The sequence below is a fragment of the Aliivibrio sp. S4MY1 genome, assembly GCF_028765545.1.
In the GTDB taxonomy this organism is placed as follows: Bacteria; Pseudomonadota; Gammaproteobacteria; order Enterobacterales; family Vibrionaceae; genus Aliivibrio.
In genome coordinates, this window is record NZ_JARACP010000001.1 from 286,145 (window position 1) to 507,310 (window position 221,166).

Genomic DNA, 221,166 nt, shown 5'->3' on the forward strand with positions numbered 1-221,166 from the left:
AAACAAGGTGCTTACAATGAAGGATTAACGCAAGGGCAAGAGTTTGGTTATAAGGAAGGTTTAGAAAAAGGCCAAGCAGAAGGCTTTGACGCTGGAAAACCAGAAGGCTATCAAGTTGGTTACGATGAAGGTATTGCAGCTGGGCAAGCTGAAATTCAAGAGCGTATACAGCATTTAATTGAAATGGCTGATAAGTTTGCAACGCCATTAGAGTTAGTTGATTCTCAAGTAGAAAAACAGCTTATCGATATGGTATTAGCGCTAACTAAAGAAGTGATTCATGTTGAGGTAAAAACCAATCCTCAAGTATTGCTTGATACTGTTCGTGAATCAGTTGAAACCTTACCGGTTACTGAGCGCGAAATTACCATTTCATTAAACCCAGAAGATCACCAACGTGTGATTGAAGCGTATGGCGAAGAAGCTTTAGCACAAAAACAGTGGACACTGGTTGCCGAGCCTTCAATGAATCTTGGTGATATTAACATTCAAGCTTCAGATTCAAAAGTCAGCTACTTACTTGAAGAGCGAATTAAAACCGTTTTAAATAAATTCTGCGGTGTAAATCGTCATCAAGGAAATCAGTAAATGCTGCCATTATCTGAACGCCTTTCTCAATATAAAACAACAGGGTTAACCACGCGAGCTATTGCATCAGGTAAGTTAGTACGTGTTGTTGGCTTAACGCTAGAAGCGACAGGTTGCCGAGCGCCTATCGGTAGTTCTTGCTTGGTAGAAACCATCAATGGTGAAATAGAAGCAGAAGTGGTCGGTTTTTCAGGTGATAACCTATTTTTAATGCCGAACGAACAAGTATCAGGTGTACTTCCAGGGGCAAAAGTGACTCCAATTGTTGGTGGTAGTGGTATTCCTGTTGGTATGGAGTTACTAGGTCGAGTCGTTGATGGTGTTGGTAATCCGATTGATGGGCTTGGTGAATTGTATACCGAGCAAACCGCTTCATTTACTTCAGAACCAATTAATCCATTAGCACGAAAGCCAATTTCAGAACCACTTGATGTTGGATTAAAAGCAATTAACGGTTTACTTACGGTTGGTAAAGGCCAGCGTTTGGGTCTATTTGCCGGCTCAGGTGTAGGTAAATCGGTAACACTTGGCATGATGACTCGCGGTACAACAGCACAAGTGGTGGTTGTCGGTCTGATTGGTGAGCGTGGACGAGAAGTAAAAGAATTCATTGAAGAGATTTTAGGCCCAGAAGGGCGACAAAGATCAGTGGTTGTCGCAGCGCCTGCCGATTCATCTGCACTGATGCGATTAAAAGGCTGTCAGACAGCACTGACTATTGCAGAGTACTTCCGTGATCAAGGTCTAGACGTATTATTATTGATGGATTCACTGACACGTTTTGCACAAGCACAGCGTGAAATTGCCTTATCGGTTGGTGAACCTCCAGCAACCAAAGGTTATCCGCCTTCCGTATTTGCTAAACTGCCCGCTTTGGTTGAACGAGCGGGTAATGGTAACGAAAACCAAGGGTCTATTACTGCATTCTTTACGGTTTTGACTGAAGGGGATGACTTACAAGATCCTATCGCTGATGCTTCTCGCGCCATTTTGGATGGACACATCGTATTGTCACGTGAAATGGCTGATGCGGGCCACTATCCAGCGATTGATGTAGAGAAATCAGTGAGCCGTGTTATGCCACAAATCACAGATGAAGAGCATATGTTGATGTCTAAAGTGGTTCGTCAAATTTTATCTACTTGTCGTAAAAACCAAGATTTGGTATCAATAGGCGCTTATAAACCGGGTACCGATCCGGCTATTGATCAAGCGTTCACGTTAAAACCACGACTTGATGAATATCTACAACAGAAAATGAAAGAAAGCGTGCCATATGATATGTGTAAGAGCATGTTGAAAATGCTATTAAGTGGCTAACGAGTCAAAGGTACGAGAATAGTGTGCATGGATAAGACGATAAATAGAGAAAGAGCATGAGTAATACCTTTGATTTTTTATTAGAACAATCTCAGGAAAGAGAAAACCAAGCTGTGATGGCATTAAGTAAAGCCAAAGCAGAGTTGGATAATTTCTATGAGCAAGTTAAACAAATCGAAAAGTATCGTCTTGATTACTGTAATCAACTTTTGCAGCGTGGTCAGGAAGGTCTTACTGCGAGCCAATACAGTCATTTAAATAAGTTTTTGGTGCAGTTAGATGAAACGCTAACGAAACAAAAAAGTGCAGAGTCTCATTTCACTTCCCAAGTGGATAATTGTCAAAGCTATTGGCAAGAGACTCGTAAGCAACGTCGCTCCTACGAATGGATGATCGATAAAAAGAAAACCGAGCGTCAAAAAAAACTCGATAAACAAGAGCAAAATATGATGGATGAGTTTTCGACACTGCAGTTTGCCCGACGAATTAAATCTGAATAGGCTATTTAGTTATTTTTTCGATTGTTTTACTTTAGTTAATCCCCCTCTTCTTGTTGTCCAGCGTTAAACTAAATATAAAAGTGGCTTAATATTTGCTTTAAAATAATCAACGTTGGGCCACTACAGTGCTCGTCAAAAAATTCACACTCAATGTAGAGAATATACTATGAGCAGTCATGACTTATCCTTAAGCAGTATCAATAAAACCGCACCAGTAAAGACAGATACTAAAACGGCTGCTGTAGAAAAAACAGAATCTGAAGGCTTTGTAGAAGAGCTTAAAGAAGTCATGGGATTAAAAGAAAAAGACGACGCCAAAAAAACAACGGTAGACGAAAAAGGCGACGTTGAAAAAGGTGAAGCGGCTGAAAAATCGAAAGAGTCTGAATCTGTTGAAACAAAAGAAGAAACAACAGAAGAAAAAGTAAGCCAAGGTTCTGAATTACTCTCTCGTTTAGATCAAGCGAATAGCACGCTAGTTGATAAAAAAGCGGAAGCGAAAAAAGAATCAGATGATAAAGAATCATCAGACGATTCAGAGCCACTAAGTGATGCAGAAGTGATGCTAACTCAAGCCAGTATTGCTGCTAAAGGCGAGACAAACAGCAGTAAAACCGTAGCCGAAAAAACGGACCCTTTAAAAGAAATTCAATGGGGAAGTAGTGCTAAATCGTCAACTCAAGTAGAGGGCGAAACACAGAGCAAAGGTGAGGCGTCAGGTAACAAAGAATCAACCAAAGAATTATTAACCTCTACAGCACTTATCGGTAAGGCAGAAGCTGAAGCCGGAAAGCTTGCTGAGGCAAAAAAAGCAAAGATCGATATTTCAGCACTTGGCATGACGCAGGTTGCTAATGGTGAAACTGTGAATCTAACCGAAGCTAAAACGACAGATAGTTTTGCTCAGCAGCTAGCGACGGCATCAGGAGCAACAGCAACACAACAAGTAACCGCTGCTCAGAAAATGGATCCAGCAATGGCACCGCTGAATATTCGTCAAGAACAAGTCAGTGACGAAGTTGCTGAACGCATCAATATGATGATGGCAAAAAACTTAAAACATGTTGATATTCGTTTAGATCCACCAGAAATGGGACGTATGCATATTCGCCTAAACATGGGAGCAGATAGTGCAGGGGTTCAGTTTACCGTATCAAACCAACAAGCTCGTGATGCTATTGAACAAAGTTTACCGCGATTACGTGAAATGTTTGCTCAACAAGGGATCCAATTAGCCGATACCTCAGTTCAGCAACAAAACTCTGGTGAGTCATCTCAATACGCTTATCAGAAAGAAGAGTCTTCTCGTCAAGGCTCTGGATTTAATGAAGAGTTTTCTGAAGAAAAAGAGATTAACGTACAAGTATCAAAACCCAATGATGGAATTAGCTTTTACGCCTAAGAATTTTTTGAAAAAAGCATCATGATTTTAAAATAATAATTAACGATTTATCCAAGAGGAAATACAATGGCAAACCAAGGTGATGCACCTAAAAGTAAAAATAAACTGATTATTATCATCACATTGATTGTATTATTGCTTGTGGGTGGCGGTGCTGCTGCTTGGTTCTTCTTAGCTGGAGATTCCAAAGAAGAAGCAACAGAACAAGACATAGCTGCATTAGAAGCTCAAATGCCAGCATTGTACTTAAACTTACCTCAGCCATTTATTTTTAATGTTACAGGCGATAAGCGTGATCGTTTAGTTCAATTAAAAGTGCAAGTGATGATGCGTGGTACTGATAATGAAAGTATTGCACAACAACACACGCCTTTAATTGAAAGTGCTTTATTATCGACTTTCGCTGCCGCAACAGTTGAGCAATTAAGAGAGCCTCGTGGTCGAATCGATTTACGCGAGCAGGCAACACGTGATATTCAAGATGCCTTTACTAAAATTACAGCCAAGCCTGTAGTTGAAAAAGTATTATTTACTGACTTTGTAATGCAATAGGTTCAATGTGACAGATCTATTATCCCAAGATGAAATTGATGCTCTACTCCATGGTGTAGATGACGTAGAAGATGATGTAACGGGTGGTCCTGAAGAAAATATAGGTTCAATGAAGAACTTTGATTTTTCATCACAAGACCGAATCGTTCGTGGTCGAATGCCAACCCTAGAATTGATTAATGAACGTTTTGCTCGTCATATGCGTATTAGCTTATTTAATATGTTGAGAAAAACCGCCGAAGTATCAATTAATGGCGTCTCTATGGTGAAATTTGGTGAGTATCAAAATACACTATATGTTCCAACTAGCTTGAATATGGTGCGTTTTCGTCCATTAAAAGGCACAGCATTAGTCACTATGGAAGCTCGATTAGTTTTCATTTTGGTAGAAAACTTCTTTGGTGGTGATGGTCGTTTCCATGCAAAAATCGAAGGTCGTGAGTTTACTCCAACCGAGCGACGTATCATTCAATTATTACTGAAAGTGATTTTTGAAGATTACAAAGAAGCATGGTCACCTGTAATGGGTGTTGAGTTTGAATACCTTGATTCAGAAGTAAACCCAACAATGGCAAACATTGTTAGTCCAACAGAAGTGATTGTTGTTAGTTCATTCCATATTGAAGTCGATGGCGGCGGTGGTGACTTCCACGTAGTCTTCCCATATTCAATGGTTGAGCCTATCCGTGAATTACTTGATGCGGGTGTTCAAAGTGACAAAATGGACACTGACGTTCGTTGGAGTAAAGCACTGCGTGATGAAATCATGGACGTGCCAGTTGAAATGAAAGTGAATCTTTTAGAGAGTCAAATTTCATTGCGTGACTTAATGGATTTAGAAGCAGGTGATATTATCCCTGTTGAAATGCCAGAAGCCGCCACCGTATTTGTAGAAGAATTACCAACTTACCGCGGTAAAGTAGGTAAATCGAACGATAAATTAGCAGTACAGATCACAGAGAAAATCAAACGCCCAGATATGGTGAAAACGGATTTAGCCTTCCTAGGCAAAGACGTATTGTTTGATCTAGATGAAGAATAAGAATAGAGAAGGTAGTGGATCATGGATTCAAATGAACAACAAATGGCTGACGAATGGGCAGCAGCATTAAGTGAAAGTGCAGAAGGCCAAGCGGTAACCGCACCATTGGAAGACTTAGAAAACAAAACGCCAGAGTTCAATGAAGATGAACGTCGCAAGCTTGATACGATCTTAGATATTCCTGTGACTATTTCTATGGAAGTAGGCCGTTCACATATTAGTATTCGTAACTTACTGCAATTGAACCAAGGTTCAGTCGTTGAACTTGACCGAATTGCAGGTGAATCACTGGATGTTATGGTTAATGGTACTCTTATCGCTCACGGTGAAGTGGTTGTCGTGAATGACAAGTTTGGTATTCGTTTAACAGACGTTATTAGCCAAACTGAGCGTATTAAGAAGCTACGTTAATCAGGAACCAATAGATGAATAAAAGGAAAGGTATGAAACAACTATGGTTATTGGCATTGATACCTTTTCCTTTATTTGCCGCAGATGCACCTAATGTCGATTTAGCGGCGACATTAGGCTCTTTGATTTTTGTTATCGCGCTTATTCTTTTTTTTGCTTGGCTATTAAAGAGAATGCGTTTTCCTGGTGTTACAGGATCTCCTGGTAGCAACATGAGTATTGTTAAGCAATTACCAGTGGGAACAAAAGAAAGAGTCGCAGTGGTTCAAGTTGGAGAAGAGCAGTTCCTTATTGGAATTACCTCTCAAAATATCAATATGCTAAGTAAGCTTGAAAAGCCGTTAGATGTCGGCGAATCGACTTTGACACCATTTTCAACTCAACTAAGCCAACTGATGAAGAAAAATGCTAAAAACTAATTTAATTGCCGCCACTTTGGCGGTTTTTTCACTCTTATTCATGGCATCTTCGGCGTGGGCGGTAGATGACTTAGCAAGCGCTATTCCTGCAACAGCAGCCAGTGCGGAAGGCATGACTGTAACTGCGATGGAAAAGGACAGCGGAGCTTCTAAAACTATCGCTAAAGGCAGCAGTTCTGGTGGTGGTGTGCCTGCATTCACCATGACAACTAATGCTAATGGTGGTGAAGACTATTCTGTTAACCTGCAGATATTAGGGTTAATGACCATGCTAGGCTTTTTGCCTGCCATGGTTATTTTGATGACGTCTTTTACGCGTATAGTGGTGGTCATGTCGATATTACGACAAGCCATGGGTCTACAACAAACGCCATCAAACCAAGTTATCATTGGTATCGCAATGTTTTTAACCTTTTTTATTATGGCTCCAGTCTTTGATAAGGTGAATAACACCGCTATTCAGCCTTATATCAATGAAGAAATTACCGCGCGTGAAGCCTTTGATGTTGCACAAGTACCAATGAAAGAGTTTATGCTGGCGCAAACGCGAGTGAAAGATTTAGAGACATTCGTTAATATGTCTGGAGTAGAGGCGCAAAACCCTGAAGATGTACCTATTACTGTTATTATTCCTGCGTTTATTACCTCAGAATTAAAAACGGCGTTTCAAATCGGTTTCATGCTTTTCTTACCTTTCTTAATTATCGACTTAGTCGTAGCCTCGGTATTAATGGCTATGGGTATGATGATGCTTTCTCCTATGATCGTATCGTTACCCTTTAAACTTATGTTATTTGTACTGGTAGATGGATGGAACTTAATACTTTCGACACTTGCCGGAAGCTTTAGTACATAAGGAGCGAACATGACACCTGAAATGGCCATCGAGCTATTCCGTGGCGCGCTGTACATGGTTCTTATCATGGTATGCGCCATTATTATCCCAAGTTTGCTTATTGGTTTAGTGGTTGCGGTATTCCAAGCTGCGACATCAATCAACGAACAGACCTTGAGTTTTTTACCTCGTTTGATTGTCACCTTACTAGCGTTAATGCTATTTGGTCACTGGATGACTCGAATGTTAATGGAATACTTTTACGAATTGATTGCTCGAATGCCAACAGTTCTTTATTAATCTAAATTAACATTACTGACTTATGGAATATCCAACCCAGATAGTATTAGATTTTATTGCTGCATATTTTTGGCCTTATACTCGCATTTCAGCCATGTTAATGGTGATGTCAGTATTCGGGGCTCGATTTGTATCGCCTAGAATTCGGCTCTATCTTGGGTTAACGATTACTTTTGCGGTTATGCCTGCCATTCCAGCCATGCCCCCCGAAATTCAGTTAATGTCTTTTCAAGGTTTTATGACGACAGCAGAGCAGATTATTATTGGCGTTGCTATGGGGATGGTCACAGTGTTTGTTACTCAAACTTTTGTTCTTCTTGGGCAAATTTTGGGTATGCAGTCGAGTTTAGGTTTTGCTTCAATGGTTGACCCTGCAAATGGTCAAAATACACCATTACTTGGCCAGCTATTTATGTTTCTATCGATACTGTTTTTCTTAGGAACTGATGGTCATTTAAAAATGATTAACTTTGTCGTGATGAGTTTCTCTACGTTACCAGTTGGCGTCGGAAAATTGACAAGTGTCGATTATCAATCAATGGCAGGTTGGCTTGGCATCATGATGAAAGCTGGGTTGAGTATGTCTTTATCTGGCATTATTGCCTTACTTACGGTCAACCTTTCTTTTGGTGTAATGACGCGTGCTGCACCACAGCTAAATATATTCTCATTAGGTTTTGCTTTTGCATTATTAGTCGGTTTATTACTGACGTCATATATCATTCTTGGTTTATTCACTCACTATGATTTGCACTGGGGTCGTGCCGAAGCGCAAATATGTAGCATGATAAGGTTGGATTGCTAATGGCCAAATTAAGAATCGTGGAGGTCAGCTATGGCTGAAAGTGACGGTCAAGAACGTACCGAAGACGCCACGGCCAAACGCTTGCAACAAGCCAAAGACAAAGGGCAGGTTGCAAGGTCAAAAGAGCTCGCTTCAGTCTCTGTTTTGGTGTGTGGTTCGGTTGCATTAATGTGGTTTGGTGAAGGCGTTGCCAAAGCACTCTTTTCAATTATGGAACGTTTCTTTTCTATTTCTAGAGAAGAGATTTATGACACTAATAAATTACTTGAAATCGTAGGTGGTGGATTAGTCGCATTAACTTTCCCAGTTCTGCTTATACTTGTCACATTATTTGTTGCGGCCTTAATTGGAGCAGCGGGTCTTGGTGGTATTAGTTTTTCAGCAGAAGCGGCAATGCCAAAACCTTCTAAAATGAACCCGATGTCAGGCATTAAGCGAATGTTTGGCATGCAAAGTTGGGTTGAGCTTTTAAAATCAATATTAAAAGTATCTTTAGTTAGTGGGATGGCTTTTTATCTGATTAATCAAAGTAAAGCAGATTTATTTCAGCTTAGCCTTGATACGTATCCTGCAAATATTTTTCATTCCCTTGATATCTTGCTGAACTTTATTTTATTGATCAGCTGTACCTTATTAATTGTGGTCGCGATTGATATTCCGTTTCAAATTTGGCAACACGCAAATCAGTTGAAAATGACCAAGCAAGAAATTAAAGATGAATATAAAGAGACAGAAGGTAAGCCTGAAGTTAAAGGTCGTATTCGTATGCTTCAGCGAGAGATGACACAACGACGAATGATGGCAGATGTCCCCTCAGCCGATGTCATCGTTACTAACCCAGAGCACTATTCAGTGGCATTGCGCTATGATCAAAGCAAAGATGCTGCTCCTATTGTTGTCGCTAAAGGGGTCGATCACATCGCAATGAAAATTCGAGAAATCGCAAGAGAGCACAATATTGATATTTTGCCAGCGCCACCATTGGCTCGTGCTTTATATCATTCAACAGAGTTAGAACAACAAATCCCTGATGGTCTATTTGCCGCCGTTGCTCAAATCTTAGCGTATATATTCCAGATGAAGCAATATAAGAAGAAAGGTGGAACTAAACCTGAACTCGATGAAAATACACTGACGATCCCAGACGAGTTGAAAAAGTAGCGAATAGTAATTCGATTAGCCTTTCTTTTGGCTAGTCTATACTCCAATTTTTAAGAATAGATTGATGATGAAGCGTCTGTATGCTTGATTCATCAATACTATTCGAATCAAACATGATCCCAATTTTTGATTGTTTTTCTTTTGGGTCTACATTTTTAATAATGCCTGAAACTGTAATCGAACTAACTCCACCAAGCTCTATCGCGACAGAGACCTCTTGATTTAAGATATTACTCGGGTTCAGTTTTGCGGGTAATAAAATAGCACAACCGCCAGCTGAAAAATCGGTCATTATGCCAGTTAGGTTATGACTTCCCACTGCTAAATTACATGAAAACTTAGTCTCAAGACGCTGATGAGTACGGATCTGTCGCATGGAAATACTGCTAGGAGTATGAAGACAAATCATCTCCATAGGGCGGTAAATCACAGAATGGATTTGTGTGCGAAATGCAATAACATCACGATGCGTAGTATTGGTGATCGCCCTAAACGTAACTTCAGCCCCCTCTAGATAAATTTTATTAAACTCTAAAGGCGGTGCTATTGGGTATTCAAGAAAAACATACTGACCTTTTTTAAAGCCAATTAATGTAGATTGAACTTGAGCAGATTGACCGTTTGGGCAAGTAACCTCAAGGATCACTCTGCCTCCAATATCCATTTTATTAAGCACATTTTGGTCTGTACTAAGCGATACATCAGTCATATAAACACCAAGTAAGTAAAGAAGGCTACGATTATACAAAGGAAGAAGTAAGTTGCAATAATGATTGATATTTTTCCTTAATAATTAAGTGCTTAATTTAAAAGTAACCATCATTTTTTAACTCGTCAGAAAAGATAATAAGTAAAGCCAAAAAAGTGACATTAATTTGGCTCGAAACTTGCTTTATTGGGAGGGTCATCCTGTTATCCGTTATTTATTATTGATAATGATCCAATAATAAAGTGAGTAAAGAAGCCGAAGTAATGAAATTTCAAATGCCACTCCCGAACAAGCTGTCTGCCTTGCAAGGTAAAACATTACCAGCTGTAGGTGCACCGATTTTAGTGCTATCTACGCTAGCAATGGTGATCTTACCCATTCCGGCGTTCTTACTTGATTTAATGTTTACTTTTAATATCGCATTAGCAATGGTGGTGTTACTGGTTACTATCTATTCACGTAGACCTCTTGATTTTGCTGCTTTTCCTACCATTCTTTTGGTATCAACATTACTACGTTTAGCCCTGAACGTTGCATCAACGCGAGTTGTACTTCTGCATGGTCATGAAGGTCCTGGTGCAGCAGGTCATGTAATCGATGCGTTTGGTAACGTGGTTATCGGTGGTAACTATGCCGTAGGTTTGATTGTTTTCATTATCTTAATGATCATTAACTTTATGGTTGTAACCAAAGGTGCGGGACGTATTGCTGAAGTAAGTGCTCGTTTTACCTTGGATGCATTGCCAGGTAAACAAATGGCGATAGATGCGGATTTGAATGCTGGATTAATCGACCAAGAGCAAGCAAGAACACGTCGTTTTGAAGTAACCAAAGAAGCTGATTTTTACGGTTCAATGGACGGTGCGTCTAAATTCGTAAAAGGGGATGCCATTGCTGGTATTCTTATTCTATTTATTAATATCATCGGTGGTCTTGCTATTGGTATGAGCCAATTTGGTCTCGGTTTTGGTGAAGCAATCCAAATCTATACCTTGTTAACCATTGGTGATGGTCTAGTTGCTCAGATCCCATCGTTACTCTTATCTATTGGTGCGGCGATAATGGTTACTCGTCAAAACACAGATGAAGATATGGGAGAACAATTAGTATTCCAACTTGTTGATAATCCAAAGGCGCTAATGGTAACCGCTGGTATTATGTTTGTGATGGGTATTGTGCCTGGGATGCCCCATTTCCCATTTATTCTACTTGCGTTAATGACGGGTGCTTGGGCGTATTATCTGAATAAGCAGAAAGAAAAAGAGGGTGATGATAAAAAAGCAGCTCCGCCAATGGAGATATCATCATCACAACCAAAAGAACTGTCGTGGGATGATGTTCAACCCGTTGATGTCATCGGACTTGAAGTGGGTTATCGTTTAATACCAATGGTAGACAAAGAACAAGGTGGTGAGTTACTTGATCGCGTGAAAGGGGTCCGTAAGAAACTATCACAAGATTTTGGCTTCTTGGTTCCTGCTGTACATATTCGTGATAACTTAGAATTACCACCAAATGTATACCGAATTACATTAATGGGTGTCGCAGGTGGTGAGGCTGAAATTCGTCCAGATAAAGAACTCGCGATTAACCCGGGACAAGTTTATGGGTCGATTGAAGGGGAACCAACGTTTGATCCTGCTTTTGGTTTAGAGGCGGTATGGATTAACGGTGAGCAAAGAGAGCATGCCCAAGCTTTAGGCTATACTGTAGTGGATGCAGCAACAGTATTGGCAACACACTTAAGCCAATTACTGACAAACAATGCAGCGCAATTACTTGGCCATGAAGAAGTTCAGAATCTGTTAGAGCTACTTTCACAAAGCTCTCCTAAACTAGTAGAGGGCTTAGTTCCAGATCAACTACCATTAGGTGCCGTTGTTAAAGTGCTTCAAAACTTATTAAATGAAGCGATTCCAGTGCGTGATATTCGTACTATAGTTCAAACATTGTCGGAATACGCGCCAAAAAGTCAAGAACCTGACATTTTGACGGCGGCTGTTCGAATAGCGCTAAAACGATTAATTGTTCAAGAAATCAATGGTATAGAGGCTGAAATGCCTGTAATAACATTAATTCCTGAATTGGAACAAATATTGCATCAAACAATGCAGGCATCAGGTGGCGAGACCACAGGTATTGAACCAGGCCTAGCTGAACGTTTACAAGCCTCTTTAACTTTAGCAACTCAGGAGCAAGAGTTAAAAGGTGAGGCTGCAGTCTTATTGACTTCTGGCGTATTACGTTCAACGTTGGCTAAGTTTGTTAAGAATACGATTCCTAACTTACGTGTGCTTTCTTATCAAGAAATTCCAGATGAGAAGCAAATTAGAATTGTTCAAGCTGTTGGTAACTAATCGCGTCGACTTATTAGCGCAGGAATACGATATTGAAAATTAAACGATTTTTCGCAAAAGACATGCGTTCAGCTCTAGTTCAAGTAAAAGAAGAACTAGGCGTAGATGCAGTCATTATGTCAAATAAAAAAGTAACCGGCGGTATTGAAATCGTAGCCGCGATTGATCCGAGTGCATCATCATATTCAGCACCAGCTCCTGCACCTCGTCAAATTGCAGAAGATAAAGTGAATGTAGGCAAGGGGTCGATGACACGACGTTTTGCAAACATGATTAAACAATACGGTTCAAATGGTGACTCAGCTAATGTTGAGCCAGTAAAAGCAGAGAGAGAAGAAGATAGCTTAGCTGCATTATTGAAACGTCAGTCGAAGTTTCAAGGGCAAGCTCAACCTCAGCCTCAATCATCAAATACGAATTCTCATTCATATGGTTCATTGAATAGATCTTCAGCAAAACTTGATACATCAGAGATGACTCGTGCGATTCAAAATAATCCAAAGTTAGCGCACCTTATTTCAGATGATCCTATAAAAGGTCAAGAAGACCGAGTGCAACCTCGATTAGACCCTTCTCGTTATGAAAAAGGCCGCCGTTCATCAAATGAATCAAATGAAGATTTAGAACATATGCGCTCAGAAATGTCGTCTATTCGTCGCCTTTTAGAACATCAAGTATCAGGCTTAATGTGGCAAGAAGTTGAACGACGTGAACCATTACGCGCAATGTTAATTAAACGTTTAGAAAAAATGGGTTTATCGGCAGAGCTTGCAGATCAATTAGCTTGTTATATACCAGAAAATACGCCACCAAAAGACGCATGGTCAGCACTATTAAAATTATTGGCTGAGCAAATCCCTACAGCAAAAGTAGATACGTTATCTCGTGGTGGAATTGTGGCACTTCTTGGGCCAACAGGTGTTGGTAAAACAACCACTATTGCCAAATTAGCAGCAAGAGCAGCTATGGAGTATGGACCTGACCAAGTTGCTTTAGTTACGACTGATACTTTCCGTATTGGTGCTCAAGAACAGCTGGCGATTTATGGTCGTATCATGGGTTGCCCTGTACGTATCGCAAAAGATGCTGATGAATTAGCATCAGTACTATATCAATTACGTAATCGTCGTTTAGTGTTAGTTGATACGGCTGGTATGGGACAACGAGATGTACGATTAACAGAACAACTTGATACGTTAATGGAAAATAGTGGTTCACAAATCAGCAGCTATTTAGTGATGCCAGCGACGTCACAGCGCCAAGTACTGCAAGAGACCATTGATCACTTCAAACGCATCCCATTATCGGGTTGTATTTTAAGTAAGATTGATGAATCACTAAGTTTGGGTGAATTAATCAGCGTAACAATAGAAAATGGTTTACCAATAGCTTACATTGCAAATGGACAACGTGTACCTGAAGATATTGTTTTAGCTCAACCTAAATACTTAGTAGCAAAAGCAAATGAATTACTAGAAAAATCGACGGAAAAGGACCCTCATTTCTGGAATAGCGACATGCCAGAGGCAGACAACTTATGATTGATAATAATATATACGATCAGGCTAGTGGATTACGACGACTGACTCAACCGACACTAACAAAAGTAGTAGCGGTAACAGGAGGTAAAGGCGGCGTAGGTAAAACAAATGTAACACTAAATTTAGCGTTATCACTTGCTCAACAGGGAAAGAAAGTGATGGTGTTGGATGGCGATTTAGGCTTAGCTAATATTGATATTATGCTAGGTATTCGCACAAATAAAAATTTAGGTCATGTCTTAGATGGTGAGTGTGAGTTAGCAGATATTATTGTTGAAGGCCCATACGGTGTAAAACTTATTCCTGCTACTTCTGGTTCTAAATCGATGGCAGAGCTTAGTCCTGCGCAACATGCAGGTCTTATTCGTGCTTTTAGTAGTTTAGAAGATGATATTGACGTACTTTTAATTGATACTGCAGCTGGTATATCAGATATGGTAACGAGCTTCTCGCGTGCAGCACAAGATGTACTTGTGGTTGTTTGCGATGAGCCGACCTCTATTACCGATGCTTATGCTCTTATTAAACTATTGAGTCGTGAACATAACGTACAGCGCTTTAAAGTAGTTGCGAATATGGTAAGAAGTTACCGTGAAGGTCGCGAACTGTTTGCTAAATTAACGCTGGTAACCGATCGTTTTTTATCTGCAAATATGGAACTGGTTGCTTGTATACCGCTTGATGAAAAAGTCAGATTATCTGTTAGAAAACAGAAGGTCGTTGTTGATGCCTATCCTCGCTCTCCTGCTGCACTAGCGATGAAATCGCTAGCAAATAAAGTGGTGACTTGGCCAGTACCAAAAGCGCCAAGTGGTCATTTAGAATTTTTTGTTGAGAAATTACTACGAACTGAAAAGAAAAGTGAAATCGAGGACGATTATGTCTGATGGCTTAACTTACGATCATAAAGGTAATGTGAATAGTCAGAAGGCGTTTATAGAGCGCTATTCTGACTTAGTAAAACGCATTGCTCACCACTTAATGGCAAGATTGCCAGCAAGCGTGTTAGTGGATGACCTTATTCAGGCTGGTATGATTGGTCTGTTAGAGGCACAGCAAAATTATGACGGCAGCAAAGGCGCAAGTTTTGAAACTTACGCTGGGATCCGAATTCGAGGCTCTATGTTGGATGAAATCCGACGTGGTGACTGGGTTCCTCGCTCTGTTCATAAAAATAGTCGGATGATAAATTCAGCAATTAAAGAGCTTGAAGCTAAACTTTCTCGTGATCCGACCGATAAAGAGATAGCAGAACATCTAGAATTACCCTTAGATCAGTATTATCAGATACTTAATGATGTAAATTGCGGTAAACTAGTCGGCATGGAAGATTTAGGCGTTTCGGATGATGTCATCACAACAGAAGAACAAGCTGATGATAATATTCCATTTCAAGGTGTTGCTGACGAACACTTCAGAGTTGCTCTGGTGGAAGCGATTAAAACACTTCCAGAAAGAGAAGCTCTGGTTTTATCTCTTTATTACGATGAAGAGTTAAACCTAAAAGAAATTGGTGCAGTTATTGGTGTTAGCGAGTCTCGCGTCAGCCAAATACACAGTCAATCAATGCAACGACTACGGGCCAAGTTATCGACTTGGACAGTAGAATAATTAAATCCCGTTACTTTGCCCTCACTGGAGGCGATTTTGAATAAAAACATGAAGATCCTTATTGTTGACGACTTCTCAACAATGCGCCGTATTGTAAAAAACTTATTACGTGACCTAGGTTTTAATAACACCCAAGAAGCAGATGATGGTTTAACAGCATTACCACTACTTAAAAAAGGTGGTTTTGACTTTGTTGTAACCGATTGGAACATGCCAGGAATGCAAGGGATCGACTTGCTAAAAACGATTCGTGCCGATGACGAATTAAAACATTTACCAGTATTAATGATCACTGCTGAAGCAAAACGTGAGCAGATTATTGAAGCCGCTCAAGCTGGTGTAAATGGATACATTGTTAAGCCATTTACGGCTGCAACATTAAAAGAAAAATTAGACAAAATTTTTGAACGTTTATAAGTAAATGTTGCGCGGTAAAGGATTAGCAATAAGATGATTTCATTAACTGATGCCAAAGAGCTTGTTGCTTTATTAGAAGCAGGCAAGCAAGAAGAAGCGGATCAAATCGTTGCTTCATTAGCGCTTGCTAGTGAACCTTTGATGCTTCAAGAGATTGGTTCTTTAACTCGTGATCTTCATGAGTCATTAAAGAATTTTAAGCTTGATCACCGAGTTGTTGCTATCACTAATGATGAGATCCCAGATGCACGTGATCGTTTGCAATATGTGATTGATAAGACTGAAATGGCAGCCAATAAAACAATGGATGCTGTTGACCGTTCATTTCCTATTGCTGACGAGTTGCATGAAGGGCTACTTCAAGTACGTCCTCAATGGAATAGCTTAATGAAAGGCAGAATTGAGCTGACTCAATTCAAAACGTTATGTCACAATATTGATGGTCTACTTACTCAAGTTGAAGGGAATAGCTCAGAACTACGTAATGAGCTGACTAACATCTTGATGGCGCAAGATTTTCAAGACCTTACCGGTCAAATTATTAAACGAGTAATTACGTTAGTTCAAGAAGTTGAAGACCGATTGGTTGATATTTTGACTTTGTTTAAAGTAGAAGAGCGACTTGGTGAACAAGACGAACTTAATAAACCTTCTCAAGCTGAAGGTCCTATTTTAAACCCACATGAACGTGAAGATGCTGTTGCATCTCAAGATGACGTTGATGACCTATTAGCCAGTCTAGGATTTTAGAGGAACATTATGAGCTTTGAAATGGATGAAGACATCCTGCAAGATTTCTTAATTGAAGCAGGAGAAATTCTTGAGCTACTTTCTGAACAATTAGTTGAATTAGAACAACGTCCAGATGATTCTGATTTATTAAATGCTATTTTCCGTGGTTTCCATACTGTAAAAGGGGGCGCTGGCTTCCTTTCATTAACAGAACTCGTTGATGCATGTCATGGTGCTGAAAATGTGTTCGATATTCTTAGAACGGGTAAGCGTAAAGTTACTTCTGATCTAATGGACACCATTTTAGAAACTCTTGATAGCGTAAACGTAATGTTCAGCGCAGTTCAAAATGGTGAAACAGTAGAACCTGCTGAACAGCGATTATTGGATCTGCTTCATCATTTAAGCAAACCTGCAACTGAAGATGAAATAGCTGCTGCAACAATAGAAGTTGCGGCTCCAGTTGTCGAAGCTGTTATTCCTCAAGAACCTGTTGTTGAAAGCAATATTCATGATTCGGTAGATGATATTACTGAAGATGAATTTGAAAAATTATTAGATGAATTGCATGGCAAAGGTGCAGCACCATCAAGTACTTCTTCAGCTTCGGCAGCACCAGCACCAGTGATTCCGGCAATGAATACTGCAGCTGATGGAGACATTACTGATGATGAATTTGAACGTCTACTTGATGAGCTTCATGGTTCGGGTAAAAGTCCAACCAATTCAACGACAGCACCAACACCAGTAGCGCCAACTACTAATACTCAATCTGTTGATGAAGTATTGGCTGGTGATGCTGATCTTATGAGTGATGACGAGTTTGAAAAACTGTTAGATCAACTGCATGGTTCAGGTAAAGGACCAACAGATGAAGAACTTGATCAAGCAGTAAAACCAGCGGCAGCAATGGCTCCTTCGACTCCTGCACCTGTAGTTCAAGAAGCTCCAACGCAAACGACTGCACCTGCACCAACAAGAACTCAAGCTCCAGCTCCAGAAGCAAAACCTGTAGCAAAAGCACCTGCTAAACCACAGTCTAAGCCTCAAGCGGAAAGCACAGTTCGTGTTGATACATCAACGCTTGATAACATCATGAATATGGTGGGTGAGTTAGTTCTTGTTCGTAACCGTTTAGTAAGTTTAGGTTTGAATAGCAATGACGAAGAGATGTCAAAAGCAGTTTCAAACCTTGATGTTGTTACTGCTGATATTCAAGGCGCAGTAATGAAAACTCGTATGCAACCGATCAAGAAAGTATTTGGTCGTTTCCCACGAGTTGTACGTGATTTAGCGCGCACACTGAAAAAAGACATCGTACTAGAGATGCGCGGTGAAGAAACAGATTTAGATAAAAACTTGGTTGAAGCGCTTGCTGATCCACTGATTCACTTAGTGCGTAACTCTGTGGACCATGGTATTGAAATGCCTGATGTACGTGAGAAATCAGGTAAAGAACGTACAGGTAAAGTGATTTTATCTGCCTCCCAAGAAGGTGATCACATTCTACTTAGCATCATTGATGATGGTGGTGGTATGGATGCAGATAAGCTTCGTGGTATCGCGGTAAATCGTGGTCTAATGGATAACGATGCAGCATCACGCTTAACCAATAAAGAGTGTTATAACTTAATTTTTGCACCAGGCTTTTCTACTAAGACTGAGATCTCAGATATCTCTGGTCGTGGTGTCGGCATGGACGTTGTGAAAACAGCGATTAATCAGCTAAATGGTTCAATCGATATCGACTCAAATATGGGTGAAGGCACTAAAATTGTTATTAAAGTGCCACTAACGTTAGCAATATTACCGACCTTAATGGTTGGCGTTGCTAATCAACCATTTGCCTTGCCATTAGCAAGTGTGAATGAGATTTTCCATCTTGATCTATCGAAAACAAACATGGTTGATGGCCAATTAACGACAATTGTCCGTGAAAAGTCGATTCCATTATTCTACTTACAAGATTGGTTAGTTCCTGGTTCTCGTCAAACAGAACGTCAAGGATTAGGCCATGTTGTTATTATTCAATTAGGTGCTCAACGAGTTGGTTTTGTTGTAGATACCTTAATTGGTCAAGAAGAAGTCGTTATTAAGCCGCTTGATGAATTATTGCAAGGCACGCCAGGAATGGCGGGCGCAACCATTACTTCTGATGGTCATATTGCATTGATCCTTGATGTTCCAAATTTGCTTAAGCGTTACGCTGTTCGCATGCGTTAATGCACAAGGATAGACATGGCAATAAAAGTATTAGTTGTAGATGATTCGAGTTTTTTTCGTCGCAGAGTAAGTGAAATCATTAATGCCGATCCTCGTCTTGAAGTTATCGACGTGGCGGTTAATGGTAAAGAAGCGGTAGAAAAAGCAAAATCATTGAAACCAGATGTCATTACTATGGATATTGAGATGCCTGTCATGGACGGCATCTCAGCAGTAAGAGAAATCATGAAGGCTTGCCCAACACCAACCTTGATGTTTTCTTCTCTTACCCATGACGGCGCAAAAGCAACATTGGATGCATTAGACGCAGGTGCTTTGGACTTCTTGCCTAAGAAATTTGAAGACATCGCTCGTAATAGAGATGAAGCCGTTAGTTTATTGCAAAAGCGTATTGCTGAAATTGCTCGTAAAAAATTGTTTATGCGTCGTCCATCGGTGACAACGCAGACAACGCAAACGACAACGTCAACAGTTCGTCCTACTGTTCGTGCTACAGCATCAACGGTAGCGCCTGTTAAAAGTGTACCTGTTGCACCGGTAGCAGTCGCGCAGCGTTTTAAGGCAACCGGTAAAAAATATCAGTTAACCGCAATTGGGACTTCAACGGGAGGTCCTGTTGCATTACAAAAGATATTAACGGCAATCCCTGCTAATTACCCGCATCCTATTATTTTAGTTCAGCATATGCCTGCAACATTTACTGCAGCATTTGCGGCTCGTTTAAATAATTTGTGTAAGATCCAAGTGAAAGAAGCAGAAGATGGTGATGTATTAAAGCCTGGCTGTGCGTATCTTGCTCCGGGTGGCTTACAGATGATGATTGATGGTCGCCCTGGATCTTCTCGTTTGAAGATTTTAGACGGCGGTGAGCGCATGAACTACAAGCCTTGCGTGGATGTTACTTTTGGGTCTGCCGCGAAAGTGTATGGTGATAAAGTACTTTCAATGATCTTAACTGGAATGGGTGCTGATGGCCGTGAAGGCTGCCGAATGCTCAAAGCAGCAGGAGCAACCATTTGGTCTCAAGATGAGCAAAGTTGTGTTGTTTATGGCATGCCTCAAGCGATTGATAAAGCAGGCTTATCGTCAGAAAGTTTACCTCTAGAACGCGTAGCTGAAAGAATGCTCGTGGAAGTTGGATTGAAGTAGGAAAAGTATAATGGTTGTCTGGAGCATAGCGAACCAGAAAGGTGGTGTTGGTAAAACAACAACAACGATTACATTAGCTGGTTTATTGAACCAACGAGGTAAACGTGTCCTGATGGTGGATACTGATCCGCATGGATCATTGACTACTTATCTTGGCTATGACTCTGATGACTTGCCTTGCAGCTTATTTGAATTATTTCAACTGCCGACAATTAATAAAGCCACGGTTTCTCCGTTTGTATTAAAAAGTGACATTCCAGGGTTAGATATCATTCCAGCTCATATGTCACTAGCCACTCTTGACCGCGTAATGGGCAACCGCAATGGGATGGGGTTAGTACTAAAAAGAGCGTTGGCGGCATTAAAAGATGAATATGACTATGTATTGATTGATTGCCCTCCTATATTAGGGGTAATGATGGTTAATGCATTAGCAGCAAGTACTCGAATACTGATCCCAGTTCAAACAGAATTTCTAGCTATGAAAGGGCTAGAGCGAATGATGCGAACGTTAACGATAATGCAAAGAAATAAGCCTTCTCGTTTTGATGTTACTATTATTCCAACTATGTACGATAAGCGTACTAACGCGTCACTACAAACGTTAATGGATCTAAAGTCGACCTATTCAGATCAAGTGTGGGCATCCGCGGTTCCAATTGATACAAAGTTTAGGGACGCAAGTTTAAAAAGAATGCCGCCGTCATTTGTTTCACCAAATAGCCGTGGTGTTTTTGCATATAAAACGTTATTGAATTATCTAGAGAGATTAGCTTAATGGCTGACTTTAAAACATTTACCAGTGAAGAAGCACTTGATGATTATTTTTCATCACTGTTAGATGAAGAAGCTATTGAACTTGAGCATGACGCTGAAGATAGCATTATGCCAGAGCCAGAGCCAGAGCCAGAGCCAGAGCCAGAGCCAGAGCCAGAGCCAGAGCCAGAGCCAGAGCCAGAGCCAGAGCCAGAGCCAGAGCCTATTTATTGGCACTCAGAGTCAGTAACTATTAATACACCAGAGCCTCAATATCAACCGCAGTTCTCGCCAATAGAGGATGATAATGACACTTACCCGTTTGAATTACCTCAATTAGAGGACGTTCAACGATTATTAAGTCAATTAGAAAACTCACAATTAGAAGCGCAAGTTGAAATTGACGCCCTGATTATTGACGATGTAGAAACAGAACCAATGAGAATCGAACCAGCGATTGAAAAAGCTGAAACCGAAACTCAAGACGTTCTCGTTGCTTCTTCAAATATTAAAAGCGACTCGATTATTAAAGAGGAAGCTGAAGAAGAACTCGACTTATCAGCGTGGGATATTTCAGATAAAGTGAAGATTCCCCCTTCTTCTGAGCCTCAGATTGAAGAGATAGAACCCATTGTCGATAATGGGAGTGAAGACGCTACTGAAACCAAGTTAAAAACCCAAGCAGGAAAAGCGCCACCACCAATTGACCTAGATTGGGAAAATGCAGAGCATCAAGAAGAATTTCAAGTACTCTTTTTTGAAGTAATGGGAGTTATGTTTGCTGTACCATTAGCAGAGTTAGGCGGTATTCACCAAATTACCGAGCTGAGTCACCTAATTGGTCGCCCGGATTGGTATCTTGGTTTGCAAACAAATAGAGAAATGAAAATTGATGCGCTTGATACTGCAAAGTGGGTGATGCCACAAAGCATCAAAGATGAAAGCTATAAAGAAGATTATCAATACCTTGTTATGCTTGGTGAGAGCAAATGGGGTTTAGCGTGTAATGCGCTAGCTGGAACTGAAACCCTTACCAGTGATCGAATTCGTTGGCGAGAAACGGCAGGAAAACGTCCGTGGTTATCAGGAATGGTAAAAGAAAAGATGTGTGCCTTGATTCATGTTGAGGCAATGATTGCGATGCTTAATGCCGGTTTGGACATTAAGGGAATAGAGTAAAATAACTCTAAGAGTACGAGGAAATAAAATGTCTCAGGTTAATGAAGTAGAGATCCGTAAAGATCAAGTAAATGACGAAGTATTACAGTGGGTAACGTTTCAACTAGAAGAAGAAACTTACGGTATCAATGTAATGCAAGTACGTGAAGTATTACGTCATACCGAAATTGCACCCGTTCCGGGCGCGCCAGATTACGTTCTAGGTATCATTAACCTTCGTGGTAATGTAGTCACTGTTATTGATACTCGTTCACGTTTTGGTCTAATGCAAGGTGAGATCACTGACAATACACGTATTATTGTGATCGAATCTGAGCGTCAAGTTATCGGTATCCTTGTTGATAGCGTGGCAGAAGTTGTATACTTACGTTCATCAGAGATTGACACTACGCCAAGTGTTGGTACGGAAGAAAGCGCTAAGTTCATCCAAGGCGTTAGCAACCGTGACGGCAAGTTACTTATCTTGGTTGACCTTAACAAACTTTTGTCTGAAGACGAATGGGATGACATGGCAAGCCTATAATGGTTGATATTTTAACTCAGCTCTCAGAGCTATTTGCAGCAACAGCAATGATCCTAGTGCTTGTGGTTTATGTTTTATTAAACCGTAAAAACAAGCAATTAGAATTACAATTAACTCAAGCTCAGACGCAAAACAAACAACTTCAAGATGAGCAACAAAAGCTACAAAAGCAATTTGTTGAATTCCGTACTGGCTCAATCAATTTGGGACAAAAAGTGGCGGATATGACTCAGTTAAGTCAACATTTTGATGATCGTTTAAATGAACTAGAAAATACAGATGCGGATAGCCGTTTGTATTCAAGAGCCAACAAATTGGTTCAGTTAGGCGCAGGAATCAATGAGTTGATGGAAGAGTGTGAGTTGCCTAAAGCAGAAGCCGAGTTAATGATGTCTTTACAAGCCAAAATAGCAGCAGGTAAAGGCTCCATTCCACCATTACGATTAGAAGACGAAGAATAACGTCTTTTTAATTGCAGAATACATAAAAGCTCCTCATTGAGGGGCTTTTTTTATTTATCTTATAGTATGTTGAGTTGTAATCTTAAATGAGCTAACCATTAAGTGGTACATTGCTTTTATATGAAGCAACTTGTTGATACCCATACAAATATAAAGGGATTAATAAAGTGAAACGATCGGACATACTTATTTACTTATCTATCTAAATAGATTTGTTTTATATCTAAGTTTCCCCGTTTTTGCTGTGCTAGAATGCCCCTAATATTTTTCAACAATAGATACTTATGCTAGAAATTCGTAACGTTACCTGTATTCGAGATGAACGCGTTCTATTTGAACAATTGAGTTTTACCATCTCAGATGGTGAGTTAATTCAGATAGAAGGGCAAAATGGTGCAGGTAAAACAACATTGCTTCGTATTATTGCAGGTTTAGGTTATGCGGATGAAGGCGAGATCTATTGGAAGGGTGAATCTATAAAGAAAAGTCGTGAAGAATTTCATAGCGATTTACTTTTTTTAGGTCATCATACCGGTGTTAAACGTGAGTTAACTGCATTTGAAAACCTCACTTTTTATCAATCTATGCATAACCAATACGATGAAAATGCCATTTGGGATGCGTTAGCAAGAGTGGGTTTAGCTGGGCGTGAAGATGTTGCAGCAGGGCAATTATCTGCAGGCCAACAGCGTCGAGTTGCTTTAGCGAGACTTTGGCTTAGTAAACAAAAACTATGGATTTTAGATGAGCCTTTGACTGCGATTGATAAACAAGGGGTTAAAGTGCTTGAACAGCTATTTATGGATCACGCAAAACAAGGGGGCATTGTTTTGCTTACCACGCACCAAGATCTATTTACAGACAGTAATGAACTCAAAAAAATCAGATTAGGTGAATAGATGTTTGCTTCAATGACAACAATTATTCGACGTGAGTTATTAATCGCCTTTCGTCGTAAAGCGGATATTCTTAACCCTTTGTGGTTTTTTATTATCGTAATTACCTTATTCCCACTTAGTATTGGTCCTGAGCCAGTACTTCTAGCGCGTATTGCAGCAGGTATTGTGTGGGTAGCCGCTTTATTATCGGCATTACTTTCTTTAGAGCGATTGTTTCGAGACGATTTTTCAGATGGTTCATTAGAGCAGATGATGTTAATGCCAACCCCTTTGTCGGTATTAGTTTTAGCTAAAGTCTTTGCTCACTGGATACTGACAGGTCTACCGTTAATCATTATTAGTCCATTGCTTGCCATATTGCTGTCTTTGGATTTTAATTCGTGGCTGGCTATCGTATTAACATTATTGCTCGGGACACCAACGTTAAGTTTTCTTGGTGCTGTTGGAGTGGCGTTAACCGTTGGACTACAAAAGGGTGGTGTTTTACTTAGCTTATTGATTCTACCTTTATATATCCCGGTTCTAATTTTTGCGACATCAGCAATTGATGCTGCTGGTCTCGGTATGGCTTATAATGGCCAACTAGCAATTTTAGGTGCTCTTTTTATGGGCTCCGCAACATTGACTCCATTTGCCATTAGTTCGGCACTGCGAGTGAGTGTTCAATAAATCATAATTATAATTTTATATTTGAGTAAGTGAGATAAACCAATGTGGAAATGGCTTCATCCTTACGCTAAACCAGAGAAAGCGTATCAATTAAGTACCACGCTATTGCCGTGGTTTGCGGTGATTTCAATTATCAGTTTAACGGTAGGTACCATTTGGGGACTGGCGTTTGCTCCTTCTGATTATCAGCAGGGTGATAGTTTTAGAATTATCTACATACATGTTCCTTCGGCCATTCTGTCAATGGGTGCTTATATGTCGATGGCAATTGCGGCATTTATTGGTCTCGTTTGGCAGTTGAAACTGTCAGATATGGCAGCAGCGGCAATGGCACCGATTGGTGCTGTATTCACGTTCATTGCTTTGCTTACCGGTGCCGTTTGGGGTAAACCAATGTGGGGTGCATGGTGGGTATGGGATGCACGTTTAACGTCTGAGCTTATTCTTCTTTTCTTATACCTAGGTGTAATGGCGCTATATAACGCCTTTGATGATCAACGTACAGCCGCTCGTGCTGCCGGTATTCTGGCGATTGTTGGGGTGATTAACCTGCCAATTATTCACTTCTCAGTAGAGTGGTGGAATACCCTTCATCAAGGTGCAAGTATAACTAAATTTGATAAACCTTCGATTTCGTCTGATATGTTGTGGCCTTTATTATTAAATATCATTGGCTTTGCAACTTTCTTTGGTTCTGTGACTCTTATTCGTTTTAGGAATGAAATTTTAGCAAAAGAGAGTCACCGTCCTTGGGTTAGAGCGCTAGTAGAACCAAAATCTACCGCGTCTAAATAACGAGAGAAGGGAATTATTGTTATGCATTTTGAAACTTTCAGTGATTTTTTAGCCATGGGCGGTTATGCCGTTTATGTATGGGGTGCCTTTGGTGCCACTTTTCTCTCCTTATTTTGGATTTTATTCTCTAGCTTAGGCAAGCGTCGTCAATTGCTAAAAGAGATTGAACAAAAAATGGCACGAGAAGAACGAATTAAAAAAGCAAAAACTATGGAGAACACACTATGAATCCAAGACGTAAAAAGCGCCTAGGATTGATCCTTGCTCTATTCTTTGGGGTTAGTGCAACCGTTGGTTTAATGATTTACGCATTAAATCAAAATATGGATTTATTCTATACACCAACTGAACTGGTTAATGGTAAACCTGATGGAACAAAACCAGAGGTTGGTCAGCGTCTTCGTATCGGTGGTATGGTTGTCGCAGGATCAGTAAAACGTGACAGTGATTCATTAGAAGTGTCATTCAAGGTTGCTGATATTGGCCCTGAAGTGACCGTTACTTATAATGGTATTCTTCCGGATTTATTCCGTGAAGGCCAAGGTATTGTTGCACAAGGTGTTCTTGTAGATGCAACAACGATTAAGGCTCACGAAGTATTGGCAAAACATGATGAAGAGTACATGCCACCTGAAGTTGCAGAAGCAATGAAGAAAACGCATGAACCACTTCAATACACAGAACAACAAAAACAAGGAACAGGTCAATGATCGCAGAACTCGGTCATTTTGCCTTAATTGCTTCTCTAGGGCTTTCGATCCTATTGAGTATATTACCAATATATGGTGTGAGCCGTGGTAATAAAGCATTAATGCAAAGTGCAAGACCATTGTCATGGGGAATGTTCTTACTCCTTGGCTTATCATTTGGGATCTTAATGTGGGCCTTCTACATTAACGATTTCACTCTGCAATATGTAGCAAGTAACTCAAACAGCTTACTTCCTTGGTATTACCGTTTAACCGCCGTTTGGGGTGCTCACGAAGGATCTTTATTGCTTTGGGTTCTTATCCAAGCTGGTTGGACCGTTGCCGTAGCAACCTTCAGTCGTGGTATGCCACAAGAGTCGATTGCACGAGTATTAGCAGTAATGGGGTGGATTAACGTTGGTTTCCTACTTTTCATTATTCTAACGTCAAACCCATTCTTACGTACTTTGCCATTCTTCCCAATTGATGGTCGTGATTTGAACCCTCTTCTTCAAGATCCAGGTCTAATCATTCACCCACCAATGCTATACATGGGTTATGTAGGTTTCTCAGTTGCGTTCTCTTTCGCTATTGCTTCGCTAATGGCGGGTCGTTTAGATACGGCTTGGGCTCGTTGGTCTCGTCCTTGGACAATCGCAGCATGGTCATTCCTAACAGTAGGCATCTCTTTAGGTTCATGGTGGGCATATTATGAACTTGGCTGGGGTGGCTGGTGGTTCTGGGATCCAGTAGAAAACGCATCATTCATGCCTTGGCTTGCTGGTACCGCACTAATGCACTCATTAGCGGTAACAGAGAAACGTGGCACCTTTAAAGCGTGGACAGTATTGCTGGCGATTTTAGCCTTCTCATTAAGTTTATTAGGTACATTCCTAGTACGTTCAGGCATCTTAGTATCGGTTCACGCCTTTGCTTCTGATCCTGCACGAGGCATGTTTATTCTTGGCTTCTTAGTCATGGTGATCGGTGGTTCATTACTGCTGTTCGCACTAAAAGGCGCATCAGTACGAGTTCGTGGTAACTTCTCACTGTTCTCTCGTGAAAATGCGTTACTAGCTAACAACATTTTATTAATGACAGCCTTAGTTGTTGTTCTTGTTGGTACGTTATTGCCGTTAGTACATAAACAACTAGGCTTAGGCTCAGTATCTATTGGTGCGCCGTTCTTTGATATGTTGTTTGCGTGGTTAATGATCCCATTTGCATTCCTATTGGGTATCGGTCCTCTGATCCGTTGGAAGCGTGATAATTTAAGTCACTTAGCAAAACGTATGGTAATCACAGGTGCGATTACGATCCCATTAGCCGCAATATTCATGGTTATCTTTGCCGATAGATTCCAATTCATGCCATACCTTGGTTGGATGATGTCTATTTGGATTGTGATTTTACACGGTTTTGAATTGTACGAGCGTGCAACTCATCGTCATTCATTCTCTGTAGGTATAACGAAACTGGGTCGTAGCCATTGGGCAATGATGTTCGCGCACATTGGTCTAGCGGTAAGTGTTATCGGTATTGCCATGGTACAAAACTACAGCATCGAAAAAGATGTTCGTTTAGCACCGGGTGAACACATTGAAATGAACGGTTACCAGTTCTACTTTGCAGGTGTTCGTGATACTGATGGTCCTAACTACGATGGCTACACTGCTGATTTTGATATTACGTTAGACGGTAAGGCGATTAATACGCTTCATGCTGAAAAACGTTTCTATGAAACAGCAGGTTCAATGATGACAGAGGCAGCGATTGATCGTGGCTTTACTCGTGATTTATACATCGCAATGGGTGAGCGCTTAGATGATAACCGTTCATGGGCTGTTCGTATTTACTACAAACCATTTGTACGTTGGATCTGGGCTGGCTCATTATTTATGGCTCTTGGCGGTATGTTAGCGCTATCTGATAAGCGTTACCGTTTCCGTAAAACAGATAAAAAACAGGAAGCTTAAATTATGAATAAGAAGTTTTTATTTGCACCTCTAGCACTGTTTTTAATTTTAGTTGCCGTGTTTGCTACTCAGTTAACACGCAACTCAAATGGAGATGACCCAACAAAGCTAGAATCAGTGTTAGTTGGTAAGCACGTACCAGAGTTTCGTTTAGAAGATTTAGCACAAGAAGGCAAACTATACGATCAGAGTATTTTTAAAGGGGAGCCTTTATTGCTAAACGTATGGGCAACGTGGTGTCCAACGTGTTATGCCGAGCATCAGTATCTTAATACCCTTGCCATTCAAGGTGTTAAGATTATCGGTATGAACTACAAAGACGATAGAGCTGGTGCAATTCAATGGCTAACTGAGTTAGGTAACCCGTATTTAATCACTCTATTTGATGGTGATGGCATGCTGGGTATGGATTTAGGTGTGTACGGCGCACCTGAAACCTTCCTAATCGACAGCAACGGTATCGTTCGCTATCGTCATGTTGGCGATGTAAATGATCGCAATTGGAATGAAGTATTAAAGCCAATGTATGATCAACTGATTGCGGAGGCGAAATAATGACGACTCACCTACGCAAATGGGGACTTCGTAGCTTTGCAGCTATCGCATTCAGTTTTTTTGCAGTGCAAGCAAGTTACGCAACCATTGATTTGTATAAGTTTGATTCACCAGAGCAAGAGCAGCAATTTAAAGAACTAGGTCAAACATTACGTTGCCCTAAATGTCAGAACAATAACATTGCTGATTCAAATGCAGAGCTTGCTCAAGACATGCGCCATAAGGTGTATGAAATGACCAAAGCTGGTAAATCAGACCAAGAAATTGTCGACTATATGATTGATCGTTACGGTAACTTTGTTACTTACGATCCGCCGCTAACTGCTGGGACATTGGTTTTATGGCTAGGTCCGCTAGGTGTGCTTGTGTTTGGCTTTGGTTTTATTGTGCTTCGTAGCCGTAAATCAAAAGTGGTAACAGAAGATAATTCAGAAGAGTGGGATAACGAACATGAAGAACGTTTGAACGCCTTATTAAATGAGAATAAAAATGACGATGGGAAGGTAAACAAATGATTTTGTTTTGGATTTCGACCTTAGCCCTAATTTTTGTTGGTATTGTATTTATCGTGCTTCCGTTATGGAAAGCAAAAGCGCAAGACGATGAAGCACGCCGAGATGAATTGAACAAAGCTTTCTATAAAGATCGCTTAGCTGAACTGAAAGAAGAAGACGCCGAAGGTCTTGTGAATAACCAAGATGAGTTAATCACAGAGCTAAAGCAATCTTTGCTAGATGATATTCCCGCAACAGAGAAAGCACAACAAGACAGCTTGAATGCACGATTATTTATCTTGCCTTCAATCATCATCTTTATTGTTATCTCGTATGGGTTATATTTTAAATTTGGTAGCTTAGATAAAGTTGAAAAGTGGCAAGAAGTAAGTGCACGCTTACCTGAGCTATCTCAACAACTAATGAATCCAGAAGGTGTTGCGCTAAGTGACGCTGAAATGGCAAACCTGACTTTGGCACTACGTACCAAGTTGCACCATGAACCTAATGATGCAATGGGGTGGTTCTTGCTAGGTCGTATTGGTATGTCTAATCGTGATATTGATACTTCTGTGGGCGCAATGAAAAAAGCGTATGAATTAAAACCAACAGATGTTGATATTAAATTAGGCTACGCACAAGCATTAATGCTTTCAGGTGATGATGCGAAAGCAGATCAAGCCAAGCAAATGCTTAAGCAAGTACTTCGAGGTGACTCGACCAATTTACGCGCTTTATCGCTACTTGCATTCAGTTCGTTTGAACGTCAAGACTATAAAGGTGCAGTATCTGCATGGAAAGCAATGCAAATGCTGATTGGTCCTGATGACTCTCGCTATGAAATGCTGACTCGCAGTATCGAACGTGCAAAATCTAAGATAAGCCCTGAAGCGAATCTTGATAAGCAAGTGCCTATTACGATTAACCTTGGCAGTAATGTGACACTGCCATCACAAGGTGTCGTGATTGTTTCTATTCATCCTGCTGACGGTTCACCAATGCCAGTGGCAGCGGCTCGTATCCCACTAAGTCGCTTCCCACTTAGCATCATGATGTCAGATGACAATAATATGATGGAGCAGCGTAAATTGTCTGATATGCCAAACTTTATTGTTCGAGCTCGTATCGATCAAGATGGTAACGTATCAACAAAAGACGGCGACTGGTACGGTGAAAGTGCAGTAAGTACGCTAGGAAAGAACGTATCGCTTGAGATAGATAAGCAATACTAATATCTTTTAACAAGTGGCATACTACAACGGGTAGAGCATTGAGCTTCTGCCCGTTTTTTTTTGAATAAACTATAATAATATTAATAAAGCTAGGCGAAGGTGTATTGTGCTGAAAAGAATAGGGATATCTTTTTCGTTATTGTTTTTGATTGTAGGTTGCTCTCAAACACCAGAACAAGATAATAATGAAGTAGAAACAACAGAGGTCGTAGAGGTAGAGTACGATGATTCTCATCTCGGTGATCCGTTAGAGGGATTCAACCGTGTAATGTGGGGGCTAAATTACGATATTTTAGACCCGTATTTAGTGCGTCCTGTCTCGGTTGGTTATGTTGAATACACCCCAAGCCCAATTCGGATGGGGATAGCCAATTTTCTCGCTAACCTAGATGAGCCATCGAGCATGGTGAATAATTTAATCATGGGTAATGGCAGCGTAGCCATGGTTCACTTTAATCGATTTTGGTTAAATACAACATTAGGCTTGGTAGGCTTAATTGATATAGCCAGTGCTGCTGAGATAAATAAACCAGACAGTAAATCCTTTGGTGATGCGCTTGGTCATTATGGTGTTGGGAATGGACCGTACTTTATGCTACCGGGTTATGGTCCTTGGACATTGCGTGAAGCAGGGGACTTTGTTGATGGCTTTTATATGCCTCTTTCTTACTTAAACTTCTGGCAAGGCCTTGGAAAATGGGGTTTAGAAGGAATGGAGTCTCGTGTTCAGTTGATCTCTCAAGAGCCTATGTTAGAAGCCTCGCCAGATCCATACGCATTAACGCGTGATGTGTATTTACAACGCCAAGACTTTAAAGCAGAAGTTGAACCAGAAGTAGACTTAGATGCAGAAGGCGATCTTGACGATTACTTAGATGAAATAGACGAATAATATTTAGTATTATCAGAGTTCAGGATTCACTATTTTCCTGAACTCTGAACTCTGAACTCTGAACTCTGAACTCTGAACTCTGAACTCTGAAACTAGCCATTTTTTACGCTGGATAATCATCAATAATAAAGCGCTTAATGCCCCCGCGGTATCACATAACATATCTTTTTGAGCATCCCAAATATCACCTTGTGATCCTAAAAACGCAATCCCTTCTTCACCACCGGCAACTGCCGCGTACCACCACTCAATAATCTCATAGCCTGCCGCAATACTCATTAATGTAAACAAACCAAACGCCATCGCGAGTGGTGCAGAGCATTTCTTGGTTTTAATTAGATATTCCGCAATAGGATAAGCATAAAAGCCAATAGAGAAATGAGCGACGCTATCAAAGTTATTACGCTCAGACCCAATTAAATTATTAAACCAGTCAAAAGGGACATCAGCAAAGGTGTATTTTGAGCCGATAGTATGAAGAGTAAGCCAGACAAACATTAATATATAAGCGGTTTTGCTAAACTCAAAACGTGTTGCCATATAAAAAATACCAGCGAGGATTAATAATGCCGGCAATATCTCAGCAACCCAAACGGCGCGTGATATTGGGTCAAAAGCTGAGAATAAAAATACAGCACTATAAATAATCGTAAGCAGTAATAATATAGGTTGTTGTTTAAGTGTCGTAATGAAAGTCATGAATAAATGGCTCCAAATAATGGTGCTTAAAAACGCTATAAATTGAGTGTAGCGTGTTGATTTATATCGGCAAGGTCTAGTTTTTGAATGTTAGATACAGCTATAAATAAAAAAGGCCTCAATAATGAGGCCTAATGCAATTTCTATGTAATCAATTAGTACTGATTAGAAACGGTAGTTCGCTTGAACACCTAGTAGCCATACGCTACCCGTTGTTTCGCCTTCGAATTCACCACCAAATGTTGCAGGGTCTTTAATACCCGCAGCCCCTGTTACTTCTCTATGTTCTTGCATTTTTGCATCTTTCGCAAAAATGTAAGTGAAACCAGCATCTAGCGTTAAGTTATCAGACCAAGCATAACCAGCACCGACGCTTAACCATAGACGATCCGTTTCAGGAATTGTTGTTGTTCGGTTTGCTTCATTTACCGCGGATGTATCGTAAGCAACACCTGTTCGTAAAGTTATTTTTTGATTAAGAGTATACGTACTACCTACTGCTAGGCGATAATTGTCTTCCCAGTTTTCTTGTTTGATTAGGTCATTTTCTAAACCAAGAGAAGGGATATTCGCTTCTAACTTCTCAAAGCTGCTCCAATCAGTCCAGTTAAAACTCGCATGGATAGCTACTTTATCACTTAATTGATGAAAGCTTGCTAATTCAGCGGTTGCTGGCATCGCTAAAGCCATTGAACCTGAGTAATGTTGTGTTGAATTTTGAGGGTTAAAGCCAAAGCCTTCTGCATGACCTTCTAAGTTTAAATCAACTTGCGATTTATAAGTAAAACCGATGCGGTTAGTTTCGTTGATCTGCCAAGCCGTACCTACTTGCCAACCGAAGGCTTCATCCGTGCCTTCCATGTATTTCAGGGTAACTCCTGGTTTTAAGTTAGGTCCAAGATTTGGCATATTATTAGTCATTGTTGCACCAAAATGCCCTTCACCCATCACATAACGAACACCACCACCAACGCTTAATTGTGGCATCACTTGGTAAGCAACGTTTAGGTTCAGCTCTTTAGTGATAATGCTTGCTTGGTTACCGAAGTTAGTCGCCGAAAAATCTTGGCCTAAATCGGTTTCCATGCCGTAGTTAGTACCAAGCGCTACACCTAGTGCTAATTTTTCGTTTACACGGTGGGAGACGTATAAGTTAGGAATAAAAGCATCGTGTGCAAAGTCTTTCGATGAAGTATGTTTTTTTCCGAATGGTGCTAATGATGTTGAACCATCAACATACCCATTTACATCAACGTTAGGATCAACATAAATACCACCCACCGAAATCTGCGTACCTTCTAGGTAAGTTAGCATTGCCATGTTACGCCATTGTGCATCAGCACCGTCAGCCATTGCTGCTTCACCTGCGTATGCACGACCAAGACCAGTCGCTGAATACTCTGCCAATTGGAAGCCTGCTGCTATAGAAGTTGTGCTTGTTACTGAGCCTAATAGACCAAGTGCAATAGCAAGAGATAGGCGGTTTTTATTATTGTTCATTGATTTTTCCATATTGGTACAAGTGTACGCTGAATTTCGTGGTAATAAGTTGATGTGGATAATACGTTCTAGAGTAAAAACTTCAAACAAAAAATTGATTTATTCGAGTTTTAAGTACTTTTTTCTGTAGAAAACTTCAAATTTATCTGAATTTTCTGTATTTATCTGGTCGGATGTGTTATTTGGGCGTACAGGTGTGTGTCTTAATTGTTGTTTGAGGGTATATGTGTACGCTGAAATTTTTAGGTAAAGAAAGATAAGATCGCTTCGCTTGCAGGTTTCAGAGGTGATCGCTGAACGAACAGCATCAAAGAAGGTTCTCCCCCTTGATTGATGAGTTATTGAGATCGATAAAGTAAATAGAAGGGGGAGTTCGAGGGGGTTGTTTGCTCTAATAGAGCGAAGCGTTCTAGTTAGCGCAGCGTATCGTTTCTAGTTTATATGTCATTGTTTTTAGATACGTGGCGATCAAAAAAGGCCAGCGTATGCTGACCTTTTGTATTTACACTTTTAAGAATAAATCTTAGAAGCTGTAGCTGTACTGAACACCTGCAAGAATAGCATCTGCGTGTGTTGTTGCTGTTAGAGGAAGAATACCGCCAGTATCTTCTTCTACTTTAACATCGTCACCCATTAGATATGTAAAGCCAAAGTCAACGGTGTGTTTTTTCTGGAAGTGGTAACTCACACCAGCTGATAACCATTGGCGATCAGAGTCAGGAACAGAGATTGATGTATCTTTATCCTGTGCTGCTGTGTCGTACATGTAACCAGCACGAAGTGTCCATGCATCGTTTAAGAAATATGTACCACCGATAGAGTAGTGCATACCATTTTGCCAGTTATACTCTTTTTCAGTGATTGCTGCATTTGTGAATTCAATTTGATCGAAATCACTCCAGCCAATGTATTGAACGGAATAGTGCACTGCAAACTTGGTATCTTTGATCTCATGGTAACCAGAGAACTCAATCATATCTGGTAATGGTAATGTAACTTTTTGATTACCATCTTCAGCTTCGATTTCGGGACTGTAGTGATAAGACAAACCAAAGCGATTACCTTCGTTTAACTCATAAACACCACCAAGGTTAAAACCAACACCGACTCCACTAGCATCAATATCTAAAATAGGAGTAGTTCCTAGATCACGTTTTAACTTTCCTGAACCTTGAATGATGTCAATACCACCGCCAAGGCTAAACTGTTCGTTTACACGGAAAGATGCAGTTAAAGCATAATTAATGCTTTTAATTTCAGTTGTCCCACCATAAACATTAGCTCCTGGTGTTGTAGGGCTAGTTCCAAATGAGTCATCAAATTCATTTGATGTACCAAAGTTAGAATAGATTCCGGCACCAAAAGCCCATTGTTCATTTAAACGATGAACATAATAGATATTTGGAACTGGAGTGCCACTGCTATTATTTGCACTATCTACAGGAGCAACACCGCCGCCTAAAGCCGAAGAATCATAACTAACATCAGTCACATCAATATCAGTTTTGATGTAGTTAACACCACCTGAAAACTGTGATGAATCAAATAGAGCCATGGCAGCGGCGTTACGTGACATTACTGATGCGTTATCAGCGATTACTGCATCACCAGCAAATGCACGGCCTAGGCCTGTTGCTGATTGTGCGTTTAGTTGGAAACCGGCAGCAGTAGCTTGTTGTGTTGCAAGAGTGATGGTTGCTGCTAGAAGTGTTTTTGAAAACAGACGCTTCTTATTCATAATTATTATATTCCATGTATTGTTATTTCCTTTCAATTCTGCGACTGAAAAGATTTTTTTAGTTGAGACTGAAATCTCGATGCCGAGATAATAACGATCAGATCATAGACGACAAATCCGACCACTGCTAAAAATTCATTAAAATTCGTGATCTGGTCGTGATTTGCTCTTAAATGCCACTCTTAATTAACAATACTAGAGCTAAAACTCTATTTTAAGCCTAATTTTTTATTAATGATAATATGGTTAACTTATTGATTAATTTGAATTATTCCTATCCCTTTGTGGTATTTAGAGTTTAAGCTCTATATTGATCATTTTCTAATGTTAAATTGATGAAAACTTTTAATTTTTTCACTTTTTTTGGGAGGAATATTGGTGAGTGGTTACAAAGTATTCATGAGGTGTTTGCTTGGTTTTGAATTCATTAATTAAGCAGGAAGGTAGTAAAAGAACATAAAATTGATCTATTTCAATAAATGAATTCTGAGACGCGTTATAGTTGATCTCGTTATCTGGTTGAGCAATCAACCCGTTGAGCAAGATAACATTTCCTTTTGAAGGCTGACTTTACTTTCTCCTTATCAGGTGAAACTGATTTTACAATTGGCTATTATCGTTAATTGTTTTTTATTCTGACCACATCGATTGATGTGGTTTTTTTTTATCAAAATAGTCAGTAGGTTACATTTTCACGGGTCAGATCGTTAGCTTAATTGCTCTCTTATTTTTTCTACTTTCCTATCTAATTACCTTCATTTCTAACCAGTAAACAAGAATTTATGAGTGATTAATAATTCGCCGCTCACATTTCTACTATAACTCACTTCTCAAAATTAACAAATTGATTACAATGTGAGGTCTGACCACTTATTAGGTTGATATTATGCAAGGAGATGCAATGTCAAACGCCAAATTATCAAAGACCTATCAGCCATTAACGACACGACAAGGTGATCGCATTGCGGTTGTTTCAGGTATTCGAACCCCATTTGCTAAGCAATCTACGGCTTTTATTTCTACGCCTGCGGTAGATCTCGGTAAGCTTGCCGTAAAAGCATTGATGGATAAAACAGACATAGATCCAAAATTGATTGATCAAGTTGTCTTTGGCCAAGTAGTGCAAATGCCAGAAGCACCAAACATTGCACGTGAAATTGTATTAGGTACAGGTATGGATATCGCAACCGATGCCTACAGTGTGACTAGAGCGTGCGCGACCAGTTTTCAAACCACGGCAAACGTAGTGGAAAGCATCATGGCTGGCACCATTGATATTGGTATTGCTGGTGGTGCAGATTCTTCTTCTGTATTGCCTATTGGGGTATCAAAAAAAATGGCCGCAACGTTGCTTGCCCTTAGCAAAACCAAAACCATAAGTCAGAAACTCTCCCTTCTTCGTACTTTATCAATGAAAGATCTTGCGCCTGTACCTCCTGCTGTTGCTGAATATTCCACAGGGATCTCGATGGGGCAAACCGCAGAGCAAATGGCGAAAACTCACGGCATAACTCGTGAAGAGCAAGATGCGTTAGCACACCGTTCACACTCATTAGCTGCAAAAGCGTGGCAAGAGGGTTTGATACAAGATGAAGTGATGACCGCTTTTCCAGAACCGTATAAAACCTGGCTAGATCAGGACAATAATATTCGCCACGACTCAGATCTTGCAAGTTACGCCAAATTGCGTCCTGCGTTTGATAGAAAATACGGTTCAGTGACTGCTGCCAACAGCACCCCTTTAACAGATGGTGGTGCTGCAATATTATTAATGAGTGAAAAGCGCGCCAAAGAACTAGGTTATGAACCGTTGGGCTATATTCGATCTTTTGCCTTTAGCGCGATAGATGTGCATAACGACATGTTAATGGGACCATTTTATGCCACACCAATGGCCCTCGATAAAGCGGGTATTTCTTTATCAGATTTAACCTTGATAGATATGCACGAAGCTTTTGCAGCACAAACGTTATCGAACGTAAAAATGTTTGCATCCGATAAATTCGCCAGAGAATGCTTAGGCAGAGATAAAGCCATTGGTGAAATAGACATGGATAAATTCAATGTGCTTGGTGGGTCAATTGCTTATGGGCATCCTTTTGCGGCAACGGGAGCCAGAATGATCATTCAAACATTGCGAGAACTAAAGCGCCGCGGTGGTGGCTTTGGGTTAAATACCGCATGTGCCGCAGGTGGCCTAGGTGCAGCAATGGTTTTGGAGGCTGAATAATGACATTAGAAATAAATAACAGTGCTATTGAAGCAGTAGAAAACAGCAGTGCGTTTTCCTGGTTTAAAGATGATGCCGGTATCGCTTGGCTGACGATTGATGTGCCTAATGAAAAGATGAACACACTAAAGTCAGCATTTGCAGAACAAGTGACTCAAGTACTTAATGACATTGAAGCACAACATTCAGACATTAAAGGCTTGGTCATTCAATCAGGTAAACCCGATAACTTTATTGCGGGCGCAGACATTAGCATGATAGCTAACTGTGAAAGCGCAGCAGAAGCGCAAGCGTTGGCTGAAAAAGGTCAGCAGTTGTTTCAACGCATTGAAGATCTACCATTTGCTACCGTTGCCGCGATTCATGGTCCTTGTCTCGGTGGTGGATTAGAGTTGGCACTGGCGTGTGATTATCGTGTGTGCAGTGATGACAATAAAACGAAATTAGGTCTGCCAGAAGTGCAATTAGGGTTGCTTCCGGGGTCTGGCGGAACACAGCGATTGCCTCGACTTATTGGGTTACTCGCCAGTTTGGATATTATTTTAACGGGTAAGCAATTAAGACCTAAAAAAGCCCTAAAGTTAGGCGTTGTTAATGCCTCGGTACCACAAACTATTTTGTCACGAACCGCCGCTGAATTTGCAGTAAAGAAAAAATCAAAAACCAAAGTAGCAACCAAAGAGTGGGCGATATCAAGAAACGCTCTTGGTCGTAATGTGATTTTCTCTCAAGCAGAAAAACAAGCGCAGAAAAAAGCACGCGGTAATTACCCTGCGATTTCGGCAATTTTAGATAGCATTAAATACGGGTTAGAAAAAGGGATTAAAAAGGGGCTTCAACGAGAAGCGGAGCAATTTGGTAAGCTTGCCATGACTCCTGAATCTGCTGCATTACGTTCCTTATTTTTTGCAATGACAGAGATGAAAAAAGAGAAAGGCAGCGAAGCAGAGCCTAAAATTATTCATCGAGTCGGAGTGTTAGGTGGTGGGTTAATGGGCGGTGGTATTGCTCATGTCTCTATTGCTAAAGCCAAAAAGAACGTCACCATAAAAGACATCAGTAATGATGGATTGTTAAATGCCTACCAGTACCATTACCAACGTTTAGATAAGTTAAGAAAACGCCACATTATTAGTAAGGCTAAGCTGCAACAACAAATGCTGCAACTAACGGGAGTGACCGATTTTAGCGGATTTAAAAAATTGGATGTGGTGGTTGAGGCCGTATTTGAAGATCTCGCTTTGAAACAAGAGATGGTAAAAGCGGTGCAAGAGCAAGGAAAAGAAGACGTTATCTTTGCTACCAATACCTCTTCGCTTCCCATAGGCCAAATAGCAGAGGGCGCTGCAAAACCTGAGAATATTGTCGGTTTACACTATTTTAGCCCAGTAGAGAAAATGCCTTTGGTTGAAGTTATTCCGCATCAAACGACCAGTGATGAAGCCATCGCTACTGTGGTCTCTTTAGCGAAGCAACAAGGTAAAACGCCGATAGTCGTTAAAGATTGTGCTGGGTTTTATGTAAACCGAATTTTAGCGCCTTACATGAATGAAGCGGCAAGGTTATTGTTGGCGGGTGAGCCGATAGAGGCCATCGATGAGGCTTTATTAGATTTTGGTTTCCCTGTAGGGCCAATTTCATTATTAGATGAGGTTGGGGTAGATATTGGCGCGAAGATCATGCCGATATTAGAAGCTGAACTGGGTGATAGATTCCGCAGCCCTGATGTGTTCCAAACGTTAATCGATGATAAGCGTCTAGGTAAGAAAACTAAGCGTGGTTTCTATATCTACAAAGGTAAGAAGAAAGCGCCGGATCAAGATGTCTATTCACTACTTAACATTAAACCGCAATCTCAGCTAAGCAAAGATGAGATAGCCATGCGCTGTGTATTGCCTATGTTATCTGAAGCAAAACGCTGCTTAGATGAAGGTATTATTCGCTCAGAAAGAGACGGTGATATTGGCGCTATCTTTGGTATCGGTTTTCCCCCTTTCTTAGGTGGCCCATTTACTTATATGAACAATATCGGTGAAGAAAAGCTAGCGGCATTAATGAAGAAGTACGCTGATAAATATGGGGATAGGTTTTCTTTATAATACCAATTCAAATAATGGTGTTTATTCTTATTAGAGATAATAAGTTCAACCTTTATTAGATGAGTTATAAGCCATCATAGTCAAAGGTTATGATGGCTTTTTTTAATGTTTAAACGATTGGAATTATCCAAGATTCACGTCTTTCGCTCGCAATTGGAACTCATCAATAGAATCAATTTCTAACCCAACATCTAAGCGATCGTATTGTTCATGCTCGGTGCCTTGGCAATGCATGATTAAGCGATTCGCAGTTCTTGGTTTTAGTACGTTAACCACAAAACGCAGCATTTCAGTTCGCGTTAGCAAACTAAGTTCGTCAGCAACACGCTCTTTATGATCAAAATTTAAATCTTTATTGCCAATACAGGCCCATAAGCGCTGAGCTCGACCACGAAGATTAGTGTCGGGATCAGAGATTTGATCAATCAATCCTTGTTTACTGTTTTGCCATTGCTCTTCATTTAGCTCTAATAACACCATGTAGAAGGCGTTAAGAAACTCATCAATCGCATCTAATAATATGGCAGGAGGAGCCATAGGTGATTGAACATATAAGATCAATCCTGGGTGCTTGTTTAACGGTAAATTTCCCGTCCCAACCATGTAGCCTAATTGCTGTTTGGTTCTAATTTCATGGAAAAAAGAAGCCGACATTAAATGGTTTGCTAACGTATAAAGCGCAAAACTGCGAGGGTCTTCTTGAGCTGATTGATAATAGACTAATAAGGCCGAATCAGAATGGTCACAAAATAGCTCACGCTGAAAGGTTCCGGATTCTCCTAACATAATCAGTGGTCGAAATGACTCTTCATAAGTTTGATTTTGCATACGAAGTGCATTTTTTAGTGAGTTGCCTAAGTCTAGAGCTTGTTGCTGTGACCAGTCACCATAGACAAACATCTCAACGTGTAACTCTGCAAACATCGCTTGAACAAAGTTAGGCAGATCATCGACCTCTATACTTTCTAATGCCTCAAGAAGGACAGGGTAAGGGGGATTGTTTGGTTGTAAAATCCCTGATAATGCATTGAAAAGTTGCGAAATAGGGCGCTCTTTCGAAGCGTTGCTCCAGTGACGTGTCAGTTGATTCTTAATGAAATCAAAACGTTCACTACTAAACTCACGAGTAGTAAAGCGTTTTAAAATAACCTCTAATAATAAAGGCTGCTTTTGACTAAAGCCCGATAGAGCAAGAGTGACGCCACCTTGGTGACAATAGAGGTTGTAGCCCATTCCTGCTATTTCAGCTTGATAGGTTTGTTCACTCAAGGCATCCATCAGCATTTCGACACATAGGCGAGTTTTTACTATTTTTCGTGGGTCAGAAATGGAATGTGGGCTATCGATGGCAATATAAACCATACCTTTTGGTACCCTAAATTCTTCTTCTTGCTTATGCCATAGACGAAAACCCGGTAAGTCTTCAATCAACATTGGAAATTCGGTGGTATCTGTTAACGCTTGAGGTTCAAGATCGTAGCAAATATAAGGGTTTTTCTCTGGAAGGAAAAGCTCAGGATGCGGCTCAACATTTTTCCAAAGTGTCAATTGATTCTCTGTCAGTGGGTGAACTGAGTAAGGGGTATGATACCACTTATCTTTATGGTCATACTCTAACCCTTGAGCCACTAAGGTTACTCGCATTTTTTCAGGCGTCAGTTGTTCTAACAGATCTTTAATTTGCTGCTCATGGTAGCCTTCCATCATATAGTCGGCATACATAGCGTCTTCAGCATGATAGCGTTGTAAATTCATGACAAGATGGCTAACTAAATCAAGTGGCTTGCTTTTTTCTTGGAATTGAAAAGCCGACTCTAAAACGGCTTTTTTCTCACTGTATCGCCATTCATCAAAGCCTTGCTGCTTGATAAGTTCAATGTACTGATAAGTGAGTGTAATGATCTCATCAGTATGTTCGATGCCTTTTTCCGTTAAGTTATAAGCCAGAGTAAACTCGCGGAAGTTGCTGCCACTCACACCACCACCAGCGGTTAGCGAATGGATATAACCGAGTTTTTTTAAATACAGCATTAAACTGCCTTCGCCTTCATAACCAAGCAGGTGACCAAGATAATTTAACGGTTTGGTTTTGTAAAAACGGTCTTGATTTGGCAAAGAAAAAGCGAGAGTTAGCTTTCGAACTTCTTTTAATGGTTCAATATTTATCCAACATGCTTGTTGATCTTCTGTTACGTAAGCGACATCAATTGTTTTATGTCCTAAATTTTGATTAGGGATGGCAGAGAAAGATTGAGTGGCTAAAAGTTCTAATTCACAAAGTGGACGATTCCCTAAAACCACAGCGGTCATTAAATCGGCAGAATAATGGTCTTGATAAAAAGCCAGCATTTCATCACGGATAGAAGAAGTGTCGTTATCGGCTAACGTATCAATGCTTCCTACTGAGAATTTAGCGAATGGATGCGCTTGATTAATGGTCTCTTTGTGTACCTGATAAATACGACGAACATCGTCTTTAAGTTTTAATTTATATTCTGAATCAACGGCTTGACGTTCTTTATCTACGGCTTCTTCGTTAAATAATGAGGCATAGAAGAACTGGCCAAAGCGATCAAGACCTTCTTCAAACGCATGGTGAGAAATTTCAAAGAAAAAAGTAGTGTGTTCAGTGCCTGTCCATGCGTTATTTGAGCCACCTTGCTGGTTAATAAATGAGTGAAACTCTCCCACTTTTGGGTATTTTTCTGTACCAAGAAACAGCATATGCTCTAAAAAGTGAGCAAGACCTGGGCGATGGTCAGGATCATCAAAGTGACCGACATTAACAGAAAGGGCGGCAGAAGAACGTGGAGCCGTATCGTCTTGAACCAGCAATACTCGCAGTTTATTATCGAGTTCGATAAAACGATATTTCTTTTGATCATTTGGGCTGATATGCACAGGGTGCTCCTGTTTTAAGGCAGAGATGGGCAATTTAATGCCCTCATTTTTATATTTATTTTTCTAATTATGGCGCTGAACCCACAGACTAGCAAACTCTCTCTTTCCCCTTTTTGTCATTGCTTGCTACTATTGTGAGGTTAGTAATGATTTGAGAATGAATAAATGAAAGTATTCATAATGCGTCATGGCGAAGCTGAGATGTATGCGCCAAGTGATGAAGAACGTAATTTGACACCTCATGGCGAGAGTCAATCAGCCCAAATTGCACAGTGGTTAATGAAAACTCATCAGGTGCAGTTTGATTATGTATTGGTGAGCCCTTATGTACGAGCTCAACAAACATGGAATGCGATTAAACCTATTCTTAATGTTGCCGATGCAAAGGTAGAAACGTCTGATGAAATCACGCCATACGGTGATTCTGATGATGTAGTGGAATACGTGAAAGCGCTGGGCAGTGTAGAAGACATAGAGAATATTTTAATTGTTTCTCATCTGCCATTAGTGGGTTATTTGACGGCGGATTTTGTTCCGGGAATTATGCCTCCAATGTTTCCAACGTCAGCCATTTCTTGTGTTGAGTTTAGTCATTCAACAGGAAAAAGCGATCTACTGTGGTTGCAACAAGCATAACGACAAGCTGTATTTCGGTATAAAAAAAGATCCCAAGCAAAGGCTTATGGGATCTTTTTTTTATCTATCAGGAATAGACAGTAAAACTAATATGGCACCTGCGCCACCAAACTCTAAAGGCGCTTGGTGAAATGCCATCACATCTGGGTGTTGAGCTAGCCACAAAGGCACTTTTTGTTTAAGAATATGTTTTCCAATTCCGTGCATAACACTGGCACAAGAAATATTCTCTTTTAAACAATAAGCAATCATTGAGCCGAGTTCGCGCTTTGCTTCATCCTGTTTCATTCCGTGCATATCTAAAAAGACATCAGGGACATACACACCGCGACGTAATCGCTTCACTTCGTATTTTGATACATCATCACGGGCATAACGAACAGGTCCATCTTCATTAAGAAGTGGCACAAATTCGTCAGAAAAGAAAAACTCTTCATTTTTCCCTTCTTTTAATGACTTTCTTTGCTGTTGTTGCTCGCTAAAGTTCTTACTCGGTTGATGGATTATGGTATCCTGTTGCAACTTTTTAGAGCCTTGTACTGCTTCACGGAACAGCGAAAGTTCGTCATCTGATAGGTGGTCGTTTTTGCTCATTTTTAAATTCCAATAATTAACAGCAGTATTATAACTTGTTTTGGGGGCAATTTTGGATAAGATTTTTGTAGAAGAGGCCGTTTCTGAGCTTCATACGTTACAGGATATGTTGCGTTGGACGGTAAGCCGCTTTAATGCTGCGGGTCTTTTTTATGGTCACGGCACAGATAACGCATGGGATGAAGCGGTTCAACTAGTGCTTCCTACGCTATATTTACCTATTGATGTTCCTGCTCATGTACGTGAATCTCGTTTAACATCAACAGAGCGACTACGTATTGTTGAGCGTGTTGTACGTCGTATTAACGAGCGTATTCCTACTGCTTATTTGACTAATAAAGCATGGTTTTGTGGTCTTGAGTTTTTTGTTGATGAGCGCGTACTTGTGCCTCGTTCTCCAATTGCTGAATTGATTGAAACGCAATTTGAACCATGGTTAACCGAAGATCCAACACGTATTATGGATCTATGTACGGGCAGTGGTTGTATTGCTATTGCATGTGCTCATGCGTTCCCAAATGCAGAAGTAGATGCAATTGATATTTCTACTGATGCGTTAATGGTTGCAGAGCAAAACGTTCAAGACCATGGCATGGAGCAGCAAGTGTTCCCTATGCGTTCTGATCTGTTGCGTGATATTCCAAAAGATCAGTATAACTTCATTGTTTCTAATCCACCGTATGTGGATGAAGAAGACATGAACAGTTTACCTGAAGAGTTTGAGCACGAACCTGAGTTAGGTTTGGCTGCTGGTAGTGATGGACTGAAATTAGTTCGTCGTATTCTAGCTAATGCACCAGATTACTTAATGGATAATGGTTTCTTGATTTGTGAAGTAGGTAACTCTATGGTTCACATGATGGAGCAATACCCAGAAATTCCATTCACTTGGATTGAGTTTGCAGAAGGTGGACACGGTGTATTCATGCTAACTAAACAGCAGCTTCTTGATTGTGCTGAAGAGTTTGCTCTATACCGCGATTAAGTCACTAAATTCGACTTATTATAATAAGCCTGATGCTCGCATCAGGCTTTTTTATATATCTTTACTTTGTGACATTGCAAAATCAAGTCGATTACGAAGGTTTTGTTGTTTTTCGCTGATGTTATTTTTACGTAATACTTTTCTTACTAGACGAAGTAGTTTCATTTTTTTTCTTAACCGTTAATGATATTTAGTAATTAGCAGGAATAATGCCAACTATTTATTGCCATCCTTACGTTAAAAATCTCATCCATGCATTGCTTTTTTTATCAACATTTTATGTTTATTTTTAGTTTTTTGGCTCATTAATGAGTCAAGTGTTAATTATACGTTGTGATATGAATAGCAGTAAAGAGGTATTTTTGTAAAATGAGAGTTTTATCAGTTAAGGTTTTTTGGATTAAGGTCACAAATTGCCGCTGTTGATTTTTTAAATTGTTTTTACGGCAAAGAAAATCACATCTAAGAAAAAGAGTGTGCTCACTAATTTAGAGAGAAACCATTACTAGGGGCTTTACTCTGCTGTAGATTCAAGCCAATATGGATTGATTAAAGTTATGCTATTTATAGCCAATCAACAATATTTACAGAGGAAGTAATGGCTGGAAATTCTATTGGACAACATTTTCGAGTAACAACGTTTGGTGAAAGTCATGGCTTGGCTTTGGGCTGTATTGTGGATGGCTGCCCTCCAGGTCTAGAGTTGAGTGAAGCGGATCTGCAAATCGATTTAGATCGTCGTAAACCGGGTACTTCAAAATACACTACTCAACGTCGTGAAGCGGATGAAGTAAAAATTCTATCAGGTGTATTTGAAGGAAAAACCACAGGAACCTCAATTGGTTTACTGATTGAAAACACCGATCAACGTTCTAAAGATTATTCTGAGATTAAAGATAAGTTCCGTCCGGGACACGCAGATTACACTTATCACCAAAAATATGGACAGCGTGATTATCGTGGTGGTGGTCGTTCTTCTGCTCGTGAAACGGCAATGCGTGTTGCAGCTGGTGCTGTTGCTAAGAAATACTTGAAACAAGAGTTTGGAATTGAAGTTCGCGCTTACCTATCACAAATGGGCGACGTAGCGATTGATTCAGTTGATTGGAATGAAATCGAGAATAATGCGTTTTTCTGTCCTGATGCAAGCAAAGTAGAGGCCTTTGATGAGCTTATTCGTAAGTTAAAGAAAGAAGGGGACTCTATTGGCGCTAAAATTACCGTTGTCGCACAAGGTGTACCGGTTGGGTTAGGCGAACCTGTTTTTGATCGTTTAGATGCAGATGTTGCCCATGCTTTAATGGGAATTAACGCGGTTAAAGGCGTTGAGATTGGCGATGGCTTTGAAGTGGTTCAACAACGTGGTTCTGAGCATCGTGATCCATTAACACCAGAAGGTTTTAGTTCAAATCATGCTGGTGGTATTTTGGGTGGTATTTCATCTGGACAAGATATTGTGGCGCACATTGCTCTAAAACCAACTTCTAGTATTACTGTTCCGGGTGAAACGATTACTCGCAGCGGTGAAAAAACAGAGTTGATTACTAAAGGGCGTCATGATCCTTGTGTTGGTATTCGTGCCGTACCTATTGCTGAGGCTATGCTAGCAATTGTTGTAATGGACCATTTAGTTCGCCATCGTGGTCAAAATTTTGGTGTACAAACAGAAACGCCAAAGATTTAAATAAGAAGTGAGGGATTGGTTTTTAGGAACTAATAACGCCACATAGAACTAATAAAAAGAGCCAGATTGATTATGATATCAATCTGGTTCTTTTTATTTGTATCTAATTTTTAATTTTTCTCAATCGTTTCAGGTTGATCTTCTGTGATATCTAAATGAAATACAGGTAAGCACCAACCAAATTTTACTGCGGCCATACGAGCAGTAAAACCGATAACAATAGTAGCAATCGTTGTGATTAACTCATCGACACCAAAATGAAGTAATCCGATGTATAGCACAGCAGATAGTAATGAAATTGAAGCATATAATTCTTTATGCAATACCATTGGCATCTGGCGACAGAAAAGATCACGCAGTAGCCCACCAAACACGCCTGTTACAATGGCAGAAACAACACATATTAGTGGGTGAAGCCCCATATCTAATGCGACTTGTGAGCCAATAATACTAAAAACAATTAAACCAATAGCATCTAAAAATACAAAGAAGCGATGGTTTTTGGCTACCCATGGGCCGATCCATGTTGTTAATACGCCGGCAATGCAGGTAATCACAAGGAATTGTGGGTTTTTTACCCAACCAACAGGGTAGTGACCAAGAAGAATATCACGAACAGTACCACCGCCAATTGCTGTTGCACTGGCAACTAACATTACGCCAAACCAATCCATTTTTTTCTTACCAGCGGCTAATGCACCTGTCATTGCTTCAGCTGTGATCCCAATAATATAAAGAACTGTTAATAACATTTTCTAATACCGTGTCATATCATGATGGTCAAATAATAGGACGAGAATTTTATGGGATTAAACGAATAATGACGAATGAAAAAAACTATTCCGACATTTTTCAGATTAGTTTTTTTTATGCATTTTATCGAGACTATGAGCCCTTGGTTTATGAGTTCTAATATTGAGTATTTTTTGATGCACGCCGCGACGAAGGCTTTTGAATGAATTTTCAAGCTTATCAATGCCGAGTAAAACAAAAAGAGCTAATAAAGTGATAATGACTGATTGCTGAATGTAGCCTAATGCAATCATCATCCCTAATGCTGCTAACACCCAAATAATGGCCGCAGAGGTTACACCATGAATTTTACCATCTAAAGTCATCATTACCCCTGCGCCAAGAAAACCAATTCCTGTAATAATTTGGCCTAGTACTCGAGCATGATCCAGAGAGTTTACAGATAGGGACATTGCCATCGCTAAGAAAAAGTAAGTACCTGAAATAATTAGAATAGAGGTTCTTATTCCTACGGGTTTGCCTCGAGTTTGCCGTTCAACGCCAATTAACAAACCATTGAAAGCACAAGCGGCAATAGCAGACCAAGAAAAAGGCCCTAAATCCAGTAATTGAGCAAGTTGTAAAGTGATGTCATTCACAGGTGGTGAAACTCCAATCTAAAGGGGGAGAGATAATTTTGGAGAGTATCAGTTCACTCTTTTGACAGATAATGAATAATTTTGAGAAGGAGGATAAAAAAAATTTATCTAGATAGGCCTTTAGTATGTGGTGAGGTAGAATACGCTTCTATTATTATTGCTAAGCCTGTTGTATGCCTCACCAATATCAAGATTTAATTACTGTTTTTAATGCTACTTTTTCTGATTCGTTTAATACCAAGCTAGAACTGGGTGGTGATGAACCCATTTACCTACCAGCGGATAGTGAATTTAATTATCACCGTATTATTTTTGCGCGTGGTTTTTATCAATCAGGCATGCATGAAATTGCCCATTGGTGTGTTGCTGGCCCTGATCGTCGTCTATTGGAAGATTTTGGTTACTGGTATGAGCCTGATGGCCGAACAGAGCAAGTTCAATCAGAGTTTGAAAAAGTAGAGATCCGCCCTCAAGCCTATGAGTGGATATTATCATTAAGTGCTGGGTTAAAATTTAATGTGAGTTGTGACAACTTAAATGGCGATTTTGAGCCAGATCGTTTAGCATTCATGGCTAAAGTACATAATGAAGTGATGAGCATTTTAGATAATGGATTACCTCCACGTGTAGAGGCATTATCCAACGCATTACGTGAGTTTTATCAAATAGCCCCACTTACCAAAGAACAATTTATTGTCCAATAGGAAAAAGATGATCATTGAATTTGAAGAAAAAATGCTTGAACTGATTGATGCTCGAATTGAAACAGCATCAGATGATGAGCTATTTGCTGGTGGCTACTTACGTGGACACATTTCATTGTCAGTTGCTAAGTGCGAAGAACAAGAAATTGCTGATCTTGATATACTAAAAGCACATATCAATGAAAGTCTTGAAGCGGCTAAATCTGAGTTATCTCCTGCTGATCGTATTATTGTGGCTGATCTATGGAATGAGCTTCAAAACGCATAATGTAAATAAGCAAAAATAAATGAAAAAGGCAGTTCTGAAGAGAGCTGCCTTTTTTATGGTGAGTAAAATCGTTATTGCTTGAATCCAGGCAATGCTCTTAATTTATCTCGAAGTAGATCCACCAATTGAGTTTGATCGGACTGTGCTCTGATCTCTCCATTAGTATTTCCCCAGACTGGGCCTGGCCATGCGATATCAGTGATAAAGCGTGCAATATGGTGAATGTGTAACTGAGGAACTAAGTTACCTAGTGCTCCAATATTAATTTTATCTGGTGTGAAATTATCTTCGAGCAGTTGAGCAACCGAACTTGATTCTTGAATAAATTGAATTTGCTGCTCTGGGGTCATATGGTGGATTTCTTTTAAGTCTTCAATTCGAGGAACTAAAATCACCCAAGGGCCGATGTTTTCTTTAATGAGTAAAACAGAACATAACGGAAGATTGCCCAAAAAGATGCAATCTTGTTGCAAACGGGGGTGTAATTGAAAAGCCATTTGTATTTCCTTGGTTTCTATCAGCAATGCTTTGTTATATCATAATCGGTTCATAATAAAGAATAAGTGAAGCAATTCATGAGTGAAAAAGTCGATAAAAACGTTTATAACCCCACTTTTCAATGGGCATTTCTTCATCCTAAGTATTGGCCAACATGGTTAGGGATCGGATTTGCTATTATTTTGGCTTTTATTCCGTTTCGATTACGCGATAAATTAGCGGCACAAATTGTAAAATTAGTACTTAAGAGACCAGGTGGTGGTATTAAGCGAGCTAAGTTGAATATTGCGACTTGTTTTCCTGAAAAATCAGAAGAAGAACAGAAAAAATTGCTTGAAGATACCTATATTACAGGTGCTCAGGTGATGCTTGGTTTTTCTGAGTTGCTTGTTCGTAGTCGTAAGCATAATGAAGGACGCGGGATTTTTGTTGGTGCAGAGAATCTATTCCCTCTGCTTGAGCAAAAAGAAAATATTATTATTTTAGCGCCGCATGCTTGGGCTATTGATTTCCCTGCGATTCTTTTGGCTTCTCGTGGCTATCAGGTAACGACCATGATGAAACCTCAAAAGAACCCAATAACTGATTGGTTAATGCATGTTCAGCGTATGCAATATGGCGGTAAGATTTATGCTCGTAGCGCGGGGATCAAACCATTAATCAAAGCGATTAAAGAAGGCTACTTAGCGTATTACTTACCTGATGAAGATCATGGTCCACAAAACAGTGTATTTGTCCCTTTCTTTGCTACACAAAAAGCAACGTTAAAAGGGTTTGGTAAACTGGCTCGTTTATCAAAAGCAAAGGTGGTTCCAATGTTGCCATCGTATAATGCAGAAACAGGGCAGTTTGAGATTATTACATTACCAGCGATTGCGGATTTTCCATCAGGAGATGAAGAGACCGATGCTCGTGCAATGAATATTGCTATTGAACAGCTGGTTACTGAGCGTCCTGAGCAATACATGTGGGTGTTAAACTTACTGCGCTCTAGACCTGACGGTAGCCGTTTATATTAACAATTAGTTATTCAATGTATTTTTAAGCCCGTAGAATTTACCGTTCTACGGGTTTTTTATTTTAATGAACTTTGTAACGAAAAATGAAGAAGTGATTTATTTGATTTATATCAAAAGTCGATCTTGGTCATTTAATCAATCTAAGTTTTTGTAAATGGTTAGGGTCTATCTGTTGCTGAAGCGTATAATTATTTGTGTTCTTATTATAATTACGCTGCCAATGCTCTTTACGTGCTAAGTTGATACGATAAATGCCAAAATCACCCAATTTTCGTTTTTTTCAAGGTGGGATGCTAAAGCATCGTACTACGCCAAAATTTCTAACCACACAAACTGATTATTATGCGCTGCTTTTCTTATCGGCACTGGTTGGTGGTATTGCCGGGTCTGTCGTCGCTTTATTTGAAGCCTCAATTCGCTTGATCGGTGAACAGCGTCTCAACTTCATTCATTCATTTCCTTATTCTGAGTATTTAGCGCCTGTTGCTGCGGTATTAGCGGGGGCTGCGATGGCTGCTGCTGGCTTTTGGCTTACTTTTCGATTTGCACCAGAGACTGCGGGTAGTGGTATCCCTCATATTGAAGGGGCCCTTGATGGGACTCAAGAGATCCGTTGGGCTCGTGTATTGCCGATTAAATTTATTGCAGGCACATTAACGATTGGTTCAGGAATGGTGCTTGGCCGTGAAGGGCCATCAATTCAAATTGGTGGTGCTGTTGGTAGAATGATCGCATGTAAAGGTAAACGATTCAGTCACTCTTCTCATATATTAACAGCAGCAGGGGCGGCGGCAGGTTTAGCTGCGGCATTTAACGCGCCTCTTGCTGGCATTTTGTTTGTGGTTGAAGAGATGCGTCCTCAGTTTCGTTATAACATCACTTCAATAAAGTGTGTGACATTAGCCACAGCGGTAGCAACGATAGTGATGCGTTCTTTACATGGGCAAGAAGCATTTTTAACGATTCCAAGTTTTGATGTCCCACCATTACGTTCACTGATTCTTTTTGCCATTTTAGGGATTATCTTTGGCATTATTGGGGTGAACTTTAATAAATGGATTTTAAAAGGAACGAGTAAGGTTAAAGACTTCCACCAAAATAAATTGTCTCGTATTGTGCTTATGGGCGCAGCGTTTGGCGGCACTTTTGCTTTATTGCATTTAGTGGCTCCTAAACTATCTGGCAGTGGGATGGAAATCATTACTGAGATGTTTTATAGCCCAATGGCATGGATGATCATGGTTGGTTTTTTTGTACTACGAGTGATTGTTACTGTTGCTTGTTTTTCATCGGGTGCTCCGGGAGGCATTTTTGCCCCAATGTTAGCGCTAGGTACCTTACTTGGTTTATCTTATGGTGTGGTAATGTCAGCATGGTTTCCCGGTTGGATATCAAACCCTGGAGTTTATGCTATCGCAGGGATGGGAGCATTGTTTGCCGCTACAGTAAGAGCCCCTGTAACAGGTGTTATTCTTGTGGTTGAAATGACGAATAATTATCAGTTGATCTTACCGCTATTAGTGACAACACTTGGTGCGACGTTTATTGCTCAAGCATTGGGTGGACAACCTTTATATTCTGCACTTTTAAAACAGTCTTTGCTGAAAGATAAAGAGTTGAGGGCTGAAGAGAGTGGATTACAGAAGGTTGATCAAAGTATTGCTAATGCGAATACAGAAAATAAGTAATTTCACTTTAATGTAATAAGTAATACCAATTCCAAGAATTATCATCTAATGAGTTACATTGGTATAACCATCTGAATTTTCATCTTTCAGATGGTTATAATCATGATAAATAGACTATGCTTTTTTATACACTCTAATCATAAAATCCGCTTTACAATCAAATTCTGACTTCTCTTGCAGCTCAGTTTTAAATTCAGCTGTTGCTTTCCAAGCAAACGGTGTCATATCTAATAAATGCAATGCTTCTAAGCCGTTCAAGCGCATATCGTAAGTTAATTTTTTCTCTTCAATAAGTTCAAAGTCAGTAAGAGCTTCTGCCGCCTCATCATGTAGGCGAACTTCACCATACACTCCTTCACGAAGTTCGAATAAATGATGGCTGGCTGGGGTAACGGTAATTAGATAGCCGCCATTTTTAATTGCGCGGTGTAATTCTTCTGCTTTACATGGTGCATAAATACGAACAACAGCATCTAGGCTTTGATCTGGGAAAGGCAAACGGTGGCTAGAGGCAACGCTAAATTGGCAATTTAGATAACGCTTGGCTGCGAACTTAATCGCGACTTTTGAAATATCCAATCCATAGACATTAGCATTTTCGCTATGTAAATATTCTGCAATTTTTGAGGTGTAATAGCCTTCACCACAACCAATATCAAGTAGGCTTGCTTCATCATTGGTTACATACTTTTGGCATAACTCGGCAACGTGTTGTTGCATAGGCTGATAATGTCCAGCTTCTAAAAAAGCACGCCTAGCTTGCATCATCTCTTTATTATCACCTGGATTTTTAGAACGCTTGTGATGAGCTGGCATTAGGTTTACATAACCTTCTTTTGCGTTGTCAAACTGATGGTTGTTTTCACAACGGTATTGATTGTTGGCAAAGCGCAACTCGTGTTGGCATAAAGGGCACTGATAAAACATAACCACACCTGAAATTAGATTGAGGCAGCAGTGTACTTCTTCATTTATCTAATAAAAAGAGCTAGCAGTGAAAATAATATCGGTCTATTTATTTTTTGTCTCAAAATTAATAATGTGACCTACTTCAAATACAGTACCTAATAGAAACTAACAAGACCTTTTTTGTTCTCTATCTAGAGTGATCTAGATCTCTTTGTCTGTTAATTAGAGCAGCGAAAAATGTGATCTGACTTGGAGGTAATCGTAATAGTTATAAATTATAAAATGAAATAACACGGTTAACTTATTGTTATGAAATGATTTATGTTTTTTTATGTAGGCCCTTTTTGAAGTTGGTCATAGTTTATTTGGTCTTTATTTTTCAGGGCGAATTAATAAGGCATGATTCATCTCAACGGATTTAGAGAAACATTTAAACGGATTACAAAATTTTTAGAGTTTGGTCTTAATGTATTGATAGGCTCAATAGAAGAACCAAACCAAACAGTTTAAATATATAGGGTATATCACATGAAAAAATCAACACTAGCACTTATCGTTCCTGCAGTTCTTCTTTCTGGTGCAGCAATGGCTGACTCAACTTATGTCACTGGTAACGTACAAGCGCACGATAGTAACTTACATGGTTCTGGTATGACATCTACACTAGAAGCGGGCCATACGTTTGATAATTCATTTGGTGGTTTAACACTATTAACCGAGTTTGATGGTATTCAACTCGGTTCACTAAAAGCAAACGATGATGGCGTTAAGTCAAACTCTCCAGCATACGTAACGTTAGGTGCAGAGCAATCATTCGCTATTAACGAAAATTTATGGATGGCTGTAGGTTACCACCACCTAATGGCTAACGGTAAAGAAGTACAATATCGTCCATTAGTGAAAATTGGTTACAATTTCGATAACGGTATCTCTATTTCTAACCGTACTCGTGCTCATATTGATGCAACTGATGGCGATGCTAAAACAGATTATCGTATGGATAACCGTGTGGCATACACATTACTTGAATCTGAACTAACGTTAAGCTACAACAACGTATACATGATTGAAGGCGAGTCTATGGACCACGAGCTTCGTGCTACTTGGAATAAGAAAGAAGGCGTTCAACCATACATTGAGTACCGTAACCAAGCGGACAATTACAATAACGCATTCGTAGTTGGTGCTTCTTACAGTTGGTAATTATAGGTTTCTAAATAATGATGACACTTTCAATCCGATAAGGGGGGGTTGCTAGCTGTAATCAATTAGAAAACCAAAATCCTCACTGATCCGTCAGTGGGGATTTTTTTAGATAGCAATGTAAAAATAATAAATTGCAGGCATAAAAAATCCCCGCTAGTGCGAGGATTTTAAATAGATTATTTATACTTTAACTTCTTTATAAGAAATTAAGCGTTAAAAATTTGCGCTAATTCAGTAGAGCATAGGTGGTATTGACGTGGACAGTTACGCCATGTCGTTAGCATACGACGGTATTTATCCATCATCGGCATTTGGCTGTTAAAGTGATGATCGGCTTTATCGAACTGAGGGTATAAACCTTCAGAGCTTGTTAAGAAGCGAACGTAATTTACTTGTTGTGCTTCTGTAGCTACATCAAACCCTAAGAACTGAAGGCGACGTGCATCTACTTTTGCCTGACACTCAGGTACTAGCATGTTATAAGACTCTTGCATTGCATGGTACATCTCCATGAAATCAATGATCTCACGACATTCTGCTTCTGTAATACAACCAAAATCTTTATCCAGTTCGCGGATCTGCAGTTCATAACCACGCTCAACAATTAATTGTTGGCGTTGGTATTTTGCTGCATTAGCAGGATCCATCTGTGACATTAAATAATACTGGTTTGAAAGGATTAAGCGTTGAGCATTTGTCATATCCATCAGGATAACCTCAAAAATTATAAGTAAATTTGTATAAAAAGTTGAAGCTAGATTAACAGTAAATGTAGCACATAGAATATGATCTATATTAAGTTATGTGATCTTAGCTAAGTCCGATAATGTTTCCGTCTGTATCAATGTCTAAATTCATAAAAGCAGGCTTTTCAGGCAAGCCTGGCATGGTCATCACATTGCCACACAGTGCGTATATAAACCCGGCACCTGCACACAGTTTTAACTCACGAATAGGTACGATGAAATCGGTCGGAGCACCTTTAATGTTGCCATCGGTAGAAATAGAAGCGGGCGTCTTTGCCATACAAACAGCTAAAGATTGATAACCTAATTGCTTAAACTGTTCTAATTGCTGCTGTGCTTTTTCTGATAATTCGATTCGCTCTGCACCGTAACCTTTTATTGCAACGGCATTTAATTTATCAAATAAGCTCATTTCACTTGTGTATAGTGGGGTAAATTGAGTGGTTTTTTTACAAGCTGCGATAACTTTTGAAGCGAGCTCTTTTGCGCCTTCACCACCTTTTACGAACGCTTCACTAATAGAGACATCAACATTCGTTTCTGATGTTTGTGCTGAAATCCATTGTTGTAAGAAATCCAACTCTTCTTGAGTGTCTTCAGGGAAGCGATTAATGGCTACAACAATAGGAAGACCGTATTTAGCGCAGTTATTAATGTGCCATTGTAAGTTCTCTAATCCTGCGTTTAAGGCTTCTTGATTTGGAGTGAATAGTGCTTTAGGCAAAGCTTGACCTGGTGATAACGGGAATAGGCCTGAGTTCGCTTTTATACCTCGAAGCGTTGCAACAAGCACTGCACAATCAGGTGTTTTTCCTGCTAATGGTGCTTTAATGTTACAGGCTTTCTCTAAGCCCATATCTGAGCCAAAGCCTCCTTCTGTAACCGTATAATCCGTTAGTTTTAAAGCGATATTATCTGCAATGATAGAAGAGTTACCATGGGCGATATTAGCAAAAGGACCAGAGTGAACAAAGGTAGGGACACCTTCTAGCGTTTGCATCAAGGTTGGGTTGATAGCAAATTTCATGGTAACTGTCATTGCACCAGCGACTTGAAGATCTTCTGTAGTGATAGGTTCACCATCAAGGTTATAAGCCACGACAATACGGCCAATACGTTGACGCAAGTCTTGAAGATCTGTTGCTAGAGCAAGAATGGCCATTAATTCAGAAGCGGCGGTAATATCAAAACCATCTTCACGTTCATAGCCATTAATGGTTTTTCCATCTTCATTTTTACCAATGGTCACCATACGAAGTGCGCGATCGTTATGGTCCATTACACGCTTCCAAACTACTCGGTTAGAGTCAATTCGTAATGCAGGAAGATCGTTCTTTTCAGAGAATCGTTCGTAACCTAGGCGTTGCTCATGGTAGATACGAGCATCAATGGCCGCAGAAGCTAAATTATGTGCTGCGGTAATCGCATGAATATCACCAGTTAGGTGTAAATTTAATTCTTCCATCGGAGCTACTTGGCTATAACCACCACCTGCAGCACCACCTTTTACACCAAATACTGGTCCCATAGACGGCTGCCGGATACAGGCACTAACGGATTCCCCTAATTTTGCTAGACCTTGAGCTAAGCCGATTGTCGTTACGGTTTTACCTTCCCCGAGAGGGGTTGGCGTGATAGCACTGACTAAAATTAACTTGCCATTTGGTTTATCTTCAAGGTGTTTTAAGGCGTCAATATTGACTTTTGCTTTGTAACGACCTTGTGGGGTAATGTCATCATCATGCAGCCCTAAGTTTGACGCAATCGTTTTCATTGTGGTAAGTGTCGCAGTTTGGCAAATTTCAATATCGCTTTTCATAGTAACGGGAACCTTTTAGGGAAGAGTTAAAAATGCTGAAAAGAAGTGCGCTTTTTATACCACAGAACTTAGGTGATATTGAATTAATTCCCTAGGTTTACTATGGAATAAATGGAAATATTTATTTGATGTGATCAAGAGTATGAACAAGGTTTAAGATTAGGTTAATGGGTTGTGATACTCTTTGTTTATCTATAGGGAAGTGTGAGGTGTGAATGTCTTGGGATGATCTGAGTTTTCGACGTCGATTGTTAGCGGTGATGACCATTTCGGGTATTGGTAAATTACTCATTTTGTCTATTTGTGCCTTTTTGTATATCAAGCATTGGGAGTCTCAAGACAGCGGGGATAAAGCGTTAGGAGTTGCTCGGTTTCTTGCTCAATCTCCGATCGTCATTTCAGCAGTAGAACAAAATGCCCCGACATTAATTGAAGATAAAATAGAGCGATTACGAACCTCTATTGGCGCTGCATTTATCGTGGTGGGTAATAAAGAGGGGATACGTATTGCTCACCCAATTAAAGAACGTATTGGCAAGGCGATGCAAGGTGGAGATAACCAGCAAGCTCTACAACTCGGAGAGTCTTATATTTCGTATGCCAAAGGTTCTTTAGGTCATTCTGTGCGTGGTAAAACGCCAATTTTTGATCAGAAAGGCAATATTATCGGAGTGGTGTCTGTCGGTTATTTATTAACAACGATAGACAGTAAGGTGTCTCATTTTCTTAGCTTCTTTCTTGGAATGGCAGTATTGGTGATTTTTGCTAATGCGATTATTGCCAACTTTATCGCTAGGCGCTTTCAAAAATCTATTTTTGGCTTTGAACCTGAAGCTTTTGGGCGTTTATACAAAGAGCAGCAAGTTACTTTATCTACGCTGCGTGAAGGTGTGTTAAGTATTGATGCTAATGGTAAGCTCAGATCTATCAATAAAAGTGCCTGTGACATATTAGGGATCGATCCTAAGCAATCTTTAAATCAGTTGTTTATTGAAGTGTTGCCAGACAGTGACTTAACTAAGCTTTTGGTCACACAGCAATCTGAACACGATATTGAACTGTTATTAAATGGTCAGGCTGTGATTGCCAACCGAGAGTTGATTAAAATGGATGGTGTCGTGATTGGTGCAGTATCCAGTTTTCGGCGTAAAGATGAAATCAGTGAATTGACGACTCAACTTTCTCAAGTCAAACAATATGCTGATTTATTACGTTCACAAACCCATGAGCATCGAAATAAGTTAAATACAATTAGTGGGCTCATTCAGTTAGGTAAAATTGAAGAGGTGCAGCAGATCATTGGTCAAGAGAGTCAGCGTTATCAAAAGTTGATTGAATTTTTAAGAGAGAGTATCTCAGAACCAATGATTGCCGGTGTCTTACTAGGTAAAAGTGAACGTGCCAGAGAGCTTGGGCTATTACTTGATATTGAAGAAGGTACGCAGTTAAGTGTGCTTCCTCAGCATATTCGAGCAGAGGATATGGTGACGATTATCGGAAACTTAATAGACAATGCGTTTGATGCAACCTTGAGTAAACCAAAAGAAGTCGTTGAGCCTATTATTGTTAGTGTGACTGACTTCGGGCAAGAAGTGATTATCGAAGTAGAAGATAAAGGGTGTGGCCTACCGGAGGCATTTAGCTTTAAACAGTTAACTCAAAGAGGCATATCTACAAAACCTGAGCAAGGACGTGGTGTTGGCTTACATCTTATTCAGCAGCTAGTAGATCATTATGGTGGAGAGTTTACAGTTAGAAGTGAAGTGGGAAAAGGAACGTTGATGACTATTTATTTGCCTAAAACGTTGTACTCATAGAACAGCCACTTCTATAAATATAAAGAATAAACCAAAAGGATATTGTGTGAGCAGTAAAATTAGTATTGTTATTGTTGAGGATGACATTGGTATTGCAGAAATACACCGTCGTAATCTGGATAAAATAGATTATGTAGAAGTAATAGGAATTGCTGCCAGTAAGGAAGAAGCGACGACGTTATTTGATGTGTTAAACCCTGACTTAGTACTATTAGATATTTATCTTCCTGATGGTAACGGGATTGATATATTGCGTGAGTTACGCCAAAAAGAATCATCACCGGATGTAATCTTAATTACCGCAGATAGAGATGTGAATACACTGCAAGAAGCCATGCGTGGCGGTGTGGTAGATTATCTGCTAAAGCCTGTTATATTTAGTCGGTTAGAAGAAGCAATTAATAAATATTTAAGCCAAAAGCAGCAATTTATCAATCGTGTTGATATTGATCAAAGCATGGTAGATGCAATGTTGCACTCTACTACAGCACCGTCAGTAGCAAGGTTGCCTAAAGGCATTGATGGCGTAACTTTAGAGAAAGTTCGTCAATTATTTAGTCATAAAAAACAGTTAACTGCAGATCAGGCAGGTGAATTAATTGGGGCTAGCCGAACAACCGCACGTCGTTATTTAGAATATTTGATTAGCTCTGGAGAATTGAGTGCCGACCTTTCTTATGGCAGTGTTGGGCGACCAGAGCGAACGTACTTTAAGGCATAGCCTATTTTTTTAAGGTATTAGCAGCAAATGACACCAGCAACGAAATTATTAAAGAAAGCAAAAATAGATCACCAAGTGCTTGAGTACCATCATGATCCAAAAGCTCAAGCGTATGGGTTAGAAGCAGCAGAAAAATTGGGTTTGCCCCATGAAGAGGTATTTAAAACTTTAGTCGTTCAAGTGGATGAAAAGGAACTGGTTGTGGGCATTATTCCTGTTGCGGCTCATTTAAGCATGAAGTTAATCGCTAAAGCGGTAGGTGGAAAAAAAGCCAAAATGGCAGATCCCGCTTTAGTTCAAAAATCTACTGGATATGTAATGGGAGGCGTGAGTCCTCTAGGCCAGAAGAAACGATTGAAAACAGTGATCGATAATAGTGCAGAACAGTTTGAAGCCATGTATGTCAGTGGTGGAAAAAGAGGGCTAGATATCGGTTTGGCTCCTAGTGCTTTACAACAAGTATTAAATGCACAGTTTATGGATATTAAAGCAGAGTGATCATGGAAGGGAGAAAACCCATGAAGAAAAAAACAGTATCACTTGTTCTTGGTAGTGGTGGTGCGAGAGGTCTTGCTCATATTGGCGTGATCCGCTGGTTAGAGGCGCATGATTTTGAGATTGTATCTGTTTCAGGTTGCTCAATTGGTACTGTTGTTGGTGGTGTGTATGCTGCTGGAAAATTGGATGAGTTTGAAGCTTGGATGCGAACCATTACAAAGCTCGATATTGTTTCATTGATGGATTTTAACTGGGGGAAAGGAGGACTCATTAAAGGTGAGAAAGTGATGAACCGTTTAAGTGGCATTCTTGGTGATTTGCATATCGAAGATTTAGCTATTCCTTATACCGCAGTAGCTGCTGATATTAGTAATGAAAAAGAAGTATGGTTACAAAAGGGATCATTACTGCAAGCTATTCGAGCTTCTATTTCGTTACCTTTGTATCTTATGCCAATAGAATTTAACGGTAAAACATTAATTGACGGGGGCGTATTAAATCCAGTTCCAATTGCACCAACTTTTGGTGATCATTCGGATATCACTTTAGCGGTCAATTTAGCGGGTGAAATGACTCATAAAATTGATGATTTTGAAATTAATCAGGTAGATATCTCGGCACAAGAGCCAGAAGAAGAGATGCCATTTCATCGAAAAGTAAGTGATTACTTTGGTTCGCTAGCAGCAAAAACTTCAAGAATTGATTTAGGTATGTATGATATTGCTAATCAAGCCTTTGATGCGATGCAGAGTACCATTGCAAGACAAAAGTTAGCGGCTTATCCGCCTGATATTACGGTTGAAATAGCGCGAGACGCATGCGGTACTTTTGAGTTCGAACGTACGGCAGAGATGATCGATTTAGGCTATGAGAGAGCTGAACATGCTTTAAAACATTTACTATAAGTGAACAATCGATATAAAAACGCCCAAACTTATTATTAAGCGTGGGCGTTTTTTGTTTTATACCAATTGGGGGTGATTAAGCGATTACGCTTTTGATTCTGTTTTTCTTTTTGGCTTAAAGTTCAAAATAGAAATAGGCACTTCTTTACGTGGCGCAAAGCCTTCAATTTCTTTACGCACAATTAAGTGGCCAAGACGTTTTTCAATCATACATAGATTCTTAAAATCGTCTTTAGAAACAAATGAGATAGCCTCACCTTTTGCTCCTGCACGGCCTGTACGACCAATACGGTGCACATAGTCATCTGCCGGGAAAGGTAGGTCATAGTTTACTACGCGCGTTAGCTCATCAATATCAATACCACGAGCCGCAATACCAGTAGCAACTAAGTATTGTAATTTGCCTTCTTTAAAGTCATTCAGCACTTTTGCTCGTGCTTCTTGGCTTCGGCCACTATGGAAAGCTTCTGCTCGAATATCACGTTTCTCTAACTGGCTTACTAGCTTCGCTGCACCATGCTTTGTCTCAATAAAGATCAGCGCTTGATCCCAATTGTTTTCTTTAATTAGGTGGCTCAGTAGTGCCGATTTTTTATCTTTATCTACCGTTGTTAGCCATTGGTCAATCTGTGGTGCTGAGGTCGTTTTTGGCGAAATAGTAATTTCAATCGGGTTATTTACCGCTGTTTTTGCTAAATAACGAACTTGATCAGACAGTGTTGCTGAGAACAGCATGTTTTGGCGATCTAATGGTAAGCGCTCAATGATTTTGTTGATGTCTTCAATAAAGCCCATATCGAGCATACGGTCGGCTTCATCAAGAACTAAGATCTCAATCTCATCAAAATGAATTGCACGCTGTGTGTACATATCAAGCAAACGACCCGGCGTCGCAACCAGAACATCAACCCCTTCAATTAGACGTTCTTTTTGGTTTTTATAATCAACACCGCCATACATAGCTAATGATGCAATATCAATGTGCTTGCTGTACTTCTGAATGTTGTCTTCAACTTGAATTGCTAGCTCACGCGTTGGCGTTAAAATTAATGCACGAACACGTTTAGCGCGAACTTTAGTTTGATTTTCGCTGAGAATTTCTAAAATAGGTAATACGAAGCTAGCGGTTTTACCTGTACCTGTTTGCGCAGCAGCAATCAGGTTTTTTCCAGTAAGCGCAACGGGAATGGCTTTTTCTTGAATTGGAGTAGGGGCTTTATAACCCAGCTCGTCGATGGCTTTTAAAATTGGATCGCTTAACCCAAGCTTGGAAAATGGCATGTGAAATCTCAGATATATGAATAGAAGGGGATTGTAGCATGAAAAAAAGAAATGGCAGCAGGGGAAATAGACACCAATACTATCCTTAGTATTGGTGTCTATATTTAGGCTATTAGGTCAGACGGTTATGACTTTACTGTGAACTTAGGGCGGATAACGTTATTGATAAACGTCAGTGCCATCGGAAGAATAAGAACAATTACAGCAATCGCAGTAAAACAAAAGGTAATCGGGCGTTCCCACAAGAAACTTAACTCCCCATCACTGATCATCAAGGCTCGACGTAAATTCTCCTCCATCATTCCACCCAAGATAAAGCCAAGTAGTAAGGGAGCGAGAGGGAAGTTAGCTAGCCGAAGCGCAATAGCGACCATCGCAATTAAGATCATGATAAAGACATCAATTGTATTAAAAGAGACTAAATAAACCCCTGTGATTGAGAAGAATAAAACCATTGGCATCAATACGGTTCTTGGTATCGCAAGTAATTTAGATATGTATGGAATCAAGGGTAAATTTAGGATAACCAGAACGATATTACCAAAGTACATTGAGATAATAACCGACCAGAAAATATCAGGGTGATCAACAAACAATCTTGGTCCTGGTTGAATACCATAAGCAATAAGGGCACCTAACATGATTGCTGTCGTACCTGAGCCTGGAATGCCCAAAGTCAGTAGTGGAACAAATGACCCGCTTGATGCGGCGTTATTTGCGGATTCAGGCGCCACTAATCCACGGATACTACCCTTACCAAACTCTTCTTTTTTATCTTTTGGTGCTAAATTTCGTTCCATTCCATAACTTAAGAATGCTGCGATGGTTGCACCCGCACCTGGTAATACGCCAGTAAAGAAACCAAGAATAGATGAACGAACAGCAACAGGCGCGACTTCTTTAAATTCTTCTTTGGTTATTTTCATACTACCTAGGTCAGACATTTTATTCTGTTCATCATCTCGTGTGTCTTGTTCTGGTTTTAATATCCCCATTAAGGTTTCGCCTAGTGCGAAGGTTGCCATTGCAAGCAATAAGAAGCTGAATCCATCCATCAAATCAGTTAAGCCAAAGGTAAAGCGCTCAACGCCAATACCTTTATCAATACCAACGGTTGAAAGCATTAAACCAAGAATAGTCATCATCCATGCTTTAATCACTTGTCCCTTACCTGCGAATGCAGCAACAGCAGATAAACCCACTAGCATAAGAGCAAAGTAATCAGATGATTGGAAGCTAAGGGATACTTTTGCAAGCGCAGGGGCTGCAATTAAAAGCATAATGGCAGAAAGCGTGCCACCGGTAAAAGAGGAGTAGGCTGCAAGAGCAAGTGCTTTACCTGCTTGGCCTTTTTGCGCCATTGGGTAACCATCAAAAGCCGTAACTACCGTTGATGAACAACCGGGGGCATTGATAAGGATTGATGAGGTAGACCCACCAAAAACGGCACCATAATAAACCCCCGCCATTAAAATCATACCTGATGCAGGATCAAGTCCGTAGCTAATAGGGATCATTAACGCAATGGCTGAAATTGGACCAAGACCCGGCAGCATGCCAATAAATGTTCCTACAAAACAACCAATCATTACCATCATTAAATTGGTTGGCATTATTGCGGTTGATAAGCCAGCTAAAATTCCATCTAACATAATTAAGTCCTAGGGTTTACCAAGCAAGAAAAAGATAACCAGGTTCTAGATAGATATCCAAACCTTTGGTAAGAAGTAACCAGAATCCTGTAACAAAAGGAAACGAGGCACCAAATAAAATGGGTTTACGACGTTCACCTAAAAGATAGAACCCTGCCAGTAAAAACAAGCTTGTAGCCAAAACAAAACCAAGCCAAGTTAATCCAATGCCGTACAGCACCATTAAAGTGATAAAGCCAAATAAGAGTTTCCAATTAAACCCTAAAACAGCACCACTTTTCTCATCGGGTTGAGCTGAAACAATCAGTATGAGTGAGAGAAAAATGCCAGCAAAAGTTAGCATATAAGGTAAAGTTCGAGCGGTGAAGGGTTCGTATTCATCGCCAGGAAATAAAGGAATTAAACTGGTTTGGTAGCCGTAGCAGAGGCAAACAAGTAAAAAAATGATAGCGCCAACGCGGTCTCGGCATAGTAGAGAAGAGCTAGAGTACGACATGAGTTCTCTCCATAAATCCATTAAAGAAAGGTAGATTTAATTGGGTAAAGAAAGCTGCCTTGAACTAACGGTGCAAGGAGGATGTAGCAAGAACATTAATGAGTCATATCCGGGGAATCATTAATTGTTCAAGGCAGCTAAAGAAGTATTATTTCAAGAAGCCAAGCTCACGCATTAGGTTACCCATCAGCAGTTCTTGCTCTTCAAGGAAGGTATAAAAGTCTTTGTCCGCTTTGTAGTTATCAATCCAACCATTACGGTCACGAACGACTGCCCATTGCTCTGTTTCGTACATTTTATTGAAGGCTTGGGTGTATTCGTCGATTTTCGCTTGCGGTGTTCCCGGTGCCGCGAAGAAGCCACGCCAGTTTGCAAACACGGTATCGTTGCCGTATTCCGTTAATGTTGGGATATCAGGTGCACTCTCTAAACGTTTCGGTGCTGTGATAGCCAGAATACGAACTTGACCACTTTTGGACATTTCAAGTACTTCACCTAACCCTGTTGAAAGTAAAGGTGTTTCACCTGAAAGAAGGGCAGCCATTGCTTTACCACCGGCATCGTAGGCAATATAGCGTACTTTTCTTGCATCAAAACCTTCGCCTTTAAACGCCGCCGCCACTACTAAATGATCCATACTGCCTCGAGCTGAACCGCCAGCAATTTTTACTGATCGAGGATCTTTTTCAAAATCAGCAACCACTTGCTCCCAGCTTGTATATTTAGAGTCTTTATTCACGACGATCGCACCATAATCAGCAATGGTCGCTGCAATAGGGGTTAAATCACGGAATGATTGTGGGAAAATACCACTTAACGATCGGATAACGATAGGCGTTGAGTTCACCATTAATGTGTCTGGTTGACGCTCTGCCGTTTCAATTAAATGTGCAATGGCTTTACCGCCGCCGCCACCTGACAGGTTTTGGTAAGACGCTTGCTCAATGATATCTGATTTAAGTAATACATCACCAGTACCACGAGCAGTCATATCCCAACCGCCACCAGCACCACCAGGGATGATGAAGTGAATTTTTTCAAGTTCGGCCGCTATTGCTGAGCCTGAAAGTGCAAAAGAGGCTGCAATTATTGAAGCCGTGAACTGTTTTTTAAATGAAGTAAGCATGAATAACATTTCCTTATGGTTCAAATCTCTCTGTAATTATCTTGTGAGACCTGATTGTAGAGTGAGCAACCTCTTTGGGTTGTTATCGTTCTAGGTAGATACTGCTTTTTCTTTGTTGTTGCGTAAATGTTAAGTGCTTGGGTCGTTTTTGACTAGATAGAGGAGATAATGGCTATTTAGAACATAAAATGAATTTTGTTCATAAAGTTCAAGCTACTTTTTGAGAAAGAAAAAAGCCATGCAATTGTTAAAAAAAGCATGGCTTAGATAGGTTAGGGGTTAGTATTGTTTAAATTTACTGAGTTTTAAAAGCACTTAGCTTCTGAGTTAATGAGTGACTCTCTTTTGTTAGTTCAGCAGTATCATTTAATGAGTTATGCATATCTGAAAGTACTTCGTTAGCGGCTTCGTTAATGCTTGTTACATTACGATTGATTTCTTCAGAGACTGAACTTTGTTCTTCTGCCGCTGAAGCAATTTGATTATTCATATCATTTGCAACAAGAATAGCAGAGCTGATCTCTTGTAAGTTCTGTTGTGCAATTAACGTTTCTTCTCTGGTAGCTAATGCTTGTTTTTGACTGCTGTCCATTACCGTCACAATGCTTTGAGTACTTTGTTGTAATACCGCAAGCATATTATTAATTTCTTGAGTTGAACTTTGTGTACGGCTTGCTAGGTTACGAACCTCATCGGCAACAACGGCAAAGCCCCGCCCGTATTCACCAGCACGAGCGGCTTCAATTGCGGCATTTAATGCCAGTAGATTTGTTTGTTCAGCAATACCGCCGATTTCAAGCAGGATTTTTTGAATATCATTACTTGATGCGGCTAAGTTAACCACTTGCTCTTGTGCTTTATTAATGAACGAAGCCAATTCTTCTACGGAAGCCGCTGCATTATTCATGATCTTCTGACCATCTTCACTGCTTGCTTGTATTTGACTTGCCGCTGTCGCTGCTTGCAAGGCAGAAGATGCAACTTCTTGAGCTGTGGCACTCATCTCATTAATTGCTGTTGCTAATTGTGTTACTTCATTAACTTGGCTCTGAAGTTTTATTTGCGATTTTTCTGTTTCAGTCATGGTATTTGTCGATGACTGAGAAACTAACTCTGCGGTTTCTTTTGCATTGTGTAGTGTATTTTGAATCTTCTCGATAAAGGTGTTAAACCAGAATGCTAATTGGCCGATTTCATCTTTAGAAGTAACGTCAATACGTTGAGTTAAATCACCATCGCCTTGAGCAATATTTTCAAAATGGTTGGTTAGATTGATGAGGGTTGTTCCGATACTTTTGGCAATAAAGAAAATCAGTAATTTCTTGTTGTAGCACTTCAGTTGGTATCGATACCATAACAATCCACGGCTTTGCTCCCGTATTGATTGTAGAAATAGCAGTTTTAAAGTGACCTATATTTTTTAGAAAAGAGGTGTTATTTCGTGATTCTCGCTGAATATCATTCCAGTGATTTGCAAAGTCATCTTTTATTTTTTCGCCAACTAGATTTTCATCTTGGCTAAAAGAAAGTAAGCGACCCTCCCAAGAGGCAATAGATACTACAGCTCCAGGGATCCCAATGGTGTCTGCCGCTTGTTTACTAATGGTTTGGAAACTTTTGATGGACCAATCATAACCAAGAGATCCGACTATTTTGTTATTTGATCGTAATGGTAGGCTAATTGTCGTGATTAGCTCTTGGTTGCCTCTTACATTGTAATAATACGGCTCCATTACAAAGCTGTTACCTGTTTCAAAAGGCGTTAAATGCCATTCATCAATACGCTCACCATTATCATTTAGTGACGTATTTTTAAAACTCTCCATTCCAAGAGCTTCAAAACTTGTGTCTGTCGGTGAGAAGAAAGGAGCAAGTACACCTTGTTTGTTAAGCGCTTTCTGGGTTAATTCAGAATCATCATAATTAAATCGGCTGTGTTCCCATACCATAAAGCCAGCAAAAACACTGTCATTTTGATTTTTTAATGAAGATGTAAATTGTTTAATGAGAAGTTCGGCATCTGCATTTGTATTATTTGATAATTCTAAAATAGATTTAAGTTGTTCTAAATTACTGATGACAGGAGAAAACAATCCATTAAGTTCAGCGCTTTGTTGATTAGCAATGGAGAGCAATTTATAGTCAATGTTATCTGAAAGTTGTGAGGATACATGCTTTGTGATGTCTTTATTAACTTTATCATAAGAAATAGTAGTAAAAAACATGGCGGTACTTAGCGTAATAAATATCGCAATTCCAGCACTAACAGCAATTCGAGTTTTGATAGATTTAAACATGATTTTTAAAAAAAATAAGTAAGGTTGTGTAATATATAGTGGTATTAAGTCAAATGTCATTAAAGTATTTTGTTGTTTATAGTTTGGAATAACGACTTTATGTAAGTAAAGGTAATTTATGTGAACTTAGCGATCCAATTGCCTATATATCGTTAATATTCCATTGTATTGCTGTGTGTATATTGCGTATCTATATTGAGTAATAATTAATTTAATGTATTTTTATGTATACAAAATAATGAACACTTCTCTAATGGCTTTCTGTTATTCTTATCTGGGTATAGTAACTATTTTATAGTGAGAAAAAAATGAATAAAAAACTGTTAGTACCTTTGTTGTTTTCTGTGGCTTTAATGGGTTGTGATGATGCAAGTGACGCGATTGATAAAGCACAAGAGGCAGCAAATAAGGCCGTAGATATGGCGCAAGAAAAATTAGAGTCTGTAGATTTAGAGGCGTTGAATATTGAACAGTTTGGTGATGCAGCCAGCTCAGTATCTGAGTTTGCAGAGTCAATTGATGAAGCGTTAAATGCAGATTACAGCAACCCTAAAGCACTGGTTGAAATCCAAGAGCATATTGCTAACGCGTACAGTTGTTTAGTGGAAGCGTCATCAGAATCTAGTGCTGAGAAATTAGTAAACAAAGTGATGTCGACGATTTCAAACCAAGAAGCGCAAAGCTTGATTGAGAAGGGCATTGAAAGCGCAAAAGAAATGCAAGCATGTGTGATGTGATTCTATTTATTTTATAAGTATTAATGATGTAAAAAAGCCCTGTAATCCTAACTCTCTATGAGTGTGACACAGGGCTTTTTATTACTGATTACTCTTTATAAACGATAAAGATTACAGCTTGTCAGTTAGCTCGATAGCTTGACCGATGTAGTTTGCTGGTGTCATCTCTTTTAGACGAATTTTTTCGTCTTCAGGGATTTCTAAACCGTCGATGAATGTACGCATGCCTTCGCCGTCTACACGTTTACCACGAGTCAGTTCTTTTAGTTTTTCGTATGGCTTTTCGATGCCGTAACGACGCATTACTGTTTGTACAGGTTCTGCAAGAACTTCCCAGTTTTTATCTAGCTCAGCTTCAAGTGCAGCACGGTTGATCTCTAATTTGCTAATGCCTTTTAGAGTCGACGTGTATGCAATGATAGCGTAGCCACAACCAACACCTAGGTTACGAAGAACCGTTGAGTCAGTTAGGTCACGCTGCCAGCGAGATACAGGCAGTTTTTGTGCTAGGTGGCTAAAGATAGCGTTAGCAAGACCTAGGTTACCTTCAGAGTTTTCAAAATCGATTGGGTTAACTTTATGCGGCATTGTTGAAGAGCCGATTTCGCCAGCAATCGTTTTTTGTTTGAAGTGGCCAAGAGCAATGTAGCCCCAAACGTCACGGTCAAAATCAAGAAGGATTGTATTGAAACGTGCAATCGCATCAAATAGCTCAGCAATGTAATCATGCGGTTCGATTTGAGTTGTGTACGGGTTCCAGTTAACACCTAGAGATTCAGTGATGAACTCTTCGCTAAATGCATGCCAATCAACATCTGGGTAAGCAGAAAGGTGAGCGTTATAGTTACCTACAGCGCCGTTGATTTTTGCTAAGATTTCAACGTTTTCGATTTGCTTGTATTGACGTTCCATACGGTACGCAACGTTAGCCATTTCTTTACCCATAGTAGATGGAGAAGCTGGCTGCCCGTGTGTACGAGAAAGAAGAGGAACATCACGGTATTCGTTAGCTAATGCTTTAATAGCATCGATAACGTTACGGATTTCAGGAAGAATCACAGTGTCACGTGCTTCTTTAAGCATTAGAGCGTGAGATGTGTTGTTGATGTCTTCTGAAGTACATGCAAAGTGAATGAATTCATTGATAGCATGAAGCTCAGGAACGTTAGCTACTTTTTCTTTTAAGAAATATTCAACAGCTTTAACATCGTGGTTAGTTGTGCGCTCAATGTCTTTGATACGCATAGCATCTTCTTCGCTGAAGTTTGCTGCGATGCCATCTAAGAATTGATTCGCTTCTGCGCTTAATGTAGCCACTTCCGCAATCGATTGCGTAGCTGCTAATTTTTGAAGCCAACGAACTTCTACAACAGTACGATACTTCAGTAAGCCGTACTCACTAAAGATGCTGCGTAGAGAAATTGTTTTACTTCCGTAGCGACCGTCTACAGGTGAAACAGCAGTTAATGCTGACAATTCCATGTAAATCTCCTAGATGTGTAATAAAGGTTAGTGGATAAAGCCTGCTCATTATAAACAGGCTTTAATTTTAAATTCGAGCTAAAATTATTTTTGCTTGCTCAACCATCTTTTTACGACCAAAAATTAAGTGGCGGCGTTTGCCCCCCGTTTGACGCCATAATACGGCTGAGCGAATACCAGAAAGTAATAATGCTCGAACCTTATGTTGTGTCATTGGTTGTTGTAAAATCGACGGTGTGCCAGTGACTTGAATGCGAGGTCCCATTGGGCTGATCACATCTAAGTAAATGCTGGCAATGTTGCTTAGCATTTGTTCGTCATGAATATCAAAATGTTCAAGTTGACGCTCAATGGTGCTAATGCGTTCGCCAAGCTTGCTCATGCCATCGCGGTGGCCAGCAAGTTTGCGCTCTAGCGCCATTAAGCTGATCAGGTAGCGAGTTAACTCACTGCCTGATGGGGTATTGTCAAAGTCTTGAACCAGACATTCTAAACCAACGCGCAAGTTAGCTTCATTGCCGTATACGGCTAGCGTATTACTTGGGTTGGTTTCTAAAATAGATTGAATAGCAGTATCAAACGCAGCTTGATCACAGTGCCCATCTTTCGCCATTTTTTGTACTAGGCTTGCTGCTTGGCAGATGCCTGCAAATGCAATGGTTCTGTCAAATAAAGTATTCGCCACGTATTAGCTCCTTAAATACGCTCTTCAATAATACCGCCACCTAGACACACTTCGCCTAAGTAGAAAACAGCAGATTGACCAGGAGTCACTGCAATTTGCGGTTCGTCAAAAATCACTTTAATGTTTTCATCATCAACAGGGATGATAGTACAAGGGATATCGGTTTGACGGTAACGTGTTTTTACTGTGCAGCTCAATGGCGCTTTAATTACTTCGCGATCAACCCAGTGAAGTTGAGACGCTAGTAGGCCTTGAGATTTCAGTAATGGGTGATCTTTACCTTGAACGGCAATTAACACGTTACGTTTTAAATCTTTCTCACCAACAAACCATGGGTCTTCATTACCGCCGCCGCCTTTGGTGCCGCCAATGTGTAGACCTTTACGTTGACCTAAAGTGTGATACATCAAACCTTGGTGCTGACCAATCACTTTGCCTTCAGGGGTTTCGATATTACCTGGTTGTGCTGGTAGGTATTTACCTAAGAATTCAGTGAATTTACGCTCACCAATAAAGCAGATACCTGTAGAGTCTTTTTTCTTCGCTGTGATCAAATCTTGCTCTTCAGCAATGCGGCGTACTTCTGGTTTTTCTAGTTCACCAACAGGGAATAGGCTGCGAGCAACTTGCTCAGAGCTTAATGTGTATAAAAAGTAGCTTTGATCTTTGTTTGAATCCAAACCACGTAGCATTTGTGGTTTAACACCATTTGCGATTTCTTCTGCTGTTGGGAAGGTACGACGAACGTAGTGACCCATTGCAATGAAATCAGCATCAAGTACTTCATCAGCAAACTCTAAGAAAGCTTTAAATTTGATTTCTTTGTTACATAGAATATCAGGGTTTGGCGTACGACCCGCTTTGTATTCCTCTAAGAAATATTCAAAAACGTTGTCCCAATATTCAGATGCAAAATTAATGGTGTGAAGGTGGATACCTAATTTGTCACACACCGCTTGTGCATCGGCTAAATCTTCGGCTGCTGTACAATATTCCTCGTTGTCATCTTCTTCCCAGTTTTTCATGAAAAGACCTTCAACTTGGTATCCTTGTTGCTGAAGTAGATAGGCTGATACTGAAGAATCCACACCACCGGACATACCGACGATGACTTTCTTTTGGCTGTTGTCTGACATTCTTTAACACCACTAATAAAACTTGAGGCAGATTCTAACAGAAAGAATATGCTCGTGACAGATCCGAGAGTAAAATCACATAATTATATCTGCGAAAAACAGATAAATTTCGAGCTTTATTCTTTCAGTTTTAATCGTTTTGCTAAACGATGTAAATTTCCAGTATCAACTTGTAATGCTCTTGCTGTTGCTGCCCAATTTTGTTTATTTTCTTTATAGGCTTGTTGAATTAATTTAGCTTGAAATTCATCTGTTGCGATACGTAGCCCTTGGGGGCATTCTAAAAGCGTATCTTTTGTTACTTGATGTATTGGCTCGTTACTAATCGCTTCTTTTTGAATTGAAAAATGCCATGTAGAGAGAGTTAAATCTGAATCAATACTTTGTGCTCTAGAAAGTACCGCAGCTCGGCTTATTACATGCTCTAACTCTCGAATATTACCAGGCCAAGGGTATGTATTAAGTACTCGAATGGCTTCTGGAGTAATGCGTATGCTTGATGCTCTTAGTTTTACACGACTTTTTTCAGCAAAGTAGCCAACGAGTAAGGTAATGTCATTTTCTCGGTCTCGCAGTGGTGGCACAAAAATAGGGAAGACACTTAGCCTATGGTATAAATCAGCTCTAAAATTGCCTTCTTTGACTTCTTCACTTAAGGTTTTATTGGTTGCTGCAATAATTCGAGTATTTACCTTGATGTGGTTGTCATCACCAATACGCTGAATATCACCATATTGCAAAACTCGGAGTAGTTTAGCTTGTAGAGCTAATGATAATTCGCCTATTTCATCTAGAAATAGCGTGCCATTATCGGCCGATTCAAATTTGCCTTTACGGTTACTAATAGCTCCTGTAAACGCCCCTTTTACATGGCCAAATAGCTCACTTTCCGAGACCGATTCCGGTAAAGCGGCGCAGTTTAAATACACTAAGCTTTGATTTGCTCTTGAAGATTGCTCATGTAAAGCACTCGCCACTAACTCTTTACCAACCCCTGTTTCTCCTGTGATTAAAACGGATAGCTCGGTATTGGCGACGGCTTTGATATTGGCTTTTAACTCTTTCATCGCTTTTGATTCACCAATCATCTCAACATTGTTCTGCTGCGCGTTTTCAAAGGATGATCCAGTTGATCCCCCTGAAGATTGATTTTCTAATTTTTCCATCAGTAAAGCGGTGTTCAGACTGGTTGCTGCTAAGGCGCTAATGATCCTAAGTTCTTTATTGGTAAAACTATTAAATTGGTCGGGATCGAATGCATCAATAGTTACCGCACCAATCAATCGTTCATTAATTAATAAAGGGAGACCAATACAAGAGTGTACGTGGAGGAGTTCTTTTTTATTTTTTATTAACCCATCATAAGGGTCGGGTAAATCACTGTCTGAAGGAAAGCGAACAATATCCCCAGCTCGTGCTATGGCTTCTAAACGAGGATGTTGTGAAATGGCAAAACGACGTCCAATCACATCACTGTCCAGGCCGTTGGTTGCAAGTGGTGAGAAGTATTGGTTTTTAAATAAGAGTAAAGCTGAAGCGTCGCATTTTAACGCATTTCGAATGGTTGATAATAAGCGTTCAAAACGATCTTTGCTGTCTAGTCCTGACGTTAAATCTAATGCAATTTGAGCCCATTCTTCTTTCATGTTTTTCATTGAACACTCATTATCATAAATATTGTTAATTTGACAATTGTACTGTCATTTTAACAAAAGTAAATAACTGTCATTATGACATTTGTTTTTACTGTTCTACATTAAAGGTTTTATAAAACAATGAGATAAAAGTTGGCATGCGCAATGCAGTATGAGTAGTAACGCTAATAATTAAATGAGAAAAAACAATGACTATTCATATTAAAAATAATGTTAACTGGGTTGGCCAACGTGATTGGGAAGTGTCTTACTTCCATGGTACTGAATTTAAAATGACCAAAGGCACAAGCTATAACAGTTATCTTATCCAAGAAGAAAAAACAGTACTTATTGATACGGTGGACCATCGTTTTAGCCACCAGTTTATTCAGAATTTAGAAATGGAAATTGATCTTGCTAGCATTGATTACATCGTAATTAACCATGCAGAAGAAGATCACGCAGGTGCGCTTTCTGCGTTAATGGAAAAGATCCCTGGAACGCCAATTTATTGCACTGAAAACGCGATTGATTCAATTGTTGGTCACCATCATCACCCTGAATGGAATTTTAATCCAATTAAAACGGGCGATGCGTTAGATATAGGTAATGGCAAGCAATTGATTTTTGTAGAAGCGCCGATGCTGCACTGGCCAGACAGCATGATGACGTACTTAACCGGTGATGCAATTTTGTTTAGTAATGATGCATTTGGTCAACACTATTGTGATGAGCGTTTGTTTAATGACGAAGTAGATCAAACGGAATTGATGGATCAATGTTTACGTTACTACGCCAATATTCTTACGCCATTTAGTGCTCTGGTTACCGCTAAAATTAAAGAAGTATTAAGCTTCAATTTACCTGTCGATATGATCGCAACTTCTCACGGTTGTGTATGGAGAGATAATCCAACTCAAATCATTCATCAATATTTAGAGTGGGCTGATAATTATCAAGAAGATCGTATTACTATTTTCTACGATTCTATGTCAAACAACACTCGAATGATGGCTGATGCGATTGCTCAAGGTATTCATGATATTGACCCTGCTGTTTCGGTCAAAGTATTCAATGTTTCTCGCCAAGATAAGAATGACATTTTAACCAGTGTGTTCCGTTCAAAAGGGATCCTCGTTGGCTCATCAACCATGAATAACGTGATGATGCCTAAAATTGCGGGCATGTTAGAAGAAATTACAGGCCTTCGATTTAGAGCGAAAAAAGCAGGTGCATTTGGCAGTTACGGTTGGAATGGTGGCGCTGTTGATCGAATTCATTCTCGCTTAACTGATGCTGGCTTTGAAACCGCGGTGGGTCTAAAAGCGAAATGGCGTCCAGATGGTAAAGCAATGCAGTTATGTCGAGAGCATGGGCAATTTATTGCAAAACAGTGGGCACTAAAACCACTAACCACCACGTTTAATACTATTAATGTAGAAAAAAAAGAACAAACAACAAAAGTCATTGAACCAACGGTGGCTAAAGAAGTAACAGCCCAAGAGCCAGTCGTCATGATTGAACCTGCTGTTGAATTAGTAGCAAACAATACAGAAGTCGGAGCTACCGGAGAAAGCAGCGCTACACAGTGCATGTTATGTACAGTATGTAACTGGGTATACGATCCTGCTCTTGGTGAGCCAAATCAAGGCGTAGAGCCTAATACGCCTTGGGAAGAAGTACCTGATTATTTCTTATGCCCTGAGTGTCATCTTGGTAAAGACGTATTTGTTGAAATTAAGTAGTTGGAGGATAAATGATGAGTTTACCTATCGTTATTATTGGTAGCGGTTTTGCCTCTTACCAATTAATTAAAACCATTCGTCGAACTAACAGTGATTGCTCAATTCATGTGTTTACGAATGACAGTGGTGATGACTATAACAAGCCAGATTTGAGCCACGTATTTTCAAAACAGCAAAATCCAGAGGAGGTAGTTACATTATCTGGAGGGGATTTTGCTGAGCAATACAACGTCATTCTACATAGGCACACTTTGGTTGAGTCGATAGATACTGAGAATCAAGCCATTATTGCAAATGGTGAGCAATATGCTTATGGAAAATTGGTATTAGCGACAGGGTCTCAAACGTTTATTCCACCTTTTCACGGTGATGGGTGTGAAGATATTCTGACATTAAATAGCCTAAAAGAGTTTGCTGGTATTCAACAAAAAGTATTGGAGTCTAAAAAAGTACTTGTTGTTGGTGGTGGTTTAATAGGTACAGAGCTCGCAATGGATTTAGCAAATGCAGGAAAAATGGTGACCTTGGTTGAACCAAACAGCCATTTACTGGCCAATATGATCCCTGATTTTATTTCACTGCCACTTGAAAAAGCATGCAGAGAAAAAGGGGTTACCGTTACTTTGTCGGACTGCGTGCAAGCGATTAATAAACAAGATAATGGGTATCGAGTAACAACAACGAATGGTCAATCGTACTTAGTGGATTGTGTGATATCAGCTGCTGGCCTAAAACCAAATACGAACCTAGCAAGAGAGGCGAATATTATGGTTAATCGAGGGATTATTGTTGACTCAATACTGCAAACGTCAGCAAATAATGTCTATGCATTAGGTGACTGTGCCGAAATAGAAGGCAAGGTAATGGCCTACCTACAACCTATCTTATTAAGTGCGAATGCGTTGGCAAAAACCTTATTAGGAAATGAGACGATACTTGAATTACCAAATATGATGGTGAAGGTGAAAACTCCCCATTATCCAATACAGCTTGCGGGTAATACATCAGTCGACATTGAACGTTGGGCTGTTGATATTGATGCGCAAGGGCTATGTGCTAAAGCTTACAATGCCAATAATCAGTTAACTGGATTTGTGGTAACCAATGAATTAGTTAAGAACGCATTTCCTTTATTTAGAGAGATACATAATACGAAATAATGAGAGGTGAGCTATGACAGAAATTCCACATGGATTAATTAAAGGGGTTGTCCTTCGTCGTTATGACTGGACTGAGCGTTTATTCAGTTTATTTGTCGAAGCGCCAATTAGTGCTTATCAAGCGGGACAATTCACTAAATTAGCACTACCTGATGGGCATGGTGATTGGGTAAGAAGAGCTTATTCCATAGTAAACAACCCAAAGCAGACGGAAGGGCACCAACAGATGGAATTTCTGATCATTGCGGATGAAAGCGGGGAGTTATCTCCTCGCCTTAAAGCGCTTAATTCTGGAGATGAAATTTTTGTTGGTAAAGAAGCTTCAGGGTTTATGACTATTGGTGAGTTACCTCAAGGTGTAGAGGATTTATGGTTATTATCGACAGGAACGGCAATAGGGCCCTTTATCTCTATATTGGAAACGCCGTTATTGGAAGAACAATTTAAAAATATTGTGTTAGTTCATGCAGTAAGAACGCAATCTGAGTTGATTTATCAAGAGAGAATCCAACAACTATTTAATAGATATAACAAGAGGTTTCATTATGTACCAATTGTTTCTAGAGAACATGTCACCAGAACTTTATGTGGACGAATCCCGACTTTATTGCTCAACAGAGAAATCGAGATCCGAGCCCAATGTCAGCTTAGTAAAGCGCATAGTTTCTTGTACCTCTGCGGCAACCCTAACATGGTTAAAGATACATCTGATGCACTAAAAGAGTTAGGTTTTAACAAACATCTTCGTCGTAAATTAGGGCAGTTTAGTTCTGAAAATTATTGGTAATCATCAATAAAAAAAATGACAAGAATAAATTATTTGGAGAAATTATTATGAGCCATTTACGTATTCCAAAAAATTGGACAATTCAACGTTCTACCCCATTTTTTACAAAAGATAATGTGCCAGATGCATTACTCACTCATCATAATACGGCTGCCGAGGTGTTTGGCCAGTTATGTGTAATGGAAGGTGTCGTCACTTATTATGGCTTTGCCAATGCAGAAGCAACAGAGCCTGAAATTAAAGTGGTTATTAATGCTGGGCAGTTTGCTACAAGTCCACCGCAGTATTGGCATCGCATCGAGTTAAGTGATGATGCTCAATTCAATATCAATTTTTGGTCAGATAGAGATAAAACAGGCAAGAAAATGTTCAATGCTAAATAATTTACGTCTCTTTACTTTGCATTTATGGCATAGTAGGCGAAATTATTAAGCGAGAAGTAAGATGACAGATCAACAAGACGATTTCATGACCGAAGAAACACTGATTGAAACTGTAAAAAATCAAATTGAAGATGGTAGCCCAATCGCGGTAAAAGAAACATTAATGCGTCTAGTGATGACGGGTAATCCGCGTGAAGAAGCGATTGAAATGATGGCGTGTGCACTTGCTATTGAAGTGTTTGATGTAATGAAGAATGGCGCAGAGTTTAATCAAAAGCGTTATAAAGAAAATCTAGAATCATTACCTGATATGAGCTTTATGGGTGATGAGTAATCTCAATATTAAAGGGCTGTAATTGTCTTTGGTGTTGAAATAAAAAAAGCCTGATAGTGTTGAAGCTATCAGGCCTTTTTGTATAAGGTAATACGTTAATCAGCACACCCGATTTCACCGGTTAACATACAGTTTTGTTGTTGTTTTTCTTGGTTTTTATAGTGCTCATTAGTTAATTCTGTAGAGTTAATGTCGGCTCTGTCAGCTGGAGCGCAAGCACTTAACAGGAGTACGCTAGCAATCCCTACTGCTTTAATCATAGTATTCATAATGATGCCTTTATTTTTATAATTGATGTAATCAGTCTAATTTAAAAAGCACCAAACAGGTAGCATAAATTAACGATTTTATTACATATTAACCGATTGTTTTTAAAGTGATACTTCTTTCCATGTCCCATGCTCTACATCTTTAATGGTCCAATCGCCCATTGAGTAGCGAATTAAACGCAATGTAGGAAAACCAATATGTGCTGTCATGCGGCGCACTTGGCGATTACGGCCTTCAATAATCGTTATCGCAATCCACGTGGTTGGAATGGCCGCTCGAAATCGAACAGGAGGGTTGCGTTCCCATACGTCAGGCTCTGCCATTACTTCCACTTTTGCTGGCAGTGTCATACCATCTTTTAGCTCTACACCTTGGCGAAGTTTCTCTAAATCTTCTTCAGTAGGAGCGCCTTCAACTTGTACCCAATAGGTTTTTGGTGATTTAGATTCTGGCTGAGTTAATCGCGCTTGTAGGACACCATCATTGGTCAAGATTAATAAACCTTCGCTATCGCGATCAAGGCGACCAGCAGCATAAACATCTTTTACTGAAATAAAATCTGCGAGCGTTTGGCGATGTTGGTCATCAGTAAATTGACTCAATACATCAAAAGGTTTATTAAAGATAAGGACTTTACGATCTTTTGGTGCAGGGCGTGGTTTTTGAGCCGTTTTTTTCTTAAAGGCTGGTTTTTTCCAATTAGGGGAACGCTTGAATGTCATGTTAACTACCTTGCAAAATTGTAAAGCTTTTGTGGCGTTTAGTTTTAAAGTTCGCCGCTTTTCGCTATAGTACGCGCGTGAAACAAGAGACTAATAAAAATAAAGTCGGTAAATTACAAAGCCTATTATACGTTTTGTTATGGGTTTTGTGGATTAAATAGGGAAATTAAATGACAACGCAAAAATCTACGATTATCTACACCATCACTGATGAAGCGCCAGCACTGGCGACGCATTCACTTCTTCCAATTATTCAAGCATTTGCAGCATCATCAGATATTGATGTTGATACTCGCGATATTTCACTTGCGGGCCGTGTTATTGCAAACTTTCCAGAGTATCTTACAGAAGAGCAACGCATTGGTGATGCACTTGCGGAACTGGGTGAATTAGCAAAAACACCAGAAGCAAATATCATTAAACTTCCAAATATCAGTGCATCAATTCCTCAACTTCATGCGGTAATTAAAGAGCTTCAAGCAAAAGGCTATGCTCTGCCTAACTACCCAGAAGAAGCAAAAACAGATGAAGAAAAAGCCGTTAAAGCGGTTTACGATAAAATTAAAGGCTCGGCAGTAAACCCGGTATTACGTGAAGGTAACTCTGACCGCCGTGCGCCTGGTGCAGTTAAGCAATACGCTCGCAATAACCCGCATTCAATGGGGGCTTGGTCTGCTGATTCTAAGTCACACGTTGCAAGCATGAGTGAAGGCGATTTTTACTCAAGTGAACAATCAGTAACGATTGATGGTGCAACGAATGTAAGTATTGAATTTGTGGCTGAAAATGGCGATATCACCGTTCTTAAAGAAGGCTTAGCACTGAAAGATAAGGAGATCATTGATGGCTCTTGTTTGAGTAAGAAAGCCTTGGTTGAATTCTTTGAAGCAGAGACAAAAAAAGCCAAAGAAGAAGATGTGTTACTTTCTCTGCACATGAAAGCCACCATGATGAAAGTATCGGATCCTGTGATCTTTGGTCACGCTGTAAAAGTGTTCTACAAAGACGTATTTGAAAAACACGCAGCGACTTTTGAAAAATTAGGCGTTGATGCAAACAATGGTATTGGTGATGTTTACTCTAAAATCGCCTCACTGCCAGAAGCAGAAAAAGCAGCGATTGAAGCGGATTTAGCCGCGGTTTATGAGTACCAACCAGAGCTTGCAATGGTTGATTCAGATCGTGGTATCACTAACCTCCATGTACCAAGTGATGTGATTATTGATGCTTCTATGCCTGCGGCACTACGTACTTCTGGTCGTATGTGGGGACCAGATGGTCAGCTTAAAGATACGAAAGCGATGATCCCAGATCGTTGTTATGCAGGTGTTTATCAATCAGTGATTGAATTCTGTAAAGCCAATGGTGCGTTTGACCCAACAACGATGGGTTCTGTGCCAAACGTAGGCTTGATGGCTCAAAAAGCAGAAGAATATGGCTCTCATGATAAGACCTTCATTCTTCCTCAAGCAGGAACGGTACGAGTGATTGATGGTGCTGGTAACGCCTTGATTGAGCATTCAGTGGGTGAAGGCGATATCTGGCGTATGTGTCAGGCAAAAGACGCACCAATTCAAGATTGGGTTAAATTAGCAGTAAACCGTGCTCGTGCAACTGGTACTCCTGCTATTTTCTGGCTTGATGCAAACCGTGCTCATGATGCAGAGCTGATTAAGAAGGTAAATACCTATCTTGCTGATCACGATACAGCAGGTCTTGATATTCAAATTCTTTCACCTGTAGAAGCAACAGAATATACATTAGCGCGAATCATTAAAGGTGAAGATACGATCTCAGTAACAGGTAATGTGTTACGTGATTATCTAACGGATTTATTCCCAATTTTAGAGCTTGGTACATCAGCGAAAATGCTGTCTATTGTCCCTCTTATGAATGGTGGTGGTCTGTTTGAAACGGGTGCGGGCGGTTCAGCTCCAAAACACGTACAACAGTTCGAAAAAGAAAACCATTTACGTTGGGATTCTTTAGGTGAGTTCTTAGCACTTGCTGCTTCATTTGAGCATTTAAGTGTGACAACAGGTAATGCAAAAGCACAAATCCTTGCAGACACATTAGATGCCGCAACGTCTAAATTCCTTGAAACAAATAAATCGCCATCACGTCGTGTAGGTGAGCTAGATAACCGTGGTAGTCACTTTTATCTTGCAATGTACTGGGCTCAAGAACTTGCAGCACAAACCAAAGATGCAGAGCTTCAAGCTTACTTTGGATCATTAGCTGAAACCTTAACGTCTAATGAAACTAAGATTGTTGATGAGTTAAATGCAGCGCAAGGCGTAGCAGGGGATGTGGGAGGTTACTTCCAACCTGTTGTTGAACTAGCAGCGAAAGAAATGCGTCCAAGTGCTACATTAAATACAGCATTAGCATCACTATAATTCATCGATTACATATAAATAGTCGGTAGATAAAATAAAGCCTTGAGGTAGTGATACCTCAAGGCTTTTTCTATTTAACCGCTAGGGCGATCAGCTATTTACTACGATTGGTATTAAATACTGGTATTGTAATAATTACGTTTTGGGCAAGAGGAGATAATTTCTGCCCGATTAAATGAAATAACCTCTTCTAGAACAACGTCAAACCCCCATAGACGGTGAAGGTGCTTCATTACTTCTTCATGGCCTTTATCTAAAGGGATCCGGTTATGTGGAATATGACGAAGAATTAACGATCTATCCCCACGAATATCAACATTCCACACCTGAATATTGGGTTCAAGATTACTTAAGTTATATTGAGCTGCTAACTTCTCTCTTATTTCACGATAACCAGTTTCATCGTGAATCGCATTAACCTCAATATGTTTATTTTTATCATTATCTAAAATAGAAAATAACTTAAATTCACGTATGAGTTTAGGAGATAAATATTGGCTAATAAAGCTCTCATCTTTGAAGTTATGCATTGCAAAGTGGACTGCATCAAGCCAATCACTACCTGCTAAATCAGGAAACCATTCTTTGTCTTCATCGGTAGGTTCTTCACAAATTCGACGAATGTCCTGGAACATAGCAAAACCAAGAGCGTAAGGGTTGATACCATTGTAATAAGGGCTGTTATAGCTAGGTTGAGCGACGACATTGGTATGGCTGTGTAAGAACTCGAGAATAAACTTTTCAGATACTAAGCCTTCATCATAAAGATGGTTAAGAATCGTATAGTGCCAAAACGTTGCCCAGCCCTCATTCATGACTTGTGTTTGTTTTTGTGGGTAAAAATATTGACTTATCTTTCGAATAATACGAACCACTTCTCGTTGCCATGATTCCAGAAGAGGCGCGTGTTTTTCAATAAAATAAAGAATGTTTTCTTGTGGTTCAGAAGGGAAGCGGCTCTTCTCTTCAGTGCTTTCTTCTTTGGCTTTTGGTACGGTTCGCCATAGGTCATTTACTTGAGATTGAAGATAGGCTTCTCTGTCTTCTTGGCGAATTTTTTCTTCTGCAATTGAGATTTTTTCTGGGCGCTTGTATCTATCGACTCCATAATTCATCAAAGCGTGACAAGAATCGAGGATCTTTTCGACTTCATCAACCCCATACTTTTCTTCGCATTTAGTGAGATATTGTTGAGCAAAAAGTAAATAATCGACAATGGAACTCGCATCTGTCCATGTTTGAAAAAGGTAGTTGCCTTTAAAAAAAGAATTATGGCCATAACAGGCGTGAGCCATGACTAAGGCTTGCATTGTGATGGTATTTTCTTCCATTAAATAAGCGATGCAGGGGGATGAGTTGATCACTATTTCATAGGCTAATCCCATCTGGCCATGTTTGTAGTTTTGTTCTGTTTGAATGAATTTTTTACCAAAAGACCAGTGGTGGTAGTTAATCGGCATACCGACACTAGAATAAGCATCCATCATTTGCTCGGCAGTAATGATCTCAATTTGGTTTGGATAGGTATCCAAGCGATAATGCTCAGCTACACGTTTAATCTCTACATGATATTGTTCTAGCATTTGAAAGGTCCAATCTGGCCCATCAGGTAGCTTCGTTGTCCTTTTCATTTTCGCCTCCTAAGCCAGTTGTTTTTGAAACAGCTCTCTAAATATTGGATAGATATCTTCAATTGAACGAATGTTTTTCATGGCGAAGTTATCGAACCCTTGTGTTACTTTTTCGTACTCGGTCCAGAGAGTTTGATGATGACGTTTGGTGATCTCAATATAAGAGTAGTACTGACAGGTAGGTAAAATAGAAGCAGTCAGTAGTTCTTTACATTTTGGTGAGTCATCGGCCCAGTTATCGCCATCTGACGCTTGAGCGGCATAGATGTTCCATTCGTTATTTGGGAAGCGCTCAGCAACAATTTCTTTCATTAGTCTAAGTGCGCTTGAAACCATGGTTCCGCCCGTTTCTTGAGAGTAAAAAAAGTCATGCTCATTAACTTCTTTTGCTTGGGTGTGATGGCGTATAAAAACCACTTCTACATTTTCATAAGTACGGGTAAGGAACAGATAAAGGAGTACATAGAAACGTTTTGCGATGTCTTTGGTTGCTTGATCCATTGAGCCTGAGACATCCATTAAACAAAACATCACAGCTTGGCTTGATGGTATGGGTGTTCTTTCGTAGTTTTTATAACGTAAATCAAAAGAGTCGATATAGGGAACGTGTTTGATCTTCTCCCGTAAGGCCTCTATTTCTTCCTGCATTTTTCGAATAGCAAGTGGGCGGCTAGGCTCGCTGGTTTTAATGTTGTCTAGCTCTTGCTCTAATTCATTTAGCAGTCTTTTTTTTCCTGCGGTCATCGCAGTACGTCGAGCAAGAGATTGCTGTAATGAACGAACAATATCGATATTAGAAGGAACCCCAGCGGTTTGATAACCTGCTCGGTGTGTTTCCCATTCAGTTATTTTTTGAACTTGATTTTTCTCAAGATTAGGTAATTCAAGCTCTTCAAATAGAATGTCTAAGTACTCATCTTTTGAGATCTGAAAACTAAATTCATCCTCACCTTCGCCATCCGCACTAGCATCTCCAGCGCCTGCACCTCCACCATTACCTCCTTGTGGTCGTTCAATTTTGTCGCCTTTAATAAATTGATCATTACCAGGAAGAACTCGTTCACGAATGCCTCCTTGCCCTTGATGAAAAACTGGCTCAGAAATATCCCCTTTAGGGATCGAAATGCTTTCACCGCTTTCAGTATTGGTTACTGAACGTTGATTTACAGCATCGGAAACCGCACGTTTAATTTGGTCTTTGTGGCGACGAATAAAACGCTGTCTATTGACGGTGCTTTTCTTTTTGCCATTTAACCTTCGGTCAATAAATTGAGCCATAATATTGCCCTCCTAATTCATACCACCTCAATTAAGTCTTAACCTATTTATATAGACATCAACTTAGTCAAAATGTTACTGATTCAGCCCATAGAGATGATGGGCTGCAACGTCCTGTTATATTAATTATGACGATTTTCGAACTCGTAAATACCACTCAGCTAATAGACGGACTTGTTTTTTGGTGTAGCCTTTTTCCATCATACGAGCCACGAAGTCATCGTGTTTTTTCTGATCGTCAGTGGAGGTTTTTCCATTAAAGGAGATGACAGGAAGTAAATCCTCGGTGTTTGAGAACATTTTCTTCTCGATAACGACACGCAGTTTTTCGTAGCTTGTCCAGGTTGGATTTTGTCCATTATTATTGGCTTTAGCACGAAGTACAAAGTTGACGATTTCATTCCTAAAATCTTTCGGGTTGCTTATTCCTGCTGTTTTTTCAATTTTTTCTAGCTCATCATTGAGGGCTGAACGGTCAAACAGTTGTCCCGTTTCAGGATCTCGATATTCTTGGTCTTGAATCCAAAAATCGGCATAGGTGACATAACGGTCAAAAATGTTTTGTCCGTACTCAGAGTAAGACTCTAGGTAAGCGGTTTGAATCTCTTTACCAATAAACTCTACGTATTTAGGGACTAAGAAACTTTTAACGAACTCTGTGTATTTATCAGCAATATCTTGAGCAAATTGCTCTCGTTCAATTTGTTGTTCAATAACATAAAACAGATGAACGGGGTTTGCTGCGACTTCGGTTTGGTCGAAGTTAAATACACGCGAAAGGATCTTAAAGGCAAATCGTGTTGAAAGCCCAGACATTCCTTCATCAACTCCAGCAAAGTCACGATATTCTTGATAGCTTTTGGCTTTTGGATCGGTGTCTTTTAAGGTTTCACCATCATAAACGCGCATTTTAGAGAACAGTGAAGAGTTTTCGGGATCTTTGAGACGAGACAGTATTGAGAACTGAGCTAAAATATCCAAAGTGCTTGGTGAGCAAGGCGCATGGGATAGCTCACTGTGTTCCAATAGCTTTTGATAGATTTTCATTTCTTCAGATACACGTAAACAATAAGGGACTTTTACGATGTAAACCCTATCTAAAAAGGCTTCATTGTTTTTGTTATTTCTGAACGTTTGCCATTCTGATTCATTCGAGTGGGCTAAAATCATGCCGTCAAAAGGCAGAGCGGATAATCCTTCTGTACCGTTGAAGTTACCTTCTTGGGTTGCTGTTAGTAGAGGATGAAGCACTTTGATTGGTGCTTTAAACATCTCTACAAATTCCATTAAGCCTTGGTTGGCTTTACATAGGGATCCTGAATAACTATAAGCGTCAGGATCATCTTGGGCAAAATGCTCTAATTGACGAATATCTACTTTACCAACAAGAGAGGAGATATCTTGATTGTTCTCATCCCCCGGTTCTGTTTTTGCTATCCCTATTTGGTCGAGAATTGATGGATGTACTTTAATGACTTTAAATTTGGTTATGTCTCCACCAAATTCATGTAATCTTTTTGCTGCCCATGGAGACATAATCGAACGTAGGTTGCGAGGCTCGATGCCGTATTCTTTTTTTAGTAATTCACCATCTTCTGTTACATCAAACAAACAGAAAGGGTGATCGTTAACAGGGCTTCGTTCTCCATTGGCACTTAATACATAAATAGGTAATTTTTGCATTAGGCTTTTTAATTTTTCAGCAAGTGAAGACTTACCGCCACCTACGGGTCCTAATAGGTAGAGCACTTGTTTGCGCTCTTCAAGACCTTGCGCGGCATGCTTAAGATAAGAAACAATTTGTTCAATTGGCTCTTCCATCCCGTAGAAGTCTTTAAAGGTTTCATAGCGAGAAATAACTCGGTTAGAAAAAATACGACTAAGCTGAGGATCAAGTGCAGTGTCTATGACTTCAGGTTCGCCAATAGCCATAAGGAGTCTCTCTGCTGCATTGGCATAAGCACTTTTGTCATTACTACATAGGGACAAGAAATCTTGCAGTGAAATCTCTTCATCTTTTGCCGCTTCATAACGGGCTTGATAGTGGTCAAAAATACTCATATCCATTTCCTCTCGTCATCCGTTTTTTTAATTAAGCCTCTATAAGGTTAGTTACTAAACCCTTATTTTGTCCAAGAAAAAACTGAAAATAGAATGAAAATTAATCAAGAAATGTGGCAATGCGCAGATATAAAAAAGGCGAACCTCAAAAAGTTCGCCAGTTGATATTTTTATCAGTAGGTTAATTATTTACTGTGGTACTGTTCGCAGGCAAGTAATGTATTTTCAATAAGACTAGCAACTGTCATAGGGCCAACGCCACCAGGAACAGGAGTAATGTAGCTTGCTTTTGTTTTTGCTACGTCGTATTCAACATCACCGATTAACTTACCTGAGTCTAAACGGTTGATACCTACATCGACAACGACAGCGCCTTCTTTAATCCACTCACCTGGAATAAAGTTTGGTTTACCAACGGCAACTACAACAAGGTCGGCTTGACGAATATGGTTTTCAAGATTTTTAGTGAATCGATGACAGGTTGTTGTGGTGCAACCAGCAAGCAGTAATTCAAGTGTCATAGGACGACCAACGATGTTTGATGCACCGACAACAACCGCATGCATTCCACGTACCTGAATATTGTAACGTTCAAGCAGGGTAATGATGCCTTTAGGTGTGCATGAACGCAATTTTGGAATGCGTTGAGAAAGGCGACCAACGTTATAGGGGTGAAAACCATCAACGTCTTTCTCTGGATCAATGTGCTCTAAAATTTTAGTACTGTCCATTCCTGCCGGAAGAGGAAGTTGAACTAAAATACCATCAATCTCTGCGTCTTGATTTAATGTGTCAATAATAGACAATAATTCAGCTTCTGTTGTGGTGGTTGGTAAATCGTAAGATTTTGAAATAAAGCCAACTTCTTCACAAGCACGGCGCTTGCTTCCAACATAAACTTGAGAGGCAGGATCTTGTCCAACAAGAACGACAGCAAGGCCAGGAGCTCGAAGTCCTGCTTCTACGCGAGCTTTAACGCGAGCACCAACTTCAGAGCGAACGGTTTGAGAAATGAGTTTTCCATCGATAATTTGAGCGGTCATAGTGATCCTTTGAAGGTCTAATACTAGGTTGACCCCCGTATTGTCGCAGAAAGTTAACTTAATAGCCATAGAGCAAACGTTTGCCTATTGGTGGGATACTCTCGTTAAAATGAGAACTATGATTTGTTTTTTAGGTAAAAATGATTTTTTATTTGATGATTAGATCAAAGAGTGCACGATCTGCCCTTTTTTTCATCATTCGGTAAGATAATGATAAGAAAAGGATTGATCTGTTTTCGGATATTCGTATAATCCTACCCCATAGAGCGCCCTTAGCTCAGCTGGATAGAGCACCTCCCTTCTAAGGAGGTGGTCGAAGGTTCGAATCCTTCAGGGCGTACCAAATTGAAAAAGCCGCATTAACCTTATGGTTAGTGCGGCTTTTTTCATTTCTGTCATATAACTTTTCAATGTGTTAGCGTTAGTTCATTACACTGTTAATGGATTACGCTCATGTCTTTTTGGAATGCTTTTTCAATTACAACTCGTTACGCTGAATTACCTCGCAGCTTTTTTACTTATGTTCAACCAACGCCGTTGGAAAATACACGTTGGGTTATATGGAACAGTAAACTTGCGACACAGTTTGGTTTACCTGAAGATCCTGAGAGTAATACAGAGTTACTTTCTTCTTTTTCTGGCGAGCATGTACCTGCTGTTTTTTCTCCACTAGCAATGAAATATGCAGGCCATCAATTTGGTGGATACAACCCTGATCTTGGTGATGGGCGAGGATTATTACTTGCTGAAATTAAGGATAAAGAAGGAAACAGTGTTGACCTCCATTTAAAAGGGGCAGGGTTAACGCCTTATTCTCGATCTGGCGATGGTCGAGCAGTACTTCGATCTACCATTCGTGAATATTTGTGCAGTGAAGCTATGGCTGGATTAGGTATCCCTACAACACGAGCATTAGGGATGATGACGAGTGATACTCCCGTTTTTAGGGAGGGTTATGAAACAGGAGCATTACTTGTCCGAATGGCTGAAACTCATATTCGATTTGGACATTTCGAACATCTGTTTTATTCAAATTTATTATCAGAGCAGAAATTATTGGCGGATAAGGTGATTGAGTGGCATTACCCTCAATGTATAGCTAAGGATAAACCTTATGCGGCAATGTTCGATGAAATCGCAGACAAAACAGCTTATATGATTGCGCATTGGCAGGCTGTTGGGTTCGCTCATGGGGTAATGAACACAGATAACATGTCGATCACTGGGCAAACGTTTGACTATGGCCCATTTGGTTTTTTAGATGATTATGAACCGAGCTACATTTGCAATCATTCAGATTACCAAGGCCGCTATGCGTTTAATCAACAACCGAGAATAGGACTATGGAATCTATCGGCATTAGCGCATTCTCTTTCATCATTGATTGAAAAATCAGACTTAGGAGCCTCCTTGGAGAAGTATGAAACTCGCTTGGGTCATTATTTTAGTCAACTAATGAGAAAGAAATTGGGGTTGCTTTCTAAGCAAGAAGGAGATAGCCGATTATTTGAATCGATGTTTGAATTATTGTCACAAAATTCTGTAGATTACACACGGTTTATGAGGACGTTGTCTTATTTAGATGGCCAAGATAAGCAAACTGTTGTCGATTTGTTTTTAGATAGAGAAGCCGCAACGTTATGGGTGGATTTATATTTAACTCGCTGTGAATTGGAAGAGGGTGGCGTTGAACTTCGCTGTGAGAAAATGAGAAGTGTAAACCCTAAATACATTCTTAGAAATTATCTTGCTCAACAAGCCATTAATAAAGCGAAAGATGGTGATTATAGTGAGATTCAAACATTATCAAAGTTACTAGCCTCTCCTTTTGATGAGCATTCTGGGTTTGAATCTTACGCTCAATTACCACCTGAATGGGGAAAGAAAATGGAGATTAGTTGTTCATCTTAACTCATTGTTAATTTTATTTTTTATACACAATATTGCATTAGCTTGAATTCGAAGTTTTATTCAAGCTATGAAACATAAAGTGAAGTAATTCATCCATTGCTGTTTTACGGTTATCCTCTGTGTTTGTGTAACCTTGCGCTAAGACACTCCAAGAAGAATTGATTTGGTTTGGTAGAAATACAGCAATAAATATACTTGCTTTGTCCCCTTCATTTTCATTATTTAAAGGCTGTAAACCTGCTAATAATCCTGTTTCATTTAAAATTTTCGTATCACTAATAGCACTTTCAATACCAAGTCCATAGCCCACATAAAAGTCAGCGAGTGTAGGATTGTCTGTATAAATAAATCCTTTCTGTATTAATTCATTTTTTAGTGATTTGATGAAGCGTTGTTCAGTATTGTTTTCATTTAATGTGCTATTTAAATAATTGGCATTGATATTAGGATGCCAAGCAAATGTACGTTTGCCTGCGATGACATCATTAATGTTGCCAATAGTTACAAGATTCACAGTACTTTTTTCTTGATACGTTTCGGACACGCAGCCAGTAAGAAAAGTGAGGAGTAAAAAAGACAAGAAATATTTCAAAGTGATAACCTATTTGAAGGGAAGTAATGAGAGTTGGAGCTTGATGATTAAGATAGGTTCAAAAAAGGTGAGTATCATTACTCACCTTTAAGATAATTACTCAAGGTAAGGTTATTTAACAGCTTCACCTTCAAGTGGTTTAATTTCACTGGCGTGAAAACCTTTTGGTCCTTCGTGGATTTCGTAAGTAACAGATTGACCTGCTTTTAGTGTGCGGTAGCCATCCATCTCAATAGTAGAATAGTGCGCAAAAATATCACCATCTTCACCTTCAGGACAAATGAAGCCAAACCCTTTGGCGTTATTGAACCATTTTACTGTACCTGTTGCCATGCTATACATCCCTCTGCATTTTTTAATTACCTAGCATAATATTTATCAATTAAGAATTTGCTTAATTCATAACCACTACAAGTACACTCTATTAAATCTAAAGAGGGAGTCAAGAACATTTTGTTTACTTTGTTAACATTTGCACTCAATATCATTTTTGCGATTAACATAATTATCAGTAATAACAATGTGATAAATTAAAGTGGTGTTAACTAAAAAAAGGCTCTATCCTTTAATTTGTTACGATGATTTTCTATTCAATTAATAGAAAATTAAGTGATAAAGGCTCTAAATTGACATCTTTTGTTTGATGTAACTCTTCGTCTAGATTAGGCTCAATAGAAAGGGGATACGTTGACGTATCAGAAATGCTATTTAACTAATTAGTTGTCAACATGAGCAAATTATATGAATGGGTTTCTCCTGATTCAGATGTACTCGAATTGGAGAAAACAGGATTAAAACCACCAGCAATGTATAAAGTGGTTTTAAATAATGATGACTACACTCCGATGGAGTTTGTTGTCGAAGTTTTAGATAAATTTTTTTCCATGGATTTGGAAAAAGCAACACAATTAATGTTAACCGTGCATTATGAAGGGAAAGCAGTATGTGGGATTTTTACTGCTGAAGTTGCTGAAACTAAAGTTGCGCAAGTCAATATGTATTCGCGTGATAATGAGCACCCACTACTGTGTACAATGGAGCAAGTATAAGCTTGTTCGTTACACCATCTTTTGGTGTTTTGGGAGGTTCCTATGCTAAATAAAGAATTAGAAGCGAGTTTAAACAGTGCGTTTGCTCGTGCACGAGAAAAGCGTCATGAATTTATGACGGTAGAGCATTTATTACTGGCTCTATTAGAGAACCCATCAGCTCATGAAGCTCTTTTAGCGTGCCATGCAGATTTAAAAGCATTGGCAACTGAAATTGATGAATTCATAACACAAACAACACCTTTAATTCCTGCCGATGATGAAAGTCGAGAAACGCAACCAACATTAAGCTTTCAAAGAGTTCTCCAACGCGCTGTGTTTCATGTTCAATCATCTGGTCGTAGTGAAGTTACGGGTGCAAATGTTTTGGTTGCTATTTTTAGTGAGCAAGAGTCACATGCCGCATACCTCCTTAAAAAGAACGACATTAGTCGATTAGATATTGTTAATTATATTTCTCATGGTGCTCCTGAGCATCGTGATGAAAATGCAGAATCAAATAATGTTGAAACGGCAGTAGAAGCAAGTTCAGAAGATAAATTAGAAAGTTTCGCAACGAACTTAAATCAAGTAGCAAAAAATGGGGGGATTGATCCTCTTATTGGACGTGATCAAGAGCTTGAACGTACAATTCAAGTGCTATGTCGTCGTCGTAAAAATAACCCACTACTTGTTGGTGAGGCGGGCGTTGGTAAAACGGCCATTGCTGAAGGGCTGGCGTGGCGCATTGTTGAGGGGCAAGTTCCTGATGTAATTAAAGACTGCATTATTTATTCATTAGATATAGGTTCATTGCTTGCAGGAACTAAGTATCGTGGTGACTTTGAGAAACGCTTTAAAGCCATCTTAAAACAGCTTGAAAATGAAGAGCATGCGGTATTATTCATTGATGAAATTCATACGATTATCGGTGCGGGTGCGGCGTCAGGCGGACAAGTGGATGCCGCTAACTTAATTAAGCCGTTATTAAGCAGTGGTAAGTTACGTTGCATTGGCTCGACGACTTATCAAGAGCACAGCACTATTTTTGAAAAAGAGCGTGCATTGGCTCGTCGTTTCCAAAAAATTGATATTTTAGAACCATCATTAGATGACACAACGAAGATCCTTATTGGGCTGAAGAGCAAATATGAAGAACATCATGATGTTCGTTATACCAATAAAGCACTTCGTGCCGCTGTTGAGCTGTCAGCGAAATACATCAATGAGCGTCATCTGCCAGACAAAGCGATTGATGTTATTGATGAGGCCGGGGCTCGTTGTCGTTTAACACCCGTCAGCCGTCGTAAAAAAACCATCAATGTGGCAGATATTGAATCTATGGTTGCTAAGATGGCGCGTATTCCAGAAAAATCCGTCTCTTCTAGTGATAAAGATGTTCTAAGAAAGTTAGATGATAAACTGAAGATGTTGGTGTTTGGCCAAGATCAAGGTATTGATGCTTTATGTGAAGCGATTAAGCTAAGTCGAGCTGGTTTAGGTGCTGATAACAAACCTGTTGGTTCTTTCTTATTTGCAGGCCCTACAGGGGTTGGTAAAACAGAAGTGACGGTTCAGTTAGCCAAAGCGCTTGGTATTGAGCTTCTTCGTTTTGATATGTCTGAATACGGTGAGCGTCATACCGTGAGCCGCTTGATCGGTGCTCCCCCAGGTTATGTTGGTTACGAACAAGGTGGACTACTGACAGATGCGGTAATTAAGCACCCACATTCTGTTGTATTATTGGATGAACTTGAAAAGGCACATCCAGATGTATTTAACTTGTTACTTCAAGTAATGGATAACGGTACGTTAACAGATAACAATGGCCGTAAAGCGGATTTCCGAAATGTAATTTTCGTAATGACAACCAATGCAGGTGTTCAAGAAACGGTCAAGAAATCGATTGGTTTGATTCAACAAGATCACAGTACAGATGCGATGGCTGCGATTAAGAAGGTCTTTACGCCAGAGTTTAGAAACCGTTTAGATAATATTATTTGGTTCGAACACTTAAGCAAAGATGTGATTTCACTTGTTGTTGAGAAATTCATTGTCGAACTACAGGTGCAGTTAGACGCTCGTGGTGTGTCAATGGAAGTATCAAAAGAAGCGAAAGCATGGTTAGCTGAGAAAGGATACGATAAGGCCATGGGCGCACGTCCAATGGCTAGAGTTATCCAGGAAAACTTGAAAAAACCAATGGCAAATGAGCTTTTATTTGGTGAGTTAGTGGATGGTGGTACGGTTCGCGTTAAATTGAATAAAGGTGAGTTAGCATTTGAATTTACTAGCGAAGCAGAAGCTGTGCATTAATTGATATCTAGATAATAAAAAACCCAGTTATTGACTGGGTTTTTTTTATATTATTTTAAAGCAGACTGAAAATTAATCTGCTAAAAATGACAAATTAACGAGCACGGAAGACGATACGGCCTTTAGATAAATCGTAAGGAGTCATTTCAACTGTTACTTTGTCACCAGTAAGAATACGAATGTAGTTTTTACGCATTTTACCTGAGATGTGAGCAGTAACAACGTGACCGTTTTCTAATTCTACGCGAAACATTGTGTTTGGCAGAGTATCTAGAACCGTGCCTTGTAGTTCAATTGCGTCTTCTTTTGCCATTGAATCCTCTTTATATAGATAGCTTTGGCTGATTTTTAAGCGGCTAATAATGCCCTTAAAAATGATGCATGTAAAGTTTGGTGGGCATTTTACCCTTGCCAGACCATATTTACTAGCTTTTGGTTAGGTTTATATCGATCTTTATATTTCATCGCTGGGCAATCGTCTATTTGATAACCAGGATAAAGCCAGTTCTTATTGAGCTCAGTGCATAGTTTTAATTGAATAAGTATAGAGACGGTTCCAAGAGAAAGCGGGTGTAGAGGCTCAAAGAAGGTATACATAGCACTGATAGAGTCGCTCAGTATATCTGTGACAGCAATAGCAATTAGCGTGTCATTTTCATAAATATGAAGAAAGTGGTTTGGTAACCACTCTGCATGAGAAAATTCAAAGAATTGGTCTTTGTTTGCTGGGAACATACTACCAGTTTGGTGACGAGTACTGATGTATCTGTCATATAGCTCGAACCATTCTTCATCCATCTCATTTTTTAGCTTATAAGTGAATGACGATATTTTATTTAATATACGCTTTTGACTTTTGCTAGGCGCAAATTTCTTAGCATTGATGCGTAGAGGTTGGCAAGCGTTACAGGCACTGCACATTGGCTTATAAATCGTGCCTCCACTACGTCTAAATCCTAAACGAATAAGTGCCTGATAACCAAGAGGAGAATGCAGTTCTTGCTCCATCGCTACACCTAATCGTTCTTGTTGCCCCGGAAGGTAGCTGCAAGTGCCTTCCGGAGTAAGTCCGACTTGAAGAGAAAATTTACTCATGGCTACGGTTTATTCCCTATTGATTGTGGTGCATAACAGCTTGGTGCGACTAATTTGTCGGTAAGCTCTTCTAGTTGCATTTTAAATTCAGAGCGATTCATTTCAGTAGCCCCTAAACTTTCGAGGTGAGGATTCATCATTTGGCAGTCAATGAGTTCACCTCCGGCTGCGACAAAATGCTCACAAAATTTCCATAGTGCGATTTTTGAAGCATTCGTCTTTAATGAGAACATAGATTCGCCACAAAATACCTGACCAATTTGAAGTCCATATAATCCACCAATAAGTGTTTCATTCTCCCATACTTCAACAGAGTGACAATAGCCTAATGTTGCTAATTGCTTATACGCAAAGATCATTTCAGGCATTATCCAAGTTTCTTCGGGGCCTCTTGTTGATGCACATAATTCAATGATCTGATCAGTTACTGTATTTATGGTGACGCGATAGTTGGATTTACGAAAATACTTTTTAAGACTCTTAGATGGCGAGAATAAACGAGGTAAAAAGACACCTCGAATTGAAGGACTCCACCATAAAATAGGGTCGCCTTCGCTATACCAAGGAAAAATACCATGTTGGTAAGCATTGATAAGACGATTGGCAGATAAATCGCCTCCCATTGCAAGTAATCCATCAGGTTCGGTTAATGCACTTTCTATTGAAGGAAAAGCACTATGCATATCGGAATCAAGTTGTTGTAAATATATAGTCATAAATAAAAGAAATAAGTATTCATTATTTTTAAGTAAAGAGACGACATTGCCTCTGGTACAACGCTTTGGTTTTCGTTACTCTGAAGGAATGAAGAATAACAAAAAATAACAATGAAAGCTGAAACAGCTATGTCATCATGAGGTAAAATACCGAGCATAGCGTTATTATTTATTTGTATAGGAATTTTTACATAAACATGGAAAGCTTAACTCTTCAACCAATTTCAAAAATTGATGGTCAAATAAACCTACCTGGCTCAAAAAGTGTGTCCAATCGTGCATTGTTACTGGCGGCGTTGGCATCTGGAACAACAAAACTAACCAACCTGCTTGATAGTGATGATATTCGTCATATGCTTAATGCGCTAAAAGCACTTGGCGTTGAATATACATTATCCGAAGATAAAACAGTGTGTGAAGTAACAGGCTTAGGCCGTGCCTTTGAACCCAATGAGGCATTAGAATTGTTTCTTGGTAATGCAGGAACGGCAATGCGCCCATTAGCGGCAGCGTTATGCTTAGGTAAGGGTGAGTTTGTCCTTACTGGTGAGCCTCGTATGAAAGAACGTCCAATTGGACATCTTGTCACTGCATTAAAAGCTGCAGGCGCAGATGTTGAATATTTAGAAAATGAAAACTATCCACCGCTAAAAATAAAAGGCACAGGCCTTAGTGGAGGAACTGTTGATATTGATGGTTCTATCTCAAGCCAATTTCTAACTGCTTTTTTAATGGCTGCACCATTATCAACACAAGAGACGACCATTAATATTATTGGTGACTTGGTTTCAAAACCTTATATAGACATCACTTTGGATATAATGGCGACGTTTGGTGTTGAGATTGAAAATCAAAATTATAAAACGTTTGTTGTACCTGCGAATCAGACGTATGTCGCTCCAGGTGACTTTCTTGTAGAGGGAGATGCGTCATCGGCTTCTTATTTCCTTGCTGCTGCTGCCATTAAAGGTGGTGAAGTAAAAGTGACAGGCATTGGTAAAAAGAGCATTCAAGGTGATGTGCAATTTGCTGATGCATTAGCGGCAATGGGAGCCAATATTGAATGGGGTGATGATTATGTTATTGCTCGTAAGGGTGAGCTAAAAGCCGTGGATATGGATTTTAATCATATTCCTGATGCGGCAATGACGATTGCAACTGCTGCATTATTTGCAAAAGGAACGACCTCTATTCGTAACGTTTATAACTGGCGTGTAAAAGAGACAGATCGCTTAGCTGCAATGGCAACTGAATTAAGAAAGGTAGGGGCTGAAGTAGAAGAGGGTGAAGATTATATTACGATTACACCTCCTACATCATTAACACATGCAGCGATTGATACTTATGATGATCACCGTATGGCGATGTGTTTTTCGCTTGTGGCATTAAGTGATACACCAGTCACTATTAATGATCCGGGCTGCACATCAAAAACATTTCCAGACTATTTCGATAAATTAAAAGAACTAAGTGTTTAATTTATCAATAAACAAGTTTAAGATTTGTCTATACTAGCTCTGTGTGAAAAAACACAGAGCTTTTTTAGTTTTTAATAATCTAGAGTATATAAATAATCTGACTTGGGTATAATGCGCCCGTAGAAACCAATCACAATAAATAATTGGAGAACTCCATGACAACTCATTCACCAGTCGTTACTGTTGATGGTCCAAGTGGAGCAGGTAAAGGCACATTGTGTATGTTACTTGCAGAAAAGCTAGGTTATAACTTATTAGATTCCGGTGCAATTTATCGAGTGTTAGCACTAGCTGCTATTCACCACGGAGTAGACTTAAACTCAGAAGATGGCCTTGTTCCTTTAGCCGCTAATTTAGACGTGCAATTTAAAGCGGAAGGCGATCTTGTTAAAGTAATTCTTGAAGGTGAGGATGTTTCGGCTGAACTTCGTAAAGAAGAAACAGGAATGGCGGCTTCAAAAGTTGCAGCGTTGCCACAAGTACGTGAAGCCTTATTACGTCGCCAGCGTGCATTTTCTGCTCAGCCTGGCTTAATTGCTGATGGCCGTGATATGGGCACAGTGGTGTTCCCAAGCGCTGAAGTGAAGATATTTTTAGATGCAAGTGCAGAAGAACGTGCGAATCGCCGTATGAAGCAGTTGCAACAGAAGGGGTTAGATGTTAAATTTGACCGTCTTTTAAGCGAAATTCAAGAACGTGATGATCGAGACCGCAATAGAGCTGTCGCGCCATTACGTCCTGCAGAAGACGCTTTAGTATTAGATTCAACATCAATGAATATTGAAGAAGTGGTTGCTCAAGCTATTGCTTTTATTGAATCTAAGCTATAATTAAAAACTTAGTTAGTTGCAAGGATGATAACTAACCTTACTATCAACCCCATGCGGTAGGATACCCATGGACGTTTAATATTGAAGATCAAATTAATGACTGAATCTTTTGCTCAACTCTTTGAAGAGTTTCTGAATGAAACTGAATTCCAACAAGGCAGCATCGTTAAAGGTACTGTAGTAGCTATCGAGAACGGTTTCGTTCTTGTTGACGCTGGCCTTAAGTCTGAAGCAGCTATCCCAGCTGAACAATTCAAGAACGCTGCTGGCGAACTTGAAGTTGAAGTTGGTTCTGAAGTAGACGTTGCTCTTGACGCTGTTGAAGACGGTTTCGGCGAAACTCAACTTTCTCGTGAGAAAGCGAAGCGTCACGAAGCTTGGATCCAACTTGAAAAAGCATACGAAGATGCTGAAACAGTTATGGGTGTTATCAACGGTAAAGTTAAAGGCGGCTTCACAGTTGAACTTAACGGTATCCGTGCATTCCTACCTGGTTCTCTTGTTGATGTACGTCCAGTACGTGACACTCTGCACCTTGAAGGCAAAGAGCTAGAGTTCAAAGTAATCAAACTTGACCAAAAGCGTAACAACGTTGTTGTTTCACGTCGTGCTGTTATCGAATCTGAAAACAGTGTTGAGCGTGACGAGTTACTTGCTTCTCTACAAGAAGGCATGGAAGTTAAAGGTATCGTTAAGAACCTTACTGACTACGGTGCATTCGTTGATCTAGGTGGCGTTGACGGTCTACTACACATCACAGATATGGCTTGGAAGCGTGTTAAGCACCCATCTGAGATCGTAAATGTTGGTGACGAGATCAATGTTAAAGTTCTTAAGTTCGATCGTGAGCGCACTCGTGTTTCTCTAGGTCTTAAGCAACTTGGCGAAGATCCATGGGTAGCTATCGCTAAGCGTTACCCAGAAGGTCACAAACTTTCTGGTCGTGTTACTAACCTAACTGACTACGGCTGCTTCGTTGAAATCGAAGAAGGCGTTGAAGGTCTAGTACACGTTTCTGAAATGGATTGGACTAACAAGAACATCCACCCTTCTAAAGTTGTTAATGTAGGCGACGAAGTTGAGGTTATGGTTCTTGAGATTGACGAAGAACGTCGTCGTATCTCTCTAGGTCTTAAGCAATGTAAAGCTAACCCATGGCAGACATTCGCTGAAGCGCAAGCTAAAGGCGACCACGTTACTGGTAAGATCAAATCTATCACTGACTTTGGTATCTTCATCGGTCTTGACGGCGGCATCGACGGTCTAGTTCACCTATCTGACATTTCTTGGAATGCTACAGGTGAAGACGCGGTACGTGAGTACAAGAAAGGCGACGAAATCTCTGCTGTTGTTCTAGCAGTAGATGCAGAGCGTGAGCGTATTTCTCTAGGTGTTAAACAAATGGAAGAAGACCCATTTAACAACTACCTAGCAGACAACAAGAAAGGTACTCTAGTAAACGGTACTGTTTCAGCTGTTGACGCTAAAGGCGCTACAATCACTCTAGCAGACAGCGTAGAAGGTTACATCCGTACTTCTGAGCTATCTCGTGACCGTATTGAAGATGCATCTCTAATCTTAAGCGTTGGCGATAGCGTTGAAGCGAAGTTCACTGGTGTAGACCGTAAGAACCGCGTAGTTAACCTATCTATCAAAGCTAAAGATGAAGCTGACGAGCAAGAAGCAATGGCTTCACTGAACACTAAGTCTGAAGACGGTGGTTTCGGTAACGCAATGGCTGACGCTTTCAAAGCAGCTAAAGGCGAATAAGTAAATTTAAAGGGAGCGTAATGCTCCCTTTTCTTTCGATAACGTAGGAGAGGTCATTTATGACAAAATCTGAACTGATTGAACAACTGTGTAGTAAAAAGCCTCAACTTTCTGCTAAGCAGGTTGAAGATACAGTCAAGGAAATCCTTGAACAGATGGCAACAACGCTAGAGGGCGGTGATCGTATAGAGATTCGTGGTTTTGGTAGTTTTTCTCTACACTATCGAGAGCCTCGTTTAGGTCGTAATCCAAAAACTGGTGATAAAGTAGAATTGGATGGTAAGTTCGTTCCTCATTTTAAACCAGGTAAAGAACTGCGTGAACGTGTGAATTTCAGCTAATGTAAATTGGCATATAAAAACGGCATACTTTTTAGTATGCCGTTTTTTTATGTTCATTTTCAGTGCGTTTAGGTGTATCTTTAGAGCTGTAAAATAAGATATTGTTAGATGTTCATTAACTGGAGGGAATACCAGTGAAAATTGTTGTAGCTATTTTATTATTATCTTTATTTCTGATCTCATTAGCGGTCGGTGCACAAAACCAGATTATTGTTAATTTTAACTATTTGTTGGCACAGGGTGATTTTCAATTATCAACCTTGCTAGGAATATTCTTTGCGACTGGTTTTGGTTTAGGCTGGCTGATTTGTGGCAGTATGTATTTAAAAGTGAGTATGACGCAGCGTCGTTTACGTAAGCGTCTCGATAAACAAACTGCAGAGTTGAATAGACTGCGTTTAGATTCAACCAAAGGGTAGTGACTAAATGTTAGAACTGCTATTCCTATTATTACCTATTGCGGCCGGTTATGGTTGGTATATGGGTAATAGGAGTGCGACACAACAACGTCAAAGAGATACAAATCACCTGTCACGTCAATACGTGGCGGGTCTGAATCTATTGCTGTCTGATCAGTCAGATAAAGCAGTAGATCATTTTATCGAGCTTCTTCAGGTCGATAGCGATACGATAGATACCCATCTTGCTTTAGGTAACCTTTTCAGAAGCCGTGGTGAAGTGGACCGCGCCATCAAAATTCATCAAAACCTCATCGCTCGTCCAAACTTAACGTTAGATCAACGAAATATAGCACTTCAACAACTTGCAAAAGATTATATGGTTGCTGGTATTTTGGATCGTGCCGAAAAAATATTTGAGCAGTTAGTGGACGAACCTGATCATAAAGAAGCCGCTTTACTTCAGTTAGTTGCTATTCATCAACAAACAAGAGAATGGGAACAAGCCATTACCTTTGCTAATAGTTTAGTGAAAATGGGTAAGAAAAAGCTAAAACCCGATATTGCTCATTACTATTGTGAATTAGCAATGCAAGAGCTTGCTGATAGTAACTTAAATAAAGCAAAACAGAATTTGAAAAAAGCCTTATCTATTGATAATAACTGTGTTCGAGCATCAATTATGATGGCGAAGTTATTAATAGAAGAGAAAAACTATAAAGCAGCTGCAGCGCAATTAGAATCCGTTTTAGATCAAGATATTGATTTTATCAGTGAAGCATTGCCATTGCTTGCCGAGTGTTATGAACACCTAGATAGAGAAGGCTCATTGCTTCACTTCCTAAAAGAAGCGATAGCAAAAGGTGCAGGAGCAAGTGCAGAGCTTATGCTGTCTAATTTAATTGCAAAGCATGAAGGTACAGCATTAGCTCAAGGCTATATGACTAAGCAGCTGCTGAAAAATCCAACAATGAAAGGTTTCTATCGTCTTATGGGCTATCATGTTGATGAAGCTGAAGATGGTAGAGCAAAAGCCAGTTTGTCGAGTTTACAAAACCTGGTTGGTGAACAATTAAAAATGAAACCGAATTATCGTTGTTGTAAATGCGGTTTCTCTGCCCATCGATTATTTTGGCAGTGTCCATCCTGTAAAGGGTGGGGAGCAATTAAGCCTATAAAGGGTTTAGATGGTGAATAATGAAGAGGCGCTCTTAGTGCCTCTTTTTTTGAGTAAAACAAAATGAGCAATTCCAAAGGAGAGAAAATGAAAGACCAAAAGGTGATCGTTGCATTGGATTATGATAATCAAGCAGATGCATTAGCGTTTGTTGATAAAATTGATCCTAGCTCTTGCCGCTTGAAAGTGGGTAAAGAGATGTTTACTTTATTTGGCCCTGAGTTTGTAAAGGAACTTCATAAACGTGGTTTTTCTGTTTTTCTAGATTTAAAGTTCCACGATATCCCTAACACTTGTTCAAAAGCAGTGCGTGCAGCAGCTGAAATGGGTGTGTGGATGGTGAATGTTCATGCGAGTGGCGGTGAGCGTATGATGACGGCATCACGTGAAATTTTAGAACCATATGGAAAAGATCGTCCATTGCTTATTGGTGTAACAGTACTAACAAGTATGGAACAACAAGATTTAGCAGGTATTGGTTTAGATATCGCACCACAAGAACAAGTAAAACGTTTAGCTAGATTGACTAAAAATAGTGGTTTAGATGGCGTTGTATGTTCTGCACAAGAAGCTTCAATGTTAAAAGCCGACCTAGGTAAAGAATTTAAATTAGTGACTCCTGGCATTCGTCCAGCAGGTGCTGATGTCGGTGACCAAAAACGCATTATGACACCGGTTGATGCTATTACTTCAGGTTCTGATTATTTAGTGATTGGTCGTCCAATTACACAGGCAGAGAACCCATCACAAGTATTAAGTGAGATTAACCTGTCTCTAGCTTCAGTTTTATAAGTGTGTAATTTGATAGATGAAGGATTCTAAATTTGTAATCACCTACAAATAGATAAAAAAATAGAGACCATTTGGTCTCTATTTTTGTTTGTAAGTTATACCAATCACAGTAAGTGATTTACTACGATTGGTATTATCTTTAAAAAAGAATTACATTACACGCATACCTGGTTGAGCACCTTCGTGTGGTTCAAGGATCCAAAGATCTTTACCACCAGGGCCTGCAGCTAGGATCATGCCTTCAGACATACCAAACTTCATTTTACGAGGTTTAAGGTTAGCAACCATCACGGTTAACTTGCCTTCCAGCTCTTCAGGTTTGTATGCTGATTTGATTCCAGAGAACACTTGACGAGTCTCACCGCCAATGTCCAGTTGGAATTTAAGTAGCTTATTTGCTTTTGGCACTTCTTCACAAGAGATAATACGTGCAATGCGCATATCAACCGCTTCGAATGCATCAAACTCAATCTCATCTGCGATTGGGTCTTTATCTAGTTCAGTTTGGCTTGCTTTTTCTTTTTCCGCTTCAGCTTTCTCTTTTGCGGCCATTTCTACAGCTGCATCTTCTTTTGATTCTTCAACCATAGCTTCAACTTTCTTAGGGTCGATTCGAGCAAATAGCGCTTTAAACGTAGTGATTTCGTGAGACGTTAATGGTTGTGTAACGCCTTCCCACGTTAACGTTTCGTTTAAGAAAGCTTCAGTACGTGCAGCAAGCTCTGGCATTACAGGTTTTAGGTAAGCCATTAGGACACGGAACAAGTTAATACCTACAGAAGAAACTTCTTGTAGCTCTTGCTCTTTGCCTTCTTCTTTTGCTAATACCCAAGGTGCTTTTTCATCAATGTACTGATTTGCTTTGTCTGCAAGCGCGGTAATCTCACGAATAGCACGGCTAAATTCACGAGTTTCGTATAGCTCAGCAATACGATCAGCTGCTGCAATAAATTCATTGTAAAGCTCAGGCTCTGCAAAGTTATCTGCTAGTTTGCCATCAAAGCGTTTAGTAATGAAGCCAGCGTTACGAGAAGCTAGGTTAACAATCTTATTTACTACATCAGAGTTTACACGTTGAGTGAAGTCTTCAAGGTTTAAATCAAGATCATCAATACGGCTATTTAGTTTAGCGGCATAGTAGTAACGTAGACACTCAGGATCTAAGTGATTTAAGTAAGTACCCGCTTTAATGAAAGTGCCTTTAGATTTAGACATTTTCGCGCCATTCACCGTGACATAACCATGGACAAATACATTGTTTGGCTTACGGAAACCTGCGCCATCAAGCATTGCAGGCCAGAATAGGCTGTGGAAATATACGATGTCTTTACCGATGAAGTGGTAAAGCTCAGTCGTGCTGTCTTTTTTCCAGTATTCATCAAAGTTTAGATCGTCACGTTTGTTACAAAGGTTTTTAAAAGAACCCATGTAGCCAATAGGAGCGTCTAACCAAACATAGAAGAATTTATTTGTTTCGCCAGGAATTTCAAAGCCAAAGTAAGGTGCATCACGAGATATGTCCCACTGTTGTAAACCTGATTCAAACCATTCTTGCATCTTATTTGCTGTTTCTGATTGTAAAGAACCAGAGCGAGTCCATTCTTTCAGCATGCTTTCAAACTGAGGTAAGTCAAAGAAGAAATGCTCAGAATCTTTCATCACTGGAGTTGCACCAGACACTGCAGACTTAGGATTAATCAGATCAGTAGGGCTATATGTTTCGCCACAGTTATCACAGTTATCACCGTATTGTTCTTCTGCTTTACATTTCGGGCAAGTGCCTTTTACGAAGCGGTCAGGTAAGAACATTTCTTTTTCAGGATCGAATAACTGAGAAATAGTGCGGCTAGTAATAAAGCCGTTTTTCTTTAGCTCTAAATAGATATGAGAGGCTAACTCACGGTTTTCATCACTGTGTGTGCTGTGATAGTTATCAAAGCTAATGTCGAAGCCAGCGAAATCTTTTTGATGCTCTTCGCTTACTGCTGCAATCATTTCTTCAGGAGTGATACCCATCTGTTGAGCTTTAAGCATGATTGGTGTGCCGTGAGCGTCATCTGCACAAATAAAGTTAACGTCGTTGCCGCGTAAACGTTGGTAACGAACCCAGATATCCGCTTGGATATGCTCAAGCATATGACCTAGGTGGATTGAACCGTTTGCATACGGTAGGGCACATGTAACCAGAATTTTTCTCGGATCTGTAGCCATATCTTCTCTTTCGCTTAATGTGATGGGTGAAAATTTTAAGAGATAAATAGTACCTGAAGCGAGCTAGAAAGCATAGAGGATCAAAGACTCAATTAGTGCTAGGATGAGTAAAAATAATCAAGGAATAGGTAAGATGGCATTTACAACGATGGCTGAGATTAAAAATTGGTTAAATGAATTTACGCATTCGCAACTTTGTGAGGGATGGGCCGATATACCAAATCTAGTATCTCTTACTGCTAACGGTATCGTTACAGTAACGCTCCCTTTTGTTTCTATGTCCTTAAAACAAGAATTATTGGCTTGGGTAGAGCAGCAAAAACAGAGTTTAAAGTTGGATTCGCTCTCTTTTGAAGTCGTGACTAAACCAGCAACCTTAAAAACAGATAAACCCGCAGTTAAAGGGGTGAAAAATATCATTGCTGTTAGCTCTGGCAAAGGTGGGGTTGGTAAATCAACAACAGCAGTGAACCTGGCATTAGCGTTACATCATTTAGGTGCTCGAGTTGGCATCTTAGATGCGGATATTTATGGGCCATCAGTTCCTTTAATGTTAGGCGTAGAAGATAAAAAGTCAAACATTGTAGATAATAATCGCATGATGCCAGTAGAGGCTCATGGTATTTACAGTAATTCAATTGGTTATTTAGTAGATAAAGCAGAAGCCGCCGTGTGGCGTGGTCCAATGGCATCAAAGGCATTATCTCAATTAGTTAATGAAACATGGTGGCCAGATCTGGATTATCTTGTTATTGATATGCCACCAGGTACAGGAGATATTCAACTCACGCTATCTCAGCAGATACCAACGACTGGAGCGGTAATCGTAACTACACCACAGGATCTTGCGTTAACTGATGCGATTAAAGGAGTGAATATGTTTACGAAAGTAGATGTTCCTGTTATTGGTATCGTTGAGAATATGAGTGTGCATATTTGCTCTCAATGTGGACATGAAGAAGCTATTTTTGGAACCGGTGGTGCAGAGTTAATGGCTAAGAAGTATTCAATTCCGTTACTTGGTAAGTTGCCATTGCATATTGATATTCGCAGTGAGACTGATTCAGGTACGCCAAGTGTTGCTGAAAACCTAGCGAGCGCCCATAGTCAACTCTATATTCAGCTCGCAGAGCAAGTATCTAGTCGATTATATTGGCAAGGAGAGGTTGTTGCTGACCAAATAATGTTCAAGTCTTTATAGTGTCGGTGTTTAGCGTAATTATCGGTGGAAAGTATCGTTCGTAATCCCTATAATTAGGCGGTTTTATTTTAATAACCGCATCTCGCACACTTTTAGGTATCTTTTATGTCAGAGAACAGTAATCAAAACTGTATTATCGTAGGTATTGCAGGGGCATCAGCTTCAGGTAAGAGTCTGATCGCTTCTACTATTTATAACGAACTACGAGCAAAAGTTGGCGATCATCAAATTGGTGTAATAACTGAAGATAGTTACTACAAGGACCAAAGCCACCTGACCATGGAAGAAAGAGTCAAAACAAATTACGACCACCCAAGTGCTCTTGATCACGAATTACTTTGTGAACATCTTGAACAGCTTATGCGTGGTGAAGCGGTTGATATTCCAACCTATAGCTATACTGAGCACACTCGTACTTCTGAAGTTGATGTGATGACTCCTAAAAAAGTGATCATCCTTGAAGGTATTCTGCTTTTAACTGATCCTCGTTTACGTAATTTAATGCACGCAAGTGTGTTCATGGATACGCCTTTAGATATCTGTTTATTACGTCGTGCTAGACGTGATGTAGAAGAGCGTGGTCGCACAATGGAATCTGTATTTGAGCAATATCAGAAAACAGTACGTCCAATGTTCATGCAGTTTATTGAACCATCTAAACAGCATGCTGATATCATTGTTCCACGTGGCGGTAAAAACCGCATTGCAATTGATGTATTAAAAGCACACATTTCTCGTTTATTGAAAGCATAATAAAACGAAATTAAATAAATAGGCCGACGTTATCGTTGGCCTTTTTTTTGTCTGATTTCTGTCACTTCCTGTTATTTAGGTATATAACTATAGGTAACCCTATGTTTATTATGCTTAAGTAGTGGCATAATTAACACTCTTGTTACCATTTCAATACATTAGATGGATTTTGGCCGTGAAAAAAATAGCCCTATTAATTAGCATACCCTTTATCGCTATCATTGCCGCTTTATTGGTGCTGGTATTACTTGTTAACCCTAACGACTTTAAACCTTTGATAAAAGAGCAAGTTGAAGCTCAAACGGGTCGTCAATTAACCATTGATGGTGATATTGAATGGCGATTTTTCCCATCAATTGGCTTTTCTATTGGTGAAGTTGCTTTAAGTAATCCAAAGGGGTTTTCAACTCCTGACCTTGTGAAATTTAATAATGCGGTATTAGACCTTAATGTTCGCCCATTATTTCAGCATGAAATCAATATTGGCTTAGTGACTTTGGATGGCGCTTCTTTTACGCTACACACACTAAAAAATGGCACGACGAACTTAGACAATATTGGTCCAACTAAAGAACAAGTTGGTACTCTTGAAGCAAGCCCAGAAGAGCAAGTCGCAAAAATAACGGATAATACTCAACCAAGTACCCAACTTAATGATTGGAAAGTAACATTAGAAGGCATTGCACTAACGAATGCAGAAGTGCTTATTCAGGATGATAAAGCGGGCACTAAAATGTATTTTAGTGATATGAATTTATCACTGTCTCAATTTAGTCCTGGTCAATGGGCTCATTTAGAGTTTGATTTAAAAGGGGATTTAGGCCAACAGAACGTTGCTTTAAAAGGTGAGACTGATTTAAATATTGCAGTTGCATTAGATGATGCATCATTAAAGCAGACAAAGTTTATTGCTTCTTACTCTGACGCCTCAAACAAATTTAATGATATTACATTCACCATTGATCAGTTCTCTTTTGATGAATGGGCAAATATCAGTCTAACAGCGCTAGGTAAGGCAAATGCCCTTGATGTTAATTCGAATTCTACCTTCGCTCTATACGTACCAAAAGCATTAGATGTTATTCAAGTGAAAGACTTTTCAAGCACTAACAACGTAAAAGGTAAAGGAATACCAAACGAAGATGTTACCGCTGTTATAGGCTTTAATAGTTCATTTGATTTAAAAAAATCGTTTCTGAGTATCAATACACTTTCTCTGTCAGCGGTGGATACTGATTTTACTGGTAAGATGAGCGTACAGCTAAATGAGATACCTAAGGTACGCTTTGAGTTACGTAGTCCAAATATTGATGTTGATGCATTATTAGCAACCTTACCTCAAAATGAAGCAACCGTAACGGAAAAAACAACAAGTAATAATAAAGAGCTACCAGCGAGTAAGGCAACAGAAGTGGAACCTGATTTAAGCGCATTAAAAACGCTTGATGTCGCAGGAACCATTATTATAGATAAGTTCAAAGCAAGTAATGCCAAGATGCAGAATGTTACTTCTGTGTTCTCCATTAATCGTGGCGTATTAAAACTGACGAAATTCCACTCGGATTTATACGATGGTGCGATTGATATGACTGCAACCTTGGATGCGCGTAAAGCAACTCCTACGTATAGCATTAAACAATCAATCAAAGGAGTACAAGTTGCCCCGTTATTGACAGATGTTATGGGTGAAAGTCTTATTGAAGGTAATGGTAATATGGCATTGAATGTTTCAGGTAAGAGCTTGAAACCAAGTGCTTTAAAAGAAAACCTTAAGGGTAAGGCATCAATTAACTTTGCCGACGGTGCTGTTAACGGCATTAATATTCCATTACTAATCCGCACGACCTATGCAAAAATTAAAGGTGAAAAAGTTCAAGGCAGCGAAGAAGCAGAGAAAACAGACTTTAGTGCACTAACTGCGGACTTTTATTTATCAAAAGGAAATGCGACAACCAAAAATATTAAAATGGTATCGCCATTACTTCGTATTCATGGCGAAGGCTCTGCTCATTATGTGAATGAAACGGCAAACATGCTAATTAAAACATCAATCGTTGGCTCATTAAAAGGCCAGGGCGGTAAAGGCATTGATGATCTTAAAGATGTTACGATCCCAATTCGAATTACAGGTCCATGGGGTAAGCCAAAGTATAAGCTTGAGTTTGATGATGTTATGCAACAAAAAGCAAAGAAAGAAATTGATCGTGGTATCGAAAAACTTGAAGAGAAATATGGCGATAAGATTAAAGATGAAAAAGTAAAAGAAGCGGCAAATAAGCTGCTGAAAGGGCTTTTTAATTAATTTACAGTGATATAACAGTTAAAAAATGGCCTGTAATCATTATTGATACAGGCCATTTTTATTTCTTATTAAGAATAAAAGGATCTACCAATCTATGCCTTTCAATGCTTTAATGCCGGAATCAAAAGCGTGTTTTACATTTCGAACTTCAGATACCGTATCAGCCATTTCAATTAACTCACGGTGCGCAGCTCGGCCAGTAATCACAACCGATTGCATTTTGGGACGGTTTTGTAATGCTGTTTTTAACTCATCAAGTTCGATATAGCCATAAGTGATCATATAAGTCATTTCATCAAGCAAAACAAGATCGACAGATTCATCGGATAAGCTTTTTTTGCACTCTTGCCATACACGTTGTGCTGCTTCGGTATCTGCTGTTTTATCTTGAGTATTCCAAGTAAATCCTGTTTTCATAACATGGAAAGGGACACCATGACCTTCTAGTAAATTTCTTTCCCCACAATCCCATGTCCCTTTAATAAATTGAGCCACAACACAATTTAAGCCATGTCCAACCGCTCTTGCTACTGTGCCAAAGCCAGAAGTAGTTTTTCCTTTCCCATTACCCGTAACAACAATTAACAAGCCTTTTTCTGTCTGCGCATCTTCAACACGCTTGTCGACATTTTCTTTGATCTTTGACTGGCGTTGCTTATAGCGTTCATCTTTTTTATCTTGTTCTATCATGATTTCTATTCCATTAAAAATAGGGGAGTTCATTTATTGTAGTTATTTGAGATATAAAAAATCCCGAGAGGAGAACCATATCGGGATTTATATTATCTATCAATGATAAAAGTGAATGTATCTTTACTGACTAACCACTTTATAGATCGGATCTTCTTGTACATTTATTTCAACTAAGCTACCCGCTTTGTTTAGAAGAGCATGACAATCTTGGCTTAAGTGACGAAGATGTACTTTTTTGCCTGCTTTAGAGTAACGCTCAGCGATAGTATCAACGGCTTCGATAGCTGAATGGTCAACAACACGTGAGGCTGCAAAATCAATAATGATGTCTTGAGGGTCACTTTCTACATCGAATAACTCTAAGAAATTAGCTGCTGAACCAAAGAAGATCGGTCCATTAATTTCATAAACTTTAGAGCCTTCTTCGTTTACTGAGTTTGTTGAGAAGATGTGTTTTGCGTGTTGCCATGCAAACATTAATGCAGAGGCGATAACACCAACACCAACAGCAACAGCAAGGTCAGTAAACACAGTAACAACGGTTACAAGTACAATAACAAAGAAATCCTGTTTTGGTACTCGGCGTGCAAGTTTGAATGTTGCCCACTCAAATGTACCAATTACTACCATGAACATAACACCAACAAGAGCTGCTAGAGGGATTATCTCAATTAATGAAGATGCAAATAGGATGAAGACTAACAGCATTACCGCGGCTACGATGCCAGATAAACGGCCACGGCCGCCAGAGTTAACATTGATCATTGATTGACCAATCATCGCACAACCACCCATTGCTCCGAATACAGAACAAGTAACGTTTGCTACGCCTTGACCAACACATTCACGGTTAGATTGACCACGAGTACCTGTCATTTCATCAATAACCGTTAAAGTTAGTAATGATTCAATTAAACCGATAGCGGCTAAAATAAGCGCGTAAGGTAAGATGATGTACAGTGTTTCTAAAGATAATGGGACATTAGGCACAGAGAAAGTAGGAAGAGAGCCTGCTAATGTTGCTGCTTCATCACCACTCATTGTACGTAGGAAGTCTACAACAGTACGAGTATCTAAATCTAAACCTTGAACTAACCCTGTTACAACAATAATAGCGACTAAGGAAGAAGGCACTGCTGTTGTTAATTTAGGTAAGAAGTGAATGATAGCCATAGTCACAGCAACTAAGCCTAGCATTAGTATCATTTGGTCACCTTGTAACCAATCTAAATTACCGAGTGCGTCAGGGGCTTTAAATTGACCAAGTTGAGCAAGGAAGATAACAATAGCTAAGCCGTTTACAAATCCGATCATTACAGGATGTGGAACGATACGAATAAACTTACCTAGTTTAAATAAACCTGCGGTAATTTGCAGAATACCGGCGAGTAAGATGGCTGCAAAAAGGTACTGTACGCCGTGAACTGCTACTAAGCTAACCATTACAACAGCCATCGCGCCAGTTGCGCCAGAAATCATTCCAGGGCGACCACCAATAACTGACGTAATTAAGCCGACAATGAAAGCAGCATATAGGCCAACCATAGGGTCAACACCAGCAACAAAGGCGAAAGCAACAGCTTCAGGGACTAGAGCTAACGCAACGGTTAACCCTGATAGAACATCATTCTTCACTGAATGATTAGAAAATTTTGGAAATTCAAACATTATTTTTAGATATCTTCTTGGTTGTTTTTCAAGCATAGTATGCGGCGAATCGTACAGAAAAGCGTGATGAACTTCAATGTATATTCGGAATTAGATATAAAAAAAGCAAGTTACATCGAAACGTAACTTGCTTAATTTTATTGGTTATTTATTTTAAAGGCGTTTGCCTAAAAAATTATAAACCCGCTGTTTTCGCCATTGCTGCACTTGCTTGAGAAGTGGCTGTTTGACTACCAGCTTGTTTTGGTTCAAAGCGCTCAGTTCTAAATGCAGCAGCCGTAACAGTGATTTCTTTAATCTCTGTTGGACCTGTTGCTTTAGTCATTCCTGAAGAAGCGTGACCTTTGTATTGAGGCTTTTCAGCAACAACAGTCGTCGTTGGTGCTGATGTCTCAACTACTGCAATTTCAGCAGGAGTTACAGGAGCTTCTTTTACTTCAACCTTCTGCTCCGCTATTAGTGCTTCTGCAGTTGCTGGTGCTTCATTAATTACTGGAGCCTCAGCTTGAGTTGTTGCTACAGGCGCTTCAGCAATAACATGTTCAACCACAGGTGTTTCTATTATTGCTTCTGCTTTATTAGCAGGAACATAAGGCAGTAATACTTTGCCCATAGCCATTTCAGGGAATGCAACACCACCGATTTGAGCTTTTACTGTAGTGGTTTGACTTGCTTGGTCTTGTGCATTTTGAGTTTCATTATCAATGAACTTCTCTTGTTGGCGTTTTGCTTCTTTCATCTCTAAGATGCGAGCATAGTCAGGGTAAGCTTTACCCATCGCCATTTCAGGAGACGCAACACCAGCAAATAGACGAGCAGGATTCACAGGGCGACGATCACGGCGACGACGACGTTGACCACTTGCACGTAAGTGGCGAGGTGAACGACGGTTACGACGTTGGCCTTCTTTACGTTCTGTATTCTTCTCAGTATTTGCTTCTGCAGGCGTAGTTACTTGTGCTTGGGTTTCTGTTGTTGCTACTACTTCAACAGGAACTTCTACTTCCGCTTCTACTGCTTTACCTGTACGTACTTTCTTTTGCAACTGACGGCGTTGACGGCGTTGCTTAACTTGAACCGTTTTTTCGCGTTTTTCAGCTGGTTTATCAGAAGGTTGCACAGGTACTTGTTGTGCTTCTGCTGCTAATTGAAGCCCTTGCTCTGCAATTTCCTTACGAGCTTTAGGTTGTTTCGTTGGTTTGCTTTCAGCCGCTACTTTAACTGGCTTAGTTGCATTATCTTCAACTTTTTTACCACGACGATTATCAGTGCGATTTTCGTTGTTGTTGTTGCGGTTATCATTACCGTTACGACGATTGTTGCGGTTATTACGACCATTTTCGTTACGACGACGATCATTATTACGGTTTTGATTACGACGCTGAGTTGGTTTTTCTTCTTCTACTTTTTTCTCAGTTTCAGCAGGTGTTGCTTCTGGTGCAGAGAAGAAGTTTGCAATCGCAGTGAAGAAACGACTAATAATACCCGGTTTTTCTTCAGCTGTTGCTTTTGCTTCTGGTGCTTTTGTTTCTTGTACTTTCGCAATTGGAGCTGCTTGAGCTGGAGCACTGAAGCCTTGAAGAACAGGTTCTTCGCGTTTTCTAGGAGCAATATTAACCGCAGGGGCTTCTTTTGCTTCTGCTTCACGTAACGCTTCTAGTTTCTTAGGTAGAAGGTATGAAAGCATTTCTTGTTCTTCACCATCACGGATACGAATCACTTCAAAGTGAGGCGTTTCCATATCAGAGTTAGGAACAATGATTACACGAACATTGTGGAATTTTTCAATGTGCTGAACTGAACGACGTTTTTCATTGAGCAGGTAAGAAGCAATAGAAACAGGAACAACGGCAAGAACTTGAGTTGTATTGTCTTTTAGAGACTCTTCCTCAATTAAACGTAAAACAGACAGTGCTAGTGATTCATTATCACGAACAACACCAGTACCCGTACAACGAGGGCAAATATGGTGACTTGCTTCAGCTAAAGACGGGCTTAAGCGTTGGCGAGACATTTCTAGAAGACCGAAACGAGAAATACGACCGATTTGAACACGAGCACGATCCATACGAACCGCTTCACGCATGCGATTTTCTACTTCACGTTGGTGACGAACTGGCGTCATATCAATGAAGTCGATAACCACAAGGCCACCTAGATCACGTAGACGTAATTGACGTGCAATTTCATCAGCTGCTTCTAAGTTTGTATTTAATGCTGTTTCTTCGATATCACCGCCTTTCGTTGCGCGAGCTGAGTTGATATCAATTGATGTCAGTGCTTCTGTTGGGTCAATAACAATAGAACCACCAGATGGTAAGCGCACTTCACGCTCAAAAGCAGATTCAATCTGGCTTTCGATTTGATAGTGGCTAAACAGTGGGATTTCGCCTTCATACAGCTTAACGCGAGATAAGAAATCTGGGCGAATAAGTTGAATGTGTTGACGAGCACGGTCAAAGATTTTTGGGCTATCAATCAAGATTTCGCCAATATCACGACGTAAGTAATCGCGGATTGCACGAACAATAACGTTACTTTCTTGGTGAATTAGGAAAGGTGCTTGATTTGATTCTGATGCGTGCTTAACCGCTTCCCAATGATTTAGGAGTACGTTTAAATCCCACTCAAGTTCTTCTGCAGATTTACCAACACCAGCAGTACGAACAATTAGACCCATACCCTGAGGTAGTTCTAATGTACTTAATGCTGCTTTAAGTTGAGTGCGTTCTTCACCTTCGATACGACGAGAAATACCGCCAGCTCGAGGGTTATTTGGCATAAGAACAAGATAGCTACCAGCAAGAGAAATGAAAGTTGTTAAAGCAGCGCCTTTGTTGCCACGCTCTTCTTTTTCAACTTGAACAATTACTTCTTGGCCTTCTTTCAAAACGTCCTTGATATTTGGACGGCCTTGATAAGTGTAACCTTGAGGGAAATATTCTTTTGCAATTTCCTTAAGGGGAAGGAAACCGTGGCGATCAGCACCGTAATCAACAAAAGCTGCTTCCAAGCTTGGTTCGATACGTGTGATTTTGCCTTTATAAATATTTGCTTTCTTAGATTCGTGACCAGGGCTTTCGATATCTAGATCAAAAAGGCGTTGGCCATCAACTAATGCGACGCGCAACTCTTCCTTTTGGGTTGCGTTAATCAACATTCTTTTCATTAGGGAATACTCATTACAAATTGTCGAGCTTGTTTGTCCACTTCCATTTCAAATGGTGCCAGATCCCAAGGCTGATTACATGTGCAGCCTCACGGCTGGAACTCAGGGATGCTCTAGGGCACAATCCACATCAACACTATCGATAAAATAGTGCTGATCCGCAATTATTCGCGGTCGTTAAAACATAAAAAATGGTTTAGGCATAACAAGCAAAAAAACTCAAAGCAGTATAGATGTCTTACGCCAATTGCCGCATCACCGCATTCGAGCAGTATATTTTTAGTTCTTTTGGTGCTTTTATGCTCACCAAGGTGAAGAAATAGCCATCTGGGCTAATTTCAGGGGCTAACTATAACAGTCAGATTAAACCGCAGCAATCTTCATTATTTGAAAGTGAGCTAAAAAAGGTTCATCAATTAGAATTAAGACAGTAGAATGTAGAAATGACTGATGATAAACCTAAAGTGCAATTCGTCGATATTGATGACGATTTTGCAGGGCAACGAATCGATAATTTTCTTCTTGCCCGCTTAAAAAATGTCCCTAAAAGCATGATTTATCGAATTGTGCGTAAAGGTGAAGTTCGCGTAAATAAAAAACGCATTAAACCAGAGTACAAATTACAAGAGGGCGATATGGTTCGTATTCCTCCTGTAAAAGTACCAGAACCTACAGCGCCTGATTTACCAAGTGTTAAATTAGCTAAAGTGTCTGAGCTTGAAAGTTGTATTATTTATGAAGATGATCACCTTCTAATATTGAATAAACCTTCAGGCACAGCGGTTCATGGTGGCAGTGGTCTTAAATTCGGTGCAATTGAAGCATTAAGAGCTTTACGCCCTGATGCGCGTTTTTTAGAGCTTGTTCACCGAATTGATAGAGATACTTCTGGCATTCTACTTGTTGCTAAAAAGCGTTCAGCATTACGACGACTACAAGAGCAGTTCCGCAATAAGACAGTACAAAAATACTATTTTGCATTAGTGATGGGACAGTGGAAAAGCACATGTAAGGTCGTGAATGCACCTTTGCTAAAAAATGAAGTGAACAGTATTGTTCGAGTTAATCCGAATGGTAAGCCTTCTGAGACGCGCTTTAAAATTTTAGAAAAATTTGAACAAGCGACCTTAATCCAAGCAAGCCCAATTACCGGTCGAACGCATCAAATCCGTGTGCACGCCCAATATACTGGCCATCCTATTGGTTGGGATGATCGTTATGGTGACAGACGATTTGATGCTTATTCTGGACAGTTTGGTTTGGATCGATTGTTCTTGCATGCGGCAAATATCAAATTTACTCACCCAAGTACGGAAGAGTTAATGGATATTAGCGCACCAATGGAAAACAAATTAGAACGAGTACTAAAAGGCTTACGAGCTAAAAAATAGTTACGCACTAATGCAATGGTAGCGATAAGTGTTATAGGCACTTATCGCATTTTGTACTTGTTATATAAAAACTAAAGCACTGAAAATCCTTGACGATCTAGCATATCAATCAATGTGATCAGAGGAAGACCAATTAATGTATTGGGATCTTTTCCTTCCAATTTATTGAATAACGCAATTCCTAGTCCTTCACACTTAAAGCTTCCTGCACAATGAAGTGGCATCTCTTTATCTACGTAGCTTTCTATTTGTTGTGTATCTAATGATCGAAAGTGTACGTGAAACTCTTCACAAAGGGTTTCAGCAACCATTGTGGTGGTGTTTAATAAAGATAACCCTGTATAGAAGGTAATGATTTGGCCGCTGGCTTTTTGAAGTTGGGAAATGGCTTTTTCGCGAGTCAGTGGTTTTCCAATAATATCGCCATTGATAATGCACACTTGGTCGGATCCAATGATCAAATGGTGTGGATCTTCTATTCCACAAGAGCGTGCTTTTTGTTCCGCTAATCGAGTGACTAGTTCTTTAGGTGATTCATTATTAAGCGGAGTTTCGTCACAAACGGGTGAAATTGCATCAAAAGGACACTGGATCTTCTCTAAGATCGAACGTCGAAAAGGCGATGTTGAGGCTAGAATGAGTTTTGATTGCATAAGTAGGTTCTTCTTCTTAAATTTTTCGTTTATTATTAGTGATACCAATTCCAGTAATTATCTGCTCATTATTACTGGTTAAATCACTTAATAGCTGCGTTAAAAAATAGGCTTGTAGAATAACTACTTATCATATTTTTTGTCTTACTCTTAAGTGGTTTTCCTACGTAATAAATAGATCACTTAATTAATTACATTGGTATAACTCTGCTGAAATAGCAACTGGGAAGAAAAAAAGCATAATTTTTGCCATTTTTCTTTGACTCGAAGGCTTTAGAAAGATAAGATGCGCGCCCTATGCAAAAGGTAAAATTACCACGAACAGTTGATGCATTCCAAACCGCTCAACGAAGATTAGACTACGATGGAATCATCCAATCTAATATTTTAAAGCGTTTGGCTGAATCTACTGTAGATGTGAAAAGTGATGCTGAAGTCACTATGTCATTTAAAGTTGACGAACAACGACTAGCCGTTATCTCTGGTAAAGCTAACGTCACCGTGTTGTTGGAATGTCAACGCTGTAATGAAAATTTTGAACATCACCTAAATGTATCATTTAAGTGTACGCCTTTTTTAAGCGAAGAAAAGGCAGCTCTAATTCCTGAGGAATATGAGCTTGTAGATTTAAATGAAATGGGTGAAGTTGATCTCGTTGAGTTGGTAACTGATGAGTTCATTCTAGCGTTGCCGCAAGTCGCTATGCATGACATAAAAGACTGTCAGGTCAAATCTAACAATTTGGTATTTGGTGAAATTCCTGAAGAGGAAGAGAAACCGAATCCGTTTGATGTTTTAAAATCTTTAAAACAACAGTAATTGAGGAGTAGGGTCCATGGCCGTACAAAAGAGCAAGAAATCACGTTCAATGCGTGGCATGCGTCGTTCACACGATGCACTAACTACAAGTGCATTATCTGTAGACGCAACTAGTGGCGAAACTCACCTTCGTCACAACGTTACAGCTGACGGTTACTACCGTGGCCGCAAGGTAATCAACAAGTAAGGTTGACGCTTTGCAGCAGCTAACCATTGCAATTGATGCGATGGGTGGGGACTTCGGTCCCCAAGTTACAGTGCCTGCCGCCGTGCAGGCATTGTCACAATTCCCAGAGCTAAAAATCACTATTGTTGGAGATCGTCATGCGATTTCTACACAATTAGCACATCTAAATTATACCCCCAGCTCTAGATTTTCAATTGTCCATAGCGATAGTGTTATTGGCAATAATACACCACCTTCAAAAGCGCTTCGACACAGTCGTGGTAGCTCAATGAGAGTCGCCCTTGATTTAGTTTCCAGTAAAGATGCCCAAGCGTGTATTAGCGCAGGTAATACTGGGGCACTAATGGGATTATCTCGTTTTACTCTAAAACTTCTTCCTGGTGTAGAACGCCCAGCATTGATCAGTCCATTACCAACGAAAAATAATCAACGTACTTGGATGTTAGATCTTGGCGCTAATGTGTCATGTGATGCTGAAACCCTGTTTCAATTTGCCGTAATGGGTTCTGAATTAGCAGAACAATCCTTAGGGCGTAAAGCGAAAGTCGCATTATTGAATATTGGTGAAGAAGAAATAAAAGGTAATGATCAAATAAAACGTTGTGCTGAGATGCTGCATCAATGCCAAGATATTCAATTTATTGGTTATATCGAAGGTGATAAGCTTTATCAAGGCATTGCAGATGTAGTAGTCTGTGACGGGTTTGTCGGCAATGTTTGTCTGAAAACCAGTGAAGGCGTTGCACATTTATTTTTAGATCAACTAAAATCACATCTAGTTACATCAAAATTCAAACAAATTTTAGCGAAATGGCTCTTTGGTGATGTCATTTCTAGCTTAAAAGAGCTGAACCCCGACCAGTATAACGGCGCAAGTCTGATAGGATTGCGCGGCATTGTTGTGAAAAGTCATGGAAGTGCAGATATTTCTGCCTTTAACAATGCCATCAAGGAAGCGGTTCATGAGGTCAAGCGACAAATACCTAACCGTATTAGTGATCGCTTGGAGGCAGTTTTACTCGAGAGGCATTATTAGTCTTCATGTATAGCAAAATTTTAGGTACTGGTAGCTATTTACCAGCACAAATTCGCACAAACGCGGATTTAGAAAAAATGGTCGATACTAGTGATGAGTGGATCTTAGCTCGAACTGGTATTAGTGAACGTCGCATTGCCGGTGAAAATGAATCTGTAGCGACTATGGGTCATATTGCGTCTGTAAATGCAATTGAAATGGCCGGTATAGATAAGAACGATATTGATCTTATTATCTTAGCGACAAGCACACCAACATATTCATTCCCCTCTGCGGCTTGTGAAGTCCAAGGGTTATTAGAAATTCAGGGCTGTCCAGCATTTGATTTATCGGCAGCTTGTTCAGGGTTTGTTTATGCATTGAGTGTTGCTGATCAACATATCAAAACGGGTATGGCAAAAAACGTACTTGTTATTGGCTCTGATGCAGTATCTCATACCTGTGATCCTGAAGACCGCTCTACGGTTATCTTATTTGGTGATGGTGCCGGTGCGGTTGTTATTGGCCAAAGTGAAGAGCCTGGAATTATTTCAACTCACTTGCACGCTGATGGTAAGTTCGGTGAATTACTTTCTTTACCTGTCCCTTCTCGACAAAATGAAGAAGCAGACAAATGGCTACATATGGCTGGTAATGAAGTCTTTAAAGTTGCCGTTACACAGCTTTCTAATTTGGTGAAAGAAACACTTCAAGAAAACCAAATGGATAAGTCTGAGCTTGATTGGTTAGTTCCACATCAAGCTAATTTACGAATTATTAAAGCAACAGCGAAGAAGCTATCAATGTCGATGGATCAGGTTGTTGTTACTCTCGATCGTCACGGTAATACTTCGGCTGCAACAGTGCCAACGGCATTGGATGAAGCGGTACGTGATGGCAGAATTCAACGTGGCCAAACGTTATTGCTTGAAGCATTCGGCGGTGGTTTCACTTGGGGTTCTGCACTCGTTAAGTTTTAAGTGAAGAGCTAGACATCTGTTTGATGATCTAGCTTCTTTTATGTGCTTATTTAAAGGAAATAATATTCATGAGCAATTTTGCTATCGTTTTTCCAGGTCAAGGCTCTCAAGCTGTTGGCATGCTTGCTGAACTAGGTGAGCAACACGAAGTGGTAACTAAAACTTTTGCTGAAGCATCAGAAGCATTAGGTTATGACTTATGGTCACTTGTTCAAAATGGTCCTGCAGAAGATCTAAATCAGACTTTTCGTACTCAGCCTGCATTATTAGCGACCTCTGTTGCTTTATGGCGTGTATGGCAAGAACAAGGGTTAGCACAACCTTCTGTTTTAGCTGGTCATAGCCTTGGTGAATATTCAGCACTTGTATGTGCAGGTGTTATTAACTTTAAAGATGCAATCAAATTAGTTGAGCTTCGTGGTCAACTGATGCAAGAAGCAGTACCTGCTGGTGTTGGTGCAATGTATGCGATTATTGGTTTAGATAATGAAGCAATTGCAAAAGCATGTGATGAAGCTGCACAAGGAGAAGTGGTTTCTCCAGTTAACTTTAACTCTCCTGGTCAAGTTGTTATCGCTGGTAACAAAGATGCAGTAGAGCGTGCAGGCGTATTATGTAAAGAAGCGGGTGCAAAACGTGCACTACCGTTACCTGTATCAGTACCTTCTCACTGCGCACTAATGAAACCTGCGGCTGACAAACTAGCGGTAGCGCTAGAAAGCATTGAATTTTCAGCACCAGTACTGCCTGTTATCAACAATGTTGATGTTGCTGCCGAATCAGATCCTGCAAAAATTAAAGATGCACTTGTTCGTCAACTATACTGCCCTGTACGTTGGACAGAAGTAGTAGAAACAATGGCTGAGCAAGGCGTAGAAACCTTATATGAAGTTGGCCCAGGTAAAGTTCTTACTGGTTTAACTAAACGAATCGTTAAATCACTTAGCGCAGCAGCGGTAAATGATGCCGCTTCTCTTGAAGCTGCTAAGTAATTAAAGGGAATAGTAAATGATGAATTTAGAAGGCAAAATTGCCTTAGTTACTGGCGCAAGTCGCGGTATTGGTCGCGCTATTGCTGAGCAATTAGTCTCTCGCGGTGCAACGGTTATTGGTACTGCAACTTCTGAAAATGGCGCAGTTGCTATCAGTGAATATCTAGGTGAGAACGGTAAAGGTCTTGCTTTGAATGTAACAGATGCAGAATCTGTAACTGAAGTACTAAAAACCATCAATGATGAGTTTGGTGCGATTGATATCTTAGTGAATAATGCGGGTATTACTCGTGATAACCTACTTATGCGCATGAAAGATGATGAGTGGATGGATATTATTGATACCAACCTAACGTCTATTTTCCGTTTATCTAAAGCCGTACTTCGTGGCATGATGAAAAAACGTAATGGTCGCATTATCAACGTAGGTTCTGTTGTTGGTACTATGGGTAACGCAGGTCAAACTAACTATGCTGCTGCAAAAGCAGGCGTAATTGGCTTTACTAAATCGATGGCTCGTGAAGTAGCTTCACGTGGTGTAACGGTGAATACTGTCGCTCCAGGTTTTATCGAAACAGACATGACAAAAGCCTTGAATGATGACCAACGAGCTGCAACACTATCATCAGTACCTGCTGGTCGTTTAGGTGATCCTAAAGAAATCGCAGCTGCAGTTGTATTTTTAGCATCTCCAGAAGCGGCTTATATCACAGGCGAGACATTGCATGTGAATGGCGGCATGTACATGGTTTAATCACTAAAATTGGTTTAAGGGTGACTTAGGTCAATTTTGGGTCAATATTGCACTAAAAATCACGAATTTCGTGGTTTGACCAGCAATCTTAGCCTTGCAACTTTCTTATTAATGAATAGAATACAGCAAGTATCGCAAATCAGCGAAGTCTGTAATTAGGAAAATTAAAATGAGCAATCTTGAAGAACGCGTAAAGAAAATCATCATTGAGCAACTGGGTGTGGATGAAGCTGAAGTTAAAAACGAAGCATCATTTGTTGATGACCTAGGTGCAGATTCACTAGATACAGTTGAACTAGTTATGGCTCTAGAAGAAGAGTTTGACACTGAGATTCCAGATGAAGAAGCTGAGAAGATCACTACTGTTCAAGCTGCTATCGACTACGTAACTAGCGCACAGTAAGAAATACCCTCCAGGCGGTCATCTTGACCGCCTGAGTTTTTAATACGCTACAATCCCTATCTAAATTTCAAATAATTCCGGAGAAATATATCGTGTCCAAACGTCGTGTAGTTGTTACAGGCATGGGTATGCTAACACCGGTGGGTAACACTGTTGAAGCATCTTGGAAAGCGCTGTTAGCAGGCCAAAGTGGTATCGTTAATATCGAGCACTTTGACACCACTGAGTTTACTACTCGTTTTGCAGGTCTAGTTCAAGACTTTAATGCTGAAGAGTACATGTCTAAGAAAGACGCTCGTAAGATGGATTTATTTATCCAATACGGCGTAGCTGCTGGCATTCAGGCATTAGATGACTCGGGTTTTAAAGTTACTGAAGAAAATGCTCATCGTATTGGTGCTGCAATTGGTTCAGGCATTGGTGGTCTTGGCTTAATTGAAGCTGGTTACAAAGCATTTAGTGAAAAAGGTCCTCGTAAGATCAGTCCGTTTTTCGTGCCTTCAACCATCGTTAATATGATCGCAGGTCATATGTCGATTATGCGCGGTCTACGTGGTCCTAATATCGCAATTTCAACTGCTTGTACTACAGGTCTTCATAATATTGGTCATGCGGCTCGTATGATCGCTTATGGTGATGCTGATGCAATGCTAGCCGGTGGTGCAGAAAAAGCATCTACAGAGCTAGGTATGGGCGGTTTTGGTGCTGCAAAAGCACTATCAACAAATAATGAAAACCCTCAAGGCGCGTCTCGTCCTTGGGACAAAAACCGCGATGGTTTTGTTCTAGGTGATGGTGCTGGCATGATGGTTCTTGAAGAATACGAACACGCAAAAGCTCGTGGTGCGAAAATCTACTGTGAATTAGTTGGTTTTGGTATGAGCGGTGATGCTTACCATATGACGTCACCAACACCTGATGGTTCTGGTGGTGCACTAGCAATGGAAGCAGCGATGCGTGACGCTGGCGTAACGGGTGAGCAAATCGGTTATGTAAATGCACACGGCACATCGACACCTGCAGGTGATGTTGCGGAAGTTAAAGGCATTAAGCGTGCTCTTGGTGAAGCGGGTACTAAACAAGTATTAGTATCGTCAACAAAATCAATGACAGGTCACTTACTAGGTGCTGCTGGTTCTGTTGAAGCAATCATTACAGCGATGTCTTTGGTTGATCAAATCGTTCCACCAACGATCAACCTTGACGATCCAGAAGAAGGTTTAGATATTGACCTTGTTCCACATACGGCTCGTAAAGTTACTGATATGGAATATGCTATCTGTAACTCATTTGGCTTTGGTGGCACAAACGGTTCACTGATCTTCAAGAAAATGTAATAACTTGTTTGTGAGACTTAATTAGTTTCCAAGAGTCAGTTACACTTTAAAGGCGGTTTGATATTATATCAAACCGCCTTTTTATTTATCAGTGGTTAGGAGCTGTCATGTTTTGGGTTAATGGAATGGAATCTGAATCACTTCCCATAAGTGACCGAGCAACTCAGTATGGTGATGGTTTTTTTAGCACCATGAAGGTATTAAATAAGAAAGTTTGTTTGTGGGATCTGCATCTAAACCGACTTAAAACCTCTGCAATACGCTTAAATATTACAGAGCCTGATTGGAATACACTTGATAAACAAATCACTGAGCTTGCAACGAAAGTAATTAGTGGTGGCATTAAAGTGTTAATTACTAGAGGAAGTGGGGGGCGAGGCTATTCCCCTCAAGATTGCGATAATACTCAAGTTATTGTATCCACTTTTTCTCTTCCTATTTATTACAAAGAATGGAAGCAGAAAGGGATAGATTTAGGTGTATCAGATATTCAGTTGGGACTAAATCCATTATTAGCTGGAATGAAGCACCTAAACCGCCTAGAGCAGGTACTAATAAAGCAATCAATATCTAAAACAGATTATCTCGATGCTATTGTTCTCGATATTAGTAACAATATCGTTGAGACATCTATAGGTAATCTTTTTTGGGTTAAGAATGATAAACTATTCACTCCAGATTTATCATTAGCAGGTGTTGAAGGTGTGATGAAAGCGCATATTAAGAAGATTGCGAGCCTTCATCATATCGGGATTGAATCAGTACATTGTGATTTTGATACATTAGCTGTTGCTGATGAAGTATTTATCACTAACTCTTTATTTGAAATTGTACCTATTAATAAAATCAAAGACATTCATTTTACCAAGCATACATTAACTTATTGGTTTCAGGAGAAACTGTACTCGTGTTGAAAAAACTTATTATCATTATTTTATTTTTGGCGGTAGCTGCACTTGGTGCTGGCTTTTGGGCTTATCAGCAGGCAATTAATTTTACTCAACAACCTGTAATGCTAGAGAAAGCTCAACTTGTTGAAGTTAAATCAGGAACAAGTTACCGAAAACTCATTCGTCAGTTTGAAGAAAAGAAATGGATATCGGACACTCAATGGGCTCGATTTACTCATAAACTAAGCCCTCAATTAACCAATATAAAAGCGGGTACGTACTGGGTTGAACCAAATCAAAGGTTAGCAGAAGTACTGACTCAATTAAAAACGGGTAAAGAGCATCAATTCTCAATTACTTTTGTTGAAGGCAGTCGTTTTTCTGAGTGGCAACAACAACTAGAACAAGCGCCTTACCTAGAACATGAACTTGAAGGAATGTCAGAAGAAGACATTGCGAGTAAATTAGGCATTAAACGGTCTAAATTAGAAGGTCTTTTCTTAGCAGAAACGTACCATTATACGGCAGGCATGAGTGACTTTGATATTTTAGAGCGTTCTCATAATGCGCTAGTGACATTATTAGATACTGAGTGGGAAACGAAATCAGCTAATTTACCTTTAAAATCATCTTATGAAGCGTTGATTTTAGCCTCTATCATTGAAAAGGAAACCGCTATCGATTCTGAAAGAGAACGAGTTTCATCTGTGTTTGTTAATCGCCTAAGGCGTGGAATGCGTTTACAAACTGATCCAACGGTTATCTATGGTATGGGTGATAAATACGACGGTAATATCCGCAAGAAAGATCTCCGAACACCAACGGCATACAATACTTATACCATTAATGGCTTACCCCCAACACCGATTGCAATGGCGGGCCCGGCATCGATAAAAGCAGCATTACATCCAGAAACGAGTCGTTATCTTTATTTTGTTGCTGATGGTACAGGTGGTCATAAATTCACTAAATCATTAGTAGAGCATAACAAAGCAGTTAGAGCTTACTTAAGAACATTAAGAAATTAATCATGTCTAAATTTATTGTAATCGAAGGCCTAGAAGGCGCTGGTAAAAGTACGGCTATTAAAAATGTATTAGCCACATTAGCTAAGCATGGTATTGAAAACCCTGTAACAACAAGAGAGCCAGGCGGAACACCTCTTGCTGAAAAAATGAGAGAACTGGTAAAGCAAGGGCACCCAGATGAACCGTTAACAGACATGGCTGAATTGCTATTGTTGTATGCTGCTCGCGCACAGTTAGTTGGAAATGTGATTAAACCTGCTCTTGCAAAAGGTGAGTGGGTCGTCGGTGATCGTCATGATTTATCGTCGCAGGCATACCAAGGCGGTGGTCGTGGGTTTGATCGTAATTTAATGAAAACGATGAGAGACACGGTTCTAGGCGACTTCAAACCAGATTTAACCATTTACATGGACATTGACCCTAAGCTTGGATTACAAAGAGCTTCTGCTCGTGGAGAGCTTGATAGAATTGAGCAAATGAAATTAGATTTTTTTGAACGAAGCCGTGAACGTTACTTAGAGTTCGCAAACAGCGATGAAAGTATTATTACTATTGATGCGGGACAAGATTTAGATACGGTAACTCGCTCTATCGTGAATGCGCTGGAAACATGGTTAGTGACTAATGGCAACTAAACTCTATCCTTGGCAGGAAGATATTTGGCATCAATGGCAGCAGCTTATTGCAAATGATAGGCTGCCTCACGCTATCTTATGTGCAATGCCAGAAGGGACTGGGCGAGATAAATTAGTTCAGTATTTTTCTGATACTTTACTTTGTTTAACTCAAGGCACTGAACCTTGTGGTTTCTGCCATAGTTGTGATTTGATTCAATCTGGTAATCATCCTGATTTACACTGGATTAAACCAGAAGTGGAAGGTAAATCGATTTCTGTAGAACAGATCCGTCAATGTAATTCATGGGCACTAGAGTCATCGCAATTTAACGCTAAGCGAATGATTATTATCGAACCTGCAGAAAAAATGACAGAGTCTGCTGCAAACGCATTACTAAAAACATTAGAAGCCCCACCGAAAAACTGCCAATTTGTCTTACTTGCTAGCTCTTTGCATCATTTATTACCAACAATACGCAGTCGCTGCCAAACTTGGCAACAGCCAGTGATCAGTGCTGAAGTGATTACTCAATGGTTACTCGAAACTGAAGAACTAACGGTAAATACACAGTCAATTATTTTGAATCGATATTTACCGCTAGCGGTGAAGAGCTTTTATCAAGATAAGAAACAAGTAAGCCATCAGCAGCTTCTTTCACACTTTAGTGTTTGTGTTCAATCCTCTTTTTGTAATACAGCCGATGTGGTTAAAACCTTGCTAAAATTAGAGGATGAAGGCTTATGTTGGTTAAGTTACTTGTTGTCTGATATACAGAAACGACAGTTAGGAATTGTAACTGATTGGATTCATTGTGATGAAAAAGAGACGGTAGAGAGACTAGCAAAAAGCATCTCTTCTAACCTTATCTATAAGCAATATTTGAGTCTAAATGCGCTAAGGCAACAACTCAATGATCATCCGGGCTTAAACAAAGAACTATTATTAACTCAGTGGTTATTTGAGTTTATTGGAGAATAATGTGTTAGTTGATACACACTGTCACCTAGACAAGTTAAATTATAATGATCTGCATACTAATGTGGGTGATGTACTTGAAAAAGCAAAATTACGTGGAGTAGAGCAGTTTCTAACCGTAGGTGTTACTTTAGATGCTTTTCCCAATATGATGGAAATGATCAAAGATCACCCTGAAGTTCATGCGTCTTGTGGTATTCATCCATTAGATGTGGAATCGGAATTTGATTTATCTATTTTCCGTCAATATGCGGCCAATGATCGTGTTATTGCTATTGGTGAAACGGGGTTAGATTATTTTTATCAGCCTGAAAGCGCGTCTCGTCAACGCGACTTGTTTGAACAACAAGTTGAGGTGGCTGTTGAGTACAATAAACCATTAATTATCCATACAAGACAAGCTAGAGAAGATACCTTAGCAATTCTAAAAAATGGTCAAGCAAACAAATGTGGTGGTGTTATTCACTGCTTTACTGAAGACTGGGCGTTTGCTGAAGCGGCAATGGATTTAGGTTTTTATATTTCAATTTCAGGCATTGTTACGTTTAATAAAGCCACTGAATTGAAAGATGTGGTTCGTCGTTTGCCGTTAGAGCGTATTTTAGTTGAAACCGATTCTCCATATTTAGCACCTGTTCCCTATCGAGGAAAAGAGAATCAACCTGCATATGTTAGAGAAGTTGCTGAGTATATTGGCCTACTAAAAGGGAAATCCTTTGAAGAAGTTGCTCAAATAACGACGAATAATTTCAAAAATCTTTTTTTGAACAAATAAATTAAATTAGTTCACAAAACAATCAAAAGAGAGGCTTATGTTTCTCTTTTTTTTATAAACTTGATTTTTTGCAGGTTTTCGTTAATAAAATTCTAAGTAATCGGTTGCGGTAGCTGTTTATTTATACTATCTATTTTTGTTGCTAAAAATAACATTTATTGGCCTGCTTATTTTTATTTTTATTAATTGTAATCAGTGACTTATGGTAACGTTGCATTTTTTTTGTTATTTTTGCTACGCCTTGCTTTTGTGATCACTGCAGGGTTTTAAAACAATAAATGAAAACATGCTAGAAACTGTTTTTACATAGGTCTATATTTAGCGACAGTTTGATTAGAGACACGATTACTTACAATTATGTTAGTTATATTAGGCGAGGGGGATATTGCCGTAACAAGCTAGTTAGTAATTGAATGTTTCAATTGTATTTATAATGATTAGGAGCAAAACATGTTTAAAAACCTTTTTGCCAATCTACAGAAAGTTGGTAAGGCGCTTATGCTGCCTGTATCAGTACTTCCTGTAGCTGGTATTCTTTTAGGGGTTGGTGCTGCCAACTTTAGTTTCCTTCCAGAAGTGGTTTCTCACTTAATGGAACAAGCTGGTGGTTCTGTATTTGGTCAAATGGCTCTGCTATTTGCTGTGGGTACGGCACTTGGTTTTACAAACAATGATGGTGTTGCTGGTCTAGCTGCTGTTGTTGGTTACGGTATTATGGTTGCTACACTTAAAGTGATGGCGACAGTAATGGGTGTTGATGGTATCGAGACAGGTGTTCTTGGTGGTATCCTTGCTGGTGGTGTTGCTGGTTGGGCTTTTAACAAGTTCTACCGTATCCAACTTCCTGAGTACCTTGGCTTCTTCGCTGGTAAGCGAGCAGTGCCAATCGTTACCGGTTTTGTATCTATCGCTCTAGGTTTAGTTCTTTCTGTAATTTGGCCTCCAATTGGTGGCGCAATTGCAGCGTTCTCTGATTGGGCTGCAAACCAAAACCCAGTAATGGCATTTGGTATCTACGGTGTAATCGAACGTTCTCTAATTCCTTTTGGTCTTCACCATATTTGGAACGTACCATTCTTCTACGAAGCAGGTTCTTGTGTGAACAGCGCTGGTGAGCAAGTAAATGGTATCATGACTTGTTTCCTAACTGCTGATGATGCATCTCGTGCTGCGGGTAATGGTTTTGGTCAATTAGCTGGTGGTTACTTATTCAAAATGTTCGGTCTTCCTGCTGCTGCAATCGCAATTGCACATTCAGCGAAACCTGAAAACCGTGCAAAAGTAATGGGTATCATGGCATCTGCTGCGTTAACTTCATTCCTTACAGGTATCACAGAACCAATTGAATTTGCATTCCTATTTGTTGCTCCTGTTCTTTATGCTATCCACGCTGTACTTGCTGGTGTTGCATACATGCTAACTAACGCATTAGGTGTTGTACACGGTCACACGTTCTCAAATGGTTTCATTGACTTTGTAGTTCAATCTCCACGTGCAGAGAATATGCTACTTCTAGTCGGTCTTGGCCTTGTTTACGCTGTTGTTTACTACATCGTATTCCGCTTTGTAATTAAAGCAATGAACCTGAAAACTCCAGGTCGTGAAGACGAAGAAGAAGCTGGTGTAGCAGTAACTGGTTCTGAGCTTGCTGGTGAGTTAGTTGCTGCATTCGGTGGTAAAGAAAACATCACAAACCTTGATGCTTGTATCACTCGTTTACGTGTATCGGTAGCAAACGTTGAAGCCGTTGACCAAGATAAACTGAAAAAACTTGGTGCAGCTGGTGTTGTTGTTGCGGGTTCTGGTGTTCAAGCTATCTTTGGTACTAAGTCTGATAACTTGAAAACAGATATGAATGAGTGGATTAGCCATAACTAATTTGCGATTCTATCGATGAATAATAAAAGGAGACTTTCGAGTCTCCTTTTTCTGTTTCTGGCTTGAAGAAAATCGAAGATAAGCACAGGTATTATCTTTCAGGAAATGAGATGTCTTGATTTGAGCCTAGCCAAGTAGGGTATTTTTTCATAATTGAGAGAAACAGATCTGACTCAATGAAAGTCGCAAGCCAGTGCTGTATGTGTTGATATTTACTTTGGTTAAACCATTCAATATTAACGAACGCAAATTGTCGAATAAAAGGAAGAATAGCTAAATCAGCTAAGCTGTATTCATTACTAAATAGCATTCTCGAAGTAGAGAGTTGTTGCTCCAGTCTTTCTAAAAATAGCTCCCCTTGTTCACGATAATAGAGTTCTGTGTTCTCAGGGTAGCGATCTGCATATTTGTATTTATCCAACCATCCTTTAAACACATGATCGTTTTCCTCTATTAATAAATACATGGACGCTGTTGTTGATAATAGTAATTCTGAATCCTCTAAAGCCCACTTCATGATATCTATGCTTTCATCGATTACAGTATCATCTTTTTTAATTAAAACAGGTACAGTACCTTTAGGGGAAGCGAAAAGCATCGCTTCGGGTTTATGTTTCAATATAATTTCACGAAGTTGAACTGATTTATTGGAAAGGACGATACCAAGTCGTGCTCGCATCGCGTACGGGCAGCGTCGAAATGAATAGAGAATGGTCATTTTTACCTTCTAAATTAATTTAAAATGAAACGGCGAAAAAAAACAGATCCGAAGATCTGTTTTAAGTAATTGTATTGTTATAGGCTAGGTTCTAGTTACTGTTCATCGCTTTACGGATACAGAAGACCGCGCCTCCCCACGTGATACCTAAGCCAATAACCATCATAATGATTGCACCAGTTGTCATATTAAGCCTCCTTGCTTGATTTATTAATAACGATACCAACAACCAACATTGCAGCAATTAATCCCCAACCCAGTAATAGTAAGTCTGATTGAGCGTAACCACCATATCCGTCGGTTAATGTATTAACAATATTAGTTCCTAAAATAACCACTAGAAATGCAGGACTAATAAAGCGCAAGCAGATCTCAAACCATTTACCAACGGTAAATTCAGAGATTTTGTTTACGTGTGAACGTATGTCTGCAAGTTTTACCAACCAACCCATGATAAATAATTCAATTAAGCAGCTTGCTAGTAGAGCTATGTTATTAATGAAATAATCAACTAAATCAAGCAGCAATAGTCCGCCATTAGTCGCAAAGGCCATAGAAACAACCAGCCCTGTACCACACACAATAGAAGCGGCTTTTTTACGAGACCATTTTAGTTTGTCGATAAATGCAGAGGTAACGGCTTCAATAATTGAGATATGAGAACTTAGCCCTGCAACAACTAAAGCAAAGAAGAACAGAGGACCAAGAATATAAGGCGCAGGTAATAAATTGATGGCTGCTGGAATAGTAACAAATGCAAGACCAACACCAGCACTAACGACCTCAGTTAATGGTTTGCTTTGTTCATGCGCCATATTTCCTAGGATAGAGAAAATAAGAATACCAGCGATAATAGAGAATCCACAGTTAATTAATACTGTCATAAAAGCATTGTTATTTACGTCAGACTTTTCAGGTAGGTAACTTGAATAAGCCAGCATGATTGCAAAACCAACACTTAACGTAAAGAATATTTGACCATAAGCGGCTGACCATACTTTTGGGTCTGTTATTTTACTGAAATCTGGTTGGAACAGGTAATTAAGACCATCTAGTGCGCCTGGTAAGAAAATCATACGGCCGATAAGCGCAATAACCATAATAAATAGCAATGGCATCATAACCTTACTAGCACGCTCGATACCACTCTTTACACCACCAAAAATAGCTGCAAAAGTTATGCTCCATGCAATAATCATAGGAATGGCAATATGCCATTGAATACCACCCAGTTTTGTTGGTGAGTTATCGCCTAGCTTTAAATATTCACTAAAGAAGTAGGCATTTGTATCTTGGCCCCAGCTTTGAGAAAAAGACATGCTGAAATAAGAGATTGCCCAGCCAATAACGGCAACGTAATAAACTGCGATAACAGCGGCTATTAATACTTGAAACCAACCAAGCCATTCGTATTTTTGATTTATTTTTGCAAAAGTTCGCGGTGCTGAGCCTCTGAATTTATGGCCCATACCAAATTCCATGATCATAAATGGAATACCAGCAGTTAACATGGCAAATAAATAAGGAATAAAGAAAGCACCGCCACCATTTTCATACGCCATGTATGGAAAGCGCCAAATATTACCTAGACCGATAGCAGATCCTACTGCAGCAAGAATAAATCCTGCACGAGAACCCCATTGTTCACGCTTCATAAAATACTCCTTTTAAAAACTTTTCCCTGAGAAATGAAGCTAACTTAGTATCATTCTCTATTAAATTTGAAATCAATTTGCTCAAACTAGAGGTATTAGCTAAGCATTACAGGCAGATTACCCATTAATACTTGTTAAGGCAATATGATAAAAAGGTAGCTTAATGTAACCTATCTAGTTAATTATGCTGAAGTTGTAACTTTTTTTAGAGAATGGGTTTGTTTGGGGTGGGATGTTTAGAGTGTATTATTGTTAAGTAAAGGTTAAGTAAATGATTGTGTTTTTGTAAATAAATTCCAATTGATGGGAAAGTAACCGCATTAATTGGAATTTATAAAATAATAAGTGGTGTGAGAAAGTTAAAAACTGAATCGTAAGCCAAGATTCCCTTGTACTTGATTCATCCAACTGCCTTCATAACGAATAACACATCTACTTTGTGTTGAACCAGAAACGCAAGCGCTGTCAAAACTACTATCAACAGAAGTGCCTAACCATCGGGCTTCTAACTGTAAGGCAAAATTGTCAGTAAAGTGGTATTGCAACCCAGTAAAAGCGCCGGCAGAGAAGCGTAAATTTTCATCACTCCAGTCGACATCGGTATAAGTTGCGCCAAGGCTTAATCCTAAAAATGAACTTAGTTTAGGGGTAAGGGAGTAATCTAAAGCACTTTGGAAATGTAAATAATCAAACCGCGTTTTATTGCCCAGTGATTTTACCTCACTGCTTTGAGTACTATAAAATAGTCCAATACGACCTGTATCAAAATCTGTTTCTATAGCAAAAGATAAAGCGTTATCTCCATTGATTTTATAAGTATCTCCTGCACTGTTTGTCACCTCACCACCAGAAGAAAACCCAATAGAGGGTGTAAGATATACCTGAGCAAATATTGGTAAAGGCAGGATGGCCAGCAGCCCCAGTAATGACGTCCGTTTCATTTTTCCTCCTAAAATAGGTTTTAATTTTGATAATTTGTATTTAGTCACATAGCGACTGATCTTATCCCTAAGTTTGATTTATTATGCTGACATTGTGATGCTAATACCAACTTGGCAGTCAATTTTCTTTGATTCCTTGAAGATACCTCAAACTAGTGTTAATTTTTTGTTACTGCACAATAACAAGGAGTCGTTATGGATAGTGATTTCAAATTTGCACTCATTACAACTATAGCCGTATTTTCTGGCTTAGCTTTTTTCGGAAGCTTGGTTTTAATGGCATAAATTAGTTTTGATGGCATAAAAATAAACGCTATTAAATAAAAAGAGCAACCAATAAACAGTGGTTGCTCTTTTTTAGTTTCTGGCATGTTAATAGTGAAACATTACGCGAGTGCTTGAAGTGGTAAGTAGGTTTGCCATGCATTTGTATATAGTGATTGAGATAGAGCTCTCAATTTAGTCACTCGAGCATCTTCAAACTGAGTGAATTCTCGCTTTTCCAGAAGAGCTAAACGTTCAATGTTTTGAATTTCTTCATACAATTTATGCTCTGCACCATTTTTTACTGTCGCAATGTCTTTTAAATGCAGCTGTATTTCTGCGACCAGTTTTGTTTTTGGTAATTCAACGAGTAATTTTATGTCTCGGTAGCCTGATTTTGCTGGCTGTGCAAAACGGTTAGTGACACTAAGTACAGTTGTTTCTCTATTTATTGATTCATAAGCCGTCACCAAATCAGGTATTGAATCGGCAACGATGGTCGCTCTTGCTATGTCAGTTAACTGGTTAACTTGACCATTTAACTCTTGTTCAATTTTTAATAAGGCACGTTCTGCGCTCTTCACTCCAGCAAATTGAGGCTGAGAATTAGAGATCAAAGCGGTTTCTTTACACAGATTTTCTAGTTCTCTTTGAGCTTGATGTGCTTTTGAATTTAAAATATCAAAATCATCGTAAGGCTGATGTGAGAAATAGTTCCAATTTTGAATCGAAAGTAGACCATTTAGGCTGTGAAGGACATGTTGATGATCGATCTCTGATTGGTTTGCTTCTTGATAATCAGGTTCAATAAACTCAATTAATGAGGAAGCTTGTGCTTGAGGACGTCCAAATACTAAAACCATTAGGACTGCGGCACGGGCAAACTTTTTCATTCTTTTTCCTTAGCAAGACAGAAAGAAATAGCAACTAAGTAGACTGCATCTTAGCAACACCTACTAAATAAATATGGGCACACTTAGCAGATTCAAGAGGTGAAAATTATCATTGTTTTGGTTTGAGTTAAGCATCACAGAATTACAATTCTTGACGTTAAATTAAGGTCAATTTTTGAAATTTTTCTTCTTGAAATTGAAAGCAATTGTAACTAGGAAATTGTTAATCAAATGGGGAGATAAAATAGATGTTAGTTCAAAGTGGCTTTTTACTCACAAAGTCTGTTATTTAGCGGCTAAATGTGTAAAATCGAGTCTTCTTTTTTATACCTAAATTTAGAGTACAAGTAGGTTATCTATGACAGCAACAAATGAATTATTGCAGGATTTAAAAGCTCGTGGGCTTATTGCACAGTGCACAGCAGACGAAGAATTAGCTGAGCACCTTTCTACTGACTGTCGTACTCTTTATTGTGGTTTCGATCCGACAGCAGACAGCCTACATATTGGTAGCCTAGTACCTTTGTTAGTTCTTAAGCGTTTTCAACAAGCGGGCCATAAGCCATTAGCACTTGTTGGTGGCGCAACAGGTCTAATTGGTGATCCAAGCTTTAAAGCGGCAGAGCGTCAATTGAACACGTCTGACGTTGTTGGTGATTGGGTTAATAAAATCCGTGCTCAAGTTTCTGCTTTTGTTGAGTTTACAGAAGAGAAAAATGGCGCAGAAGTGGTGAATAACCTAGATTGGATTGGTGAAATCAATGTAATCGAATTCATGCGTGATATCGGTAAGCATTTCAGCGTAAATGCAATGATTCAAAAAGAATCAGTAAAACAACGTATCGACCGTGAAGGTTCTGGTATCTCATTTACTGAGTTCAGCTACATGCTACTTCAATCGTATGACTTTGCTGCGCTAAACAAAGCAAAAGAATGTACGCTTCAAATTGGTGGTTCTGATCAGTGGGGTAACATCACTGGTGGTATCGATCTAACTCGTCGTATGAACCGCAATAAAGTATTTGGTTTAACGCTACCGCTAGTAACTAAATCAGATGGTACTAAATTTGGTAAGACTGAATCAGGTACAATTTGGTTAGACCCAAGCAAAACATCACCATACGCTTTCTACCAATTCTGGTTGGGTACTGCGGATGCTGACGTATATAACTTCCTACGTTTCTTCACTTTCCTATCTGTAGACGAAATTGCTGCAATTGAAGAAAGTGATAAGAGTGTTCAAGGCCGTCCTGCTGGTCAAGGCGTACTTGCTAAAGAAGTGACTCGTTTGGTTCACGGTGAGGAAGGTTTAGCTTCTTCTATCCGCATTACTGACGCATTGTTCTCTGGTGATCTAGCATCACTAACTGAAACTGATTTAGCACAACTAGCACAAGATGGTCTACCAACAACTGAGCTTGACGCTTCTGAGCAAACTATCGTTGAAGTTCTGACTCAATCTGAACTAGCAAAATCGAATAAGATGGCGCGTGAATTTATTGGTAATGGTGCTGTTTCAGTAAACGGCGAAAAAGTTGCAGATTCTGAAGCTGTTCTTAAGAAAGAAGACGCATTATTTGGTAAATACAGCGTAATTAAGCGTGGTAAAAAACTGTTTAATTTATACGTTTGGAAATAAGAATAAATTAGTAATGGGGTGGAGTAGATAACTCTGTTTCATTGCTTTATATTCAGACAATAAAAAAAGCGAACCGCATTGGTTCGCTTTTTTTATGCTTGTTAATTTTTTCTATTTACTTAACGGTGCTTTGGTTTACGTTTAGCGCCAGTACCGCTTAGTTTATTACCCGTAGGCTTGTTACCACCAGTCGTTTTAGGTTTACCATTGCCACCTGGTTTATTGTTTGAATAACCATTACGAACGCCATTTTTTTGTCCGCTTGATGCTGGCTTATCTGAACCTGTATTTCCACTAGGTTTTCCACCATTGCCATTGCGGTTTTGACCTTGAGAGCTAGGCTTACCGTTACGGTTATTCTTATTTTGACCACCGTGACTATTACTATTGCGAGGGTCACCATCAAACTGTGCTTGAGTATGCTTAGTTGCAAAACGTTTCGCGCCGTGACGTCCTGTTTGACGACGTTCAGCAGGTGTTTGTGTATCAATATCGTCTTCAGGCACTAAACAGTGTGGCTTGTCACCAATAAGGTGCTTTTTACCCATCTCTGTTAGTGCTTCACGGATCATTTTCCAGTTTTTAGGATCGTGATAACGCAATAAGCCTTTATGTAGTCGGCGTTGACGTTCACCTTTTGCCACTGTTACATCTTCACGTTTTTTATATTTCACGCGTTTCAGTGGGTTTGTTTCTGAGTAATACATTGACGTTGCATTACACATTGGTGATGGGTAGAAGTTCTGAACCTGATCACACTCAAGGTTGTTTTTCTTCAGCCACATCGCTAGGTTCAGCATATCTTCATCTTCTGTACCCGGATGAGCAGAGATAAAATAAGGGATAAGATATTGCTTCTTACCGGCTTCTTGGCTGTATTTTTCAAACATAGACTTAAAGCGATCGTACGTACCCATACCTGGCTTCATCATTAAATCTAATGGGCCTTTTTCGGTATGCTCTGGTGCAATCTTCAAATAACCGCCAACGTGATGGGTCACTAACTCACGCACGTATTCTGGAGATTCAATGGCTAAGTCGTAACGAACACCAGAAGCAATTAATACTTTATTAATGCCTTTGACTTTACGTGCTTCACGGTACAAATCAATTGTATGTACGTGATCAGTATTTAACTTGTCACAGATCTTAGGGAAAACACACGAAGGGCGACGACAGGTTGCTTCTGCTTTAGGAATAGAACAACCTAAACGATACATGTTCGCGGTTGGGCCACCAAGATCTGAAATTGTTCCGGTAAATCCTGGAACTTTATCTCTAATTTCTTCTAATTCATTGATAATAGATTCTTTAGAGCGGTTTTGAATAATACGACCTTCGTGTTCAGTAATACTACAGAATGAACAACCACCAAAACAACCACGCATAATGTTGACTGATGTTTTAATCATGTCATACGCAGGGATCTTAGCTTTGCCATACATAGGGTGTGGAACACGCGCATAAGGCAAGTCAAACACAAAATCCATCTCTTCGGTTGTCAGAGGGATTGGTGCTTGGTTTACCCATAATTCACGATCACCATGACGCTGAATTAATGCTCGGCCAGAGTATGGGTTAGTTTCTAAATGCATAATACGACTAGCGTGAGCATAAAGAATACGGTCACCGTTTAGTTTTTCATACGGTGGAATACGAATCGCTGTTGTTTTTGAATCATGGCTTGAAGCACGAACCGTAATAACCTGCGGTTGTTCTTCTTTTACTTCCGATTTGTTGGTTTCGCACTGCTCTTCTGTTGCGTATGGATTGATTGGAACAAAGACAGCTTTGCTTGGTTTTTCAATACGAGAAGAATCAATGATTTTAAAACCTTCAGGCTCTGCTGGTAGGTTTACTGCAGTACCACGAATGTCAGTCATTGTTTTTACGTCTTCGCCATTGGCAAGGCGATGAGCAACTTCAACCAATGCACGTTCAGCATTACCAAACAGAAGAATGTCACCTTTGGCATCAAACAGTACTGAGCGACGAACTTTATCAGACCAGTAATCGTAATGTGCTAAACGACGTAGACTTGCCTCAATACCACCTAAAACAATAGGCGTATCTTTAAAGGCTTCACGACAGCGTTGAGAATATACCAGTACAGCACGGTCAGGACGCTTACCACCTTCATTATTTGGGGTATAAGCATCATCATGGCGAAGTTTTTTATCTGAGGTATAACGGTTGATCATTGAATCCATGTTACCCGCAGTAATACCAAAAAATAGATTTGGTTGACCAAGAGCCATAAATTCGTCTTTATTGTCCCATTTTGGTTGGGCAATGATACCAACGCGAAAGCCTTGTGATTCTAGCAAACGTCCGATGATCGCCATACCAAAACTTGGGTGATCCACGTACGCATCCCCAGTTACAATGATAATGTCGCAACTATCCCAACCAAGTTGGTCCATTTCTTTACGAGAAGTAGGAAAGAAAGGGGCTGTTCCATAGCATTCTGCCCAGAATTTAGGGTATTCGTTTATTGGAGTTACGTTATGCATTAGTTCACCTCAGAATTTGGAGGCCGAATTATACCGATTTGAGGTGAGTTTAACCAGAAAAGAAAGCCCTCAATATTAGTAAGGGAGTTTCATTGGGTACTAAGGTTATAGATATAAACGACATAGGTAGGTGATAGAAATAGCCAGAAAGGATAGGGTAAAAATAATAGTCGTATCTTTGATCATGATGGTTGTGCCTGTTTTTTGTCATAGGTATTGATAAGCTAAATTTAGCTTTATTTCATAAGATTTACGTGAGCATTAGGTAAATTGTTTGTAAAGAAAGTGCCTATTGGCTAAAGCATCACAGAATAAAATCAAAAAAAACGCCAGTAGTATTAACCACTGGCGTTTAAGAATCGTTATCTATCTAACTTAGTTATGCATACATTGGCACAAGCACCATAGTTCCTGCAATTACAGTGATTAAGCCACAAATTACAGGGACAGAAGTACGTTTAACAACTTCAAATGGGCTGATTTTCGCCATACCAGATGTCGCCACAATAACACCAGATACTGGAGAAATTGTGCGACCGAGGTTAGATGCTTGAAGCATTGGGATGATAAGGAACGCAGGGCTAAGACCCATTTTACCAGCCAGTTGTGGTGCAAGTTCTACGAATGCATAGAAAGGTGCGTTACCAGAACCTGTTGCAATAGCCGCTGCTACTGTTAGACCTGTAAGAAGAAGCATCAATGCAACGCCACCCGCACCCGCAGAGTCAGCAAGGTGAAGTAGGTTATCAATAGCACCAACAGACATTAGACCTTGTGCAAATACACCTGCTGCAACTAATAGCATTACCACACCTTTAAAGGCATCAGCCATGCCTGCATAACAAGATTCTAAATCTTCTAGGGTTGCTCTGCCGTCTAGTTTATTTGTAATAAAGTTAATGACTGCGCCAATGAAGATTGAAGCAACAACGATAGTATAAATATCTAAAGATAAACCTGGGATAGTTTCGCCATTGAAGACAAAGACACCAACGATTGGCAAGAAAGGTAAAATCGCATAGTAAGAAGGAGCGTTTACTTCCATTGCTGAAATATCTACTTTTTCCATTGGCGTATTTTCTTTCTTATCTAGGTATTTATTCCAGAAGAAAGCCGCTGCTGCCATTACAATGATTGCACAGATCGAAACAGGTAATACTGTCTCAACCGCGAACGTATGTAGAGGAAGGCCTGATTTTTCTGCTGCAACAATAACGTCACCAGAAGTAGGAGAAAGAATGATTGCCGCTGGAGATGCACAAACGGCTACTGCTGCTGGGCGAGAAATACCCATTGCTGTCATCATTGGGAATAGTGTTGCCATTAATAGCACACCAAGGCCCGTTGCTGAACTTACCGCAAGAGACATTAAACACGCCACGATATATGCTGCAACCAGCAAAACATAAGGTGATTTAATAAATGCTAATGGTTTAGAAAACTGTTTTACAACCACATTGTTTGCGCCAATGTGAGTCATGTAAGAAGCAAAACCACAAAGTAGCATGATCTGCATACCTAGGCCGCCCCCACGATATTGCAGCATATATTTCACGTACTCTAACGCATCAGTCAGTAAGTTACCTGTTGCGGTCACTTTTGCTGGTAGAACGGTATGACCTAATAAGCCTGCAATAATAAGTAGTGCCAAACCAGCAGTGAGTAGTACGCCAGCTGCTTTATATCCTTTTACGATAAAGTAACCAACCAAAACGGTAATTACTAAACCAATCATTAACTCCAACATGGAATTTCCCTCTAATTAAAATATTAAAACACAAAAATTGTGTAACTTATCTACATATTCTTACACATTTCGTAATAGAAACTTACCTAATTTTCACCTGTAGCACATCTGCTACTTAGCTGCATCATGATCTAAAACAAATAAAAAATAATTCTGTTAATAAGATGATGCTTAACTGTTGTTCTTGTTGCATTGAAAGGATAATGAGTTGAAAATTAGTGAGTTGAAATTTGAGAACTTAACATAAGTTGATTGTTTTTCGAGCGTCACTAGACGAAGCGAAAATAGCGTTTATACTATCGTCATTCTGCTATTTAGCATTCTAAGACTCGGCCATAATTATGTTCTTTCAAACCTTACAATATATTCTTATTCCAGCTCTTTTAGGGGCGCAAATATTATTAACGATCATTTTGCATAAAGGGGATATTTGCCCAGGTCAACGAGGTCGTATACATAAATGGTTGCCAGTGTTGATTCTAGGCTGGTGTGTTATTGCCGGTGTAGGCATGAGTTACGCCTCAATTTTTGCGATTAATTTTGTTCCTGCCATCGCCATTGCTGGTTTTTACTTAAGTGTTAAAACGGGTAAAACGCGTGATAAAGGCCCTTTAGTAGTTATGGCGCTTGCGAATGGTTTTGCTGCAGCAAGTTTTGTTAATTTAGCTTTGGGTTCAGGTTCATTTACGCAATTATTTTTTGCTGTTACTGGCCCATTCTTATTTGGGGCATTATTAGCGCATCTTCTATTAACTCTAGCGAGAACTCGCTTGCAGGCGTTTCATAAATTATTACCTATTAGTGGAATAGTGAGTGGGATAGTTATGTCGGTTATCTTGTTATGTCAGACATTAAGTATTCATGAGATATTTTTGGATAGAATGGCCGTTAAGCTCGGTATTGCGTTAAGTTTGATGTTAGTAAGTATTGGTTTTTGGAGCTTTCACTTATTCAAACAGCAAGCCGTGAAGTGGCAAAATCTAGCGTTAGCAAGCGTTATTATGGCTATTTCTGGTTATTATCAATTTCAGTTGTTTTTTGTGATGTAGTCCACGCATTCATTCTTAAAACTGGTCTACTCTAAGTATGTCTCTTAAGCAACATGGAGGGTGAAGGTTGGATTTAAGTAATGCTCACGGACTAGAAAGTGGAATTCTACTCGGCATAATTAATGAAAAATTGCGATTGGAATGTCACAGTCTAGAAGAATTATCTAGTATGTATGAGCTTGATACACAAGGAGTTCAAGACAAGCTCAGTGGCTTGGGTTATCAATATGACCCATTAACGAATCAATTTAAAAACAAATAGGTTTTTTAATACACGCAATAGAAAACACACTTCGTTTAAGTCATTTTAATTCCATTTAAATGACTCTGGCTCTGCTGTTTCGCAGTAGAGAAAAATGCTTGTAAATATTTTTTATCATGTTCGCTGTCTCTAACGGCAGCGAACAATCTTCGCCATAAACCTTTCCCTAGCGGTTTACTCTCAATTAAGCCTTGTCTTGAAAATTCACTGATAGCCCAATTAGGTAATGCTGCAACCCCTAAACCTGCCGATACCATTTGTATTAACATGAGTGTGTTCTCTGCTTGTTTCCATTTTGCTGGCTCCACATTATTTGGAGATAGGAAATGTTTAACCACATCTAAACGCTGTTTTTGTACCGGATAAGTGAGCATGGTTTGATCGAGTAAGTCTTCAGGTTCTATATATTCTTTATTGGCAAGAGGGTGGTTAGTTGCCATTACTAGGCGCATTTCAAAATCAAACAATGGTTCGTAATGTATCTCGCCACGGGGCTGGATATCAGAGGTAATCACTAGGTCTAAATCACCATTAACCAAGGCTGGTAAAGGCTCAAATCCAAAACCCGATGAAAAATCCAATTCTACTTCAGGCCAACCCACTTGATATTCTTTAATCGCAGGCATTAACCATTGAAAGCAGGAGTGGCATTCAATCGCCATGTGTAATCGTCCGTGTAAGTCTTCTTTTAAACTCGCAATATCATATTCAGCTCTGGCCATTTTCGGCAAAATATCATCCGCTAGCTTTAACAGTATTTCACCTTCTGATGTGAATTTTACAGGACGAGTTTTGCGTAAAAAAACATGGTTACCAAGTCGAGCTTCAAAATCTTTCAATTGATGAGAAAGCGCTGATTGAGTTAAATGGAGTGCATTGGCTGTTGCGGTTAATGAACCAGTGTCACGTAATGTAGTTAAGGTTTTTAGGTGTTTTAATTCAATCATTACTGTACCTCAAGGTCCGTTTGAGTAAGTTCAACAATCTTCACAGTAAAGTGAAAAGACCATAAAGTAAACATCTAGACGGCTAAATAAAATTAGTATGTTTAAATCAAATTGGGCTTAGTTGAAATAAATTCATAATCAAAATGAAGTATTCGACGTTGTAGATAGTTATAAAAATGGTCATTGTTTAGCCATCCAAACGGCTAAGGGAATTAGACAAATGACAACAAAATCGAATGCAAAAACAGTAACTCATATTTTAGGTTATCCACGAGTCGGGGCTCAACGAGAATTAAAATTTGCTCAGGAAAAATATTGGCGTGGCGAGATAGAACAAAAAGAATTACTGGCCGTGGGCAGTGAGCTACGTCAGCGCCATTGGCAAGATCAATCCACATCAGGGTTAGATTTTGTTACTGCGGGTGATTTTGCTTGGTACGATCATGTATTAACCACAAGTTTACTTTTAGGTCACGTGCCTGCTCGTCACAATACTGGTTTTCCTGATTTAGATACCTTATTCAAGGTGGGGCGTGGTCAATCTCAAAACAGCTGTGGTTGCGGGGAAGCAGCGTCGGATATGACTAAGTGGTTTAATACAAATTATCATTACATAGTGCCAGAATTTTCTAAAAACGATAAATTTAATGTCAGTTGGTCACAACTTTTTGATGAGATTGCAGAAGCACAAAAGCAGGGGCATACCGTTAAACCCGTACTTCTTGGCCCATTAAGTTATTTGTGGTTAGGCAAAGAAGTGAATGATGAAGAAGTAGAGCAAGGGTTTGAGCGTTTAGCGCTTCTTCCTCGCTTACTCACCGCTTATCAGGCAATTTTTTCGAAGTTATCTGCGCTTGGTGTTGAATGGGTTCAAATTGATGAGCCAATTTTGGCACTAGAGCTACCAAAAGCATGGGCTGATTCTTTTAAATTAGCCTATCAAGTGATCCAAAGTGATGTGAAGTTACTATTAACAACGTATTTTGATGGTGTAGAACACCATTTAGATAAGATCACCGAATTAGCGGTAAATGGTTTACATATTGATATATCAGCAGACCCTAAACAATTAGATACGATTATAGATGCATTACCAAAAGAGTGGGTATTATCTGTTGGTGCGGTTAATGGGCGCAATGTATGGCGTGCAGATTTAGAGCGTTTGCATGAAAAGCTTCAACCAGTAAAAGAAGCCTTGGGTGATAAGTTATGGATCGCAAGTTCATGTTCATTGCTGCATAGTCCGGTTGATTTAGAACAAGAAAAAGAATTATCGGAAGAGACGGTTCAATGGTTTGCGTTTGCAAAACAAAAGCTAAAAGAAGTGACATTGCTAGGTGATGCTTTAGATGGTAACCAAAATGCAATTCTAGCTTGCCATCAATACAGTCAGCCACTGCGTGAGCGTGAGAGTGCAGAACACATTAATAAGCCTGTGGTACAGCAACGCTTATCCGCTATCACTCCTGCATTAGCAGAGCGAGCAGAAGTATATGCAATCCGTGCACAGCACCAAGCTGAAAAGTTAGGTTTGCCATTATTACCAACCACGACAATTGGATCATTTCCACAAACCTCTGATATTCGTCAACAGCGCAGTGCCTACCGTACTGGTAAGTTGAACGAGCAAGATTATGTTACTGCAATGAAAGGGCATATAGCCGATGCAGTTGAGCGTCAAGAACGTTTAGATTTGGATGTGTTAGTACATGGTGAGGCTGAGCGTAATGACATGGTTGAATATTTTGCGGAGAATTTAAATGGTTTTCAAGCTACACGATTTGGCTGGGTGCAAAGTTATGGATCTCGTTGTGTAAAACCAGCAATCGTGGTGGCAGATATTGAACGTGAAGCACCAATCACGGTTGATTGGACGCAATATGCTCAATCGTTAACGACTAAACAAATGAAAGGGATGCTAACCGGACCAGTAACGATTCTTGGTTGGACGTTCCCACGTGAAGACATTACTCGTAAAGAAATTGCACAGCAGTTAGCATTAGTATTGCGTGATGAAGTTTCTGATCTTCAACAAGCAGGCATTAATATTATTCAAATTGATGAACCTGCGATTCGTGAAGGGTTGCCAATTAAAAAGAGCGATCAAAAAGCGTATTTAGATTGGGCAGTAGAAGCGTTTAAGATTTCAGCGGCCAGTGCTAAATCAGAAACACAAATTCATACTCACATGTGTTATAGCGAATTTAATGAGATTATTGAATCAGTAGCGGCGTTAGATGCGGATGTGATTACTATTGAAACCTCTCGCTCAAATATGGAACTCCTAAAAGCGTTTGAAGATTTTAACTATCCAAATGAAATAGGACCGGGTGTGTATGATATTCACTCACCAAATATTCCAAGCGAAGAGTGGATTGTTGATTTGATTGAAACCGCAGCAGCAAAAGTGCCTGTTGAGCGTTTATGGGTAAATCCAGATTGTGGCTTGAAAACACGTAACTGGAAAGAAACAGAAGCGGCGTTAGAGAACATGGTGAAAGCAGCAAAAACACTGCGTAAGAAATGGCAAGTTAACGCGGCTTAGTTAGGTAGATAAATTAATATCATTGGCTAATAACGTTCATTTACGTGAGACTAAATAAAAGCGAAACACCTTCATTTAGGGTTTCGCTTTTTTATTTTACCGTTTATTTAATAAGTCGCTTTCTTAACGAGTTGTGACCCACAGCGCATGAATCATACCAGGTACCCAGAAGAAAAGAGTTAATACGATATTGATTAAAAGATCTTTACCCACACCTTTAGCAAAGAAAACACCTAGTGGTGGAAGTAATACACATAAAATAATTAAAACAAGCTTGTTCATAAAATGCCTCTATAAATTAAGTCATCATGATTAACAAAATGAGCGAATTGGTTAACATAGTAATAATACGAGTACTTCTTTTGTTCAAGTCGAAAAGTGATAATTTGCGTATTTTTATCTGGTTTTGAAAAATTGTCTTAGTAATTTTAATTGTAAGACAAGCGAGCTTTACAATATCACTCGCAAGTTTTTCATAATGCTTTATTTATAATACTCTAAGCTCATGGTGAAGTTGTTAAATATGGTGATTAGCTATTTATATTAATTATGATTGCTATAAAATAGTTGTAAATAAACTATCTATGGCAATGCTTACTCTTCCTTATGAAAAAAGTTCTAGTTATCTCTCACTCCCAAAGCGGTCAGCTTGCACAATTTGTTGAGTTAGCAACGGCACCGTTACGTCAGAGTGATGAAGTGAAAATTGATTATCATTGCGTAGAACCTGTCAATAAATACCCATATCCATGGTCGTTTTATCCATTCTTCGATGCTTTTCCTGAAGCGATTTATATGAATGGCTGCGATGTAAAACCTGCCGAAAATTTAGAAGAGGAGTATGACTTAATTATTTTAGGTTATACGGTGTGGTTTTTATCACCTTCAATACCAATGACTGGGTTTCTTCAGACAGAACAAGCTCAGTCATTAATTAACGGTAAGCCTGTTATTACCTTTATTGCGTGTCGTGATATGTGGGTAATGGCTCAAGAGAAAATGAAAACTGTCATTGCAGAGTTAGGCGGAACCTTGATTGATAATGCTGTACTGACTGATCAAGGTGGCTCTGTTTATGCATTTATCACAACGCCTCGTTGGTTACTTACAGGTAAAAAAGATCCATTTTGGATATTCCCTGCCGCTGGTGTTTCTGAAAAAGATTTGCAAGAAAGTGAGCGTTTTGGTCACCGTTTGGTATCGGCATTAAAAAACGATTTAGAAAAGAAAAAAGAGCCACTGCTTAAAAATCTTAATGCCGTAACGGTTAATGGGAAACTGATTGGTTCTGAAAAAATTGCCACACGTTCTTTTATGGTATGGGGAAAGCTAATTCAAAAGTCAGGTAAACCGGGTTCTTTTCCTCGAAAAATAGTCATTACCATCTATGCCGTATTTTTAGCTCTTATGGTTTTAACCTTAGTACCGATTAATTTATTAGTGAAAAAATTAATCTCGCCTTTTAGAAAGAAAGCGGTAGAAGAAAGCATTACTTATTACGAAAAACCATCAGGACGTTAAGATGACTCAAAAGGTATATATCAATGACATTCAGGCTTTTTTGCCTAATGATGCTGTTGGTAATAAAGAAATAGAAAATGTCCTAGGGCAAGTTGGTTCGCGTCCCTCTCGTGCAAAAAGCCTTATTTTGCGATCCAATAAAATTAAGCAACGTTACTATGCGATTAATCCTCAAACGGGTGAAACCACGCACACCAATACAGAATTAACCGCCGAAGCGATCAGAAAACTCAATTCAACCTCTTTTGATATTAATTCTACAGAGCTTTTAGCCTGTGGTACGACGATTGCCGATCAAATTTTACCCAATCACGCATTAATGGTGCATGGTGAGCTTGGCATTCCTAGCTGTGAAGTGATTGCGACATCAGGCATCTGTTTGTCCGGTACCATGTCATTAAAATATGGTTATATGTCGATTTTGAGTGGTCAAAGTAATAACGCGATAGTTACTGGTTCTGAAAATGCGTCGGCTATGATGCGTGCTAACAAGTTTGAAGCTGAAATTGAAAGTGTGGTGGACGATTTAGAACGTCAGCCTGAAATCGCATTTGAAAAAGATTTCTTACGTTGGATGTTAAGTGATGGTGCGGGTGCCGCGCTATTAACCTCTCAACCTAATCCGGATTCCATCTCTCTTGAAATCGAATGGATGATGCAAAAATCCTATGCGAATGAACTTGATGCTTGTATGTATGCAGGTGCTGAAAAACAGGCGGACGGTAGCCTAAAAGGGTGGCGTGAATACAGCTCACAAGAATGGTTAGACCAATCTATCTTCTCAGTAAAACAAGACGTTAAGCAGTTAAACGATAATATCGTTGAATACACAGTTACTAAGCCGTTAAAAGAGTTAGTTGATCAAGGCAAAGTGAAGGCTGATGAAATCACCTATTTTGTACCTCATTACTCGTCTGGTTATTTCCGTGACCGCCTATATCAAGGCATGCTAGAAGCAGGATGTGATATTCCACAAGATCGTTGGTTTACTAATTTGCCAAGTAAAGGGAATACAGGTTCAGCGTCTATCTATATCATGCTTGAAGAGCTGTTTCATTCTGGTGACTTAAAAGTGGGGGATACTCTACTTTGTTATGTTCCTGAAAGTGGAAGATTCTCTACCGCCTTTATGCAATTGAAGGTGGTGTAATGGAAGCGAAAAAAGTACCACAAGATAATATCTCTACGTATGCCAATAACGCAAAAGCTGTGTATGCAACGGATGAAAATGGTGATTATTCGGTTGTTGCTTCTACTGGTTGGGAAGTAGAAGAAGAAGTGACAAAGCAAGCCTTGAATGAATTTGAACGACAAGCACAAGTAGCGTATGACTTAGTAAGAACAGGGGAAAAGTCACCCTTGTATTATCATATGTTTGCTCAGCGTATGGATTTAATGGTGCTAGCGCAATCTGTTGGTTGGTTTCAGTGGCGTGTTAAGCGTCATTTCTCACCGAAGATTTTTGCTAAATTATCACCTGTGAAGCTTTCGGCCTACAGTGATGCATTAGGTATTTCAGTTAAGCAATTAACCAAGTTACCTAACCTTTCAAATAAAAATAAATAAAGCGTGCTCATGACCTCTATTTTGAAAAACACCAATTCTCAGTTCCAACATAAGCATTATGCTCATTGCGAGAGTGGCGTGATGTCTTCTATGCTTACTCATCATGGTTTACCTCTGTCTGAGCCAATGGTATTTGGTTTATCTAGTGCTTTAGTTTTTGCTTATCTTCCTTTTGTAAAGCTCAGTGGCATGCCGCTTATTGCCTATCGTTCAATGCCAAAATCCATCATGAAGGGATTACAGAAAAGCATCGGTTTGAAAATGAAGTTAGAGAAATTTTCAAAACCAGAGCAAGGCACCAAGCGATTAGATGAGCTACTTCAACAAGGTAAAATTGTGGGCGCTCAAACATCGGTGTTCTGGTTACCGTACTTTCCTGAAGAGATGCGTTTTCACTTTAATGCCCATAATCTTATTGTGGTTGATAAGAAAGAGGGAAGTTATCAAATCAGCGATCCTGTTTTTGAACACTTAGTTGAGGCTGAAGAGAAAGCACTGCAAAAAGCGCGCTTTGTGAAAGGGGTAATGGCACCAAAAGGGTCATTGTATTATCCGACTCACATCCCAAGCTCGATTGATTACCCAAAAGTGATTGAAAAAAGCATTAAAAAAACGGCAAAGACGATGCTGAAAACGCCAGTACCGATTGCGGGTTTAAAGGGAATGTATTTTTTAGCTAAGCATATTCGTCAGTTAGAAAATAAAGATGAGCATTACGCAAAACTGTTTTTAGGTCACATCATTCGCATGCAAGAAGAGATTGGCACTGGCGGTGCTGGTTTCCGTTATATCTATGCTTCTTTTTTACAAGAAGCGGCAGAGCTTATTGGTAACGAGAACCTAAAAATTGCATCTGCTGAGATGACGGCGATTGGTGATGAATGGCGTGAATTTGCTTTATTGATCGCGAAGGCAATACGACCTCGAAATAAAAAAACGATTGAATTTGATGTGATTGCTGCAAAATTAGAGTCAGTTGCTGAGCAAGAAAAGCAACTCTACTTATCATTAATGCGAGCATTTTAATGATCAATGTTAGTGGATTAAATAAATCCTACGGTAAGAAGAAAGCGCTAGATAATCTAACGCTTTCTATCCCATCAAATAGTATTTATGGTTTACTTGGCCCTAATGGTGCAGGTAAAACTACACTGATCTCGATTCTAAATGGTCTTGTCTCGTATGACTCAGGTGAGGTTACTTTTTTTGATTTACCGCTAAAAAAGAATCTTTCGGTTATTCGTCAACGTTGTTCTCTTATTCCACAAAGTTTAGCTTTTTATGAGAATTTAAGCGTTAAAGAGAATTTGCAATTCTTTGCTGGCGTACAAAAAATAAAAGGTCAGGCGTTAAAAGATAATTTATCTTATGCGGTCGAAACTAATCGTCTTTCCTCCATGATGGATCAGAAATCTGCAACTTTATCTGGTGGACAAAAACGTCGCTTAAATATCGCCATTGGGCTGCTGAATAACCCCGACATTCTCTTTTTTGATGAGCCGACTGTTGGTATTGATCCTGAATCACGCAACGATATTCTCGACACTATTAAAGCGTATAAATCGGATAATAAAACTGTTATTTATACCTCTCATTATATGCCTGAAATCGAAAAGATTTGTGATGAAGTAGCGATAGTGAATGCAGGGAAAATTGTAAAACAAGGCTCGATTTCTTCTATGGTAAATAACGAAGAAAGTCAGCAGGTCATTGTTGAACTGTATCCACATTCTTCCACTTATCTTTCTGCAATGAGTCGAGCTGAAGTGACGATCGTTGATCAAACTACTTTACTATTAACGCAGTCGAGCAGTGAGCTTATCGCTCAAGTTCTGCATCAATTAGAGCTGCAAGGGATCAAAATAAAGCAAATCCGCTACGGTGCGACAACCCTTGAATCTCTGTTTATCAACTTAACATCAAAAGGAAGAACAGATGTTTAAAGCGATGTTGATAAAAGAGTTCCTGTTAGTGAGTCGTGATAAACACGCATTAGCAGCCTTATTTATTATGCCTGCGGTATTTATTTTGATCATGTCTTTAGCACTAAAAGATGTGATGAATGAAGACAAATCACTTATGACTTATGCTTTGATTGATCATGACCAAAGTGTCGTAAGTGAAGCATTAATTAATAAACTATCTACGATTTCTACATTGACCAAACACACTTTGAATTCAGATAAATATCGCTCTCCAGAAGAAGAGGGCGTGCAATTTATTATTGATATTCCGGTGGGCTTTTCTAAAGGTGAGCAGCCATTAGATATTAGTGTTGCTGCAGATACGTCCCCTTCATTACTGACTATTTTTAAAAATCAGATCGCGCTCAGTTGGATGGGGAATAAGCTGGATGAAGTGAATTTGGCCAATCAAGATTCGTTTTCGTTTTTAGATGATGAAGTAGAAACAAAGCCTTTTGATGAGGCAACGTTGATGGATGTCCAATACGCAAAATTGTCACAAGATGAAAAGCCAACCTCAACACAGCAAAGTGTTCCATCCTGGATCGTGTTTGGTCTGTTTTTTGTGATTATACCTATGTCGACCATCTTCATTAGTGAACGTAAACAAAATACTTTAATGCGTTTAAGTACCATGAACTTAAGTTTGTCAGCTCTGTTTGGTGGGAAAATATTGCCTTATATGGTGATCAATCAAGTTCAAGTTTGGCTGATGATTGGAGTTGGTATGTATATCGTCCCTTTATTTGGTGCAGCTCCATTAACGATTGATGGTTCTATCTTGGGGTTAATCTTGGTTTCATTATCCTTAAGTCTCTCCGCGATTGGTTTGTCTATTTTGGTAGCCAGTGCGGTTGATAGCATCGAGCAAGCGACAACCATTGGCGGAATTATCAATATTTTATTAGGGGCTATTGGTGGTGTTATGGTGCCTAAGTTTGTGATGCCAGAAGCGATGCAAACCTTCTCTGCTATTTCACCCATGTCTTGGGGACTAGAAGGTTTTTTAGATATATTCTTACGCCGAGGAACGGTGTCAGATGTGTTAAATGAAGTCATTGCTTTAAGCTTATTTGGTGTTATCTCATTGCTGATAGCCAGCATTGTATTTACTTATAAACAAAGGAAAAACGCATGAAAGGGTCATTAGATACAGAATTCAAAGTAAAACTTAAAAATATGATCCTTGAAGAGTGTGATAGAGAAGAGATCACCGCTGATGAATTGGCAGATGATGTGGAACTATTTTCTGATGAGAGCGGCTTAGAGCTTGATTCTGTTGATGGATTACAGATCTCTATGTTATTGCAGCGCCACTTTAATTTACGCTTGGTAGACCCGAAAGAGTTCCGCCGTATTGTCACAACGATTAATCATCTTGCTGATCACCTACAACCTGAATAATGACTATGATTACACTCCTTGGTGGTGAAGTGTTAAGTGCTCTTGGCAATAAAACACAACAACTGAATTTAATGAAAGCGGGAAAATACCTTACCGTTGATAAGTCGGTGAATGTATTTGAACAAGTAAAAACATTGCCTTATTACGCGATTCAGAATGACGGAAATTTTGAGACCTTGTTTGATCCTATTCCTCATTTAAAAGTATTGATCGCCTCTTTGCTTGAACAGCACAATCTGTCAGCTCAAGAGAGGGGGCGTTGTGGCTTATTTATCGGTTGTGCGGCTAATGATATCTCCTTAATGATCCCACTAGGAAACAGCATTAAAGATGGTAATTCACCTCAATTTTCAGATGGCAGAGTCGGTAACGGGGTTTATGCTGATAAGTTGGCAAATGCGTTTGGATTGAATTCATTGAGCCTAACTTATAATACCGCTTGCACATCAAGCTCGAATGCCATTCTAGATGCAGCAACCATGATAGAAGCCGGTGTTATTGATTATGCTTTAGTTGTTGGTATGGAAATGTTTGCTCCTCACTCTTTTGAGGGCTTTGTTTCTATGCAGTTATTGGCAGAGCAGCAAACCAAACCCTTTGATGCAAACCGTGATGGTTTGCTCTTAGGTGAATCTTTAAGTGTTGTATTAATGAGCCGAGATGATGTTAAAGCATCGCCTTGGCACTTTCGTGGTGGTTGTAGTCAATGTGAAACACACAGTGTCACGGGGGTAAATCCTGATGGTTCTGGAGTAACTCAGGTAATTAAACAAGCATTACAGAACAGTGATGTGAGTCTTGATGAGATCACGGCAGTAAAAGCACATGGCACCGCCAGTCATCTTAGCGATTTAGCCGAAATTAATGGTATGAAAGAGGTGTTTTCACAAGCGCCGTTATTTTTCTCGTTAAAGCCCTATATCGGTCATACCTTAGGGGCGTGTGGTGTTAGTGAATTAGTGATAATGATGAATGCCATTGATAATGGTTTTATTCCTAAAACACCTAACTTTGAAGCTCAGGATGATGAACTTCAATGGATACCAACCCAAGAATTAAATTCATGTAATTCAGGCGTGTTTTTGCTGAATTGTTTTGGCTTTGGTGGAAATAATAACGCCTTGGTGGTGGAGAGAAAATCAGTATGATGTATGTTCATTGCACTGCCAGTGTGAATATAAAACAAGACCAACCTATTGATGTAAAAGCAGAGTGCAAAAAAGTCGCTTCAAGTTTTGTGCGTCGTACTGATCGTTTTATTCAACTAGGGTTATTAGGTGTTTCTGGCATTAAAGAACAACAAGTGCTTGATAAAAATACCGCGCTTTTTATGGTATCAGGACAGGGGAATCTGTCGGTATTTAATCGTTTATGCCAACAGCGATATGTTGAAAATATGCCACCAAAGCCAGTGGATTTTATCAACTCATTAAGTAATACCGCAGGCTTTTATATTGCTAAATATTTAGAGCTTGAAAGTAAAAACTTGAATTTAGCTCAGCAAGGTTTTGTGGTTGAAAATGCGTTATTGCTTGCTGATGCAAATTTAAAAACCAAACAAGAGAAGTGCATTTTATTGGGTGGTGTTGATGAAAAAGTCGATGCATCCAATAGCCCTCATGACTATCTTGATTTGCCTCTTAATACTCAATTGGGAGAAGGCTCTAATTGGATGTTATTGAGCGGGGAAGTTGAAGGCGCACAAGCAAGCATTGAGGTTGCAACACCGCAATTTAATCAACAAACGTTATTGGCCTACTTAGCACTGTTAATTCCAACAACTCATGTCGCATTTGGTCAACGAGTATCAAGTAATTTTAGAAGTGATGTTCTAGAGCGAGTATCCAGTAAAGAATTTGATTGCCGAACACGTTATGACTTTTATGAGACGAACTCTTTGTATGTATTGAATCGCTTTATTAATGCTAAACACAATAGTTTACTTTTTATTGATGGTTTTGATGACAAATATAGAGTAATAACCCTAAGGTTAAGTTTTTAAATCAATGGGTTATGATTCTATATTTTTGTTTTGTTAGGCCAGTGAAAGGAAATGAGAGGATGTATATTCATTAGTCTCTTGAAGTGATATAGTCACTGCAATGTGTATTTTGTATGAAAGTAAAATGGATGACTGATTCTTTATTATTCCACAAAGCTTACGAGCACGAATCAAGCTCTAAATGGGTAGTGTTTGTTCATGGGGCTGGTGGAAGTTCGACAACATGGTTTAAACAAGTTGCGGCTTTTAGAAAAAACTTCAATGTATTACTCATTGATTTACGTGGTCATGGACGCTCGAATAATTTTTCTAAAATTAAAGAATTCATTAATAAACAATACTCTTTTAAAGCCGTTAGCCAAGATATTTTGGATGTACTGGATCACCTTAATATCAAATCTGCGCATTTTGTTGGTATGTCTTTGGGTACTATTATCATTCGAAATCTTGCCGAACTTGCACAAGAACGAGTGAGTTCAATGGTGCTGGCTGGTGCGATAACACGTTTTAATTTTCGATCTCAATTTCTGATTAAAATGGGAGATATGACGAAAAATATCATGCCTTATATGTGGTTATATAAATTGTTTTCTTATGTTGTTATGCCACAGAAGAGTCAAAAAGAATCTCGTCATATTTTTACTCGTGAAGCCAAAAAATTATGTCAAAAAGAGTTTAAACGTTGGTTCAAATTAGCGGCCGATGTAAACCCATTGATGCGTTACTTTAAAGATAAAGAACTGGCTATACCTACACTGTATGTGATGGGGGCAAATGACTATTTGTTTATGAAGCCTGTTGAAGAGATGGTAGCAGTACATGAACACAGTCAATTATTACAGATCCCTGAATGTGGACATGTGTGTAATATAGATAAACCAAAAGAATTCAATAAATACGCAATAGAGTTTATAGCTGCACAGTAATACCAATCGTTTAAAACAAAAACGGCGATCATTATGATCGCCGTTTTTGTTTTCGGTAAGATTAAAGAATAACGGTTTTGTTACCATACACAAAAACGTGATCATTTAAGACTTTAGTAAGCGCTTTACTGAGTACAGATTTTTCAACATCACGCCCCGCCATTGCCATATCTTCAGCACTAAAATTATGATCAACAGGGATAACATCTTGTTTGATGATTGGACCTTCATCTAAATCATTTGTCACAAAGTGTGCCGTTGCACCAATGATTTTTACGCCGCGATCGTACGCTTGTTGATAGGGTTTAGCACCAATAAATGCAGGCAAGAAGCTGTGGTGAATATTAATGATCTTTTTAGGAAATTGAGCCACAAAGTTTGGTGTTAATACACGCATGTATTTTGCTAGAACCACGTATTCAGGCTCATAAGAATTAATGACCTCAAGCATTTTTTCTTCGTGCTCTTCGCGCGATAGATCTTCATGAGAGACATGGTGGAATGGAATATCAAATTTTTCGATTAACCCACCTAAAGTATCGTGATTTCCAACAACCGCAGCAATATCAATATTCATTGCACCAGAATAGGCTTTGATAAGAATGTCACCAATACAATGTGCTTCTTTTGTTACCAGAATAACCACTTTTTTTCGCGGTTCTGTCACTAACCTACGATGACTTCCTGGTGGAAGTGCTTCATCAATATCAGTTAAAAAAGTGACATCGTTGAAAATGCCTTCTAGCTCGGTTCTCATAAAGAACTGGCCTGTGACATTATCAACATATTCATTATTATGAATAATATTTAACTGATGTTTGTAACAAATGTTGGTTATTTTCGCTATTAGCCCACGAGAATCAGGGCAATCCGTTAGTAGTATTTTCTTTTCCATTTTATCTCTCGTGTTTGCAAAGGGGTTACCAAAATCGGTAATTATTAATTGTATGCTCTCTATTCTTTTACCGATAAATGAAGAGGGCGTAAAGGGGTTTTTACTAAATCAAATCAAAATACTAGCGAAAGTCGTTATCTGGAAGTCGCCGTTTTAGACCGTAACTCTCAAAACTTAGCGTTTAGTTTTTTCGAAAATCTTGGCATAATCTCAACCTTATTTTTTAAACTCACAATGAATGCAGGTTGATATGATAGCCAAGATATTTTCTTCTTCAGGCGCGTTAGGTAAAGCCATCCCAGGTTTCCAACCTCGTCAACCTCAGCTTGATATGGCTCATGCCGTTCATGATGCAATTAAAAATGGCACACAGCTTGTTGTAGAAGCGGGTACAGGTACCGGAAAAACTTTTGCTTATTTGGCTCCTGCATTAGTGAGTGGGAAAAAAACCATCATCAGTACTGGCTCTAAAAACTTACAAGAGCAGCTGTTTCATCGTGATTTGCCTTTAATGACGTCATCCTTGGGTTTTTATGGTCAAGTCGCTTTATTAAAAGGGCGCTCAAATTATTTATGTCCTGAACGCTTGAATCAACAATTGGTAGAAAGTCACACGCCTCAAGCAGATCCTGAATTATTAACTCAATTAGTAAAGGTACGTTCTTGGTCTTCTGAAACTAAAACCGGCGATTTAGGTGATTGCACTGCAATTGCAGAAGACAGCCCAATTATCCCAAGCATTACATCAACAAATGATAATTGTTTAGGGAAAGAATGCCCAAGCTTTGAAGAGTGTTTTGTGGTTAAAGCGCGTAAAAAAGCAATGGATGCGGATGTCGTGGTGGTAAACCATCATCTATTTTTAGCCGATTTAGCAATTAAAGAAACCGGGTTTGGTGAATTAATCCCAGAAGCGGATATCTTTATTTTTGATGAAGCTCATCAGCTTCCTGATATTGCCAGCCAGTACTTTGGGCAGAATTTATCAAGCCGACAATTAACGGAATTAGCCAAAGATATCGAAATTGGTTATCGCACTGAAGCAAAAGACATGCGCCAACTTCAAAAAGTAGCAGAGCGTTTAGCTGGCTCAGCAATGGATTTGCGTATTATTTTAGGTGATACCAATTTTAGAGGTAACTGGCGAGAAGCGATTAAGTCTCAAGCAGTTCAGCGCGAAATTGTAAGAATCAATGATGCTTTCGAGTTAGCACATGATGTATTAAAATTAGCACTTGGTCGTAGTCAATTATTGGATGCCGCCTTTGAACGTTGTGCCTTGTTGAAAAATCGACTAGAGCGTGTGTGTGATACGACGATTGGTGGTTATTCATATTGGTATGAATGTACTCCTCGTCATTTTAGTTTAAATATAACCCCTCTTTCTGTTGCTGATAAATTTAAAGAGCATCTTGCCGATAAAGAAGGTGCGTGGATTTTTACGTCAGCAACGTTAGCAGTAAATGATGACTTTTCGCATTTTACTCAGCGTTTAGGGTTAGAGCCTAAGAAGCAATTTACCTTACCGAGTCCGTTTGATTATCAGACACAGGCGCTATTGTGCGTGCCTCGTTTCTTGCCTGAACCGAACAGTTACGGTATTGCTGAAAAACTAGTCGAGTTATTGCAGCCAGTGATTAAGCAAAATAATGGTCGTTGTTTTTTCTTATGCACTTCACATCAAATGATGCGTGACTTAGCTGAGAAATTTAGAGAAACACTGGATCTGCCAGTCTTAGTACAAGGTGAAACCACCAAGCAACAATTACTGTCTGAGTTTATGGAACTAGGGAATGCTTTATTGGTTGCTACGGGCGCTTTTTGGGAAGGGATTGATGTTAGAGGTGATGCGCTAAGCTGTGTTATCATTGATAAACTTCCTTTTACAGCACCCGATGATCCATTGTTAAAAGCTCGAATTGAAGATTGTCAATTGAGTGGTGGTGATGCATTCTCGCAAGTACAAATTCCAGATGCTGTCATTACGTTGAAGCAAGGTGTTGGTCGTCTTATTCGAGATACTAAAGATAAAGGAGTATTGGTGATTTGTGATAACCGTTTAGTCACACGACCTTATGGTTCAACATTTTTACAAAGTTTACCACCAATACCAAGAACACGAGATTTACGCAATGTGTCTGAATTTTTGGCAAAAGCCAATCAGAGCAGTGAAAATGAATCAGAAAAACAAGAAGCTATTTTAGAAAATTGAGGCATTAATGAGCGCAAAAATTTTAGCGGTAGATACCGCCACTGAAAACTGTTCTGTCGCACTAATTGTTGATGGGAAAGTCTATTCTCGACGTGCAGTGGCACCGCGTGAACACACGATTAAAGTCTTGCCATTTGTTGATGAAGTATTAAAAGAAGCGGGTGTGCGCTTACAAGACTTAGACGCATTAGCTTTTGGTCAAGGCCCAGGTAGTTTTACTGGTGTTCGTATTGGTATTGGTATAGCTCAAGGTTTAGCGTTTGGTGCCGATTTACCTATGATAGGGATTTCAACCTTAGAAGCAATGGCTCAAGCGGGTTATAGAGAGAATGGCGCAACGCAAGTCGCTGCTGCTATCGATGCTCGTATGGGTGAAGTGTACTTTGGTATGTACCAACGCAATGATGATGCAACATGGACTTATAATGTGGCAGAAACCGTCTTTAAGCCAGAAGCGTTATTAACTTATCTACCAGAGCAGTCTGGTGAGTGGTTAACAGTAGGCACCGGATGGGATGCATATGCAGAAGCGTTAGCAGAGTTACCATTAGAGCGTAAAGCTTCAGAGGTGTTGTACCCAGATGCTGAAGACATGGCGTTTTTAGCTCTACAAAAATTTGAACAAGGCTTGGCGTTGCCAGCAGAAGAGTCAGCTCCTGTTTATGTTCGTGATACGGTGACATGGAAGAAATTACCGGGGCGCGAATAGTTTTTAAGATTTAAGCGAGGCATCAAAACCTCGCTTAGTTGTTTATTCAAAAGGTCATTATGGTATCGATTCAAGGCTTACCGCCCGCGCTGATACAAAAACAGCAAGCGGTTGGAAAAAAGAACCAAGTCAAGAAAGCGACGGGAAGCAAATCTTTAGTTGCACAACCATCAAAAGTGGCGACAGCGGTAACAACACAAGTAAAACAACTGAACGCATCAGAATATGCAAACTCTCGAATTCAATACGATTTGCCTGAAGGGGGAAATCGTAAAGCAATGGAAGAGTATATGGACATAATGTTACAAAAGCGTAGAGAGGAACTTGCTCAACTCGTCGGTGTCGATCTCTATATCTAGCTTAAGTTATGAAAGGATTTATATGAAACAGACATTGTGCTTTCTATTTGCGTTATTACTTGTCGGTTGTAGCTCACTTCCTACAGAATTAGAATCGTCTCAAGCAGCTGTTATTACTGAATACAGTGCTTTTTCAACGGTTGCTGAACATAGCCGATCAAGCGAAGTACGTTTAGGTGGGGTTGTTGCTCGTATTGATAACTTAAAAACGACCACTCGCATTGAAGTGGTAAACCTGCCTATTTCATCATCAGGAAAACCAGATATAGCTCAAGAACCTAATGGCCGATTTGTGGTTTATTTTGATGGGTTTATTGATCCGGTTACTTATGCAAAAGGACGATTAATTACTGTCTTAGGGCAATCAAATGGAATTGAAAAAGCCACTGTGGGTGATTATCTTTACTCTTTCCCCATCATTACCGTCGTTGGCATCCATTTATGGCAAGTTCAAGAGTACGTTGTGACTAACGATTTCAATATGAATTATATGCCATGTACTGGTAGTCGATGTTTACATCAGCGTAGCCGCCTTGAAACCCGTCGTGGAAAAGTGGTACAAGAAGTACAATAATCAGCATGAGTCCATTTCAAGAATCAAGTATTGAACTTCATCATGGCACTATTGCAATGATGGAAATAAAACCCAAAAATACGCACCAAACATTGTTGTTTTTGCATGGCTGGCAAGATAATGCTGCGACCTTTAAAACGACGATGGAAGCATACGCACAAGAAAACCCACATCATCACTTAATTGCTATTGATTGGTTTGGTCATGGACGCTCAAGCCATAAAGGCGGTGATAATTTTTATCACTTCTTTGATTATATCGATGATCTTCACCAAATAGTCCTTCACTTAAAATTAGAGCCTATCGTTCTTATTGGTCATTCTTTAGGTGCTTTAGTCGCCAGTGCTTATAGTGCCGTGTTTCCTGAAAAAGTAGCAGCATTGGTGATGATAGAGGCACTTGGCCCTTTAAGTGAGGAAGAAGAGGCAATTTCAGATAGGATCCGACAAGGTATTTTAAGCCGTCAGCGATATCGAAATAAGCCTCAGAGAACCTTAAAAAATACTCAAACAGCCATTGAATTAAGAGCTAGCGTGAATCAACTTCCAGAACTTTTAGTTGAACCAATGGTAATGCGATCATTGAGTATCAATTCAAACTCGTTTCAATGGACAACCGATGCAAAAGTAAAATGCGATGCACTGTATCGTATGAGTGAAGTTCACGCTTTGACATTACTTTCAAAAATAGAGTGCCCAGTGGTTGCGGTTATCGGCTCTGAGGGTTACGGACATTTGAAGCAAAAAACGCATCGATATGCTTATATTTCACACTTTGATTGTTATCAAATTGAAGGTGGTCACCATTGCCATTTAGAAAATCCTATTCAGGTAAGTAGTTACATTAGTGCGTTAGTTAACAAAATAAATACATAACTGCTTCACATATTTAAAAAAACGCCTCGTTTATGGTCAAATATTCATCGAATATACAATTGATAATAAAATAAGTTGACTATAATTGTGGAGTAAATAGTCTACACATAAAAAGTGATAGTGATCACTGTTTGAATTATTGTGAAATAAGCAATAAATCGTATATAAAATAGGAGAAAAGCGTGGATAAAGTTTGGCTTTCACGTTACCCAGAAGACGTACCAGCAGAAATTAACCCTGACCAATATAGCTCATTGGTTGATATGTTTGAAAAATCGGTTCATAAATACGCCGATCAGCCTGCATTTATCAATATGGGTTCAGTAATGACATTTCGTAAGTTGGAAGAGCGCAGTCGTGCTTTTGCTGCTTATTTACAAAATGAACTGAAGCTTAAAAAAGGTGATCGTGTTGCGTTAATGATGCCAAACTTACTGCAATACCCAATTGCATTATTTGGTGTGTTACGTGCGGGTATGGTTGCGGTAAATGTGAATCCACTATATACGCCACGTGAGTTAGAGCATCAGTTGAATGATTCAGGTGCTGCTGCAATCGTTATTGTTTCAAACTTTGCGAGTACGCTAGAAGAAGTTGTTGAGAACACACCAGTAAAACACGTTATTTTAACGAACTTAGGTGAGCAACTGCCGCGTGCCAAAGGTACAATTGTAAACTTCGTGGTTAAGTACGTGAAGAAAATGGTACCAAAGTACGATCTTCCTCATGCTACCTCTATGCGTAATGCATTACGTAAAGGCCGTAGAATGCAGTACATCAAGCCATTCATTGATAGTGAAGACTTAGCCTTCCTGCAATACACGGGCGGTACCACAGGCGTAGCAAAAGGCGCAATGCTTACTCATCGAAATATGATTGCAAACGTAATGCAAGCAAAAGGCGCTTATGGTCCAGTGTTGACTGAAGGGCGTGAGCTTATTGTTACTGCACTTCCTCTTTATCATGTATTTGCGTTAACGGTTAACTGTTTACTGTTTATTGAAATGGGTGGTCGTAACCTGCTTATCACTAACCCTCGTGATATCCCAGGTTTTATTAAAGAACTACAAAAATACCCATTTACTGCAATTACTGGCGTAAATACGCTGTTTAATGCTCTAGTGAACAACGAAGATTTCCATGAGTTAGATTTCAGTAACCTTCGCCTATCTGTAGGTGGTGGTATGGCAGTGCAACGTGCCGTTGCTGAAAAATGGCAGCAACATACAGGCTGTTACCTACTAGAAGGCTACGGCTTAACTGAGTGTTCTCCATTGGTTGCGGCTTATCCGCATAACCTAACGTCATACAATGGTTCGATTGGCTTACCTGTACCGTCAACTGAAGTTCGAATGGTTGATGAAGAAGGTAATGTTGTTGCTAACGATCAAATCGGCGAGCTTCAAGTTCGTGGCCCTCAAGTGATGAAAGGTTATTGGAACCGCGCAGAAGCGACCAAAGAAATGATCACTGAAGATGGTTGGGTAAGCACTGGTGACATCGTTAAATTTGATGATGAAGGCTTCCTGCATATCGTTGACCGTAAAAAAGACATGATTTTAGTATCAGGTTTTAACGTATACCCAAATGAAATTGAAGATGTTGTTGCGCTTCATGGCAAAGTACTAGAAGTCGCAGCTGTAGGTAAACCACACCCAACATCAGGTGAAGTGGTTCGAATTTGTGTTGTTAAACGTGATCCAAGCCTAACGAAAGATGAACTAATTGCTCATTGTCGTAAGCATCTAACAGGTTATAAAATTCCACGTATTGTTGAGTTTAGAGACGATCTTCCAAAAACAAACGTAGGTAAAATTCTGCGTCGTGAACTGCGTGATGAATATAAAGCAGAAGAAAACGCATAATTTGGTTACAATGTAAAAACACGATAATGCCAGCTTAATCGCTGGCATTATTTTTATTTGTTATGAAATTTTAGAGACAAGATAGCTTAGTTTTTATTGAGGTTAAGCTATCTTGCCTTATTGATCTTTTAAGGAAGAATAGTGAAATTTGAAATCGTCACTCAGAGTCAGCGTTTGGCTGAGATCTGTCAGCAAGCAAGTAGTAAACCATTTTTAATGTTAGATACTGAGTTTGTAAGAACACGAACGCTATATGCTCGCTTAGGTTTAATTCAAATGTTTGATGGCGAGACACTAGCGCTCGTTGACCCAGTTGAAATTGATGACTTAACACCGCTTTGGGATTTATTAAAAAATGAATCAGTAACTAAAGTGCTTCATGCGTGTGGTGAAGATTTAGAGGTATTCCAACATTACGCGGGTTGCATGCCAACGCCTATGATTGATACACAGATCATGGCCGCATTTTTAGGTTACGGACTATCAACAGGCTTTGCTAAGCTTGTTTCTGATTATTTAGGCATTGATTTAGATAAAGGCGAAGCTCGAACTGATTGGATGGCGCGACCTTTATCTGAAAAGCAACTAAACTATGCGGCAGCAGATGTACATTATTTACTGCCATTGTTTGAAAAACTTCAAGCCGAATTAGCACAAACTCAATGGGAATCGGCAGCGTATCAAGAATCTGCTCTTGCGGTTAAAAAGCGTGAAAAACAGCCAGATGCAGAAAAAGCGTTTTTAGATATTAAAAATGCGTGGCAGTTAAATCCTAAACAGTTAGCTGTGTTAAAAATGGCAGCGAAATGGCGTCTAGAAGAAGCAAGAAAACGTGATCTTGCGGTTAACTTTGTTGTTCATGAATTGAGTTTATGGAAATTGGCACGTTTTAACATTCGCAGTAAAGAGCAAATGTTAAAAGAAGGTTTTGATCCAAGAGAGGTGCAGCGTCATGGTGGAAAATTATTGCGTTTCTCTTATTTAGTAGATGACTTAAACCCGGCTGAATACCCAAAAGAGATCTCTCGTTTAATGGATTACCCTGGTTATAAGCAGATTTTTAAATTATTGAAAGATGAGGTGAAGCTAGCATCAGATAAATCAGGATTGATGCCGGAGTTCTTAGCCTCTAAAAAGCAGTTAAATCAGTTATTATCTTGGAAGTGGAAAAAGAACAGCGCACCAGAGCTAAAACCTGACGCATTGAATGGTTGGCGTGGTGATTTACTTGAAACTGGCTTTATGGCAGTACTTGAAAAATAACAGTAATACTAATCCTGCTTAAGAAAAAAGGTGACTATTAATAGTCACCTTTTTTTATCAAGATCGAATTTTTTTAGACGTTAATGATCATCTTCAGGAAGAGTAACGTTTAACTCTAATACCGATAAATCTTCCTCTTTTTGTTCAAGAGAAACCGTTACCATATCAGGACTTACGTTTACATATTTACTGATCACTTTAAGAATATCTTCTTTAAGTTGTGGTAAATAGGATGGAGCAGGTCCGCCATTACGACGTTCTGCAACGATGATCTGTAGCCTTTCCTTAGCTATGTTAGCAGTGGCTTTTTTCTGTGGTCTAAAAAACTCAAGCAATGCCATGCTTAACCTCCAAATAGTCGTTTAAAGATGCCTTTTTTCTCTTCTTCTAAGAAACGGAATGAAACTTCTTTGCCTAATAGACGGTCAACAGCATCTTGGTATGCAGCGCCAGCATTAGACTCCTCATCAAAAATTACAGGAACACCCTTATTCGATGCGTTTAGTACTGATTGACTCTCAGGAATAACCCCTAATAGTGGGATATTCAGGATTTCTTCAACATCACCTACACTCAGCATTTCACCTTGATTTACGCGAGCAGGGCAATAACGAGTAAGTAGCAAATGCTGCTTAACTGGTTCTAATGATTCTTCTGAACGGCGAGACTTAGAATCTAAAATACCAAGAATACGGTCTGAATCTCGAACAGAAGAAACTTCAGGGTTAGTTGTGATGATCGCTTCATCTGCAAAGTAAAGTGCCATTAAAGCACCTGCTTCGATACCTGCTGGAGAATCACAAATAATGAAATCAAAATTCATTTCGATAAGTTCATCAAGAACTCGACGAACCCCTTCTTTTGTTAGTGCGTCTTTATCTCGAGTTTGAGAAGCGGGTAGAATAAATAAATTACCTACACGCTTATCTTTAATTAATGCTTGGTTTAGAGTTGCTTCACCATTGATTACATTTACAAAATCGTAAACAACGCGACGTTCGCAGCCCATGATTAAGTCAAGGTTACGCAAACCAATATCAAAATCGATTACCGCGGTTTTTTTGCCAGCTAAAGCAAGTCCGGATGCAATAGCAGAGCTAGAAGTAGTTTTACCTACACCGCCTTTGCCTGAAGTCACAACGACAATACGTGCCATTTTTATTATTCCTTTTCTGTTGTGCTATAACGTTAGGGTATCGATCTGAATACGGTCTTCAACCATAGTGATCATGACATTTTGATGCCAATACTCTTTGTCAATTTGGTCGCTTAACCAATAATTACCCGCAATGGAAATTAGTTCAGCTTGTAAGTTTTTACAGAAGACTTTTGCCTCTGTTTGACCACTCGCGCCAGCAATCGCTCTGCCACGCAATGTGCCGTGAATATGTATACTGCCATCTGCAATCACTTCTGCACCTGGACTGACGTGATTTAAAATTACAAGGTCTGCATCTTTTGCATACACTTGCTGGCCTGAACGAATAGGTGTTTTTACCACTTTCGTTGGCTGCATACTGGCTTTTTGTGTTACTTGTTGAGGTGTAAATGACGTCATAACAGCAAACCCTGCTGCTGTTGCCTGAGCCTGCTTTTCTTTATCTTTACAGCCAGTGATCCCAACAGGGATCATCCCAGTGCGTTCGACACCAGATTTTAGCTCAACAAAGTTAATTTCATTCGATACATTTTCAATATTGACAACGACAGGCGCTGAAGCAAAAAAAGAGGGTGCTTGAGCTACTTTTTGCTCAAGCATACTTAATGCCAAAGCAACGTCATCATTAGGTAAATGTAATACTGAAAGGGTGAAATTACTGCCCTTTAAATCGGCTGTTTTTGTCATACTATTCTGTATCTTGATAAATTTAATACCACAAATCTGATACCATGTTATAGTCAGTTTAAGCGTACAGCAAGTTATCTTATTGTCTTAAGTGTACTTTTTAGTAAGGCTCTCATCAAATAGACATTAAATGTATGTGTGAAGTTGAGAGTAAGATCAATTCTATCAAAAATAGGTTATAAAATGTTCTGTTCAGTTTATAAAAGTACCAAGAAACAAGGTGCTTATCTTTATATTGCAAAAAAAGATGACTTTACTCCCGTTCCGAAAGAATTAATGACAATGTTTGGTACGCCAACCATGGTAATGGTCGTAAATTTGGCAGGCAGAACATTAGCTTCAGTTGACGTAGAAAAAGTAAAAGCATCAATTCAAAATGAAGGCTTTTTTTTACAGTTACCACCGCCTCCAGAGAATCTGCTTGAAAAATACAAGCAAGAGAAAGCACAAAGAAATGAGAAGTAATCTATGAAGAAGAAATTACTGCTAGGGATAGTCAGTTTATTAATGGCAACATCAGTAACTGCGGGCACACCTGAAGGAGACTTTCAGGATTATATTGTAGAATTAAAAAATGAAGCGAGAGAAATAGGCATTTCAGAACCAATTCTCGAGCGTGCATTCAAAGATATCGCTTTTAAAGAAAAAGCGGTTAAATCAGATCGTAATCAACCAGAGAAAAAATTAACGCTAGATGAGTATATTCCACGAGCTGTGCCAAAATGGAAAATCAAACAAGCGAATGATTTATACCAAAAGCATTATAAAGAATTGACCCGAATTGGTAATGAATATGGGGTTCAGCCTCGTTTTATTGTTGCGTTATGGGGCGTTGAAAGTAACTTTGGTAAGCTGACTGGTGGTTATAATGTCATTGAAGCATTGACGACATTAGCTTATGACGGCCGTCGTGAAGAGTTCTTCAAAAAACAAACCATGGCAGCCTTAACCATTTTACAGCAAGGCCATATCACCCCTGAAAACATGAAAGGTTCATGGGCTGGTGCAATGGGTCAGTGTCAGTTTATGCCAACGTCATTCTTAGCTTATGCGGTTGATGGTAATGATGATGGGCGTAAAGACATTTGGACTACCGAAGCTGATGTATTTGCTTCAGCTGCAAATTATTTAAAACAAGTAGGCTGGGATGATGCCTATACGTGGGGTCGTCAAGTTCAGTTACCTGAATCATTAGATACAGAAAGCCTAAAAGGTTTATCTGAAGATAAAGGTAAATCACTGGCGCAATGGCAAGAGTTAGGCGTTCGCCGTTTGACAGGCAAAGCCTTACCTGATGTAGATATCGAAGCATGGTTAGTGCAACCCGATGACAAAGACGGCCGTGCTTACCTTGTTTACAATAACTACCAAGTCTTAATGGATTGGAACCGTTCACATTACTTTGCCTTAGCGGTAAGCCATTTGGCAGATTCGATTAAGTAAATTATAGAGTTCAGATCGGTCGCAAGCTCCCTAGCAGAATTCAGAGGTTAGTGTTGTTAGTTGTATACTTACAACGAACACCTCTGAATTCTTTAAGCGAAGCGATCTGAACTCTGCTTTTAGCTTTTAAATATCCAACGGCTTCCCTTTCAATAACCTTCTCACCCACAATCTTCCTGGGTGCAATCCTTCAAGTACTGAGTTTGGCAGTGGAATTGGGTCACCCATGATCTGTGATGCCAAGGTCTCAGCCAGTAGGGGCGCAGAGCTTAATCCTCTAGAGCCTAATGTCAGCATACAGAACAAGCCTTCATAAACAGGGATTTCTTTGGCTTCACGTAACCAATGGCGTTTCTTATAGATATTTTTGTATTCTTCTTGCATATCCTCAAAACGAACCACATTACCAAGAAATGGCAGGTGATCACGACTGGCACAGCGAATTCCGACACGAGCTAAATTATCAGACGTATCAGCTTCTTTCACCCAATCTTCGTTAGGGATGCATTTATGTAAGCGCTCGCCATTCTCTATTTGATCTGATCCTTTAAACGCTAAGTCTAAATCACGACGATCATAACTAGCACCAATACAATGGCTTTGATGCTTGGTATTTTCAGGCGTTAAGTAACCGTCATAACACAACACCGTTTTAAGCTTTTTCAAGGATTCCGTTGTAGGAATATGACTCACTTGCCCTCGAACTGGTGTCGCTGGAATATCTTTAGTTTGCTCAAAATCAGTAAATCTGTGCCCATTAGCAACCACAACGGCTTGATGTTTATTGGTTTTTTCACCAAGAACAAGGTTCCATTGTTTATCGTCCGTTTGAGTTAATTGCGTCACTTCAGCGTTATTATGCAGAGTAAATAGTGGGTTTTCTGATAAATGTTCAAATAATCCACGAGTTAATTGTTTTGGACATAACCAGCCACCTAATGGGTAGTGGACGCTTTCCATATTAATCGGTAAGCCAACCATTTGATTGGTTTTGTCGATATCAAAAGAAGAGACAAGTTCATTAGGGAAATTTCCCTCAAGCATTTTATTGAGCTTGTTGGCGGATTTTTCATCCCATTTTAACTGAGTAACGCCACACCAATCGTGATCAAATTCTACGTGTTTAGCGGCTTGGTCGATAAACTGACGAGCAAAAATAAATCCTGGAGCAAAAAAGCGAGAAAGTGAATTAAATTTTTCATTAAGCAGTGGGTATACCGCGCCTTGTTTATTACCTGATGCCCCTTGTGCTGCTTTATCATCTTTACAGTAAACAGTGACACTCACACCGCGACGAAGCAATGTTGTCGCCAATGCTGCACTGGCTACACCACCTCCTATAATCGCAACGTCAGTGATGTTTTCGCGTGTCGTGCGTGCATACCAAACCTCATGATTAGCCTTGGCTTTACGTTCCGATAATGTTCCTGCAATCATTTCGCGTTTATGTCCAAAGCCTTTGACTTTTTTCATATCAAAGCCAGCTTCAATTAAGCCTCTGCGAACAAAACCAGCTGCTGTAAAAGTGGCGCAAGTACAGCCTTCTTTAGCAAGACTTGCCATATTATTAAATAGATTTTGATTCCACATTTCAGGATTTTTACTTGGTGCAAAACCATCTAAAAACCAAGCGTCGATAACACCAGAATCGTCCATCCAAATCTGAGGCATACAATCTTTTATATCACCAAACCACAGATCAAGCGTGATCATGCCATCTTCTAATACTAAACGGTGGCAATCAGGTACAGCAGCAGGATAATGCGCTTGCAGTTGCTCTGCGAGTTCAGCCAGTTCAGGCCATGCTTGATGCGCTTTAACTAAATCAGCTTTGGTTACAGGGAATTTTTCAAAGCTAACAAAGTGAAGTTCTTTTAAAGGGGCGTCAGGGTATTGTGAACGGAATGCTTTGAACCACTGCCATACAGCAAGAAAGTTTAATCCAGTCCCAAATCCGGTTTCACCAATAACAAAACGGCGTTGATCAAATTCTTTCCATCGTTGCGGAAGATTATTTTGTTGTAGGAAGACATAACGTGTTTCTTCTAAGCCATTATCATTAGAAAAATACACATCATCAAAATCATTTGAGATAGGTGTCCCAGATTCATTCCAATCAAGAATTGCATTTGTGATGCTGTTTTGTGGTAAAATGTGATTTCGTGACATAAATTTGCACCATTAAAGATAATCTACGTCGGATTTTAACGACTTATAGGAAAGCTGACCACTTTGTTGTGCTATCTTCGCTATTATCTACCAAGATTTATGACTTATTAGGAAAGAATCATGAAAAGAGCCGTAATTACAGGCATGGGCATTGTATCGAGTATCGGTAACAATGCAGAAGAAGTATTAGAGTCTCTGAAAGCTGGTAAATCAGGCATTAACTTCTCTGAGCAGTTCGCTGAAAAGGGTCTGCGCAGTAATGTTTGGGGCGATTTGAAAATGAACCCTGCTGATCATATTGATCGCAAAAAAATGCGTTTTATGGGTGATGCGGCTGCGTTTGCTTACATCTCAATGGAGCAAGCAGTAACAGATTCTGGCTTAACAGAAGATCAAGTTTCAAATGAACGCACAGGTATTGTTGCAGGTTCTGGTGGTGCATCATCACTAAACCAAGTAAATGCGGTTGATATCTTGCGTGAGAAAGGCGTTAAGCGTGTTGGTCCTTACATGGTTCCACGTACAATGGCGTCAACGGTTTCTGCGTGTCTTGCAACACCGTTCAAAATTAAAGGCGTGAACTACTCAATGAGTTCAGCTTGTGCAACTTCTGCACACTGTATCGGCCACGCTGTAGAGCTTATCCAACTTGGTAAACAAGACGTAATGTTTGCTGGTGGTGGTGAAGAACTAGATTGGTCATTAACGATGATGTTTGATGCGATGGGCGCACTATCATCAAAATACAATGACACACCAGAAAAAGCATCTCGTACGTACGATGCAGACCGTGACGGTTTCGTTATCTCTGGTGGCGGCGGTATGGTTGTTATCGAAGAACTTGAACACGCTCTTGCTCGTGGCGCTAAAATCTACGGTGAAATCGTAGGTTACGGTGCAACATCTGATGGCTACGACATGGTAGCACCATCAGGCGAAGGCGCAGTTCGTTGTATGAAAATGGCAATGCAAAACGTAGACAGTGTTGATTACGTGAATACTCACGGTACATCTACCCCTGTTGGTGATGCAAAAGAACTAGGCGCTATCCAAGAAGTATTTGGTGCGAACAGCCCTGCTATCTCTGCAACTAAAGCAATGACTGGTCACGCGCTAGGTGCAGCCGGTGTTCATGAGGCTATTTACTCAACGCTAATGCTAGAGCACGGTTTTATCGCGCCAAGCATCAATGTTGAAACATTAGATCCTGCAGCTGAAGGTCTTGATATCGTCACTGAAAAACGTGATCAAGCACTAACAACCGTTATGTCTAACAGCTTCGGTTTTGGTGGTACAAACGCAACGTTAGTAATTAAGAAATACGAAGCGTAATCGCGTAATCACTAAAAAAAGATAGTAAAACCCAGTCACTTAAATTGGCTGGGTTTTTTTATACCTGTTTTTTGTTACGGAAGTGATAAACTGAATTCATGAATTGAAAGGATAACTGATTAAAAAATGAAAATATTGATGGATGAAAATATGCCTTATGCTGCTGAACTATTTAGTGAGCTAGGTGAGGTTGTTGCTAAATCAGGAAGGACACTAACAGCAGATGATTTAATTGATGTTGATGCTTTGATGATACGCTCTGTAACCAAAGTGAATGCAGAGCTGCTCTCAAAAGCCAATAAACTAAAATTTGTTGGTACAGCAACTGCAGGAATGGATCATGTTGATCAAGTTTTCTTGAAAGAAAAAGGGGTATTTTTCACGGCAGCCCCTGGTTGCAATAAAGTAGGTGTTGCTGAATACGTATTAAGTTGTGTCATGGTACTGGCTCAGCAGCATGGCTTTTCTATCTTTGATAAAACGTTTGGTATTATTGGTGCTGGTCAAGTCGGTTCTTATTTAGCGAAATGTCTTGATGCGTTAGGTATTCCATACTTACTTAATGACCCAATTAAAGAGCAAGAAGGCGACAAACGTTCATTTGTAGCGTTAGATGAGTTACTCGAAAAATCAGACGCTATTAGTTTCCATACACCGATCACACGCGATGGTGAATTTCCAACTCACCACCTGATGAATGAAAAAAGACTCACGGCACTGCGTAATGACCAGATAGTGATCAATGCAGCGCGTGGCCCAGTGGTTGATAACCAAGCACTAAAACAGCGCTTATTAAAGCAAGATGGTTTTAAAGCCGTATTAGATGTTTTTGAGTTTGAACCTGACGTTGATATGGAATTATTACCGCTACTTTCTTTTGCTACTCCGCATATTGCAGGGTATGGATTAGAAGGAAAGGCTCGTGGAACCACAATGATATTTAATTCTTATTGTGAGTTTTTAAATCGCGAAGAACGAGAAGATCCACAGAGTTTATTGCCAGTAGCCCCAATCCCTAATGTGACACTAAATCAGCAATGGGATCATTCAACACTGCACAATTTGATTCAGTTAGTCTATGATGTGCGAAAAGATGATGCCGTATTTAGAAAAGAGATCTCAACTGTCGGCGCATTTGATAAAATGCGTAAGGATTATTGGGATAGAAGAGAATATAGTGCTATCACGATCACAGGCGATAAAAACTGTGGTCTTACCCCGTTACAACAACTTGGATTTACAATCGAGGAAGTCTAATGACTCAAGAATTTGATGTTGCCATTCTTGGCGCAACTGGTGCTGTTGGCGAAGCAATTATAAGTGTATTACAAGAGCGTAAGTTTCCTGTACGTAATTTATATCTTTTAGCTTCTGAACGTAGCGAAGGCAAAACAGTTCGTTTTAATGGTAAAACATTAACCGTTGAAAACGTAGAAGAGTTCGATTGGAGCCAAGTACAAATTGGTCTATTTTCTGCAGGTAGTGAACTTTCTGCAAAATGGGCACCAATTGCAGCGGAATCAGGTGTTGTTGTTATCGATAACACATCACACTTCCGTTACGATCACGATATTCCATTAGTGATCCCTGAAGTAAACCCAGAAGCACTTGTTGATTTCCGTAACCGTAACATTATCGCGAACCCTAACTGTTCAACGATTCAAATGTTAGTTGCATTAAAACCAATTCATGATGCTGTAGGTATTGACCGAATTAACGTATCAACATACCAATCAGTGTCTGGTTCAGGCAAAGCTGGTATTGATGAGCTTGCAGGTCAAACGGCTAAGTTATTAAATGGTCTACCAGCAGAGAACAAAGCATACGATAAGCAAATCGCATTTAACTGCTTACCTCATATTGATGAGTTTATGGATAACGGCTACACCAAAGAAGAAATGAAAATGGTGTGGGAAACACAAAAAATCTTTGCAGATGATACGATTACTGTAAATCCAACATGTGTACGTGTTCCTGTGTTCTATGGTCACGCTGAAGCTGTTCATATTGAAACTCGTGCCCCTATTGATGCAGTAGAAGCAACACGTTTACTTGAAGAAACCGATGGTATTGAAGTATTCCACGGCAATGACTACCCAACACAAGTGAGTGATGCTACGGGTAAAGACCACGTAATGGTTGCTCGTATCCGTGAAGATATTAGTCATTCAATGGGGCTTAATATGTGGGTTGTTGCAGATAACGTACGTAAAGGTGCAGCAACAAACGCGGTTCAAATTGCAGAAGTATTAATTCGCGATTACTACTGATTAATATGACGCCTCTTTTATAAATAAAGAGCATGGTTTGCTTTGAATTATAGCCTTAGTGAAAACTAAGGCTTTTTTCTCCCATAAACCACACAGTTTTTGCTTAAAAGCTACAGTTTTTTTATTATTATCCGATATAGTTATACAGATATTAATTCTTTCATTTTACTAAGAGGCATCTCTAGTGTCTGACGCATCCAAAAAAATGTTTAAAACGCTGACTCCTTTAGCGTTATTCGTAGCATCACAGTGTTCGGTTGCGAACGCTGCGGGTACAATTCAAATTGTAGGTCCAGAAGGAAAGGATCAAACCGTCAGTTCACAGGTAGTGACGCCATCACAATCAACAAGAACCGCTACTGTTTCATCACAAAACTTAGCATTAGAAAAACAATCGGCAACGGCCCCGACAAAAGTGTATGGGCCAACAAGAGAAGATGAAACTTTGTGGTCGATTGCAAGTCGAGTAAATCCATCGAACACCACATCAGTTCAGCAAACCTTATTAGCTATCTATCGTTTAAATCCCCATGCTTTTGAAAATAACAACATTCATGGATTAGAGCCAAATAGCCGATTAAGTTTACCGACATTAGAACAAGTTCGTCGTGAAAATACAGATGATGCGAAACAATTATTGCTTGCGCATAGTAAAAAATCAGTAGTTAAAAAAGCGCCTGAAGCTAAAGTTGAAAATATTGCTAAAGTTGAAAAAACAGAACCAAAATCAACAGTAGCACCAATTAAAACAGAAAAGAAAATTCAAGAGCCAAAAACTGTTAATAATACGGTTAAATCAATTGAGCCAGTTGTTGAATCAGCACCTTCAGTGGTTGCTCTAAAATCTGAACTAGAGACAACAGAGCAAGAGTTCACTGCGCTTCAAGAAAATAATCATCAGTTACGTGTACGATTAGCTGAAGTACAGCATGAAGTTGATAACTTAAAAAATGAATTAAGTGATGAAGATCGTATTCGAAATGAAGTAGAAAAGTTCATTAATGAACAAAAACAGTTAGCGGTAGCAGAGAAAAAAGCAGAACCAAGCGCAATGGATAATTTAGCGTCGAGCCCGGGCTTAATTGCATTGCTTGCGCTTATTCCAGGTGCGCTTATTGCTGGTCTAATTGCTTTCTTCTTATCTCGACGTAAGAAAGAAGAAGAGGAGGAAGAAACAGCAGAAAGCACATCAGACACACCATTGCCGTCTGCATTAGCAATGCCAGAAGATAATTTTAATATGGATGATGATATTCCAGAAATTAGCTTAGATGATGATGACGATATCTTAGGTGATCTCAACGATGATGAATTCTTATTTGGAAACGATGACTCAGACTCTAATGATGATTTGTTTGCTGAATTTGAAACAGAAAAAACAGATTCAGAAGATAATGACCCATTTGCGTCATTAGATGAAGATGAAGATGATGATTTAGAGTCAATGCTATCTGATGATCTTGATCTTGATAGTTTAGATGATCTTGACGATGACCTTGATATGTCTTCAAGTGCGTTAACAGTCGATGCGGAAGAAAAAGCATTAGGCCTTGAAGAGATGGAAAAAGCGCTTAATGATTTTGATAGTGATTTATTCTCAGAGAGCGATCTTGAAACGGAAGATGATGATTTTGACTTATCATTAATTGATGATTCCGATCTATCAGCGCTTGATAAATCAACCCCTGAACTAGAAGAAAATGAAGAGCTAGAGGGCGGAGAGTTAGAGCAATCAATGCTTGATGATTTGTTCTCATCAATGGATGACGATGAAGAAGAGTCAGAACTCGATCAAGGCTGGGACCTCGATGAAAAAGAAGAAACAAAACTAGTTGCTGAGCCAAGCCGTGATTCGCTTGAAGATGAGTTAGATTTCGATACATTGCTTTCAGGCATTGAAGATAAACCAGAAGAAAACTCTGAAAGTATCGATTTGGATAGCGATACAGAAATGTTTAATGAGTTATTGGATGACTCAAATGATAAAGATAACAATAGCTTAAATATTGAAGACGATCTTGATTTAGATGTTGATGAAGACAGTACCGCATTATTAGATGACCTGTTAGATGAATCAGACGATGAAGACGATCTTGATTTAGATGTTGATGAAGACAGTACCGCATTATTAGATGACCTGTTAGATGAATCAGACGATGAAGACGATCTTGATTTAGATGTTGATGAAGACAGTACTGCATTATTAGATGACCTGTTAGATGAATCAGACGATGAAGATGACCTTGATTTAGAGATTGATGAAGACAGCACATCATTGTTGGATGAGTTACTGGGTGAAGATGATGAGCTAACTGATGAAGATGATATTGAAATTGATGAAGATAGCACTTCATTACTTGATGAGTACTTATCAGAAGGTGACGACGACGATGATATTAAGATTGATGAAGACAGCACAGCTCTATTAGATGAGCTAATTGGCGATGATTCTGAAGAGGATGATGAAGCGCTGGGAAAGACTGGCGATGATGTTGACGTTGAAGGTGTAGCAGCATCAGAATCGCTTTCAGAAGATACGCCTAGAGATGAAGATTGGTTAGTTGACGCTGAAGAGGATGAAATCGATGATATCCCATTGTTTGAATCAGATTTAGCATCAGAATCATCGCTGGATCTTCATGAGCCTGAAGAAGAATTAGCTCCTGAAGCTGAAGTTGCTGAATCAGAAACAACAGAAGCAGAAGAAGATGTATTTGCTAATTTAGAAGATGACTTGGAAGCCGATGAAGTAACAACGCTTTCACCAGAAACTGAAGAAGCAGACATCGAAGAGAGTACAGAGTCTGAGTTAGATGAAGATACTGATTTCTCGTTTGACCTTGATGAGTCTTTAGAAGAAACAGAGCTGAATGAACTTCAAGCTGAAGAGCCAATTGAGCTAGAAGATGATCTGTTAACAGAAGAAGTACTCACTGAAGAAGCGCCGTTAGTCGTAGAGACAGAGACGGAAGAAGACGTATTTGCTAATTTAGAAGATGACTTGGAAGCCGATGAAGTAACAACGCTTTCACCAGAAACTGAAGAAGCAGACATCGAAGAGAGTACAGAGTCTGAGTTAGATGAAGATACTGATTTCTCGTTTGACCTTGATGAGTCTTTAGAAGCAACAGAGTTGAATGAACTTCAGACTGAAGAGCCAATTGAGTTAGAAGACGATCTGTTAGCAGAAGAAGTACTCACTGAAGAAGCGCCGTTAGTCGTAGAGACAGAGACGGAAGAAGACGTATTTGCTAATTTAGAAGATGACTTGGAAGCCGATGAAGTAACAACGCTTTCACCAGAAACTGAAGAAGCAGACATCGAAGAGAATACAGAGTCTGAGTTAGATGAAGATACTGATTTCTCGTTTGACCTTGATGAGTCTTTAGAAGCAACAGAGCTGAATGAACTTCAAGCTGAAGAGCCAATTGAGCTAAAAGACGATCTGTTAGCAGAAGATGCGATAACAGAAAATGCCCTTGAGGAAGAAACTCTAGCTGTAAATAGTGCATCAGAAATTGAAGATGATCTTGATGAAAATGATTTCTCATTAGATGATTTTTTAGAAAGTAGTGCGGTTGATTTTTCACAGCCTAATGATGATTTAGATGAAGAAGCAGATGAAGATCATCTGGAAGGATTATCGATTGAAGATGCGTTAGCTGCTTTAGAAGACGATAGTGATGATATTACACCACCTGAATCTGAAATAGAGGCGTTAGAACAAGATATTGATGCCACCGAAGATGACAAATCAGAAGAGTCATTAACTGTTGAAGATGAGAAAGAAGTCGCGCCCTTTGATTTTCATTCACGAGTGTCAGATGAAGAAAAAGAAGCGTTAACTCACTTAGATAGTGCTGGTTTAGACATTGATAGTATGCTTGATGATGGTGCTAGCGATTGGAGTGGATTCAATCTTGATAATACACCAAGCATGGACTCCGAGGTGGAAGATGAAGATTGGGCAGAACAACCAAACTTCGCTAATGACCCTCATGGAGATGATCGCTTTTTAAGTATTGAAGCATTAATTGCAGAAACTGAAAACGGAGATAAATCGAGCTTCGAAGAAGAAGATCTTAATTTAGATGTTGGGTTAGATGACTTTCCCGATATGCTAGGTAACGTAGGATCTCATGATGTTGATGTAAACAGTGATGCTCAAAGTAAGCTTGATTTAGCAAGAGCGTATATAGAAATGTCTGATGACAAAGGTGCTCTAGAGTTACTTGAAGAAGTTCTTCGCAGTGATGATGCGCAACTAAAAGTTGAAGCTGAAAAATTAATGAAACAATTAGGCTAACTTTAAAAAACAATCTTTAAAAAGGCGGTGGCAGTGAGCTCCGCCTTTTTTTATAATGACGTATAATTGAATAAAAAGAATCAAATCTCATGCGAATAGCTTTATGTATTGAATACGATGGTGCCGATTACTATGGTTGGCAGCGTCAGAAAGACGTTAATAGCGTCCAGGCTGAATTAGAAAAAGCCTTAACAATTGTTGCAAATGAACCAATTGAAGTGATGTGTGCAGGTAGAACAGATGCTGGTGTGCATGGTACCGGTCAAGTTGTTCATTTTGATACAACAAGCACGCGCAAACTCGCAGCATGGATGATGGGAGCGAACGCTAATTTACCAAAGAACATCGCTGTTCGTTGGGCAAAGGAAGTAAATGAAGACTTCCATGCTCGTTTTACAGCAACAGCGCGACGTTACCGATATATTATTTATAATAACCGTCTTCGTCCAGCAATCTTAGGGCACGGTGTTAGTCATTATCACGAACCGTTAAATGCAGAGTTAATGCATCAAGCTGGGCAGTATTTACTAGGTGAGAATGATTTTACTTCTTTTAGAGCAATACACTGCCAATCTCGTAGTCCTTGGCGTAATTTAATGCACTTTAAAGTCACTCGTCATGGTGATTTTATTGTTATTGATATTAAAGCAAATGCTTTTGTTCATCACATGGTTCGCAACATTACCGGCAGTTTAATTCAGGTTGGTAAAGGCAAACAAAAACCAGAATGGATGCAATGGTTACTTGAAGCGAAAGACCGTAAATTAGCCGGGGCAACAGCAAAAGCAGAAGGGCTATATCTTATTGATGTCGATTATCCGCAGGAATGGGAACTACCACGAGTGCCACTAGGACCATTATTTTTAGCTGATAACTGATATTACATCTATATTAAATACGCCTATTTAATAAACAAAAAGTTGATGTAGGTTTAATATTGAAAATAGGTACAACCAGTTTTTTATCTACACTGGCTGTTATTTATGGTTTAATCTAATTAATTGAATTTATTTCTCTTGCGATGGTGCGAGAGATCACTAATAGAAAGGTCGTCCATGAGTTGGCTTGAAAAGATTTTTAATACAAGCAATATTGTTAGTTCACGTAAAGCATCGATCCCTGAAGGGGTTTGGACGAAATGTACGTCATGTGAACAGGTTCTATATTCTGCAGAGCTAGAGCGTAACCTAGAAGTGTGTCCTAAGTGTGACCATCATATGCGCATGAAAGCACGTAAACGTTTAGAAACATTCTTAGATGCAGAAGGTCGTGTTGAAATTGGTGCTGAATTAGAACCAAAAGATGTTTTAAAGTTTAAAGATTCAAAACGTTATAAAGATCGTATCTCTGCTGCACAGAAATCAAGTGATGAGACGGATGCTCTAGTAGTAATGAAAGGTACTCTATTAGAATTACCGGTTGTTGCATGTGCATTTGAATTCTCATTTATGGGTGGTTCAATGGGTTCTGTTGTTGGCGCTCGCTTTGTTAAAGCGGTAGATGCTGCAATTGAAAATAACTGTCCTCTTGTATGTTTCTCTGCAAGTGGTGGTGCACGCATGCAAGAAGCACTTATGTCTCTAATGCAAATGGCAAAAACAAGTGCTGCTCTTGCACGCTTGTCTCGTAAAGGCCTACCATTTTTCTCTGTACTAACTGACCCAACAATGGGTGGTGTGTCAGCAAGTTTAGCAATGCTAGGTGATATCAATATCGGTGAACCAAAAGCGTTAATCGGCTTTGCTGGTCGTCGTGTTATTGAGCAAACTGTACGTGAAGACCTTCCTGAAGGTTTCCAACGTAGTGAATTCTTGCTTGAACATGGTGCAATTGACATGATTGTTGACCGTCGTGAAATGCGTCAACGTATCGGTGGCTTAATGGCTAAAATGACAAACCAGTCATCGCCATTAGTTGTTCCTGTTGATGGTGCAAAGTAAAAATTAAATCAAATGCGAGCAAGGTTGCTAGTTCTTACTTTAAAACAGCAACCTAAGTCATATATACTGTCACTCTATTCCGTCAGTGAAGTAGTTGAATTATGACATCATTTGATTCTCCGAAAGCCACATCTGATTTATCGGTGTGGCTTCGTTATTTAGAAAGCATTCATACAAGTGCAATTGATTTAGGCCTTGAGCGTGTTCAACGTGTTGCACAACGAGCAAAATTAACAAAACCAGCCCCAACGGTGATTACAGTAGCAGGGACAAATGGCAAGGGTTCAACTTGCGCATTAATGGAGTCTATCTTAATTAATGCTGGGTATCGTGTCGGTGTTTACAGCTCTCCTCATCTTATTCGTTACAATGAACGCATCCGTATTAATGGTAACGATTTATCTGATTCTCTTATTACTCAGTCTTTTTCAGCAATTGAAGCATGGCGTAAAGAAACATCATTAAGTCTTTTTGAGTTCGGAACCCTATCTGCTTTGTGGGCGTTTAAAGCACATCAAGTTGATGTTGTCCTCTTAGAAGTTGGCTTAGGTGGGCGTTTAGATGCGACAAATGTGGTGGATCATGACGTTTCTATTATCACGAGTCTCGCGGTTGATCATGTTGATTGGCTTGGGGATGACATTGAAGTGATTGGTTTTGAAAAAGCAGGGATCTACCGTTCTGAAAAGCCAGCGATCTGTGGTCAACCAAATCCTCCATCGAGTGTCGCAGCTCATGCTGATGACATCGGAGCTGATTTATATCAAGTAGGCTATCAATTTGATTATAGCGTGAATCCTGAGATGCAAACATGGACATGGAAAAGTGGGGCGTTTGATCTAGATAACTTACCGTTACCAAATTTACCTTTAGCGAATGCAGCAACAGCGATAATGGCGTTAGGTACGTCTGGATTAGAACTGAGTGATGTGAATATTGTCGAAGGTTTGAAACTTGCTAGTTTACCGGGCCGAATGCAGTGTTTAAGTCGTGGCAATGGAGGAGCTGAACCAACAATTATTCTTGATGTTGCACACAACCCACATTCAGCAAATTATCTCGTACAACAAATAAGACAGCGTTTCCCAAATAAGAAAGTACATGCAGTAGTCGGCATGTTGCATGATAAAGACATTAAATCGACCTTGAGTGAGTTCACGGGAGTGATTGATGTTTGGTATCCTGCATCTTTATCTGGTCCACGAGCAGCTAATGCAAGTGAGTTAACTGCGGTTTTATCAGAAGAAATAACAGAATATTCATCACCAGTTGATGCTTTTAAAGTAGCCTTACAACAGGCTGAAAATGATGATTTAATTTTAGTCTTCGGTTCTTTCCATACGGTTGGTGAGGTATGGGATTACTGGAAACAAGAAGCATAAGGAACATAAGTGTCTAGTCCATTTCAGCGACGTCTAGTCGGAACTATTATATTGGTTGCTATTGGGGTAATTGTTTTACCTGATGTATTTGATGGTAAGAAAAAACATTACCAAGAAGAATTTGCAAGCATTCCAATTAAACCTGAGCTCTCTAAAGATGTAGAGCAATTTGAGATACAAGAGCCAGTAGATTTTGATGCGGAACTTCCTGGGGAGCCTGTAGAGGTGACTATTGAGTCGACAGAAGCAGAGCCGGAAAAAGAAGTACTTCACATTGTAGAAAAAAAACCAGCAGTTGAAGCACCGAAAATTGATTATGCAAAAAGCGCATGGATAATCCAGCTTGGCGTATTTAGAAATGCAGATAATGCACAAAATCTAGCGCTTAAATTACGTAAGCAAGGTTTCCAGGCGCATACTTTTCCTAAAGAACCTCAGAAAGGAGATTTAGTGAGAGTTGCTGTTGGCCCAGATATTTCAAAATCGGATCTTGAAAAACAACTACCGAAATTAAAAGAAATAACTGGCTTAAATGGTCAATTGCTTAAATTTGCACCACTAAACCCATAAGAAAACGTTTGCGTAGCGGATTTTTCTGTTAAAATGCGCAGCAACAGAGAAAAGATAAATTATGATTTGGATCGATTTTGTCATTTTAGGTGTTATTAGCCTATCAGCTTTAATCAGTTTGGTTAGAGGATTTGTAAAAGAAGCATTGTCATTAGTGATATGGTTTGGTGCCTTTTTTGTTGCCAGTAACTTCTATCCTAAATTAGCAGCGTATTTTACAAATATACATGATGAAATGATAAGAAATGGCAGTGCGATAGCTGCCTTGTTTGTGGCAACCTTAATTGTTGGTGCTGTTGTTAACTATGTTGTTGGTCAATTAGTACAAAAAACAGGGTTGTCAGGAACAGATAGGATTTTAGGGATTGTCTTTGGTGGATTAAGGGGCGTGCTAATTATTGCAGCGGTTCTATTCTTCATTGATGCCTTTACATCATTATCAGATTCAGAGTGGTGGAAGCAATCGCAATTAATACCTCAGTTTAAGGTTGTAATTGCGTGGTTCTTTGATTACTTAAAGGATACATCAAGTTTTCTTCCTGGCGCTAAATAGCGCCAGTTTTTTAGCAAATTGAGGACTCTAGGACATGTGCGGTATTGTTGGAATCGTGGGCGCAACACCAGTAAACCAGTCAATCTATGACGCTTTAACAGTGCTACAACATCGTGGCCAAGATGCTGCTGGTATTATTACCATAGAAAGCAATCGTTTCCGTCTGAGAAAGGCGAACGGTTTGGTGAAGGATGTGTTTGAAACAAAACACATGCAACGCCTACAAGGTAACGTTGGTATTGGACATGTTCGATACCCTACAGCAGGTAGTTCTAGTGCCTCAGAAGCACAACCTTTCTATGTAAATTCTCCTTTTGGGATCACATTAGCGCACAATGGTAACTTAACCAATGCGAATGAAATCCGTGAGACTTTATTTGAACAAGAGCGCCGCCATGTTAATACGACTTCTGATTCAGAAGTATTATTAAACATCTTTGCTCACCATCTTGATGAATCTAAGAATTACCCACTCACTCAAGACGATATCTTTAAAACAGTAGCTAAAGTACATGAACAAATTCGTGGTGCTTATGCGGTAACGGCAATGGTGATTGGTCATGGAATGGTTGCTTTCCGTGATCCAAATGGCATTCGTCCATTATGCCTAGGTAAACGTGAAGTAGAAGGCCGTACAGAATATATGGTAGCGTCTGAATCCGTCGCTCTTGATGCTGTCGGTTTTGATTTTGTACGTGACGTAGCGCCAGGTGAAGCTATATATGCACCATTTGAAGGAGGTCTATATACACAACAATGTGCGCATGATCCAAAGTTAAATCCATGTATTTTTGAATTCGTTTACTTTGCTCGTCCAGATTCGTTTATTGATAAAATTTCGGTATACAGTGCACGAGTTGAAATGGGTAAGCGTTTGGGTGAAAAAATCAAACGTGAATGGGAAGATCTAGAGATAGATGTAGTTTTACCTATCCCTGAAACTTCATGCGATATTGCCCTTGAGATTGCTCAAATTATTAATAAACCTTACCGTCAAGGGTTCGTGAAAAACCGTTATGTTGGCCGTACGTTTATTATGCCAGGTCAGCAAGAGCGTAAAAAATCGGTACGTCGTAAATTAAACGCTATTCGTTCAGAATTTAAAGATAAGAATGTACTGCTGGTTGATGACTCAATTGTTCGTGGTACTACTTCTGAGCAGATCATTGAAATGGCGCGAGATTCAGGTGCTAAAAATGTTTACATGGTATCAGCTGCGCCAGAGATTCGTTTCCCGAACGTATATGGTATTGATATGCCAAGTGCAAATGAGTTAATTGCTCACGGTCGTGAAGTGGATGAAATCTGTAAACAAATTGGTGCTGACGCATTAATCTTCCAAGATCTTTCCGATTTAGTTGACGCTGTAGGCTGCGGGAATCGTGAAATTGAACGTTTTGAAACCTCAGTTTTCAATGCGCATTATGTAACTGGAGACGTAGACCAAAATTACTTAGAGTATTTAGAAAGTTTACGAGGTGATGATGCAAAAAAAGATCATGAAGCTCAAAATGTAGCAAGTTTAGATATTTATAACGAAGAAATTTAAATTTCGTCTAAAGAAAAGCCTGTGATATCTGTTATCACAGGCTTTTTTTGTTGTGTGTCTTGTCCTGAAATGTGTTTTAGTATTAACTTGGTACGTGGCTACTTACGAAATCAATAAAAAGGCGGACTTTTTCAGGTTGATGATCTTTATGGTTATAAATCATATAAATATCTCTAGGATTCGCTGACCAGTCTTTAAGAACACGTACTAATGAGCCATCAGCAAGGTATTGGCGGATCATAATATTTGGCATTAGCGTTATCCCTAAACCATCAGAACAAGCCATTCGAATCACATTAAGTTCACTCGCCTCAAAACGCCCAGCATCAGTAATTGTGACAGATTCACCATCATTATTCGTTAAACGCCAACGCATTAAAGGGTTGCCTTTTAGTAAATGGTGCTCATGTAACTCTTGTGCGTGTGTTGGCTCTGAATTTGCTTCTAAATAAGTAGGACTAGCGACTAAAATATCTTCTAAAGATCCAATTTGACGAGCAATAAGTGACGAGTCTCTTTGCTTTCCAACACGGAAAATAATATCCCAATCAGTCGGGTCAAGCTGTTCTGGTTGGTTGCTCATAGTTAGGTTAATACTGATATTAGGATAGATCAGCATAAACTTATTTAAGATAGGTTGAATCATGCGCTTGGTCAGGTTTGAAGGGGCTGCGATTTTTAATTTACCAGCAGCACCACGGCACTCTTCACCTAGACATTCACTGGTATTAACTAAAGTCGCTAAAATTGGGGCGCATTCATCATAAAACTTTTGCCCAGCTTCTGTTAGTGATAGCTTGCGAGCGTGGCGATTAAGTAAGCGAATATCTAAAGAATCTTCTAAGGCTTGAATCCGACGAGTAATTGTCGCAACAGGGATTAGGGTTTTTCTTGAGGCGGCAGTATAGCTGCCATTATCAACAACCTGTCGAAACAAATTTAAATCATCTAACTTCATTATATTAAGATACTCTCTGTTTTTTCGAACGATGAATTGTAACTAAAACCCTAATGTAGGTGTTGTTATAAGTCAACTAAAGTGAAATTCTATAAATAAAAGACCAAATTCTCCCCTAACGTAACAGTTATTAATAATCTTATCTAAAAAAATTTGTGCTCAACCTAATATGGAACTAAATTTATTCTGAGTAATAACAAAAATAAAGGAAGTATCCATTATTTGCTAAGGAACGTGCAGAGGGTTGTCGTATGTCGATAGAGCAGTGCGAAAAAAATATAGATGAAGTTAAAGCACCAGTAGAAGATTTGCTTTTTAATAAAGATGTATTGATTGTTGATGACGATCCTGTTTTTCGATCTATGGTAAAAGCGGTTTTAGAAAGTTATTCATGCAATGTAAAAGAAGCCTGTAATGGCTTAGAAGGACTGCAAATATTACAGAACGCATTACCTGATGTATTGTTGTGTGATTTAGCGATGCCAATATTAAATGGCATCGAGTTTGTTGAGGAAGCAGTTTTAGAATATCCAATGTTGCCAATCATTGTCATTTCAGGCAGTGGTGATATGCAAGATGTGGCAAAAGTGTTGCGTTTAGGGGCAAAAGATTTTTTAGTTAAACCGATCAGCGATATCTCGATCTTGATTAAGTCATTGATATCAGCTCTAAAATTAAGTGAAGAGAGCTCTCAACGAATGCAGGACTTTTCAAGTCAATGGTTCAGAACATCAGAGCTTGATAAAAGCTGTAATGATGAACTGCATTGGCACTTAGATCATTTACAAAATGAACCTAATATAGGCAGAGAGCTTTTATTTGAGTTATTGCCAGAAAATGATGCGCAGCAAGGTAATTGGAAATTAAGTTATCGATTATTACAGCCAGTAGATGGAATGCCACTGATTTTTGATTATGAGTGGTTGTTAGATGGTCGTTTATTCTTTTATCTTGTCGATTCAAAGTCAGGCGAGGAGAGTGGTGTTGTTTCTTGTCTGTTGATCAGAGCATTTTTTAATGATTTCATCCGAGATCAAAATATTACATTAAATACAATACCAAAAATGGTTGCTTCAATTGAAAAAGGAATGGCAACGATGGCACATTCTTACCCTATGTCAGGTATGTTTGGGTATGTCGATTTTTCTGACGAGGCCATCTTTATTTTATCTGCAGGACTTGATGCCGTATGGGATAATCAGAAAGAGCGCAGTGTGGTACGAGGAAGCGAACAATTAACTCAGGGAGCCGAAAATAACAAGGTACATCGTTTCCCTATTGCACAGGAAAATAGTTTACTTTTGAACAGGTTAGGGTGTAGCAGTTTTAAGCTTGAATTAAGTTCTTCATAGATTGATTGTTTAGTGATAGCCTCACGTTAGAGTATAGTTTTGGTTTAGAGAGACAGTTTTGCATTTTACCCATAAGGCGTTTTGGTTTTTTATTGGCGTTATCGCATTAGTTCTAGGTCTTATTGGTGTATTTTTACCTCTCCTACCAACGACGCCATTTTTGATCCTTGCTAGCGCATGTTTTATGCGGGCTTCACCTCGAATCCATGCTTGGCTTATTATGCACCCTTATTTAGGCCCTCCTATTGTTGAGTGGCAGGAGTGTAAAACCATCAAGGCCTCCATTAAAAAGAAGGCGTTTGTAATGATAGTGTTTAGCTTTCTTCTCTCTATCATAATAGCGCCAATTTTGTGGGTGAAATTTTTATTGTTAGTATTAGCAACTACACTTCTATATTGGTTTTCAACCATCCCAAGTTCTTAATTTTTAAAATAATCGACTAGCGCAATAGGCATTAGATCAACAGCTCATCTCGACGGGTAATACTTGCTCACAACACAGAAAGTGAATAACATAAGTCGGTTAATTTTTTTTAATGCCGGATTTAGGCAGAATAGGACAAAATCATGTCGACAGAAACACTTGAACTGATTAAAAGCAGCATCAAATCTATTCCTGATTACCCAAAAGCAGGCATCATGTTCCGTGATGTAACTAGCTTGATGGAAGACCCAAAAGCATATCAAGCGACAATTCAGCTACTTGTAGAGAAATATAAACAAGGTGGCTTTACTAAGATTGTTGGTACTGAAGCTCGTGGTTTCTTATTTGGTGCACCATTAGCGCTAGAGTTAGGTGTTGGTTTTGTTCCTGTACGTAAGCCTGGAAAACTTCCACGCCCGACAATCGCACAAACGTATGATCTTGAATACGGTACAGATACGTTAGAAATTCATACTGATGCAATTGTTGAAGGTGATAAAGTATTAGTGGTTGATGACCTACTAGCTACTGGCGGTACGATTGAAGCAACAGTAAAACTGATCCGCCAACTTGGTGGTGAAGTTGAGCACGCAGCATTTGTTATTAACCTACCAGAAATTGGTGGCGAAACTCGTTTAGAAGGTTTAGGCCTAAACGTATACAGCATTTGTGAGTTTGCTGGTCACTAATTCCTCATATACACAATAAATTGAGTGAGATCTCTCTATCAAGGGAGATCTCATTTTTTTGCTGTGCTACGATTTAGATCTATTTTATTTTGGGCTGTATTCTATGAGCTATCAAGTTCTGGCACGTAAGTGGCGTCCGCATCATTTTAAAGATGTGGTTGGCCAGCCTCACGTGCTTACGGCGTTGGAAAACGCACTTGACCATAATCGACTTCATCACGCTTACTTATTTAGCGGAACTCGTGGTGTGGGTAAAACCACCATTGCACGTCTGTTCGCGAAAGGGTTGAACTGTGAAGAAGGGATCACATCAACCCCTTGCGGTGTGTGTTCTACTTGTAAGGAAATCGACGAAGGACGTTTTGTTGATTTACTTGAGATCGATGCTGCTTCTAGAACCAAAGTAGAGGATACTCGTGAACTGCTTGATAATGTTCAATACAAACCTGCGCGTGGTCGTTTTAAGGTTTATTTGATCGATGAAGTTCATATGCTGTCGCGTCACAGCTTCAATGCGTTATTAAAAACATTGGAAGAGCCGCCAGAGTACGTCAAATTTTTATTAGCAACGACTGATCCACAGAAACTGCCTGTAACGATATTGTCTCGTTGTTTACAATTCCATCTAAAGCACATCAGTGTTGATCAAATTCATGACCAACTTGATTTTGTTTTAGATAAAGAAGAAGTAACAAAAGACGCAAGAGCATTAGGCTTGATTGCTCATGCTGCTGACGGCAGTATGCGTGATGCTCTGAGTTTAACAGACCAAGCAATTGCACTGGGTAATGGCTCAGTTACTACTGATATTGTTTCAGCGATGCTAGGCACTTTAGATACGGATCAAGCGGTTCGGATTTTAGAGGCTATAAGTACGAAAAACATGCAGACATTGATGAGCTGTGTAAATGATCTTGCTGATATGGGGATTGAATGGGATGGGTTAGCTAAGGAAATAGCGAACCAACTTCATAAATTAGCCATGTATCAAGCACTGCCGGCAACTCTGGATAAAACACAACCAGATGCAGAGCGTATTGAACTGTTAAGTGGCCAATTATCTCCACAAGAAGTACAGCTTTTTTATCAAATTGCCTTACAAAGCCGTAAAGATTTACCGTTAGCACCAACGGAAAAAACGGGCGTTGAAATGATGCTGCTAAGAATGGTTGCGTTTCGTCCCGTTCATGCACAACAGTTAGATGCTCAACCGATTGCTGTACCATCAACAGAGCCTCAAGTTGTTCAACCTATGGCGATGCCAAGACAGCAGTCAGCGCCGCTTGTAGACTCAAATCCAGCAACGATGAAACCTCAAACGCCAGTACAGCGTCAGGCTCCTCAAGTTGCTCAGCTACCGCAACAAGAGTACGCGCAGAATCAATATGTGCCACCAGTGCAGTCAGAGCAACCACCTATGTATGATGCGCCGCCTATGGGGGATTCGCATCAATCAATGCAGCAAACATCATCTTCTGTACCTCCTGTACAGCAAGAGCCTGCTGTTGCACCAAAAACGGGTTTACTTGGCGTTCGTAACCAGTTACGCAGTGCAAAAAATAATTTAGCTAACACGAACAATGGTACTGGCTCAAAAAAGTCTAGTGCGGCATCCGATAAGAAAAAAACGAGTTCAGTGCTAGAACGCATTGCTGAAAAACAGCATTTAGCCCCTCGTGCTCAGGTGTCGCAAATTGGAAGTTCAGCAGCACAAGAGAAAAAACCAGAAGAGCCTTATCGTTGGAAATCAACACAACCTGAACAGAAAAAGGTCGTGAGTGATATTACTCCAACCAAGTTAAAACAAGCACTAGAGCATGAAAAAACACCAGAGATGGTAAAATTACTGGTGGAAGAGTCATCAAAGCAAGATGAATGGTCAGCACTGGCCATGTCATTAACCCTGCCAAAATTGGTTCAACAGTTAGTGTTAAATTCGTCGTTTGTTGAGAAAGACAACCAAGTAACATTACATTTGAGAGCAGCTCAGTCTCATTTGAATGGCGATAAAGCCAATGAATTAGTAGCTCAGGCATTGAGTCAGGCGCTTAATAAAGACATCACAGTATTGATTGATATTAGTACTGAGGGTACGACGCCTTTAGAATTGCGTGAGCAAATGTATCAAACCAAATTACAAACGGCGTACCAAAGTTTACAACAAGATCCACACGTGAATTTCTTTATACAGAGGTTTGGTGCAGAAATGGATCAAGAAAGTGTAAGGCCGATTTAATTCGTTCTTATACAAATAAAGTAAAATATACATATGGGTTGAAATTGTAATATTCATCCCCATTTTCTTAGTAACAAAGAAGTAAATTTAAGAGAGAATAATTATGTTCGGTGGAAAAGGCGGCATGGGCAACTTGATGAAGCAAGCCCAGCAAATGCAAGATCGCATGCAAAAAATGCAAGAAGAAATCGCAAACATGGAAGTAACTGGTGAATCAGGTGCTGGCCTTGTTAAGGTTACTATCACAGGTTCTCACAGTGTTCGTCGTGTTGAAATCGATCCAAGCTTAATGGAAGAAGACGAAAAAGAGATGCTAGAAGATTTGATCGCAGCCGCGTTCAATGATGCTTCTCGTCGCATTGAAGAAACACAAAAAGAAAAAATGGCTGGTGTTACTGGTGGAATGCAAATGCCACCAGGCTTTAAAATGCCATTCTAATTTATCTTAAATGATAAAAATCAAGACAGATTATTCATATTCATCTTGGTAAAATTAGGCGGCTAAGTGGCTGCCTTTTTCTTTTCTGGAATATAAAAAAACTATGCGAACAAGTGGTTTATTAGAACAATTAATGGAATCATTACGATGCCTACCTGGCGTTGGTCCAAAATCAGCTCAACGAATGGCGTTTCATCTTTTACAACGTAACCGTCAAGGGGGAATGCAATTGGCGGACTCTTTGTCTCGTGCGATGTCTGAGATTGGGCATTGCTCAGAATGTAGAACATTTACTGAAGAAGATACCTGTGCAATTTGTTTAAACCCAAAACGTCAAGCCAGCGGTGAGTTGTGTATCGTAGAAAGTCCTGCCGATATCGTTGCGGTAGAAGCAACAGGGCAATTTTCTGGGCGTTATTTTGTTTTAATGGGGCATCTCTCTCCTCTTGATGGTATAGGTCCAAGTGATATCGGTTTAGATTTATTTGACCACCGTTTAGGCCGTGGCGATATTACCGAAGTGATTTTAGCAACGAACCCGACGGTAGAAGGCGAAGCGACAGCTCACTATATTGCTGAAGTGTGTCAGGAGCACCAAGTCCCTGCAAGTCGAATTGCACACGGTGTCCCTATGGGCGGAGAGCTAGAATTAGTGGACGGTACAACGCTATCTCATTCTATTTTGGGGCGTCAGAGGCTGTACTAAGTGTATAGAAATAGTAGAGTAATTGGAGCATTGCACCACAACATGCTCCAATTAGGTGAGCCTCTGTAGCAACGTTAGCATTTATTAGAGATACGGTTGAAGCGCTTGCTCCAAAGTATTGTTCCCAAGCAATTTTAGCAACGACACCGACGAGTAATAGCCACCCCGTACTTCGTTGCTGTTTGATGTCTTCAATCGCAGCCCAGATAAATAAGCCATGTAATACACCGGATAAGCCTACATAAGATTGGATAGGGGATAATAAGAGAAGACCTCCTGTCATTAAACTGATAGAAAGCAGTAGGCCCCACAATTTTTTTGGATTTAATATGTCCTTAAAAATAAAACAAAATACCGTTAGTGCGGCAGCATTCATTATTAGGTGAGCAAGGTTAGTATGGGTAAAGTTACCCGTAATTAATCGCCAAACCTCGCCTTGTAGAATTAAGTTTCTGTCCCAAGTAAAAAAATCAGATACTGGTGTTAGTTGTGCAAACCCAAGCATAACTAAAATGGGAAAAAGTAATTTCAACAAAACAAAGGTTCCTTGTGATTCGATTTTGTCTTCAATGTTTAAAAACAAAAAAAGCCTGCATTTGTAAATGGATAACCCCGATCTCTACTGAGATTGAACTCATCATACTACAGCATCCAACAGAAGCTAAGCGACCATTAGGGACAGCAAAGATCCTATCGCTAAGTTTGGCAAACTGTCGCACTTTTATTGGTGAGAATTTTACTGAGCATTCTGAATTAAACCAATTATTAAGCGATGATAATTATCAGCACCAAGTTATTTTTTTAGACAACACAAGTCAGGTGATTTCATCGGCATCGAATACATCAGAGAAAAAACAGCGTGTAATTTTATTGGATGGGACGTGGAAGAAGGCCTACAAAATGTGGCAGCTCTCGACGAATCTGCATTCATTACCCAAGGTGCATCTTGATACTAAGTTATCGGGCAATTATCGTGTTCGTAAAGCGCCGAAAGATAATGCATTATCAACAGCAGAAGCGGGTTACCATGTACTCAGTCAATTAGATAATGAATCGACAGCATCAGAAACTGCTGATAAATTTGGTTCGATTCTAACGGCTTTTGACAACATGATAGAATTTCATATTAGCCAAATGCCGGAAGGGGTGTATCAAAAGAACTACCGTTCAGAGTAGTTCTTTTATTGTTTGGTATTCGATCAAATAGGAACAAAAAGCTGATTATATAAACGCTGAGCATAACCATCGGTCATGCCGGCAATATAGTCAGCAATCACTCGATGCGCATTACCACCTGACATCATTGCTTCTTGCCATTCTCGTTTATCATTTTCAGGCAATAAACGTTCAGGATCAGAATTTAACGCCTCAAAGATTTCCATCACAATTTGTTGTCCTTTGTATTCGATGCGCTGCATTTCTGAATTATGGATCACATATTGACCAACAAACTTTTTTAGCACTTCTAAAGCATAGCTCATGGATGGGCTTAAATAAGCATTCCAACGCAGTAATTCTGAACTGAACTCAGGCTCTTCTTCAAACGTTGTTTTCTTGATAGTAATAGAGGTTAATAATGCATTTACAATACTACCAATCCCATCTTTACGTTGATATTGAAGACCTGAAAACAGCTTGTCACTGATGGTTTCAATATTAGCTTCAAACCATTCATCACCACACTCGGCAAGTTTACTTGCTACAGATTCTTGCCATTGGTTACGAGTGACAATCCCCATCACTATTGCATCTTCTAAGTCATGAACTCCATAAGCAATATCATCAGCCAGTTCCATGATTGAGCAATCAATGGATTTAAAGCGTGTTTTTCTATGGCTATTATCGCCTTCTTTTTGGAACCGAAGCGTAGATAGCAGGGCTTTATCGTGATCAGATAGTGGGGTCAAAACCCAATTTAGGATCTGTTCATCATCACGGTAAATTCCTTTCGGTGGATGCCATTCAATGGATTTTAAGTGACGTAAGTTAGTGACAGGTTCAGGGTGGAAGCTAGAATGAACTTGGTCTAAAAATGCAGGGTATTTAAGAACACCAAGTAGAGTTCTTCTTGCTAAGTTCATACCGAAATGTTCAGTATAAGGTTCTAACTTACTTAAAATCCGTAACGTCTGCCCGTTACCTTCAAACCCACCATGATCACGCATCATATAGTTAAGCGCAATCTCACCGCCGTGGCCAAAAGGAGGGTGACCAATATCATGAGCTAAACAGATACTTTCCATTAAACTGGTAGAGGTTAATAGGTTACGGAACTCGGGCTGCCTTAATTTAAGTTGTGCAACTACACCAGTGCCAATTTGTGAGACCTCCAAAGAGTGTGTTAAGCGCGTGCGATAAAAATCATTGGCACTGCCTGGGCCGTGAACTTGAGTTTTTGCTTGTAGACGACGAAAAGCAGCAGAATGGAGAATACGAGCACGATCTCGTTGAAAAACGCTGCGCTGATCATTACGACGTAACTTTTGTTCGTTACTTATGCGATCTTCCCATTGTGGGGATAGAGTAATATTGGTTGGTTTATTCATTATTATTGTTCTCACAGTTATTACTATCTCTATATCATTACAGCCTTGTTACAAAAAGATCAATGAGTTATTTAAAAAAGAGAAGAACAACACAAGCTTAAATTAGAATGATTTCGCTAATTAAGTAGCATTGTTATAATGGTTTTTTAGCCAAGGAATGGACTTAGATCATGAGCAGTGTCGTTAATTTATCGTATGAATTTGAGCAGCTTCAACAGGCATATCAAGCGTCGCCTTACCCTGAAAAAGAAGATAGGCTATCGCTACTTATCAAATTAAAAGCGGCGCTTTTAGCTGAAAAAGACGCTTTAGTATCAGCACTTGAACAAGATTATGGATTTAGAAGTCATTTTGATTCAAGTATTTGTGATTTGATGCCTTCCATTCAACACATCAATTATACGCTTAAGCGTTTGCCTAAATGGCTTAAAGTTAAAAAGCGTCATGCAGGCTTACTACTTTCTCCTTCAAAGGTGTCGGTGTGTTATCAGCCGCTTGGTATTGTTGGCGTTATTGTTCCTTGGAATTTCCCTATCTATTTGAGTATTGCGCCAATAGTAACGGCTATCGCTGCGGGCAACCGCGTCATGGTCAAGCTAAGTGAATACACACCACAAACAAATCAAGTACTTCGCCGTGTGTTTGCCGAACTCTCTCAACACGTTTGTATTATTGAAGGAGAGGGGGATGTCGCGGCAGAGTTCTCACAATTGCCTTTTAACCATCTATTATTCACTGGCTCAACTCAAGTCGGTAAGCTAGTCGCCAGTGCTGCGGCTAAAAATCTGACACCAGTGACTCTTGAACTAGGTGGGAAATCACCAGTGATCATCGCAGAAGATGCCGATTTAACTTCAGCGATAGATGCGATTATGCTTGGCAAGTCGATGAATGCAGGCCAAATTTGCGTTGCGCCTGATTATGTCTTTGTTCCTAAAAATAAAGTGGATGACTTTATCTCGCTTTATTCTCGTCGATTTTTACAAGCTTTTCCTGAGAAAAAGGGACGACGAGAATACAGCCATATCATTAACCAAGCTCAATATAATCGCCTAAATAACTACCTTGAAGATGCCCAAGAGAAGGGAGCTATAATTACGGCGATTGGTGATGTTGAGAAAATAGACGGGCGTTCATTTTTACCTCGTTTACTAACGAACGTAACTGACGACATGCAAGTGATGAAAGAGGAGATTTTTGGGCCGATATTGCCAATTATGGGTTATGACAAAATCGAAGAACCCTTGAATTATATTCAGGCGCGTCCGCGCCCATTAGCATTATATGTGATGTCATTAGATAAACAGCTGGTTAAAGACATTAGTCAGAAAACACACAGTGGTGGCTTAGCCGTTAATGACACTATGATGCATGTGGCTGCTGATGATGCTCCTTTTGGAGGCATTGGTGATTCAGGCGTAGGGAGTTACCATGGCATTGAAGGCTTTCAAACCTTCTCTCACGCTAAAACCATATTGAATACACCAAATTGGTTACCAAGAGCAAGGTTGCTGTTAAAACACAAAAAATGGATGCTAAAAATCTTAAGTCGTAAATTTATGAGCTAATAAGCCCTGTTTATAGGGGTTTGTTAGGGGTTAACGGTTGGCAAATGAGGGGAACAGTCGTATGATTTGTTTCCCTTTTTTCAATGTGAATAATGACCTTTATGTCTCAGCATCAACCTGTCCAAGGTGCGTCTTGGATGTTAACTGCAGGCCTTGCCTTTGCGATAGTTAACAGTATTGCTCAATACGTCAGTATGAACTTTGGCTTACCATCAACCATGGTAGCACTGGTTCAATACGCGATAGCACTTGTTGTTATTTTGCCGTATTTACGCACATTAGGGCTTCGTAATTCACTTCGTACTGAGCATTTTGGTATGCATGCGCTGCGTGTATTCTTGTCGGTAATTGGTATTCAACTGTGGTTGTGGGCATTAGCTTACCCAGTTCCGATTTGGCAAGGCATCGCCCTTTTAATGACCTCTCCTTTATTTGCGACTATTGGCTCAGGCTTATTCTTAAAAGAGAAAGTCGGTGCGGCTCGTTGGTGTGCAACATTAGCTGGTTTTGTTGGGGCGATGATTATTCTTGAGCCATGGGCAGATAGCTTTACATGGGCAACGCTATTACCTGTTGGCGCAGCTTTCTTCTGGGCTTGTTATTCGTTAATGGTTAAGAAGATGTCGTCAAACGACTCACCATCGACGATGGTGGTGTATCTTTTGGTTCTTATTACCCCATTTAATATCTTACTGGCGTTACCCGATTGGCAAACACCAAGTGGTATGAACGTATGGCTATTGTTGTTTGGTGCAGGGGTAATGACAGCATTAGCTCAGTGGGCTATCGTAAAAGCTTATGCTGTTGCTGATGCGTCGTTTGTACAGCCGTTTGATCACGCTAAATTGCCATTAAATGTGTTAGCCGGGTGGGTAGTATTTGGCTGGGCACCTCCAGGACGCTTATGGTTAGGTGCGGCAATAATCATAGCTTCTGTTGCTTTCATTACTCAATGGGAGCGTAGAAAGAAGCCTGTGATTAAGTGATCTATTCATTATTTTAATCCATTAGAATAAGAAAAGCCGATTTAGCATTACAGTGTGCTAAATCGGCTTTTTATTTTGTATCTAGAACGATGGAGATGCGATATTACTTCACTGCGTCTTCTAGAATTTCACGTGACACTTCAAGGGTAATCGCTTGATGTTCACCTAAGGCTACCATTCCGTGAGCTTCAAGTTGCTTGATGATGGCATCAATCGCTGTTGCTTTATCATCGCCATGTTCCGTTAACTCTGTTGGCGAGTTTAAGCTATGGTAGAAGGTTTCGATTTCAACAATAGTGCGCTCTGCTAAATCATCTGACATATCTAAACCAAATACGTTTTTACCCATTTGCTCTAGTTTAGCGCGTTTTGCTTCGATTTGGTTACGAAGTAAAGATGGCTGAATGATAGATAAAGAACGAGCGTGATCAACATGATAAAGCGCAGTCAGTTCGTGACCAATCATGTGCGTAGCCCAATCATGAGGAACACCAGTACCAATCAGGCCGTTTAAAGCTTGGTTAGCCGTCCACATTAGGTTTGAGCGCCATTCATTGTTGTCACGGTTGTCGTATTGAGCACCAAGCGTTAGTAAATTACGTAACAGTGTTTCTGCGTAGCCATCTTGAACCATTGCACCTGTTGGCATTGTTAAGTATTGCTCACAGGTATGAACCCAAGCATCGACTAGACCATTAATCAGTTGGCGCTCAGGTAATGTTTTCATTGAATCAGGATCAAGAACCGCAAATTTAGGTTGTACTGCTGCCGCCATGAAAGGCAGTTTAGTTTGTGTCGATTTTTGAGTGATTACTGCACCAGAGTTAGATTCAGAGCCTGTTGCTGGCAGTGTTAAAATTGCGCCCAGTGGCACAGCTTCTGTCACGGTATGCTGACCAATTAGGATATCCCAACCATTACCGTCATATTTCGCTGCAGCAGCAACGTACTTAGAACCATCAATAACTGAACCACCACCAACAGCAAGAATATAATCTACGTTTTCTGCTTTAACGATAGCAACCGCTTTGTCTAGTGTCTCAACTGTTGGGTTTGGCTCAACGCCTGAAAACTCGATCCAAGAATGGTTAGCCAGTGCTGTAACAACTTGGTCATAAACCCCATTTGTTTTAATTGAACCACCGCCATAAATGACTAATACTTTTTGGTCTTGTGGGATTGATGTAGCAATTGCCGCGATTTGACCTTGGCCAAAATGAATTTGTGTCGGGTTAACGTAAGAGAATTTCATTGCTGTACCTCATTTCTTCCAAAAGGTGATGTTCTATTTTCTAGAACTTATCATTTCAATAAGTGCATATTAGTATTCAATTGTGACATTAGAAAGGTGGATTTCTGCTTTTTTATTGCCTATTTCTACAATTGCATGTATTTTCAAAAAATAAAGTAATAGATGTGATCTTGATTAGATAAAGGAAATAGGATGAGCTCTCTTGGTGAATTAATGCAAAGCTATGCTGATCATTATGGTTTTAATGATCTTGAAGGGATTAGAGAGACGGCTATTCCTGGTGTATGGTTTTATCGCAGCAGTAAAGGTAACCAGCGTCAGCCTTTTGTTTATCAATCAGGCATCATAGTGATGGGAAAAGGCCATAAACACATACATATTGGCAATCAGCCTGTCAGTTATGGACCTGATGATTATCTGGTTGTTGGTGTACCTATGCCATTAGAGTGTGAAGCATTTCCTGAAAATGGAGAGCCGCTATTAGGGTTAAGTATTGATGTTGATTCGTCGTTGCTTCATCGCTTAGTTAATGAATTAGAAGAGGCTGATTTTCAGCCAAGTAAACAGTCGCAGCAAGATGGTTTTGGTTTAACGTCAGTTAAAATGGCAGACGAGATGCTTGAAAGCTGTAAACGATTAATGATTGCATTGCATTCTGAATTAGATACAAAAATGCTAGGCGAGTCATTACTTACAGAAATTGTGTATCGAGCACTTACAGGTCCTGAAGGGCACGTTTTATTTAATTTGGCTCATCATGACAGCCAATATGCACGAGTTGCTAAAGCGATGAATAAGATGCATCAATCTTATGCGGATGGATTAACCGTGCAACATTTAGCGGAAGAGGCGAACATGAGTGTTTCTGCCTTTCATTCTGCTTTTCGTAAAGTAACATTTGAATCCCCATTGCAGTATTTAAAAAAAGTACGCTTGAATAAAGCCAAAGAATTAATTCAACTAGAAGGGCGACGAGTAACTGATGCCGCGCATTTAGTTGGATATACCAGTACTTCACAATTTAGTCGCGAGTTTAAGCGTCATTTTAATATGACGCCTAAGGGCAGTATTGCGTAATAATTATTACCAAAGAATAGAGTAAATTTAGATATATCGGAGCTTTTAATGTCAAACAGTGTATTTATAGCAACAAGTTTAGATGGTTATATTGCTGATAAAAATGGAGGCCTTGATTGGTTACATGCGATTCCAAACCCAGAACAAGATTCGATGGGGTTTGTTGAACATTTTGATCGTATTGATGCCATGGTCATGGGGCGTAACACGCTTGATATGGTATTAAGTTTTGGTGTTGATTGGCCGTATTCCAAACCCGTTTTTGTTCTGAGTAATACCATGACATCAGTACCTGAAGGGTATGAAGATAAAGTCTTTTTAGTTAAGGGTGAGTTAAAAGAAGTTCTTAACGATATTCATGCGAAAGGTTTTAAAGATCTGTATATCGATGGTGGTGTAACGATCCAAAATTTCTTAAAAGAAGATTTGATTGATGAGCTTATTATTACCACTATTCCTGTACTTTTAGGTGGAGGCTCACCATTATTTGGTGATTTAGAGCAGCCGCTAAACTTTAAGTTTGTGAAGAGCGAAATCTTCCTTGGTGCGATTGTTCAGAACCATTTTGTGCGTGAGCGTTAGTCATTAAAATTTAGTGCTACGAATAGTAAAAAGCCTGCAAGTGAAGTGAGCAGGCTTTTGAATTTTTATAACCAGAAAGACTATTGTTTGTAAGTATGCAAGAAGCGCTCTAGGCGACCAATCGCGGTTTCTAGATCATCAACTCGTGGTAATGTCACGATACGGAAGTGATCAGGCGTTGGCCAGTTAAAGCCTGTACCTTGAACAAGTAGAACCTTCTCTTTGATTAAGAAATCCAGCACAAACTTCTGATCATCTTTAATCTTGTACATCTTAGGATCAAGTTTAGGGAACAGGTACATCGCGCCTTTTGGTTTCACGCAGCTTACACCTGGGATCTGAGTGATCAAATCATACGCTTTATCACGTTGCTCTAATAAACGGCCACCCGGAAGCAGAAGTTCATTAATGCTTTGGTAACCACCTAGTGCCGTTTGAATTGCATGTTGCATAGGTACGTTTGCACATAAACGCATTGAAGCAAGCATATCTAGGCCTGCGATATAACCTTGAGCGTGATCTTTTGGACCGTTTAAGAACATCCAACCACCACGGAAACCACATACACGATACGCTTTAGATAGGCCGTTGAATGTTACCGTTAAAATATCAGGCGCTAATGTTGCCAATGTAGTATGAACCGCACCGTCATAAAGTACTTTGTCATAAATTTCATCAGCAAAAATGATTAGGTTGTTTTGACGTGCAATTTCGACAACTTGTAATAAGAAATCACGACTGTATACCGCACCAGTTGGGTTATTCGGGTTAATTAACACGATGCCTTTTGTGTTTGGTGTGATTTTCTTTTTAATGTCGTCTAGATCTGGATACCAATCTGCCCCTTCATCACAGATGTAATGCACAGGTTTACCACCTGAAAGTGACACTGCAGCCGTCCATAATGGGTAATCAGGAGCAGGAACTAGCATTTCATCGCCATTATTTAATAGCGCTTGCATTGCCATTACGATTAACTCAGATGCGCCATTACCGATGTAAACATCTTCTACATCTAAATCTAATAAACCACGACGTTGATAATGTTGAACCACTGCTTTACGAGCAGAGTAGATACCCTTTGAGTCACAGTAACCTTGCGACGTTGGTAGGTTTTTAATCACATCAACTAGGATTTCATCAGGGGCGTCAAAACCAAATGGGGCGGGATTCCCAATGTTTAATTTAAGAATCTTGTGGCCTTCCTCTTCCATTCTTTTAGCATGTTTAAGAACTGGACCACGGATGTCGTAGCATACACTGCTAAGTTTTGATGACATTCCAATATTTTGCATGGTGAAACCCTGATGAAAAAAATACGTTATAGGTTCAAATTACACTATTTCTATAGGAGTGAGAAACAATTTTTAGAAAATAATCACGCCAAATTTGTGTCTGCAATATTTCCTACTGGGATTAGACGTATTCTCTTTTCTTATGGCTTTTGTGAGTGTTGATTAATATGTGGGCAATAAAGGGAATTTTACATTGTTTTAGATTTACATAAATCAACAAAATTTGATAAGAGTTTTATTTTTTATACATACAATTGATGTGAATTATTTTTTATTTTCAAACCTTTTGCTAGAATCACTGGTTCATACAAGGAAATAGCAAGCAATTCCGCTTGTGCAATACGGTTGCCATGATGGCTGAAAACGATCAAGAGAGGTTAATTTGTCCACTTTTCAAAATGCCATTGAATCGATTCGTCATCAAATTACGCAGGCAACGTCACGTCATACTATTTGTCTTGAATTAGATTGGTCGATTGGCGATCAACTGATTGATTGGCTAGAAGCTCAACCCGTATTCCCTAAATTTTATTGGCAGTCTCGTGATGGCCAAGAAGAAGTCGCGGTTATCGGGCAAGTGAAGACATTTACAGACCCAAGTGCCGCGCAGAAAGTATTAGCACCAAAGCAACGAATTTGGGGTGGGCGTTCTTTTGATGGGCGTACCGAGCGTAATCGACGTTGTATGTCGTCTTTTTTCTTTTTACCACAAGTTGAAATCAGCCGTTTAGTCTCATCTTGGCAGATCATGGTTAATCTATCTGACGATAATTCACGTCTGCTATCGACGTTGGATAAACTGGTAGAGCATTTTTCATCACTGTCTGAATTGCATTGTCGCGTAACACAACGAATTAATACGCCAGAAAAATCTGATTGGACTAACATGGTCAATAAAGCGTTGACGGCAATTTCAAACCAACAATTTGAGAAAGTAGTGCTTGCGCGTAAAACGACCTTAACACTTGATCAGACCTTATCTTCAGCTCAATTTTTAAAAGCAAGCCGTAAAGCAAACAGCCATAGCTTTCATTTTATGATGGCGCTAGATAGCGAACATTGTTTTATTGGCTCTACACCAGAGCGCTTATATGTTCGTAACGGTTATGCTTTAAAAACAGAGGCTTTAGCGGGAACCATTGGTCGTGGTCACGATGAAGAAGAGGATAACCAGCTTGCCTCTTGGCTTATTGCGGATAAGAAAAATCAATATGAAAACCGTCTTGTGGTCGATGATATTATCAATCGCTTATCTAAATTTAGCTTATCAATGACGGTAGCGGAAAGCTCTGAACTCGTGAAGTTACGTAAAGTTCAGCACTTGAAACGCCCAATTTCTGCAGAGATCAACGCTGAGTGTTGTGATTCACAATTATTGGATAATTTACAGCCAACCGCAGCAATTGCTGGCTTGCCTCGCATGTCCGCATTGGATTTCATTATTGATAACGAACCGTTTGCCCGTGGTTGGTACAGTGGTGCTGTTGGTTTTTTAAGCCAACAACGCAGTGAGTTTTGTGTCGCGATTCGTAGCGCATTAGTCATGGGAAATAAATTGCATTTATTCGCAGGGGCAGGGATTGTACCTGGCTCTGAACCGAGCAGTGAATGGGAAGAGTTAGATAAGAAAACCTCAACCCTATGTACCTTATTAGAATCTGATCCTGCCGTGAGCGCAGAGATCAAGGAGTCGCAAGTCGCATGATGCAACCAGAGCAGCAGGTAATGCTAAATCAAGTTTGGGCTGAGTTGATTATTGAAGAGTTAGTTCGAAATGGAGTGAAGCATGTTTGTATTGCTCCGGGATCTCGTTCAACACCGTTAACGCTTGCCGCTTCAGAACATCAACATTTATCGATTCATACGCATTTTGATGAACGGGGCTTAGGATTTTTAGCTCTGGGCATTGCCAAAGCGTCAAATGAAGCGGTTGCTGTAATTGTTACTTCTGGCACTGCAGTAGCAAACTTATTGCCCTCAGTTGCAGAGTCAGGATTAACCAAAGAGAAGTTAATCCTACTTACGGCAGATCGCCCTGTAGAGTTGATTAATTGTGGTGCAAACCAAGCGATTAATCAGCAGGGAATATTTTCTTCACATGTCTGCCATTCTCTCCAATTACCATCACCAACTATTAATGTTCCCGCACAATGGCTATTGAGTCGATTGGATCAAGCCTGCTTTATTCAGCAAGAACAAGGTGGCGCTATTCATATTAATTGTCCTTTTCCTGAACCCTTTTATGGCAAGAAAGATAATACATTTGTACGAGAGTATCTTGCGCCAATTCAAGAATGGAAAGAGGCATTCTCAGCCTATATTCAACAACCTCGTTACTCTTCAATAATGACCGTTTCTCCTCAATGGATGAAAACAGCCCAAAAGAAAGGCATTGTCATCATTGGTAAAGTCTCATTGGAAGAGGCACAAGCCGCTGCGGAATTAGCGAAAGAGTTAGGGTGGCCTGTATTGGCGGATCCACAGTCGGGTTATTACTCTGAGTGGGCGCACTACGATTTATGGTTGCAAAATAGTGGCTGTATAGAGTTACTGTATGATGTTGAATGCGTACTTCAGTTTGGTGCTCGCTTAGTGTCTAAACGTTTAACGGGATGGTTAGATAACTATCAGAACGACTATTATCTGATAGATCCTCACTCAGAATTATTGGATGTAAGCAGCCACTCTCATGTCCGTTACCGTGCCAATATCAGACCATGGTGTCAGGCGCATATTGATAGCCTAGTCGAGCGTGATTGTTACTTCGATCATGCTCCTTCATTGTTATGGAGCGAGTCGTTAAAAGTGGCTTCCCTTAATGCGTTGGCGTTGGCTCGCTCAATGGCATGCAACAGTGAAACCTTATCTGAATTAAGCTTTGCGCTCACAATAGGCCAAAAGGTCGAATCGTGTGATTGGTTTATCGGCAATAGTTTAATTGTTCGTTTATTAGATATGGTTGGCGAGCTTAATCAACAACATACTTATACTAATCGTGGTGCTTCAGGTATTGATGGATTAATCGCAACTGCGGTGGGTGTTCAACGAGCAAATCAAAGTCCCTTATTGGCTTTAGTCGGTGATACGTCTCTGCTTTATGATCTGAATTCATTAGCATTATTAAAGCAAGCAACACAGCCTATCGTCATCGTAGTTATGAATAATGATGGCGGGGGTATTTTTGATTTATTGCCTGTTGATGAAAAGAAAAAAGACGACTTTTATCGAATGCCTCATCAACTTGAGTTTAGCCATGCTGCTGCGATGTTTGGTTTGACCTATCATAGGCCAGAAACATTAAGTTGTGCCATCTCGATGATTAATGAAGGTCTACAACAGGGTATTCACTTGGTGGAAATTAACACCCCTGCAGGACAGGCGGGCGAAGAGTTAACGCGTTTATTCCAAACAATTCAACATGCCACTTTATTCTAAATGCATTGAGCCTAAAGAAAATACCGCACAACCTTGTGTGGTATTTTTACATGGATTATTAGGTTCAAGAGATGATTGGGAAAAGATCTCACAGGAAGTCACAAATACTTATCCGGCGTTACTAATCGATCTTCCTGGGCATGGTAAGAGCAGCGCAATTCATGTTTTAGAAGACGATGGATTTGAAGAAACTTGCCGCTTGATAGTCGAACAACTTGAAAATAGCCCGTATCGAGAGTTTATTTTTGTGGGTTACTCTTTAGGCGGCCGAATTGCCATGTACCTAAATGCCTGCTTTAAATTACCAGAAAATATTGTTTTACGTGGTTTATGTATTGAAGGTGGTAATTTTGGATTACTTAACGCAGAAGAGAAACACGCTCGACTAAAAAACGATATCGCTTGGGCTGAGCGATTTGAACAACAACCGATTGTCGATGTTTTAAACACTTGGTATCAACAACAGGTGTTTTCTTCACTAAACCCTGAGCAAAGACAAGATTTAGTAGTAAAAAGAAGTGATAATCTTGGTAAGTCAATTGGGATGATGTTGAGATCTACATCACTGGCTAAGCAACCGCATTTGCTTGAAGCCTTACATCGTAGCACCATCCCCATGTTATATATTTGCGGAGAAGCAGATAAAAAATTTCAACACCTGGCTGAGCAAAGTCAATTAACATATCAAATCATTGCTCAGGCGGGGCATAACGCTCATGTGGAACAGCCCGAACGCTTTACACATGTACTTAATACATTCTTACAACAATGGAAATAAAACCCATGGCAAGAACTGTTGGCATTTCAGAAGAAGAACTTTACACTCCAGTAAATTGGACAGATTGCACAGCGCAATACGAAGACATTCAGTACCATAAATCAGCAGATGGCATTGCGAAAATCACTATCGCACGCCCGCAAGTACGTAACGCTTTCCGCCCTGGTACGGTTAAAGAGATGATTGATGCACTAGCAGATGCTCGTTATGACGAGAAAGTTGGTGTTATCATTCTTACAGGTTTAGGCGAAGATGCGTTCTGTTCAGGTGGTGATCAGAAGATCCGTGGCGATTACGGCGGTTACCGTGATGATAGCGGCACACACCACTTAAATGTGTTGGATTTCCAACGTCAGATCCGTACTTGTCCAAAACCAGTTATCGCAGCAGTGGCAGGCTACGCTGTTGGTGGTGGTCACGTTTTGCATATGATGTGTGACTTAACCATTGCCGCTGAAAATGCACAATTTGGTCAAACAGGTCCTAAAGTGGGTTCTTTTGATGGTGGATGGGGTGCTTCTTACATGGCTCGTATCGTTGGTCAAAAGAAAGCGCGTGAAATCTGGTTCCTTTGTCGTTTCTACGATGCTCAAGAAGCATTGGATATGGGCCTAGTAAACACAGTTGTTCCTGTTGCTGATTTAGAAAAAGAGACGGTTCGTTGGTGTCGTGAAACATTACAACACAGCCCAATGGCACTACGTTGTCTAAAAGCGGCATTAAATGCAGACTGTGATGGTCAAGCTGGTCTTCAAGAGTTAGCGGGTAATGCAACCATGATGTTCTACATGACAGAAGAAGGTCAAGAAGGTCGCAACGCGTTTAATGAAAAACGTCGTCCTGATTTCGATAAATTCCCTCGTAATCCATAAGCACCTATCACTGATTCAATTAAGTATTAGAGGCTCTTTATGAGTCTCTTTTTTCTTTTTATTGGTTGGAGTAACAAATGAAAACAGCCAAGATATATCAATACCAACTCCCTATGGACAGTGGAGTTATTCTTCGTGAACAACGTCTTCAACAACGAGATGGGTTGGTCATTGAATTAAGTGATGGAACACGCTGTGGTAAAGGTGAAGTTGCCCCTCTGCCTGAGTTTAGTCAAGAGACGCTAGAGCAAGCACGTGAAGATTTATTGTCACTAACGCAAGCGTGGATCAATGATGAAGAGCTTGATCTTGATGCTAATTGCCCATCGGTAGCCTTTGGTTTTAGCATGGCATTGCTAGAGCTTGAGAACGGTTTACCACAAGAAGGTAACTATCAAGCTGCGCCATTATGCTCAGGTGACCCAGACGATTTAGTCGTTAAGCTGAACGAGATGAGTGGCAAAAAAATTGCGAAAATCAAAGTTGGCTTATATGAACCGATTCGTGATGGCATGGTTGTAAATATGTTTTTAGAGCTTATTCCCGATCTGTCTTTACGCCTTGACGCTAACCGTAATTGGACACCAAAGAAAACCGAACAATTTGCTAATTATGTTAATCCAGAATTTCGTTCTCGTATTGAGTTTTTAGAAGAGCCTTGTCATACACCAGAAGAGAGTTTGGCATTCTCTCAAGCTACAGGCATCGCCATTGCTTGGGATGAAACGGTGCGTGATGATGGTTTTGAAATTACGGCTCAAGACGGCGTAAAAGCGATTGTCATTAAACCAACCATGATTGGCTCGGTTGATAAGTGTCTTGCCCTTGTTGAAGATGCTCATAAGTTAGGTATGCAAGCTGTGATTAGCTCAAGTCTAGAATCTAGCCTTGCTTTAACGCAGCTAGCGCGACTGGCGGCCTGGAAAACACCAGAGACGATCCCAGGTTTAGATACGGTTGATCTGTTTAAAATGCAATTAGACACACCTTGGCCTAATTGTGAATTACCAATGAATGAGTTATCAGAGCTGACACTTATATGGGAAAATTAATCTCACCACTTTTTACTACTTGGCCTTGGGCGAAATGGAGTGAAGAGCGAGAAGTGGAAATAGCACTTCGTGATGGTAACAAAGTGTGGACTTGGGCTGAAGTGTCAATTCAAGTGAATCGATATGCTAATGGTCTTATTCAGCAAGGCGTTAAACGTGATGACGTGGTTGTTGGTGTTGCAAAAAGTGGTATTGAGTTAATTTGGTTGCAGTTAGCCAGTATTCGTATTGGTGCTCGCTTTTCAGCAATTAATCCTAAAACACCGAAAGCTCAACTTCATCAGTTAGTGACGAGTATTTCTGCTCAACATATGTGGTTTGGTGAAGGGCAAGAGAGCATTTCAGGCACTTGGCATCATCTGCAATTAATCAACGCTGAATACAGTGCTATTGCTGCGACATGGCAACCAAATCGATTAGCGACCTTAACCTTTACCTCTGGCTCAACAGGATTACCAAAGGCGGTTGCACACAGCATAAATAACCATTTGTACTCAGCTGCTGGCTTACTTAGCACGATGGAGTTTGATAATTGTGATTCGTGGCTATTATCTTTGCCTTTATTCCATGTATCGGGACTAGCGATTGTATGGCGTTGGTTATTAACGGGTGCAACAATTGTGATGCCAACCGAAGATGGTTTGTTAAATGACTTATGTTGTGTTACTCATGCCTCATTGGTTCCTACTCAGTTACAGCGAATTTTAGACAGTAGTGATATCTCTCGTCTGGCGTTAAAACGCGTGTTACTTGGCGGTGCTGTTATACCGACTGAATTAACTGATGCCGCAAAAGAAAATGGCATTGAGTGTTGGTTAGGTTATGGCATGACAGAAATGGCTTCTACGGTAACCGCAAAACTGGCAGATGGAGAGCCGGGCGTGGGTAATGTGCTTCATTATCGTGAATTACGTATTGAAAAAGGTGAAGTTCTTGTTCGTGGTGAGTGCTTAGCTTTAGGTTATTATCGTTCATCTGGCATTATGAATATCACTAACGAAGAGGGTTGGTATCAAACTAGCGATCTTGGTTATATGATGGGCGCAGAGCTGCATATTCAAGGCCGAGCTGACAATATGTTTATTTCTGGCGGTGAGAATATTCATCCAGAAAAGATAGAGCTCGCTTTGCTAACGCATAACGAAATAGAGCAAGTGATTGTTGTTGATGTTAAAGATGAAGAGTTTGGACAACGTCCTGTTGCCGTTATTAAAATGACACAACTGATTAGCCATGACGAATTGCATTCTTTCTTAAAAGAGAAGTTAACTCAGTTTGAATGTCCAATTCGTTATGAAACTATGCCTGAACACTTATTTGGAACCGGCATTAAGATTTCTCGCCCACAAGTAAAAGAGTGGGTTAACTCACTGCCAATCACAGCGTAATTGAATTACTTTTTCACGCATTACGCTTGATGTTGCTAGATGTGGTGGTACGGGTTCTCCAGCTACCACTTCTATTTTTGACCAGCAGCGGCGTGGTCGTTTTAATATTGCTTTCCCGCCATGACGACTAAAGAAACTTTGCCATAAACCACGCAGCGCCATTGGTACAACGGGCACAGGTGAGCGTTTCAAAATAATATCTATTCCTCGCAAAAATGACCCCACTTCACCATCATGAGTTAATACCCCTTCAGGAAAAATTAAGACTATTTCTCCTTCAGATAGTGCTGCTTCAACCTCTAAAAAAGCACGACGAATAGAGTTGCTCTTTGTGGCATTAATAGGGATTACCTTGGTTAAGCGAAAGAAGTATTTAACTAAAGGCAGTTCAGCGTACTCCTCTTCCATAACAAAGCGAATAGGGCGTGGACACGCACCACTTAGAATAAAGGCATCCATATAAGTAATATGGTTACAAACCAGTAAAGCGCCACCTTCTTCAGGAAGATGCTGTAATCCTTTATGCTTTACTCGATACATTGTGTGAGTAATGATCCAAAGTAAAAATCGGATCACAAAAACAGGAACTTTACAGAGTAAAAAGAAGGCAACAACACCATTCATAATAGCGAGAAGGGCAAAGAACTGAGGAATAGATAATTCAAGAACAGATAAACACACAATGCCTAAAATGGCACTAGCGACCATAAATAGCGCATTGTAAATGTTATTGGCTGCAATGATTTGAGATCGGTGTTCTGGCTTTGGTCGTTGTTGGATTAAAGTATACAAAGGAACGATATAAAGTCCGCCACAAATGCCTAAAAATAACAGATTAATAAAAACAGGCAGTAATTCTGGGCTTAAAAGTGTAGCAATAAAGCCAGTGACATCAATAGATGAGCTTGGCGTTGAAAGATAAAGATTCATCCCAAACAGAGAGATGCCTAAGCAGCCTAATGGGATAATTCCAATTTCAACTCTGTGTTTAGACAACACATCACAAGCCAGAGAGCCTATTGCAATACCAATAGAAAATAAAGCTAATAATACCGTTACAGTAATTGCATTATCGTTAAGATGTAAATGACTATAATTTGGGAACTGAGTTAAATAACTTGCACCTAAAAACCAGAACCAACTGATCCCCATGATAGCTAAAAATACCGAGGGATCTTCTTTGGCAATATTAAGCATTTGTTTTGTTTGTTGGATAGGCTGCCATTTAAAAACCAAATTAGGAGCAATGGCCTTTGTGTGAGGAATAGATCGGCTTGCAAGATAACCAAGCACGGCAAAAAGAACAACCGCACCTGCTGCAATGTACTCCGCGTTATCTTGTGAAGCAATAAAACCAGCCCCAATAGTTCCGAATAAAATGGCAAGGAAAGTTCCTGTCTCAACCAAGGCATTGCCCGTTACTAACTCTTCTTTTTTTAATTGCTGAGGAAGCAGAGCGTATTTGACCGGACCAAAAAAAGCCGATTGTGTGCCCATCAGAAAAAGAAGAATTAATAATAAGGTGTAATCTTTAAGAATAAACGCCATAGCGCCAAAGAGCATAATAACGATTTCAGCGAGTTTTACTTTGCGAATAAAGGCTGATTTTTCATATTTATCAGCCAAAACTCCAGCAGGAGCAGAAAAAAGAAAGAAAGGTAGAATAAACAGCCCAGCAGCAAGATTAATAAAGAGATTAGATGAAATAGGCAAGCTATCCACACTGGCAAAGGCAACAAAAAGTAGCAGTGTGTTTTTATAAATGTTGTCGTTAAATGCACCTAAAGATTGAGTTAAAAAGTAAGGCAGAAAACGACGTTGGGTTAATAGCTTGGCTTGCTTTGCCATGAATAATCCTTTAATTACAAAGCTAGTGCTGCTTCCATTGGTTGATATAGTTCAATAGTAGGTTATCAATCAGAAGATGGCCATCAATAGGTGTTGATGAAAATAACAAATCATCCAGACTTAATAACGTAATACCATGGACACTAGCCCAAATAACGCGACTACTTTGTTCTATCTCACTCTGTTCTTTAATTGGATTAATGGTTTTAATTATTTCTTCAAGCACGCCCATCATTTGACTAATGCGGTTCTCTTGCCAATCTGGCAGTTCCTCACCGTTCATGTTGTGTTGGAACACTAATTTCCAGCGATTAGGGTGAAGTTGTGCAAAGTCATAATAGCAATAGGCGATGGCTTTAAGTGCTTCTTCTGGTGTCGTGCAGTTGTCCAACTCTTGATTTACTTGCTGCATTAGTTCATCTAACGTTTGAGCGATAGAGCGCAGCAGCAATAAATTATAGCTACCAAAAATATTGACCAATGTACTGGGTACATAGCCAATGCTTTTTGCTAGCTTTCTTAAGCTGAGTTCGTGATGACTATGCTCGTTGAGAAATACCTTCATATTATCTAATGCCATATCGCGTATTTCTTGATGAGTATGGTCGTTTCTGCGCGCCATATAAACCTGATTTAAAAAATTGTGAACATTGTTCTTAATTTTAATTGCATCTCATTATTCTTCAAGTAAGAGTTTTATCAATTAGGGCGTAAAGCACAATGTTGAGAATAAAAGAGGCGTTTTTTAACACTCTGAAACACAGTCGTGCGTTTTAATGCTCCCAATATGAAGCGATGCAGGCTATTATCAGTTAAAATTATTTTAATACAGTAAAGGAACAGACAATGAAACGTCTTTTATCTATTGCTGCCCTAATGTTTGTTTTTGTTCTTTCTGCCCCTCATGCAGAAGCAAAGAAATTTGGTGGTGGTAAATCATTTGGCAAAAGCTTTAAAACAGCGCCTGCGCCAAAACAGAAGCAACAAAACACGAATACGATTGGTAAGCAAGACACAGCCAAAGGCGCATCAAGCAAGAAAGGCTTAATGGGCGGATTACTTGGTGGTCTTCTTATGGGTGGTCTTTTAGCATCAATCTTTGCTGGCGGCGGCTTTGAAGGTATCCAGTTTATGGATATTCTAATTATGGCTGGTGTGGCATTTGTTCTGTTTAAGCTTTTCCGTATGTTTATGGCATCAAAGGCCAGCAGCATAAATCAGAGGCAAGGGGCAGCATACGCAGGCCCACAAGCATCTCATGATGAGAAACCAAGCTTCCGTGATAACCAGCAGTACTTCCAAGGCGAGCAAGCGCAATCACAACCAACTGGTGGTTTTGGTGCTCCTGCTGCTGATGACGTACCGCATAATTACCCACCGGGTTTTGATGTGGCAGCATTCATTAATGGTTCACGTGAGCATTACCGTATTCTACAAGGTGCTTGGAACCACAACCAACTTGAAACGATTCAAGAGTACGTATCAATCAGCCTATATAATGATTTAGTGCAAGAACGTGCAAATCTAGAAGGTGAGCAACATACAGATGTAATGTTTGTTGATGCTGAAGTCGTTCGTGCTGATCATGATGCAAACCGCGCACAACTTAGTTTGCAGTTTTCTGGTCGCTACCGTGATTCGGTTGAAGGTGTTGAAGAAGACATTACTGATATTTGGCACTTGGAGCGTGATCTTACGCAACCAAATGCACCGTGGTTAATTATTGGTATTCAAGCTTAACTGTCTAAATACATAATAATTTGATTAAAAAATATCCTCATAGAGAGTAATCCTATGGGGATTTTTTATAGGTGTGATCTAGCTCTGTTTTAATATTTCAAAGACAGTCTATGCTGAATTCAGTTAATAAATAAGAGAGAAAAATTATGCCATTTAATAAAGATATCATTGAAGAAATGAACCTTCTCAAGCAATTCCCACTAGAAAGCACTCAATCGGGTTTAAAAGTACATTCTGACGCTGCACCCGAAGCAATCGAAGCAATGAAGCGTCTTTTCAGTAAAGGCTTGGTAACACAAGAAGATGGTGGTTATTTAACAAACCACGGCATTGAAACTGCAGAGCACATTCAAAACGTAATTCGCGTATTATCGTAATCGAATTCCGTTAAAAAATTATAGCGTCATTGACTCTAGCTCAGTGATGGTTTGAATAGCTTGCTCTGGGGTTGACCCACATACATCAGGGCAAGCTTTAAATTGATGACATACCTTCGGGCGTTCAGCCTTACCAAACAACTGACACAAGTTCTCATCATTTAATTGTACGCAGCGTACTCCTGCAGGTTTTCCATCAGGCATTCCCGGAATAAATGACGTAATACTTGGGGCTATACAGCAAGCACCGCAATATAATCTACATTCCATAACACTATCTCATTGCATCAATTAAAGGATGCGCAAAATAGCACTCTTCCCCTTTCAGGTCAAAACTATACCAACCTAGATAAATATTTAATCATTCTTGCTTGTTAAAATCGATTATAGCTGTGTTATACCTTTCTATTGCAAAAACTAGGTATAATTAGGCCCACTAGTTACTGCAATTTATGCCTTGCTCTAATCGATTTTTCCTACGCAATTATCTGCTCAACTACTTATCCAGATTGGTATTACTCAGGATTATCTCTTTACTGATCTGTAAACCACTTGCACTTTTAGCTCAAGATGGGTATAAAACCGCCTCTTCCCATAACGAGTGTAAAGTAATGACAGAGCAATTTTGGCAACAAAAAAAATTAGAAGAAATGACAGAGCAAGAGTGGGAATCTCTTTGTGACGGCTGTGGTAAGTGCTGTTTACACAAGTTAATGGATGAAGATACAGATGAGGTTTACTACACAAATGTGGCATGTAGCTGGTTAAACAGCAGAACGTGTTCGTGCAAAGATTATCCTAAGCGTTTTACTTCAGGTGAAGAGTGTTTAAAACTAAGCCGTGAAAACATCGCTGAATTTAACTGGTTACCAGTGACGTGTGCATATCGTCTATTGGCTGAAGGAAATACACTTCCTGAGTGGCACCCATTAATCACAGGGTCTAAATCAGCAATGCACGCTGCTGGCGAAAGCGTAAGAAACAAGGTTGTTTATGCGATTGATGTGAAAAATTGGGAAGACCATATCACCAATCACCCTCATAGAAACTAAGTAAATCAAGGTTTTTCAGAGGGTTATGTTTTCCTGTTCAATCAATAAACCTCTATATGTATCTATATTATGAAGCTCTGTCGCCATTTTGTCGCCACTAAAAATGGCGACATTTTTATAGGTGGGATAGGGGATTCTTAGTTACAGCATCTTCTAAATGCTCTGGTGAAAAGTGAGCATAACGCATTGTTTGCTTAATATCAGTGTGACCTAAAATACGTTGTAAGACGATAATGTTGCCATCATTCATCATAAAGTGGCTGGCGAATGTGTGTCGTAATACGTGAAAAGATTGATTATCTAAATGTGGCATATTATTCACAATGAAGCGATAAGCTGTCGAATAGCCAATACTGAACAATGGCCCCGAACCTTCCTTGTAAATCTCATTATAAAGCGCTTCACTAATCGGTACTGTGCGATTTTTCTTTCCCTTCGTCTTTGTATACGTAATTTTGTATTTATTCAGCTGAGAGCCTTTTAGGTTAGCTATTTCTAAAAATCGTCCGCCAGTGGAAAGACTAATTTTTACTACCTTTAAAATATCAGGGTGTGAATGCCGAGCTGCCGCACTAAGTAATGTTTTGATCTCATTAAGAGTAAGAAACTGCATTTCTTCTTCATGCAGTTTAAATTGACGAACAGAGCTCAATGGATTTGGGGCTTTCCATTCTCCCATGCGAATAAGCTCAGCAATGACCGCATTCAGTAAATCTTGTTCAATGTTACAGGTACGAAAAGAAACAGCCACTTTACGATTATTTAAATCGGCAATGTCACCAGCTAAACGAGCCGTTCTATACTCAGTGAACATATTTGCTGTGAATTTTGTGTAAAGTGGATCACCCATGCCAAGAACAATAACTTGAAGTTTTCGATAGGTGTATTTTGCGTGAGCAAGTGAAATGCCATGACGATTGTGCCATAGAGTGATCATATCCAATAAACTGCGTTGCTCTACTTTTTCACCAAGCCATGGTTTATCTTCAACTTCTTGCATTGTGTATTTTTCAAAAGCAAGCGCTTCACCTTTGGTGGCGAAGCGCTTGCGAATACGTTTTCCTTTACGGCCTTGTGGGTAACACTCACAAAGCCAAGGTAGTTTGTTACCATCTTTTAAGTTTCTTACAGCCATAAAAAGCCCACTTAGTACTGTTTTTATATACAGTATCAAGTGGGCTGATAAAATCAATGTTTGAATGAATCAATCTAAAACATCAATTTGTACGTCTCATAAATTGAGTTAGTGCTAACGAATGATGTTTAGAGCTTTGGCTAAATGGCAAACCAATCATAGTAATATCATTATGTGGTGCTGTAAAAAAGCCAAAGTGAGGTCTTAATCGTGAAAGTGGTTTTTTCATCCCTTGTTTTATTTTTGGCCTATTTTTAGTTCGCTGTAATGGTTTTTTATATACAACTAATTTGTGAATTTTAGCCTTTTTCAATTTATCACAGTTAAATTGAAGTAATAATATTTCAGATATATAGCGTAAGAAGGCGAGTGAACCATTAATTTGACGAGATATTTTTTCACCATCAAAGGAGTTTTTTCCTAACTTAAGCTCACCAATATATACATGCCATTCATCAGCTTCTTCTTTTAGCATAATGTAATCACAAGCCTTGCCTGTTAGAGTCTCGGCATTACCGATCAAGTAGCGGCTGTATATTTTATGGTCATCCCAATCGAAGCATATAAATATTTCGTCGCCATCTAGATTTGTGATCTTAAGCTCTTGAGTCCAATCTAAAGGGGTTTCTCCATCGTCTGCCAATTTGTGGCATTGAGAAATGACGATAGAATTTCCTGTTGGATTTGGTTTAAAGCAATCTGGATTTAATATTTTCTGCAAGTTTTGAAGAATAGTCATAAATCACTCATCTTCAAAAAGGGATGGGTCGACAGCATACATAATATCTTCTTGTCGCTGATTGGCTTCATTAATGATATTGTCAAAAATACTATCATCTATTCCAAAATTAGTAATGTTCATTTCACTAACGTTACCTGTATTTGAGACGCTATATGCAGATACTTGACTTTGCTGTAATACATCTTGATCTAAATAACTATATTGTTCTAGAAGTTTATTTTTGTTTTCAAAGTCATTACTTAATGAAATAGAATTATTAATTTCTCTTATTAAATAGTCACTATGAGTAGTGATAAGAACTTTAATCCCTGAATTTGCAATTCTAGTGATTACTTTAGCCATTAATCGCTGATTATCTGGATGTAAGTTTAGTTCTGGCTCATCTATTAATAGAACATCTCCTTTTTTTGCAAGAGAGTTGATATATAAATCAATCATAAAAAGAGATTTAATAGAAGATGAAGTTATTGTAATTGGAAGTTGGTGACTATCATCATTTGATGAAAAGACTAACGTTCCATTGTCAACAGTAAATTTACCTTTTACAATTTCATTAAGTGCATCAGATACATAAGGATGTTCTTTTGCTAGATAACTTTGTTTTTTTAATTCGCTGTCTGCATTTCTAACTGCAAGCAAGTTTTTCCTTACAGGAATAGCTAACGATGCTCGATTACCAATGGTTAGTTTGTTTAGTTGCATGATAATGCTGTTTACTTCTGAATTATCAGAATACTCTTCCATAAATGATTCTAGAGATTCCTTAATTGATAATGCAGTTCCATCTATATCTTTTTGGAAAACTAAGCTACCAACCCTTTCTGATGTTATTACAAAAGGACGATTTGGTAATTCTATATTCGACCGACCTAAATTTGAGGAAATAGATGCAGATAACAAGATAGCTATTGCTGATCTTTTTGATAAAGTGTTTTCTTCTTCAGGCTCTTCATCTTTTATGTATAGTACATCAATGATATTTGAATCTTTTTCTTTTTGAATTCGAGTTGGATGGTTAGCTATTCCTAAATTAATTTCAATATCTTTCAATTTTTCTGTGATTATTTTTGTGTAGTCAGCAGTATCTAATATTGAAACAACTGATTTTTCGAATATTGATTCAAAAGTATTAAATGTTTTGTGAAGCATACTATTACTATTATCAAAAGAAGTTTTGATAAGCATAGATAGTTCATTTTGAAATCTTTCAGATTCAATATCAATTTTTCCATATTCGTCATATGTAAAAATATTATGATTTAAACCAAAAAATGTAGATAGGTTAAAGATACTATTAAGGTGATGGTAGATTGAGTAAGATAACCATGTTTTTGATGCACTATTTGGCCCACAGATAATCGTAAGGTCATTTACCTTTATATCGGCTTGTTTAATTTTACCTAAGTTCTCAATATGAAATTTCATAGTTATTCTCATTATAAATTTTAAGAGTCAACTCTATACCTAAAGCTCAGTATAAATAGCGATTGGCTCTATGATTATTTCGTTGTCTAACTTACCAAAAGCATTTTGGTCTAAGTCATACATATGCTCTACCATATTTTGGAAGTGTTGCAGCATATTCGCATCGTCTGGTAACTCTTGTACTTCAGGTTTTTGAGTTCCTATACCGTGGCTGATAGTTCCAACTACCACAAACTCTAAGGCTGTTTTTCTTGAATACTTTCTATAGATAGCAGGTAAGCTATCTCTTAAGTGCGATGAATCTAAACATGATGTGAAAATTGTATTGTTACAACCTATTTGCTGAAAACGTTGTAAATCAGCACCAAAAAACTCAACTAACTGCGTAAAGCTCGATATCATTTCAGGTGGTAATCTGTATTCATTTTCATAAGCTATTTTTTCAACTTCTTTATTAAAAGTTGATTGAAGTTGTTTTACTTGTTTCTCTGTCGTTAGTGTTCTTCTTTTTCTGTCTAATTCTTTTAGTTCGTCTATTGCTTGAGCTTTAACTATTGCTTCGCCGATATCGTTGAAATTCTTTAAAGTAGACATTATCTCATTTGTATCAATAAATTTGCCTTTGGCTTTTATTTTTATGAAAGATTTTCCACTATTTGAAATATCATCAATAGTTAGCTGATTTTCAGTAATATCAAGTAATTGTTCTGTTTTAATCAGTTCTTGTTCAAGTAATGAAAAAGAATGATCGTGAAGAAACTTTTTAGTTGTTGATGTGCTAGTTTCACGAATTACATCAGCAATAATTTTACTTGAAGGTAAGCCGACTTTAACTGTAGTGTTATTTTCAGTGTCTAAACTCTTTTCATTGAGAATGAAGTCGGTGATACCTTCAAATAATTGTGATGAAAAAGAGTACAGTTTTGGTTCATCTAAATAGATAAAATTTCTAATCATTTTTTCCTAGCCTAGTTCTTTTTTTAAAGCGCTCTTTAGCGTCGTTATGTTCTTGTTGTCTTTCTTGAATAAAGGTTTGATATGAATACTTACGACGAGTATCTATAATTGACCAAACTGAAAAGATAATTACAGCAATAATGGCAATAAAAGTTATACCACTAATTATAATGTTTGCTAGCATACAATACCCTCACTTTGACCTTTATGAACCGCTTTCTCTGCTTTTTCTTTTGCAGTTAAACGGAAAAAAATGATAAAGCAAAGTATAAACGATGCTATGGCTAATTTCATTGCACAATCTGTAAGTAAATTGATATTAATGCCATTATATCCCGACTCAACAATGAGAAGTCCAAGCATTAAAGCACCATAGATAGCTACCATCCCAATTGAAATAATATTGCTTATGCTTTTCCATGTTTGATCCCCATCCATATGCTCAAGTTCATTGAAGATTGATATATGTAAAACAAAGCCTACTGCGATGAAATCAGCAGCAGAAGTTGTAGCAACTCCTTCAGTAAAGTAACTAGTTAATAGTCTGAGTAAGATTGGTATTAAGCCAATAAAAACAGTATAACCAAGCCACTTTGTCAATTTAGATACAGAGTGTTGTTTTTCCATCATTTCTTCTTCATTTCCATAGCCACTCGGCCAACAACTTTTACATCTTCTTCTGAGACTTCAATTGTTGAGTTGCCAAATGCAATAGCCAATTTTTTACCTGGTAAACGCTGTAGGTTGTTTATTGATAAACGTCCATCAACATCTAATAGGTAGTCACCGGATACAGGGTCTATTGATTCTTTATTGATGTAGTACAACCCTATATCATCTTAGTGCTTGATATCTATCTTCAAACTTACTTGTAGAATATCATTTCTATTCAATCAATAGGTAATGCTTAATGTGTTTTTTGCCGTTAAGTCCGAACTTTATCTTTAATGTGAAAAACATCAATAAATACGCTATGATCTGTTCGAGTTCCACATCATAAAAATGAAGTAAACTATGACCAATAAACCTAAAACACAAAAGCCTGATCTAAAAACGGCAATGCATAACATCATTGAGTTGGTAAAAGCTGACTTTCCATTTGATGCGCCTGAAGCTCAGATATGCGGTGATACCTGTGTTGGTTGCCCACGTAAATTGATAGAGCTAGTTGAAAGTGAATTATTGTATTGGGAATCTTATATTGAGCGCGGTGAAACGCCCAATTTCTCTGAGATCGACAAGTTCGCTAAACTGTGCAAAAACGTTCGCCGTGGCTTAGTTAGAAATGGAATTTTAGAGCCACTACCAAGGTAACCCAGCGCTAACGAAATTTAAAAATTACCCGCTATTGTTAAATCGATAGCTGGGTAATATCCCACCATAAATATTCTTCTTTTTCTCTTTATTGTTGTTGCACAGAATAGTTGTGTTTCTATGTGTAAACGAATTGTTGTCTGTTTTTAGACATTAGCGCTTGAGGCTCTCTGCTCATCTTAATACAATTTAACAGTACATTATAAAAAAACATTATAAAAACCAGTCAGCCAACGATAAGATAATAATTATGAAATTAGAAGCAATTGATTACACTGCTGAGAATGCAGCGGAGCAGTTTGTTAAATCACTGCGTGAGACAGGATTTGGCGTGTTAAAAAATCATCCAATCCAACAAGAGCTTGTACAAAGCATCTATGAAAATTGGTATGCATTCTTTAACAGCGAAGAAAAAGAAAACTTCCAGTTTAATGTAGACACGCAAGATGGCTTTTTCCCTGCATCGGTATCAGAAGTCGCAAAAGGGCACACTAAAAAAGACATTAAAGAGTACTATCATTATTACCCTACAGGCCAATGCCCTGCTCAATTGAAAGCTCAAATTCAAGAGTATTACGATAACGCTAATGTACTTGCTAGTGAGCTATTATCTTGGGTTGAAGTGCACTCTCCGGAAGATGTTTCTGCACTGTACTCTCAATCATTATCTAGCATGGTAGAGCAAAGTGATAAGACATTGCTTCGTGTTCTGCATTACCCACCGTTAGAAGGCGATGAGGAGCTTGGTGCTATCCGAGCTGGTGCACATGAAGACATTAACTTATTAACAGTGCTTCCTGCCGCGAATGAGCCGGGTTTACAAGTTAAGACTAAAGAAGGTGATTGGTTAGATGTACCTTGTGATTTTGGTAACCTAATCATTAATATTGGTGATATGTTGCAAGAAGCGTCAGGGGGTTATTACCCATCAACAACGCACCGAGTGATTAACCCTGAAGGTGCAGATAAAACGAAATCTCGTATCTCTTTGCCGCTGTTTTTGCATCCAAAACCTGAAGTTGTATTGTCTGATCGTCATACTGCGAATAGTTACTTAATGGAACGCTTACGTGAGTTAGGTGTTATTTAAATTAGAATTAATAGGTAGAGAGGTGTTCTCTACCTATTTTTTGTAGGTAAGTAAAAGAAGACTTATTTACTTTGAATAGCAATGGTTGGAGGGTTAATGGCCTCTTTACTAAACTCCTGCATTACTCGCAATGTAATATCGGTTTCAAATAATTTCTCGAATTTAATATCAACAACGTAGGCTTTACAGGTTAATTGTATAGCTAGATAGTTATCGGTTATCGTTTGTTTAACTAAGACTACTACAGGCTTTGGCAAGTGGATATAACGACTTGAAGATGCCGCTTCTTGGATAATATCACGAGCTTTATTAATGTCTTGGTCCATTCCTATATAAAAAGGAATAACAACCTGCATATCAAGTCCGCCATAGTTTCCACTCACCACTACGTCATTTAAAAATTTATTGTTAGGTATCGTAATAATATCATCATTAAGAGTTTGCATTCGTACCGAGCGTAAACCAATGGCAATGATATCCCCATAATGCCCTTCAAACGTTACTCGATCTCCAACTTGGAATGGTCGGTCGATCATAACGGTCAAACCCGCGATAAATGAGGCGGTAAGATCTTTTAATGCAAAACCAACAGAAACTGCGATCGTACCACCGATCAGAGCGAGTACACGCTCATCAACTCTGAAACTGAGCATGAATACGGCAACAGCTGTCGACATGTAAATGAAAAATTGAAAGAAGGATTGCAACTTTTGCATTAACATACGACGTTGTGCAAATTGACTACTTACGCCATCAACAATGGACTGAATAAAGCGTAGAAATAGCCATGCGCCTACAATAATAAAGAAGGAGAAAACAACGCCACTCCAACGAATTAAGCTAGTAAATTGTTGTAAATTATCGATAGATTGAGGGTCTTCTGCAAATGCAAAGCTACCTGAAAATAGAGACAAACAAAGTATGAATAAACGAATCATATTATTTTACCAATAGATGTTGACGGTGAAGAGCGTTAGTAATATGACGATACCAATGATCTGATATACGTGCTTTTTCATCATTCCACTCAATATAACCACGACTTTGAAAGTAGCGTAACGTACTGATTACTTCAGCAATGCTGAGTCGACTACAATCACAAAGATCGATAGGTGAAGCAACTTCAAGCTGTACAATTGAACGCAGTACAGCAAGCATAGGCTTTGGCATCGTTTCTAGATCATCAGATTGAGGAGCTCGGAATAAACGAACTAGTACCGTATCTGTTTCTTTATCTTTGTATAAAGAAAGTCTAAAGAAACGTAATGCAACAGTAGGGTTACCATCTGAATAGTCCCACAAGATACGATAGAACCCATTCTTAGCTCGTTCTTCATCAGTTAAGGTATCTTCATCCCATTGTCTTGGGAGAACTAATCCATCAAAAGAAATTGAGCTCTCTCCATTTTTTTCAATGATACGAGAATCTAATAGTTGACCAATTTGTTTTTCATTCCACTTGGGCATAAAAGTAACAAGATCAAATAATAGTCGCTCTCCACGGGCACGATCGATAAAGCGCCAGCTTGATTTATCAATAGATAAGACAACGCGATGACTTTTTCTCGCACGTCTAAGTAAATTGGTTAGTTTCATTAAATCAACTAATCCATTCACTTTTGGTTTTACTAACCGTTGGGTATTATCAAACGCAATTAGATAGCATTGATCGCTGTTTCTAAGATGCTGTAGGATATCCTTTTCTGTTGCTCCTTCCTCTAATCCTAATAATTGTGAAAGTTCAGGTAATAGTGCCGAGTAGCCATCGTAAGGGCAATTTATATATAGTGGAATTACGTTTTTAGCTTTATTTAAAATTCGATTTAATACGGTTGTTGTACCAATGCCTCGCTCGCCAGACAATACACATACAGCAGGGCTATCTGTTAATAAGTACCGTGATAATGAAACGATTTCTTCTTCCGCATATTCTTCGATTAATTCAGATGTCTCTGAGCCAGGAGCGATATAATTAAATGCATTTTCTCCCTTTATGCGGACTAGATTTGATTGCTCACGTGAGACTTCAGTTTGTTTCGCTACTTCTATTCTAAAGAGATAGGCGAGTACGTGACTAAAGGCTGCATATTGAGAAAGTATAGAAATGACTTGGTGCTGAATTGTTCGTCCAAGTAACCATGCCGAACCACAGGCAGTAGCAGGAATAGACATCAATACAGTATTCTTATTTCTTATTGCCCATTGAACTGATAATGGATGCGTTTCTAACTGCTCTATACGGTTAAAAATGGTCTGGTTCCATCGTTTTAGCGTAATGACTGTTAGTAAGACAAAAAATAGATAAACAATAGAGTTAATCCAAGCATAAATAGTCCCTTCACCTAACGTTCGTGATGAAATTTGTAAAACTACGCCAGCAACAATTATGCCCCAAACGTATCGGCGAATGGTTGATAGTCTTAAAGCGATAATGTCTTTTTTATTATGTTTACTGTTTCTATAAGCAAATTCCAAAATGAAACTGACAGCAATAGACCCCCCAAGTATCCACCAAGTAAATATCTCTAGAAAGATCAAATGCTGCAAACTCGGAAGTGTTGAAATAATACGTAATGTCGCTGTAATTAATAATAAATACGCGATTGCTTTATGTGCACGACTACAATACCAAATAGTACGAACGAATAAGCTAGGGTTTGAGCTGCTTTTTAGTTTTGATGTTTTAAAATCATGGATTAGTCGGTCGCTGTTTCGCATCCACCAATTGAAAATAAAGAAAATACCTAATACTTTGATCAGGACACTGATCACTGGCACTGGCGATATAGCAAGGTCATTAAGTAATTTTTTAAAACTGCGAATTTGATAATAGGTATAATATTTAATGTTAAGGTTAGTTATTTGCAATTCGGCATAAAACTGAGTAACCCCACGAGGACCAAACCCGGTTAATTGATCTCGATTTCTTGTTTCTGTTAGGTGCAGAAGTGACTCTTTACTCGTATTTAAAGAGGTCAATGAACGATGGTCTTTTTCTACACGAGCCCAGGTGTCATCCGTGGCATTATCTTGATAATTTGATAATGAATCTTTTAATTCTTGGGCCTGTTTCTTTTGTGCCAGCAAAGTACGAGACATCAGTCTTTTGACTTGTCCGTATTCTTGGTTTGAAAAAAAATGTTGCTCTGGGAGCTGTTTTATATCCGTTGCGATATTTTGAGCAGACTCAGATATAGATACAGAGTTATAAGCATGTACTCCCCATTCAGCCATTAGAGATGGTGAGTAGGATAGGACTAACACTAGAAGAAAACGATTAACGATATTATTCATAGGCAATAAAGGGGTCTCAATAGATAAAATTTATAATGAGTATTTATATGTGGAAATTCGTTGATTGATTAGAAATGTGATCTTTGCTGCAATTTATAGTTTTTCTCTAAGAAAACATTAAATATGAATCAAATGTCGTGTATTTGTGTGCTTTTTTGATAATTAATTGCACTATTTGGTTGGTTTTATTGTTACAAAAAAATAGTTATCTCTGTGATCAAGGTTTGTATTAAGCACTCACTCTGTAATATCGATAATATTTTGTTTAATTTGTTTTTCTATAATGAAATAAGGAAATTTGTGGAGAGTCAGGGTATGGAATATCGAATTGTTCCAATTAGCAGTGAGCACGATAATGATATTTGCTACATTATAAAAAACGTTGGTGTTGAGTTTGGAGCGGTAGGGGAAGGATTTGGTCCATCAGACGATGAAGTATTGGAGATGAGTAAATATTATAACCCTGAATTTAAGAGTAAATATCTGATTTTATTGCTTGATGGTAGGGTTGTTGGTGGTTGTGGTTTAGCGGCATTTAATGGCAGTAAAACAGTATGTGAGTTACGTAAATTGTTTTTATTGCCGGAGGCTAGAGGAAGGGGGTTTGGTAAAACAATTGCTCAAAAGGTACTCAAGCATGCGGTAAGTTTTGGTTACACTCAGTGCTATTTGGATACCTTATCAAGTATGAAATCAGCCATTCATCTATATAAAGACTTGGGTTTTAGCCATTTATCAAAGCCACTTGATGGTACCGTTCATAATGGCTGTGATGTGTGGATGATGAAGGATTTATGAAGAAAATCGCAGATACAAAAAAGCCCCAGCATTTCTGCTAGGGCTTTGAATGTGGTGGAGGGATAGGGATTTGAACCCTAGAACCGCTATTAACGGTTGCCGGTTTTCAAGACCGGTGCTTTCGACCACTCAGCCATCCCTCCGATGCCGCGTATAATAGGGGTAACCCCTCTGCTTGTAAAGGATTCTTTTTAATATAAAAATCATTTGCTCTAAATTTGATCGTATTGATGAAAGTTAGAGCAAAATTTAATATTTTAACGATTTATTTTAGGACTGGGCGAGCATTAGTAGCTTGTACTGGGCGATTATTTCCTTCATACAGAGCTTTAAATTGAGATAGTTGCTTAGAAGAAATAGGAACTGTTTTTTTCATTACTAACCATGTAACCCCTTCTGTACATGGCGGAGTTGTTAGCGAGCCATTGAATCGATAATAAGCCTGATCGCTAGGTAGTAAGTCGATAAGACGTAATTTACTATCAAGTGCTATCTCTCCTGAGCTTGGCATTTGAGCCCAAATTTTTGCTAATTCAGGATTTACTTTACCCTCTTTAAACATCACACCTATCACTGCTAGGTTTCCATCTTTATCAGCATGCACTAAATGCATTTCTAATGGGTATGAATGACCTGCAATCAGGTTTTCACTTGGGGCATGGAAATGAAGTTGTAATAGGTTAAATGTTTTACCTTCAACCTGAATGGATTGTTTACCATCAAAGTTTACTTGCACGGTATGTCCGTTATTAACGATATTTTTACCAGCTTGTGCGTAATTGAATGTGATGGGCTTTAAAGTACTTTCTATAGCATTGGTGATATCAATAGGTGATTGATTTAGCCCGCTCTGACAAGTGCCGTGCCAATTAGCAGGGGCGGTTTCTCCCGTATAACCCCATTCAGATGCAGAAGCGAATGCTGTTGTTGAAAGAGCACTTAGTACAGCTAATGTAGTAAATAATTTTTTCATGGTATTTATCTAGCCTTATTATTTTATAAAATCGAGTTTAGGCTAATACAAATGTATCTTGGTTAATAATGGTTTGAATGAAGTTTCGCAACCTGCTTCTAATTCTTTGAAAGACTTTGTTTGATTGTCTTAGTTTTAACGCAAATTTTGAGAATAAAAGAATGGATGTGATAGATTTTTGATTTTTTAAAACT

General features: G+C 39.5%; 207 protein-coding genes, 2 tRNA genes and 2 pseudogenes (1 of these 211 running past the window's edge). 140 read left to right on the plus strand and 71 right to left on the minus strand.

All coding sequences use genetic code 11. The features are described from left to right. The 12 genes from fliH to flhB all read left to right on the plus strand — a co-directional run. Nucleotides 1–588 carry the 3' portion of a flagellar assembly protein FliH gene (gene fliH, locus PVK71_RS01450; protein ID WP_274417313.1) on the plus strand. Its footprint begins 210 nt before the window's first position, so the window shows 588 of its 798 coding nt (coding positions 211–798); the start codon falls outside the window, past its left edge; the stop codon is at nucleotides 586–588. Beyond that, nucleotides 589–1,908 carry a flagellar protein export ATPase FliI gene (fliI, locus tag PVK71_RS01455; protein ID WP_130044139.1) on the plus strand — a complete coding sequence of 440 codons (1,320 nt, stop codon included), beginning with the start codon at nucleotides 589–591 and terminating at the stop codon, nucleotides 1,906–1,908. A 56-nt stretch (nucleotides 1,909–1,964) separates the two neighbouring features. Next, a complete protein-coding gene (gene fliJ / locus PVK71_RS01460) occupies nucleotides 1,965–2,408 on the plus strand; it encodes a flagellar export protein FliJ (RefSeq protein WP_274417312.1) in 444 nt (147 codons plus the stop codon). A gap of 166 nt (nucleotides 2,409–2,574) precedes the next feature. Beyond that, entirely contained in the window at nucleotides 2,575–3,810 is a 1,236-nt protein-coding gene (locus PVK71_RS01465; protein ID WP_274417311.1) for a flagellar hook-length control protein FliK, read from the plus strand. A gap of 66 nt (nucleotides 3,811–3,876) precedes the next feature. After that, the gene (gene fliL, locus PVK71_RS01470) at nucleotides 3,877–4,362 is read left to right on the plus strand and encodes a flagellar basal body-associated protein FliL (protein ID WP_274417310.1); all 486 of its coding nucleotides are present in this window, start codon (nucleotides 3,877–3,879) and stop codon (nucleotides 4,360–4,362) included. A 7-nt stretch (nucleotides 4,363–4,369) separates the two neighbouring features. After that, on the plus strand, nucleotides 4,370–5,404 hold the full coding sequence (gene fliM, locus PVK71_RS01475) for a flagellar motor switch protein FliM (RefSeq protein ID WP_130048992.1): 1,035 nt from the start codon (nucleotides 4,370–4,372) through the stop codon (nucleotides 5,402–5,404). Between the two features lie 21 nt (nucleotides 5,405–5,425). Then, nucleotides 5,426–5,815, plus strand: a complete 390-nt coding sequence (gene fliN / locus PVK71_RS01480; protein WP_443111682.1) for a flagellar motor switch protein FliN — start codon at nucleotides 5,426–5,428, stop codon at nucleotides 5,813–5,815. A gap of 32 nt (nucleotides 5,816–5,847) precedes the next feature. Then, nucleotides 5,848–6,234 (plus strand): flagellar biosynthetic protein FliO, encoded by a 387-nt coding sequence (fliO, locus tag PVK71_RS01485; protein WP_274417554.1) that lies wholly within the window; start codon nucleotides 5,848–5,850, stop codon nucleotides 6,232–6,234. Continuing rightward, nucleotides 6,221–7,090: a flagellar type III secretion system pore protein FliP gene (gene fliP, locus PVK71_RS01490; RefSeq protein ID WP_130048994.1), complete on the plus strand. Its 870-nt coding sequence runs from the start codon at nucleotides 6,221–6,223 to the stop codon at nucleotides 7,088–7,090. The genes fliO and fliP overlap by 14 nt, the downstream gene beginning before the upstream one ends. Before the next feature lie 9 nt (nucleotides 7,091–7,099). Further along, nucleotides 7,100–7,369 carry a flagellar biosynthesis protein FliQ gene (gene fliQ / locus PVK71_RS01495; RefSeq protein ID WP_130048995.1) on the plus strand — a complete coding sequence of 90 codons (270 nt, stop codon included), beginning with the start codon at nucleotides 7,100–7,102 and terminating at the stop codon, nucleotides 7,367–7,369. A 22-nt stretch (nucleotides 7,370–7,391) separates the two neighbouring features. Continuing rightward, nucleotides 7,392–8,174: a flagellar biosynthetic protein FliR gene (gene fliR / locus PVK71_RS01500; protein ID WP_274417309.1), complete on the plus strand. Its 783-nt coding sequence runs from the start codon at nucleotides 7,392–7,394 to the stop codon at nucleotides 8,172–8,174. A 30-nt stretch (nucleotides 8,175–8,204) separates the two neighbouring features. Next, nucleotides 8,205–9,335 carry a flagellar biosynthesis protein FlhB gene (gene flhB, locus PVK71_RS01505; RefSeq protein WP_274417308.1) on the plus strand — a complete coding sequence of 377 codons (1,131 nt, stop codon included), beginning with the start codon at nucleotides 8,205–8,207 and terminating at the stop codon, nucleotides 9,333–9,335. A 31-nt stretch (nucleotides 9,336–9,366) separates the two neighbouring features. On the opposite strand, the gene PVK71_RS01510 is transcribed toward flhB, so the two are convergent. Next, on the minus strand, nucleotides 9,367–10,044 hold the full coding sequence (locus PVK71_RS01510; RefSeq protein ID WP_274417307.1) for a flagellar brake protein: 678 nt from the start codon (nucleotides 10,042–10,044) through the stop codon (nucleotides 9,367–9,369). Nucleotides 10,045–10,307: 263 nt separating this feature from the next. Here PVK71_RS01510 and flhA point away from each other — a divergent pair, with 263 nt between their 5' ends. From flhA to PVK71_RS01620, 22 genes are all read left to right on the plus strand, one after another. Next, entirely contained in the window at nucleotides 10,308–12,401 is a 2,094-nt protein-coding gene (flhA, locus tag PVK71_RS01515; protein WP_274417306.1) for a flagellar biosynthesis protein FlhA, read from the plus strand. Between the two features lie 32 nt (nucleotides 12,402–12,433). Further along, a complete protein-coding gene (gene flhF, locus PVK71_RS01520) occupies nucleotides 12,434–13,942 on the plus strand; it encodes a flagellar biosynthesis protein FlhF (protein WP_274417305.1) in 1,509 nt (502 codons plus the stop codon). Next, nucleotides 13,939–14,829: a MinD/ParA family protein gene (locus PVK71_RS01525; protein ID WP_274417304.1), complete on the plus strand. Its 891-nt coding sequence runs from the start codon at nucleotides 13,939–13,941 to the stop codon at nucleotides 14,827–14,829. The genes flhF and PVK71_RS01525 overlap by 4 nt, the downstream gene beginning before the upstream one ends. After that, a complete protein-coding gene (locus tag PVK71_RS01530; protein ID WP_130044154.1) occupies nucleotides 14,822–15,553 on the plus strand; it encodes an RNA polymerase sigma factor FliA in 732 nt (243 codons plus the stop codon). Before PVK71_RS01525 ends, PVK71_RS01530 begins: the two co-directional genes overlap by 8 nt. Nucleotides 15,554–15,601: 48 nt before the next feature. Continuing rightward, on the plus strand, nucleotides 15,602–15,970 hold the full coding sequence (gene cheY, locus PVK71_RS01535) for a chemotaxis response regulator CheY (protein WP_011262352.1): 369 nt from the start codon (nucleotides 15,602–15,604) through the stop codon (nucleotides 15,968–15,970). Between the two features lie 33 nt (nucleotides 15,971–16,003). Beyond that, nucleotides 16,004–16,720: a protein phosphatase CheZ gene (locus PVK71_RS01540; RefSeq protein WP_274417303.1), complete on the plus strand. Its 717-nt coding sequence runs from the start codon at nucleotides 16,004–16,006 to the stop codon at nucleotides 16,718–16,720. A gap of 9 nt (nucleotides 16,721–16,729) precedes the next feature. Then, entirely contained in the window at nucleotides 16,730–18,925 is a 2,196-nt protein-coding gene (locus PVK71_RS01545) for a chemotaxis protein CheA (protein ID WP_274417302.1), read from the plus strand. A gap of 15 nt (nucleotides 18,926–18,940) precedes the next feature. Then, on the plus strand, nucleotides 18,941–20,074 hold the full coding sequence (locus tag PVK71_RS01550; protein ID WP_274417301.1) for a protein-glutamate methylesterase/protein-glutamine glutaminase: 1,134 nt from the start codon (nucleotides 18,941–18,943) through the stop codon (nucleotides 20,072–20,074). A gap of 10 nt (nucleotides 20,075–20,084) precedes the next feature. Next, nucleotides 20,085–20,852 carry a ParA family protein gene (locus PVK71_RS01555; RefSeq protein ID WP_274417300.1) on the plus strand — a complete coding sequence of 256 codons (768 nt, stop codon included), beginning with the start codon at nucleotides 20,085–20,087 and terminating at the stop codon, nucleotides 20,850–20,852. Next, nucleotides 20,852–22,009, plus strand: coding sequence for a chemotaxis protein CheW (locus PVK71_RS01560; RefSeq protein WP_274417299.1), 1,158 nt, complete (start codon nucleotides 20,852–20,854; stop codon nucleotides 22,007–22,009). Before PVK71_RS01555 ends, PVK71_RS01560 begins: the two co-directional genes overlap by 1 nt. 28 nt (nucleotides 22,010–22,037) lie before the next feature. Then, nucleotides 22,038–22,532 (plus strand): chemotaxis protein CheW, encoded by a 495-nt coding sequence (locus PVK71_RS01565; protein ID WP_130044160.1) that lies wholly within the window; start codon nucleotides 22,038–22,040, stop codon nucleotides 22,530–22,532. Further along, nucleotides 22,532–22,993, plus strand: coding sequence for a DUF2802 domain-containing protein (locus PVK71_RS01570; RefSeq protein ID WP_274417298.1), 462 nt, complete (start codon nucleotides 22,532–22,534; stop codon nucleotides 22,991–22,993). The genes PVK71_RS01565 and PVK71_RS01570 overlap by 1 nt, the downstream gene beginning before the upstream one ends. Before the next feature lie 284 nt (nucleotides 22,994–23,277). After that, a complete protein-coding gene (ccmA, locus tag PVK71_RS01575; RefSeq protein WP_130048686.1) occupies nucleotides 23,278–23,892 on the plus strand; it encodes a cytochrome c biogenesis heme-transporting ATPase CcmA in 615 nt (204 codons plus the stop codon). After that, the gene (gene ccmB, locus PVK71_RS01580; protein WP_274417297.1) at nucleotides 23,893–24,561 is read left to right on the plus strand and encodes a heme exporter protein CcmB; all 669 of its coding nucleotides are present in this window, start codon (nucleotides 23,893–23,895) and stop codon (nucleotides 24,559–24,561) included. 42 nt (nucleotides 24,562–24,603) lie between these two features. Further along, the gene (locus tag PVK71_RS01585) at nucleotides 24,604–25,356 is read left to right on the plus strand and encodes a heme ABC transporter permease (RefSeq protein WP_274417296.1); all 753 of its coding nucleotides are present in this window, start codon (nucleotides 24,604–24,606) and stop codon (nucleotides 25,354–25,356) included. Nucleotides 25,357–25,377: 21 nt separating this feature from the next. Continuing rightward, nucleotides 25,378–25,584 carry a heme exporter protein CcmD gene (gene ccmD / locus PVK71_RS01590; RefSeq protein WP_130044165.1) on the plus strand — a complete coding sequence of 69 codons (207 nt, stop codon included), beginning with the start codon at nucleotides 25,378–25,380 and terminating at the stop codon, nucleotides 25,582–25,584. Further along, the gene (ccmE, locus tag PVK71_RS01595; protein WP_130048690.1) at nucleotides 25,581–26,066 is read left to right on the plus strand and encodes a cytochrome c maturation protein CcmE; all 486 of its coding nucleotides are present in this window, start codon (nucleotides 25,581–25,583) and stop codon (nucleotides 26,064–26,066) included. The genes ccmD and ccmE overlap by 4 nt, the downstream gene beginning before the upstream one ends. Next, a complete protein-coding gene (locus PVK71_RS01600) occupies nucleotides 26,063–28,021 on the plus strand; it encodes a heme lyase CcmF/NrfE family subunit (RefSeq protein WP_274417294.1) in 1,959 nt (652 codons plus the stop codon). Before ccmE ends, PVK71_RS01600 begins: the two co-directional genes overlap by 4 nt. Before the next feature lie 3 nt (nucleotides 28,022–28,024). Further along, entirely contained in the window at nucleotides 28,025–28,576 is a 552-nt protein-coding gene (locus PVK71_RS01605) for a DsbE family thiol:disulfide interchange protein (protein ID WP_274417293.1), read from the plus strand. Further along, a complete protein-coding gene (locus PVK71_RS01610) occupies nucleotides 28,576–29,091 on the plus strand; it encodes a cytochrome c-type biogenesis protein (RefSeq protein WP_274417292.1) in 516 nt (171 codons plus the stop codon). Before PVK71_RS01605 ends, PVK71_RS01610 begins: the two co-directional genes overlap by 1 nt. Further along, the gene (gene ccmI / locus PVK71_RS01615) at nucleotides 29,088–30,302 is read left to right on the plus strand and encodes a c-type cytochrome biogenesis protein CcmI (RefSeq protein WP_274417291.1); all 1,215 of its coding nucleotides are present in this window, start codon (nucleotides 29,088–29,090) and stop codon (nucleotides 30,300–30,302) included. The genes PVK71_RS01610 and ccmI overlap by 4 nt, the downstream gene beginning before the upstream one ends. 109 nt (nucleotides 30,303–30,411) lie before the next feature. Further along, on the plus strand, nucleotides 30,412–31,194 hold the full coding sequence (locus tag PVK71_RS01620; RefSeq protein WP_443111699.1) for an MlaA family lipoprotein: 783 nt from the start codon (nucleotides 30,412–30,414) through the stop codon (nucleotides 31,192–31,194). A 12-nt stretch (nucleotides 31,195–31,206) separates the two neighbouring features. Here PVK71_RS01620 and PVK71_RS01625 read toward each other — a convergent pair whose 3' ends face one another. The 3 genes from PVK71_RS01625 to PVK71_RS01635 all read right to left on the minus strand — a co-directional run bounded on the left by PVK71_RS01625 (nucleotide 31,207) and on the right by PVK71_RS01635 (nucleotide 35,131). Then, nucleotides 31,207–31,893: a DUF2238 domain-containing protein gene (locus PVK71_RS01625; protein WP_274417289.1), complete on the minus strand. Its 687-nt coding sequence runs from the start codon at nucleotides 31,891–31,893 to the stop codon at nucleotides 31,207–31,209. A gap of 165 nt (nucleotides 31,894–32,058) precedes the next feature. After that, nucleotides 32,059–33,393, minus strand: coding sequence for an outer membrane protein transport protein (locus PVK71_RS01630; protein WP_274417288.1), 1,335 nt, complete (start codon nucleotides 33,391–33,393; stop codon nucleotides 32,059–32,061). 523 nt (nucleotides 33,394–33,916) lie between these two features. Then, nucleotides 33,917–35,131, minus strand: a complete 1,215-nt coding sequence (locus tag PVK71_RS01635; RefSeq protein ID WP_274417287.1) for an OmpP1/FadL family transporter — start codon at nucleotides 35,129–35,131, stop codon at nucleotides 33,917–33,919. Between the two features lie 901 nt (nucleotides 35,132–36,032). Here PVK71_RS01635 and fadI point away from each other — a divergent pair. Both fadI and fadJ read left to right on the plus strand, forming a co-directional pair. Next, a complete protein-coding gene (fadI, locus tag PVK71_RS01640; protein ID WP_274417286.1) occupies nucleotides 36,033–37,361 on the plus strand; it encodes an acetyl-CoA C-acyltransferase FadI in 1,329 nt (442 codons plus the stop codon). Then, nucleotides 37,361–39,460 carry a fatty acid oxidation complex subunit alpha FadJ gene (gene fadJ / locus PVK71_RS01645; RefSeq protein ID WP_274417284.1) on the plus strand — a complete coding sequence of 700 codons (2,100 nt, stop codon included), beginning with the start codon at nucleotides 37,361–37,363 and terminating at the stop codon, nucleotides 39,458–39,460. The genes fadI and fadJ overlap by 1 nt, the downstream gene beginning before the upstream one ends. Before the next feature lie 123 nt (nucleotides 39,461–39,583). Here the strand turns inward: fadJ and PVK71_RS01650 are convergent, their stop codons facing one another. Continuing rightward, on the minus strand, nucleotides 39,584–42,361 hold the full coding sequence (locus PVK71_RS01650) for an insulinase family protein (RefSeq protein WP_274417283.1): 2,778 nt from the start codon (nucleotides 42,359–42,361) through the stop codon (nucleotides 39,584–39,586). Between the two features lie 165 nt (nucleotides 42,362–42,526). Between PVK71_RS01650 and sixA the strand changes: the two genes are divergently transcribed. Further along, nucleotides 42,527–42,997, plus strand: a complete 471-nt coding sequence (gene sixA / locus PVK71_RS01655) for a phosphohistidine phosphatase SixA (protein WP_274417282.1) — start codon at nucleotides 42,527–42,529, stop codon at nucleotides 42,995–42,997. Between the two features lie 60 nt (nucleotides 42,998–43,057). Here the strand turns inward: sixA and smrB are convergent, their stop codons facing one another. Beyond that, nucleotides 43,058–43,591 (minus strand): endonuclease SmrB, encoded by a 534-nt coding sequence (gene smrB / locus PVK71_RS01660; protein ID WP_130048706.1) that lies wholly within the window; start codon nucleotides 43,589–43,591, stop codon nucleotides 43,058–43,060. Nucleotides 43,592–43,643: 52 nt separating this feature from the next. On the opposite strand from smrB, the gene prmB reads away from it, so the two are divergent. Continuing rightward, nucleotides 43,644–44,576 carry a 50S ribosomal protein L3 N(5)-glutamine methyltransferase gene (prmB, locus tag PVK71_RS01665; protein WP_130048707.1) on the plus strand — a complete coding sequence of 311 codons (933 nt, stop codon included), beginning with the start codon at nucleotides 43,644–43,646 and terminating at the stop codon, nucleotides 44,574–44,576. Between the two features lie 598 nt (nucleotides 44,577–45,174). Then, nucleotides 45,175–46,260 (plus strand): chorismate synthase, encoded by a 1,086-nt coding sequence (gene aroC / locus PVK71_RS01670; RefSeq protein ID WP_274417281.1) that lies wholly within the window; start codon nucleotides 45,175–45,177, stop codon nucleotides 46,258–46,260. 110 nt (nucleotides 46,261–46,370) lie between these two features. Here aroC and PVK71_RS01675 read toward each other — a convergent pair whose 3' ends face one another. Together PVK71_RS01675 and PVK71_RS01680 are read right to left on the minus strand one after the other, a co-directional pair. After that, on the minus strand, nucleotides 46,371–47,012 hold the full coding sequence (locus tag PVK71_RS01675; protein ID WP_274417280.1) for a trimeric intracellular cation channel family protein: 642 nt from the start codon (nucleotides 47,010–47,012) through the stop codon (nucleotides 46,371–46,373). Between the two features lie 105 nt (nucleotides 47,013–47,117). Continuing rightward, complete coding sequence (locus PVK71_RS01680; protein ID WP_130048712.1) at nucleotides 47,118–47,651, minus strand: MgtC/SapB family protein; 534 nt, start codon at nucleotides 47,649–47,651, stop codon at nucleotides 47,118–47,120. 173 nt (nucleotides 47,652–47,824) lie between these two features. Between PVK71_RS01680 and PVK71_RS01685 the strand changes: the two genes are divergently transcribed. Together PVK71_RS01685 and PVK71_RS01690 are read left to right on the plus strand one after the other, a co-directional pair. Continuing rightward, complete coding sequence (locus PVK71_RS01685; protein WP_130048714.1) at nucleotides 47,825–48,355, plus strand: elongation factor P hydroxylase; 531 nt, start codon at nucleotides 47,825–47,827, stop codon at nucleotides 48,353–48,355. A gap of 7 nt (nucleotides 48,356–48,362) precedes the next feature. Next, the gene (locus PVK71_RS01690; RefSeq protein ID WP_274417278.1) at nucleotides 48,363–48,623 is read left to right on the plus strand and encodes a YfcL family protein; all 261 of its coding nucleotides are present in this window, start codon (nucleotides 48,363–48,365) and stop codon (nucleotides 48,621–48,623) included. Between the two features lie 71 nt (nucleotides 48,624–48,694). Here PVK71_RS01690 and PVK71_RS01695 read toward each other — a convergent pair whose 3' ends face one another. Further along, complete coding sequence (locus PVK71_RS01695; protein ID WP_274417277.1) at nucleotides 48,695–49,120, minus strand: HIT domain-containing protein; 426 nt, start codon at nucleotides 49,118–49,120, stop codon at nucleotides 48,695–48,697. A gap of 78 nt (nucleotides 49,121–49,198) precedes the next feature. On the opposite strand from PVK71_RS01695, the gene lpxM reads away from it, so the two are divergent. Together lpxM and clcA are read left to right on the plus strand one after the other, a co-directional pair. Beyond that, nucleotides 49,199–50,140 carry a lauroyl-Kdo(2)-lipid IV(A) myristoyltransferase gene (lpxM, locus tag PVK71_RS01700; protein ID WP_274417276.1) on the plus strand — a complete coding sequence of 314 codons (942 nt, stop codon included), beginning with the start codon at nucleotides 49,199–49,201 and terminating at the stop codon, nucleotides 50,138–50,140. 251 nt (nucleotides 50,141–50,391) lie between these two features. Continuing rightward, entirely contained in the window at nucleotides 50,392–51,828 is a 1,437-nt protein-coding gene (clcA, locus tag PVK71_RS01705) for a H(+)/Cl(-) exchange transporter ClcA (RefSeq protein WP_338000076.1), read from the plus strand. Between the two features lie 114 nt (nucleotides 51,829–51,942). Here the strand turns inward: clcA and rlmA are convergent, their stop codons facing one another. Beyond that, nucleotides 51,943–52,755, minus strand: coding sequence for a 23S rRNA (guanine(745)-N(1))-methyltransferase (gene rlmA, locus PVK71_RS01710; protein WP_274417274.1), 813 nt, complete (start codon nucleotides 52,753–52,755; stop codon nucleotides 51,943–51,945). Between the two features lie 510 nt (nucleotides 52,756–53,265). Between rlmA and PVK71_RS01715 the strand changes: the two genes are divergently transcribed. Further along, nucleotides 53,266–53,940 (plus strand): oligogalacturonate-specific porin KdgM family protein, encoded by a 675-nt coding sequence (locus tag PVK71_RS01715; RefSeq protein WP_274417273.1) that lies wholly within the window; start codon nucleotides 53,266–53,268, stop codon nucleotides 53,938–53,940. A 209-nt stretch (nucleotides 53,941–54,149) separates the two neighbouring features. Here the strand turns inward: PVK71_RS01715 and PVK71_RS01720 are convergent, their stop codons facing one another. Both PVK71_RS01720 and PVK71_RS01725 read right to left on the minus strand, forming a co-directional pair. Next, nucleotides 54,150–54,650, minus strand: a complete 501-nt coding sequence (locus PVK71_RS01720; RefSeq protein WP_130044192.1) for a YfbU family protein — start codon at nucleotides 54,648–54,650, stop codon at nucleotides 54,150–54,152. A gap of 103 nt (nucleotides 54,651–54,753) precedes the next feature. Continuing rightward, complete coding sequence (locus tag PVK71_RS01725) at nucleotides 54,754–56,508, minus strand: formate--tetrahydrofolate ligase (RefSeq protein ID WP_274417272.1); 1,755 nt, start codon at nucleotides 56,506–56,508, stop codon at nucleotides 54,754–54,756. Nucleotides 56,509–56,723: 215 nt separating this feature from the next. Between PVK71_RS01725 and PVK71_RS01730 the strand changes: the two genes are divergently transcribed. From PVK71_RS01730 to PVK71_RS01745, 4 genes are read left to right on the plus strand one after another with little or no spacing between them, the layout of a single operon-like run. Next, nucleotides 56,724–58,325, plus strand: coding sequence for an ATP-binding protein (locus PVK71_RS01730; protein WP_274417271.1), 1,602 nt, complete (start codon nucleotides 56,724–56,726; stop codon nucleotides 58,323–58,325). A 46-nt stretch (nucleotides 58,326–58,371) separates the two neighbouring features. Then, nucleotides 58,372–59,046 carry a response regulator gene (locus PVK71_RS01735; RefSeq protein WP_274417270.1) on the plus strand — a complete coding sequence of 225 codons (675 nt, stop codon included), beginning with the start codon at nucleotides 58,372–58,374 and terminating at the stop codon, nucleotides 59,044–59,046. 27 nt (nucleotides 59,047–59,073) lie between these two features. Next, complete coding sequence (gene ybaK / locus PVK71_RS01740; protein ID WP_274417268.1) at nucleotides 59,074–59,544, plus strand: Cys-tRNA(Pro) deacylase; 471 nt, start codon at nucleotides 59,074–59,076, stop codon at nucleotides 59,542–59,544. Between the two features lie 20 nt (nucleotides 59,545–59,564). After that, nucleotides 59,565–60,449: a patatin-like phospholipase family protein gene (locus PVK71_RS01745; RefSeq protein ID WP_274417267.1), complete on the plus strand. Its 885-nt coding sequence runs from the start codon at nucleotides 59,565–59,567 to the stop codon at nucleotides 60,447–60,449. An 84-nt stretch (nucleotides 60,450–60,533) separates the two neighbouring features. On the opposite strand, the gene PVK71_RS01750 is transcribed toward PVK71_RS01745, so the two are convergent. The 5 genes and pseudogenes from PVK71_RS01750 to PVK71_RS01770 form a co-directional block, all read right to left on the minus strand. Next, a complete protein-coding gene (locus tag PVK71_RS01750; protein ID WP_274417266.1) occupies nucleotides 60,534–61,730 on the minus strand; it encodes a DEAD/DEAH box helicase in 1,197 nt (398 codons plus the stop codon). A gap of 125 nt (nucleotides 61,731–61,855) precedes the next feature. Then, entirely contained in the window at nucleotides 61,856–63,382 is a 1,527-nt protein-coding gene (locus PVK71_RS01755; protein WP_274417265.1) for a tripartite tricarboxylate transporter permease, read from the minus strand. Between the two features lie 16 nt (nucleotides 63,383–63,398). Next, the gene (locus tag PVK71_RS01760; protein WP_274417264.1) at nucleotides 63,399–63,899 is read right to left on the minus strand and encodes a tripartite tricarboxylate transporter TctB family protein; all 501 of its coding nucleotides are present in this window, start codon (nucleotides 63,897–63,899) and stop codon (nucleotides 63,399–63,401) included. 127 nt (nucleotides 63,900–64,026) lie between these two features. Further along, nucleotides 64,027–65,004 carry a tripartite tricarboxylate transporter substrate binding protein gene (locus PVK71_RS01765; protein WP_274417263.1) on the minus strand — a complete coding sequence of 326 codons (978 nt, stop codon included), beginning with the start codon at nucleotides 65,002–65,004 and terminating at the stop codon, nucleotides 64,027–64,029. Between the two features lie 295 nt (nucleotides 65,005–65,299). Continuing rightward, nucleotides 65,300–67,301: pseudogene (locus tag PVK71_RS01770) on the minus strand (methyl-accepting chemotaxis protein). A gap of 308 nt (nucleotides 67,302–67,609) precedes the next feature. On the opposite strand from PVK71_RS01770, the gene PVK71_RS01775 reads away from it, so the two are divergent. Continuing rightward, a complete protein-coding gene (locus PVK71_RS01775; protein ID WP_274417262.1) occupies nucleotides 67,610–68,038 on the plus strand; it encodes a hypothetical protein in 429 nt (142 codons plus the stop codon). A 111-nt stretch (nucleotides 68,039–68,149) separates the two neighbouring features. Here the strand turns inward: PVK71_RS01775 and purB are convergent, their stop codons facing one another. The 4 genes from purB to norR form a co-directional block, all read right to left on the minus strand. Then, a complete protein-coding gene (gene purB / locus PVK71_RS01780; RefSeq protein WP_274417261.1) occupies nucleotides 68,150–69,520 on the minus strand; it encodes an adenylosuccinate lyase in 1,371 nt (456 codons plus the stop codon). A gap of 67 nt (nucleotides 69,521–69,587) precedes the next feature. After that, entirely contained in the window at nucleotides 69,588–70,205 is a 618-nt protein-coding gene (hflD, locus tag PVK71_RS01785) for a high frequency lysogenization protein HflD (RefSeq protein ID WP_130044208.1), read from the minus strand. Nucleotides 70,206–70,216: 11 nt separating this feature from the next. Continuing rightward, nucleotides 70,217–71,341 (minus strand): tRNA 2-thiouridine(34) synthase MnmA, encoded by a 1,125-nt coding sequence (gene mnmA / locus PVK71_RS01790; protein WP_130044209.1) that lies wholly within the window; start codon nucleotides 71,339–71,341, stop codon nucleotides 70,217–70,219. A 116-nt stretch (nucleotides 71,342–71,457) separates the two neighbouring features. After that, nucleotides 71,458–72,996, minus strand: a complete 1,539-nt coding sequence (gene norR, locus PVK71_RS01795) for a nitric oxide reductase transcriptional regulator NorR (protein WP_274417259.1) — start codon at nucleotides 72,994–72,996, stop codon at nucleotides 71,458–71,460. A 188-nt stretch (nucleotides 72,997–73,184) separates the two neighbouring features. Here norR and norV point away from each other — a divergent pair, with 188 nt between their 5' ends. The 5 genes from norV (at nucleotide 73,185) to PVK71_RS01820 (ending at nucleotide 77,384) form a co-directional block, all read left to right on the plus strand. Then, nucleotides 73,185–74,720 carry an anaerobic nitric oxide reductase flavorubredoxin gene (norV, locus tag PVK71_RS01800; RefSeq protein WP_274417258.1) on the plus strand — a complete coding sequence of 512 codons (1,536 nt, stop codon included), beginning with the start codon at nucleotides 73,185–73,187 and terminating at the stop codon, nucleotides 74,718–74,720. Between the two features lie 14 nt (nucleotides 74,721–74,734). Further along, a complete protein-coding gene (gene norW, locus PVK71_RS01805; protein ID WP_274417552.1) occupies nucleotides 74,735–75,880 on the plus strand; it encodes an NADH:flavorubredoxin reductase NorW in 1,146 nt (381 codons plus the stop codon). 13 nt (nucleotides 75,881–75,893) lie between these two features. Beyond that, nucleotides 75,894–76,667, plus strand: coding sequence for a ferredoxin--NADP reductase (locus PVK71_RS01810; protein WP_274417256.1), 774 nt, complete (start codon nucleotides 75,894–75,896; stop codon nucleotides 76,665–76,667). A gap of 47 nt (nucleotides 76,668–76,714) precedes the next feature. After that, on the plus strand, nucleotides 76,715–77,050 hold the full coding sequence (locus tag PVK71_RS01815) for a DUF1971 domain-containing protein (protein WP_274417255.1): 336 nt from the start codon (nucleotides 76,715–76,717) through the stop codon (nucleotides 77,048–77,050). A gap of 61 nt (nucleotides 77,051–77,111) precedes the next feature. Further along, nucleotides 77,112–77,384 carry a hypothetical protein gene (locus PVK71_RS01820; protein ID WP_065595803.1) on the plus strand — a complete coding sequence of 91 codons (273 nt, stop codon included), beginning with the start codon at nucleotides 77,112–77,114 and terminating at the stop codon, nucleotides 77,382–77,384. A 95-nt stretch (nucleotides 77,385–77,479) separates the two neighbouring features. Here PVK71_RS01820 and PVK71_RS01825 read toward each other — a convergent pair whose 3' ends face one another. Both PVK71_RS01825 and PVK71_RS01830 read right to left on the minus strand, forming a co-directional pair. Next, nucleotides 77,480–77,653 (minus strand): hypothetical protein, encoded by a 174-nt coding sequence (locus tag PVK71_RS01825; protein ID WP_054776060.1) that lies wholly within the window; start codon nucleotides 77,651–77,653, stop codon nucleotides 77,480–77,482. Nucleotides 77,654–77,755: 102 nt separating this feature from the next. Continuing rightward, nucleotides 77,756–78,376: a pseudouridine synthase gene (locus PVK71_RS01830; RefSeq protein WP_130049184.1), complete on the minus strand. Its 621-nt coding sequence runs from the start codon at nucleotides 78,374–78,376 to the stop codon at nucleotides 77,756–77,758. Nucleotides 78,377–78,546: 170 nt separating this feature from the next. Here PVK71_RS01830 and PVK71_RS01835 point away from each other — a divergent pair, with 170 nt between their 5' ends. Then, complete coding sequence (locus PVK71_RS01835) at nucleotides 78,547–80,775, plus strand: NADP-dependent isocitrate dehydrogenase (protein WP_274417253.1); 2,229 nt, start codon at nucleotides 78,547–78,549, stop codon at nucleotides 80,773–80,775. A 113-nt stretch (nucleotides 80,776–80,888) separates the two neighbouring features. Here PVK71_RS01835 and PVK71_RS01840 read toward each other — a convergent pair whose 3' ends face one another. The 4 genes from PVK71_RS01840 to folD form a co-directional block, all read right to left on the minus strand. Further along, nucleotides 80,889–82,406 (minus strand): SpoVR family protein, encoded by a 1,518-nt coding sequence (locus PVK71_RS01840; RefSeq protein WP_274417251.1) that lies wholly within the window; start codon nucleotides 82,404–82,406, stop codon nucleotides 80,889–80,891. 9 nt (nucleotides 82,407–82,415) lie between these two features. Then, nucleotides 82,416–83,684 (minus strand): YeaH/YhbH family protein, encoded by a 1,269-nt coding sequence (locus PVK71_RS01845; protein WP_274417250.1) that lies wholly within the window; start codon nucleotides 83,682–83,684, stop codon nucleotides 82,416–82,418. 126 nt (nucleotides 83,685–83,810) lie between these two features. Continuing rightward, on the minus strand, nucleotides 83,811–85,745 hold the full coding sequence (locus tag PVK71_RS01850; RefSeq protein WP_274417249.1) for a PrkA family serine protein kinase: 1,935 nt from the start codon (nucleotides 85,743–85,745) through the stop codon (nucleotides 83,811–83,813). A 185-nt stretch (nucleotides 85,746–85,930) separates the two neighbouring features. Continuing rightward, complete coding sequence (gene folD / locus PVK71_RS01855; RefSeq protein WP_274417248.1) at nucleotides 85,931–86,788, minus strand: bifunctional methylenetetrahydrofolate dehydrogenase/methenyltetrahydrofolate cyclohydrolase FolD; 858 nt, start codon at nucleotides 86,786–86,788, stop codon at nucleotides 85,931–85,933. Nucleotides 86,789–87,054: 266 nt separating this feature from the next. Between folD and PVK71_RS01860 the strand changes: the two genes are divergently transcribed. Continuing rightward, a tRNA-Arg gene (locus tag PVK71_RS01860) sits at nucleotides 87,055–87,131 on the plus strand. 110 nt (nucleotides 87,132–87,241) lie between these two features. Next, nucleotides 87,242–88,699, plus strand: a complete 1,458-nt coding sequence (locus PVK71_RS01865) for a protein adenylyltransferase SelO (protein WP_274417247.1) — start codon at nucleotides 87,242–87,244, stop codon at nucleotides 88,697–88,699. 37 nt (nucleotides 88,700–88,736) lie between these two features. On the opposite strand, the gene PVK71_RS01870 is transcribed toward PVK71_RS01865, so the two are convergent. Next, nucleotides 88,737–89,243, minus strand: coding sequence for a DUF4136 domain-containing protein (locus PVK71_RS01870; protein ID WP_274421728.1), 507 nt, complete (start codon nucleotides 89,241–89,243; stop codon nucleotides 88,737–88,739). 159 nt (nucleotides 89,244–89,402) lie between these two features. Beyond that, entirely contained in the window at nucleotides 89,403–89,624 is a 222-nt protein-coding gene (gene cspD / locus PVK71_RS01875) for a cold shock domain-containing protein CspD (RefSeq protein ID WP_130044218.1), read from the minus strand. 395 nt (nucleotides 89,625–90,019) lie between these two features. Here cspD and clpS point away from each other — a divergent pair, with 395 nt between their 5' ends. Both clpS and clpA read left to right on the plus strand, forming a co-directional pair. Further along, the gene (clpS, locus tag PVK71_RS01880) at nucleotides 90,020–90,340 is read left to right on the plus strand and encodes an ATP-dependent Clp protease adapter ClpS (protein WP_274417245.1); all 321 of its coding nucleotides are present in this window, start codon (nucleotides 90,020–90,022) and stop codon (nucleotides 90,338–90,340) included. A gap of 42 nt (nucleotides 90,341–90,382) precedes the next feature. Beyond that, nucleotides 90,383–92,635, plus strand: a complete 2,253-nt coding sequence (gene clpA, locus PVK71_RS01885) for an ATP-dependent Clp protease ATP-binding subunit ClpA (RefSeq protein WP_130044220.1) — start codon at nucleotides 90,383–90,385, stop codon at nucleotides 92,633–92,635. Nucleotides 92,636–92,729: 94 nt separating this feature from the next. Here clpA and infA read toward each other — a convergent pair whose 3' ends face one another. The 3 genes from infA to aat all read right to left on the minus strand — a co-directional run bounded on the left by infA (nucleotide 92,730) and on the right by aat (nucleotide 94,446). Beyond that, a complete protein-coding gene (gene infA, locus PVK71_RS01890) occupies nucleotides 92,730–92,948 on the minus strand; it encodes a translation initiation factor IF-1 (protein WP_005420180.1) in 219 nt (72 codons plus the stop codon). A gap of 89 nt (nucleotides 92,949–93,037) precedes the next feature. Continuing rightward, on the minus strand, nucleotides 93,038–93,730 hold the full coding sequence (locus PVK71_RS01895; protein ID WP_274417242.1) for an arginyltransferase: 693 nt from the start codon (nucleotides 93,728–93,730) through the stop codon (nucleotides 93,038–93,040). 2 nt (nucleotides 93,731–93,732) lie between these two features. After that, nucleotides 93,733–94,446 carry a leucyl/phenylalanyl-tRNA--protein transferase gene (aat, locus tag PVK71_RS01900; RefSeq protein WP_274417241.1) on the minus strand — a complete coding sequence of 238 codons (714 nt, stop codon included), beginning with the start codon at nucleotides 94,444–94,446 and terminating at the stop codon, nucleotides 93,733–93,735. A gap of 197 nt (nucleotides 94,447–94,643) precedes the next feature. Between aat and aroA the strand changes: the two genes are divergently transcribed. The 7 genes from aroA to pyrF all read left to right on the plus strand — a co-directional run bounded on the left by aroA (nucleotide 94,644) and on the right by pyrF (nucleotide 101,232). Then, the gene (gene aroA, locus PVK71_RS01905; RefSeq protein WP_274417240.1) at nucleotides 94,644–95,924 is read left to right on the plus strand and encodes a 3-phosphoshikimate 1-carboxyvinyltransferase; all 1,281 of its coding nucleotides are present in this window, start codon (nucleotides 94,644–94,646) and stop codon (nucleotides 95,922–95,924) included. A gap of 155 nt (nucleotides 95,925–96,079) precedes the next feature. Next, the gene (cmk, locus tag PVK71_RS01910) at nucleotides 96,080–96,754 is read left to right on the plus strand and encodes a (d)CMP kinase (protein WP_274417238.1); all 675 of its coding nucleotides are present in this window, start codon (nucleotides 96,080–96,082) and stop codon (nucleotides 96,752–96,754) included. 96 nt (nucleotides 96,755–96,850) lie between these two features. Beyond that, nucleotides 96,851–98,524 carry a 30S ribosomal protein S1 gene (gene rpsA, locus PVK71_RS01915; protein WP_130044225.1) on the plus strand — a complete coding sequence of 558 codons (1,674 nt, stop codon included), beginning with the start codon at nucleotides 96,851–96,853 and terminating at the stop codon, nucleotides 98,522–98,524. A gap of 59 nt (nucleotides 98,525–98,583) precedes the next feature. Continuing rightward, nucleotides 98,584–98,865, plus strand: a complete 282-nt coding sequence (gene ihfB / locus PVK71_RS01920; RefSeq protein WP_045102545.1) for an integration host factor subunit beta — start codon at nucleotides 98,584–98,586, stop codon at nucleotides 98,863–98,865. Nucleotides 98,866–98,999: 134 nt separating this feature from the next. Next, entirely contained in the window at nucleotides 99,000–99,284 is a 285-nt protein-coding gene (locus PVK71_RS01925; protein WP_274417237.1) for a LapA family protein, read from the plus strand. A 7-nt stretch (nucleotides 99,285–99,291) separates the two neighbouring features. Next, complete coding sequence (gene lapB / locus PVK71_RS01930; RefSeq protein WP_274417236.1) at nucleotides 99,292–100,461, plus strand: lipopolysaccharide assembly protein LapB; 1,170 nt, start codon at nucleotides 99,292–99,294, stop codon at nucleotides 100,459–100,461. Nucleotides 100,462–100,527: 66 nt separating this feature from the next. Then, nucleotides 100,528–101,232, plus strand: coding sequence for an orotidine-5'-phosphate decarboxylase (gene pyrF / locus PVK71_RS01935; RefSeq protein WP_274417235.1), 705 nt, complete (start codon nucleotides 100,528–100,530; stop codon nucleotides 101,230–101,232). Between the two features lie 150 nt (nucleotides 101,233–101,382). Here pyrF and metG read toward each other — a convergent pair whose 3' ends face one another. After that, a complete protein-coding gene (gene metG, locus PVK71_RS01940; protein ID WP_130048230.1) occupies nucleotides 101,383–103,443 on the minus strand; it encodes a methionine--tRNA ligase in 2,061 nt (686 codons plus the stop codon). A 133-nt stretch (nucleotides 103,444–103,576) separates the two neighbouring features. Between metG and apbC the strand changes: the two genes are divergently transcribed. The 3 genes from apbC to PVK71_RS01955 all read left to right on the plus strand — a co-directional run bounded on the left by apbC (nucleotide 103,577) and on the right by PVK71_RS01955 (nucleotide 107,699). Further along, on the plus strand, nucleotides 103,577–104,644 hold the full coding sequence (apbC, locus tag PVK71_RS01945; RefSeq protein WP_274417234.1) for an iron-sulfur cluster carrier protein ApbC: 1,068 nt from the start codon (nucleotides 103,577–103,579) through the stop codon (nucleotides 104,642–104,644). A gap of 105 nt (nucleotides 104,645–104,749) precedes the next feature. Continuing rightward, complete coding sequence (udk, locus tag PVK71_RS01950) at nucleotides 104,750–105,397, plus strand: uridine kinase (RefSeq protein WP_274417233.1); 648 nt, start codon at nucleotides 104,750–104,752, stop codon at nucleotides 105,395–105,397. A 175-nt stretch (nucleotides 105,398–105,572) separates the two neighbouring features. Next, nucleotides 105,573–107,699, plus strand: coding sequence for an AsmA family protein (locus tag PVK71_RS01955; RefSeq protein ID WP_274417232.1), 2,127 nt, complete (start codon nucleotides 105,573–105,575; stop codon nucleotides 107,697–107,699). Between the two features lie 84 nt (nucleotides 107,700–107,783). Here PVK71_RS01955 and cobO read toward each other — a convergent pair whose 3' ends face one another. The 3 genes from cobO to rne form a co-directional block, all read right to left on the minus strand. Continuing rightward, a complete protein-coding gene (gene cobO / locus PVK71_RS01960) occupies nucleotides 107,784–108,389 on the minus strand; it encodes a cob(I)yrinic acid a,c-diamide adenosyltransferase (protein ID WP_274417231.1) in 606 nt (201 codons plus the stop codon). A gap of 123 nt (nucleotides 108,390–108,512) precedes the next feature. After that, a complete protein-coding gene (locus tag PVK71_RS01965) occupies nucleotides 108,513–110,060 on the minus strand; it encodes a SulP family inorganic anion transporter (RefSeq protein WP_274417229.1) in 1,548 nt (515 codons plus the stop codon). Nucleotides 110,061–110,235: 175 nt separating this feature from the next. Continuing rightward, entirely contained in the window at nucleotides 110,236–113,229 is a 2,994-nt protein-coding gene (rne, locus tag PVK71_RS01970; RefSeq protein WP_274417228.1) for a ribonuclease E, read from the minus strand. A gap of 443 nt (nucleotides 113,230–113,672) precedes the next feature. Between rne and rluC the strand changes: the two genes are divergently transcribed. Next, complete coding sequence (gene rluC, locus PVK71_RS01975; RefSeq protein WP_274417227.1) at nucleotides 113,673–114,620, plus strand: 23S rRNA pseudouridine(955/2504/2580) synthase RluC; 948 nt, start codon at nucleotides 113,673–113,675, stop codon at nucleotides 114,618–114,620. Between the two features lie 71 nt (nucleotides 114,621–114,691). Here rluC and PVK71_RS01980 read toward each other — a convergent pair whose 3' ends face one another. Continuing rightward, nucleotides 114,692–115,273 (minus strand): Maf family protein, encoded by a 582-nt coding sequence (locus PVK71_RS01980; protein ID WP_274417226.1) that lies wholly within the window; start codon nucleotides 115,271–115,273, stop codon nucleotides 114,692–114,694. 297 nt (nucleotides 115,274–115,570) lie between these two features. Here PVK71_RS01980 and yceD point away from each other — a divergent pair, with 297 nt between their 5' ends. From yceD to ptsG, 14 genes are all read left to right on the plus strand, one after another. After that, on the plus strand, nucleotides 115,571–116,092 hold the full coding sequence (gene yceD / locus PVK71_RS01985; RefSeq protein ID WP_130045541.1) for a 23S rRNA accumulation protein YceD: 522 nt from the start codon (nucleotides 115,571–115,573) through the stop codon (nucleotides 116,090–116,092). Between the two features lie 16 nt (nucleotides 116,093–116,108). Then, a complete protein-coding gene (gene rpmF, locus PVK71_RS01990; RefSeq protein WP_060991458.1) occupies nucleotides 116,109–116,279 on the plus strand; it encodes a 50S ribosomal protein L32 in 171 nt (56 codons plus the stop codon). A 10-nt stretch (nucleotides 116,280–116,289) separates the two neighbouring features. Then, a complete protein-coding gene (plsX, locus tag PVK71_RS01995; protein ID WP_130048223.1) occupies nucleotides 116,290–117,315 on the plus strand; it encodes a phosphate acyltransferase PlsX in 1,026 nt (341 codons plus the stop codon). Between the two features lie 5 nt (nucleotides 117,316–117,320). Beyond that, nucleotides 117,321–118,274 (plus strand): beta-ketoacyl-ACP synthase III, encoded by a 954-nt coding sequence (locus PVK71_RS02000; protein WP_130045539.1) that lies wholly within the window; start codon nucleotides 117,321–117,323, stop codon nucleotides 118,272–118,274. A gap of 68 nt (nucleotides 118,275–118,342) precedes the next feature. Beyond that, nucleotides 118,343–119,266, plus strand: a complete 924-nt coding sequence (gene fabD, locus PVK71_RS02005) for an ACP S-malonyltransferase (RefSeq protein ID WP_274417224.1) — start codon at nucleotides 118,343–118,345, stop codon at nucleotides 119,264–119,266. Between the two features lie 19 nt (nucleotides 119,267–119,285). After that, on the plus strand, nucleotides 119,286–120,020 hold the full coding sequence (gene fabG, locus PVK71_RS02010) for a 3-oxoacyl-ACP reductase FabG (RefSeq protein ID WP_165367164.1): 735 nt from the start codon (nucleotides 119,286–119,288) through the stop codon (nucleotides 120,018–120,020). Nucleotides 120,021–120,189: 169 nt separating this feature from the next. After that, nucleotides 120,190–120,423, plus strand: a complete 234-nt coding sequence (acpP, locus tag PVK71_RS02015; protein ID WP_017051317.1) for an acyl carrier protein — start codon at nucleotides 120,190–120,192, stop codon at nucleotides 120,421–120,423. Between the two features lie 92 nt (nucleotides 120,424–120,515). After that, nucleotides 120,516–121,760, plus strand: a complete 1,245-nt coding sequence (fabF, locus tag PVK71_RS02020; protein WP_130045536.1) for a beta-ketoacyl-ACP synthase II — start codon at nucleotides 120,516–120,518, stop codon at nucleotides 121,758–121,760. Between the two features lie 107 nt (nucleotides 121,761–121,867). Beyond that, nucleotides 121,868–122,674: an aminodeoxychorismate lyase gene (gene pabC, locus PVK71_RS02025; RefSeq protein ID WP_274417222.1), complete on the plus strand. Its 807-nt coding sequence runs from the start codon at nucleotides 121,868–121,870 to the stop codon at nucleotides 122,672–122,674. Continuing rightward, the gene (gene mltG / locus PVK71_RS02030; protein ID WP_274417221.1) at nucleotides 122,668–123,678 is read left to right on the plus strand and encodes an endolytic transglycosylase MltG; all 1,011 of its coding nucleotides are present in this window, start codon (nucleotides 122,668–122,670) and stop codon (nucleotides 123,676–123,678) included. The genes pabC and mltG overlap by 7 nt, the downstream gene beginning before the upstream one ends. A 2-nt stretch (nucleotides 123,679–123,680) precedes the next feature. Next, nucleotides 123,681–124,313 carry a dTMP kinase gene (gene tmk / locus PVK71_RS02035; RefSeq protein ID WP_274417220.1) on the plus strand — a complete coding sequence of 211 codons (633 nt, stop codon included), beginning with the start codon at nucleotides 123,681–123,683 and terminating at the stop codon, nucleotides 124,311–124,313. Beyond that, entirely contained in the window at nucleotides 124,303–125,274 is a 972-nt protein-coding gene (gene holB / locus PVK71_RS02040) for a DNA polymerase III subunit delta' (protein ID WP_274417219.1), read from the plus strand. The genes tmk and holB overlap by 11 nt, the downstream gene beginning before the upstream one ends. A 1-nt stretch (nucleotide 125,275) precedes the next feature. Beyond that, the gene (locus PVK71_RS02045; RefSeq protein WP_274417218.1) at nucleotides 125,276–126,046 is read left to right on the plus strand and encodes a TatD family hydrolase; all 771 of its coding nucleotides are present in this window, start codon (nucleotides 125,276–125,278) and stop codon (nucleotides 126,044–126,046) included. 450 nt (nucleotides 126,047–126,496) lie between these two features. Further along, nucleotides 126,497–127,924: a PTS glucose transporter subunit IIBC gene (ptsG, locus tag PVK71_RS02050; RefSeq protein WP_274417217.1), complete on the plus strand. Its 1,428-nt coding sequence runs from the start codon at nucleotides 126,497–126,499 to the stop codon at nucleotides 127,922–127,924. Nucleotides 127,925–128,015: 91 nt separating this feature from the next. On the opposite strand, the gene PVK71_RS02055 is transcribed toward ptsG, so the two are convergent. The 6 genes from PVK71_RS02055 to PVK71_RS02080 all read right to left on the minus strand — a co-directional run bounded on the left by PVK71_RS02055 (nucleotide 128,016) and on the right by PVK71_RS02080 (nucleotide 132,395). Then, nucleotides 128,016–128,642, minus strand: a complete 627-nt coding sequence (locus PVK71_RS02055) for a glutathione S-transferase (RefSeq protein ID WP_274417216.1) — start codon at nucleotides 128,640–128,642, stop codon at nucleotides 128,016–128,018. Between the two features lie 91 nt (nucleotides 128,643–128,733). After that, entirely contained in the window at nucleotides 128,734–128,829 is a 96-nt protein-coding gene (locus PVK71_RS02060; protein ID WP_274417215.1) for a MetS family NSS transporter small subunit, read from the minus strand. Between the two features lies 1 nt (nucleotide 128,830). Beyond that, nucleotides 128,831–130,297 (minus strand): sodium-dependent transporter, encoded by a 1,467-nt coding sequence (locus PVK71_RS02065; RefSeq protein ID WP_274417213.1) that lies wholly within the window; start codon nucleotides 130,295–130,297, stop codon nucleotides 128,831–128,833. A 359-nt stretch (nucleotides 130,298–130,656) separates the two neighbouring features. Next, complete coding sequence (locus tag PVK71_RS02070) at nucleotides 130,657–131,238, minus strand: porin family protein (protein WP_274417212.1); 582 nt, start codon at nucleotides 131,236–131,238, stop codon at nucleotides 130,657–130,659. A 158-nt stretch (nucleotides 131,239–131,396) separates the two neighbouring features. Then, entirely contained in the window at nucleotides 131,397–131,609 is a 213-nt protein-coding gene (locus PVK71_RS20475) for a hypothetical protein (protein ID WP_443111696.1), read from the minus strand. Nucleotides 131,610–131,624: 15 nt separating this feature from the next. Beyond that, nucleotides 131,625–132,395: a phosphoribosylglycinamide formyltransferase gene (locus PVK71_RS02080; protein WP_274417211.1), complete on the minus strand. Its 771-nt coding sequence runs from the start codon at nucleotides 132,393–132,395 to the stop codon at nucleotides 131,625–131,627. Nucleotides 132,396–132,753: 358 nt separating this feature from the next. Here PVK71_RS02080 and tyrS point away from each other — a divergent pair, with 358 nt between their 5' ends. Continuing rightward, nucleotides 132,754–134,034: a tyrosine--tRNA ligase gene (tyrS, locus tag PVK71_RS02085; RefSeq protein WP_274417209.1), complete on the plus strand. Its 1,281-nt coding sequence runs from the start codon at nucleotides 132,754–132,756 to the stop codon at nucleotides 134,032–134,034. 119 nt (nucleotides 134,035–134,153) lie between these two features. Here tyrS and PVK71_RS02090 read toward each other — a convergent pair whose 3' ends face one another. Both PVK71_RS02090 and dcuC read right to left on the minus strand, forming a co-directional pair. Next, the gene (locus PVK71_RS02090) at nucleotides 134,154–136,547 is read right to left on the minus strand and encodes a YgiQ family radical SAM protein (protein WP_274417208.1); all 2,394 of its coding nucleotides are present in this window, start codon (nucleotides 136,545–136,547) and stop codon (nucleotides 134,154–134,156) included. A 379-nt stretch (nucleotides 136,548–136,926) separates the two neighbouring features. Beyond that, a complete protein-coding gene (gene dcuC, locus PVK71_RS02095) occupies nucleotides 136,927–138,294 on the minus strand; it encodes an anaerobic C4-dicarboxylate transporter DcuC (RefSeq protein ID WP_274417207.1) in 1,368 nt (455 codons plus the stop codon). Between the two features lie 341 nt (nucleotides 138,295–138,635). On the opposite strand from dcuC, the gene PVK71_RS02100 reads away from it, so the two are divergent. Then, nucleotides 138,636–139,343, plus strand: a complete 708-nt coding sequence (locus PVK71_RS02100; RefSeq protein ID WP_274417206.1) for a hypothetical protein — start codon at nucleotides 138,636–138,638, stop codon at nucleotides 139,341–139,343. Nucleotides 139,344–139,410: 67 nt separating this feature from the next. Then, nucleotides 139,411–139,605, plus strand: coding sequence for a DUF4250 domain-containing protein (locus tag PVK71_RS02105; RefSeq protein ID WP_130045519.1), 195 nt, complete (start codon nucleotides 139,411–139,413; stop codon nucleotides 139,603–139,605). Between the two features lie 35 nt (nucleotides 139,606–139,640). On the opposite strand, the gene PVK71_RS02110 is transcribed toward PVK71_RS02105, so the two are convergent. After that, nucleotides 139,641–140,552 (minus strand): LysR substrate-binding domain-containing protein, encoded by a 912-nt coding sequence (locus PVK71_RS02110; RefSeq protein ID WP_274417204.1) that lies wholly within the window; start codon nucleotides 140,550–140,552, stop codon nucleotides 139,641–139,643. Nucleotides 140,553–140,772: 220 nt separating this feature from the next. On the opposite strand from PVK71_RS02110, the gene metE reads away from it, so the two are divergent. Next, nucleotides 140,773–143,097, plus strand: a complete 2,325-nt coding sequence (metE, locus tag PVK71_RS02115) for a 5-methyltetrahydropteroyltriglutamate--homocysteine S-methyltransferase (protein WP_274417203.1) — start codon at nucleotides 140,773–140,775, stop codon at nucleotides 143,095–143,097. Nucleotides 143,098–143,220: 123 nt separating this feature from the next. Here the strand turns inward: metE and PVK71_RS02120 are convergent, their stop codons facing one another. After that, nucleotides 143,221–143,379, minus strand: a complete 159-nt coding sequence (locus PVK71_RS02120; RefSeq protein WP_122033882.1) for a YqaE/Pmp3 family membrane protein — start codon at nucleotides 143,377–143,379, stop codon at nucleotides 143,221–143,223. A gap of 324 nt (nucleotides 143,380–143,703) precedes the next feature. On the opposite strand from PVK71_RS02120, the gene PVK71_RS02125 reads away from it, so the two are divergent. From PVK71_RS02125 to PVK71_RS02170, 10 genes are all read left to right on the plus strand, one after another. Further along, nucleotides 143,704–144,618 carry a dialkylrecorsinol condensing enzyme gene (locus tag PVK71_RS02125; RefSeq protein ID WP_274417202.1) on the plus strand — a complete coding sequence of 305 codons (915 nt, stop codon included), beginning with the start codon at nucleotides 143,704–143,706 and terminating at the stop codon, nucleotides 144,616–144,618. A 1-nt stretch (nucleotide 144,619) separates the two neighbouring features. Then, nucleotides 144,620–145,768: a beta-ketoacyl-ACP synthase III gene (locus PVK71_RS02130; RefSeq protein ID WP_274417201.1), complete on the plus strand. Its 1,149-nt coding sequence runs from the start codon at nucleotides 144,620–144,622 to the stop codon at nucleotides 145,766–145,768. Beyond that, on the plus strand, nucleotides 145,768–146,184 hold the full coding sequence (locus PVK71_RS02135; protein WP_072054896.1) for a hypothetical protein: 417 nt from the start codon (nucleotides 145,768–145,770) through the stop codon (nucleotides 146,182–146,184). The genes PVK71_RS02130 and PVK71_RS02135 overlap by 1 nt, the downstream gene beginning before the upstream one ends. A gap of 9 nt (nucleotides 146,185–146,193) precedes the next feature. Then, the gene (locus PVK71_RS02140) at nucleotides 146,194–147,210 is read left to right on the plus strand and encodes a BtrH N-terminal domain-containing protein (protein WP_274417200.1); all 1,017 of its coding nucleotides are present in this window, start codon (nucleotides 146,194–146,196) and stop codon (nucleotides 147,208–147,210) included. Then, nucleotides 147,210–148,127 (plus strand): ABC transporter ATP-binding protein, encoded by a 918-nt coding sequence (locus tag PVK71_RS02145; protein WP_274417199.1) that lies wholly within the window; start codon nucleotides 147,210–147,212, stop codon nucleotides 148,125–148,127. Before PVK71_RS02140 ends, PVK71_RS02145 begins: the two co-directional genes overlap by 1 nt. Next, a complete protein-coding gene (locus tag PVK71_RS02150) occupies nucleotides 148,120–149,286 on the plus strand; it encodes an ABC transporter permease (protein WP_130086089.1) in 1,167 nt (388 codons plus the stop codon). The genes PVK71_RS02145 and PVK71_RS02150 overlap by 8 nt, the downstream gene beginning before the upstream one ends. Further along, entirely contained in the window at nucleotides 149,283–149,552 is a 270-nt protein-coding gene (locus tag PVK71_RS02155; RefSeq protein ID WP_130045511.1) for an acyl carrier protein, read from the plus strand. Before PVK71_RS02150 ends, PVK71_RS02155 begins: the two co-directional genes overlap by 4 nt. Continuing rightward, nucleotides 149,552–150,700, plus strand: coding sequence for a beta-ketoacyl synthase N-terminal-like domain-containing protein (locus PVK71_RS02160; RefSeq protein ID WP_274421729.1), 1,149 nt, complete (start codon nucleotides 149,552–149,554; stop codon nucleotides 150,698–150,700). Before PVK71_RS02155 ends, PVK71_RS02160 begins: the two co-directional genes overlap by 1 nt. Then, on the plus strand, nucleotides 150,697–151,554 hold the full coding sequence (locus PVK71_RS02165; RefSeq protein ID WP_274417195.1) for a hypothetical protein: 858 nt from the start codon (nucleotides 150,697–150,699) through the stop codon (nucleotides 151,552–151,554). The genes PVK71_RS02160 and PVK71_RS02165 overlap by 4 nt, the downstream gene beginning before the upstream one ends. Before the next feature lie 128 nt (nucleotides 151,555–151,682). Further along, a complete protein-coding gene (locus PVK71_RS02170) occupies nucleotides 151,683–152,480 on the plus strand; it encodes an alpha/beta fold hydrolase (protein WP_274417194.1) in 798 nt (265 codons plus the stop codon). A 61-nt stretch (nucleotides 152,481–152,541) separates the two neighbouring features. Here PVK71_RS02170 and purU read toward each other — a convergent pair whose 3' ends face one another. Next, complete coding sequence (gene purU, locus PVK71_RS02175) at nucleotides 152,542–153,375, minus strand: formyltetrahydrofolate deformylase (RefSeq protein ID WP_274417192.1); 834 nt, start codon at nucleotides 153,373–153,375, stop codon at nucleotides 152,542–152,544. Between the two features lie 250 nt (nucleotides 153,376–153,625). Between purU and PVK71_RS02180 the strand changes: the two genes are divergently transcribed. The 7 genes from PVK71_RS02180 to rnd all read left to right on the plus strand — a co-directional run bounded on the left by PVK71_RS02180 (nucleotide 153,626) and on the right by rnd (nucleotide 161,232). After that, on the plus strand, nucleotides 153,626–155,587 hold the full coding sequence (locus tag PVK71_RS02180) for an ATP-dependent DNA helicase (RefSeq protein ID WP_274417191.1): 1,962 nt from the start codon (nucleotides 153,626–153,628) through the stop codon (nucleotides 155,585–155,587). A gap of 7 nt (nucleotides 155,588–155,594) precedes the next feature. Further along, nucleotides 155,595–156,296 carry a tRNA (adenosine(37)-N6)-threonylcarbamoyltransferase complex dimerization subunit type 1 TsaB gene (gene tsaB, locus PVK71_RS02185; RefSeq protein ID WP_274417190.1) on the plus strand — a complete coding sequence of 234 codons (702 nt, stop codon included), beginning with the start codon at nucleotides 155,595–155,597 and terminating at the stop codon, nucleotides 156,294–156,296. Nucleotides 156,297–156,355: 59 nt separating this feature from the next. Beyond that, nucleotides 156,356–156,655, plus strand: coding sequence for a chromosome partitioning protein ParA (locus PVK71_RS02190; RefSeq protein WP_130045504.1), 300 nt, complete (start codon nucleotides 156,356–156,358; stop codon nucleotides 156,653–156,655). Between the two features lie 22 nt (nucleotides 156,656–156,677). Further along, complete coding sequence (locus PVK71_RS02195) at nucleotides 156,678–157,229, plus strand: Slp family lipoprotein (RefSeq protein ID WP_274417189.1); 552 nt, start codon at nucleotides 156,678–156,680, stop codon at nucleotides 157,227–157,229. 5 nt (nucleotides 157,230–157,234) lie between these two features. After that, a complete protein-coding gene (locus tag PVK71_RS02200; RefSeq protein ID WP_274417188.1) occupies nucleotides 157,235–158,104 on the plus strand; it encodes an alpha/beta fold hydrolase in 870 nt (289 codons plus the stop codon). A 182-nt stretch (nucleotides 158,105–158,286) separates the two neighbouring features. After that, nucleotides 158,287–159,969, plus strand: coding sequence for a long-chain-fatty-acid--CoA ligase FadD (fadD, locus tag PVK71_RS02205; RefSeq protein WP_130045501.1), 1,683 nt, complete (start codon nucleotides 158,287–158,289; stop codon nucleotides 159,967–159,969). Nucleotides 159,970–160,110: 141 nt separating this feature from the next. Continuing rightward, nucleotides 160,111–161,232, plus strand: a complete 1,122-nt coding sequence (rnd, locus tag PVK71_RS02210) for a ribonuclease D (RefSeq protein WP_274417187.1) — start codon at nucleotides 160,111–160,113, stop codon at nucleotides 161,230–161,232. An 80-nt stretch (nucleotides 161,233–161,312) separates the two neighbouring features. Here rnd and minE read toward each other — a convergent pair whose 3' ends face one another. From minE to minC, 3 genes are read right to left on the minus strand one after another with little or no spacing between them, the layout of a single operon-like run. Beyond that, nucleotides 161,313–161,573: a cell division topological specificity factor MinE gene (gene minE, locus PVK71_RS02215; RefSeq protein ID WP_060991419.1), complete on the minus strand. Its 261-nt coding sequence runs from the start codon at nucleotides 161,571–161,573 to the stop codon at nucleotides 161,313–161,315. Nucleotides 161,574–161,575: 2 nt separating this feature from the next. Then, nucleotides 161,576–162,388, minus strand: a complete 813-nt coding sequence (gene minD, locus PVK71_RS02220; protein WP_130048201.1) for a septum site-determining protein MinD — start codon at nucleotides 162,386–162,388, stop codon at nucleotides 161,576–161,578. A 24-nt stretch (nucleotides 162,389–162,412) separates the two neighbouring features. Beyond that, entirely contained in the window at nucleotides 162,413–163,078 is a 666-nt protein-coding gene (gene minC / locus PVK71_RS02225) for a septum site-determining protein MinC (protein WP_130086094.1), read from the minus strand. A 183-nt stretch (nucleotides 163,079–163,261) separates the two neighbouring features. Between minC and PVK71_RS02230 the strand changes: the two genes are divergently transcribed. Together PVK71_RS02230 and PVK71_RS02235 are read left to right on the plus strand one after the other, a co-directional pair. Beyond that, a complete protein-coding gene (locus PVK71_RS02230) occupies nucleotides 163,262–163,543 on the plus strand; it encodes a YcgL domain-containing protein (protein WP_130045496.1) in 282 nt (93 codons plus the stop codon). A gap of 3 nt (nucleotides 163,544–163,546) precedes the next feature. Continuing rightward, nucleotides 163,547–164,521, plus strand: a complete 975-nt coding sequence (locus PVK71_RS02235; protein WP_274417184.1) for a lytic murein transglycosylase — start codon at nucleotides 163,547–163,549, stop codon at nucleotides 164,519–164,521. 126 nt (nucleotides 164,522–164,647) lie between these two features. On the opposite strand, the gene mnmC is transcribed toward PVK71_RS02235, so the two are convergent. Further along, complete coding sequence (mnmC, locus tag PVK71_RS02240; protein ID WP_274417183.1) at nucleotides 164,648–166,690, minus strand: bifunctional tRNA (5-methylaminomethyl-2-thiouridine)(34)-methyltransferase MnmD/FAD-dependent 5-carboxymethylaminomethyl-2-thiouridine(34) oxidoreductase MnmC; 2,043 nt, start codon at nucleotides 166,688–166,690, stop codon at nucleotides 164,648–164,650. Between the two features lie 120 nt (nucleotides 166,691–166,810). On the opposite strand from mnmC, the gene fabB reads away from it, so the two are divergent. The 10 genes from fabB (at nucleotide 166,811) to purF (ending at nucleotide 180,592) form a co-directional block, all read left to right on the plus strand. Then, complete coding sequence (fabB, locus tag PVK71_RS02245; RefSeq protein ID WP_274417182.1) at nucleotides 166,811–168,022, plus strand: beta-ketoacyl-ACP synthase I; 1,212 nt, start codon at nucleotides 166,811–166,813, stop codon at nucleotides 168,020–168,022. 126 nt (nucleotides 168,023–168,148) lie between these two features. Continuing rightward, entirely contained in the window at nucleotides 168,149–169,279 is a 1,131-nt protein-coding gene (locus tag PVK71_RS02250; RefSeq protein WP_274417181.1) for a 4-phosphoerythronate dehydrogenase, read from the plus strand. Further along, nucleotides 169,279–170,292 carry an aspartate-semialdehyde dehydrogenase gene (locus PVK71_RS02255; RefSeq protein ID WP_274417180.1) on the plus strand — a complete coding sequence of 338 codons (1,014 nt, stop codon included), beginning with the start codon at nucleotides 169,279–169,281 and terminating at the stop codon, nucleotides 170,290–170,292. Before PVK71_RS02250 ends, PVK71_RS02255 begins: the two co-directional genes overlap by 1 nt. 184 nt (nucleotides 170,293–170,476) lie before the next feature. Then, nucleotides 170,477–174,598, plus strand: coding sequence for a FimV/HubP family polar landmark protein (locus PVK71_RS02260; protein WP_274417178.1), 4,122 nt, complete (start codon nucleotides 170,477–170,479; stop codon nucleotides 174,596–174,598). Between the two features lie 89 nt (nucleotides 174,599–174,687). Then, nucleotides 174,688–175,476 carry a tRNA pseudouridine(38-40) synthase TruA gene (truA, locus tag PVK71_RS02265; protein WP_274417177.1) on the plus strand — a complete coding sequence of 263 codons (789 nt, stop codon included), beginning with the start codon at nucleotides 174,688–174,690 and terminating at the stop codon, nucleotides 175,474–175,476. Nucleotides 175,477–175,653: 177 nt separating this feature from the next. Next, on the plus strand, nucleotides 175,654–176,538 hold the full coding sequence (accD, locus tag PVK71_RS02270; protein ID WP_274417175.1) for an acetyl-CoA carboxylase, carboxyltransferase subunit beta: 885 nt from the start codon (nucleotides 175,654–175,656) through the stop codon (nucleotides 176,536–176,538). A 101-nt stretch (nucleotides 176,539–176,639) separates the two neighbouring features. After that, nucleotides 176,640–177,920: a bifunctional tetrahydrofolate synthase/dihydrofolate synthase gene (gene folC / locus PVK71_RS02275; protein ID WP_274417174.1), complete on the plus strand. Its 1,281-nt coding sequence runs from the start codon at nucleotides 176,640–176,642 to the stop codon at nucleotides 177,918–177,920. Nucleotides 177,921–177,929: 9 nt separating this feature from the next. Beyond that, nucleotides 177,930–178,490: an SPOR domain-containing protein gene (locus PVK71_RS02280; protein WP_130045487.1), complete on the plus strand. Its 561-nt coding sequence runs from the start codon at nucleotides 177,930–177,932 to the stop codon at nucleotides 178,488–178,490. A gap of 61 nt (nucleotides 178,491–178,551) precedes the next feature. Next, a complete protein-coding gene (locus PVK71_RS02285) occupies nucleotides 178,552–179,043 on the plus strand; it encodes a CvpA family protein (RefSeq protein ID WP_130045486.1) in 492 nt (163 codons plus the stop codon). Nucleotides 179,044–179,077: 34 nt separating this feature from the next. After that, nucleotides 179,078–180,592 carry an amidophosphoribosyltransferase gene (purF, locus tag PVK71_RS02290; protein ID WP_130048190.1) on the plus strand — a complete coding sequence of 505 codons (1,515 nt, stop codon included), beginning with the start codon at nucleotides 179,078–179,080 and terminating at the stop codon, nucleotides 180,590–180,592. An 82-nt stretch (nucleotides 180,593–180,674) separates the two neighbouring features. Here purF and PVK71_RS02295 read toward each other — a convergent pair whose 3' ends face one another. After that, nucleotides 180,675–181,550, minus strand: a complete 876-nt coding sequence (locus tag PVK71_RS02295; protein ID WP_274417171.1) for a LysR family transcriptional regulator — start codon at nucleotides 181,548–181,550, stop codon at nucleotides 180,675–180,677. Between the two features lie 251 nt (nucleotides 181,551–181,801). Here PVK71_RS02295 and PVK71_RS02300 point away from each other — a divergent pair, with 251 nt between their 5' ends. The 6 genes from PVK71_RS02300 to recR all read left to right on the plus strand — a co-directional run bounded on the left by PVK71_RS02300 (nucleotide 181,802) and on the right by recR (nucleotide 187,396). Beyond that, nucleotides 181,802–182,902, plus strand: a complete 1,101-nt coding sequence (locus tag PVK71_RS02300; protein ID WP_274417170.1) for a response regulator — start codon at nucleotides 181,802–181,804, stop codon at nucleotides 182,900–182,902. A 58-nt stretch (nucleotides 182,903–182,960) separates the two neighbouring features. Then, the gene (locus PVK71_RS02305) at nucleotides 182,961–183,326 is read left to right on the plus strand and encodes a YbaN family protein (protein ID WP_274417169.1); all 366 of its coding nucleotides are present in this window, start codon (nucleotides 182,961–182,963) and stop codon (nucleotides 183,324–183,326) included. 143 nt (nucleotides 183,327–183,469) lie between these two features. Next, nucleotides 183,470–184,015, plus strand: a complete 546-nt coding sequence (apt, locus tag PVK71_RS02310) for an adenine phosphoribosyltransferase (RefSeq protein ID WP_130045481.1) — start codon at nucleotides 183,470–183,472, stop codon at nucleotides 184,013–184,015. A gap of 103 nt (nucleotides 184,016–184,118) precedes the next feature. Beyond that, nucleotides 184,119–186,251, plus strand: a complete 2,133-nt coding sequence (dnaX, locus tag PVK71_RS02315; protein ID WP_274417168.1) for a DNA polymerase III subunit gamma/tau — start codon at nucleotides 184,119–184,121, stop codon at nucleotides 186,249–186,251. A 103-nt stretch (nucleotides 186,252–186,354) separates the two neighbouring features. Next, nucleotides 186,355–186,690 carry a YbaB/EbfC family nucleoid-associated protein gene (locus tag PVK71_RS02320; RefSeq protein ID WP_130045479.1) on the plus strand — a complete coding sequence of 112 codons (336 nt, stop codon included), beginning with the start codon at nucleotides 186,355–186,357 and terminating at the stop codon, nucleotides 186,688–186,690. A 103-nt stretch (nucleotides 186,691–186,793) separates the two neighbouring features. Further along, a complete protein-coding gene (recR, locus tag PVK71_RS02325; RefSeq protein WP_130045478.1) occupies nucleotides 186,794–187,396 on the plus strand; it encodes a recombination mediator RecR in 603 nt (200 codons plus the stop codon). Here recR and rrtA read toward each other — a convergent pair. Then, a complete protein-coding gene (gene rrtA / locus PVK71_RS02330; RefSeq protein ID WP_274417165.1) occupies nucleotides 187,368–187,931 on the minus strand; it encodes a rhombosortase in 564 nt (187 codons plus the stop codon). The two genes, recR and rrtA, sit on opposite strands and share 29 nt — an antisense overlap. A gap of 14 nt (nucleotides 187,932–187,945) precedes the next feature. On the opposite strand from rrtA, the gene PVK71_RS02335 reads away from it, so the two are divergent. After that, nucleotides 187,946–188,572, plus strand: a complete 627-nt coding sequence (locus PVK71_RS02335; RefSeq protein ID WP_274417163.1) for a tRNA-uridine aminocarboxypropyltransferase — start codon at nucleotides 187,946–187,948, stop codon at nucleotides 188,570–188,572. A gap of 23 nt (nucleotides 188,573–188,595) precedes the next feature. Here PVK71_RS02335 and PVK71_RS02340 read toward each other — a convergent pair whose 3' ends face one another. Next, on the minus strand, nucleotides 188,596–189,942 hold the full coding sequence (locus tag PVK71_RS02340; RefSeq protein WP_274417162.1) for an anti-phage deoxyguanosine triphosphatase: 1,347 nt from the start codon (nucleotides 189,940–189,942) through the stop codon (nucleotides 188,596–188,598). 170 nt (nucleotides 189,943–190,112) lie between these two features. Here PVK71_RS02340 and PVK71_RS02345 point away from each other — a divergent pair, with 170 nt between their 5' ends. After that, nucleotides 190,113–191,510: a coniferyl aldehyde dehydrogenase gene (locus PVK71_RS02345; protein ID WP_274417161.1), complete on the plus strand. Its 1,398-nt coding sequence runs from the start codon at nucleotides 190,113–190,115 to the stop codon at nucleotides 191,508–191,510. Between the two features lie 101 nt (nucleotides 191,511–191,611). Beyond that, complete coding sequence (locus tag PVK71_RS02350) at nucleotides 191,612–192,496, plus strand: DMT family transporter (protein WP_130048181.1); 885 nt, start codon at nucleotides 191,612–191,614, stop codon at nucleotides 192,494–192,496. Nucleotides 192,497–192,599: 103 nt separating this feature from the next. On the opposite strand, the gene PVK71_RS02355 is transcribed toward PVK71_RS02350, so the two are convergent. Continuing rightward, nucleotides 192,600–193,748 carry an iron-containing alcohol dehydrogenase gene (locus PVK71_RS02355; protein ID WP_274417159.1) on the minus strand — a complete coding sequence of 383 codons (1,149 nt, stop codon included), beginning with the start codon at nucleotides 193,746–193,748 and terminating at the stop codon, nucleotides 192,600–192,602. Between the two features lie 192 nt (nucleotides 193,749–193,940). On the opposite strand from PVK71_RS02355, the gene PVK71_RS02360 reads away from it, so the two are divergent. Then, a complete protein-coding gene (locus tag PVK71_RS02360; protein WP_274417158.1) occupies nucleotides 193,941–194,825 on the plus strand; it encodes an AraC family transcriptional regulator in 885 nt (294 codons plus the stop codon). Between the two features lie 48 nt (nucleotides 194,826–194,873). Further along, on the plus strand, nucleotides 194,874–195,407 hold the full coding sequence (locus PVK71_RS02365) for a dihydrofolate reductase family protein (protein ID WP_274417157.1): 534 nt from the start codon (nucleotides 194,874–194,876) through the stop codon (nucleotides 195,405–195,407). Between the two features lie 80 nt (nucleotides 195,408–195,487). On the opposite strand, the gene PVK71_RS02370 is transcribed toward PVK71_RS02365, so the two are convergent. Further along, nucleotides 195,488–196,702 carry a pyridoxal phosphate-dependent aminotransferase gene (locus tag PVK71_RS02370; RefSeq protein WP_130045469.1) on the minus strand — a complete coding sequence of 405 codons (1,215 nt, stop codon included), beginning with the start codon at nucleotides 196,700–196,702 and terminating at the stop codon, nucleotides 195,488–195,490. A 382-nt stretch (nucleotides 196,703–197,084) separates the two neighbouring features. Between PVK71_RS02370 and PVK71_RS02375 the strand changes: the two genes are divergently transcribed. From PVK71_RS02375 to menE, 6 genes are all read left to right on the plus strand, one after another. Further along, nucleotides 197,085–198,407 carry an isochorismate synthase gene (locus PVK71_RS02375; RefSeq protein ID WP_130048176.1) on the plus strand — a complete coding sequence of 441 codons (1,323 nt, stop codon included), beginning with the start codon at nucleotides 197,085–197,087 and terminating at the stop codon, nucleotides 198,405–198,407. Beyond that, the gene (gene menD, locus PVK71_RS02380; protein ID WP_274417153.1) at nucleotides 198,404–200,137 is read left to right on the plus strand and encodes a 2-succinyl-5-enolpyruvyl-6-hydroxy-3-cyclohexene-1-carboxylic-acid synthase; all 1,734 of its coding nucleotides are present in this window, start codon (nucleotides 198,404–198,406) and stop codon (nucleotides 200,135–200,137) included. The genes PVK71_RS02375 and menD overlap by 4 nt, the downstream gene beginning before the upstream one ends. Beyond that, entirely contained in the window at nucleotides 200,121–200,915 is a 795-nt protein-coding gene (gene menH / locus PVK71_RS02385) for a 2-succinyl-6-hydroxy-2,4-cyclohexadiene-1-carboxylate synthase (RefSeq protein WP_274417151.1), read from the plus strand. The genes menD and menH overlap by 17 nt, the downstream gene beginning before the upstream one ends. A gap of 5 nt (nucleotides 200,916–200,920) precedes the next feature. Next, the gene (gene menB / locus PVK71_RS02390; RefSeq protein ID WP_274417149.1) at nucleotides 200,921–201,787 is read left to right on the plus strand and encodes a 1,4-dihydroxy-2-naphthoyl-CoA synthase; all 867 of its coding nucleotides are present in this window, start codon (nucleotides 200,921–200,923) and stop codon (nucleotides 201,785–201,787) included. A 77-nt stretch (nucleotides 201,788–201,864) separates the two neighbouring features. Next, nucleotides 201,865–202,839: an o-succinylbenzoate synthase gene (gene menC / locus PVK71_RS02395; RefSeq protein ID WP_274417147.1), complete on the plus strand. Its 975-nt coding sequence runs from the start codon at nucleotides 201,865–201,867 to the stop codon at nucleotides 202,837–202,839. Next, nucleotides 202,827–204,227 (plus strand): o-succinylbenzoate--CoA ligase, encoded by a 1,401-nt coding sequence (menE, locus tag PVK71_RS02400; protein WP_274417145.1) that lies wholly within the window; start codon nucleotides 202,827–202,829, stop codon nucleotides 204,225–204,227. The genes menC and menE overlap by 13 nt, the downstream gene beginning before the upstream one ends. Here menE and PVK71_RS02405 read toward each other — a convergent pair. Continuing rightward, entirely contained in the window at nucleotides 204,207–206,075 is a 1,869-nt protein-coding gene (locus tag PVK71_RS02405; RefSeq protein WP_274417143.1) for an MFS transporter, read from the minus strand. The genes menE and PVK71_RS02405 overlap by 21 nt on opposite strands. Nucleotides 206,076–206,097: 22 nt before the next feature. Then, nucleotides 206,098–206,697, minus strand: a complete 600-nt coding sequence (locus PVK71_RS02410) for a TetR/AcrR family transcriptional regulator (protein ID WP_274417141.1) — start codon at nucleotides 206,695–206,697, stop codon at nucleotides 206,098–206,100. 224 nt (nucleotides 206,698–206,921) lie between these two features. Between PVK71_RS02410 and PVK71_RS02415 the strand changes: the two genes are divergently transcribed. After that, nucleotides 206,922–207,815 (plus strand): Tim44 domain-containing protein, encoded by an 894-nt coding sequence (locus PVK71_RS02415; protein WP_274417140.1) that lies wholly within the window; start codon nucleotides 206,922–206,924, stop codon nucleotides 207,813–207,815. A gap of 146 nt (nucleotides 207,816–207,961) precedes the next feature. Continuing rightward, the gene (locus PVK71_RS02420) at nucleotides 207,962–208,192 is read left to right on the plus strand and encodes a TIGR02647 family protein (protein ID WP_130045460.1); all 231 of its coding nucleotides are present in this window, start codon (nucleotides 207,962–207,964) and stop codon (nucleotides 208,190–208,192) included. Between the two features lie 18 nt (nucleotides 208,193–208,210). On the opposite strand, the gene PVK71_RS02425 is transcribed toward PVK71_RS02420, so the two are convergent. After that, nucleotides 208,211–208,462: a YkgJ family cysteine cluster protein gene (locus tag PVK71_RS02425; RefSeq protein WP_274417137.1), complete on the minus strand. Its 252-nt coding sequence runs from the start codon at nucleotides 208,460–208,462 to the stop codon at nucleotides 208,211–208,213. A 341-nt stretch (nucleotides 208,463–208,803) separates the two neighbouring features. On the opposite strand from PVK71_RS02425, the gene PVK71_RS02430 reads away from it, so the two are divergent. Further along, nucleotides 208,804–209,244 carry a YcgN family cysteine cluster protein gene (locus PVK71_RS02430; RefSeq protein WP_274417136.1) on the plus strand — a complete coding sequence of 147 codons (441 nt, stop codon included), beginning with the start codon at nucleotides 208,804–208,806 and terminating at the stop codon, nucleotides 209,242–209,244. A gap of 115 nt (nucleotides 209,245–209,359) precedes the next feature. Here PVK71_RS02430 and PVK71_RS02435 read toward each other — a convergent pair whose 3' ends face one another. From PVK71_RS02435 to PVK71_RS02465, 7 genes and pseudogenes are all read right to left on the minus strand, one after another. Beyond that, nucleotides 209,360–210,379, minus strand: a complete 1,020-nt coding sequence (locus tag PVK71_RS02435) for a phage integrase (RefSeq protein ID WP_274417135.1) — start codon at nucleotides 210,377–210,379, stop codon at nucleotides 209,360–209,362. A gap of 82 nt (nucleotides 210,380–210,461) precedes the next feature. Beyond that, entirely contained in the window at nucleotides 210,462–211,118 is a 657-nt protein-coding gene (locus PVK71_RS02440) for a hypothetical protein (protein ID WP_274417134.1), read from the minus strand. A gap of 3 nt (nucleotides 211,119–211,121) precedes the next feature. Then, nucleotides 211,122–212,546, minus strand: coding sequence for an AAA family ATPase (locus tag PVK71_RS02445; RefSeq protein ID WP_274417133.1), 1,425 nt, complete (start codon nucleotides 212,544–212,546; stop codon nucleotides 211,122–211,124). 39 nt (nucleotides 212,547–212,585) lie between these two features. After that, nucleotides 212,586–213,503: a DUF6414 family protein gene (locus PVK71_RS02450; RefSeq protein ID WP_274417132.1), complete on the minus strand. Its 918-nt coding sequence runs from the start codon at nucleotides 213,501–213,503 to the stop codon at nucleotides 212,586–212,588. After that, entirely contained in the window at nucleotides 213,496–213,687 is a 192-nt protein-coding gene (locus tag PVK71_RS02455) for a hypothetical protein (RefSeq protein WP_274417131.1), read from the minus strand. Before PVK71_RS02455 ends, PVK71_RS02450 begins: the two co-directional genes overlap by 8 nt. After that, nucleotides 213,681–214,133 (minus strand): hypothetical protein, encoded by a 453-nt coding sequence (locus PVK71_RS02460; RefSeq protein WP_274417130.1) that lies wholly within the window; start codon nucleotides 214,131–214,133, stop codon nucleotides 213,681–213,683. Before PVK71_RS02460 ends, PVK71_RS02455 begins: the two co-directional genes overlap by 7 nt. Continuing rightward, a pseudogene (locus PVK71_RS02465) lies at nucleotides 214,130–214,342 on the minus strand (transcriptional regulator); the annotation flags it as partial. The pseudogene PVK71_RS02465 and the gene PVK71_RS02460, both read right to left, overlap by 4 nt. A gap of 175 nt (nucleotides 214,343–214,517) precedes the next feature. On the opposite strand from PVK71_RS02465, the gene PVK71_RS02470 reads away from it, so the two are divergent. After that, complete coding sequence (locus tag PVK71_RS02470; RefSeq protein ID WP_274417128.1) at nucleotides 214,518–214,817, plus strand: hypothetical protein; 300 nt, start codon at nucleotides 214,518–214,520, stop codon at nucleotides 214,815–214,817. A 250-nt stretch (nucleotides 214,818–215,067) separates the two neighbouring features. Next, nucleotides 215,068–215,907, plus strand: coding sequence for an isopenicillin N synthase family dioxygenase (locus PVK71_RS02475; protein ID WP_274417127.1), 840 nt, complete (start codon nucleotides 215,068–215,070; stop codon nucleotides 215,905–215,907). A 62-nt stretch (nucleotides 215,908–215,969) separates the two neighbouring features. On the opposite strand, the gene PVK71_RS02480 is transcribed toward PVK71_RS02475, so the two are convergent. Then, complete coding sequence (locus PVK71_RS02480) at nucleotides 215,970–216,845, minus strand: mechanosensitive ion channel family protein (RefSeq protein ID WP_130046317.1); 876 nt, start codon at nucleotides 216,843–216,845, stop codon at nucleotides 215,970–215,972. Between the two features lies 1 nt (nucleotide 216,846). Further along, nucleotides 216,847–219,201, minus strand: a complete 2,355-nt coding sequence (locus PVK71_RS02485) for an AAA family ATPase (RefSeq protein WP_274417125.1) — start codon at nucleotides 219,199–219,201, stop codon at nucleotides 216,847–216,849. Between the two features lie 315 nt (nucleotides 219,202–219,516). Between PVK71_RS02485 and PVK71_RS02490 the strand changes: the two genes are divergently transcribed. Continuing rightward, the gene (locus tag PVK71_RS02490) at nucleotides 219,517–219,999 is read left to right on the plus strand and encodes a GNAT family N-acetyltransferase (RefSeq protein WP_274417124.1); all 483 of its coding nucleotides are present in this window, start codon (nucleotides 219,517–219,519) and stop codon (nucleotides 219,997–219,999) included. A 52-nt stretch (nucleotides 220,000–220,051) separates the two neighbouring features. Here PVK71_RS02490 and PVK71_RS02495 read toward each other — a convergent pair. After that, nucleotides 220,052–220,142, minus strand: a tRNA-Ser gene (locus PVK71_RS02495). 122 nt (nucleotides 220,143–220,264) lie between these two features. Next, a complete protein-coding gene (locus tag PVK71_RS02500) occupies nucleotides 220,265–220,972 on the minus strand; it encodes a carbonic anhydrase (RefSeq protein ID WP_274417123.1) in 708 nt (235 codons plus the stop codon). Nucleotides 220,973–221,166 lie beyond the last annotated feature (194 nt).

What these genes read in the sequence shown, in the direction of transcription:
- fliI (WP_130044139.1), top strand. Translation starts at nt 589, where the DNA reads ATGCTGCCATTATCTGAACGCCTTTCTCAATATAAAACAACAGGGTTA.
- fliJ (WP_274417312.1), top strand. Translation starts at nt 1,965, where the DNA reads ATGAGTAATACCTTTGATTTTTTATTAGAACAATCTCAGGAAAGAGAA.
- PVK71_RS01465 (WP_274417311.1), top strand. Translation starts at nt 2,575, where the DNA reads ATGAGCAGTCATGACTTATCCTTAAGCAGTATCAATAAAACCGCACCA.
- fliL (WP_274417310.1), top strand. Translation starts at nt 3,877, where the DNA reads ATGGCAAACCAAGGTGATGCACCTAAAAGTAAAAATAAACTGATTATT.
- fliN (WP_443111682.1), top strand. Translation starts at nt 5,426, where the DNA reads ATGGATTCAAATGAACAACAAATGGCTGACGAATGGGCAGCAGCATTA.
- fliO (WP_274417554.1), top strand. Translation starts at nt 5,848, where the DNA reads ATGAAACAACTATGGTTATTGGCATTGATACCTTTTCCTTTATTTGCC.
- fliP (WP_130048994.1), top strand. Translation starts at nt 6,221, where the DNA reads ATGCTAAAAACTAATTTAATTGCCGCCACTTTGGCGGTTTTTTCACTC.
- fliQ (WP_130048995.1), top strand. Translation starts at nt 7,100, where the DNA reads ATGACACCTGAAATGGCCATCGAGCTATTCCGTGGCGCGCTGTACATG.
- fliR (WP_274417309.1), top strand. Translation starts at nt 7,392, where the DNA reads ATGGAATATCCAACCCAGATAGTATTAGATTTTATTGCTGCATATTTT.
- flhB (WP_274417308.1), top strand. Translation starts at nt 8,205, where the DNA reads ATGGCTGAAAGTGACGGTCAAGAACGTACCGAAGACGCCACGGCCAAA.
- PVK71_RS01510 (WP_274417307.1), bottom strand. Translation starts at nt 10,044, where the DNA reads ATGACTGATGTATCGCTTAGTACAGACCAAAATGTGCTTAATAAAATG.
- flhA (WP_274417306.1), top strand. Translation starts at nt 10,308, where the DNA reads ATGAAATTTCAAATGCCACTCCCGAACAAGCTGTCTGCCTTGCAAGGT.
- PVK71_RS01525 (WP_274417304.1), top strand. Translation starts at nt 13,939, where the DNA reads ATGATTGATAATAATATATACGATCAGGCTAGTGGATTACGACGACTG.
- PVK71_RS01530 (WP_130044154.1), top strand. Translation starts at nt 14,822, where the DNA reads ATGTCTGATGGCTTAACTTACGATCATAAAGGTAATGTGAATAGTCAG.
- cheY (WP_011262352.1), top strand. Translation starts at nt 15,602, where the DNA reads ATGAAGATCCTTATTGTTGACGACTTCTCAACAATGCGCCGTATTGTA.
- PVK71_RS01540 (WP_274417303.1), top strand. Translation starts at nt 16,004, where the DNA reads ATGATTTCATTAACTGATGCCAAAGAGCTTGTTGCTTTATTAGAAGCA.
- PVK71_RS01545 (WP_274417302.1), top strand. Translation starts at nt 16,730, where the DNA reads ATGAGCTTTGAAATGGATGAAGACATCCTGCAAGATTTCTTAATTGAA.
- PVK71_RS01550 (WP_274417301.1), top strand. Translation starts at nt 18,941, where the DNA reads ATGGCAATAAAAGTATTAGTTGTAGATGATTCGAGTTTTTTTCGTCGC.
- PVK71_RS01555 (WP_274417300.1), top strand. Translation starts at nt 20,085, where the DNA reads ATGGTTGTCTGGAGCATAGCGAACCAGAAAGGTGGTGTTGGTAAAACA.
- PVK71_RS01560 (WP_274417299.1), top strand. Translation starts at nt 20,852, where the DNA reads ATGGCTGACTTTAAAACATTTACCAGTGAAGAAGCACTTGATGATTAT.
- PVK71_RS01565 (WP_130044160.1), top strand. Translation starts at nt 22,038, where the DNA reads ATGTCTCAGGTTAATGAAGTAGAGATCCGTAAAGATCAAGTAAATGAC.
- PVK71_RS01570 (WP_274417298.1), top strand. Translation starts at nt 22,532, where the DNA reads ATGGTTGATATTTTAACTCAGCTCTCAGAGCTATTTGCAGCAACAGCA.
- ccmA (WP_130048686.1), top strand. Translation starts at nt 23,278, where the DNA reads ATGCTAGAAATTCGTAACGTTACCTGTATTCGAGATGAACGCGTTCTA.
- ccmB (WP_274417297.1), top strand. Translation starts at nt 23,893, where the DNA reads ATGTTTGCTTCAATGACAACAATTATTCGACGTGAGTTATTAATCGCC.
- PVK71_RS01585 (WP_274417296.1), top strand. Translation starts at nt 24,604, where the DNA reads ATGTGGAAATGGCTTCATCCTTACGCTAAACCAGAGAAAGCGTATCAA.
- ccmD (WP_130044165.1), top strand. Translation starts at nt 25,378, where the DNA reads ATGCATTTTGAAACTTTCAGTGATTTTTTAGCCATGGGCGGTTATGCC.
- ccmE (WP_130048690.1), top strand. Translation starts at nt 25,581, where the DNA reads ATGAATCCAAGACGTAAAAAGCGCCTAGGATTGATCCTTGCTCTATTC.
- PVK71_RS01600 (WP_274417294.1), top strand. Translation starts at nt 26,063, where the DNA reads ATGATCGCAGAACTCGGTCATTTTGCCTTAATTGCTTCTCTAGGGCTT.
- PVK71_RS01605 (WP_274417293.1), top strand. Translation starts at nt 28,025, where the DNA reads ATGAATAAGAAGTTTTTATTTGCACCTCTAGCACTGTTTTTAATTTTA.
- PVK71_RS01610 (WP_274417292.1), top strand. Translation starts at nt 28,576, where the DNA reads ATGACGACTCACCTACGCAAATGGGGACTTCGTAGCTTTGCAGCTATC.
- ccmI (WP_274417291.1), top strand. Translation starts at nt 29,088, where the DNA reads ATGATTTTGTTTTGGATTTCGACCTTAGCCCTAATTTTTGTTGGTATT.
- PVK71_RS01625 (WP_274417289.1), bottom strand. Translation starts at nt 31,893, where the DNA reads ATGACTTTCATTACGACACTTAAACAACAACCTATATTATTACTGCTT.
- PVK71_RS01630 (WP_274417288.1), bottom strand. Translation starts at nt 33,393, where the DNA reads ATGAACAATAATAAAAACCGCCTATCTCTTGCTATTGCACTTGGTCTA.
- PVK71_RS01635 (WP_274417287.1), bottom strand. Translation starts at nt 35,131, where the DNA reads ATGAATAAGAAGCGTCTGTTTTCAAAAACACTTCTAGCAGCAACCATC.
- fadI (WP_274417286.1), top strand. Translation starts at nt 36,033, where the DNA reads ATGTCAAACGCCAAATTATCAAAGACCTATCAGCCATTAACGACACGA.
- fadJ (WP_274417284.1), top strand. Translation starts at nt 37,361, where the DNA reads ATGACATTAGAAATAAATAACAGTGCTATTGAAGCAGTAGAAAACAGC.
- sixA (WP_274417282.1), top strand. Translation starts at nt 42,527, where the DNA reads ATGAAAGTATTCATAATGCGTCATGGCGAAGCTGAGATGTATGCGCCA.
- smrB (WP_130048706.1), bottom strand. Translation starts at nt 43,591, where the DNA reads ATGAGCAAAAACGACCACCTATCAGATGACGAACTTTCGCTGTTCCGT.
- aroC (WP_274417281.1), top strand. Translation starts at nt 45,175, where the DNA reads ATGGCTGGAAATTCTATTGGACAACATTTTCGAGTAACAACGTTTGGT.
- PVK71_RS01675 (WP_274417280.1), bottom strand. Translation starts at nt 47,012, where the DNA reads ATGTTATTAACAGTTCTTTATATTATTGGGATCACAGCTGAAGCAATG.
- PVK71_RS01685 (WP_130048714.1), top strand. Translation starts at nt 47,825, where the DNA reads ATGCCTCACCAATATCAAGATTTAATTACTGTTTTTAATGCTACTTTT.
- PVK71_RS01690 (WP_274417278.1), top strand. Translation starts at nt 48,363, where the DNA reads ATGATCATTGAATTTGAAGAAAAAATGCTTGAACTGATTGATGCTCGA.
- PVK71_RS01695 (WP_274417277.1), bottom strand. Translation starts at nt 49,120, where the DNA reads ATGGCTTTTCAATTACACCCCCGTTTGCAACAAGATTGCATCTTTTTG.
- lpxM (WP_274417276.1), top strand. Translation starts at nt 49,199, where the DNA reads ATGAGTGAAAAAGTCGATAAAAACGTTTATAACCCCACTTTTCAATGG.
- clcA (WP_338000076.1), top strand. Translation starts at nt 50,392, where the DNA reads ATGCCAAAATCACCCAATTTTCGTTTTTTTCAAGGTGGGATGCTAAAG.
- rlmA (WP_274417274.1), bottom strand. Translation starts at nt 52,755, where the DNA reads ATGTTTTATCAGTGCCCTTTATGCCAACACGAGTTGCGCTTTGCCAAC.
- PVK71_RS01715 (WP_274417273.1), top strand. Translation starts at nt 53,266, where the DNA reads ATGAAAAAATCAACACTAGCACTTATCGTTCCTGCAGTTCTTCTTTCT.
- PVK71_RS01720 (WP_130044192.1), bottom strand. Translation starts at nt 54,650, where the DNA reads ATGGATATGACAAATGCTCAACGCTTAATCCTTTCAAACCAGTATTAT.
- PVK71_RS01725 (WP_274417272.1), bottom strand. Translation starts at nt 56,508, where the DNA reads ATGAAAAGCGATATTGAAATTTGCCAAACTGCGACACTTACCACAATG.
- PVK71_RS01730 (WP_274417271.1), top strand. Translation starts at nt 56,724, where the DNA reads ATGTCTTGGGATGATCTGAGTTTTCGACGTCGATTGTTAGCGGTGATG.
- ybaK (WP_274417268.1), top strand. Translation starts at nt 59,074, where the DNA reads ATGACACCAGCAACGAAATTATTAAAGAAAGCAAAAATAGATCACCAA.
- PVK71_RS01745 (WP_274417267.1), top strand. Translation starts at nt 59,565, where the DNA reads ATGAAGAAAAAAACAGTATCACTTGTTCTTGGTAGTGGTGGTGCGAGA.
- PVK71_RS01750 (WP_274417266.1), bottom strand. Translation starts at nt 61,730, where the DNA reads ATGCCATTTTCCAAGCTTGGGTTAAGCGATCCAATTTTAAAAGCCATC.
- PVK71_RS01755 (WP_274417265.1), bottom strand. Translation starts at nt 63,382, where the DNA reads ATGTTAGATGGAATTTTAGCTGGCTTATCAACCGCAATAATGCCAACC.
- PVK71_RS01760 (WP_274417264.1), bottom strand. Translation starts at nt 63,899, where the DNA reads ATGGATTTATGGAGAGAACTCATGTCGTACTCTAGCTCTTCTCTACTA.
- PVK71_RS01765 (WP_274417263.1), bottom strand. Translation starts at nt 65,004, where the DNA reads ATGCTTACTTCATTTAAAAAACAGTTCACGGCTTCAATAATTGCAGCC.
- PVK71_RS01775 (WP_274417262.1), top strand. Translation starts at nt 67,610, where the DNA reads ATGAATAAAAAACTGTTAGTACCTTTGTTGTTTTCTGTGGCTTTAATG.
- purB (WP_274417261.1), bottom strand. Translation starts at nt 69,520, where the DNA reads ATGGAATTGTCAGCATTAACTGCTGTTTCACCTGTAGACGGTCGCTAC.
- mnmA (WP_130044209.1), bottom strand. Translation starts at nt 71,341, where the DNA reads ATGTCAGACAACAGCCAAAAGAAAGTCATCGTCGGTATGTCCGGTGGT.
- norR (WP_274417259.1), bottom strand. Translation starts at nt 72,996, where the DNA reads ATGAAAAACATGAAAGAAGAATGGGCTCAAATTGCATTAGATTTAACG.
- norV (WP_274417258.1), top strand. Translation starts at nt 73,185, where the DNA reads ATGACTATTCATATTAAAAATAATGTTAACTGGGTTGGCCAACGTGAT.
- norW (WP_274417552.1), top strand. Translation starts at nt 74,735, where the DNA reads ATGAGTTTACCTATCGTTATTATTGGTAGCGGTTTTGCCTCTTACCAA.
- PVK71_RS01810 (WP_274417256.1), top strand. Translation starts at nt 75,894, where the DNA reads ATGACAGAAATTCCACATGGATTAATTAAAGGGGTTGTCCTTCGTCGT.
- PVK71_RS01815 (WP_274417255.1), top strand. Translation starts at nt 76,715, where the DNA reads ATGAGCCATTTACGTATTCCAAAAAATTGGACAATTCAACGTTCTACC.
- PVK71_RS01820 (WP_065595803.1), top strand. Translation starts at nt 77,112, where the DNA reads ATGACAGATCAACAAGACGATTTCATGACCGAAGAAACACTGATTGAA.
- PVK71_RS01825 (WP_054776060.1), bottom strand. Translation starts at nt 77,653, where the DNA reads ATGAATACTATGATTAAAGCAGTAGGGATTGCTAGCGTACTCCTGTTA.
- PVK71_RS01830 (WP_130049184.1), bottom strand. Translation starts at nt 78,376, where the DNA reads ATGACATTCAAGCGTTCCCCTAATTGGAAAAAACCAGCCTTTAAGAAA.
- PVK71_RS01835 (WP_274417253.1), top strand. Translation starts at nt 78,547, where the DNA reads ATGACAACGCAAAAATCTACGATTATCTACACCATCACTGATGAAGCG.
- PVK71_RS01840 (WP_274417251.1), bottom strand. Translation starts at nt 82,406, where the DNA reads ATGAAAAGGACAACGAAGCTACCTGATGGGCCAGATTGGACCTTTCAA.
- PVK71_RS01845 (WP_274417250.1), bottom strand. Translation starts at nt 83,684, where the DNA reads ATGGCTCAATTTATTGACCGAAGGTTAAATGGCAAAAAGAAAAGCACC.
- PVK71_RS01850 (WP_274417249.1), bottom strand. Translation starts at nt 85,745, where the DNA reads ATGAGTATTTTTGACCACTATCAAGCCCGTTATGAAGCGGCAAAAGAT.
- folD (WP_274417248.1), bottom strand. Translation starts at nt 86,788, where the DNA reads ATGACCGCTCAAATTATCGATGGAAAACTCATTTCTCAAACCGTTCGC.
- PVK71_RS01865 (WP_274417247.1), top strand. Translation starts at nt 87,242, where the DNA reads ATGTCTTTTTGGAATGCTTTTTCAATTACAACTCGTTACGCTGAATTA.
- cspD (WP_130044218.1), bottom strand. Translation starts at nt 89,624, where the DNA reads ATGGCAACAGGTACAGTAAAATGGTTCAATAACGCCAAAGGGTTTGGC.
- clpS (WP_274417245.1), top strand. Translation starts at nt 90,020, where the DNA reads ATGAGCAAATTATATGAATGGGTTTCTCCTGATTCAGATGTACTCGAA.
- clpA (WP_130044220.1), top strand. Translation starts at nt 90,383, where the DNA reads ATGCTAAATAAAGAATTAGAAGCGAGTTTAAACAGTGCGTTTGCTCGT.
- infA (WP_005420180.1), bottom strand. Translation starts at nt 92,948, where the DNA reads ATGGCAAAAGAAGACGCAATTGAACTACAAGGCACGGTTCTAGATACT.
- PVK71_RS01895 (WP_274417242.1), bottom strand. Translation starts at nt 93,730, where the DNA reads ATGAGTAAATTTTCTCTTCAAGTCGGACTTACTCCGGAAGGCACTTGC.
- aat (WP_274417241.1), bottom strand. Translation starts at nt 94,446, where the DNA reads ATGACTATATATTTACAACAACTTGATTCCGATATGCATAGTGCTTTT.
- aroA (WP_274417240.1), top strand. Translation starts at nt 94,644, where the DNA reads ATGGAAAGCTTAACTCTTCAACCAATTTCAAAAATTGATGGTCAAATA.
- cmk (WP_274417238.1), top strand. Translation starts at nt 96,080, where the DNA reads ATGACAACTCATTCACCAGTCGTTACTGTTGATGGTCCAAGTGGAGCA.
- rpsA (WP_130044225.1), top strand. Translation starts at nt 96,851, where the DNA reads ATGACTGAATCTTTTGCTCAACTCTTTGAAGAGTTTCTGAATGAAACT.
- ihfB (WP_045102545.1), top strand. Translation starts at nt 98,584, where the DNA reads ATGACAAAATCTGAACTGATTGAACAACTGTGTAGTAAAAAGCCTCAA.
- lapB (WP_274417236.1), top strand. Translation starts at nt 99,292, where the DNA reads ATGTTAGAACTGCTATTCCTATTATTACCTATTGCGGCCGGTTATGGT.
- pyrF (WP_274417235.1), top strand. Translation starts at nt 100,528, where the DNA reads ATGAAAGACCAAAAGGTGATCGTTGCATTGGATTATGATAATCAAGCA.
- metG (WP_130048230.1), bottom strand. Translation starts at nt 103,443, where the DNA reads ATGGCTACAGATCCGAGAAAAATTCTGGTTACATGTGCCCTACCGTAT.
- apbC (WP_274417234.1), top strand. Translation starts at nt 103,577, where the DNA reads ATGGCATTTACAACGATGGCTGAGATTAAAAATTGGTTAAATGAATTT.
- udk (WP_274417233.1), top strand. Translation starts at nt 104,750, where the DNA reads ATGTCAGAGAACAGTAATCAAAACTGTATTATCGTAGGTATTGCAGGG.
- cobO (WP_274417231.1), bottom strand. Translation starts at nt 108,389, where the DNA reads ATGATAGAACAAGATAAAAAAGATGAACGCTATAAGCAACGCCAGTCA.
- PVK71_RS01965 (WP_274417229.1), bottom strand. Translation starts at nt 110,060, where the DNA reads ATGTTTGAATTTCCAAAATTTTCTAATCATTCAGTGAAGAATGATGTT.
- rne (WP_274417228.1), bottom strand. Translation starts at nt 113,229, where the DNA reads ATGAAAAGAATGTTGATTAACGCAACCCAAAAGGAAGAGTTGCGCGTC.
- rluC (WP_274417227.1), top strand. Translation starts at nt 113,673, where the DNA reads ATGACTGATGATAAACCTAAAGTGCAATTCGTCGATATTGATGACGAT.
- PVK71_RS01980 (WP_274417226.1), bottom strand. Translation starts at nt 115,273, where the DNA reads ATGCAATCAAAACTCATTCTAGCCTCAACATCGCCTTTTCGACGTTCG.
- yceD (WP_130045541.1), top strand. Translation starts at nt 115,571, where the DNA reads ATGCAAAAGGTAAAATTACCACGAACAGTTGATGCATTCCAAACCGCT.
- rpmF (WP_060991458.1), top strand. Translation starts at nt 116,109, where the DNA reads ATGGCCGTACAAAAGAGCAAGAAATCACGTTCAATGCGTGGCATGCGT.
- PVK71_RS02000 (WP_130045539.1), top strand. Translation starts at nt 117,321, where the DNA reads ATGTATAGCAAAATTTTAGGTACTGGTAGCTATTTACCAGCACAAATT.
- fabD (WP_274417224.1), top strand. Translation starts at nt 118,343, where the DNA reads ATGAGCAATTTTGCTATCGTTTTTCCAGGTCAAGGCTCTCAAGCTGTT.
- fabG (WP_165367164.1), top strand. Translation starts at nt 119,286, where the DNA reads ATGAATTTAGAAGGCAAAATTGCCTTAGTTACTGGCGCAAGTCGCGGT.
- acpP (WP_017051317.1), top strand. Translation starts at nt 120,190, where the DNA reads ATGAGCAATCTTGAAGAACGCGTAAAGAAAATCATCATTGAGCAACTG.
- pabC (WP_274417222.1), top strand. Translation starts at nt 121,868, where the DNA reads ATGTTTTGGGTTAATGGAATGGAATCTGAATCACTTCCCATAAGTGAC.
- tmk (WP_274417220.1), top strand. Translation starts at nt 123,681, where the DNA reads ATGTCTAAATTTATTGTAATCGAAGGCCTAGAAGGCGCTGGTAAAAGT.
- holB (WP_274417219.1), top strand. Translation starts at nt 124,303, where the DNA reads ATGGCAACTAAACTCTATCCTTGGCAGGAAGATATTTGGCATCAATGG.
- ptsG (WP_274417217.1), top strand. Translation starts at nt 126,497, where the DNA reads ATGTTTAAAAACCTTTTTGCCAATCTACAGAAAGTTGGTAAGGCGCTT.
- PVK71_RS02055 (WP_274417216.1), bottom strand. Translation starts at nt 128,642, where the DNA reads ATGACCATTCTCTATTCATTTCGACGCTGCCCGTACGCGATGCGAGCA.
- PVK71_RS02060 (WP_274417215.1), bottom strand. Translation starts at nt 128,829, where the DNA reads ATGACAACTGGTGCAATCATTATGATGGTTATTGGCTTAGGTATCACG.
- PVK71_RS02065 (WP_274417213.1), bottom strand. Translation starts at nt 130,297, where the DNA reads ATGAAGCGTGAACAATGGGGTTCTCGTGCAGGATTTATTCTTGCTGCA.
- PVK71_RS02070 (WP_274417212.1), bottom strand. Translation starts at nt 131,238, where the DNA reads ATGAAACGGACGTCATTACTGGGGCTGCTGGCCATCCTGCCTTTACCA.
- PVK71_RS20475 (WP_443111696.1), bottom strand. Translation starts at nt 131,609, where the DNA reads ATGCCAGAAACTAAAAAAGAGCAACCACTGTTTATTGGTTGCTCTTTT.
- PVK71_RS02080 (WP_274417211.1), bottom strand. Translation starts at nt 132,395, where the DNA reads ATGAAAAAGTTTGCCCGTGCCGCAGTCCTAATGGTTTTAGTATTTGGA.
- tyrS (WP_274417209.1), top strand. Translation starts at nt 132,754, where the DNA reads ATGACAGCAACAAATGAATTATTGCAGGATTTAAAAGCTCGTGGGCTT.
- PVK71_RS02090 (WP_274417208.1), bottom strand. Translation starts at nt 136,547, where the DNA reads ATGCATAACGTAACTCCAATAAACGAATACCCTAAATTCTGGGCAGAA.
- dcuC (WP_274417207.1), bottom strand. Translation starts at nt 138,294, where the DNA reads ATGTTGGAGTTAATGATTGGTTTAGTAATTACCGTTTTGGTTGGTTAC.
- PVK71_RS02100 (WP_274417206.1), top strand. Translation starts at nt 138,636, where the DNA reads ATGTTCTTTCAAACCTTACAATATATTCTTATTCCAGCTCTTTTAGGG.
- PVK71_RS02110 (WP_274417204.1), bottom strand. Translation starts at nt 140,552, where the DNA reads ATGATTGAATTAAAACACCTAAAAACCTTAACTACATTACGTGACACT.
- metE (WP_274417203.1), top strand. Translation starts at nt 140,773, where the DNA reads ATGACAACAAAATCGAATGCAAAAACAGTAACTCATATTTTAGGTTAT.
- PVK71_RS02120 (WP_122033882.1), bottom strand. Translation starts at nt 143,379, where the DNA reads ATGAACAAGCTTGTTTTAATTATTTTATGTGTATTACTTCCACCACTA.
- PVK71_RS02125 (WP_274417202.1), top strand. Translation starts at nt 143,704, where the DNA reads ATGAAAAAAGTTCTAGTTATCTCTCACTCCCAAAGCGGTCAGCTTGCA.
- PVK71_RS02130 (WP_274417201.1), top strand. Translation starts at nt 144,620, where the DNA reads ATGACTCAAAAGGTATATATCAATGACATTCAGGCTTTTTTGCCTAAT.
- PVK71_RS02135 (WP_072054896.1), top strand. Translation starts at nt 145,768, where the DNA reads ATGGAAGCGAAAAAAGTACCACAAGATAATATCTCTACGTATGCCAAT.
- PVK71_RS02140 (WP_274417200.1), top strand. Translation starts at nt 146,194, where the DNA reads ATGACCTCTATTTTGAAAAACACCAATTCTCAGTTCCAACATAAGCAT.
- PVK71_RS02145 (WP_274417199.1), top strand. Translation starts at nt 147,210, where the DNA reads ATGATCAATGTTAGTGGATTAAATAAATCCTACGGTAAGAAGAAAGCG.
- PVK71_RS02150 (WP_130086089.1), top strand. Translation starts at nt 148,120, where the DNA reads ATGTTTAAAGCGATGTTGATAAAAGAGTTCCTGTTAGTGAGTCGTGAT.
- PVK71_RS02155 (WP_130045511.1), top strand. Translation starts at nt 149,283, where the DNA reads ATGAAAGGGTCATTAGATACAGAATTCAAAGTAAAACTTAAAAATATG.
- PVK71_RS02160 (WP_274421729.1), top strand. Translation starts at nt 149,552, where the DNA reads ATGACTATGATTACACTCCTTGGTGGTGAAGTGTTAAGTGCTCTTGGC.
- PVK71_RS02165 (WP_274417195.1), top strand. Translation starts at nt 150,697, where the DNA reads ATGATGTATGTTCATTGCACTGCCAGTGTGAATATAAAACAAGACCAA.
- PVK71_RS02170 (WP_274417194.1), top strand. Translation starts at nt 151,683, where the DNA reads ATGACTGATTCTTTATTATTCCACAAAGCTTACGAGCACGAATCAAGC.
- purU (WP_274417192.1), bottom strand. Translation starts at nt 153,375, where the DNA reads ATGGAAAAGAAAATACTACTAACGGATTGCCCTGATTCTCGTGGGCTA.
- PVK71_RS02180 (WP_274417191.1), top strand. Translation starts at nt 153,626, where the DNA reads ATGATAGCCAAGATATTTTCTTCTTCAGGCGCGTTAGGTAAAGCCATC.
- tsaB (WP_274417190.1), top strand. Translation starts at nt 155,595, where the DNA reads ATGAGCGCAAAAATTTTAGCGGTAGATACCGCCACTGAAAACTGTTCT.
- PVK71_RS02190 (WP_130045504.1), top strand. Translation starts at nt 156,356, where the DNA reads ATGGTATCGATTCAAGGCTTACCGCCCGCGCTGATACAAAAACAGCAA.
- PVK71_RS02195 (WP_274417189.1), top strand. Translation starts at nt 156,678, where the DNA reads ATGAAACAGACATTGTGCTTTCTATTTGCGTTATTACTTGTCGGTTGT.
- PVK71_RS02200 (WP_274417188.1), top strand. Translation starts at nt 157,235, where the DNA reads ATGAGTCCATTTCAAGAATCAAGTATTGAACTTCATCATGGCACTATT.
- minE (WP_060991419.1), bottom strand. Translation starts at nt 161,573, where the DNA reads ATGGCATTGCTTGAGTTTTTTAGACCACAGAAAAAAGCCACTGCTAAC.
- minD (WP_130048201.1), bottom strand. Translation starts at nt 162,388, where the DNA reads ATGGCACGTATTGTCGTTGTGACTTCAGGCAAAGGCGGTGTAGGTAAA.
- minC (WP_130086094.1), bottom strand. Translation starts at nt 163,078, where the DNA reads ATGACAAAAACAGCCGATTTAAAGGGCAGTAATTTCACCCTTTCAGTA.
- PVK71_RS02230 (WP_130045496.1), top strand. Translation starts at nt 163,262, where the DNA reads ATGTTCTGTTCAGTTTATAAAAGTACCAAGAAACAAGGTGCTTATCTT.
- PVK71_RS02235 (WP_274417184.1), top strand. Translation starts at nt 163,547, where the DNA reads ATGAAGAAGAAATTACTGCTAGGGATAGTCAGTTTATTAATGGCAACA.
- mnmC (WP_274417183.1), bottom strand. Translation starts at nt 166,690, where the DNA reads ATGTCACGAAATCACATTTTACCACAAAACAGCATCACAAATGCAATT.
- fabB (WP_274417182.1), top strand. Translation starts at nt 166,811, where the DNA reads ATGAAAAGAGCCGTAATTACAGGCATGGGCATTGTATCGAGTATCGGT.
- PVK71_RS02250 (WP_274417181.1), top strand. Translation starts at nt 168,149, where the DNA reads ATGAAAATATTGATGGATGAAAATATGCCTTATGCTGCTGAACTATTT.
- PVK71_RS02255 (WP_274417180.1), top strand. Translation starts at nt 169,279, where the DNA reads ATGACTCAAGAATTTGATGTTGCCATTCTTGGCGCAACTGGTGCTGTT.
- truA (WP_274417177.1), top strand. Translation starts at nt 174,688, where the DNA reads ATGCGAATAGCTTTATGTATTGAATACGATGGTGCCGATTACTATGGT.
- accD (WP_274417175.1), top strand. Translation starts at nt 175,654, where the DNA reads ATGAGTTGGCTTGAAAAGATTTTTAATACAAGCAATATTGTTAGTTCA.
- folC (WP_274417174.1), top strand. Translation starts at nt 176,640, where the DNA reads ATGACATCATTTGATTCTCCGAAAGCCACATCTGATTTATCGGTGTGG.
- PVK71_RS02285 (WP_130045486.1), top strand. Translation starts at nt 178,552, where the DNA reads ATGATTTGGATCGATTTTGTCATTTTAGGTGTTATTAGCCTATCAGCT.
- purF (WP_130048190.1), top strand. Translation starts at nt 179,078, where the DNA reads ATGTGCGGTATTGTTGGAATCGTGGGCGCAACACCAGTAAACCAGTCA.
- PVK71_RS02295 (WP_274417171.1), bottom strand. Translation starts at nt 181,550, where the DNA reads ATGAAGTTAGATGATTTAAATTTGTTTCGACAGGTTGTTGATAATGGC.
- PVK71_RS02300 (WP_274417170.1), top strand. Translation starts at nt 181,802, where the DNA reads ATGTCGATAGAGCAGTGCGAAAAAAATATAGATGAAGTTAAAGCACCA.
- apt (WP_130045481.1), top strand. Translation starts at nt 183,470, where the DNA reads ATGTCGACAGAAACACTTGAACTGATTAAAAGCAGCATCAAATCTATT.
- dnaX (WP_274417168.1), top strand. Translation starts at nt 184,119, where the DNA reads ATGAGCTATCAAGTTCTGGCACGTAAGTGGCGTCCGCATCATTTTAAA.
- PVK71_RS02320 (WP_130045479.1), top strand. Translation starts at nt 186,355, where the DNA reads ATGTTCGGTGGAAAAGGCGGCATGGGCAACTTGATGAAGCAAGCCCAG.
- recR (WP_130045478.1), top strand. Translation starts at nt 186,794, where the DNA reads ATGCGAACAAGTGGTTTATTAGAACAATTAATGGAATCATTACGATGC.
- PVK71_RS02340 (WP_274417162.1), bottom strand. Translation starts at nt 189,942, where the DNA reads ATGAATAAACCAACCAATATTACTCTATCCCCACAATGGGAAGATCGC.
- PVK71_RS02345 (WP_274417161.1), top strand. Translation starts at nt 190,113, where the DNA reads ATGAGCAGTGTCGTTAATTTATCGTATGAATTTGAGCAGCTTCAACAG.
- PVK71_RS02350 (WP_130048181.1), top strand. Translation starts at nt 191,612, where the DNA reads ATGTCTCAGCATCAACCTGTCCAAGGTGCGTCTTGGATGTTAACTGCA.
- PVK71_RS02355 (WP_274417159.1), bottom strand. Translation starts at nt 193,748, where the DNA reads ATGAAATTCTCTTACGTTAACCCGACACAAATTCATTTTGGCCAAGGT.
- PVK71_RS02360 (WP_274417158.1), top strand. Translation starts at nt 193,941, where the DNA reads ATGAGCTCTCTTGGTGAATTAATGCAAAGCTATGCTGATCATTATGGT.
- PVK71_RS02365 (WP_274417157.1), top strand. Translation starts at nt 194,874, where the DNA reads ATGTCAAACAGTGTATTTATAGCAACAAGTTTAGATGGTTATATTGCT.
- PVK71_RS02370 (WP_130045469.1), bottom strand. Translation starts at nt 196,702, where the DNA reads ATGCAAAATATTGGAATGTCATCAAAACTTAGCAGTGTATGCTACGAC.
- menD (WP_274417153.1), top strand. Translation starts at nt 198,404, where the DNA reads ATGATGCAACCAGAGCAGCAGGTAATGCTAAATCAAGTTTGGGCTGAG.
- menH (WP_274417151.1), top strand. Translation starts at nt 200,121, where the DNA reads ATGCCACTTTATTCTAAATGCATTGAGCCTAAAGAAAATACCGCACAA.
- menB (WP_274417149.1), top strand. Translation starts at nt 200,921, where the DNA reads ATGGCAAGAACTGTTGGCATTTCAGAAGAAGAACTTTACACTCCAGTA.
- menC (WP_274417147.1), top strand. Translation starts at nt 201,865, where the DNA reads ATGAAAACAGCCAAGATATATCAATACCAACTCCCTATGGACAGTGGA.
- menE (WP_274417145.1), top strand. Translation starts at nt 202,827, where the DNA reads ATGGGAAAATTAATCTCACCACTTTTTACTACTTGGCCTTGGGCGAAA.
- PVK71_RS02405 (WP_274417143.1), bottom strand. Translation starts at nt 206,075, where the DNA reads ATGGCAAAGCAAGCCAAGCTATTAACCCAACGTCGTTTTCTGCCTTAC.
- PVK71_RS02410 (WP_274417141.1), bottom strand. Translation starts at nt 206,697, where the DNA reads ATGGCGCGCAGAAACGACCATACTCATCAAGAAATACGCGATATGGCA.
- PVK71_RS02415 (WP_274417140.1), top strand. Translation starts at nt 206,922, where the DNA reads ATGAAACGTCTTTTATCTATTGCTGCCCTAATGTTTGTTTTTGTTCTT.
- PVK71_RS02420 (WP_130045460.1), top strand. Translation starts at nt 207,962, where the DNA reads ATGCCATTTAATAAAGATATCATTGAAGAAATGAACCTTCTCAAGCAA.
- PVK71_RS02425 (WP_274417137.1), bottom strand. Translation starts at nt 208,462, where the DNA reads ATGGAATGTAGATTATATTGCGGTGCTTGCTGTATAGCCCCAAGTATT.
- PVK71_RS02430 (WP_274417136.1), top strand. Translation starts at nt 208,804, where the DNA reads ATGACAGAGCAATTTTGGCAACAAAAAAAATTAGAAGAAATGACAGAG.
- PVK71_RS02435 (WP_274417135.1), bottom strand. Translation starts at nt 210,379, where the DNA reads ATGGCTGTAAGAAACTTAAAAGATGGTAACAAACTACCTTGGCTTTGT.
- PVK71_RS02440 (WP_274417134.1), bottom strand. Translation starts at nt 211,118, where the DNA reads ATGACTATTCTTCAAAACTTGCAGAAAATATTAAATCCAGATTGCTTT.
- PVK71_RS02445 (WP_274417133.1), bottom strand. Translation starts at nt 212,546, where the DNA reads ATGAAATTTCATATTGAGAACTTAGGTAAAATTAAACAAGCCGATATA.
- PVK71_RS02450 (WP_274417132.1), bottom strand. Translation starts at nt 213,503, where the DNA reads ATGATTAGAAATTTTATCTATTTAGATGAACCAAAACTGTACTCTTTT.
- PVK71_RS02455 (WP_274417131.1), bottom strand. Translation starts at nt 213,687, where the DNA reads ATGCTAGCAAACATTATAATTAGTGGTATAACTTTTATTGCCATTATT.
- PVK71_RS02460 (WP_274417130.1), bottom strand. Translation starts at nt 214,133, where the DNA reads ATGATGGAAAAACAACACTCTGTATCTAAATTGACAAAGTGGCTTGGT.
- PVK71_RS02470 (WP_274417128.1), top strand. Translation starts at nt 214,518, where the DNA reads ATGACCAATAAACCTAAAACACAAAAGCCTGATCTAAAAACGGCAATG.
- PVK71_RS02475 (WP_274417127.1), top strand. Translation starts at nt 215,068, where the DNA reads ATGAAATTAGAAGCAATTGATTACACTGCTGAGAATGCAGCGGAGCAG.
- PVK71_RS02480 (WP_130046317.1), bottom strand. Translation starts at nt 216,845, where the DNA reads ATGATTCGTTTATTCATACTTTGTTTGTCTCTATTTTCAGGTAGCTTT.
- PVK71_RS02485 (WP_274417125.1), bottom strand. Translation starts at nt 219,201, where the DNA reads ATGAATAATATCGTTAATCGTTTTCTTCTAGTGTTAGTCCTATCCTAC.
- PVK71_RS02490 (WP_274417124.1), top strand. Translation starts at nt 219,517, where the DNA reads ATGGAATATCGAATTGTTCCAATTAGCAGTGAGCACGATAATGATATT.
- PVK71_RS02500 (WP_274417123.1), bottom strand. Translation starts at nt 220,972, where the DNA reads ATGAAAAAATTATTTACTACATTAGCTGTACTAAGTGCTCTTTCAACA.